212 protein-coding genes, 3 tRNA genes, 1 pseudogene and 1 riboswitch (1 of these 217 running past the window's edge) are annotated in these 228,095 nt (G+C 74.2%); of the genes and pseudogenes, 113 read left to right on the top strand and 103 right to left on the bottom strand.

Features of this window, described 5'->3' with window-relative positions; translation table 11 throughout:
* The 7 genes in view from thiM to DQ241_RS01020 are tightly spaced (at most 35 nt apart) and all read left to right on the top strand, a layout consistent with a single transcriptional unit that may run on beyond the window.
* Window positions 1–646: the 3' portion of a hydroxyethylthiazole kinase gene (gene thiM, locus DQ241_RS01050; RefSeq protein WP_113828257.1), read on the top strand. The gene continues 152 nt to the left of window position 1, outside the view; only the last 646 of its 798 coding nucleotides appear in the window; the start codon falls outside the window, past its left edge; the stop codon is at window positions 644–646.
* Window positions 643–1,305: a thiamine phosphate synthase gene (gene thiE / locus DQ241_RS01045; RefSeq protein ID WP_113828255.1), complete on the top strand. Its 663-nt coding sequence runs from the start codon at window positions 643–645 to the stop codon at window positions 1,303–1,305. Before thiM ends, thiE begins: the two co-directional genes overlap by 4 nt.
* Entirely contained in the window at window positions 1,302–2,114 is an 813-nt protein-coding gene (gene thiD / locus DQ241_RS01040; RefSeq protein WP_113828253.1) for a bifunctional hydroxymethylpyrimidine kinase/phosphomethylpyrimidine kinase, read from the top strand. The genes thiE and thiD overlap by 4 nt, the downstream gene beginning before the upstream one ends.
* Window positions 2,111–2,782: a TenA family protein gene (locus DQ241_RS01035; RefSeq protein WP_199583954.1), complete on the top strand. Its 672-nt coding sequence runs from the start codon at window positions 2,111–2,113 to the stop codon at window positions 2,780–2,782. The genes thiD and DQ241_RS01035 overlap by 4 nt, the downstream gene beginning before the upstream one ends.
* Window positions 2,783–2,817: 35 nt before the next feature.
* Window positions 2,818–4,179 carry a DNA polymerase IV gene (locus DQ241_RS01030; RefSeq protein WP_113828251.1) on the top strand — a complete coding sequence of 454 codons (1,362 nt, stop codon included), beginning with the start codon at window positions 2,818–2,820 and terminating at the stop codon, window positions 4,177–4,179.
* Window positions 4,180–4,199: 20 nt separating this feature from the next.
* Window positions 4,200–4,649, top strand: a complete 450-nt coding sequence (locus DQ241_RS01025) for a pyridoxamine 5'-phosphate oxidase family protein (protein ID WP_113828249.1) — start codon at window positions 4,200–4,202, stop codon at window positions 4,647–4,649.
* Window positions 4,650–4,675: 26 nt separating this feature from the next.
* On the top strand, window positions 4,676–5,281 hold the full coding sequence (locus DQ241_RS01020) for a bifunctional 2-polyprenyl-6-hydroxyphenol methylase/3-demethylubiquinol 3-O-methyltransferase UbiG (RefSeq protein ID WP_113828881.1): 606 nt from the start codon (window positions 4,676–4,678) through the stop codon (window positions 5,279–5,281).
* A gap of 21 nt (window positions 5,282–5,302) precedes the next feature.
* On the opposite strand, the gene DQ241_RS01015 is transcribed toward DQ241_RS01020, so the two are convergent.
* The 4 genes from DQ241_RS01015 to DQ241_RS01000 are packed head-to-tail and all read right to left on the bottom strand — an operon-like array spanning window position 5,303 to window position 9,297.
* A complete protein-coding gene (locus tag DQ241_RS01015; RefSeq protein ID WP_113828247.1) occupies window positions 5,303–6,190 on the bottom strand; it encodes a hypothetical protein in 888 nt (295 codons plus the stop codon).
* Between the two features lie 19 nt (window positions 6,191–6,209).
* A complete protein-coding gene (locus DQ241_RS01010) occupies window positions 6,210–7,520 on the bottom strand; it encodes a CoA transferase (RefSeq protein ID WP_113828245.1) in 1,311 nt (436 codons plus the stop codon).
* Window positions 7,517–8,089: an alpha/beta hydrolase gene (locus DQ241_RS01005; RefSeq protein WP_113828243.1), complete on the bottom strand. Its 573-nt coding sequence runs from the start codon at window positions 8,087–8,089 to the stop codon at window positions 7,517–7,519. The genes DQ241_RS01010 and DQ241_RS01005 overlap by 4 nt, the downstream gene beginning before the upstream one ends.
* Entirely contained in the window at window positions 8,086–9,297 is a 1,212-nt protein-coding gene (locus DQ241_RS01000) for a CdaR family transcriptional regulator (protein WP_113828241.1), read from the bottom strand. Before DQ241_RS01000 ends, DQ241_RS01005 begins: the two co-directional genes overlap by 4 nt.
* Window positions 9,298–9,395: 98 nt before the next feature.
* Here DQ241_RS01000 and DQ241_RS00995 point away from each other — a divergent pair, with 98 nt between their 5' ends.
* Window positions 9,396–10,499, top strand: coding sequence for a ferredoxin reductase (locus DQ241_RS00995; protein WP_233492130.1), 1,104 nt, complete (start codon window positions 9,396–9,398; stop codon window positions 10,497–10,499).
* Between the two features lie 28 nt (window positions 10,500–10,527).
* Window positions 10,528–11,736, top strand: a complete 1,209-nt coding sequence (locus DQ241_RS00990; RefSeq protein WP_113828237.1) for an acyl-CoA desaturase — start codon at window positions 10,528–10,530, stop codon at window positions 11,734–11,736.
* Between the two features lie 64 nt (window positions 11,737–11,800).
* On the opposite strand, the gene DQ241_RS00985 is transcribed toward DQ241_RS00990, so the two are convergent.
* The 5 genes from DQ241_RS00985 to DQ241_RS00965 form a co-directional block, all read right to left on the bottom strand.
* Window positions 11,801–13,708, bottom strand: coding sequence for an Ig-like domain-containing protein (locus tag DQ241_RS00985; RefSeq protein WP_113828235.1), 1,908 nt, complete (start codon window positions 13,706–13,708; stop codon window positions 11,801–11,803).
* Window positions 13,709–13,784: 76 nt separating this feature from the next.
* On the bottom strand, window positions 13,785–14,750 hold the full coding sequence (locus DQ241_RS00980; RefSeq protein ID WP_199583953.1) for a DUF2804 domain-containing protein: 966 nt from the start codon (window positions 14,748–14,750) through the stop codon (window positions 13,785–13,787).
* A 270-nt stretch (window positions 14,751–15,020) separates the two neighbouring features.
* Window positions 15,021–15,701, bottom strand: coding sequence for a restriction endonuclease (locus tag DQ241_RS00975; protein WP_147252308.1), 681 nt, complete (start codon window positions 15,699–15,701; stop codon window positions 15,021–15,023).
* Window positions 15,702–15,871: 170 nt separating this feature from the next.
* The gene (gene tcmP / locus DQ241_RS00970; RefSeq protein WP_113828229.1) at window positions 15,872–17,056 is read right to left on the bottom strand and encodes a three-Cys-motif partner protein TcmP; all 1,185 of its coding nucleotides are present in this window, start codon (window positions 17,054–17,056) and stop codon (window positions 15,872–15,874) included.
* Window positions 17,057–17,185: 129 nt separating this feature from the next.
* Window positions 17,186–17,944, bottom strand: a complete 759-nt coding sequence (locus DQ241_RS00965; protein ID WP_113828880.1) for a DUF5131 family protein — start codon at window positions 17,942–17,944, stop codon at window positions 17,186–17,188.
* Between the two features lie 554 nt (window positions 17,945–18,498).
* Here DQ241_RS00965 and DQ241_RS00960 point away from each other — a divergent pair.
* Window positions 18,499–21,567 (top strand): N-6 DNA methylase, encoded by a 3,069-nt coding sequence (locus DQ241_RS00960; protein WP_113828227.1) that lies wholly within the window; start codon window positions 18,499–18,501, stop codon window positions 21,565–21,567.
* A 246-nt stretch (window positions 21,568–21,813) separates the two neighbouring features.
* On the opposite strand, the gene DQ241_RS00955 is transcribed toward DQ241_RS00960, so the two are convergent.
* The gene (locus DQ241_RS00955; RefSeq protein ID WP_113828225.1) at window positions 21,814–22,167 is read right to left on the bottom strand and encodes a hypothetical protein; all 354 of its coding nucleotides are present in this window, start codon (window positions 22,165–22,167) and stop codon (window positions 21,814–21,816) included.
* 781 nt (window positions 22,168–22,948) lie between these two features.
* Between DQ241_RS00955 and DQ241_RS00950 the strand changes: the two genes are divergently transcribed.
* The 6 genes from DQ241_RS00950 to DQ241_RS00925 are packed head-to-tail and all read left to right on the top strand — an operon-like array spanning window position 22,949 to window position 28,056.
* Window positions 22,949–23,383: a hypothetical protein gene (locus DQ241_RS00950; RefSeq protein WP_147252307.1), complete on the top strand. Its 435-nt coding sequence runs from the start codon at window positions 22,949–22,951 to the stop codon at window positions 23,381–23,383.
* A complete protein-coding gene (locus DQ241_RS00945) occupies window positions 23,383–25,005 on the top strand; it encodes a DDE-type integrase/transposase/recombinase (RefSeq protein WP_147252306.1) in 1,623 nt (540 codons plus the stop codon). The genes DQ241_RS00950 and DQ241_RS00945 overlap by 1 nt, the downstream gene beginning before the upstream one ends.
* A 27-nt stretch (window positions 25,006–25,032) precedes the next feature.
* Window positions 25,033–25,824 carry an ATP-binding protein gene (locus tag DQ241_RS00940; protein WP_158545847.1) on the top strand — a complete coding sequence of 264 codons (792 nt, stop codon included), beginning with the start codon at window positions 25,033–25,035 and terminating at the stop codon, window positions 25,822–25,824.
* Window positions 25,821–27,014, top strand: coding sequence for a hypothetical protein (locus DQ241_RS00935; RefSeq protein WP_113828217.1), 1,194 nt, complete (start codon window positions 25,821–25,823; stop codon window positions 27,012–27,014). The genes DQ241_RS00940 and DQ241_RS00935 overlap by 4 nt, the downstream gene beginning before the upstream one ends.
* A complete protein-coding gene (locus DQ241_RS00930; RefSeq protein ID WP_113828215.1) occupies window positions 27,014–27,718 on the top strand; it encodes a hypothetical protein in 705 nt (234 codons plus the stop codon). Before DQ241_RS00935 ends, DQ241_RS00930 begins: the two co-directional genes overlap by 1 nt.
* Window positions 27,715–28,056, top strand: a complete 342-nt coding sequence (locus DQ241_RS00925) for a hypothetical protein (protein ID WP_113828213.1) — start codon at window positions 27,715–27,717, stop codon at window positions 28,054–28,056. Before DQ241_RS00930 ends, DQ241_RS00925 begins: the two co-directional genes overlap by 4 nt.
* Window positions 28,057–28,141: 85 nt before the next feature.
* Here the strand turns inward: DQ241_RS00925 and DQ241_RS00920 are convergent, their stop codons facing one another.
* From DQ241_RS00920 to DQ241_RS00890, 7 genes are all read right to left on the bottom strand, one after another.
* Window positions 28,142–29,470 (bottom strand): hypothetical protein, encoded by a 1,329-nt coding sequence (locus tag DQ241_RS00920; protein ID WP_113828211.1) that lies wholly within the window; start codon window positions 29,468–29,470, stop codon window positions 28,142–28,144.
* 270 nt (window positions 29,471–29,740) lie between these two features.
* Complete coding sequence (gene dnaB, locus DQ241_RS00915) at window positions 29,741–31,111, bottom strand: replicative DNA helicase (protein WP_199583952.1); 1,371 nt, start codon at window positions 31,109–31,111, stop codon at window positions 29,741–29,743.
* A 566-nt stretch (window positions 31,112–31,677) separates the two neighbouring features.
* Window positions 31,678–32,124, bottom strand: coding sequence for a 50S ribosomal protein L9 (rplI, locus tag DQ241_RS00910; RefSeq protein WP_113828879.1), 447 nt, complete (start codon window positions 32,122–32,124; stop codon window positions 31,678–31,680).
* An 11-nt stretch (window positions 32,125–32,135) separates the two neighbouring features.
* Complete coding sequence (gene rpsR / locus DQ241_RS00905; protein ID WP_012951016.1) at window positions 32,136–32,372, bottom strand: 30S ribosomal protein S18; 237 nt, start codon at window positions 32,370–32,372, stop codon at window positions 32,136–32,138.
* A gap of 42 nt (window positions 32,373–32,414) precedes the next feature.
* Window positions 32,415–32,906 (bottom strand): single-stranded DNA-binding protein, encoded by a 492-nt coding sequence (locus tag DQ241_RS00900; protein WP_113828207.1) that lies wholly within the window; start codon window positions 32,904–32,906, stop codon window positions 32,415–32,417.
* 2 nt (window positions 32,907–32,908) lie between these two features.
* Window positions 32,909–33,196 (bottom strand): 30S ribosomal protein S6, encoded by a 288-nt coding sequence (rpsF, locus tag DQ241_RS00895; RefSeq protein ID WP_113828878.1) that lies wholly within the window; start codon window positions 33,194–33,196, stop codon window positions 32,909–32,911.
* A 188-nt stretch (window positions 33,197–33,384) separates the two neighbouring features.
* Entirely contained in the window at window positions 33,385–34,461 is a 1,077-nt protein-coding gene (locus tag DQ241_RS00890; protein ID WP_113828205.1) for a hypothetical protein, read from the bottom strand.
* 118 nt (window positions 34,462–34,579) lie between these two features.
* Here DQ241_RS00890 and DQ241_RS00885 point away from each other — a divergent pair, with 118 nt between their 5' ends.
* The gene (locus DQ241_RS00885; RefSeq protein ID WP_113828203.1) at window positions 34,580–35,395 is read left to right on the top strand and encodes a deoxyribonuclease IV; all 816 of its coding nucleotides are present in this window, start codon (window positions 34,580–34,582) and stop codon (window positions 35,393–35,395) included.
* On the opposite strand, the gene DQ241_RS00880 is transcribed toward DQ241_RS00885, so the two are convergent.
* The 3 genes from DQ241_RS00880 to DQ241_RS00870 form a co-directional block, all read right to left on the bottom strand.
* Window positions 35,364–36,776: a glycosyltransferase family 87 protein gene (locus DQ241_RS00880; RefSeq protein ID WP_233492129.1), complete on the bottom strand. Its 1,413-nt coding sequence runs from the start codon at window positions 36,774–36,776 to the stop codon at window positions 35,364–35,366. The genes DQ241_RS00885 and DQ241_RS00880 overlap by 32 nt on opposite strands.
* 112 nt (window positions 36,777–36,888) lie before the next feature.
* Entirely contained in the window at window positions 36,889–39,360 is a 2,472-nt protein-coding gene (locus DQ241_RS00875; RefSeq protein WP_113828199.1) for a transglycosylase domain-containing protein, read from the bottom strand.
* Window positions 39,361–39,516: 156 nt separating this feature from the next.
* Window positions 39,517–39,930 (bottom strand): DUF5318 family protein, encoded by a 414-nt coding sequence (locus DQ241_RS00870; RefSeq protein ID WP_199583951.1) that lies wholly within the window; start codon window positions 39,928–39,930, stop codon window positions 39,517–39,519.
* Between the two features lie 144 nt (window positions 39,931–40,074).
* Here DQ241_RS00870 and DQ241_RS00865 point away from each other — a divergent pair, with 144 nt between their 5' ends.
* The 3 genes from DQ241_RS00865 to DQ241_RS20460 all read left to right on the top strand — a co-directional run bounded on the left by DQ241_RS00865 (window position 40,075) and on the right by DQ241_RS20460 (window position 42,635).
* On the top strand, window positions 40,075–40,746 hold the full coding sequence (locus DQ241_RS00865; protein ID WP_233492128.1) for a PadR family transcriptional regulator: 672 nt from the start codon (window positions 40,075–40,077) through the stop codon (window positions 40,744–40,746).
* Window positions 40,709–41,788, top strand: coding sequence for an inositol-3-phosphate synthase (locus DQ241_RS00860; RefSeq protein ID WP_113828195.1), 1,080 nt, complete (start codon window positions 40,709–40,711; stop codon window positions 41,786–41,788). Before DQ241_RS00865 ends, DQ241_RS00860 begins: the two co-directional genes overlap by 38 nt.
* A gap of 109 nt (window positions 41,789–41,897) precedes the next feature.
* Complete coding sequence (locus tag DQ241_RS20460) at window positions 41,898–42,635, top strand: hypothetical protein (RefSeq protein ID WP_158545846.1); 738 nt, start codon at window positions 41,898–41,900, stop codon at window positions 42,633–42,635.
* A gap of 99 nt (window positions 42,636–42,734) precedes the next feature.
* On the opposite strand, the gene DQ241_RS00850 is transcribed toward DQ241_RS20460, so the two are convergent.
* Entirely contained in the window at window positions 42,735–43,409 is a 675-nt protein-coding gene (locus DQ241_RS00850) for a YqgE/AlgH family protein (protein ID WP_113828193.1), read from the bottom strand.
* Window positions 43,410–43,474: 65 nt separating this feature from the next.
* On the opposite strand from DQ241_RS00850, the gene DQ241_RS00845 reads away from it, so the two are divergent.
* Complete coding sequence (locus DQ241_RS00845) at window positions 43,475–44,758, top strand: MFS transporter (RefSeq protein WP_113828191.1); 1,284 nt, start codon at window positions 43,475–43,477, stop codon at window positions 44,756–44,758.
* Window positions 44,759–44,768: 10 nt separating this feature from the next.
* Here DQ241_RS00845 and DQ241_RS00840 read toward each other — a convergent pair whose 3' ends face one another.
* Both DQ241_RS00840 and DQ241_RS00835 read right to left on the bottom strand, forming a co-directional pair.
* Complete coding sequence (locus DQ241_RS00840) at window positions 44,769–45,623, bottom strand: matrixin family metalloprotease (protein ID WP_233492127.1); 855 nt, start codon at window positions 45,621–45,623, stop codon at window positions 44,769–44,771.
* Window positions 45,624–45,669: 46 nt separating this feature from the next.
* A complete protein-coding gene (locus DQ241_RS00835) occupies window positions 45,670–47,157 on the bottom strand; it encodes a CCA tRNA nucleotidyltransferase (protein WP_113828189.1) in 1,488 nt (495 codons plus the stop codon).
* Window positions 47,158–47,199: 42 nt separating this feature from the next.
* On the opposite strand from DQ241_RS00835, the gene DQ241_RS00830 reads away from it, so the two are divergent.
* The 9 genes from DQ241_RS00830 to DQ241_RS00790 all read left to right on the top strand — a co-directional run bounded on the left by DQ241_RS00830 (window position 47,200) and on the right by DQ241_RS00790 (window position 59,059).
* Window positions 47,200–47,676: an NUDIX hydrolase gene (locus tag DQ241_RS00830; RefSeq protein WP_113828187.1), complete on the top strand. Its 477-nt coding sequence runs from the start codon at window positions 47,200–47,202 to the stop codon at window positions 47,674–47,676.
* On the top strand, window positions 47,673–50,057 hold the full coding sequence (locus tag DQ241_RS00825; protein WP_113828186.1) for a DUF6049 family protein: 2,385 nt from the start codon (window positions 47,673–47,675) through the stop codon (window positions 50,055–50,057). Before DQ241_RS00830 ends, DQ241_RS00825 begins: the two co-directional genes overlap by 4 nt.
* The gene (gene murJ / locus DQ241_RS00820) at window positions 50,054–52,081 is read left to right on the top strand and encodes a murein biosynthesis integral membrane protein MurJ (protein ID WP_233492126.1); all 2,028 of its coding nucleotides are present in this window, start codon (window positions 50,054–50,056) and stop codon (window positions 52,079–52,081) included. Before DQ241_RS00825 ends, murJ begins: the two co-directional genes overlap by 4 nt.
* Window positions 52,082–52,161: 80 nt before the next feature.
* On the top strand, window positions 52,162–53,865 hold the full coding sequence (locus tag DQ241_RS00815; RefSeq protein ID WP_113828185.1) for a hypothetical protein: 1,704 nt from the start codon (window positions 52,162–52,164) through the stop codon (window positions 53,863–53,865).
* A gap of 72 nt (window positions 53,866–53,937) precedes the next feature.
* Entirely contained in the window at window positions 53,938–54,918 is a 981-nt protein-coding gene (gene trxB, locus DQ241_RS00810) for a thioredoxin-disulfide reductase (RefSeq protein ID WP_113828184.1), read from the top strand.
* An 86-nt stretch (window positions 54,919–55,004) separates the two neighbouring features.
* The gene (trxA, locus tag DQ241_RS00805; protein WP_113828182.1) at window positions 55,005–55,334 is read left to right on the top strand and encodes a thioredoxin; all 330 of its coding nucleotides are present in this window, start codon (window positions 55,005–55,007) and stop codon (window positions 55,332–55,334) included.
* Between the two features lie 182 nt (window positions 55,335–55,516).
* Window positions 55,517–56,623 (top strand): N-acetylmuramoyl-L-alanine amidase, encoded by a 1,107-nt coding sequence (locus tag DQ241_RS00800; protein ID WP_233492124.1) that lies wholly within the window; start codon window positions 55,517–55,519, stop codon window positions 56,621–56,623.
* A gap of 25 nt (window positions 56,624–56,648) precedes the next feature.
* Window positions 56,649–58,067, top strand: a complete 1,419-nt coding sequence (locus DQ241_RS00795) for a PLP-dependent aminotransferase family protein (RefSeq protein ID WP_233492123.1) — start codon at window positions 56,649–56,651, stop codon at window positions 58,065–58,067.
* Window positions 58,064–59,059: a D-alanine--D-alanine ligase gene (locus DQ241_RS00790; protein WP_113828178.1), complete on the top strand. Its 996-nt coding sequence runs from the start codon at window positions 58,064–58,066 to the stop codon at window positions 59,057–59,059. Before DQ241_RS00795 ends, DQ241_RS00790 begins: the two co-directional genes overlap by 4 nt.
* A gap of 66 nt (window positions 59,060–59,125) precedes the next feature.
* Here the strand turns inward: DQ241_RS00790 and DQ241_RS00785 are convergent, their stop codons facing one another.
* From DQ241_RS00785 to rpmH, 8 genes are all read right to left on the bottom strand, one after another.
* Complete coding sequence (locus DQ241_RS00785) at window positions 59,126–60,175, bottom strand: ParB/RepB/Spo0J family partition protein (protein WP_113828176.1); 1,050 nt, start codon at window positions 60,173–60,175, stop codon at window positions 59,126–59,128.
* 25 nt (window positions 60,176–60,200) lie between these two features.
* Complete coding sequence (locus DQ241_RS00780; protein WP_233492122.1) at window positions 60,201–61,250, bottom strand: ParA family protein; 1,050 nt, start codon at window positions 61,248–61,250, stop codon at window positions 60,201–60,203.
* A gap of 81 nt (window positions 61,251–61,331) precedes the next feature.
* Entirely contained in the window at window positions 61,332–61,949 is a 618-nt protein-coding gene (rsmG, locus tag DQ241_RS00775) for a 16S rRNA (guanine(527)-N(7))-methyltransferase RsmG (RefSeq protein ID WP_233492121.1), read from the bottom strand.
* Between the two features lie 44 nt (window positions 61,950–61,993).
* The gene (locus tag DQ241_RS00770; protein ID WP_113828172.1) at window positions 61,994–62,581 is read right to left on the bottom strand and encodes a protein jag; all 588 of its coding nucleotides are present in this window, start codon (window positions 62,579–62,581) and stop codon (window positions 61,994–61,996) included.
* 85 nt (window positions 62,582–62,666) lie between these two features.
* The gene (gene yidC / locus DQ241_RS00765) at window positions 62,667–63,749 is read right to left on the bottom strand and encodes a membrane protein insertase YidC (RefSeq protein WP_113828170.1); all 1,083 of its coding nucleotides are present in this window, start codon (window positions 63,747–63,749) and stop codon (window positions 62,667–62,669) included.
* The gene (yidD, locus tag DQ241_RS00760) at window positions 63,742–64,080 is read right to left on the bottom strand and encodes a membrane protein insertion efficiency factor YidD (protein ID WP_113828168.1); all 339 of its coding nucleotides are present in this window, start codon (window positions 64,078–64,080) and stop codon (window positions 63,742–63,744) included. The genes yidC and yidD overlap by 8 nt, the downstream gene beginning before the upstream one ends.
* A complete protein-coding gene (gene rnpA, locus DQ241_RS00755) occupies window positions 64,077–64,460 on the bottom strand; it encodes a ribonuclease P protein component (RefSeq protein WP_113828166.1) in 384 nt (127 codons plus the stop codon). The genes yidD and rnpA overlap by 4 nt, the downstream gene beginning before the upstream one ends.
* A 1-nt stretch (window position 64,461) precedes the next feature.
* Window positions 64,462–64,599 (bottom strand): 50S ribosomal protein L34, encoded by a 138-nt coding sequence (gene rpmH, locus DQ241_RS00750; RefSeq protein WP_091930872.1) that lies wholly within the window; start codon window positions 64,597–64,599, stop codon window positions 64,462–64,464.
* 660 nt (window positions 64,600–65,259) lie between these two features.
* Here rpmH and dnaA point away from each other — a divergent pair.
* The 7 genes from dnaA to DQ241_RS00715 all read left to right on the top strand — a co-directional run bounded on the left by dnaA (window position 65,260) and on the right by DQ241_RS00715 (window position 74,510).
* The gene (gene dnaA, locus DQ241_RS00745) at window positions 65,260–66,975 is read left to right on the top strand and encodes a chromosomal replication initiator protein DnaA (protein WP_113828164.1); all 1,716 of its coding nucleotides are present in this window, start codon (window positions 65,260–65,262) and stop codon (window positions 66,973–66,975) included.
* 821 nt (window positions 66,976–67,796) lie between these two features.
* Window positions 67,797–68,954, top strand: a complete 1,158-nt coding sequence (gene dnaN, locus DQ241_RS00740) for a DNA polymerase III subunit beta (RefSeq protein ID WP_113828162.1) — start codon at window positions 67,797–67,799, stop codon at window positions 68,952–68,954.
* A gap of 82 nt (window positions 68,955–69,036) precedes the next feature.
* Window positions 69,037–69,969, top strand: coding sequence for a phosphogluconate dehydrogenase (NAD(+)-dependent, decarboxylating) (gnd, locus tag DQ241_RS00735; RefSeq protein WP_113828160.1), 933 nt, complete (start codon window positions 69,037–69,039; stop codon window positions 69,967–69,969).
* Between the two features lie 86 nt (window positions 69,970–70,055).
* Window positions 70,056–71,234 (top strand): DNA replication/repair protein RecF, encoded by a 1,179-nt coding sequence (gene recF / locus DQ241_RS00730; protein WP_113828158.1) that lies wholly within the window; start codon window positions 70,056–70,058, stop codon window positions 71,232–71,234.
* Complete coding sequence (locus DQ241_RS00725) at window positions 71,231–71,731, top strand: DUF721 domain-containing protein (RefSeq protein ID WP_113828156.1); 501 nt, start codon at window positions 71,231–71,233, stop codon at window positions 71,729–71,731. Before recF ends, DQ241_RS00725 begins: the two co-directional genes overlap by 4 nt.
* Window positions 71,732–71,773: 42 nt before the next feature.
* Complete coding sequence (locus tag DQ241_RS00720; protein ID WP_113828154.1) at window positions 71,774–72,727, top strand: hypothetical protein; 954 nt, start codon at window positions 71,774–71,776, stop codon at window positions 72,725–72,727.
* Window positions 72,728–72,740: 13 nt separating this feature from the next.
* Complete coding sequence (locus tag DQ241_RS00715; protein ID WP_113828152.1) at window positions 72,741–74,510, top strand: ABC transporter ATP-binding protein; 1,770 nt, start codon at window positions 72,741–72,743, stop codon at window positions 74,508–74,510.
* Here the strand turns inward: DQ241_RS00715 and DQ241_RS00710 are convergent.
* Window positions 74,495–75,991: an SDR family oxidoreductase gene (locus DQ241_RS00710; RefSeq protein ID WP_113828150.1), complete on the bottom strand. Its 1,497-nt coding sequence runs from the start codon at window positions 75,989–75,991 to the stop codon at window positions 74,495–74,497. The genes DQ241_RS00715 and DQ241_RS00710 overlap by 16 nt on opposite strands.
* Before the next feature lie 116 nt (window positions 75,992–76,107).
* Here DQ241_RS00710 and DQ241_RS00705 point away from each other — a divergent pair, with 116 nt between their 5' ends.
* From DQ241_RS00705 to DQ241_RS00680, 7 genes are all read left to right on the top strand, one after another.
* Window positions 76,108–77,529 carry an APC family permease gene (locus DQ241_RS00705; RefSeq protein ID WP_113828148.1) on the top strand — a complete coding sequence of 474 codons (1,422 nt, stop codon included), beginning with the start codon at window positions 76,108–76,110 and terminating at the stop codon, window positions 77,527–77,529.
* A 312-nt stretch (window positions 77,530–77,841) separates the two neighbouring features.
* Window positions 77,842–79,875, top strand: coding sequence for a DNA topoisomerase (ATP-hydrolyzing) subunit B (gene gyrB / locus DQ241_RS00700; RefSeq protein ID WP_113828146.1), 2,034 nt, complete (start codon window positions 77,842–77,844; stop codon window positions 79,873–79,875).
* Window positions 79,876–79,949: 74 nt separating this feature from the next.
* Window positions 79,950–82,418, top strand: coding sequence for a DNA gyrase subunit A (gene gyrA, locus DQ241_RS00695; RefSeq protein ID WP_113828144.1), 2,469 nt, complete (start codon window positions 79,950–79,952; stop codon window positions 82,416–82,418).
* 108 nt (window positions 82,419–82,526) lie between these two features.
* On the top strand, window positions 82,527–83,270 hold the full coding sequence (locus tag DQ241_RS00690; RefSeq protein WP_113828142.1) for a DUF3566 domain-containing protein: 744 nt from the start codon (window positions 82,527–82,529) through the stop codon (window positions 83,268–83,270).
* 135 nt (window positions 83,271–83,405) lie between these two features.
* Window positions 83,406–83,479: transfer RNA gene (locus tag DQ241_RS00685), tRNA-Ile, on the top strand.
* Between the two features lie 61 nt (window positions 83,480–83,540).
* Window positions 83,541–83,684 (top strand): DLW-39 family protein, encoded by a 144-nt coding sequence (locus DQ241_RS20740; RefSeq protein ID WP_199583950.1) that lies wholly within the window; start codon window positions 83,541–83,543, stop codon window positions 83,682–83,684.
* A 25-nt stretch (window positions 83,685–83,709) separates the two neighbouring features.
* Window positions 83,710–83,782 (top strand) — tRNA-Ala (locus tag DQ241_RS00680).
* On the opposite strand, the gene DQ241_RS00675 is transcribed toward DQ241_RS00680, so the two are convergent.
* Window positions 83,756–84,280 (bottom strand): carboxymuconolactone decarboxylase family protein, encoded by a 525-nt coding sequence (locus DQ241_RS00675; protein ID WP_147252305.1) that lies wholly within the window; start codon window positions 84,278–84,280, stop codon window positions 83,756–83,758. The genes DQ241_RS00680 and DQ241_RS00675 overlap by 27 nt on opposite strands.
* A gap of 189 nt (window positions 84,281–84,469) precedes the next feature.
* Between DQ241_RS00675 and DQ241_RS00670 the strand changes: the two genes are divergently transcribed.
* Both DQ241_RS00670 and DQ241_RS00665 read left to right on the top strand, forming a co-directional pair.
* Window positions 84,470–85,003, top strand: coding sequence for a peptidylprolyl isomerase (locus DQ241_RS00670; RefSeq protein ID WP_113828139.1), 534 nt, complete (start codon window positions 84,470–84,472; stop codon window positions 85,001–85,003).
* A 134-nt stretch (window positions 85,004–85,137) separates the two neighbouring features.
* The gene (locus tag DQ241_RS00665) at window positions 85,138–85,902 is read left to right on the top strand and encodes a rhomboid family intramembrane serine protease (protein ID WP_113828137.1); all 765 of its coding nucleotides are present in this window, start codon (window positions 85,138–85,140) and stop codon (window positions 85,900–85,902) included.
* On the opposite strand, the gene DQ241_RS00660 is transcribed toward DQ241_RS00665, so the two are convergent.
* Both DQ241_RS00660 and crgA read right to left on the bottom strand, forming a co-directional pair.
* A complete protein-coding gene (locus tag DQ241_RS00660; RefSeq protein WP_113828135.1) occupies window positions 85,899–86,315 on the bottom strand; it encodes a PH domain-containing protein in 417 nt (138 codons plus the stop codon). The genes DQ241_RS00665 and DQ241_RS00660 overlap by 4 nt on opposite strands.
* Window positions 86,316–86,726: 411 nt before the next feature.
* The gene (gene crgA / locus DQ241_RS00655) at window positions 86,727–87,002 is read right to left on the bottom strand and encodes a cell division protein CrgA (protein WP_113828133.1); all 276 of its coding nucleotides are present in this window, start codon (window positions 87,000–87,002) and stop codon (window positions 86,727–86,729) included.
* A 154-nt stretch (window positions 87,003–87,156) separates the two neighbouring features.
* On the opposite strand from crgA, the gene DQ241_RS00650 reads away from it, so the two are divergent.
* Window positions 87,157–87,918 carry a DUF881 domain-containing protein gene (locus DQ241_RS00650; RefSeq protein ID WP_233492119.1) on the top strand — a complete coding sequence of 254 codons (762 nt, stop codon included), beginning with the start codon at window positions 87,157–87,159 and terminating at the stop codon, window positions 87,916–87,918.
* Between the two features lie 20 nt (window positions 87,919–87,938).
* Entirely contained in the window at window positions 87,939–88,613 is a 675-nt protein-coding gene (locus DQ241_RS00645) for an aminodeoxychorismate/anthranilate synthase component II (protein WP_113828131.1), read from the top strand.
* 68 nt (window positions 88,614–88,681) lie between these two features.
* Here the strand turns inward: DQ241_RS00645 and pknB are convergent, their stop codons facing one another.
* The 7 genes from pknB to DQ241_RS00610 form a co-directional block, all read right to left on the bottom strand.
* The gene (gene pknB / locus DQ241_RS00640; protein WP_113828129.1) at window positions 88,682–90,589 is read right to left on the bottom strand and encodes a Stk1 family PASTA domain-containing Ser/Thr kinase; all 1,908 of its coding nucleotides are present in this window, start codon (window positions 90,587–90,589) and stop codon (window positions 88,682–88,684) included.
* Window positions 90,590–90,746: 157 nt separating this feature from the next.
* Entirely contained in the window at window positions 90,747–92,444 is a 1,698-nt protein-coding gene (locus DQ241_RS00635) for a serine/threonine-protein kinase (RefSeq protein WP_113828127.1), read from the bottom strand.
* The gene (locus DQ241_RS00630; RefSeq protein WP_113828125.1) at window positions 92,444–93,883 is read right to left on the bottom strand and encodes a penicillin-binding protein 2; all 1,440 of its coding nucleotides are present in this window, start codon (window positions 93,881–93,883) and stop codon (window positions 92,444–92,446) included. Before DQ241_RS00630 ends, DQ241_RS00635 begins: the two co-directional genes overlap by 1 nt.
* The gene (locus DQ241_RS00625) at window positions 93,880–95,277 is read right to left on the bottom strand and encodes an FtsW/RodA/SpoVE family cell cycle protein (RefSeq protein ID WP_113828873.1); all 1,398 of its coding nucleotides are present in this window, start codon (window positions 95,275–95,277) and stop codon (window positions 93,880–93,882) included. Before DQ241_RS00625 ends, DQ241_RS00630 begins: the two co-directional genes overlap by 4 nt.
* Window positions 95,277–96,680 carry a PP2C family serine/threonine-protein phosphatase gene (locus DQ241_RS00620; protein WP_113828123.1) on the bottom strand — a complete coding sequence of 468 codons (1,404 nt, stop codon included), beginning with the start codon at window positions 96,678–96,680 and terminating at the stop codon, window positions 95,277–95,279. The genes DQ241_RS00625 and DQ241_RS00620 overlap by 1 nt, the downstream gene beginning before the upstream one ends.
* On the bottom strand, window positions 96,677–97,135 hold the full coding sequence (locus DQ241_RS00615) for an FHA domain-containing protein (protein WP_113828121.1): 459 nt from the start codon (window positions 97,133–97,135) through the stop codon (window positions 96,677–96,679). Before DQ241_RS00615 ends, DQ241_RS00620 begins: the two co-directional genes overlap by 4 nt.
* Window positions 97,136–97,211: 76 nt before the next feature.
* Window positions 97,212–98,024 (bottom strand): DUF3662 and FHA domain-containing protein, encoded by an 813-nt coding sequence (locus tag DQ241_RS00610; protein ID WP_147252304.1) that lies wholly within the window; start codon window positions 98,022–98,024, stop codon window positions 97,212–97,214.
* Between the two features lie 174 nt (window positions 98,025–98,198).
* Here DQ241_RS00610 and DQ241_RS00605 point away from each other — a divergent pair.
* Window positions 98,199–98,281, top strand: a tRNA-Leu gene (locus DQ241_RS00605).
* Window positions 98,282–98,336: 55 nt separating this feature from the next.
* Here the strand turns inward: DQ241_RS00605 and DQ241_RS00600 are convergent.
* On the bottom strand, window positions 98,337–98,798 hold the full coding sequence (locus DQ241_RS00600) for a DUF1707 domain-containing protein (RefSeq protein WP_113828117.1): 462 nt from the start codon (window positions 98,796–98,798) through the stop codon (window positions 98,337–98,339).
* 77 nt (window positions 98,799–98,875) lie between these two features.
* Complete coding sequence (locus DQ241_RS00595; protein ID WP_113828115.1) at window positions 98,876–100,033, bottom strand: acyl-CoA dehydrogenase family protein; 1,158 nt, start codon at window positions 100,031–100,033, stop codon at window positions 98,876–98,878.
* A gap of 91 nt (window positions 100,034–100,124) precedes the next feature.
* Between DQ241_RS00595 and DQ241_RS00590 the strand changes: the two genes are divergently transcribed.
* From DQ241_RS00590 to nhaA, 11 genes are all read left to right on the top strand, one after another.
* Window positions 100,125–100,718 (top strand): TetR/AcrR family transcriptional regulator, encoded by a 594-nt coding sequence (locus DQ241_RS00590; RefSeq protein WP_233492118.1) that lies wholly within the window; start codon window positions 100,125–100,127, stop codon window positions 100,716–100,718.
* The gene (locus tag DQ241_RS00585; protein ID WP_113828111.1) at window positions 100,715–101,173 is read left to right on the top strand and encodes a GNAT family N-acetyltransferase; all 459 of its coding nucleotides are present in this window, start codon (window positions 100,715–100,717) and stop codon (window positions 101,171–101,173) included. Before DQ241_RS00590 ends, DQ241_RS00585 begins: the two co-directional genes overlap by 4 nt.
* Before the next feature lie 142 nt (window positions 101,174–101,315).
* Window positions 101,316–101,939 (top strand): RNA polymerase sigma factor, encoded by a 624-nt coding sequence (locus tag DQ241_RS00580; protein ID WP_233492117.1) that lies wholly within the window; start codon window positions 101,316–101,318, stop codon window positions 101,937–101,939.
* Window positions 101,936–103,000 carry a hypothetical protein gene (locus DQ241_RS20455; protein WP_158545845.1) on the top strand — a complete coding sequence of 355 codons (1,065 nt, stop codon included), beginning with the start codon at window positions 101,936–101,938 and terminating at the stop codon, window positions 102,998–103,000. Before DQ241_RS00580 ends, DQ241_RS20455 begins: the two co-directional genes overlap by 4 nt.
* Before the next feature lie 190 nt (window positions 103,001–103,190).
* Window positions 103,191–104,789: a methyl-accepting chemotaxis protein gene (locus DQ241_RS00570; protein WP_158545844.1), complete on the top strand. Its 1,599-nt coding sequence runs from the start codon at window positions 103,191–103,193 to the stop codon at window positions 104,787–104,789.
* 36 nt (window positions 104,790–104,825) lie between these two features.
* Window positions 104,826–105,743: an aldose 1-epimerase family protein gene (locus tag DQ241_RS00565; RefSeq protein ID WP_113828106.1), complete on the top strand. Its 918-nt coding sequence runs from the start codon at window positions 104,826–104,828 to the stop codon at window positions 105,741–105,743.
* 1 nt (window position 105,744) lies between these two features.
* Window positions 105,745–106,464: an MOSC domain-containing protein gene (locus DQ241_RS00560; protein WP_113828104.1), complete on the top strand. Its 720-nt coding sequence runs from the start codon at window positions 105,745–105,747 to the stop codon at window positions 106,462–106,464.
* Between the two features lie 5 nt (window positions 106,465–106,469).
* Window positions 106,470–106,685 (top strand): RNA-binding S4 domain-containing protein, encoded by a 216-nt coding sequence (locus DQ241_RS00555; RefSeq protein ID WP_113828871.1) that lies wholly within the window; start codon window positions 106,470–106,472, stop codon window positions 106,683–106,685.
* A 30-nt stretch (window positions 106,686–106,715) separates the two neighbouring features.
* Entirely contained in the window at window positions 106,716–107,897 is a 1,182-nt protein-coding gene (locus tag DQ241_RS00550) for a pyridoxal phosphate-dependent aminotransferase (RefSeq protein WP_199583948.1), read from the top strand.
* Window positions 107,894–108,658 (top strand): nitrilase-related carbon-nitrogen hydrolase, encoded by a 765-nt coding sequence (locus DQ241_RS00545; protein ID WP_113828100.1) that lies wholly within the window; start codon window positions 107,894–107,896, stop codon window positions 108,656–108,658. The genes DQ241_RS00550 and DQ241_RS00545 overlap by 4 nt, the downstream gene beginning before the upstream one ends.
* A 132-nt stretch (window positions 108,659–108,790) precedes the next feature.
* On the top strand, window positions 108,791–111,424 hold the full coding sequence (gene nhaA, locus DQ241_RS00540) for a Na+/H+ antiporter NhaA (protein ID WP_113828098.1): 2,634 nt from the start codon (window positions 108,791–108,793) through the stop codon (window positions 111,422–111,424).
* 4 nt (window positions 111,425–111,428) lie between these two features.
* Here nhaA and DQ241_RS00535 read toward each other — a convergent pair whose 3' ends face one another.
* Together DQ241_RS00535 and DQ241_RS00530 are read right to left on the bottom strand one after the other, a co-directional pair.
* A complete protein-coding gene (locus DQ241_RS00535) occupies window positions 111,429–112,211 on the bottom strand; it encodes a YsnF/AvaK domain-containing protein (RefSeq protein ID WP_113828097.1) in 783 nt (260 codons plus the stop codon).
* A 96-nt stretch (window positions 112,212–112,307) separates the two neighbouring features.
* Window positions 112,308–113,258, bottom strand: a complete 951-nt coding sequence (locus tag DQ241_RS00530) for an endonuclease/exonuclease/phosphatase family protein (RefSeq protein WP_113828095.1) — start codon at window positions 113,256–113,258, stop codon at window positions 112,308–112,310.
* 74 nt (window positions 113,259–113,332) lie between these two features.
* On the opposite strand from DQ241_RS00530, the gene DQ241_RS00525 reads away from it, so the two are divergent.
* Window positions 113,333–114,841 carry a CYTH and CHAD domain-containing protein gene (locus DQ241_RS00525; protein WP_113828093.1) on the top strand — a complete coding sequence of 503 codons (1,509 nt, stop codon included), beginning with the start codon at window positions 113,333–113,335 and terminating at the stop codon, window positions 114,839–114,841.
* A 66-nt stretch (window positions 114,842–114,907) separates the two neighbouring features.
* Window positions 114,908–116,089: a metallophosphoesterase gene (locus DQ241_RS00520; protein ID WP_233492116.1), complete on the top strand. Its 1,182-nt coding sequence runs from the start codon at window positions 114,908–114,910 to the stop codon at window positions 116,087–116,089.
* 4 nt (window positions 116,090–116,093) lie between these two features.
* Here the strand turns inward: DQ241_RS00520 and DQ241_RS00515 are convergent, their stop codons facing one another.
* The gene (locus tag DQ241_RS00515) at window positions 116,094–116,669 is read right to left on the bottom strand and encodes a TetR/AcrR family transcriptional regulator (protein ID WP_158545843.1); all 576 of its coding nucleotides are present in this window, start codon (window positions 116,667–116,669) and stop codon (window positions 116,094–116,096) included.
* 102 nt (window positions 116,670–116,771) lie between these two features.
* Window positions 116,772–117,797, bottom strand: a complete 1,026-nt coding sequence (locus DQ241_RS00510; protein WP_113828089.1) for an ATP-dependent 6-phosphofructokinase — start codon at window positions 117,795–117,797, stop codon at window positions 116,772–116,774.
* A 143-nt stretch (window positions 117,798–117,940) separates the two neighbouring features.
* On the opposite strand from DQ241_RS00510, the gene DQ241_RS00505 reads away from it, so the two are divergent.
* The 3 genes from DQ241_RS00505 (at window position 117,941) to DQ241_RS00495 (ending at window position 119,535) form a co-directional block, all read left to right on the top strand.
* On the top strand, window positions 117,941–118,681 hold the full coding sequence (locus DQ241_RS00505; protein WP_233492115.1) for a GntR family transcriptional regulator: 741 nt from the start codon (window positions 117,941–117,943) through the stop codon (window positions 118,679–118,681).
* Window positions 118,678–119,130 (top strand): SRPBCC family protein, encoded by a 453-nt coding sequence (locus DQ241_RS00500; RefSeq protein WP_113828087.1) that lies wholly within the window; start codon window positions 118,678–118,680, stop codon window positions 119,128–119,130. The genes DQ241_RS00505 and DQ241_RS00500 overlap by 4 nt, the downstream gene beginning before the upstream one ends.
* Window positions 119,131–119,259: 129 nt before the next feature.
* Window positions 119,260–119,535: a GlsB/YeaQ/YmgE family stress response membrane protein gene (locus tag DQ241_RS00495; protein ID WP_233492114.1), complete on the top strand. Its 276-nt coding sequence runs from the start codon at window positions 119,260–119,262 to the stop codon at window positions 119,533–119,535.
* A gap of 25 nt (window positions 119,536–119,560) precedes the next feature.
* Here the strand turns inward: DQ241_RS00495 and DQ241_RS00490 are convergent, their stop codons facing one another.
* Window positions 119,561–120,199, bottom strand: coding sequence for an MBL fold metallo-hydrolase (locus tag DQ241_RS00490; protein ID WP_113828085.1), 639 nt, complete (start codon window positions 120,197–120,199; stop codon window positions 119,561–119,563).
* Between the two features lie 79 nt (window positions 120,200–120,278).
* Here DQ241_RS00490 and DQ241_RS00485 point away from each other — a divergent pair, with 79 nt between their 5' ends.
* Complete coding sequence (locus DQ241_RS00485; RefSeq protein ID WP_233492113.1) at window positions 120,279–120,500, top strand: hypothetical protein; 222 nt, start codon at window positions 120,279–120,281, stop codon at window positions 120,498–120,500.
* Window positions 120,501–120,618: 118 nt separating this feature from the next.
* Here the strand turns inward: DQ241_RS00485 and DQ241_RS00480 are convergent, their stop codons facing one another.
* Entirely contained in the window at window positions 120,619–121,395 is a 777-nt protein-coding gene (locus DQ241_RS00480; RefSeq protein ID WP_113828083.1) for an enoyl-CoA hydratase-related protein, read from the bottom strand.
* Window positions 121,396–121,592: 197 nt separating this feature from the next.
* Here DQ241_RS00480 and efeU point away from each other — a divergent pair, with 197 nt between their 5' ends.
* From efeU to DQ241_RS00455, 5 genes are all read left to right on the top strand, one after another.
* Entirely contained in the window at window positions 121,593–122,483 is an 891-nt protein-coding gene (gene efeU, locus DQ241_RS00475; protein ID WP_113828081.1) for an iron uptake transporter permease EfeU, read from the top strand.
* Window positions 122,470–123,621, top strand: a complete 1,152-nt coding sequence (gene efeO / locus DQ241_RS00470) for an iron uptake system protein EfeO (protein ID WP_113828079.1) — start codon at window positions 122,470–122,472, stop codon at window positions 123,619–123,621. Before efeU ends, efeO begins: the two co-directional genes overlap by 14 nt.
* Window positions 123,622–123,631: 10 nt before the next feature.
* Window positions 123,632–124,930 carry an iron uptake transporter deferrochelatase/peroxidase subunit gene (gene efeB / locus DQ241_RS00465; protein ID WP_113828077.1) on the top strand — a complete coding sequence of 433 codons (1,299 nt, stop codon included), beginning with the start codon at window positions 123,632–123,634 and terminating at the stop codon, window positions 124,928–124,930.
* A gap of 241 nt (window positions 124,931–125,171) precedes the next feature.
* Window positions 125,172–126,725: a serine/threonine-protein kinase gene (locus tag DQ241_RS00460; RefSeq protein WP_233492112.1), complete on the top strand. Its 1,554-nt coding sequence runs from the start codon at window positions 125,172–125,174 to the stop codon at window positions 126,723–126,725.
* A gap of 74 nt (window positions 126,726–126,799) precedes the next feature.
* A complete protein-coding gene (locus DQ241_RS00455) occupies window positions 126,800–128,266 on the top strand; it encodes a serine/threonine-protein kinase (RefSeq protein ID WP_233492111.1) in 1,467 nt (488 codons plus the stop codon).
* 3 nt (window positions 128,267–128,269) lie between these two features.
* Here DQ241_RS00455 and DQ241_RS00450 read toward each other — a convergent pair whose 3' ends face one another.
* A complete protein-coding gene (locus DQ241_RS00450; RefSeq protein ID WP_113828073.1) occupies window positions 128,270–129,001 on the bottom strand; it encodes a hypothetical protein in 732 nt (243 codons plus the stop codon).
* 119 nt (window positions 129,002–129,120) lie between these two features.
* Between DQ241_RS00450 and DQ241_RS00445 the strand changes: the two genes are divergently transcribed.
* The gene (locus DQ241_RS00445) at window positions 129,121–130,404 is read left to right on the top strand and encodes a competence/damage-inducible protein A (RefSeq protein WP_113828071.1); all 1,284 of its coding nucleotides are present in this window, start codon (window positions 129,121–129,123) and stop codon (window positions 130,402–130,404) included.
* 7 nt (window positions 130,405–130,411) lie between these two features.
* On the opposite strand, the gene DQ241_RS20735 is transcribed toward DQ241_RS00445, so the two are convergent.
* The 4 genes from DQ241_RS20735 to DQ241_RS00430 form a co-directional block, all read right to left on the bottom strand.
* Window positions 130,412–130,570 carry a hypothetical protein gene (locus DQ241_RS20735; protein ID WP_199583944.1) on the bottom strand — a complete coding sequence of 53 codons (159 nt, stop codon included), beginning with the start codon at window positions 130,568–130,570 and terminating at the stop codon, window positions 130,412–130,414.
* Between the two features lie 33 nt (window positions 130,571–130,603).
* Window positions 130,604–131,461 carry a class E sortase gene (locus DQ241_RS00440; protein WP_233492110.1) on the bottom strand — a complete coding sequence of 286 codons (858 nt, stop codon included), beginning with the start codon at window positions 131,459–131,461 and terminating at the stop codon, window positions 130,604–130,606.
* 196 nt (window positions 131,462–131,657) lie between these two features.
* Window positions 131,658–132,941 carry a hypothetical protein gene (locus DQ241_RS00435; RefSeq protein ID WP_113828069.1) on the bottom strand — a complete coding sequence of 428 codons (1,284 nt, stop codon included), beginning with the start codon at window positions 132,939–132,941 and terminating at the stop codon, window positions 131,658–131,660.
* Window positions 132,942–133,157: 216 nt separating this feature from the next.
* Window positions 133,158–134,159, bottom strand: coding sequence for a hypothetical protein (locus DQ241_RS00430; protein ID WP_113828067.1), 1,002 nt, complete (start codon window positions 134,157–134,159; stop codon window positions 133,158–133,160).
* Window positions 134,160–134,359: 200 nt separating this feature from the next.
* On the opposite strand from DQ241_RS00430, the gene DQ241_RS00425 reads away from it, so the two are divergent.
* The 4 genes from DQ241_RS00425 (at window position 134,360) to DQ241_RS00410 (ending at window position 139,949) form a co-directional block, all read left to right on the top strand.
* The gene (locus DQ241_RS00425; RefSeq protein WP_113828065.1) at window positions 134,360–135,988 is read left to right on the top strand and encodes an acyl-CoA dehydrogenase family protein; all 1,629 of its coding nucleotides are present in this window, start codon (window positions 134,360–134,362) and stop codon (window positions 135,986–135,988) included.
* Between the two features lie 124 nt (window positions 135,989–136,112).
* Window positions 136,113–138,218 carry a bifunctional diguanylate cyclase/phosphodiesterase gene (locus DQ241_RS00420; protein ID WP_113828063.1) on the top strand — a complete coding sequence of 702 codons (2,106 nt, stop codon included), beginning with the start codon at window positions 136,113–136,115 and terminating at the stop codon, window positions 138,216–138,218.
* A 101-nt stretch (window positions 138,219–138,319) separates the two neighbouring features.
* Window positions 138,320–139,033: an NYN domain-containing protein gene (locus DQ241_RS00415; RefSeq protein WP_233492109.1), complete on the top strand. Its 714-nt coding sequence runs from the start codon at window positions 138,320–138,322 to the stop codon at window positions 139,031–139,033.
* Window positions 139,034–139,310: 277 nt separating this feature from the next.
* Window positions 139,311–139,949 (top strand): flagellar brake protein, encoded by a 639-nt coding sequence (locus tag DQ241_RS00410; protein WP_158545842.1) that lies wholly within the window; start codon window positions 139,311–139,313, stop codon window positions 139,947–139,949.
* A gap of 7 nt (window positions 139,950–139,956) precedes the next feature.
* Here DQ241_RS00410 and DQ241_RS00405 read toward each other — a convergent pair whose 3' ends face one another.
* Window positions 139,957–140,469: an ATP-binding protein gene (locus tag DQ241_RS00405; RefSeq protein WP_113828865.1), complete on the bottom strand. Its 513-nt coding sequence runs from the start codon at window positions 140,467–140,469 to the stop codon at window positions 139,957–139,959.
* Window positions 140,470–140,595: 126 nt separating this feature from the next.
* Here DQ241_RS00405 and DQ241_RS00400 point away from each other — a divergent pair, with 126 nt between their 5' ends.
* Entirely contained in the window at window positions 140,596–141,282 is a 687-nt protein-coding gene (locus DQ241_RS00400) for a GAF and ANTAR domain-containing protein (protein WP_113828057.1), read from the top strand.
* Here DQ241_RS00400 and DQ241_RS00395 read toward each other — a convergent pair.
* Both DQ241_RS00395 and DQ241_RS00390 read right to left on the bottom strand, forming a co-directional pair.
* Window positions 141,279–142,223, bottom strand: coding sequence for a nucleoside hydrolase (locus DQ241_RS00395; protein ID WP_113828055.1), 945 nt, complete (start codon window positions 142,221–142,223; stop codon window positions 141,279–141,281). The two genes, DQ241_RS00400 and DQ241_RS00395, sit on opposite strands and share 4 nt — an antisense overlap.
* Before the next feature lie 31 nt (window positions 142,224–142,254).
* On the bottom strand, window positions 142,255–143,616 hold the full coding sequence (locus DQ241_RS00390) for an APC family permease (protein WP_233492108.1): 1,362 nt from the start codon (window positions 143,614–143,616) through the stop codon (window positions 142,255–142,257).
* Window positions 143,617–144,592: 976 nt separating this feature from the next.
* Between DQ241_RS00390 and DQ241_RS00385 the strand changes: the two genes are divergently transcribed.
* Entirely contained in the window at window positions 144,593–146,407 is a 1,815-nt protein-coding gene (locus DQ241_RS00385) for a gamma-glutamyltransferase family protein (RefSeq protein WP_113828051.1), read from the top strand.
* Window positions 146,302–147,693 (top strand): annotated as a pseudogene (locus DQ241_RS20980) (PAS domain-containing protein); the annotation flags it as partial. The gene DQ241_RS00385 and the pseudogene DQ241_RS20980, both read left to right, overlap by 106 nt.
* On the opposite strand, the gene DQ241_RS20975 reads toward DQ241_RS20980, so the two are convergent.
* Window positions 147,657–147,872, bottom strand: a complete 216-nt coding sequence (locus tag DQ241_RS20975) for a hypothetical protein (protein WP_233492107.1) — start codon at window positions 147,870–147,872, stop codon at window positions 147,657–147,659. The pseudogene DQ241_RS20980 and the gene DQ241_RS20975 sit on opposite strands and share 37 nt — an antisense overlap.
* Window positions 147,873–148,159: 287 nt before the next feature.
* Between DQ241_RS20975 and DQ241_RS20970 the strand changes: the two genes are divergently transcribed.
* Window positions 148,160–149,113 carry a PP2C family protein-serine/threonine phosphatase gene (locus DQ241_RS20970; protein ID WP_233492106.1) on the top strand — a complete coding sequence of 318 codons (954 nt, stop codon included), beginning with the start codon at window positions 148,160–148,162 and terminating at the stop codon, window positions 149,111–149,113.
* A gap of 18 nt (window positions 149,114–149,131) precedes the next feature.
* Here the strand turns inward: DQ241_RS20970 and DQ241_RS00375 are convergent, their stop codons facing one another.
* From DQ241_RS00375 to DQ241_RS00355, 5 genes are all read right to left on the bottom strand, one after another.
* Complete coding sequence (locus tag DQ241_RS00375) at window positions 149,132–149,488, bottom strand: ATP-binding protein (RefSeq protein WP_233492105.1); 357 nt, start codon at window positions 149,486–149,488, stop codon at window positions 149,132–149,134.
* A gap of 173 nt (window positions 149,489–149,661) precedes the next feature.
* Window positions 149,662–150,417, bottom strand: a complete 756-nt coding sequence (locus DQ241_RS00370; protein WP_113828047.1) for an energy-coupling factor transporter transmembrane protein EcfT — start codon at window positions 150,415–150,417, stop codon at window positions 149,662–149,664.
* Entirely contained in the window at window positions 150,414–151,811 is a 1,398-nt protein-coding gene (locus DQ241_RS00365; protein ID WP_233492104.1) for an ABC transporter ATP-binding protein, read from the bottom strand. Before DQ241_RS00365 ends, DQ241_RS00370 begins: the two co-directional genes overlap by 4 nt.
* Before the next feature lie 44 nt (window positions 151,812–151,855).
* Complete coding sequence (locus tag DQ241_RS00360; RefSeq protein ID WP_113828045.1) at window positions 151,856–152,476, bottom strand: ECF transporter S component; 621 nt, start codon at window positions 152,474–152,476, stop codon at window positions 151,856–151,858.
* Window positions 152,474–152,577, bottom strand: a riboswitch (TPP riboswitch). (Overlaps the previous gene by 3 nt.)
* 105 nt (window positions 152,578–152,682) lie before the next feature.
* The gene (locus DQ241_RS00355) at window positions 152,683–153,978 is read right to left on the bottom strand and encodes an Nramp family divalent metal transporter (protein WP_113828043.1); all 1,296 of its coding nucleotides are present in this window, start codon (window positions 153,976–153,978) and stop codon (window positions 152,683–152,685) included.
* A 178-nt stretch (window positions 153,979–154,156) separates the two neighbouring features.
* Here DQ241_RS00355 and DQ241_RS00350 point away from each other — a divergent pair, with 178 nt between their 5' ends.
* Together DQ241_RS00350 and DQ241_RS00345 are read left to right on the top strand one after the other, a co-directional pair.
* A complete protein-coding gene (locus tag DQ241_RS00350) occupies window positions 154,157–154,954 on the top strand; it encodes an SDR family oxidoreductase (protein WP_113828041.1) in 798 nt (265 codons plus the stop codon).
* 33 nt (window positions 154,955–154,987) lie between these two features.
* Entirely contained in the window at window positions 154,988–155,572 is a 585-nt protein-coding gene (locus DQ241_RS00345; RefSeq protein WP_233492103.1) for a GNAT family N-acetyltransferase, read from the top strand.
* On the opposite strand, the gene DQ241_RS00340 is transcribed toward DQ241_RS00345, so the two are convergent.
* The 3 genes from DQ241_RS00340 to DQ241_RS00330 all read right to left on the bottom strand — a co-directional run bounded on the left by DQ241_RS00340 (window position 155,556) and on the right by DQ241_RS00330 (window position 157,793).
* On the bottom strand, window positions 155,556–155,999 hold the full coding sequence (locus DQ241_RS00340; protein ID WP_199583941.1) for a rhodanese-like domain-containing protein: 444 nt from the start codon (window positions 155,997–155,999) through the stop codon (window positions 155,556–155,558). The two genes, DQ241_RS00345 and DQ241_RS00340, sit on opposite strands and share 17 nt — an antisense overlap.
* 78 nt (window positions 156,000–156,077) lie before the next feature.
* The gene (locus tag DQ241_RS00335; RefSeq protein WP_113828039.1) at window positions 156,078–156,770 is read right to left on the bottom strand and encodes an alpha/beta fold hydrolase; all 693 of its coding nucleotides are present in this window, start codon (window positions 156,768–156,770) and stop codon (window positions 156,078–156,080) included.
* Window positions 156,771–157,793, bottom strand: a complete 1,023-nt coding sequence (locus tag DQ241_RS00330; RefSeq protein WP_113828861.1) for an NADP-dependent oxidoreductase — start codon at window positions 157,791–157,793, stop codon at window positions 156,771–156,773.
* Between the two features lie 64 nt (window positions 157,794–157,857).
* Here DQ241_RS00330 and DQ241_RS00325 point away from each other — a divergent pair, with 64 nt between their 5' ends.
* Complete coding sequence (locus DQ241_RS00325; protein WP_113828860.1) at window positions 157,858–158,973, top strand: class I SAM-dependent methyltransferase; 1,116 nt, start codon at window positions 157,858–157,860, stop codon at window positions 158,971–158,973.
* Window positions 158,974–158,979: 6 nt separating this feature from the next.
* Here the strand turns inward: DQ241_RS00325 and DQ241_RS00320 are convergent, their stop codons facing one another.
* Window positions 158,980–159,474, bottom strand: coding sequence for a phosphoribosyltransferase (locus DQ241_RS00320; protein ID WP_113828037.1), 495 nt, complete (start codon window positions 159,472–159,474; stop codon window positions 158,980–158,982).
* A 219-nt stretch (window positions 159,475–159,693) separates the two neighbouring features.
* Between DQ241_RS00320 and DQ241_RS00315 the strand changes: the two genes are divergently transcribed.
* From DQ241_RS00315 to DQ241_RS00300, 4 genes are all read left to right on the top strand, one after another.
* The gene (locus tag DQ241_RS00315) at window positions 159,694–160,338 is read left to right on the top strand and encodes a DUF5701 family protein (RefSeq protein WP_113828035.1); all 645 of its coding nucleotides are present in this window, start codon (window positions 159,694–159,696) and stop codon (window positions 160,336–160,338) included.
* A gap of 100 nt (window positions 160,339–160,438) precedes the next feature.
* Window positions 160,439–161,416 carry a sensor histidine kinase gene (locus DQ241_RS00310; RefSeq protein WP_158545841.1) on the top strand — a complete coding sequence of 326 codons (978 nt, stop codon included), beginning with the start codon at window positions 160,439–160,441 and terminating at the stop codon, window positions 161,414–161,416.
* 68 nt (window positions 161,417–161,484) lie between these two features.
* Window positions 161,485–162,327, top strand: a complete 843-nt coding sequence (locus DQ241_RS00305; protein WP_113828030.1) for an SDR family oxidoreductase — start codon at window positions 161,485–161,487, stop codon at window positions 162,325–162,327.
* The gene (locus tag DQ241_RS00300; RefSeq protein WP_113828028.1) at window positions 162,324–162,836 is read left to right on the top strand and encodes a MarR family winged helix-turn-helix transcriptional regulator; all 513 of its coding nucleotides are present in this window, start codon (window positions 162,324–162,326) and stop codon (window positions 162,834–162,836) included. The genes DQ241_RS00305 and DQ241_RS00300 overlap by 4 nt, the downstream gene beginning before the upstream one ends.
* 12 nt (window positions 162,837–162,848) lie before the next feature.
* Here the strand turns inward: DQ241_RS00300 and DQ241_RS00295 are convergent, their stop codons facing one another.
* From DQ241_RS00295 to DQ241_RS00275, 5 genes are all read right to left on the bottom strand, one after another.
* Window positions 162,849–164,672 (bottom strand): sensor domain-containing diguanylate cyclase, encoded by a 1,824-nt coding sequence (locus DQ241_RS00295; protein WP_113828026.1) that lies wholly within the window; start codon window positions 164,670–164,672, stop codon window positions 162,849–162,851.
* Between the two features lie 88 nt (window positions 164,673–164,760).
* Window positions 164,761–165,774 carry an ATP-dependent DNA ligase gene (locus tag DQ241_RS00290; RefSeq protein WP_113828024.1) on the bottom strand — a complete coding sequence of 338 codons (1,014 nt, stop codon included), beginning with the start codon at window positions 165,772–165,774 and terminating at the stop codon, window positions 164,761–164,763.
* Between the two features lie 88 nt (window positions 165,775–165,862).
* Window positions 165,863–166,255 carry a MerR family transcriptional regulator gene (locus DQ241_RS00285; protein ID WP_113828023.1) on the bottom strand — a complete coding sequence of 131 codons (393 nt, stop codon included), beginning with the start codon at window positions 166,253–166,255 and terminating at the stop codon, window positions 165,863–165,865.
* Window positions 166,255–167,733: a SulP family inorganic anion transporter gene (locus DQ241_RS00280; protein WP_113828859.1), complete on the bottom strand. Its 1,479-nt coding sequence runs from the start codon at window positions 167,731–167,733 to the stop codon at window positions 166,255–166,257. Before DQ241_RS00280 ends, DQ241_RS00285 begins: the two co-directional genes overlap by 1 nt.
* A gap of 58 nt (window positions 167,734–167,791) precedes the next feature.
* A complete protein-coding gene (locus DQ241_RS00275) occupies window positions 167,792–168,280 on the bottom strand; it encodes an NUDIX hydrolase (RefSeq protein WP_233492102.1) in 489 nt (162 codons plus the stop codon).
* 80 nt (window positions 168,281–168,360) lie between these two features.
* Here DQ241_RS00275 and DQ241_RS00270 point away from each other — a divergent pair, with 80 nt between their 5' ends.
* The 3 genes from DQ241_RS00270 to DQ241_RS00260 are packed head-to-tail and all read left to right on the top strand — an operon-like array spanning window position 168,361 to window position 170,758.
* On the top strand, window positions 168,361–168,870 hold the full coding sequence (locus tag DQ241_RS00270; protein WP_158545840.1) for a DUF1992 domain-containing protein: 510 nt from the start codon (window positions 168,361–168,363) through the stop codon (window positions 168,868–168,870).
* Between the two features lie 59 nt (window positions 168,871–168,929).
* Window positions 168,930–169,850 (top strand): hypothetical protein, encoded by a 921-nt coding sequence (locus tag DQ241_RS00265; protein ID WP_113828019.1) that lies wholly within the window; start codon window positions 168,930–168,932, stop codon window positions 169,848–169,850.
* Window positions 169,847–170,758, top strand: a complete 912-nt coding sequence (locus DQ241_RS00260) for a hypothetical protein (protein ID WP_113828017.1) — start codon at window positions 169,847–169,849, stop codon at window positions 170,756–170,758. Before DQ241_RS00265 ends, DQ241_RS00260 begins: the two co-directional genes overlap by 4 nt.
* A gap of 52 nt (window positions 170,759–170,810) precedes the next feature.
* On the opposite strand, the gene DQ241_RS00255 is transcribed toward DQ241_RS00260, so the two are convergent.
* Both DQ241_RS00255 and DQ241_RS00250 read right to left on the bottom strand, forming a co-directional pair.
* Window positions 170,811–171,179 carry a nuclear transport factor 2 family protein gene (locus tag DQ241_RS00255; protein ID WP_113828015.1) on the bottom strand — a complete coding sequence of 123 codons (369 nt, stop codon included), beginning with the start codon at window positions 171,177–171,179 and terminating at the stop codon, window positions 170,811–170,813.
* A gap of 30 nt (window positions 171,180–171,209) precedes the next feature.
* Window positions 171,210–171,611: a hypothetical protein gene (locus DQ241_RS00250; RefSeq protein WP_113828013.1), complete on the bottom strand. Its 402-nt coding sequence runs from the start codon at window positions 171,609–171,611 to the stop codon at window positions 171,210–171,212.
* A gap of 87 nt (window positions 171,612–171,698) precedes the next feature.
* Between DQ241_RS00250 and DQ241_RS00245 the strand changes: the two genes are divergently transcribed.
* Window positions 171,699–172,481: a helix-turn-helix transcriptional regulator gene (locus tag DQ241_RS00245; RefSeq protein WP_113828011.1), complete on the top strand. Its 783-nt coding sequence runs from the start codon at window positions 171,699–171,701 to the stop codon at window positions 172,479–172,481.
* Between the two features lie 7 nt (window positions 172,482–172,488).
* Here the strand turns inward: DQ241_RS00245 and DQ241_RS21240 are convergent, their stop codons facing one another.
* Complete coding sequence (locus tag DQ241_RS21240; RefSeq protein WP_255410941.1) at window positions 172,489–172,614, bottom strand: hypothetical protein; 126 nt, start codon at window positions 172,612–172,614, stop codon at window positions 172,489–172,491.
* 109 nt (window positions 172,615–172,723) lie between these two features.
* On the opposite strand from DQ241_RS21240, the gene DQ241_RS00240 reads away from it, so the two are divergent.
* Window positions 172,724–173,293: an NADPH-dependent FMN reductase gene (locus DQ241_RS00240; protein WP_113828009.1), complete on the top strand. Its 570-nt coding sequence runs from the start codon at window positions 172,724–172,726 to the stop codon at window positions 173,291–173,293.
* A gap of 150 nt (window positions 173,294–173,443) precedes the next feature.
* Here the strand turns inward: DQ241_RS00240 and DQ241_RS00235 are convergent, their stop codons facing one another.
* Window positions 173,444–175,339, bottom strand: a complete 1,896-nt coding sequence (locus tag DQ241_RS00235) for a hydantoinase B/oxoprolinase family protein (RefSeq protein ID WP_233492101.1) — start codon at window positions 175,337–175,339, stop codon at window positions 173,444–173,446.
* Window positions 175,336–177,408, bottom strand: coding sequence for a hydantoinase/oxoprolinase family protein (locus tag DQ241_RS00230; protein WP_113828007.1), 2,073 nt, complete (start codon window positions 177,406–177,408; stop codon window positions 175,336–175,338). The genes DQ241_RS00235 and DQ241_RS00230 overlap by 4 nt, the downstream gene beginning before the upstream one ends.
* 109 nt (window positions 177,409–177,517) lie before the next feature.
* Here DQ241_RS00230 and DQ241_RS00225 point away from each other — a divergent pair, with 109 nt between their 5' ends.
* Window positions 177,518–178,165: a hypothetical protein gene (locus DQ241_RS00225; protein WP_113828005.1), complete on the top strand. Its 648-nt coding sequence runs from the start codon at window positions 177,518–177,520 to the stop codon at window positions 178,163–178,165.
* A gap of 9 nt (window positions 178,166–178,174) precedes the next feature.
* On the opposite strand, the gene DQ241_RS00220 is transcribed toward DQ241_RS00225, so the two are convergent.
* Window positions 178,175–179,383: a globin domain-containing protein gene (locus DQ241_RS00220; RefSeq protein ID WP_113828003.1), complete on the bottom strand. Its 1,209-nt coding sequence runs from the start codon at window positions 179,381–179,383 to the stop codon at window positions 178,175–178,177.
* Between the two features lie 156 nt (window positions 179,384–179,539).
* Between DQ241_RS00220 and DQ241_RS21345 the strand changes: the two genes are divergently transcribed.
* Window positions 179,540–180,436 carry a sensor domain-containing diguanylate cyclase gene (locus DQ241_RS21345; protein ID WP_304554210.1) on the top strand — a complete coding sequence of 299 codons (897 nt, stop codon included), beginning with the start codon at window positions 179,540–179,542 and terminating at the stop codon, window positions 180,434–180,436.
* A 2-nt stretch (window positions 180,437–180,438) separates the two neighbouring features.
* Here the strand turns inward: DQ241_RS21345 and DQ241_RS00210 are convergent, their stop codons facing one another.
* From DQ241_RS00210 to DQ241_RS00195, 4 genes are read right to left on the bottom strand one after another with little or no spacing between them, the layout of a single operon-like run.
* On the bottom strand, window positions 180,439–181,089 hold the full coding sequence (locus DQ241_RS00210) for an ABC transporter ATP-binding protein (protein WP_113828001.1): 651 nt from the start codon (window positions 181,087–181,089) through the stop codon (window positions 180,439–180,441).
* On the bottom strand, window positions 181,086–181,913 hold the full coding sequence (locus DQ241_RS00205) for an ABC transporter ATP-binding protein (protein ID WP_113827999.1): 828 nt from the start codon (window positions 181,911–181,913) through the stop codon (window positions 181,086–181,088). Before DQ241_RS00205 ends, DQ241_RS00210 begins: the two co-directional genes overlap by 4 nt.
* A complete protein-coding gene (locus DQ241_RS00200) occupies window positions 181,903–184,578 on the bottom strand; it encodes a hypothetical protein (RefSeq protein WP_113827996.1) in 2,676 nt (891 codons plus the stop codon). Before DQ241_RS00200 ends, DQ241_RS00205 begins: the two co-directional genes overlap by 11 nt.
* Before the next feature lie 51 nt (window positions 184,579–184,629).
* A complete protein-coding gene (locus DQ241_RS00195) occupies window positions 184,630–185,361 on the bottom strand; it encodes an SDR family NAD(P)-dependent oxidoreductase (protein ID WP_113827994.1) in 732 nt (243 codons plus the stop codon).
* A 108-nt stretch (window positions 185,362–185,469) separates the two neighbouring features.
* Here DQ241_RS00195 and DQ241_RS00190 point away from each other — a divergent pair, with 108 nt between their 5' ends.
* Entirely contained in the window at window positions 185,470–186,309 is an 840-nt protein-coding gene (locus DQ241_RS00190; RefSeq protein WP_113827993.1) for a LysR family transcriptional regulator, read from the top strand.
* A gap of 9 nt (window positions 186,310–186,318) precedes the next feature.
* Here DQ241_RS00190 and DQ241_RS00185 read toward each other — a convergent pair whose 3' ends face one another.
* Window positions 186,319–187,143, bottom strand: a complete 825-nt coding sequence (locus tag DQ241_RS00185) for an SDR family oxidoreductase (RefSeq protein ID WP_113827991.1) — start codon at window positions 187,141–187,143, stop codon at window positions 186,319–186,321.
* 123 nt (window positions 187,144–187,266) lie between these two features.
* On the opposite strand from DQ241_RS00185, the gene DQ241_RS00180 reads away from it, so the two are divergent.
* From DQ241_RS00180 to DQ241_RS00170, 3 genes are all read left to right on the top strand, one after another.
* Window positions 187,267–187,893 carry a dihydrofolate reductase family protein gene (locus DQ241_RS00180; RefSeq protein ID WP_113827989.1) on the top strand — a complete coding sequence of 209 codons (627 nt, stop codon included), beginning with the start codon at window positions 187,267–187,269 and terminating at the stop codon, window positions 187,891–187,893.
* A 177-nt stretch (window positions 187,894–188,070) separates the two neighbouring features.
* A complete protein-coding gene (locus tag DQ241_RS00175; protein WP_113827987.1) occupies window positions 188,071–189,204 on the top strand; it encodes a serine hydrolase in 1,134 nt (377 codons plus the stop codon).
* 4 nt (window positions 189,205–189,208) lie between these two features.
* Window positions 189,209–189,760: a hypothetical protein gene (locus DQ241_RS00170; protein ID WP_113827985.1), complete on the top strand. Its 552-nt coding sequence runs from the start codon at window positions 189,209–189,211 to the stop codon at window positions 189,758–189,760.
* On the opposite strand, the gene DQ241_RS00165 is transcribed toward DQ241_RS00170, so the two are convergent.
* Window positions 189,757–190,680 (bottom strand): oxidoreductase, encoded by a 924-nt coding sequence (locus tag DQ241_RS00165; protein ID WP_113827983.1) that lies wholly within the window; start codon window positions 190,678–190,680, stop codon window positions 189,757–189,759. The two genes, DQ241_RS00170 and DQ241_RS00165, sit on opposite strands and share 4 nt — an antisense overlap.
* Before the next feature lie 117 nt (window positions 190,681–190,797).
* Between DQ241_RS00165 and DQ241_RS00160 the strand changes: the two genes are divergently transcribed.
* Window positions 190,798–191,877: an alkene reductase gene (locus DQ241_RS00160; RefSeq protein ID WP_113827981.1), complete on the top strand. Its 1,080-nt coding sequence runs from the start codon at window positions 190,798–190,800 to the stop codon at window positions 191,875–191,877.
* 70 nt (window positions 191,878–191,947) lie between these two features.
* Here the strand turns inward: DQ241_RS00160 and DQ241_RS00155 are convergent, their stop codons facing one another.
* The 5 genes from DQ241_RS00155 to DQ241_RS00135 form a co-directional block, all read right to left on the bottom strand.
* A complete protein-coding gene (locus DQ241_RS00155) occupies window positions 191,948–192,442 on the bottom strand; it encodes a DUF4240 domain-containing protein (protein ID WP_113827979.1) in 495 nt (164 codons plus the stop codon).
* A gap of 35 nt (window positions 192,443–192,477) precedes the next feature.
* Entirely contained in the window at window positions 192,478–193,965 is a 1,488-nt protein-coding gene (locus tag DQ241_RS21340) for a methyl-accepting chemotaxis protein (RefSeq protein WP_304554199.1), read from the bottom strand.
* Window positions 193,966–194,224: 259 nt separating this feature from the next.
* On the bottom strand, window positions 194,225–195,280 hold the full coding sequence (locus DQ241_RS00145) for a trans-aconitate 2-methyltransferase (RefSeq protein ID WP_199583939.1): 1,056 nt from the start codon (window positions 195,278–195,280) through the stop codon (window positions 194,225–194,227).
* Between the two features lie 92 nt (window positions 195,281–195,372).
* On the bottom strand, window positions 195,373–197,943 hold the full coding sequence (locus DQ241_RS00140) for an AAA family ATPase (protein WP_113827976.1): 2,571 nt from the start codon (window positions 197,941–197,943) through the stop codon (window positions 195,373–195,375).
* Window positions 197,915–198,916, bottom strand: a complete 1,002-nt coding sequence (locus DQ241_RS00135; protein WP_113827974.1) for a DMT family transporter — start codon at window positions 198,914–198,916, stop codon at window positions 197,915–197,917. The genes DQ241_RS00140 and DQ241_RS00135 overlap by 29 nt, the downstream gene beginning before the upstream one ends.
* Before the next feature lie 66 nt (window positions 198,917–198,982).
* On the opposite strand from DQ241_RS00135, the gene DQ241_RS00130 reads away from it, so the two are divergent.
* The gene (locus tag DQ241_RS00130) at window positions 198,983–200,422 is read left to right on the top strand and encodes a PLP-dependent aminotransferase family protein (RefSeq protein WP_113827972.1); all 1,440 of its coding nucleotides are present in this window, start codon (window positions 198,983–198,985) and stop codon (window positions 200,420–200,422) included.
* Here the strand turns inward: DQ241_RS00130 and DQ241_RS00125 are convergent.
* Window positions 200,419–201,081, bottom strand: a complete 663-nt coding sequence (locus DQ241_RS00125; RefSeq protein WP_199583937.1) for a response regulator transcription factor — start codon at window positions 201,079–201,081, stop codon at window positions 200,419–200,421. The two genes, DQ241_RS00130 and DQ241_RS00125, sit on opposite strands and share 4 nt — an antisense overlap.
* Window positions 201,078–202,211 (bottom strand): sensor histidine kinase, encoded by a 1,134-nt coding sequence (locus tag DQ241_RS00120; RefSeq protein ID WP_113827970.1) that lies wholly within the window; start codon window positions 202,209–202,211, stop codon window positions 201,078–201,080. Before DQ241_RS00120 ends, DQ241_RS00125 begins: the two co-directional genes overlap by 4 nt.
* 179 nt (window positions 202,212–202,390) lie before the next feature.
* Between DQ241_RS00120 and DQ241_RS00115 the strand changes: the two genes are divergently transcribed.
* Together DQ241_RS00115 and DQ241_RS00110 are read left to right on the top strand one after the other, a co-directional pair.
* Complete coding sequence (locus DQ241_RS00115) at window positions 202,391–203,269, top strand: ABC transporter ATP-binding protein (RefSeq protein WP_113827968.1); 879 nt, start codon at window positions 202,391–202,393, stop codon at window positions 203,267–203,269.
* A 26-nt stretch (window positions 203,270–203,295) separates the two neighbouring features.
* On the top strand, window positions 203,296–204,054 hold the full coding sequence (locus DQ241_RS00110; RefSeq protein ID WP_113827966.1) for a hypothetical protein: 759 nt from the start codon (window positions 203,296–203,298) through the stop codon (window positions 204,052–204,054).
* A 69-nt stretch (window positions 204,055–204,123) separates the two neighbouring features.
* Here the strand turns inward: DQ241_RS00110 and DQ241_RS00105 are convergent, their stop codons facing one another.
* The 5 genes from DQ241_RS00105 to DQ241_RS00085 form a co-directional block, all read right to left on the bottom strand.
* Window positions 204,124–204,807, bottom strand: coding sequence for a CoxG family protein (locus DQ241_RS00105; RefSeq protein WP_113827964.1), 684 nt, complete (start codon window positions 204,805–204,807; stop codon window positions 204,124–204,126).
* The gene (gene cutA / locus DQ241_RS00100) at window positions 204,804–207,227 is read right to left on the bottom strand and encodes an aerobic carbon-monoxide dehydrogenase large subunit (RefSeq protein ID WP_113827962.1); all 2,424 of its coding nucleotides are present in this window, start codon (window positions 207,225–207,227) and stop codon (window positions 204,804–204,806) included. The genes DQ241_RS00105 and cutA overlap by 4 nt, the downstream gene beginning before the upstream one ends.
* Entirely contained in the window at window positions 207,224–207,745 is a 522-nt protein-coding gene (locus tag DQ241_RS00095; RefSeq protein ID WP_113827960.1) for a (2Fe-2S)-binding protein, read from the bottom strand. The genes cutA and DQ241_RS00095 overlap by 4 nt, the downstream gene beginning before the upstream one ends.
* A complete protein-coding gene (locus DQ241_RS00090) occupies window positions 207,742–208,617 on the bottom strand; it encodes a xanthine dehydrogenase family protein subunit M (protein WP_113827958.1) in 876 nt (291 codons plus the stop codon). Before DQ241_RS00090 ends, DQ241_RS00095 begins: the two co-directional genes overlap by 4 nt.
* Before the next feature lie 187 nt (window positions 208,618–208,804).
* Complete coding sequence (locus tag DQ241_RS00085) at window positions 208,805–210,256, bottom strand: uracil-xanthine permease family protein (protein WP_113827956.1); 1,452 nt, start codon at window positions 210,254–210,256, stop codon at window positions 208,805–208,807.
* 249 nt (window positions 210,257–210,505) lie between these two features.
* Here DQ241_RS00085 and DQ241_RS00080 point away from each other — a divergent pair, with 249 nt between their 5' ends.
* Both DQ241_RS00080 and DQ241_RS00075 read left to right on the top strand, forming a co-directional pair.
* Window positions 210,506–212,002: an FdrA family protein gene (locus tag DQ241_RS00080; RefSeq protein WP_113827955.1), complete on the top strand. Its 1,497-nt coding sequence runs from the start codon at window positions 210,506–210,508 to the stop codon at window positions 212,000–212,002.
* Window positions 211,999–213,411, top strand: a complete 1,413-nt coding sequence (locus tag DQ241_RS00075) for a DUF1116 domain-containing protein (protein WP_113827953.1) — start codon at window positions 211,999–212,001, stop codon at window positions 213,409–213,411. Before DQ241_RS00080 ends, DQ241_RS00075 begins: the two co-directional genes overlap by 4 nt.
* Before the next feature lie 73 nt (window positions 213,412–213,484).
* Here DQ241_RS00075 and DQ241_RS00070 read toward each other — a convergent pair whose 3' ends face one another.
* Complete coding sequence (locus DQ241_RS00070) at window positions 213,485–214,231, bottom strand: DUF2470 domain-containing protein (protein WP_113827951.1); 747 nt, start codon at window positions 214,229–214,231, stop codon at window positions 213,485–213,487.
* Window positions 214,232–214,294: 63 nt separating this feature from the next.
* Here DQ241_RS00070 and rpsD point away from each other — a divergent pair, with 63 nt between their 5' ends.
* The 4 genes from rpsD to DQ241_RS00050 all read left to right on the top strand — a co-directional run bounded on the left by rpsD (window position 214,295) and on the right by DQ241_RS00050 (window position 216,994).
* On the top strand, window positions 214,295–214,897 hold the full coding sequence (gene rpsD / locus DQ241_RS00065; protein ID WP_113827950.1) for a 30S ribosomal protein S4: 603 nt from the start codon (window positions 214,295–214,297) through the stop codon (window positions 214,895–214,897).
* Between the two features lie 111 nt (window positions 214,898–215,008).
* On the top strand, window positions 215,009–215,611 hold the full coding sequence (locus tag DQ241_RS00060) for a hypothetical protein (protein ID WP_113827949.1): 603 nt from the start codon (window positions 215,009–215,011) through the stop codon (window positions 215,609–215,611).
* A gap of 40 nt (window positions 215,612–215,651) precedes the next feature.
* Window positions 215,652–216,428, top strand: coding sequence for an SDR family NAD(P)-dependent oxidoreductase (locus DQ241_RS00055; RefSeq protein WP_113827948.1), 777 nt, complete (start codon window positions 215,652–215,654; stop codon window positions 216,426–216,428).
* A gap of 41 nt (window positions 216,429–216,469) precedes the next feature.
* Window positions 216,470–216,994 carry an RNA 2'-phosphotransferase gene (locus DQ241_RS00050; RefSeq protein WP_113827947.1) on the top strand — a complete coding sequence of 175 codons (525 nt, stop codon included), beginning with the start codon at window positions 216,470–216,472 and terminating at the stop codon, window positions 216,992–216,994.
* On the opposite strand, the gene DQ241_RS00045 is transcribed toward DQ241_RS00050, so the two are convergent.
* The gene (locus tag DQ241_RS00045; RefSeq protein ID WP_233492100.1) at window positions 216,973–218,082 is read right to left on the bottom strand and encodes a PP2C family protein-serine/threonine phosphatase; all 1,110 of its coding nucleotides are present in this window, start codon (window positions 218,080–218,082) and stop codon (window positions 216,973–216,975) included. The genes DQ241_RS00050 and DQ241_RS00045 overlap by 22 nt on opposite strands.
* Window positions 218,083–218,395: 313 nt before the next feature.
* Between DQ241_RS00045 and DQ241_RS00040 the strand changes: the two genes are divergently transcribed.
* Both DQ241_RS00040 and DQ241_RS00035 read left to right on the top strand, forming a co-directional pair.
* Window positions 218,396–218,800 carry a hypothetical protein gene (locus DQ241_RS00040; RefSeq protein WP_147252303.1) on the top strand — a complete coding sequence of 135 codons (405 nt, stop codon included), beginning with the start codon at window positions 218,396–218,398 and terminating at the stop codon, window positions 218,798–218,800.
* A 68-nt stretch (window positions 218,801–218,868) separates the two neighbouring features.
* Window positions 218,869–220,479, top strand: a complete 1,611-nt coding sequence (locus DQ241_RS00035) for a signal peptidase I (protein WP_113827945.1) — start codon at window positions 218,869–218,871, stop codon at window positions 220,477–220,479.
* Between the two features lie 86 nt (window positions 220,480–220,565).
* Here DQ241_RS00035 and DQ241_RS00030 read toward each other — a convergent pair whose 3' ends face one another.
* Window positions 220,566–221,669, bottom strand: coding sequence for a ring-opening amidohydrolase (locus DQ241_RS00030; protein WP_113827944.1), 1,104 nt, complete (start codon window positions 221,667–221,669; stop codon window positions 220,566–220,568).
* 24 nt (window positions 221,670–221,693) lie between these two features.
* Entirely contained in the window at window positions 221,694–222,644 is a 951-nt protein-coding gene (locus DQ241_RS00025) for a carbamate kinase (protein ID WP_113827943.1), read from the bottom strand.
* Between the two features lie 75 nt (window positions 222,645–222,719).
* Here DQ241_RS00025 and DQ241_RS00020 point away from each other — a divergent pair, with 75 nt between their 5' ends.
* Complete coding sequence (locus tag DQ241_RS00020; protein ID WP_113827942.1) at window positions 222,720–223,868, top strand: benzoate/H(+) symporter BenE family transporter; 1,149 nt, start codon at window positions 222,720–222,722, stop codon at window positions 223,866–223,868.
* 7 nt (window positions 223,869–223,875) lie between these two features.
* Here the strand turns inward: DQ241_RS00020 and DQ241_RS00015 are convergent, their stop codons facing one another.
* On the bottom strand, window positions 223,876–224,709 hold the full coding sequence (locus DQ241_RS00015) for a PHP domain-containing protein (RefSeq protein ID WP_113827941.1): 834 nt from the start codon (window positions 224,707–224,709) through the stop codon (window positions 223,876–223,878).
* 80 nt (window positions 224,710–224,789) lie between these two features.
* Here DQ241_RS00015 and DQ241_RS00010 point away from each other — a divergent pair, with 80 nt between their 5' ends.
* The gene (locus tag DQ241_RS00010) at window positions 224,790–227,024 is read left to right on the top strand and encodes a RecQ family ATP-dependent DNA helicase (RefSeq protein WP_113827940.1); all 2,235 of its coding nucleotides are present in this window, start codon (window positions 224,790–224,792) and stop codon (window positions 227,022–227,024) included.
* 52 nt (window positions 227,025–227,076) lie between these two features.
* Window positions 227,077–227,709, top strand: coding sequence for an alpha-ketoglutarate-dependent dioxygenase AlkB (locus DQ241_RS00005; protein WP_113827939.1), 633 nt, complete (start codon window positions 227,077–227,079; stop codon window positions 227,707–227,709).
* A 184-nt stretch (window positions 227,710–227,893) separates the two neighbouring features.
* On the opposite strand, the gene DQ241_RS20945 is transcribed toward DQ241_RS00005, so the two are convergent.
* Window positions 227,894–228,095, bottom strand: a 202-nt coding sequence (locus DQ241_RS20945) for a hypothetical protein (RefSeq protein WP_233492098.1), incomplete at its 5' end; no start/stop codon positions are given.

The following is a 228,095-nucleotide window of genomic DNA, read 5'->3' as shown; positions in this document are numbered from 1 at the left end:
GGCCGGCGACTTCGCCGCGGTGGCCTCGGCCGTCCTGGTCAACGTCGGCACGGTGAACGCCCGGACGGCCGACGCGATGCGGCTGGCCGCCCGGTCGGCGGGGGAGGCCGGCACCCCCTGGGTGCTCGACCCGGTCGCCGTCGGCGGGCTGGCGTTCCGCACCGACCTCGCCGCCGGACTGGTGGCGCTGCGCCCGGCCGTCGTCCGCGGCAACGCCTCGGAGGTGCTGGCCCTGGCCGGCACGGGCGCCGGCGGCCGGGGCGTCGACTCGACCGCCGGGCCGGAGGAGGCCGCCGCCGCGGCCGCCGACCTGGCCCTGCGCACCGGGGGCGTCGTCGCGGTCAGCGGCCCGGTCGACCTGGTCACCGACGGGCGGCACACCGTCCGGATCGGCGGCGGCTCGGCGCTGCTCACCCGCACCACCGGCGCCGGTTGCGCGCTGGGCGCCCTGGTGGCGGCCTACGTCGCCGTCACCGACGACCCGCTCGCCGGTGCCGTCGCCGCGCACGCCCACGTGGCCCTGGCCGCGGAGGTCGCCGCCGACGTCGCCGACGGGCCGGGCACCTTCGCCCCCGCCTGGCTGGACGCCCTCGACGCCCTCGACGGGGCGTCGCTCGAGCGGGCGGACGTGCGGAGCGCGGCGTGAGACCGCCGTTCGACCCGACGCTGTACCTGGTCACCGACACCGCGCTCTGCCGGCCCCGCCCGGTGGCCGACGTGGTGCGCGCGGCCGTCGCCGGCGGCGTGACCGCGGTCCAGGTGCGGGACAAGGACGCGCCCCGCCGCGAGCTGCTCGCCCTCACCCGGGCGGTGCAGGCCGCCCTCGCCGACCGCCCGGACGTCGCCGTGTGGGTCAACGACGCCGTCGACGTCGCGCTGATCGCCGGCGCCGACGGCGTGCACGTCGGCCAGGAGGACCTGCCGGCCGCCGACGTCCGCGCCGTCCTCGGTCCCGACCGGCTGCTCGGCGTCTCGGTCGAGAGCGCCGCCGACCTGGCCGCCGTCCGCGCGCTCCCCGCCGGCACCGTCGACGTGGTCGGGCTGAGCCCGGTGTGGGCGACGCCCACCAAGCCCGAGGCCGGACCGGGGCTGGGCCTGACAGCCGCCGCCGCGCTGGCCGCCGCAGCCCACGAGGCCGGCCTGCTGGCCGTGGCCATCGGCGGCATCGACGCCGATCGCGCCGCCGCAGCGGCCGCCACCGGGGTGGACGGCGTCTGCGTGGTGTCCGCGGTCTGCGCCGCCGGCGATCCCGCCTCCGCCGCCCGCCGGCTGCGGGACTCCCTCGCCCTGGCGGGTGCCCGGTGACCCCCACCGCGCTGACCGTCGCCGGCAGCGACCCGAGCGGCGGCGCCGGCATCCAGGCCGACCTCAAGACGTTCAGCGCCCTCGGCGTCTACGGCACCGCGGTGCTCACCGCCCTCACGGCGCAGAGCACCCGCGGGGTGACCGGCGTCCACCCGGTGCCGGCCGCGTTCGTCGGGGAGCAGCTGCGCACCCTCCTGGACGACGTCGCCGTGCACGCCACCAAGCTCGGCATGCTGGGCACCGCCCCGGTGGTGCGCGAGGTCGCCGCCGTCCTGGCCGAACGGCGTCCCGGTCCGGTCGTCCTCGACCCGGTCATGGTCGCCACCAGCGGCGACCGGCTCATCGACGACGACGCCGTCGCCGCGGTGCGCGAGGAGCTGCTGCCGCTGGCCGACCTGGTGACGCCCAACGTGCCCGAGGCCGCCGCCCTCCTCGACGTCGCCCCGGCCACGTCGGCCGACGAGCTCCCCGACCAGGCCCGGGCGCTGCTGGCGCTGGGGCCGCGGGCGGTCCTGCTCAAGGGCGGCCACCTGGGCGGCGCGGCGAGCACCGACGTCCTGGCCACCGCCGGCGGGGTCACGGCCACCCACCGGCCCCGGGTGAGCACGACGGCGACGCACGGCACCGGCTGCACGCTGTCCAGCGCCCTGGCCGCGCTGGCCGCCCGCGCCGGCGGCGTGCCGGACTGGCCGGTGCTGGTCGAGCCGGCCCGCGACTACCTGCACCGCGCCCTGGTCGCCGGCGAGGGGCTCGGCGTCGGCTCGGGCGCGGGGCCGGTGCACCACTTCGCCGGGATCTGGCCGTCGTGACGCCCTTCAGCGCCTGCGCCTGGGCGGCGACGGCGGAGCTGCGGGCGGCGATCGACGGGCTGCCGTTCCTCGCCGGGCTGGCCGACGGCACCCTCGACCGGTCGGTCTTCCGGCACTACCTGGAGCAGGACGCGCTCTACCTGGGCGGATACGCGCGGGCCCTGGCGCTGCTGGCCGCGCGGGCCCCGGACAGCACCGCGGCGGCCTTCTGGGCGTCCTCGGCGCACGGCTGCCAGGCGGTGGAGGCGCAGCTGCACGCCGACCTGCTCGGCAGCGAGCTGCTGGGCGCCGCGCCGCCGGACGGTGAGCCGTCGCCCACCTGCCTGGGCTACGTCAGCTACCTGGTCGCGACGGCGGCCACCGCGCCGTACGCCGTCGGCGCCGCGGCGGTGCTGCCCTGCTTCTGGATCTACGCCGACGTCGGCCGGCGGCTCGCGCGGACGGCCGCGGCGGTGCCGGGCCACCCGTACCGCCGCTGGATCGACGCCTACGCCGACGACGGCTTCCAGCAGGCCACCGGGACGGCGCGGGACCTCGTGGACGCCGCCGCGCAGCGGTGGCCCGGCGACGTGCCCGAGATGCACCGCGCGTTCGCCACGGCGACCCGCTACGAGCTGCAGTTCTGGCGGGCCGCCGCGGTCCGCGAGAGGTGGAGCTGCCCCGTCTGACCGCCCCTGTCCCCTCCCCGGCCGACAATGGTCCGGTGAGGCGAGAGGCGAGCATCCTGCACCTCGACCTCGACGCCTTCTTCGCCGCGGTCGAGCAGCGGGACAAGCCCTCGCTGCGCGGCCGCCCGGTCGTCGTCGGCGGGGTCGGCGGGCGCGGCGTCGTCGCCACCGCCTCCTACGAGGCGCGCGCCTACGGCGCCCGGTCGGCCATGTCGACGGCGGAGGCCCGGCGGCGCTGCCCGCCGGGCACGGCCTTCCTCGGCGGCCGGTTCGCCGCCTACCGCCGGACGTCGGACGTCGTCATGGGCCTGCTCCGCGGGCTCTCGCCGCTGGTCGAGCCGGTGTCGATCGACGAGGCCTACGTCGACCTGGCCGCCTCGGGAGAGCACGACCTCTCCGTCGACGCCGTGACGGAACTCGGCCGGTCCCTCAAGGAGCGGATCGCCGCGGCCACCGGCGGGGTGACCGGCTCGGTGGGGATCGGCAGCTCCAAGCTCATGGCCAAGCTCGGGTCGGAGCTCGACAAGCCCGACGGGCTGGTCGTCGTCCCGCCCGGCCGGGAGCTCGACGTGCTGCACCCGCTGCCGGTGACCTCGCTCGGCGGCGTCGGGCCGGCGACCGCCGAGCGGCTGCACCAGGTGGGCGTGAAGACCGTCGGCGACCTCGCGGCCCGGTCGCTGCCCGACCTCGTGGCGCTGGTGGGCAAGGCGCACGGCGCCGGGCTGCACGCCCTCGCCCGGGCGGAGGACGACCGCGCCGTCGTCCCCGACCGCGAGGTGAAGTCCGTGTCGCACGAGGAGACCTTCGAGCGCGACCTGACCGATCTCGCCGTCCTCGGCCGCGAGATCGACTCGATGGCCACCCGGGTCGGCGCACGGCTGCACAAGGGCGGCATCTCCGGGCGCACCGTCACGCTGAAGCTGCGCCGCTACGACTTCACCACGCTGACCCGCTCGCAGACCCTGCCGCAGCCGACCGACGACCCCCGGCAGATCGCGGCGATCGCCCGCCGGCTGCTGCAGGAGGCCGGCGCCGGCGGTGGTCTGCGGCTGCTGGGGGTCGGGGTCTCCGGGCTGTCGGTCTACGCCCAGGGCGACCTGTTCGCCGAGGAGGACGACGGCGCTCCGGTGACCGCCGCCGAGGACACCCCCGCCGAGGCGCCCGAGGAGCCGCCGCCTCCACCGGACAAGCGCTGGTGGCCCGGGCAGGACGTGCGGCACGACGAGCTGGGCGCGGGCTGGGTGTGGGGCCGCGGCCTGGGCCGGGTGACCGTGCGCTTCGAGGGCCCGCTCACCGCGCCCGGCCCGGTGCGGACGCTCGCCGCCGACGACCCGGCGCTGCACCCGGCCGATCCACCGGACTGGCAGGCCCCCTCGGGTCCTGGCCCGGTGTCGTAGCCCCGCGGCATGCTGCGGGCATGACGAGCTGGGCGGAGGTCGAGCGGGAGGTGCCGGACCTGGCGGCGCGGGTGTGCAGCGCGTTCGCGGCGGCGAAGCACGCCACCATGGCGACGCTCCGCGCCGACGGTGCGCCGCGGATCAGCGGCACGGAGGTCGAGTTCTCGGCCGACGGGGAGCTGCGGCTGGGGTCGATGCCGGGCGCGGTGAAGGCCCGCGACCTGCGCCGGGACCCGCGCGTCGCGCTGCACAGCCCGACCGCCGATCCGGGCGAGGGCGGCACGGCGTGGCCGGGGGAGGGGAAGGTGGCCGGCGTCGCGGTGGAGGAGCCGGCGCAGGAGGACGGCGCGCACGTCTTCCGCCTCGACCTCACCGAGGTGGTGTGGACCGGGCTGACCGACGACCGCTCGGCGCTGCGCATCCTGTCCTGGCACCCGGGCCGCGGGCTGCAGGAGCGGGTGCGCAGCTGATCCGGGGCACCGGCATGCTGGGAGGCATGGCGGAACGCAGCGCGTGGGTGGAGATCACCGAGAACGACCCCGGCCACTCGGCCGCCTACATCCAGCGGTTCCGCGATCTGGCCGCCCAGGGCGTGGACCTGGTGGGCGAGGCGCGGCTGGTCGACGCGATGCTGCCGCGGGGCTCGCGGGTGCTCGACGCCGGCTGCGGGCCCGGCCGGGTCGGCGGCCACCTCGCCTCGGTGGGTCACGACGTCGTCGGTGTGGACGTCGACCCGGTGCTGATCGCCGCCGCCGAGGAGGACCACCCGGGCCCGCGCTGGCTGGTCGGCGACCTCGCCGAGCTGGACCTGCCCGCCGCCGGGATCCGCGAGCCGTTCGACGCCCTCGTCTGCGCCGGGAACGTCATGACCTTCCTGGCACCCAGCACCCGGGGCGAGGTCCTGCGGCGCATGCGGGCGCACGTGGTGGCCGACGGCCGGGCCGCGATCGGCTTCGGGGCCGGGCGGGGCTACCCGTTCGACGAGTTCCTGTCCGACGCGCGCGCGGCCGGCTGGGCCGAGGACCTGCTGCTGTCCACCTGGGACCTGCGGCCGTTCACACCCGACGCCGACTTCCTGGTCGCCGTCCTGCGCGCCGCCTGACCGGCTGCCGCTGCGGCGGGATCAGAGCCGCCCGTTGGCGCGCAGCAGCACGATCGCGCCGACCGTGCGCTGCCCGCGCCACTCCATCGCCGCCGCGGGGGAGTAGCTGGCGAAGTCGACGGTCCACCCGCCGTCCTCCTGCTGCCCGGCCTCCAGCCGGTCGAGGTCGGCCTCGACGACGGCCGGGTCGAGCAGCCGGCGCCCCGGGCCGCCCGGGAACGGCGCGAAGTCCAGCGGGCGCATGAACTCGTCGTCCGCGCCGCCGGCCACGTGCAGCAGCCCGTCGGCCGGGACGTGCGGGCGGAGCGCCTCGGCCCGCTCCGCTGCGGCCGCCGAGTGCGGCGCGGCGGCGTCCAGCAGCTGGACCGCGAAGGCGAGCTCCATGGCCTGCGGCTCGGGGCCGAGCTCGGCGACCGCGCGCAGGCAGAACTCGGTCGCCGTCGCGAGCCACGGGTGCGCCGCGACCGCCGGGTCGTGGGCCGCCACCCGGTACGCCGTCGCCGCGACCACCGCGGTGATCTGCAGCGACGACCGCCCCGGATCCGCACCGGCCCAGAACGGCGCGCACGCCGCCGGATCGGGCACCGGCAGGGCGAACGGCAGCCCGCCGTCGGGGAGCGCGACCCTCGCCAGCCAGTCGCACACCTCGGCGGCGCGCGGCGTCGTCGCGGGCGCGAGGTCGGCGAACGCCTCGAGCGCGTGCAGCGCCCCGCCGGGCTGGCTGGTGGCCGACCGCAGGTCGGGTTCCAGCCCCCAGCCGTAGCCGCCGTCGAGATTCCGATAGCCGTCCACGGCCGCGACGACGGCGTCCGGGTCGCCGCCGTCGACGAGCACGGCGAACCGGCGGCGGTCGAGCAGCCGGCCGTGCGCGGCCAGGAAGTCGCGGGCGGCGGCGAGGTCCACGGTCATGCGGGCATCCTGCCGCGGGCTACCGACGCTCCCGCCACACCGGCTCGGCGTCCGGCGGCAGCACGGCCGCCGACGTCCAGGGCGGCGAGCCCGGTGGCGCCACGGCGTCGACCGGGCCGTCCGGTGACCCGAGCCGCTGGAGGTAGGGCTCCGGGTCGGGCGCGGGCCGGCCCTCCGACGGGTCCCGCGGCCCGGCCAGCAGCCGGTGCGCGGTCTGTGCCAGCGACAGCTCGCCGTACCAGCCGCCGCCCTCCTCCCGCTGCCGGGCCAGGGCGGCCAGCACGGTCGCGGCCGCGAGGTAGCCGGTCGTGTGGTCGAGGGCCTGCGCGGGCAGTGCACCGGGCTCCTCCGGCGTCCCGCAGGTCGTGGCGATCCCGGTCGCGGCCTGCACCAGCGAGTCGAAGCCGCGCCGGCCCGCCCAGGGTCCCCGGGTTCCCCACGCGGACAGGCGGACCACCACCAGGTGCGGGTGCCGGTGCGCGAGCGCGGCCTGGTCCACCCCGAAGGCCTCCAGCGCGCCCGGCCGGTAGCCCTGCACGACGACGTCGGCGGTGCGGAGGAGCCCCTCGACCGTGCGCCGGTCGCCCGCGTCGGCCAGGTCCAGCACCACGTGCCGCTTGCCGACGCCGGTGTCGACCAGGCCCTCGCGCAGGTCCGGCAGGCGGGGCCCGTCCACGCGGAGCACGTCGGCACCGTGCGAGGCGAGGACCCGGGTGGCCACCGGCCCGGCGATCACCCGTGTCAGGTCCAGCACGCGCAGGCCGGGCAGCCCCGGGCGACGCGGCGGCGCCTCGGCGCTGCGGCGCAGCTCGAGCAGTGGCAGCGCCGTGACGGCCCGCCCTTGCGGCGAGGCGGCCCAGACCTCGGGCGTCCGGACGGCCGCTGCCGCACCGCCGGCGGCGACCACGGCCTCCTCGAGCTCCTCCGCCGGCCACTCCAGGGCTGCCCCGGCCACGGCGTCGACGTCGTCGGACCCGAGCACGGCGGCCGCCGCCGCGCGGTGGTGCGGGTAGTTGCCGTGCAGCCGCAGCCAGCCGTCGGCGGTGCGCCAGAACCGGGAGAGCGGCGCGAAGCCCAGACCCACCGGCCGGCCGCGCAGCCGCGCGTAGCGCTCGCTGCGGACGGCCAGGCCGACGTGCGCCGCGTCGAGGCGGACCGGCGCGGGCCCGCCGGTCAGCACCTGCGCAGCCGCCAGCTCGGCGGCGACCGCGCCGAGCACCAGGTCGCCGACCGCCAGCGGCCCGCCGAGGCCCGTCGTCCCGGTGACCTCGACCGGTGCCCGGAGCGGCACCCCGGTGGCCCGGGTCACCTCCTGCAGGAGCGCGTTCACCGGCCGGTGATCCGCACCGCCGGATCGGTGCACCAGGCCAGCACCGAGGGCCAGGAGCCGTACCCGGCCGGGAGGTCGAGGTGCCGTCCGCCCGGGACGACGTCGACGTCGACGCCGAACGGCTCGCCGTGGACGGCCGCGTGCCCGCCCGGGCAGTACTCGTCGTCGTCGGTGCCCACCAGCCGGACCGCCCGCGTGCCGTTCACCGGGGGCGCTCCGTCGGCGGGGGCGAACGCGGCGATCTCGGGGTGAGACCGGGTCACCGCGGGTGACGGCGGTGCGACGAGCAGCACCCGGTCCGGCTGCCGCGCGCCCAGGTCGGTCGTCCACCAGAGCAGGACGGCCAGGCTGTGGCAGACGAGCACCCGCTCCGCGCCCTCCAGCGCGGCGAGCTCGGACCGGAGCAGCGCCCGCCAGTCCTCGAGCCGTGGCTCGTCCGGCGAGGGGAACTGCGGGTAGCGCACGGTGTGCCCGTCGTCGGCCAGCCGCCCGGCCAGCCAGCGCTGCCAGTGCCCGTCCGGCCGGCGGTTCTCCCAGCCGTGCACGATCAGGAAGGCGGAGGTGCTCACACGGGCATCCCACCACCGGCGGTTCCACGTGGAACGGCGAGGGCGACGGTGAGCTCCAGGACGGTGCGGGGGTCCTCGAGCCGGCTGCCGTAGAGGTCGCGCAGCTGGCCCATCCGGTAGCGGACCGTCTGCGGGTGCACGAAGAGCTCGGCGGCCACCTGCTCGCGGCGGCCGTGGTGCAGCAGCCACGAGCGCAGCGTCTCGGTCAGCTTCTCCCGCGCGGCCGGCGCGAGATCGGCCAGCGGGGCCAGGACCCGGGCGCGCAGGTCGGCCAGCGCCTCGCCGTCGGCCAGGAGCACCAGCTCGGCCAGGCGTTCGTCGGTGTCCAGCGGCGCCTCGTCCGCGGCGGACAGCCTCAGCTCGACTGCGCGGACCGCGCGGTCGTAGGAGCCGGCCACCTCGCGCCAGGGACGCGGCGGCCCGACCACGGCGCCCCGGCCCTCCAGCGCCCGCAGCAGCGGCGCTCGCCTCGACCCCTCGGCGTCCGGCACGAGCAGCGCGGTGAGCTCGTGCTCCGCGGGCAGCCCGGGCAGCTCCTCGGTCACCTGCAGCGTCCGGGCGTCCAAGGACACGAGCGCGCCGCGCACCCGGTTCTGGGGGAGGACCACGGCGGTGAGCGTCGCGGGGGGCGACCAGTCGGCCCCCTCGGCCGCGGCGTCGAGCTCGTGCGGCGCGGCTCCCCCCACCAGCCGGCCGGCCAGCCGCTCGAGCAAGCGGCCGCGCACCCGCCCCTCGGTGGCGAGCTCGTCGGCGTGCCCCGCGACGCTGGCGGCCGAGAGGGCGTCGATGTAGGCGAACACCAGCTCGGCGAAGCGGGCCAGTGCCTCGACGCTCAGCCCGGCCGAGACCGCGGTCGTGCTCAGCCCCTGCCAAGAGACGCGGGCCCCCACCCGGTAGGCGGCCAGCAGCGCGACCATCGACCGCCCGTTGCGCGCCTCGCCCCGGCCGAGCTCGTACGCCCCCTCGAGCGCCGGGCCGATCGGCGTGCCAGCGTCGCCGCGGCTGCGGGTGGAGGCCAGCTCCAGGAAACCGGCCAGCGCCACCTCGACCGCCCCGCGGATGGTCCGGCCCATCGCGCCGCGGAACGCCGCCGAGTAGCTGGGCACCTCGTCGATGATCTCGGCGACCGCCCGCTCGGCGACCACGGGGAGGTGCGCGCGCATCGCCGAGGCCACCGGAGGGGGGAGGGTCGGCTCGTCACCGTTCATCACGCCACCTTTGTTCGCGGGGAACGAACAGCTGTCGGAGATTCACGTCCAGGGGCAGATTGTTATCGCGCCCGAACGGAAATGATGATGGCATGACGATGAGCGCCAAGCCCTCGGCGCCCGGCCGCTCCCCTCTGCTCGCGCTGCGCGACCGGGCGCTGCGGTTCGCCGAGATGGTGACCACGCCGCTGCTGCCGACCGACTACCTCGACCTGATCGACCCGCTGCGCTCCGGCGCCGACCTGCGCGGGCGGATCGTCGAGGTCCAGCACGAGACGCGCGACGCCGCCACCGTCGTCATCCGCCCCGGCCGCGGCTGGGCCGGCCACGTGCCCGGTCAGTACATCCGCCTCGGCGTCGACGTCGACGGGGTCCGCCTGTGGCGCGCCTACTCGGTCACCTCCCCCCTGGACCGCGCGGACGGCTGCATCAGCATCTGCGTGAAGGCCATCCCCGAGGGCAAGGTCAGCAACCACCTCGTGCACCGGGTGCAGCCCGGCACCGTGGTCCAGCTCGACCAGGCCACCGGCGAGTTCGTGCTGCCCGAACAGCGCCCGGCCCGCGCGCTGTTCGTCACCGCCGGCTCGGGGATCACCCCGGTGATGGGGATGCTGCGCAACCGCGCGCACGACGACGCGACCGACGTCGTCGTCGTCCACTCCGCCCCCACCCGGGACGACGTCATCTTCGGCGCCGAGCTGCGCCGGCTGGACGCCGAGGGCCGGATCCGCCTCGTCGAGCGGCACACCGACGTCGACGGGCTGCTCAAGCCGGCCGAGCTGGCCGAGCTGGTGCCCGACCTCGCCGAGCGCGCCACCTTCGCCTGCGGCCCGGTGGGGATGCTCGAGGCGCTCGAGGAGCACTGGGCGGCCGAGGGCATGGCCGAGCGGCTCTACACCGAGCGCTTCCGCCCGCGGGTCCTGGTGACCGGCGAGGGCGGCACCGTGACGTTCACGAAGAACGGCACCACCGTCGACGTCGACGGCGCCACGCCGATCCTCGACGCCGCCGAAGAGGCCGGCGTCCTCATGCCCAGCGGCTGCCGCATGGGCATCTGCTACGGGTGCGTCCTCCCCCTGCGCCAGGGCGCGGTGCGCGACCTGCGCAACGGCGAGGTGACCACCGCCGACGACGTCAACGACGGCGTCCTCGTCCAGACCTGCATCAGCGCCGCCGCCGGCGCCTGCGACATCGACCACTGAACCCCTCGAGCCACCCAGGAGCCCGGACATGACCGTCATCCAGAAGAAGCCCGAGAACCCGATCGCCCACCTCACCGCCGAGGACATCGAGCTCATCGGCAAGGAGCTCGACACCATCCGCCAGGAGGTGCGCGACAGCCTCGGCGAGAACGACGCCAAGTACATCCGCAAGGTCATCGACGTCCACCGCAAGATCGAGCTGGGCAGCCGCGCGGTGCTGCTCGCCTCGGGCTTCCCGCCGGCCTGGATCGTCGGGACCATCGGCCTGTCGGTCGCCAAGATCCTCGAGAACATGGAGATCGGGCACAACATCCTGCACGGGCAGTGGGACTGGATGCGCGACCCGAAGATCCACTCCACGACCTGGGAGTGGGACATGGCCAGCCCGGCCGACCAGTGGAAGCACTCGCACAACGAGCTGCACCACACGTACACGAACGTCGTCGGCAAGGACAACGACCTCGGCTACGGCATCATGCGCGTGGACGAGGACCAGCCGTGGACGCCGTTCCACCTGGGCCAGCCGGTGTGGAGCTTCATCAACGCCTGCTTCTTCGAGTACGGCATCGCCGCCTACGACCTCGAGCTCGGTGCGGTCATCGCCAAGAAGCAGACCAAGGACCCGGAGTTCCGCAAGCGCGCCAAGGCCGTGCTCGGCAAGATCGGCCGGCAGGTGCGCAAGGACTACGTCCTGCACCCGCTGCTGTCGGGCCCGAACTTCGTCTCCACGCTGGCCGCGAACTTCACCGCCAACATCGTGCGCAACCTCTGGTCGAACTCGGTGATCCTCTGCGGCCACTTCCCCGAGGGCGTGGAGACCTTCGAGAAGAAGTCGATCGAGGGCGAGACCCGCGGCGAGTGGTACCTGCGGCAGATGCTCGGCTCGGCCAACATCTCCGGCTCCAAGGCCATGCACATCATGACCGGGAACCTGTCGCACCAGATCGAGCACCACCTGTTCCCGGACCTGCCGAGCAACCGGTACGCCGAGATCGCGCCGAAGATCAAGGACATCTTCGACCGCTACGGGCTGAACTACCACTCCGCCCCGCTGCCCCAGCAGGTCGGCTCGGCCTGGCACAAGATCATCCGGCTGTCGCTGCCGAACGGCTGGCTGGACGCCACCAACCGGAAGAACCTGCCCTCGCAGCTGGGCAAGCTCTACCAGGCCGTGACCGGCGACCGCCGCACGCGCCGCCGCCTGCAGCAGGAGTGGACCGCGGCCGCCGCCGCCTGATCCGCACCCCTGCACGACCGAGGCCCAGGACCGATCCGGTCCTGGGCCTCGGTGCGTCCCGGCGCTAGAAGTTCAGCCGGAGCAGCGTCGCGGGGTCCGCGATCGGCACCTCCCACACCGGTCCGGCGCCGTCGGGGTCGATCACCTGGCCGGCCTTGAGGAACGCCGCCACCTGCGTCTGCCCCTGGATGGCCTGCCCGGGGAAGCCGCCCAGGTCGAGCAGGAACGAGTGCGGGTTGGCGCCGCGCTGCGCGGTCCGGTCGTTGCGGTACAGGCTGGTGCGCGACCAGAGGTCCCCCGCGTCGACGAGCGTGTACGACGTCGGGTTGGGGACCGTCCGGTCACCGTAGGCCACCTGCACCAGCACCCGCTCGGGCTCGATCAGCGGGGCGAAGGTCTCCGGGCTGCCCGGCCGGGTGAGCCACGTCGACTTCGCGAGGTAGTCCTGGATGGCCAGCGCCCCGGGCACGGTGGCGGTCACCGGGCCCTCACCGCGCAGCGGCAGCTGCTCGGTGAAGTACGGCCGGGCCGGGTCCGTGCTCCCGTTGAGCAGCCCGGCCGCGGCCAGCGACTGCGCCGTGAGCCCACGGAAGGACGGCGACAGCCGCGCGATCTCCGTGACCGGACCGCCGGGCACGTTCAGCACGGAGCGGGCGATCTTCGGGTCGGCGCCGGTGAGCATGGTGCCGTAGATGCCACCGAAGCTCTGGCCGAAGTAGGTCACCCCCTTGCCGGACAGATCGGCGGTGCCGTTGCCGTCGACGTCCGAGCCGCCCAGGGAGCGGACCAGCGTCATGATGTCGGCCGCGGTCTGCCGCAGCGCGTCGCGCGAGGACGCGGCGGCCGCAGCCCCGGTCGCCGACGAGCCCTCGGTGCTCCCGATGGCGGTGTCGGGGTCGTCCTGGTCCACCCCGCGGCCGTACGCGGGGAGGGTCGTCGTCGTCCCGTTGCTGGTGACCTGCCACGTGCTGCCGGGTCCGAACCCGTGACCGACCACGTCGGTGCCGATCGTCGCGACGCCGCTGGCGGCGTTGACCGTCGCGGCGAGGAAGACCGAGGTGTTCGAGGCGGTGAAGCCGTGCCCGAAGACGGCGGTCGGCCAGCCGTCGGCCGGGGCGCTGCCCGGCGGGAGGACGGCGACGAACGGCAGCCGGGCGGCGCTCACGGGAAGCGGACCGAGGTCGCGGGTGGGGGTCTGGCGGATGGTGACGTCCGGCCGCAGCCAGTTCGGCGCGAGGTACGAGCCGAAGACCACCCTGCTGCCCGCAGGGAGCTGGTCGGTGGGCACGGCCGCCGGCGCGGGATCGACCGGCCCCGCGTCGGCCTGGTAGGCCACCGCCGTGCCGCTGCTCTTCCCGACCGGGAACACCCCGTCCACCTTCAGGCCGGGCCGGATGCCGACGGCGCTCAGCGCCCGCCCACCGACGTCGATCTGCCGCTGGAGGTCCTGGAGCCCGTCGGTGGCGCTGAGGGTCGTGAAGGTGTCCTGGGCGGCCTTGGTGGCCGGCCCGCCCTGCACCTTGAGCGTGTAGGTCGTGCCGGGGGCCAGCTGCTCGGCCGGGTGCGCGTAGAGGGTGGAGGTCGCCTGGTCGTAGACGACGCGGTCCACGCCGGTCCGCCAGCCGCCGCGCGCGGCCTGCACGGTGACCTGCTGCGCGGCCTGCACCGGGTCGACGGGCTTCGAGAAGCGGATCGCGATCCGCGGGTCCAGGTCGAACCCGTCGAGCTGGTCGAGCCGCTCCACCAGGCCGCAGGTGACGGCCGGCCCGCAGCCCTCGGCCGGCAGGTTCACCCGCAGGCCGGTGAGCTGGGCGCGGTCGGGCACGGTGAGCGAGTTGCTCGGGAACAGCGAGACCGGCTCGGCCTTGCTGGGGGCGGCCACGGCCGACGGGGCGGTGGCGGCGAAGGTCGCGCTGAGCGCGAGCGCGGCGACGACGGACGTCGTCGTCCGTCGCCTGGCACGAGAGGGCACGGGTACTCCTCGGTATCGGGGCCCTCTTCCTAGCTGAGGGTGACCGCCGCCACAACACCGGGTTCCTGAGCTCGGCTCACCACCGGTTCCGGGCCTCCTCCGCCCAGCCGACGAGGCCGTCCAGCGGCACCCGCTCGCCGTCCTCGGTCGTGGCCCAGCCGCTGAACTCGCCGAAGCACTGGTGGGTCTCCGAGGCGATGATCCCCAGGTTCATCCGCGCCACGCGCTCGTGGAACGGGTGGAACCGCGCCTCCACGGTCCGGCCGCTGATCCGCCACGGCCGCAGCCAGTCCGCCCGGTCGTACTCCCAGCGCAGTTCCTCGCCGATCCGGTGCAGCCGCCCGTCGACCAGCAGCGCGTTCTCGGTCGTGCCCGTGCCGTCGGTCCACTTCCCGCCCACGGTGAACCCGCGCCCGCCCGCGGCGCTGCCGGCCGCCCAGTTCCACGTGATCGCGTACGGCCACCTGCCGCGACCGGAGTCGAGCACGGCGAACGCCCCCTCGCCCACCGGCACCTCGACGCCGCGGACGGCCAGCCGCCCGGCGACCGGCCGGGCGACGTCCTTGACCGTGTACTGGAACCGCTTCGCGCTCCACGGGACGACGACGCCGAGGCTCTCGGTGGACGGCGCCACCTCCAGGTCCACGGCGACGTCGGGCCCGGTGGCGCGCAGCGTCGTCGACCCTGCCGAGGCCTCGAACGCCAGCGCGAGCTCCCGGCCGCGGCCGGAGCCCGTGCCGGTCAGCTCCGGGAGCTGCACGCCGCGGGCCAGCGGGACGACGTCGTCGTGGGCGATCTCCTCACCGGTGGCGCGGTCGAACAGGTAGAGGGAGAGCAGGGCGGCGTAGTCCAGCGAGGAGACGACCAGGCCCAGCACGTGGGTGGGGGTGACGACACCCCAGTACTCCCAGCGCTTGGTGCGGCCCCACCCGCGGAGATTGGCGCGGTGCAGCGGCCGGCGGGTCCACCCGACCGCGGCCGGGTTCAGCCGCCCGTCGGGGCCGCACAGGTCGACGGGCTCGGTGATCTCGCGCTCGGGCACGGGCTGGGACGCTAGCGAGCGGTGTTTCCCGTGGAACCACCACCGGCCGCGTCGACGCGGAGAGCCCCAGGACCGTGGCGGTCCTGGGGCTCTCGGGTTGTGGGGCGACGCGCGATCGTCACCGCTCGCGACAGGATGCGTCACCGGTGACAGCGGCGTGTCGTTTTTCCACAGGCTCGGTGACAGGTGCTGTCGTAGAGACGTGGTCATCGACTACGCGCCGACGCCAGGGCTTTCGCTGCTCAGGCGGAGTGGAGACTCAACTGAGTCTCAGAGCCACTTCTTCGCCATGGCAAGCGCGCCTCTTGCTACATCGAGGTAGTCCTCGCGGCGACGGTCCTGCGGTGGGAGGACCTCCATCTTGTCCAACACTTGTCCAGCGTTGAGTAACGCAGCGGCGGCATGGCCCGCAGCCGCGCGCTTCTTTGGTGAGCGCGCCTGGGTCTGTTTCTGCATCTGCGCGGTCAGGGAGCCCAACTTCTTGCGAAGCGCCTCCGCTTCGTACCGATAACGATCAGCCCGACCTCGCGCCAGGAACCCCATCTTCGGCGTTGACGAAGGGGAGCGTCCTGCGAGCGCATGACCAGCCTTGGTGATGGGTGCAACGTCGCCGGTGTCATCGAAGAGGAAGAGGGCGATCCCAGTGTTGTTGGCGTACGTCAGGGCCTGCTGCGTGTAGTCGGTTGCGTAGAACAGCGCTTCGGCTTGGTGTGCCGTCGCGACCCCGTGCAGTGCCTGCACAGCAGGTCTGCCCGTCTTGGACCATTGGAACTTGACCTGGGCGACCGCGCCGGTTGCCACGACGTCCAGGCCACCGTCTGCGCCTGCGGCTGTGACGCGCGCGTCCTCGAAGCCGAGCCGTCGCATGTGCGAGGCAGCCAAGCGTTCGGCGTCCTGCCAAGTGTTGATGACCGCATTCGACGCTGGGTTAGCACTGTCAGCCCGGTGCACGGAGACGTAGACGCCTGGAGCAATCGGTCTCGCAGGCTCCTGGCCGTCATAACGACGAGAAGTCACCGACTTCCTCCGAAGACGCCGTCCATCTGCTCGATCTCACCTTCACATCTTGATGGGGCTTGGTATGGCTCACGGCCCTTAGGTAGGGGTCAAGGCTGCCGACGTTATGCAGCGGGTGGGGTATGGCGTCGTGGGCGCTCGACTCGAAGGTCTCGGATCTTGGGCCCGACGCCGTCTGAGGACGTGAGACCGCGCTTGTTCAGGTTCTTGATCGCCTGGCGCACCCACGTCTCGCGAGCCAGGCCCAACCAGGTCTTCCCATAGATGTCGTAAGGGTGGTCGAGGAGGCGGAAGGAGGACTCGCGTTCGAGCAGGTCCAGCAGGTTGCGCTCGATCGCTGCTATCCCAGCTGCCTTGAGCCGCTCCTCATCCGCGGCAAGAAGATCGTCGGTCTTAAACAGGACGGAGTCCTGGTCTTCGTCGCCCTCTTCCTCGAACTGGACCTTGCGCCACTCCCGCTGGGCCTGGGCGAGGGCGTCTGCGAAGACCCAGACGCCATAGGGGCTGCGCGTCGTGAATACGAGGTGGTACAGCGGCAGGTGCCCTTTGCGGGTGTGGACTGGGACTGAGATGACGGTGCTGTTCGTGTCGCGGCCAAGACGCACGGCGTACTCGTCGACGACCGCTTGGACTGCGGTTTCGGTATCTCCGGTGGCGTTACAGGTTCCGAGGAAGGTGTCCCTCCACCACGTACCCAGCGCGATGTCCAGGCGGGGAAGTGCGCTTCGGTCCTTGGCGCCGGACTTCAACTGGCCTGCGATGTGACGGATGGCCTTGTCGCTGAGGTTGAGGAGGACCTCGGTGGGAGGTCTGACGGCAGAGCGCTGGCCAGTCATGGCGCCCACGAGCGTCGGGTAGGGCAGGGGAACCCCGAATGGGTCCAGGAACATGAACAGAGGTGCACCGGTGGCGCGATGGATGGTGCTCTCGATGTGTTCCTCGACGGAGCCGTGTAGGGCAGCGCACCGGACGCCCTGCGCTCGGAACCCTTGAGTGATCTTGTCCAGCGCCTCGAAGGATTTGCGGTCCTTTTCGACGAAGACGCAATCAAGAATTCTGTTTGGCAACTGCTTCCTCGCGGTTGCCATCGCCAGGAGGGGCGAACCCGGTGTGCCGTCGGCGTAGCGACCGGCTCCCGCATAGCCGTCGAAGAAGACCACCCGTCCGTTCGCGCTTGTTGACCCCGTCATGCCGAGGAACGGGGCAACATACTGGGCCAATAGCGCATGCTTCAGTACCGCCGGGGCCTTGCGCTCCGCAAAGAATCCCGAGCCGCTTCCTGCGGCCATGCCACCCCCTGGGTCAGGCGGGCAGCGGCCCGCACGACCTAACGGTGACACAGAGCACCGACATGCCGCCCCCGACAGACCGCCCGGTGGGGATCCAGGGAAGCCGGTGAGCGGGACAGGGAGGACGATCTACGGCGCGGTCTTGATCATCGATCGCGGTGGCATCTCGTCGTGGACGCGGCCGTCAAGGGTTCTCCCGTTGGCCTTCGGTGTCCTGCCGCCCCATTGCTTGAAGAAGAAGGGGACGCTGGCCTCTGAGCATGCATCTCGAAGGCCGGTAACCCAGTGGGAGTCCATGGGGCGGTGACGGGGGCCCGACTCCCCTCCTGCGATCACCCAGTCGATGCCATCGAGGTCGATGCCGTCGAGCGGCCCGAGCAGCGGTTCGCACGAGAGGAAGCGGACGGCGGCCGGAACTTGGCGCAGGTCGTCGATGCGGTTCATGGCGTCGGCATTCTCGACGCTGACACCAACCCACAGGTTCTCGGGCCAGTCCAACTGGTCGGCAACCTTGCGGAGCCGGGACGACCGCTTGGTCAGCAACTGGTAGGTGTGCTGTGGGGTGTCTGCGATCACGCGCAGCACTTGCCGCACGAAGCCGATGGGCACCCTTGCGTGCAACAGGTCGCTCATGCTGTTCACGAAGACAAGGCGAGGCTGCTTCCACGAGTACGGCGTCATGAGGGCGTCCGGGTGCACCGCAACCCCGAAGCCCGGTCCGCTAGTCCGAGGGTCGCCGTCCTTCTGGTACTTGGTCGCCCCCATCGCCTTCAACCGGCGGGAGAGGGTCAGCGCATAGCAGTTGTCACACCCGACGGACACCTTGTCGCACCCTGTTGAGGGGTTCCAGGTGACCTCGGTCCACTCAATGGTGGTTCCGGCAGCCAAGCCCACTCACCCCCCAACGATCGCTGCGTGGACGCTAACGCCCCGTCGCCGCGCATGGCCGATCTGGTCGGAGTACCCGGCGGACGACTCGCGAGCCACGTCGAGGGTAGCGTAGATCGAACAAACGTTCGATACCGACCTTCGCAGGCCCGCACCCATCCCCGGTTGGCTCACCCTGAAGCGGTCAGACCACCGTCGCTGCGTAGCAGTTGGCCGTTGATCCACCCGCCGCGGGCTGAGCGCAGAAAGGTGACTACAGCCGCGATGTCGTCACGCGTTCCCACACGAGGTCGAGCGCGATCGCGCCACCGATCCCAGCCGTCCGGCTGGCTCCCGTCACGAGTGCGACCGGGCGAGGCTCGATGACCCGATGTCAGTCACTCCGTCAGTTCAACAGAGTCAAGGGGCAAGCGGCCCCAGACCCGCCGGACGCCCGCGGTCCATGACTCGGCGTATGGAGTTGGCCAGTGCGCTTCGTGGCTTCTGCTCAGTTGACCCAGAGGTAATGTCCGGTTGGTAGGCAGGGACGCCCTGCTTCGCGGGGAGGTCCAGGGGTGTCCAAGGCCGGTGCGGAGGTCGTTGTTCGACGGTTGGTCTTACGAGACACCGTCCGAACGGAAGCGGACGTACAGGCCGACATCTACGCCCTGCTAACGGGTTCGCTGAACTTGCAGCCCGATCAGGTGGTCCGCCTTGAGGTGCCCACAGGGGACGGCACCAGGAGGCGCCTCGATGTCGCCGTCGGGCACTGCGTCATCGAAGTCAAGAAGGATCTGCGTCCTGGTGGAATCCGTCGGGACGCCGAGATCCAGTTGGCTGGGTACGTAGTCGATCGCACGGCCCTCCACCAGCGCCGCTACGTTGGAGTCCTTACTGACGGCACGGAATGGGTGCTCTACGACCTCCGGGACGACAAACTCGTCCCCGTCGCCACGCTCATCGCGAGCGCGGCTGACCCGGAGAGACTGCTGGACTGGCTGGAGGCCATTCTCGCCACCGAATCCGGGGTGACGCCGTCACCGGAGGAGATCGACCAGCGCCTCGGAGCCGGGTCCCCTGCGCACCTGCTGGACCACGCTGCGCTGATGGCTCTGTACGACAAGGGCCAGGACTTGCCCGAGGTTCGGATGAAACGGACCTTGTGGGCGCGACTGCTCCGCACGGCGTTCGGGTCTGCGTTCCGCAACGATGACTCGACATTCATCGACCACACCCTCCTCGTGATGACGGCCGAAGTCATCGCGCACGCCGTGGTTGGCATCGACGTATCGGCGGCCAGCGACATCACACCTACCGCGCTGATCTCCGGCACGGCCTTCGAGGAGTCTCAAGTCCGAGGCGTGGTGGAGGCAGACTTCTTCGACTGGCTCCTGAACGTCGACGGGGGTGAGGCGTTCATTAGAACTCTGGCCGACCGCATCTCCCGGTTCGACTGGTCGCATGTCGAGCACGACGTGCTCAAGCACCTCTACGAGTCGGTCATCACCGCCGAAGACCGGGCGAGCCTGGGGGAGTACTACACCCCCGACTGGCTGGCCGATCGCATGGTCGATGCCACGGTGAGCGACCCTTTGAACCAGCGAGTGCTCGACCCGTCCTGTGGTTCGGGAACCTTCGTCTTTCATGCCGCTCGCGCCTTCCTCGCGGCCGCTGAAGCGGCCGAGATGCCGACCGGGAAGGCCGTGGCCGAACTGACAACTCGGGTCATTGGCATGGAGATCCATCCAGTCGCGGTGACCCTCGCCCGCGTCACCTACTTGCTGGCCATCGGCTCCGACCGGCTGAGTGCACCCGACCGTCCGGCCTTCTCCGTTCCCGTGTACCTCGGCGATTCCTTGCAGTGGGAACAGAACAAGGATCTGTTTCGTAGCGACGACCACGTCTCCATCAGCACCACGACCGATGAACTCACCGGCGAGGGTGGCGGTGGGCTCTACGGCGCTGAGAACTTGGTCTTCCCGCGCTCAGTTCTTCACGACGCGGGCGCGTTCGACCGACTGGTGTCCGAGATGGCGGACAAGGCGCTAGACACAAGCAAGAGCCTCGACCGGACCCTTGTGGACCCCATCCTCCGGCGATACGGCATCGACGACGCAGATCGGCAAACGCTCAGAGAGACCTTCTCGGTCATGCGCCTGCTCGCAAGTACCGGCAGGAACCACATCTGGGGCTACTACGTCCGCAACCTCATCCGACCGATCTGGCTCGCCGAGCCCGACAACCGGGTGGACGTCCTCATCGGCAACCCACCCTGGCTGCGCTACTCGAAGATGACCGCCGCGATGCAGGACCGCTACAAGATGCTCTGCGAGCCACGCCAACTGCTCTCCGGCGGGCTCGGCGCCTCCGGTCGAGACCTCTCGACCCTGTTCGTGGTGCGGGCCGTCGAGTTGTACCTGCGCACGGGCGGCACGTTCGCCTTCGTCATGCCGCACGGAACCCTCACCCGCCTTCCGCACACCGGCTTCCGCTCCGGACGCTGGTCCCCGAACAACGCACAGACAGCCAGCCTCGATGTCGCGTTCGACGTGCCCTGGGACCTCTCCAAGGCACCAACAGGCTTCCCGATGGTGTCTTGCGTCGTCCGAGGAGACCACACCAGCGGTTCTGGACGGCGCATGACAACGGAGGTCCTCCGATGGACCGCTCGACTGTCGTCGCCCAGCGGGACCTGGGCCGACGTCGCAGACCGGTTCACCATCGAGCCCGGCTCGGTCCAGGCCATCGATTCGACGACTGACATCCCGTCTTCGCCCTACAAGCGGCTGTTCCGCCAGGGGGCCATCTTCGTGCCCCGAGTGTTGTTCGTGGCCGAGGACGCAGCAGCAGGACCGCTGGGCGCTGGAGCGGGGCGACGCCGGGTCAAGTCGCGGCGCACCACGACAGAGAAGCCGCCTTGGAGAAACGTCGAAACGATCGAGCGGCCGGTGGAGTCGGACTATGTTCGGCCGATCCATTTGGGCGAGACCCTGGTTCCTTACCGTCTGCTCGAACCTCTGCTGGCGGTCTTGCCGGTCCGTACCGACCGGCTGATGGTCCGCGGAGAGATTGATGACCATCCCGGATTGGCGTCGTGGTGGGAGGAAGCCGAAGCGCGGTGGGAGGCCAACAAATCCAAGAGCGACAAGTCGGCGCTCTTGGATCGTCTTGACTTTCATGGGCAGTTGTCTGCTCAACTGCCCACAGCCGGGCACCGTGTCGTCTACTCCGCATCCGGAAACACGCTTGCTGCGGCGCGTCTGGAGGACCCCAGCACGCTGATTGAGCACAAGTTGTACTGGGCGCCGGTCCGGTCCATCGGGGAGGGTCGTTACCTCACCGGCATTCTCAACTCGCGGACGCTTCTTGACCGCGTGACACCGCTCCAGGCGCTGGGTTTGTTTGGCCCGCGCGACTTCGACAAGAACGTCTTCAGCGTTCCGTTTCCGGCTTTCGACGAGTCGAACCCCGACCATCGCGAACTCATCGCTCGGGTGGCCGACGCGGAAGGCGTCGCGGCGACGGTGAGCCTCGAACCCGACTTCAAGAAGACCCGAGCGGCCGTTCGCTCGGGTCTACTGGCCGCGGGCATCGCCGAGGTCATCGAAAAGGTCGTTGGGCGGATCCTGCCCGCTGTGGTATAGCGGGTGTCGGACGACCGCGGCCAACAGGCACGGTCCTGCTCGGGGCCGCAGCAGCCACCGGTGTAGTCATCGTCGGGACGTCTCCCCCTTCGGCCATTTCCAGGACAGCCGTGCGGACAGTAGCCAACCCTGAGTGAACATCTCCCGGGTATAGCGACGGATCGCCGCTCTCGGTCGCAGGGCCGGTGAAGCGGCCGGTAAACGGCTGGCGAAGGACGACAAGCCTCACCCTCTCGCGACGGGCCGCTACTGGTTCGGTTCTCCACCCGTCGGCCGCGAAGTGCGGTCAGCCCTCGGCCAGAAAGGCCCTTTAAGTACCTCGTTCGCGTCTGCGATCGCCCGGAGGGCGTCCTTCAGGCCCTGCTGGTACTGCCGGGCCTTCGCCTCGTCGAAGGGTTCGTTCGCGAGTTCTGCCCAGGTGACATGGGTCGCGAGGCTTCCTTGGACGGCCTCGCGAAGGTCGGTGAGGAGCGCCGCGTCGATGTAGAGCCCGCTGCGTCCGTAGGTGTAGCCCTGGCCTTCCCAGTGGGGCTCCTGACGGAGTTGGCGGCGCATGGTCGTGGCGCCCTGCCGGTTCCGGTTTCGGCGCTGCCATGCCATGCGGCGGGAGAGGTCCTTGCAGGTCGCGCAGTAGGGGCTGAGTCCGTGGTCTTCGGGAAGCAGTTCTAGGCATTCGACGCACCGGACCCGTCCGGTGACGTCCCTTGCGGGGGCACCGCGGCTTCCCCCAGAAGAGGGACGTGCGCCCTCGAAGGCGAGTTTCGTGCCGTCAGGAGCCACGCGGCGAGTCGTCGGTGTCATCGGTCGGCAACCCTGTGTGGGCTCTCATACCCGCCTCGTCCCAGTCCTGCATACCTACCGTTAAGCACCTCGGTTCATCTCCGCTGCTCAGGGACCTATGACTGTCTGACGTGTCATAGGTCAGTCAACTCGCCGAATCGGTCCACAACGGGCTGATTCCGTTGTAGTGACCGAGAACCGCAAGCCGGACGTGGCTCCTGACGAGTCCACCGAACCGGCATCACCCCCCAGTGGGAGAGGGCTTCACAGGGGCCCCGTCTCGTTCTTCGCTTTGACTGATGACTCGACCGATGACTCGGCGACTGTCGGTCAACCCGCAGCGCGAGACGCGTACCCCCGCCTGTTCATCGTGCCGCCTCCTGTCGCCACCGACACGGAGCGACGCACCGATGACACAGCCCGTCCGGCTGCGCGGCGCCGCTCAACCACGGGCGACCTGGCGGTGATCGGCCCAGCGAGGGCACTGCGATCCCCGCTGACGGGAAAGGAGTCGGCCGACGTTGGCCTGCTCACTCACGCACTGGTGTCGACGCACGCTCCTTTGCTTCACGAGGGACCGGCCTCGTCGTTGCTGCCGCGGATGACCGCGATGGCGAAGGCGTTGCTGGACGCCAACTTCAACCGTCGCCGTGTCATCGCCACCGAGGCCGTGAGCCTCGCTTACCGGTACCTGAGCGCACTTGCCCCGGCGCCGCCGTGGCGGCTGCTCGGTGTGGAGTACGAGACGGGTCGAGGTCCTGTCGATCTTGCGTGGGCCAACTCCGAGGTCGGGCTCGTCTTCTTCGACGAGTTGAAGACCGCGCGCACCGCGACTCGGCGGCTGCCGGGCGCGTGGGAGGAGCAGACCCAGCGGTATACCGCGGCCGGACGCGCTCGGTTCGGAGCCGAGTTCGTGGGTGTGCGCCTGCTTCCGATCAACGCCATGCACCTGGCACGCCTGTCGAGCGCCCGAAAGCCCTGGGCCCGGCTGGCGCCCACGCCGAATGACCCGTTCCGCCTCGGAGGTGATCGGTGATGCCGTCCACCGCCACCGCCGCCTCGCCGGAACTGGAGGAGAGCGTCCTGTCGACCCTTCTTCGCTTGAAGGAGCAGTGGGGGTTCGTGAGCAACCGGGACGTTCAGCGCGCTGCTATCGCCTTGAACTGCTCCACGCGACGGATTCGCCGGATGATCGAGCGCGGGTACGTGCGGGCTCCGCGCGCGCCGTGGAGGCCGGACGCCGATCTGACTGTTCACCTTGTCCGCCACAAGGGCTCGGTCGCGCAGATGCACAAGGCGCTGTGCCGCAAGGGCCAGGATCCTGGCGTCAGTGTTCGGACCATGCAGCGCTACTTCGCTGCCGAGTTCGACCAGCGCCTGCTGTGCGGTGCCCGCGGCGGTTACCAGGCATTGCGCGACTCGCTGCCGACGACCGAACGCCGCGCCCTGGCTCGCAACGAGGAGTGGTCCATCGACCACACGCTGCTCCCCATCTGGGTTGTCATGCCGGACGGTGGCGTCCGCAAGCCGTGGATGACCACGGTTCTGGACTCGGCCACCCGCATGGTCATGGCTTTCACGATCGGCCCCCGCACGCCGTCGACCGAGGAGTCGGCGGAAACTCTGGCGGCGGCGATGGAGGGATACACCACCGCAGAGGGGGTCTTCGTCGGAGGACGGCCGGAAAGCCTGCACTCCGATCGCGGCGGCGACCTCGTGACGCACGCACTCACTCTCGGTTTGATCCGTGAAGGCGTGAACCGCTCGTTCACCGAGGCGTACAGCCCCCACCAGAACGGAAAGATCGAGCGCTGGCACCGCACGATCAAGAACGAGTACCTGCCAGCCCTCCCGGGGTTCGATCGCAGCACCTACGTACCGAACGACCCTCGCAAGGACGCACAGCCACTCAGTCCCGAGGGCTTGCTGTCCCTGGCGGGGCTCCAGGCGGAGGTCGTCCGCTCGTTCAGGGAGTACAACTTCGACCGATCCCACAGCGGCATCAACGGCAAGACACCGTTCGAGGAGTGGGCGAGCCAGTCGAACCCCATTGAACGAGCCGACGCTCAGGCTATCCGCGCCTCCATGCTCCAGGAGGAGAGCCGCGTGGTCACGCGGGGACGTGTCCAGTGGGAGCGGCGCTTCTACAGCCTCACTGCCGACGAGCGGGTGCCCGCTGGGGTCGACACCGACACCGGCGAGGTCCTCTTCGGCGACTCCTGGAAGTCGGTCGTAGAAGGGAAGCGCGTGCTCGTGCGCCACCTGCCCTCGCGCCTCGAGTTCGTCGAGGTCTACACGACCAATGGCGAGTACGTCGGCCGAGCCCACTGGACCCAGATGCTCGATGCCGAGGAGGCCGCGAAGGCCAGCAACGAGAGGCGCCAGGCGTTCCGCACCATGCGCACGTCCCTGGAAGAAATCGCCCGAGCCGACGCCGAAGCCGCAGCCAAGCACAACGCGTCTCCGCAGATGAGCGAGGACGACCGCGACTTCGGCCCGACGCCGTCGAGCCAGAAGACGCGCAAGGAGCAGAAGCGCTCCCAGCCATCTGGAGCCATGAAACGGGCTGCCAGTGCACGCGCACAGAAACGCAACGACCTCCAGGTCATCAGCACCGGCGCTTTGAGCCGCACAGGCACCGACGACCTGGACTTCTGACCCATGTTCGCGACAACGGAGACCGATATGACCAACTCACCAGCCGCCATGACCCCGCTTCTCGGCAGGGCCGGAGCGTTGCCCCCCGTTCCGGCCAGCGTGGGGCAGACGTTCACGCTTCAGGCCGCCGCTCAGGCGTTCCGCATGATGGATGAACTGCTCGACATCACATGCTTCGACGGACCCGCAGGAACCGGCAAGACCACTGCATGCGCGTACGCCGCTGCCCAGTCCAAGCGCAAGTGGCGCTACTGCGTCCTTCCCCTGCGGGCCCACCCGCGGGACCTCATCGCAACGGTCTACGAAGCCGTCTTCCAGCGCCCCGCGGGCGGAACCGAGCGCCTGATGAGCACCACCCTGGTCGACCGCCTCTGTGATGGGGACATCGGCCTCATCGCGGACGAGGTTCACCACGTCGGCCTGCAAGGGGCGCAGCAACTCCGCTACTTGTGGGATGCCGCCGCTACGCGAGACACACCGTTTCCTCTTCTGCTCGTCGGCTGCGACGTGCGCCGTGAACTCGCTCGGGCTGAGGAGGTTCGCGGTCGGATCGCCCGTTGGGTGTCCTTCGACCTCATCAGCGACGTCGAAGACGTCATCGCGATCGCAGGAGCACAACACCCTCGCCTGGCGCTGACCGACCCCAAGATCATCCAGAAGATGAATGAGCGGATCGCCCGCCGGAGCATCCGTGCCTGGCACCAAATCGGTAAGCACATCCGCTTTCTGCCGGACAGCACCTCGGCCAACAAGGCGACCGGCCTCACGCGGGATGATGTCCGCCTGCTCCGCTCCATGCTCGGAACGGACATCGCATGAGCATCGGCATCGTGGAGGCGCCCACCGGCACCATCCCCTCCCGACATCTCTCGGGCCGCTTCGGTCCCGAGACGGGCGCCCTCCTCCTTCACTTGGCTCCAAGGGAGACACAGCCGGGTGCGGTCGCCCTGGCGCTACTTCAGGCGATGGGCAAAGACGTCCGTGTTGCGGGTGGCAACACCACCCGTACCTCGGAGCACCGCACGTACGCGCCCGTATGGGTCAAAGCGCATGGCATCGAGTCGGTAGCGCTACTGGACGCCCAGCAGGCGCGCACTCGGACCATCGCGACACTCCTCGGCCTACTGCCCGAGGGCACAGACCTCGTGCTGGTGTGCGAGCCGGGGCACCTTGGGGCGACACGCCATCGCCTTGAGAGCACTGGACTGCCGACCCGGCCACTGGACTGGACCGCCTGGCTCGCCAGTCAGGAGCGGGCGACCACCGCAGGAGACATTTCCACCGTCTCCGAGGACGCGTACGACCTCAGCCATCTGCCAGTCGCGGATTTCCTGCTCTTCCGCTACCGGTCACGCGAACTAAACACCCGCGAACGGTTCGAAGCCATCGACGCTGACTACGTCCGCACCTACCAAGGTGCGCTGACTGTTCGGCCCGAGCCGGAGGCGGTCATCGCCTACCTTGACAGCGAGACCGCGAACGCGGTGACAACCGCATCCATGATGGTCGCGCTGCGTGCAACGCAGAGCGCCTTCTTCAGCCGCGGCCATCTCCTCCACGCCCACCCCGACCGACTGCTTGGCGTCCTCTCCTGCAATCGCGGACTCCATCCGACGGATAAGGACTGGCGGGCGCTGGGGGCCTACATCCGCCCGGAGCGCTCCGCGACCACGGCGCTCTACCTGCTGGGCATCGGAGCGCAGCCACTCCCGTCTGTCACGGTCGAGGCGATCGACCGCGCCCTCGACCGAGGCGTGCTCGTAGGCCGCCCAATTCCCTCGCTAGCGCGCCCACTGCTCGCCGCTCAACTCCTGCGCCGCATAGCCGAAGGCGCCCGACCAGGCGATTCCTACCTCAACCTCCGCGGCGAGCGACGCCACCTGGAGGTGCTGATCGACGCTCGCCGTGACCTGGGGCTCCCGATCGACGGCCGCAACCTGCGAAGCGATCACTCCACGAACTCCACCCGAGTGCTCCACCGCCTCGGCCTCGACGTACGGAGCCTCTGATGACTAACGCCGCGTCCGTCTTCGACCTGACGGCAATCCGAGCAGCACTCCAGCAGACCGGTCTCGCGCCGAGCGAGATCGCGTTCCGCGTAGACATCGCCGTCCGCTCACTGCAACGCATCCTCGACGGCGACCCCGACCCCGGCGAGATCCGGGTCGCTACGCTCACCCGCTTGGCCGACACGCTCGGGCTCCCGTTGCGGTCCATGTTCGCCGCGCCGAGGGCTGCACCGGAAGCGTGCAGGGCGGTTGCCAGCGATCGGCCGCAGGACGACCACACCGCCGACGATGCCTCCACCGTCATCGCGGTCCTCTACGACCGTGAGACCGCTGCCTCGAACAGCGACATCGCGCTAGCACTCGGCTGGCCGCTCGACCGCCTCAACAGCGCCCTGCACGTGGCAAACGAGCGTCTGGGCACCGCCGGGCTCCGGATCGTCAGGGAGCACGGCGAGAGCCGCGTCAGCCCCATCGCCGACCACCTCGCTAGCCGAGCCTCCCTAGCCACCGCCCAGGCCCACGCTCGGGGTCTCAAGACAACTGAGTACAAGGCCGCCTACGCGCTTCACACCGGCCAGAAAGTGACCACCGCCAACGAGACTCGACAGCGCTTCGTGATCGGACGTCTAGCCAACGTCGGCGTCGTTCACCTTGAAGGCTCGCGACCCCGCCTGTCCGACGCCGCGAGGTTCGCTCACCCATGACACCCAGCCGAAGGGATGTCTCCTTCTTCCTCGCGCTTAGCGGGGCCTTCGCAACAGATGATGGGCACATCGAGGTCGAACGAATGACCTGGCTCATGGCGCATCTATGGAAGGCGGTCTATGCGGCCTGGTGCAACCCCTGCCTCCTGCGACGCGACATAGCCGCCTGGCCCTTCGCACCCGAGTTCGCTTCCTACCGCCTGACCGAGGATGAGATCGCCCGCACACGAACCAGTCGCCATTGGCTGCCGCTGAGCACCATGGACGAAGTCATGGCGTTCCTGGTGGAACACCAGGACTGTCAGCCGCCGCCCGTCCTCTGGCCGCGCGGACGCTGACTTACTCGCGGTGGTTGAAGTTCGGCGACCGTGAAGGCGCACCGATCAACGCCGCCAACCCAGTCTCCTCACGGGCATGCCTGCCCTAGGCACGACGGCGTCTTGACACAAGCGCGTCGACCTCCCGCCGCCACCCTTGATAGTCGCGGACCCAAGCCGCGAAGTTGTTGGAACCTTGGCTCGCGATCCAAGCCTCCACTGCCTGCAATTTCTTCTTTCCACGCTTACGAAAGCCTGCACTCCCCAAGAAGAGCCACGCGGTCCGGGGATACGTCTTCCACGAAGCCGCAAGCCGGTCGCCGACGTAGCGTTCCAATGCCAACAGGGCCTCCAATGCCGCCGTCGCTTGGTCGTCCCCCGGCTTCACGCCCGCGTGCACCGCCCGGTTTCGTGGCTCCGCGATGTCGGTGTGCCACCGCCTGATTGGGTTCTCTGTGAACCTCCACTTGCCACCGAACCGCTTCTCATACTGGCTCTTGATTCGAGGCGTTACGTCGAGGGACAGCACGTCCGCTGCCTCTTCAACCGTCAGCGCCCCTGACAGATGCTCTTCCCACATGGCCATGCCGAGAAGGGCCCCCAACAACACCTCGGCCGCGATTCCACACTGGACAACGCCCTCTCGTGGACGACCGTTCGTCCACACCTCAATCTCCGCTTCCAGCCTCCGCTCGGCATAGGCGGCGAAGGGGTCACCCGCTGCACCCCGGGCGTTGTACTGGGCAATCTGCCAGAGCACACCGTCGCCCAGCGGGGTCATCTCGGGCATGGCGAAGTTCCGGTTCTCCAGCATCAGCAGCCCTGCGGGCTCCGGAGCGGCCCCCTCCGCGTCGACAGGGCGGCGGAACCACAGGACTGCTGGGTGGAGACGCTCGTAGGTCAGTTCCGGCACGTGACTTCTCGTTGCAACGCGGTAAGCCCGGTGAAAATCGGTCACCACCTCAATACACCGGGTCAGGGGGTCGGCACGGGTCGCTGTCCCCTCAAGGTCCGCCGACCCAGCAACGAAGGTCGTGGCCTCGACGACGGTTTGGTAGGGCTTGTGGTCGTTCGGCCAGGCCTCGGCGATGCCCTCCGGGTCACGTACAGCCTCGGGATTGAGCGAATGGGCAACGCGGCCAGCGAGCCGGGTCCGGTGGAGGAACACGGGAACATCTTCTTGGTCGTCCGGAACTTGCCAGAAGCGAACCGAGACGAAGTTGTATCCCTCAGCGTCCTCGTCTACAGGTTCTATTCGCCTTAGGTGTTCGAGCGGTCGGACTTCGACCCCATCGAGGAGCGGTTCCCGGTCCTCCGTCTGTCTCGTCCACGTACTCCCATGCGCGATGGGCAGCGGCTCAGGAAGGACGAGCAGGAACGTAGCAATGAAGGGTTCGTCGTCTCCGCCGCCCTTCTCCGCATAGAGGTTGGGCAACTGTGCTCCTCCGACCCGGCCATGACGGCGCACCACTGGGGGGCGAGACCCCGCGATCCGCCACTTCGTCGGTGCCCTGTCCCGAGGCGAGGGGCGCCTTCAGAGAAGACGTCGCTCAGACGGTGACACCCCATGTCGTCTTTCCACAGGGCCCGGTGACACCTGAGCGTCGCATGTGGTGACGCTCAGGTGTCACTTCCCGGTGACAATTCGTGTCGCAATCGACCTCAGCACTGTCGTCCTACACGGGTGCCGGGCCGGGTCAGCTCGCTAGTTCGCCATGTCCACGAAGCGGCTGTAGTGGCCCTGGAAGGCGACGGTCACGTTGGCGGTCGGGCCGTTGCGGTGCTTGACCAGCATGATGTCGGCCTCGCCGGCTCGCGGGGACTCCTTCTCGTACATGTCCTCGCGGTGGATCATCATGACCATGTCGGCGTCCTGCTCGATCGAGCCGGACTCGCGGAGGTCGGAGAGCATCGGCTTCTTGTCCTGACGCTGCTCGGACCCGCGGTTGAGCTGCGACATCGCGATGACCGGGACCTCGAGCTCCTTGGCGAGCAGCTTGAGCGCACGGGAGAACTCCGAGACCTCCTGCTGGCGGCTCTCGACCTTCTTGCCGGAGGTCATCAGCTGGAGGTAGTCGATGACCACGAGCTTGAGGTCGTTGCGCTGCTTGAGCCGCCGCGCCTTCGCCCGGATCTCCATCATCGTCATGTTGGGGGAGTCGTCGATGTAGAGCGGCGCGTCGGCGATCTCGCCCATCCGGCGGGCCAGCTTCGACCAGTCCTCGTCGCTCAGCGTGCCGGCGCGCATGTGGTGCAGCGGCACCTTCGCCTCGGCCGACAGCAGACGCATCGTGATCTCGTGCTTGCTCATCTCGAGCGAGAAGATGACGGCCGGCAGGTGGTGCTTCACCGTCGCCGAGCGCGCGATGTCGAGCCCCAGCGTGCTCTTGCCGACACCGGGACGCGCCGCGATGACCACCATCTGGCCCGCCTGCAGGCCGTTGGTGAGCTCGTCGAGGTCGCGGATGCCGGTGGGCACGCCGCGGCTGACCCCACCGCGCGAGGCGATGGCGTCCAGCTCGTCCATGGTCGGCTGCAGGACGTCCTCGAGGCGCGAGTAGTCCTCGCTCATGCGCTTCTCGGTGACGTCGTAGATTTCCTGCTGGGCGCGGTCGACGATGTCGTCGACGTCGCCCCGCCCACCGGCCGCGCCGTAGCCCAGCTGCACCACGCGGGTGCCGGCCTCGACCAGCCGCCGCAGCACCGCCTGCTCCGCGACGATCGCCGCGTAGTAGCCGGCGTTGGCCGCGGTGGGCGTGGACTGGATCAGCGTGTGCAGGTAGACCGCGCCGCCCATCTTCGACAGCTGGTCGGTGCGGTTGAGCTCGGCGGCGACGGTGATCGCGTCGGCCGGCTCACCCCTGCCGTACAGGTCGAGGATGCAGTCGTAGATGACCTGGTGCGCCGGGCGGTAGAAGTCCGGCCCCGCCAGCACCTCGACCACGTCGGCGATCGCGTCCTTGCTCAGCAGCATGCCGCCGAGCACCGACTGCTCCGCCTGCACGTCCTGCGGCGGCTGCCGGTCGTACTCCGGCGCCGTCGGGGACGGCCGGCTGAACTCGTCGGCCAACGCCACGGGGGTACCTCCCTCTCCTTGCGGGCGCGCACGCATGACCGCTCACCGCGGGGAAGACGGGAGTTCGGCAGCGCGCCGGACCGAACAGGTGTTCGGGTCGAAGCTAGCGCCGGGCACTGACAGATTCGCGCCCGGCGGCAGCTGAGGAGGACGTTAGGAACCCGGAGGGCCGTCGTCCAACACCTCGATCTGCACAACATGTGGACAAGTCGGTGGACGGAGGCGTGTCGACATGTGGAGACAGCCGGGGACATCGTGTGGTCCCCGAGCCGACACCCCCCCGCCACCTGCACGAACGCCGTCCCCCGGCTGTGGAGGAAAACTTCTGCGGAAGTTTTTTCCGGGTGTGGCACGTGTGGTGTCGGCGTGACGGACGAGTCCCGAGCCGCCGGCCGGGGGCACGACGGACCGGCTCCCGCCCAGCCGGCAGGAACCGCGGCGGGCGGGGCGCGGACCGGCCCGTGCCGTGACCTGCCCGCCAGCCCCCTGAGACGCCGCGAGGGGCGCCGGACCGGAGTCCGACGCCCCTCGGGGACGAGCGAGGGCCCTGGAGGCCCTCAGGGGGTTCAGCCCGCGACGACCTCGATGGCCAGCTGGGCCTGGACCTCGGGGTGCACCCGCACGGTGACGGTGTGCTGACCCGTGGTCTTGATGCTGCTGGGCAGCTCGATCCGGCGACGGTCGAGCTCCGGACCACCGGCGGCGGTCACGGCGGCGACGACGTCGGCGGTGGTGACCCGGCCGAACAGGCGGCCACCGTCACCGGCGCGGGCCGGGACGCGGACGGTCAGGCCCTTGAGCGAGCCGGCCACGGCCTGCGCCTCCTCGAGCGAGCGCACCTCGCGGGTGGCACGCGCCCGGCGGAGCGACTCCACCTGCTTCTCGGCACCCCGGGTGGCCTTGATGGCCAGCCCGCGGGGCAGGAGGTAGTTGCGGCCGTAGCCGCCCTTGACCTCGACGGTGTCGCCGGAGGACCCGAGACCGGTGACCTCCTGCGTGAGGATCAGCTTCATCGTGCTCATGATCAGCGCGCCGTCGAGGTGTAGGGCAGCAGGGCCATCTCACGGCTGTTCTTCACGGCCGTGGCGACGTCCCGCTGGTGCTGGCTGCAGTTGCCGCTGACGCGGCGGGCACGGATCTTGCCGCGGTCGGAGATGAACTTCCGCAGCAGCGTCGTGTCCTTGTAGTCGATGTAGGTCGCCTTGTCCTTGCAGAACTGGCAGACCTTCTTCTTGGGCTTGCGAACAGGGGGCTTGGCCACTGTCTCTCTCCAGAAAAAGTAAGCGAACTCAGGAAGTCAGGATCAGAAAGGAGGCTCGTCGGACGGGCCGGCCGGCGTCGACCAGGGGTCGCTCGCACCGCCGCCACCGCCGCCGCCACCGGAGAAGCCGCCACCGCCGCCGCCTCCGAAGCCGCCGCCGCCCTCACCGCGCGAGGCGCGGGTGACCTTGGCCGTGGCGTACCGGAGCGAGGGGCCGATCTCGTCGACCTCCAGCTCGATGACGGTGCGCTTCTCGCCTTCCTTCGTGTCGAAGGAGCGCTGCTTGAGCCGGCCGCTGACGATGACCCGGGAGCCGCGGGTGAGCGACTCGGCCACGTTCTCGGCCACCTGGCGCCACACGTTGCAGCGGAGGAACAGCGCCTCGCCGTCCTTCCACTCCTGCGACTGGCGGTCGAAGGTGCGCGGGGTCGACGCGACGGTGAAGTTGGCGACGGCAGCGCCCGACGGCGTGAAGCGCAGCTCCGGGTCGGCAGTCAGGTTGCCGATGACGGTGATGACGGTCTCGCCGGCCATGGTCAGTGGACCTCGGGCCGCATCAGCTTCGTGCGCAGCACCGACTCGTTCAGGTTCAGCTGGCGGTCCAGCTCCTGGACGGCGGCGGGCTCGGCCTGGATGTCGATGACGGCGTAGATGCCCTCGACCTGCTTCTTGATCTCGTAGGCCATCCGGCGACGGCCCCAGATCTCGGTCTTGACGGTGCCACCGGACTTGGTGACCACGGTCAGGAACCGGTCGAGCGAGGGAGCGATGGTGCGCTCCTCGAGATCGGGGTCGAGGATGACCATCAGTTCGTAATTGCGCACGGAGAACCCCACCTCCTCTGGTCTCAGCGGCTGCAGGGCATCTGCAGCAGGAGGGTCATGCATGCGTCGCGCGCCCCGGCAGCTCGAGAGCGAGCCGGAACGCGCGGGCCAAGGCTACCAGTGATCGCGGGGGCTCCCGTCCGCGCTGTCCACAGGGTCCCCCGGAACGGCGACGGCCGGTCGGGCTGCTACCGGGTGGTGCTCCGCGCGGTGCGCGAAGCCTGGTGGGTGCGGACCAGCGCGGCCGTGACCGCGGCCAGCGCCACCACCGCGGCCAGCGCGGCTGCCGGGAGCGGGGCGGCCGGCCGGCCCGCCGCCTGCGCGTCGACCTCGGCGCTCTCCTCGTCCAGGTCGGTGCCGTCGAGGCCCGCCAGCTGGCCGAAGACCGGCACCGAGGCGCCGTCGTACCCACCGGCGACGCCACCGGAGCCCCCGCTGCCGGCCCCGGCGAGACCGCGGCCGGGGGCGGAGAAGCGCGACGGGTCGAAGGCGGCGGCCGCCGCGGCCGCGCCGGGCGCCATCTGCGCGCCGCCGGAGCCGGTGTCGTAGGTGTACTGCGAGCCGGGCACGCCCTCGGGGGCGGCACCCGGGGCCGTCGTCGGCTGCTCCGCGCCCGGGTTCGGGGCGACGGGGGCGCCCGGGACGCCGGGGGTGGCGGTCCCGCCCGGTGCGGGGACGGTCAGCGGCGGCAGCTGCGGGATGTTGACGCTGGGCAGGTTCGGCAGCGGCACCAGCGTGTTCACGATGAACGGCGTCGGGACGCCGATGCTCACCGTGGTCTGCCGGTTGTCGTAGGTGACCAGCTGGTTCTGCGGCACGAGCTTCAGCGCGTTGCCGGTGACCGTGTTGAGCAGGCCGCCGACGATGGAGGTGTCGGGCACCGACGTGCGGTAGGTGTAGGTGATCGCGCAGGTCAGGCAGGTCGACGGGAACTTCTCGCGCACCGTCTGCCCCGGCTGCAGGGGGTAGCTGCCCGACGGCAGCTTCAGCGTCACGTCGGTGTGCACCACGACGGTGACCAGAGACGGCAGCAGACCACCGCCGACCTGCACGGTCTTGTCCTGGATGCCGTTGGTGAAGATGACCGTGCCGCCCGCGTCGACGGAGACCAGCGGGGGCGTCAGGTCGCGGATGGTGACGGGGACCTCCGCGGCGGCGGCCGCGCTGGGGGCGAGCACGACCGCAGCGGCCGCGACCGACAGCCAGCCGAGGACGGCCGCGGCGACCCCCCGCCGCGCGGTCCTCAGGATCCGACCGTGTGCCATGTCCGTGAACCTCCGTGTCGACCTACTGCCCGGTAACCCCCGTCACGTGCAAGAACGATGATGTGTGAGCGCGGTTACGGTTAAACCTGCGACCGCGGACGATCTAGGGTCGGCGACCGTGGCGAACCACCCGATCGGCGTACACGTGGGCCCCGGGCTCACCGACGACAACGAGCTGCTCGACGGCGGCCCGCTGGCCCGCGCGGCCGAGATGGACGCGGCGGCGGTGCAGGTCTTCCTCACCGATCCGCAGAGCTACAAGAACCCGAAGCCGCGCCCGGACGAGGCCGACCTCCGCGCCTCCGACGTGCTGGTCGTGGTGCACGCGCCCTACATGCTCAACGTGGCGACGACGAACAACCGGATCCGCGTCCCGGGTCGCAAGCTGCTCGCCGCGCACGCCACCGCCGCCGCCGCGATCGGCGCCGCGGGCCTGGTCGTGCACGGCGGGCACGTGCTGGCCGAGGACGACCCGGCGGTCGGCGTCGACAACTGGCGCAAGACCTTCGCCTACCAGGAGAAGGACGGCGGCTTCCCGGTCCCGGTGCTGATCGAGAACACCGCCGGCGGCGGCAACGCCATGGCCCGCGACCTCGACGCGCTCGACCGGCTCTTCGACGCCGTCGGCGAGCACGGGGCCGGCTTCGTGCTCGACACCTGCCACGCCTGGGCGGCCGGCTGGGACCTCACCACCGTGGTCGAGGACGTGCGCGCCCGCACCGGGCGGATCGACCTCGTGCACCTGAACAACAGCCGCGACCCGCAGGGCTCCAGCCGCGACCGGCACGCGCCGCTGTCCGACGGCGAGATCCCGACCGAGCTGCTGGTCGACGTCGCCCGGGCGGCGGGGTGCCCCGTCATCCTGGAGACGCCCGGCGACGCCGCGAGCCACGCCGAGGAGATCAGCCTGCTCCGCGCGGCCCTGGGCGGCTGAGAGTCACGGCGTCGTCAGCACGGTCGAGGACGCCACCGGCGGGATCGTCGACGCCCGGCCACGACGTGCGGACGACGTCGCCGTCGGGCCGCAGCACGTCCCGCACCACCAGTGCCATGAGGACGACGACGGCGAGGTCCCGCAGGCCGACGCCGAGGAAGAACCACTCCACGTCGATGCCCCGGTTCGCCGTCCCGAGGTAGTGCAGCATCGTGACGACCCAGACCAGCACCTCGGTGGCCTGCCACAGCAGCAGCGAGCGCCACCGCGGCCGGGCCAGGACCGCGAGCGGCAGCAGCCACAGCGAGAACTGCGGGCTCCACACCTTGTTGAGCAGCAGGAACCCGGCCACCAGGAGGAAGGCGAGCTGGGCGACCCGCGGCCGGACGGGCGCGGTCAGGGCGAGCCAGGCCACGCCGGCCGCCAGGAGCAGCAGGCAGACGGCCACGACGGCGTTGAGGACGACGGGGGACTGCCCCTCGGCCAGGGGCCCGTCGAACAGCTCGCCCCCGGCGCCGGTGATCAGCATGTTCCAGATCGACTCCGGGTTGGCGCCCCGCTGACCGCTGAAGCGGAAGAACCACGACCAGCCCTCCGGCGCCGCCAGCGCCACGGGGAGGTTCACCGCTGCCCAGGCCACGGCCGCGGCGGCCGCCGTCCGGGCCCACGCCGCCAGCCGACCGGCCCGCAGGCAGAGCACGAACAGCACCCCGAGCAGGAGCAGCGGGTAGAACTTCGCCGCGATGCCCAGGCCGAGCAGGACCCCGGCCGCCACCGGCCACCGGCGGGCCCAGGCGAGCATCCCGAAGGTGGTGAGGGTGACCGCGAGCAGGTCCCAGTTCGTGAAGGCGTGGAACAGCAGCAGCGGCGAGAGCCCCACCATCGCCGCGTCCCACGGCCGCCGGCCGGCCAGCCCGAGGACCGCTCGGACCAGCAGCAGCCCGGCTCCCGCGAGCAGCAGGCAGGTCACCGCGTAGTAGCTGAAGACGCGCGGGACGTCGGGCAGCAGGCCGACGGCCGCGGCGGCGCCGTCGTAGGCCCGCGCCAGCGCGGCGGCCAGCGCCATCAACCCGCCGGTGAGCACCGGGTACTCGACCGTCGCGTCGAGGTAGGGCAGCGCGCCGTCGTCCAGGCCGTAGGAGCCGAACAGCGGGACGGCGTCGGAGTAGCAGAGGTGGGTGTACTGCTTCGAGCCGCTCCAGTCGCCGTCCGCGCACGGGGACTGCTTGATCCAGGCCAGGGCGAGGACGAGCGTGGCGAACAGCAGGCAGATCCGCAGCGGCGTCCAGAAGAGCGCCCGCCCGACGACGCCGTGCCGCCCCCAGGGACCGCCCACCGCCTCGCTGGCCTGGCCGACCACGGGGTCGACCCAGCTGGGCACCACGCGGTTCGGAGCGGGCGGCGTTCCACGTGGAACGAGCACGGACCCCTCCGGAGAAGCTCCGGAGGGGTCCGTGGAGGTGCTCACCCGCTCAGTGTGCCGGGCCGTGCGGTCAGGGGCCGGTGCCCGGTACCGCGGGCGCGGTGGGCTGCTCGGGCTGACCCCCACCCGGCCGCGGCGTCGGGATGTTCGGGTCGTTCGGTGCCGGGTCCCGCACGTCGGGCACGCCGTCCCCGTCGGTGTCCGTGTTCGGGTCCGGACGGCGGTTGGGCACGTTCGGGTCGTTCGGCGCCGGGTCCCGCACGTCGGGCACGCCGTCCCCGTCGGTGTCCGCGTTCGGGTCGGGCGCGGGGGCCGACGACGTCGTGGGCGCCGACGACGTGGCCGGGGCCTCGCTGGTCACCGGCGCCTCGGACGTCGGCTCGGGCAGACCCTCGCCGGTGTCGCCCTTGATCAGCGGCGCGTCGGGCAGGTTCTCCTTCGGCGTCCCCTCGAGGACGGTGTTCATGAACTGCTGCCAGATCGCGCCGGGAAGCCCCGAGCCGTAGATGATCGAGCCGCCGACGGTGCGGATCGGCTCCCGGCCCTCGGTGCCCATCCAGACCGCCGTGGACAGGGACGGCGTGTAGCCGACCATCCAGGCGTCGGAGTTGTCCTGCCGGTTGAGGCCCTGGGTACCGGTCTTGCTGGCCACCTCGCGCCCACCGGCCAGCGCCCGCTTCGAGTACGCCGCGACGTCCTTGAGCGCGTAGGTCACATCGTTGGCGACGCGAGACTCGATGACCTGCTCGCCGGCGTCGCCCGCGTTCTCCAGCAGGACGCCGCCCTCGCTGTCGGTCACCTTCGCGACGAAGTACGGCGCCCGGCGGATGCCTCCGGAGGCGAACGTCGCGAAGCCCACCGCCTGGTCGATCGGGCGCATCTCGTACTCCCCGATGCCGATCGCGCTCCCGGTTCCACCGCTGGCGTTCGCCAGGGTGGGGGCGCCGTCGCTCCAGGTGTCCGGCATGCCCGTGGCCGCCAGCGCGGTCTCCCGGACGTTCTCCGCCCCGACCTCGTAGGCCAGGCCGTAGTACGTCGTGTTCAGCGACCGCGTCATGGCCTCCATCAGCGTGCAGTTCCCGCAGGAGGCGCCGCCGGAGTTCACCACCGGTGCCTCGCGGTCCTCGAACGTCTTGTTGTTGCTGCCGTCCCGGCGGGCCGTCACGCTGATGCCCTGCTCCAGCGCCGTCGCCAGCGCGTAGGGCTTCATCGAGGAGCCCGGCTGGCGCTTGGCCTGCGCGTAGTCGAAGCCGTTGCCGTCGTTGCCGCCGAAGTAGGCGCGGACGGCGCCGGTCTTCGGGTCGACCGCCACGAGCGCCTCGCGCAGGTTGTCCGGCTCGCCCTCCATCACGTCGGTGATCGCGGCCAGCGCGGCGTCCTGGTAGCCCTTGTCCACCGTGGTGGTGATCCGCAGACCGCCGCCGAAGATCTGGTCGTCGCTGTAGCCCTTGCCGCGCAGCTCCTGGATGACGGCGTTCACGACGAGGCCGGACGCGTCCGACGGGATGCCCATCGAGGGCGCGACCTTGGGGAGCACGGCCGGGTAGACGGCGGCCGCGCGCTCCGCCGGGGTCAGCCAGCCCTCGTCGACCATCGCGTCGAGCACCAGGCCCCAGCGGTCCTGCGCGCCCTCCGGGTTGGTCTCCGGGTCGTAGCTGCCGGGGCTGCGGATGAGGACGGCGAGGACTGCCCCCTGCTCGGGGGTCAGCTCCGCGGCGGAGACGCCGAAGTAGGTCTTGGCCGCCGACTCGATGCCGTAGGCGCTGCGGCCGTAGTAGATGGTGTTGAGGTAGTTCTCGAGGATCTGGTCCTTCGAGTAGTTGTTGTCCAGCTTGATGGCCAGGAAGAGCTCCTGGAACTTGCGGCTGAACGACTGCTCGGAGTTCCGCAGGATCGCGTTCTTCACGTACTGCTGGGTGATCGTCGACCCGCCCTGCGTCGAGCCCCCGGTGACGTTGTTCCAGGCGGCCCGCACGATGCCGGTGACCGAGATGCCCGGGTCCTCGTAGAAGTTGCGGTTCTCCGCGGCCAGGACGGCGTTGCGCGCTGCCTCGCTCACCTGGTCCAGCGGGACGTTGGTGCGGTTCTCGTCCCCGAGGCGGGCCATCTCGGTGGTGCCGTCGGCGTAGTAGACGACCGTCGTCTGGGAGTTCGTGATCGAGTCGGGGCTGGGCACGTCGGTGCTGGCGTACACCACGCCGACGAACACGCCGAGCAGCACGAGCAGGCCGGCGATCGCGCCACCGGCGATCTTCAGCCGGCGGTTGCGGCGCTGCTTCTTGGTCCGGGCCGGCTTGCCCTTGGTGCCGGCGGGCCGCTGCCCGGCGGGACGGCGCGCGCCCCCGGCGGCGGAACCGCCGCTCGCGGCCCCGGCCGCCCCGGTCCGGCTGGCCGTGGTGCGGGCCCGACCTCCGCCCGAGGGCGGACGGCGGGCACCCCCGGCGCCGCCGCCACCGCCCGTGGGACGGGTGCGGCCGGGCGCGGGACGGCGCACGGACCCGGCGCGCGGGGCGACGGGTGAGGTCTCGTCGTGGGAAGGCACGCGGCTGTTCCCCTTCCTGACTGTGGTCGGCGACGGGAGCGGCCCCGATCGCAGCGTGGCGTCTTCAGCTGTGGGTTGCGGGGAGACCCGCGGCGGAGCACGGGGGACAACGCCACGCTGTCCCCTCCGGCCCGGCCGGTCTCCCCCGTACCGCGGCTACTCGGTGGCCGCGCGGCGCCGGTTCCGGCGGGGCGCGCGCCCCGGCACGGGCTCGGCACCGAGCACGTACGAGCAGTCGAGGTGGTTCCAGCCGCACCCGCGGCACACCTCGACGGAGTACACGGTGAACTCCTCCTGCGCGGCGTCCATCCGAGCGAGCTCGGCCTCGGTCTTGGCCTGGCCGGCCACGGGACCGAGGTGGTCCCCGTACACGTAGTTCACGAGCGTGAGGCGCTCCCGGCGGCACACCGGGCAGGCGACGTCGGTCGCCACGCCGTGGTACTTCGCCGCTCGGGAGAGGTACGGGCTGGCGTCGCACACCTCGAACAGACCGGTGCGCCCGGAGTGCACGTCGGCCAGGACAGCTCGCCTCTGCAGCGAGTAGTCCACGACGGATCGGCGTCCGGGCACGGCGGCAAGCGTACGCACCCGCACGCCCCAGAGGGCGTTCTGCGAGGTGTGACACCGGGCGGGGCGACGCCGGTGCTTGCCTCCGAGGGTGCACGTCGATGTATCGTCTCGATACATCGGCCGCAGGGGCCGGGGGGAGGCGAGATGCTGGAGTTCGCCATCCTCGGGCTGCTGCACCAGTCCCCGATGCACGGCTACGAGCTGCGCAAGCAGCTCGCGCAGGTGCTCGGCGGGCTGCGCAGCATCTCCTACGGCTCGCTGTACCCCGCGCTCAAGCGGATGCGGGCGGCCGGGCTCATCACCACCGACGAGCCCGATCCGCACGCGCTGCTGCCGGCGGACGCTCCGCCGCTCACCGGCCGGCGCGGGAAGGTGGTCTACACGATCACCGCGGAGGGCAAGGAGCGCTTCCACGAGCTGGTCAGCCAGACCGGACCGGAGGCGTACGACGACGGGGGCTTCTTCGGCGTCCGCCTGGCCTTCTTCCGGCTCACGGCCGCCGACGTGCGGCTGCGGATCCTCGAGGGGCGCCGCCGCACCGTCGAACGCCAGCGGGAGGGCCTGCGCGCGTCGCTCAGCCGGACCCGCGAGCGGCTCGACCGCTACACGCTCGAACTGCAACGCCACGGCCTGGAGTCGGTCGACCGCGAGGTCCGCTGGCTCGACGAGCTGATCGATTCCGAGCTCACCGGCTCCGGGCACGGGGACGCGCAGACACCACCGGACCAGACCGGTCCGCACGATCAGGACCCACCGCGGTCCGAGGAGAAGGAGAGCCATGGGGTCCGTCAAGGTCGCCATCGTCGGCGTCGGTAACTGCGCCACCTCGCTGGTGCAGGGCGTGCACTACTACCGCGACGCGGACGAGACCGCTTCGGTGCCGGGGCTGATGCACGTCCGCTTCGGCGAGTACCACGTGTCCGACGTCGAGTTCGTCGCCGCGTTCGACGTGGACGCCAAGAAGGTCGGCCGCGACCTCTCCGAGGCCATCGTCGCCAGCGAGAACAACACGATCAAGATCTGCGACGTCCCGCCGCTCGGCGTGACCGTGCAGCGCGGCACCACCCTCGACGGCCTCGGCAAGTACTACCGGGAGACCATCGAGGAGTCCGACGAGGAGCCGGTCGACGTCGTCGCCGCCCTGCGCGACTCGGGTGCCGACGTCCTCGTCTGCTACCTGCCGGTCGGCTCGCAGCAGGCCGCCGAGTTCTACGCGCAGGCCGCCCTCGACGCGGGCGTGGCGTTCGTCAACGCCCTCCCCGTCTTCATCGCCGGCACCAAGGAGTGGGCGGACAAGTTCACCGCCGCCGGTGTGCCGATCGTGGGCGACGACATCAAGAGCCAGGTCGGCGCCACCATCACCCACCGCGTGCTGGCCAAGCTGTTCGAGGACCGCGGCGTGCAGCTCGACCGCACGATGCAGCTCAACGTCGGCGGCAACATGGACTTCAAGAACATGCTCGAGCGGGAGCGCCTGGAGTCCAAGAAGATCTCCAAGACCCAGGCCGTCACCAGCCAGGTCGACCGCGAGATGGGCAAGGACAACGTGCACATCGGGCCGTCGGACCACGTGCCGTGGCTGTCGGACCGCAAGTGGGCCTACGTCCGCCTGGAGGGCCGCGCGTTCGGCGACGTCCCGCTGAACCTGGAGTACAAGCTCGAGGTCTGGGACTCCCCGAACTCGGCCGGCATCATCATCGACGCCGTCCGCGCCGCGAAGATCGCCAAGGACCGCGGCATCGGCGGCCCGATCCTCTCGGCGTCCTCGTACTTCATGAAGAGCCCGCCCGTGCAGTACGACGACTCGGCCGCGCGCGACGCGGTCGAGGCCTTCATCAAGGGCGACATCGAGCGGTAAGGACCTCGTCCCCCGAGGTCACGACCAGGGCCCGCACTTCCGTTCCGGGAGTGCGGGCCCTGCCGCGTCGTGGCCGGGGATCGGGTCGGTGCGCCCTTACGCTGCGCCGGTGCGCACCCCGGCCCGCCTGCTGACGCCCCTGGTGACGGCGCTGGCACTGGTCGCGGGCTGCGCGACCGACGACGGCCCCCGGCCGACCGGCGACCCGGTCACCCAGGAGGAGGCCGACCTGCTGGCCGGCCTGCTGGCCCGCAACCACGACGAGGGCGGCGCGGACTTCGTCGCCACCGCTCCCTACGGGGACGAGGCGGTCCTGACCCTCACCGGCGCGGTCGACTTCCGCGACGGCGTCGGACGGGCGCAGGTGGTGACCGGTGACGGCAGCGCGCCGGAGCGCACCGTGTGGTTCACCCGCGAGGCGGTCTGGTTCGACGACCCGACCGGCTCGGGCAGCGGTGGCTACCTGCGCCGTCCGCTGCTGCCGGCCGACGACCCCGCCCCGCCGCTGCTGGACGTGGTGGCCGGGCTGCTCCTCAACCTGTCCGCCGGGTCGGCCGACGACGCGGCGGCCTTCCTCGACGGCGCCGCCACGTGGCAGGGCCGGCGCTCGGTCGACGGCCGGCTGACCGCGCTCTACGCGGTGCCGGGGGACGCGGTCGTGGCGGTCTCGGCGACCGACGACGTCCTCGTGCAGTTCGCGGCGCCGGTGCCGGCCGAGGGCGGGGACCCGGTCGAGGTGACGGTCACGCTCGCCGGACACGGCCGGCGCTCGCTGGACCTGCCGGCGGAGGCGGAGACGATCGAGGCGGCGGACCACCCGGAACTGGGCGCGGCGCTCGGCCTCTGAGAAAGGGGAAGGGGGCGGCCTCTTCCCCAGACCGCCCCCTCCCGGCCACCTTCCTACCAGAAACCGGCCGTTTCGGCAGCCCTCGGGTGCGGCGCGCCGTCAGTTCGCGGTCGGATCGGCCGGCGCGGTGGAGAGCACCGCCAGCCGGCCGGTCTGGCGACCCATGACCTGCCGCCACAGCTGCGGCCCGGACGTCTCGCTCAGCACGTCCTCGGCCAGCCCGGGCACGCACGCCCACGCGCCCTCGGCGATCTCCCCGGCCAGCTGGCCGGGGGACCAGCCCGCGTACCCGGCGAACACGCGCAGCCCGGCCACGCGATCGGCGAGCGGCGCCGGATCGGCGTCGAGGTCGACGAGGTGGATGTCGCCCGCCACCGGCCGCAGCCCGTCGGGTGCCGAGGTCCCCCCGCCGGCCGACCCGTCCACGGTGCAGCGGGCCAGGCACAGCGCCGTGTCCGTCTCGCAGGGGCCCCCCACGTGGAACACCCCGGGGTCGATCGCGAGGTCGCACCAGCCGGGCAGCACGTCGCGGATCTGCACCTGGCTCGGCCTGCCCAGGACGACGCCCAGCGTGCCGCTGTCGGAGTGGTCGAGGAGGTAGACCACGGTCCCGGCGAACGTGGGGTCGGTCAGCGAGGGCATGGCGACGAGCAACCAGCCGGGCCGGAGGTCGTCCAGGTCCCCGACCGAGAGCCTCGGCACGGCATCGGGACGACGACGACCGGTCGCGGGCCGCGCGGGCGGACCGGACTCGGGATCGGGCACCGGGGTCATCGCACCCAGTGTGCCCCACCCGCGGGCGCCCCGGCTGATCGTGCGTCGCCCCCTAGGGTGATCCGGTGAGCCGGCCTGGTGCAGGGGTGCGCGCCGTCCTGGCCCGGCCCGACTTCCGCCGGCTGTTCGGCACCCGGTTGCTGTCCCAGGCCGGCGACGGCGTCTTCCAGGCGGCGCTGGCCGGAACGGTGCTGTTCAACCCGCAGCGGGCCGCCGACCCGGTGGACGTGGCCGCCGCGTTCGCCGTCCTGCTGCTGCCCTACTCGCTGGTGGGCCCGTTCGCCGGCGTCTGGCTGGACCGGTGGAGCCGGCGCGCGGTGCTGCTGCGCGCCAACGTGCTCCGCGCCGGGCTGGTGTGCCTGGTCGCCGTGCTGATCGCCGGCGGGGTGCAGGGGACGGCGTTCTACGCCGCCGGCCTGGTGGTGTTCGCGGTCAACCGGTTCGTCCTGGCGGCGCTGTCGGCCGGGCTGCCGCACACGACCGACGCGCTGGTCCCGGCCAACGCGCTGTCGACGACCACCGGCTCGGTGGCCACCGTCGTCGGCGGGGGAGCGGCGCTCGGGCTGCTGCAGCTCACCGGGTCCGGGGACGCCGGGTACGCGCTGGTCGCCGCCGCCGCGGCGCTGCCCTACCTGCTCGCCTCCCTCGTGGTGTCGGGGTTCGCGCCGCGCCACCTGGGGCCGGACGCGGTGACGCGGGCCGGGACACCGAGCGCCCGTCAGGTGGTCGTGGGCATGGTGGCCGGCGCCCGGCACGTGCGCGCGCACCCCCCTGCGGCGGCCGCGCTGACCGTGATCGCGCTGCACCGGCTGGCCTTCGGGCTGTTCACCCTCATGACGCTGCTGCTCTACCGGAACACGTTCTCCGGAGAGGGAGCGCTGTTCCCGGGCGGTCTCGCCGGGCTGGCGCAGGTGACCGCCGCCGTCGCGGTCGGATCGCTGCTCGCGGCCGTCGCCACGCCACCGGCCGTCCGCCGCACCGGCGCGGTGGGCTGGACGCTCGCGCTGCTGCTGGCCTCGGCCGTCGTCCAGCCGCTGCTCCTCCTGCCCTTCCGGGCACCCGGCGTGGTGGCGGCGGCGCTGGCGCTCGGCTTCGCCGGTCAGGGGGTCAAGATCTGCGTCGACGCGACGCTCCAGGCGGCGGTCGACGACGACTTCCGCGGCCGGGTCTTCTCCGTCTACGACACCCTGTTCAACGTCGGCTTCGTCGTCTCGGTGCTGTGCGCGGCCTTCCTGCTGCCGGCCTCCGGCGCCTCGGTGCCCGCCCTCGGCACGGTCTGCCTGCTCTACCTCCTGGCGGCCGCCGGCTTCGTGCTCGTGCGCCGCCGTCCCGCTCCCGTCCGCGGCTGAGCCGAGCAGGTCAGAGGTCGGGCTCGCAGGTGCCGGCTCCGAGGCGGGCCAGGCCGGCGAGGTCCCCGGGGCCGAAGTCGTCGACCGACTGCTGCGCCTCCGGGTACATGAGCTCGGTCGCGTCCTCGACGTGCGCCAGCCCGACCAGGTGGCCGAGCTCGTGCAGGACGACCGACTCGACGGCGGTCGCGCCCCCACGGCGGCCCATGATCTGCCCGGACTGCGGACCGTCCAGGGACACCGTGCCGGTGACGAAGACGCGCGGCCCGTCGCCCAGCGACACGGCGCTGCTGCCGGCCTGGCCGACGACGTCCCCGGCGAGATCGGGGTTCTCCGCCTCCGACTGCCACCCGATCAGGACGGGCGCCCAGCGGTCGCCGTAGCGGTCCGGCTGGAACACCGCCCGCTCGTGCGCCAGCGGCTCGTCGGTCGGCCCGTCGAAGACGAAGACCAGCCCGGTCACCACCGCGATCCGCCGCACCGCCGAGTGGATCAGCTCCTCGCCCCCGGCGGGCGCCCCGGCCGGGTTCACGGTGTAGTGGACCGGACGGCACGGGTCGTAGGCCACCGGTGTGACGCCGTCGCGCTGGAACGAGGTGAACGCGTGCTCGCCGCCCCCGAGGGGTGCCGGCCGCGGGGTGCCCAGCGGGTCGACGGCGGCCTCGATCCCCGGGGTCGGGCGGTCGCGCGGCTTCTCCGGCGCGGGCGGCGGGGCTGGCGGGGTCGGGGTCGCACCGGGCGCCGCGGTCACCCGGACCGCCCAGGGCAGCCCGCCGGGGCCGCTCAGCACGGCGGTGGCCAGCACGGCGGCGAGGGCGAGGAGCACGACGAGCATGCCGCGCAGGACGCGCAGCAGGGAGCGCACGGGTCCTATCTCGGCAGGCGAGCGCAGGTCCTCCACCCGGACGGGGTCACGCCTCCCGCTGCGCCCACCACTCGAGCAGCGCCGCCTCGGCCTCGTCGCGGTCCAGCGGGCCGCGCTCGAGGCGCAGGTCCTTGAGGAACCGCCACGCCCGGCCCACCTCGGGGCCGGGCTGCAGCCCCAGCAGCTCCATGATCGCGTTGCCGTCCAGGTCGGGCCGGACCCGCGCGAGGTCCTCGGCCTCCGACAGCACCGCGATCCGCTCCTCGAGCGAGTCGTAGGTCGCCGAGAGCGCCGCCGCCCGCTTGCGGTTGCGGGTCGTGCAGTCCGAGCGGACCAGCTTGTGCAGGCGCGGGAGCAGGTCGCCGGCATCGGTGACGTAGCGGCGGACCGCGGAGTCGGTCCACTCGCCGCGGCCGTAGCCGTGGAAGCGCAGGTGCAGGAAGGTCAGCCGGGAGACCGCCTCGACGACGTCCTTGGGGTACTTCAGCGCCAGCAGGCGCTTGCGGACGAGCTTGGCTCCCACCACCTCGTGGTGGTGGAAGGACACCCGGCCGCCGGCCTCGTGCCGGCGGGTGGCCGGCTTGCCGATGTCGTGCAGCAGCGCGGCCAGCCGGAGGACCAGGTCCGGCGACGGCGCCTCCGGGTCCGCCTTCTCCAGCGCGATCGCCTGGTCCAGGACGGTCAGCGAGTGGCTGTAGACGTCCTTGTGCTGGTGGTGCTCGTCGATCTCCATCCGCAGCGCGGGCAGCTCCGGCAGGACGACGTCGGCCAGCCCGGTGGCCACGAACAGCTCCAGCGCCGCGCGGGGGGAGTCCTGCAGCAGGGTCTTCGACAGCTCCGCCTGCACCCGCTCGGCGGTGATCCGGCCCAGCTCGCCGGAGAGGTCGGTCATCGCGCGGACGACGTCGTCGTCCGGGACCAGGTCGAGCTGGGCGACGAAGCGGACGGCGCGCAGCATGCGCAGCGGGTCGTCGGCGAAGGACTCCTCCGCCGCGCCGGGCGTGCGCAGCCGCCGGGCGAGCAGGTCGCCCAGCCCGCCGAAGGGGTCGGTGACTGTGCGGTCGGGCCCGAGCGAGACCGCCATGGCATTCACGGTGAAGTCGCGGCGGACCAGGTCGTCGACCAGCGAGCTGCCCCACGCCACCTCGGGGTTGCGCGACTCCCGGTCGTAGCGGTCCGCGCGGAAGGTGGTGATCTCCAGCCGGACGCCGCGCACCTCGGCCCCGACGGTGCCGAACGCGATGCCGGTGTTCCACGTGGAACCGGCCCAGCCGCGCAGGAGCTCCAGCGTCTGCTCGGGACGGGCGGAGGTGGTGACGTCGAGGTCGCCGGGCACCCCCGGCGCGCCGGACTGCGCGGCCAGCAGCGCGTCGCGCACCGACCCGCCGACGAGGTGGGCCTCGAACCCGGCGGCGGCGAAGCGTTCGCCCAGCTCGGCCAGCACGGGGGAGACGTCGACCAGCTCGCGGACCGTCTGCTGGACGGCAGGGGGCACCGGCTGCGGGGCCGGGCGACTCGGCGGGGTGGACGACACGACGGTCCAGAGTAGTTCCCGGTGTCGCGCTACCCTCCTGGCATGGCTGGGACGGGCGGGCGCGGGCGCCCCGGCCGCCGGTTGCGCCGGGTCGACGAGACCTCCGCCGGGGGCCTGGTGGTCGCCGACGACGGTGTGACCGGGCCGCGCGCCGCCCTCATCGGCCGGACGGACCGTCGCGGCCGGCTCCTCTGGTCGCTGCCCAAGGGGCACATCGAGGAGGGCGAGACGCCCGAGGACACCGCCGTCCGCGAGGTCGCGGAGGAGACCGGGATCATCGGCGAGGTCGTCGCCCCGCTCGGGATCATCGACTTCTGGTTCGTGGCCGACGGCCGCCGCGTGCACAAGACGGTGCACCACTTCCTGCTGCGCGCCATCGGCGGAGCCCTCTCCGACGCCGACGTCGAGGTCACCGAGGTCGCCTGGGTCCCGCTGGGCGAGCTCAGCGGCCGGCTGGCCTACGCCGACGAACGGGCGCTCGTGGAGCGGGCGCCCGGGCTGCTGGCCGACAGCGCGTGAGGCGGTCGGCTGCCGGTCGCGCCGGCGGCCGCCCCGCCGCCCCCGGTCCCGACGGTCCCCGCACCCGGCCGAGGGCGCTGCTCGGCGCCGCGACGCTGACCGCGGCGCTGGTCGCCGTCCCCGCCCTGGGCCCGGCGCCCGCGCAGGCGGCGCCGTCCGGGCCGCCCGACGTGCTGGCCGCCCCCGCCACCGCGGACACCGCGAGCACCGAGCGCCCGGTGCGGATCACGGTCAGCCGGTTCGAGCCCCGCACGATCACGCCGGGCTCGCTGATCACGGTCACCGGCACGCTCACCAACACCGGCTCCCAGCCGATCACCGGCCTGGCGCTGCGCCTCCAGCGCGGCGAGGTGCTCACGACGCGCGCCGAGCTCGCCGCCCTGGCGGAGGACCCGGACGGCGCGACGAGCGTCGTCCCCCGGTTCGAGCCCGTCGCCGAGGAGCTGGCCCCCGGCGAGGAGGTCAGCTTCACCTACACGCTGGACTCCGCACTCCTGCAGCTGGACCGCGACGGCGCCTACCCGGCACTGCTCAACGTCAACGGCACCGTCGACGGGGAGGAGCAGCGCGTCGGCGAGGTGTCCACGTTCGTCGTGCAGCAGCCCGTCCAGCCGACCCGGCGGACCGCCGTCGCCTGGCTGTGGCCGCTCACCGAGCGCTCGCACCGCACCGCCACCGGCACCTTCGCCGACGACGAGCTCGCCGCCGCCGTGCGCACCGACGGGCGGCTCGACCGCGCGCTCGCCGTGGTGGAGCGGCTGCCCGGCACGAGCGCACCCGGGGCGCCGGAGACCACGCCGGCCCTGCCGGTCACCCTGGCCGTCGACCCCGCGCTGGTCGAGGAGCTGCAGGTCATGGCCGCCGGCCCGTACGAGGTCGCGGGGTCGGGCACCAGCACGGGCACCGACGACGCCCGCGCCTTCCTCGAGCGGCTGCGCGCCGTCGCGGCGGTGCACCCGGTGGTCGCCCTGCCGTACGGGGACGTCGACGTCGACTCCCTGACCGCCGCCGGCCTCGGTCCGGTCGTCACCCGCAGCCTGCCCGGTACCCCGGAGGGCACCGCGCAGGGCCCGCCGGGGGAGCCGGCCGCGGAGTCGCCGGCGGCCACCACCTCGCCGGCAGAGGGCACCGGCACGGCCGCGGAGGAGACCGAGACCTTCGACGACGGCGCGGGCGCGCGGATCCTGGCCGACGCCCTGGACGTCGAGCCGCGCACCGACCTCGCGTGGGAGGCCGACGGCACGCTGCGGGCCGACTCCCTCGCCCTGCTCCAGGACGGCGGGATCGACCAGGTGGTCCTCGGCGCCGGTGGCCTGACCACCGGGGCATCGGCGGTCGGGACGGCGGACCCGACCGCCGCATCGGCCAGCACCGCCGGGCCGGTCGAGGTCCTGGTGGCCGATCCGGCGCTGGGCACGGTCGCCGGCTCCGGGCAGAGCACGGCGGGCGGACCGCGGATGGCGGAGCAGCGCTACCTCGCCGAGCTCGCCGTGCTGACGCAGCAGGCGCCGGAGGGCAGCGAGCAGACCGTGCTCGTGGCCCCGCCGCGCGACGTCGACGCCGGCCCCGACGACGTGGGCGCGATGATGGCCGACACCGCCTCGCTGACCTGGCTGCGCCCGGTCGACCTCGGCGCCCTCACCGGGGGGCCGCGCACCGAGGGCGGCGAGCTGGTCACCGCCGCCGACGCCGGAGGGCTGGACGCCGTGGGCCTGGCGGAGGTGGCCGAGCAGGTGGCCCGCCGCGACGACCTCGCCGCCGCCGTCGTCGGCGACGCCGGCACGGCGCTGGAGGCCTACGACGCGGCCGTCGCGCGCGGCACCTCGCTGGCCTGGCGCGCGGACCCCGAGGGTTTCCGGGCCGCCGCCGAGGACCTCGGGGACGCCCAGGACCGGCTGCGCGGCCGCGTCACGCTGCTGGCGCCGGCGGACGGCACGTACAGCCTCGCCTCGAGCGACGCCCCGCTGGTACTGACCGTCCGCAACGACCTGCCCTTCACCGTGCAGGTGCTGCTGGACGTCCGCGCCCGCGGGAACCGCGCGCTGTCCGTCGAGGACATCGGCGCGCAGACGCTCGCCCCGGGCCAGCGCGCCGTCCTCCAGGTGCCCACCGACCTGCGCCAGTCGGGCGGGTTCGCCGTCACGGCCCGGCTGACCACCCCCGCCGGCGGAGCGCTGGGCGAGCAGGTGCAGATGCAGGTCAAGAGCACCGCCTACGGCCCGATCTCGCTGATCATCACCTTCGGTGCGGCCGGCCTGCTCGGGCTGCTCTTCCTGCGCCGGCTGGTCACCTTCCTGCTCCGCCGGCGTCGCGCCAGGAGCGGGCAGCTGCCGCCGCAGGACGCCGGGGCCCCGCAGCCGCCCACGCGGAGCCCGGTGTGAGCACCCCACCCGACGACGAGCAGCGGCTGGACCAGCCGCCACCCCCACCGCCGGCAGCGCCGCGCCGGGGCGCCGGGGGAGCCCTGCCCCCGCCGCCCTACCGCGCCCGCCCACCGGCGGACGCGCCCTTCGCCGCGCCCGGGCAGGACTCCCGGCCGCCGCTGCCGCCGGTGCCGCCTCCGGTCCGCCGTCCGTCGCGGCCCGCGACGGGGCAGGGGCCGGCGACGCCGGACCCCGCGGCGACCCCGCCGCCCGCGCGGCCGGCACGGCCGCTCCCCCCGCTGCCGCCCCTGCGCCACCGGTGGGTGCCGGCCGCCGACGAGACCCAGGTCTTCCCGATGCCGGTGCTCCCGCCGGTGCCGCGCGCCCCGGAGGAGACCGACGAGGACGTCGAGTCCCGCGAGGAGCGCCCAGGGGCCAGCGGCGGGATCCTGCGCGCGGCGGGCACCATGGCCGTCGCGACGCTGGTCAGCCGGATCACCGGCCTGGCCCGCACGATGGTGCTGACCGCCGCGCTCGGCGTCGGCCTGGTGGGCGACGCCTACACCACCGCCAACACGCTGCCGAACATCGTCTACGAGCTGCTGCTGGGCGGCGTGCTCACCTCGGTGGTCGTGCCGCTGCTGGTGCGCGCCCAGGAACGGGACCGGGACGGCGGCGTGGCCTACGCGCAGCGGCTGGCCACGATCGCCATGGTCGGCCTGGTCCTGATGACCGCGCTCGCGATCGCGGCGGCGCCCCTGCTCACGGCGCTGTACGGCCTGCAGGAGGACCCGGAGCAGTACCGGCTGGCCAACTGGCTGGCCCGGATCCTGCTCGTGGAGATCGTCTTCTACGGCGTGGGTGCGCTGGCCCAGGCGGTGCTCAACTCCCGCGGCGTCTTCGGCCCGCCGGCCTGGGCGCCGGTGCTGAACAACGTCGTCGTCATCGCCACCGGCCTCGTCTTCATGCTGGCCGCGGGGCCCGGGGACCTGGACCCGCTCACCATCAGCCCCGGCCTGGTGTGGCTCCTCGCGGGCGGCACGACGCTCGGCATCGCCGTCCAGGCGCTCGTGCTGCTGCCCCTCCTCCGCAAGGCCGGCGTGCCGCTGCGGCCGCGGTGGGGGCTGCGCGAGACGGGGCTGCGCGAGGCGGGCACCCTGGGGCTCTGGGTGCTGGCCTACGTCGCGGTCAGCCAGGTCGGCGTCATCGTCGCGACCAACATCGCCAACGACGCGACGCGGGCCGGCGGCCTGGGGTCCCTCGCCTTCGCCAACGCGACCCTGCTGTTCCAGATGCCGTACGGGATCATCGGCGTCGCGCTGCTCACCGCCCTGGTGCCGCGGATGAGCCGGGCCGCGGCACGGGAGGACGTGGACGGCGTCGTGGCGGACCTGTCCCTGGGCACCCGGCTCTCGGCCCTGGGGCTGCTGCCGGTGACCGCTCTGCTCACCGTGCTGGGGCCGGCGGCCGCCGTCCTGCTCTTCGCGCGCGGGAACACCACGGTCGAGGACGCCGAGGGGATCGGCACCGCGTTGGCCATCGGCGCCTTCGGGCTGCTGCCCATGGCGGTCACGCTGCTGCAGCTGCGCGTCTTCTACGCCATGAAGGACGCCCGCACGCCCACGCTCATCCAGATGGGCATGGTCGCGGTCCGGGTGCCCCTGCTGCTGCTGGTGCCGGTCGTCGCCGAGCCCGACGACGTCGTCGCCGGCCTGATGCTGGTCACCAGCCTGACCTACGTCGCCGGGTGGGTCATCGGCGACGTCGCGCTGCGCCGGCGGCTGGGCCGGCTGCGCACGGCGGAGACGTTCGGCCCGCTGCTGCGCATCGCCGCGGCGTCGGTCGCTGCAGGCGTGCTCGGAAAGCTTGTCCTGATCGTGACCGATGACCTGCGCGGATCCGGGACGGCAGGGTCGCTCGTGACCCTGGTGCTCGGTACCGTGGTCATCGGCGCCGCGGCTCTCGCCGGGCTGGTGGTCGCCCGCGTCCCGGAGCTGCGCGAACCCCTGGAACGGATCAGGGCGCGGCTGGGGCGCGGATGACCGCCACGGGGGATGACGCGGCGCCGACGCCGGAGCGGTCGCGCCGGCGCAGGGAGCAGAACAGGGGGTCGACGTTGTCGATGGCATCGACGGTCACCGGCCTCCCCGAGCGCTACCGGCCTCTCGACGAGATCGGCCCCGAGGAGCACACCGAGACCGGTGTCATCCGCTGCTGGCGGGCCAAGGACCGCGTGCTCAACCGCGACGTCGCCATCCGCGTGCACACCCCGGCCGGGCCGGCCGCGCACGCCTGGATCACCCGCGCCCTGACCGCCGGTGGCCTGGCCACCCCCGCTCTGGCGATGGTCTACGACGCCTCCGAGGGGCGCGAGGACGGCGAGGACACCCCCGGTGGGGCCGCCTACGTGGTCAACGAGTGGATCGACGGCGAGACCCTCAGCGACCGCCTGGCCGCGGGCCCGCTGCCCGAGCGCGAGACCCGCACGCTGCTGCGCCGGCTCGCCGACGGCGTCGCCGAGGCCCACCGCGTCGGCCTGGCCGTGGGCGGGCTGACCCCCGACAACGTCGTCCTCCGCCCGAACGGGCTGGTCGGCCTGCGCGCGGTGCCGGCCGCCGACGGCAGCGTCGACGGCGACGTCCTCGCGCTCGGTGCGCTGCTCGAGGCCTGCCTGACCGGCCTGCGCCCGGGCGAGGCCGAGCCGCGGCCGCTGCAGGGCCCGTCCGACCTCGTGGCGCTCGCCCGCCGGGCGCGCTCCACCGATCCCGCCTCGGGGCTGTCCAGCGTGGCCGCCATGGCGGCGATCCTGGCGGAGCGGCCGCGCCCCGCCGTCGCCGGATCCCGCCCGGAGCCGGCGCGGGGCGGGTCCACCCGCGTCGAGGAGGACCCCGACGCCGGCTGGCTGCGCAAGCTCAAGGACCGCCGTACCGACACGCCCTCGGCCCAGGAGCCGGTGCGGCTCGACCCCCAGACGCTCCCTCCCGTCCCCCCGGTCCGACCGGTCACCGCCGACGGCGGCCCGCTCCCCGCGGCCGCGCTCGGGGGTGACACCGTGGCGGCCGGCAGCGTCACACCCGTCGCCGGCGCCTACGCCCGCCCCCGCGGCGGCGCGGCGGACCACGCCGGCGCGTTCCCCGACGTCCCGCGCGGGCCCGACACCGGCTCCAGCGCCATCGACGACACCGACGACGGTCGCCGGCACAAGGCGGTGGTCATCGGCCTGCCCCTGCTGGCGCTGCTCGTCGTGATCGGCCTGGCGTGGTGGGTCGGCAGCAACGTCCTCTCGGTCGCGGGCTCGGTGGACCAGGGCTCCACGCCGTCGGCCCAGGCCCCGAGCAGCTCCGTGCCGGCCGAGGACGGCGCGGAGGTCGCCGCCGGTGAGCCCGCTGCGATCTCCGCCGCCGACGTCTTCGACCCCGAGGGCGACGGCGAGCCCGAGAACGACGGCGACGTCCCGCTCACCTTCGACGGGGACCCCTCCACCGCGTGGTCCACGCTGACGTACCGGGGATCACCGGCCTTCGGCAACCTCAAGCCCGGCGTCGGCATCGTCTACGACCTGGGCGAGGCCCGATCCCTGGCCGGCGTCACCGTCCAGAGCCCGGTCCCCGGCGCCACCGTCGAGATCCGGACCGCGGACGCGGTCGGCGGCTCGCTGGACGACTTCGACCCCGCCGCCTCCGGCACGCTCGAGGACAGCACCGACCTCGCCTTCGACGAGGCGGTCGAGGCCCGCTACGTGCTGCTGTGGATCACCGGGCTGGTCGACGGGGCCGACGGGTTCTCCGCCGAGATCGGCGAGGTCACCGTCACCACTGCCGGCTGAGGCAGGGGGAATGCGCGCCCTAGGATCCTCGTTGTGCCGCCCGTGAGTGACTTCCCGACCCCTGGCCCCGCCGTGACGACGGAGGAGATCACCGATCCGGTGATCCCGCCGGCCGAGCACGACGGCGTCCGCGACCTGATCATCATCGGGTCCGGGCCGGCCGGGTACACCGCCGCGGTCTACGCGGCCCGCGCCAACCTGCACCCGCTGGTCCTCGAGGGCTCGCAGTTCGGCGGCGCCCTGATGACCACCACCGAGGTGGAGAACTTCCCCGGGTTCCCCGAGGGGATCCAGGGCCCGCAGCTGATGGACGACATGCGCACCCAGGCGGAGAAGTTCGGCGCCGAGCTGGTGGCGCGCGACGTCACCGAGGTCGACCTGACCGCCACCCCCAAGATCGTCAAGGTCGGCGACGAGGTGCACCGGGCGCACGCGGTCATCGTCGCCACCGGGTCGAAGTACCGGTACCTGGGCCTGGAGAACGAGCAGCGGCTGCTCGGCCGCGGCGTCTCCGCCTGCGCGACCTGCGACGGCTTCTTCTTCCGCGACCAGGACATCGCCGTCGTGGGGGGCGGTGACTCCGCGATGGAGGAGGCCACCTTCCTCACCCGCTTCGCGAAGAGCGTGACCGTGGTCCACCGCCGCGAGGAGCTGCGCGCCTCGAAGATCATGCAGAAGCGCGCGCAGGACAACGAGAAGATCCGCTGGGCGCTCGGCAAGCAGGTCACCGAGGTGCACGGCGACTCCACCGTGAACGCGGTCGAGCTCACCGACACCGCGACCGGCGCCACCGAGACCCTCCCGGTCAGCGGCCTGTTCGTCGCCATCGGCCACGATCCCCGCAGCGAGCTGTTCGCCGGCCAGCTGAAGCTGGACGACGAGGGTTACATCCAGGTGGAGCACCCGACCACGCGCACCAGCATCGACGGCGTCTTCGCCTGCGGTGACGTCGTGGACCACATCTACCGCCAGGCCATCACCTCGGCGGGCACCGGCGCAGCGGCGGCCATCGACGCCGAGCGCTGGCTGGCCGAGACGTTCGACGAGCGCTGAACCGCCCGCGACCGGGGCATAAGACCACCCGCCCGCCGGTTGCACCGGTGGGTACGACGAGCCACTCGAACACAGGGAGAACGACCATGGCAGGCAACACCGTGACGGTCACCGACGCCAGCTTCGCCAGCGACGTGCTGGGCAGCGACAAGCCGGTGCTCGTGGACTTCTGGGCCGAGTGGTGCGGGCCGTGCAAGATGGTCGCCCCGGTGCTCGAGGAGATCGCCGCCGAGCACAAGGACAAGCTCACGATCGCGAAGCTCAACATCGACGAGAACCCGCAGATCGCCCGCGACTACCAGGTCATGTCGATCCCGACCATGACGGTGTTCCAGGGCGGCAAGCCGGTCAAGAGCATCATCGGTGCCAAGCCCAAGGGTGCGATCCTCAACGACCTCGCCGACTACATCGCCTGAGCTCTCCCCCGGAGCAGCGCACGCTCGGTGACCGCGGGCCCACCTGTCCACCCGGACCGGTGGGCCCGCGCCCGTTCCGGGGACCCCGACGGGCCGAGCGCACGGGGTAGGCGGACAATCGACGGACGATGGGAAGCGACAGCCGCATGCAGCCCCTGAGGCTCGGGGACCGTGGACCGGCGGTGGCCGACGTGCACGCGGGCCTGCGCAGCCTGGGGCTGCTGCCGGGCGACGACGGGCCGGAGGCCGACGGCGCCCTGGAGACCGCCGAGTTCGACGCCGCCACCGAGCTGGCGGTGCGCCACTTCCAGCAGGTGCGCGGGCTGTCGGTCGACGGCCGGGTCGGCGACGAGACGTACCGGGCGCTCAACGAGGCGCGCTGGTCGCTGGCTGACCGGCTGCTGCACCACGACCCGGAGCGCCCGACCCGCGGCGACGACGTCATCACCCTCCAGGAGCGGTTGCACGAGCTCGGTTACGACGCCGGCCCCGTCGACGGCGTCTTCGGGCCCGAGACCGAGGTGGGCCTGCGTGCCTTCCAACGCGACTACGGGCTGACCTCGGACGGCACCTGCGGGCCCGCGACCTTCCGCGCGCTGCGCCAGCTGGGCCGCAAGGTCACCGGCGGCCGCCCGCAGCTCCTGCGGCAGAGCGCCTCGTTCGTCGACAGCGGGCCGCACCTGATCGGGCGCCGCATCGTCGTCGACCCCGGGCACGGCGGCACCGATCCCGGCAACACCGCGGGCGAGACCACCGAGGCCGATCTCGTGTTCGACCTGGCGTCGCGCATCGAGGGCCGGCTGGCGGCGGCCGGGGCCACCGTCTACCTCACCCGGGGGCGCGACCAGAACCCCACCGCCGCCGAGCGCACCCGCTTCGCCAACGACGCCCGGGCCGACCTCTTCGTCTCCCTGCACCTGGACGCGCACGCCTCCGAGCACGCCCGCGGCGTGGCCAGCTACTACTACGGCACGGGGTCCGGGGCGTCGTCCACCGTGGGCGAGCAGTTCGCCAACCTCGCCCGGCGCGAGGTCGTCGCGCGCACCGGGATGCTGGACCTCGGATCGCACCCCAAGACGTGGGACCTGCTGCGGATGACCCGCATGCCCACCGTCCGGCTGGACTGCGGGTACCTCTCCCACCCGGTCGACCGGCTGCTGCTGCTCGACGCCCGCGTGCGCAGCGCGATGGCGCAGGCCGTCCTGGCCGCCGTCCAGCGGCTCTTCCTGCCGGCCGACGCCGATCCGCCGACCGGCACCTTCGACCTGCCCGCTGGTCTCAAGGCCTGAGGACCCCCGGCCTACACTGCTGAGGGTGGTCACCCCCCCGTCCGGCACGCCTGCCGGTTCCGGTCAGCCGGGGACGCACCTGAGCACAGGTGCGCACCCCCACGTCGTCCCGCGTCACCCGCGGCTGGACCCGCTGGCCGACCGCTACGCAGCACGGACGCACGGGATGCAGGCCTCCGAGATCCGGGCGCTGTTCTCGGTCGTGAGCCGCCCCGAGGTGGTCTCCCTCGCCGGTGGCATGCCCGCCGTCACCGCCCTCCCCCTCGACGCCGTGGGCTCGATGATCGGCGAGCTGGTGTCCGGCATGGGGGCGCAGACCCTGCAGTACGGCTCCGGGCAGGGCGACCCGCGGCTGCGCGAGCGGATCTGCGACGTCATGGCCCTCGAGGGCATCCACGACGCCTCGCCCAGCGAGGTCGTCGTCACCGTGGGGTCCCAGCAGGGCCTGGACCTGGTCACCCGCGTCTTCTGCGACCCCGGTGACGTCGTCCTCGCCGAGGGCCCGTCCTACGTCGGCGCGCTCGGCGTCTTCCAGGCCGCCCAGGCCCGCGTCCGGCACGTCGCCATGGACGACGACGGGCTCATCCCCGAGGCGCTGGAGGAGGCGCTGGCCGACTGCCGCGCCAACGGCGACCGGGTGAAGTTCCTCTACACCGTGCCGAACTTCCACAACCCGGCCGGCGTGACGCTCTCCGAGGAGCGCCGCGAGGCGGTCATGGCCATCGCCGAGAAGCACGACCTGCTGATCATCGAGGACAACCCGTACGGTCTGCTGGGCTTCGAGCAGGAGCCGCTGCGCGCGCTGCGGGCCCGCAACAGCCAGCGGGTCATCTACCTGGGCTCGTTCTCCAAGACGTTCTCTCCCGGGCTGCGCGTGGGCTGGGTCCTGGCGCCGCTGGCCGTGCGGGAGAAGCTGGTCCTGGCCACCGAGGCGCAGGTGCTGTGCCCGCCGTCGCTCACCCAGTACGCCGTCGCCCGGTACCTGGACACCCAGCCGTGGCGCGAGCAGATCAAGATCTTCGCCGAGCTGTACCGCGAGCGCCGGGACGCCGCCCTGGATTCCCTGGCCGCCCTCATGCCCGCCGGCACCGCGTGGACCCAGCCGCAGGGCGGCTTCTACGTGTGGCTCAAGCTGCCGCACGGCCTGGACGCCAAGCGCATGCAGCCCCGCGCGGTCGGCGCGCACGTCGCCTACGTGCCCGGCATCGGCTTCTTCGCCGACGGCAACGGCCGCGAGTTCATGCGCCTGTCCTACTGCTACCCGGAGCCCGACCAGATCCGCGAGGGCGTGCGCCGGCTGGCCCGCGTCATCGAGGCCGAGCTGGACCTGCACTCCACCTTCGACCAGGTCGACACCGGCTCGTTCCGCGCCATCACGCCCGGCCACGATGCCGAATCCATCGTCGGCCCGGCCAACAGCGACACCTACGAGGACGGCCGATGAGCGAGACCGCCCCTGCACCCGAGCCGGCCGCCGCGGCCGACGCGCCCCCGCTGCGCGCCGTCGTCCTGGCCGGCGGGCTGACCTTCGAGCGGGAGGTCAGCCTCTCCTCGGGGACCCAGGTGGTGGAGGGGCTGACCCGCGCCGGGATCGACGCCGAGCTCCGCGACGCCGATGCCGAGCTGCTGCCCGGGCTGGCCGCCGCTCCCGCCGACGCGGTCTTCATCGCCCTGCACGGCGCGACGGGGGAGGACGGCGCCCTGCGGGCGGTCCTGGACCTGGCCGGCGTGCCGTACGTCGGCTCGGCGGCGGCCGCGTGCCGCCTCGCCTGGGACAAGCCGGCCGCCAAGTCGGTCGTCCGCTCCGCCGGGATCACCACGCCGGACTGGGTGGCGCTGCCGCACAGCACCTTCCGGGAGCTGGGTGCCGGCGCCGTCCTGGACCTGATGGTGGCCCGGCTCGGCCTGCCGCTCATGGTCAAGCCGGCCTCGGGCGGCTCGGCGCTGGGCGTGCAGAAGGTCAGCCGGGTCGAGGACCTGCCCGCGGCGATGGTGAGCTGCTTCGCCTACGGCGACACCGTGATGGTCGAGCGGTACGTGGAGGGCGTCGAGGTGGCCCTCGCCGTGGTGGACCTCGGCGACGGACCGCAGGCGCTGCCCGCCGTGGAGATCGAACCGGAGTCGGGGGTCTTCGACTACAGCTCCCGCTACACCCCCGGCCTCACCGAGTACCACGCGCCTGCCCGGCTGGACGAGGACGTCGCCCGCCGCGCGGCCGAGCTGGCCGTGCGGGTGCACGAGGTCCTCGGCCTGGCCGACCTCTCCCGCACGGACGCGATCATCACGCCCGACGGCGAGGTGCACTTCCTCGAGGTGAACGTCTCGCCCGGGCTCACCGAGACGTCGATGTTCCCGATGGCGGTCGAGGCGGCCGGGTTCGAACTCGGCGAGGTGCTCGCGCGACTGCTCGCGAACCGGGCCGGACGCAGCCGCTAGCGCACCACGCACACGGGCCCGGTTGCGTCAGTGACGCAACCGGGCCCGTGTCCGTGGTGGAGGTGCTCAGGCCTCCGGGCGGCGACCGGTGATCTCCGGGGCCATGACACCGATGATCCGCTGCAGGTCGTCGACCGATCCGAACTCGACGACGATCTTGCCCTTGGACCGCCCGATCTGGATCTTGACCTTGGTCTCGAACATGTCGGACAGCCGGGAGCCGAGCTCCTCGACCCCGGGAGCGCTGATCCGGCGGGTGCGGCGCTTGGCCACCGGCTCCTCGGCGGCGGCCATGGCGACGGCCTCCTCGGTGGCGCGCACCGACATGCCCTCGGCCACGATGCGGGTGGCCAGCGCGTCCTGCTTCTCCGGGTCGGAGAGGCCGAGCAGCGCACGGGCGTGGCCCGCGGAGATGACGCCGGCGGCGACCCGCGTCTGCACCTTCACCGGCAGCTTCATCAGCCGGATGGTGTTGGTGACCTGGGAGCGGCTGCGGCCGATCCGGCTGGCCAGCTCCTCGTGGGTGGCGCCGAACTCCTCCAGCAGCTGCTGGTAGGCGGCGGCCTCCTCCAGCGGGTTGAGCTGGACCCGGTGGATGTTCTCCAGCAGGGCATCGCGCAGCATCGCGTCGTCGGTGGTGTCGCGGACGATCGCCGGGACCGTGTCCAGGCCCGCCGCCTTCGAGGCCCGGAGCCGGCGCTCGCCCATGATGAGCTCGTACCGCCCGCCGGGGACCTCGCGGACGACGATCGGCTGGAGCAGGCCGAACTCGCGGACGCTGTGCGTCAGCTCGTCGAGCGCCTCGTCGTCGAAGACCTGGCGGGGCTGCTTCGGGTTCGGGACGACGTCGTCGACGGCGACCTCCCGCAGCTGGGCGCCGGGGACGCCGAGCGCCTCGTCGCCGGCCGCCGCCGGGGGAGCGGGAGCCGGCGGCGGGGGGACCAGGCTGACCGGGGACGCCGGCGGCTGCGCGTCGTCCGCCTCCCGGGTGCCGCCCGCCGGCTCCTGCGCGGCCGGCGCCGGGGCCGGCACCGCCGGGGAGGTCGCCGGGGTGGGGGCGGGACCGGTCGGGATGAGGGCTGCCAGCCCCCGGCCCAGTCCGCCGCGCTTGCTCATGGCTGCTCCTCGTCGACGATCGCGCTCACTGGCTGTCCTGCGGGCCCGGGACGCTGCCCTCGGCCACGGCGAACGCCGCGGCCGGCACCCCGCCCGGGGTGGTCATGCGGTCGAGCGGCTCCAGCCCGACGCCGCGCTGGGCGAGCTCCCGGGCCGCCTCGACGTAGCTGGTCGAGCCCCGCGACCCGGGGTCGTAGGTGAGGACCGACTGGCCGTACCCCGGCGCCTCGGACACCCGGACGTTGCGGGGGATGACAGCCTGCAGCACCAGCTCGCCGAAGTGGTTGCGCACCTCGTCGGCCACCTGGTCGGCGAGCTTGGTCCGCCCGTCGTACATCGTCAGCAGGATGGTGCGCACCGCGATGCCGGGGTTGAGGTGCTGGCGCACCAGGTCGATGTTGTTGAGCAGCTGCCCCAGGCCCTCGAGCGCGTAGTACTCGCACTGGATGGGGATGAGCACCTCGTCGCCGGCCACCAGCGCGTTCAGCGTCAGCAGGCCCAGCGACGGCGGGCAGTCGATGAGGACGTACTGCGGACGCCGCTCCGGGGGGAGCGCGGCGATGTAGCCCTCGATCGCGCGGCGCAGCCGGTGCTCGCGGGCCACGACGGAGACCAGCTCGATCTCCGCGCCGGCCAGGTCGATCGTCGCCGGGACGCACAGCAGGTTCGGGCTGGCGGTGGTCGGGTGCACGACCTCGGTGAGCGTGCTGTCACCGACCAGGGCGTCGTAGATCGACGGGGTGCCGACGGTGTGGTCGACGCCGAGGGCGGTGCTCGCGTTGCCCTGCGGATCGAGGTCGATGACCAGCGTGCGGAGCCCGTAGAGCGCGAGCGCCACCCCGAGGTTCACCGTCGACGTCGTCTTGCCGACGCCGCCCTTCTGGTTGGCCACGGTGATGACGCGGATCCGGCCGGGCGCCGGGAACGGGTCCTGGTCGGCCGCGTGCAGCACACGGGTGGCCCGCAGCGCCTCCATGGCGATGGGGCTGTCGAAGTCCGCCATCCCACCCGACGCCGAGGTCGACGACTGGTCAGCGGCGAGACTGCTCCGCAGCCGCTCGCCCGGGTCGGTCATCGCGGGTCCTCCCTGGTGCGTTTCACGTGGAACGGATCGGGCATCGGCACCTGTTCCACGTGGAACAGCTTAGGGACCCCGTCAGCGCCCGCCGCGCGTCATCACGACCACGGTAGTGGCAGCGTCGCCCAGGGACGCACCGACCGCGCGCGGGTGGATGTCGCGCATGCCGGCGCGCTCGAGCTCGGGGAGCATCCCCGGCAGCTCCTCGACCGCGCGGGCGCCGACGAGGGCGACCAGCTGGGTCCCCGGCCGGAGGAGGCCGCGGCACCAGCCGACGAGCCGGGGGAGCGGTGCCACGGCCCGCGCGGTCACCACGTCGACGGGGCCGACGGCGGTGACGACCGAGCGCTCCTCGGCACGACCCCGCAGCACCCGCCAGGGCCGCGGGCCGAGCGCCGCGACCGCCTCCTCCAGGAACTCGACGCGCCGCGCCATGGGCTCGACCAGGGTGAGGGCGATGTCCGGCCGGGCCAGCCCCAGCGGGATACCCGGCAGCCCGGCACCGCTGCCGACGTCCACCACGCGAGCGCCCTGCGGCACCGCGTCGGCGACCGCGGCGGAGTTCAGCACGTGCCGCTCCCACAACCGCGGCACCTCGCGCGGGCCGATCAGCCCGCGGACGACACCGTCGGTGGCGAGCAGCTCGACGTAGGCCCGAGTCGCCTGCAGCCCGTCCCCGAACACCTCCTCCGCCACGGGCGGCGGGGGAGGAGGTGCGGCGTTCGGGGCGTCCGGGCCGGTCACTTGTCGGGCAGGACCACGACGCGCCGGTTGGGCTCCTCGCCCTCCGACTCGCTGTGCACGCCGGCGACGGAGGCGATGACGTCGTGGACGACCTTGCGCTCGAACGGGTTCATCGGGCTGAGCCGCTCGGGCTGGCCGCTGCTGGCCACCCGCTTGGCGGTCTCACCGGCGAGCGCCGAGAGGTCGGACTTGCGGCGGGCGCGGAAACCACCGACGTCGAGCATGAGGCGGCTGCGCACCCCGGTGGACTGGGCGACGGCGAGCCGGGTGAGCTCCTGCAGCGCCTCCAGGGTCGCGCCGTCCGGGCCGATGAGGTCGTTCAGCCGGCCGCCGACGATGGCGACCGACGCCCGGTCACCCTCCACGTCGAGGTCGATGTCGCCGTCGACGTCGAGGATGTCGAGCAGGCGCTCGAGGTAGTCGCCGGCCACGTCGCCCTCGCGGACGAGCAGGTCGTCACCACCGGCCCCACCCGTCACGGGCGCCTCGACGTCGACCTCCTCGAGGAGCGCGTCGTCGCCGGTGACGTCGGCGTCGGGAAGCGACGGTTCACGGGTGCTGCTGGGCTGCTGCGGGGCACTCACGGGAGCTCCTCCAGTATCGGTCGGTCGTCCGGGCAGTCCCGGTGGTCGGTGCCCGGACGACGGATCGTCCGGGGGTGCGCGCCGGTCAGCGGCGCTTGCGCTTGCCCCGGTTGGCCGGCCCCTGGCCGGCCTTGCTGGAGCCGGAGCCGGTGCCGCGGGGCCCGTTGCCCGCGCGACCGCCACCGGACGCCGGCGGCTGGCCGTTGGCGGCCTCGGGGGAGACGCTGCCCTCCGGTGCGACGCCGTCCTGGCCGGCGGTCGGCTGCGCGGCGGGGCGGCCCTGCTTCGGGCGGACGGGCTTGGCACCCGGCTTGGGCGCGAGCGCCTTGGGGTCGATGGCCGGCTTGTCGGCCGCGGCCTTCGCCAGGGCGGCGGGGGAGCCGGGCGGCGGCATCTTGCGCAGGACGAAGAACTGCTGACCCAGGGTCCACAGGTTGTTCGTCATCCAGTAGATGAGGACGCCGATCGGGAAGATGAAGCCGGAGACGAAGAGGCTGGCCGGCACGCCGTAGAGCATCAGCTTCTGCACCATCGCGGCCTGGCCCTCGACCGGACCCGAGCGGCGCATGATCTGCTTCTGCGTGATGTACGTCGTGACGCACATGATCACGATCAGCGCGAAGGCGACGATGCGGATCGTGCTGTAGCTGGCGATCTCGAGGATCGCCTGCTCCTTCTCGCCGCTCATGTTGAACGACGCGGAGATCGGCGCACCGAAGAGCTTCGCCCGCGCGGCCTGGTCGGTCAGCTCGTCGGTCCAGCTGTACAGGCCCTCCTTGTCCGGGGCCAGCCGGCGCAGGACGTGGAAGAGCGACAGGAAGACCGGGATCTGCGGGAGGATCGGCAGGCAGCCGGCCAGCGGGTTGACGCCGCGCTCCTTGAACAGCGCCTGCTGCGCGACGGCCATGCCCTGGCGGTCGCTGCCGTACTGCTTGCGCAGCTTCTGCAGCTCCGGCTGGAGCTCCTGCATCGCGCGCTGCGACTTGATCTGCTTCACGAACAGCGGGAAGAGGATCAGCCGGATGGTGACGACCAGGAACACGATGGCCAGCACCCAGGCCAGGCCGGCGAGGCCGGTCTCGGCCGCCGGGTCACCGAAGACGAAGTTCCACAGCGAGTGCCAGCGCGCCATGACCCACGAGATGGCGGTGTAGAGCCAGTCAAGCAACGGTGTTCTCCTCGGTCGCCCGGCTCGGGGCCGGCGGGGTGGCGCGATGGGGACGGGACGGCGCGGGCACGCACGGCACCGCAGTGCTCGACGCTCGGCCGACGTCCCGGGTTCCGGGGGCCGGGGGCACGAAGTCGACGCCGCCCGGGTGCCAGGGCGCGCACTTGACCAGCCGGCGCAGGGCCAGCCAGCTGCCGCGGCCCGCGCCGTGCAGGGCGATCGCCTCGGCGGCGTAGGCGCTGCAGGTGGGCGTGAAACGGCAGCGCGGCGGGAGCGCGGGGCTGACGGCGCGCGAGTAGAAGCCGATGACGGCGAGCAGCAGGCGCTTCACCGGGAACGTCCCAGCAGCCGGTCCAGGCCGGCGGCGAGATCGCGGCGCAGCAGCGCGGAGTCGGCGTCGGCCGCCTCGGGCCGGGCGCGGACCACCAGATCTGCGGAGGCGGGGAGGCGGTGCAGCTCCTCCCGCACGGCGGCGCGCAGCCGGCGGGTCACCCGGTGGCGGACCACCGAGTTCCCGACGGCCCGGCCCACCACGAAACCGGCCCGTGCACCGGCCGGCCGCTCCTCGCGGGAGGCGGGAGCGCCGGCCGGCTGCGCGGGCCGTTCGGGGAGGAAGTGGAGCACCATGGTCGGTCGCCCGGCGCGGCGACCGGACCGGACGACCGCGGTGAACTCCGGGCGCCGGCGCAGGCGTGCCTGCGCGGGCAACACCTCAGGCGGAGAGCTTCTCGCGGCCCTTGCGCCGACGGGTGGCGAGGATCGCCCGGCCGGCACGGGTGCGCATGCGGAGCCGGAAGCCGTGGGTCTTGGACCGGCGACGGTTGTTCGGCTGGAACGTGCGCTTGCTCACGAGGTACTCCCACTACACGATCGGCGATGCGTGACCGCCGGTGGGCGGACGCGCTCGGGGTGCCGCTGGGCCCGGCGGATGCCGCGCCCCGGTGCCCCCGGAAGCTGGATTTCGCGCGGCCGGCGACCCGCTGGCGCTGCCCGGCACGAGGCGGGCATGGCAGCAGGAGCCGTCCACGACTCCCGCCAGCATAGCCGAGGGAACGGCGATGACGGCGGCCGGGCGGAACCCGACCGCTCATGGTCCCCCCGTCCGGGGCCGACCACGCAGCGGCGCGCCGACCGACGCACCGGTCCGACGCGCCAGGACCGTCGCCGCCGTCGTTGCCGGGCTGTGGACGGGGCTGTTAGCGTCGCCGTCGCTCCGCCTCGGGCCACAGGGTCCGGGAGCGCGGGCCGCCCCCGATCGGTCAGCCGACCGCCGAACCACCCGGAACCACCGCGGACGGGCCGCTGACCAGCAGCGATGCTGGCCGCGTCCTCCTCCGCTGCAGCACCCGCTCCCCTCTGCCTCCGGCCGTGCACAGCCTGTGGACACTGGTGTGGACGTCGTGCGTCCCCACATCCACAGCGGGGCACTGACGGGTGGACGCGCGGGCAGGCAGGGCGGGACGGGCGGACCGGGACACCGGGGTCGACAGCATCGGGAAGGACGAACGGCATGGCGGACGCCACGCTGGACCTGGCCACGGCCTGGGACCAGATCCGCGAGCGGCTGGCCACCAGCCTCTCGCCGCAGCAGAACGCCATGCTGAACCTGACCCGGCCGCTGGGCCTGGTCGAGGACACCGCCGTGCTGGCCGCGCCCAACGAGTTCACCCAGACCGTGCTCGAGTCGCGCATGCGCCGGGTGCTCGCCGAGGCCCTCTCCGAGCAGTTCGGCCGCGACATCCGCGTCGCCGTCCAGCTCGAGGACGCGCCGCCGGCCCCCGCGGAGCCGGAGGAGGAGGCCCCGACCCGCCGCCCGTGGTCGGCCGCCGAGGCGCAGCGCGCCGAGGAGGACCAGGCCACCCGCGACCGGGCCGACGACGGGCGCAGCGCGTTCGGCGTGCGCACCGACGTCGTCGGCACCGCCCCCTGGGACCGCGACGAGAACCCGGTGCGCGGCTCCGAGGTGCGCGAGCTGCGGCCGGTGGACGGCCCCCGGCCGCCGGTGGACCGCGGCGCCCCGGAGGACTGGAGCACCACCACGTGGGGGGCCGGGGCCACCGAGCCCGAGGAGAGCACCCCCGCCGACGTCCTCCCCTTCGACCTCGGCGGATCCGGCGGGGCCGATCAGCGCGGCGGGCGCGGGGGCGCGCCGCGCGGGCGGCGGCCCGAGAGCGGCCGGCCGGCCGGCCTGGACCCGGGCCTGAACCCCAAGTACGTCTTCGACAGCTTCGTCATCGGCAACAGCAACCGGTTCGCCCACGCGGCCGCCGTCGCCGTCGCCGAGGCGCCGGCCCGGGCCTACAACCCGCTGTTCATCTACGGCGAGTCGGGGTTGGGCAAGACGCACCTGCTGCACGCGATCGGCCACTACGCGGCGCGGATGTTCCCCAACGTGAAGGTGCGCTACGTCAGCACCGAGGAGTTCACCAACGAGTTCATCAACCTGGTGCACTCCGGCCGGGCCGAGGACTTCCGCCGCCGCTACCGCGACATCGACTTCCTGCTGATCGACGACATCCAGTTCCTGGAGCGCGCCGAGCGGACGCAGGAGGAGTTCTTCCACACCTTCAACACGCTGCACAACGCCAGCAAGCAGATCGTCATCACCTCCGACCGCGCGCCGAAGAAGCTGACGACGCTGGAGGACCGGCTGCGCACCCGGTTCGAGTGGGGCCTGATCACCGATGTCCAGGCCCCCGACCTCGAGACCCGCATCGCCATCCTCCGCAAGAAGGCGTGGGGCGAGCGGCTGCAGGTGCCCGACGCGGTGCTGGAGTTCATCGCCAGCAAGGTGCAGACCAACATCCGCGAGCTCGAGGGCGCGCTGATCCGGGTGACCGCGTTCGCGTCGCTGAACAAGCAGCAGGTGGACCTGCCGCTGGCCGAGCTGGTGCTCAAGGACCTGATCAGCGACGAGCAGGGCCCGCAGATCACCGCCGCGATCATCATGGCGGCGACCGCGGAGTACTTCTCCGTGACGATGGAGGAGCTGCAGGGCTCCAACCGCAGCCGCACGCTGGTCAACGCCCGGCAGATCGCGATGTACCTGTGCCGCGAGCTGACCGAGCTGTCGCTGCCCCGCATCGGTGCCTCGTTCGGCGGCAAGGACCACACCACGGTCATGCACGCCGTCAAGAAGATCACCAACCTGATGAGCGAGCGCCGGGCCACCTACACCCAGGTGACCGAGCTGACCGCACGCATCAAGAGCCGCGCCCGCCAGTAGCAGCGGCGGCTCTCCACGCGGCGCCCGCGCCACCCGGTGCCCTCCCGCAGGACCTCCGGCCGGCCGCCGCGCCCGGGTTGCGCGCCGTCGTCGATCCACCGCCTCGCAGGTCGACATGTCGTCGTCCACAGCTGTGCGGAACCCCGTGGACAGCGGAAACCCTGGTCGGACGCGTCGGACGCCGGTCACCGGCCGGCCATCCCGTCGACACGTCGAGAAGTTGTCCCCAGGAATGTGCACAGCTTGGGGAGATCTCGTGTGCCCCAGGTCACGATCGGTAGCCCCACCCCGCTCGCCGACGAGCGGCCCGTCGGCGACCCCTGCGCAACGCTCGCCGCTGACCTGCGGTTTCCCCGTTCCACCTGACAGTCGTCCCGTGCCGGCCGACGTGCTGCCGCATCGTGCACACCGCATGGGGACGCGCAGGGGGTGGACGGGGGACGGGACGTGGACGACCGGCCGACCCGGTGCACAACCGTCGAGATGTCCACGTGTCGACAACAGGCGGACGCCGACCACCCACAGCGGGCCAACAGCCCGGATCGGGCGCTGACCTGCACGAAGGGCCCCGATCCCCAGCTTCCACACCAGTGATGACGAGGATGAGGGAGTTAGACCAGGAATTTCTCGAACCACATTCAGGGTGGGGACGCTGCGCTGGGAGGGGCTCGGCAGCCCATCGAGGGACGGGGTTTCCCCCGAGGGCACAGCAACAGGCACGATGAGCACCGCAACGGAGCCGGACCCCAGCGGTCGACGGCTCCGCCGGTGCGCGGACATCACGTGCGCGAGGCAGAGACAGAGCAGGGGTGGGTCGAGAGATGAAGTTCCGGGTGGCACGAGAGGTGCTCGCCGACGCGGTGGCGTGGACGGCGCGCAGCCTGCCGCCGCGGCCGTCGGTGCCGGTCCTCGCCGGCATCCTGCTCGAGGTCGACGGGAGCCAGCTGTCGGTCTCCGGCTTCGACTACGAGGTCTCCGCGCGCGCCGAGGTGGACGTGCAGGCGACCGAGAGCGGCCGCGTCCTCGTTCCCGGCCGGCTGCTGGCCGAGATCACCCGTGCCCTGCCGCCGCACCCGGTCGACGTGACCGCCGACGGCCCGCGCCTGGCCATCACCTGCGGCAACGCGCGCTTCAGCCTGCCGACCCTGCCGGTCGAGGACTACCCGTCCCTCCCGTCGATGCCGTCGTCCGCCGGTGTGGTGGACAGCGACGTCTTCGCCGAGGCCGTCTCCCAGGTGGCGGTGGCCGCCGGTCGCGACGACACGCTGCCGATGCTGACCGGTGTGCGGCTGGAGATCGAGGGCGATCTGATCACCCTCGCCGCGACCGACCGCTACCGGCTGGCGGTCCGCGAGTTCGCCTGGCGCCCGCAGACCTCCGGCATCTCCGCGGCGGTCCTCGTGCCCGCGCGCACGCTGGCCGACGCCGCCAAGACGCTCACCAGCGGGCCCGAGATCACCGTCTCCCTCTCCTCCGGGAGCTCCGGCGAGGGCATCCTCGGCCTCTCGGGCAAGGACCGGCAGACCACCACCCGGCTGCTGGACGCCGAGTTCGTGAAGTACCGGGCGATCATGCCCACGGAGTCCGCGGCCAACGCGACGCTGCCCGTCGGCCTGTTCACCGACGCCGCCAAGCGCGTCGCCCTGGTCGCCGAGCGCGGCACCCCGCTGCGCTGCGAGTTCACCCCGGGCCAGGTGACGCTGCGGGCCGGTGGCACCGACGACGAGGGCCAGGCCGAGGAGCGCTGCGACGTCGACTTCGACGGCGAGCCGCTGACCATCGGCTTCAACCCGACTTTCCTGCTCGACGGGCTGGCCGCGGTGCACACCGAGCGCGCCCGGATGGACTTCACCAGCCCGCTCAAGCCCGCGGTGCTCTCCGGCGTGGAGGAGCCGCCGGCCGACGACGAGGCCGCCAGGCCGGCCGAGCGCCCGGGCAGCTACCGCTACCTGATCATGCCGGTACGCCTTCCCGGCTGAAAAGGGACCACGCGTGTCAGGACAGCGCCGCCCGGGCACCGCGCAGCAGGACCTCGCAACCGTTCGACGAGAGGACAACACCGTGCAGCTGGGGCTGATCGGGCTGGGCAAGATGGGCGGCAACATGGCCGAGCGGGTCCGCCGCGCCGGTCACGAGGTGGTCGGCTACGACCGCTCGCCGGGGAAGCGGGACGTCGACAGCCTGCCCGCGCTGGTCGAGGCGCTGTCCGCGCCCCGCGTCGTCTGGGTGATGGTGCCCGCCGGCGACCCGACCCGGGAGACCGTCAAGGAGCTGGCCGAGCTGCTCGAGCCCGGCGACGTGATCGTCGACGGCGGCAACTCCAAGTACACCGACGACCAGGTGCACGACGTGCTGTGCCGCGAGAAGGGCATCGGCTACGTCGACGCCGGCGTCTCCGGCGGGGTGTGGGGCCTGGAGAACGGCTACGCCCTCATGGTCGGCGGCAGCAAGGACGACGTCGCCAAGGTGCAGCCGGTCTTCGACGCGCTCAAGCCGCCGGCGCCGGTCGACGAGTCGGGTCAGGAGCTGCCCGCGGCGGGCTTCGTGCACGCCGGGCCGGTGGGTGCGGGCCACTTCAGCAAGATGGTCCACAACGGCATCGAGTACGCGATGATGCAGGCCTACGGCGAGGGCTACGAGCTGCTGGCCGCCGTCGACCTCATCGAGGACGTGCCCGGCGTCGTCCGCTCCTGGACGCAGGGCACGGTCATCCGCTCCTGGCTGCTGGACCTGCTGGTGCGCGCGCTGGACGAGGACCCTGCCCTCGAGCGGGTCCGGGGCTACGCGGAGGACTCCGGCGAGGGCCGGTGGACCGTGGAGCAGGCGATCGAGAACGCCGTCCCGATGCCGACCATCGCGGCGTCGCTGTTCGCACGGTTCGTCTCGCGCCAGGACGACTCGCCGACCATGAAGGCCGTCGCCGCGCTGCGCAACCAGTTCGGCGGGCACGCGGTGCGCGCGGTGCAGGCCCAGGAGGTCGAGCGCCCCGCGTAGAGGACCACCCATCCCCCCACGCCTCGCACGCTCGGCGCGGGCCCCTGAAGGGTGGCCGTTCCAGCACGTCACCACGGAGGGCCTCGTTGTACGTCCGCCACCTGCAGGTCGGCGACTTCCGCAGCTGGGAGCGGGTGGACCTGGCGCTCCAGCCGGGCCCGACGGTGCTCGTCGGCCGCAACGGCGAGGGCAAGACCAACCTCGTCGAGGCGGTCGGCTACCTGGCCACGATGGGCAGCCACCGGGTGTCCGGCGATGCCCCGCTGGTGCGGCACGGCGCGAGCCAGGCCGTCGTCCGCGCCGCGTTGCGCCGGGGCGACCGGGAGCTCCTGGTGGAGATCGAGATCAACCCCGGCCGGGCCAACCGGGTGCGGGTGAACCGGGCGCCGCTGCAGCGGCCGCGGGACCTGCTGGGGATGGTGCGCACGGTCCTGTTCGCGCCGGAGGACCTCACCCTGGTCCGCGGCGACCCCACCGAGCGGCGTCGTTTCCTCGACGAGCTGCTGGTCAGCCGCACGCCTCGGCTGGCCGGGGTGCGCGCCGACTACGACCGGGTGCTCAAGCAGCGCAACGCCCTGCTGAAGACCGCCCGGATGGCGCGCGGCAAGGCGATCGAGACCCTCGACGTCTGGGACGGCCACCTCACCGACCTCGGCGGGCAGCTCCTGGCCGCCCGGCTCGGGCTGGTCGCCGACCTGGCCCCGCACCTCGCCGAGGCCTACGCGGGCGTGGCCGGCGAGGGAGCGGCACCGGCCGCGCTGGGCTACTCCTCGACCGTGCCGGCGGCCGGGGACGGGACGGCGCTGGTTCCCGGCGCGGAGCTGCCGACGGCGGCGGCGCTCACCACGGCGATGCGCGAGCGGGTCGCCGAGCGGCGCGGGGACGAGCTGGACCGGGGCATGACCCTGGTCGGCCCGCACCGCGACGACCTGGTCATCCACCTCGGCCCGGCCCCGGCGAAGGGGTTCGCCAGCCACGGGGAGTCGTGGTCCCTGGCGCTGGGGCTGAAGCTCGCGACGTTCGCGCTCTTGAGGAGCGACGGCGAGGACCCCATCCTGGTGCTGGACGACGTCTTCGCCACCCTCGACGCCGAACGGCGGGCCGCGCTCGCCGCGGTGGCGCGGTCGGCGGAGCAGACGCTCATCACCGCCGCGGTCCTCGACGACGTGCCGCCCGAGCTGCGGGGGGCGCGGGTCGAGGTCGGCGACGGCCGGGCGGTGCTCGTCCGCGAGGGCAGCCCGGTCGGGGAGGGGAGTGCGCCGTGAGCGAGGAGCGCCCGGCCCGGCCCAGCGACATCGCCCGCGCGGCGCTGGAGGCGGCGCGCGCGGCGTCGGCGGCGCGGCCCAAGCCCACCCGCCGCCGCATCGCCGGTCCCCGGCGGACCTGGAGCGGGCCCCGGCCCGGCGCCGACGACCCCCAGCCGCTCGGTCGGCTGGTCGACTCCCTGATCAGCCAGCAGGACTGGTCCGAGCGCACCCGGGTGGGCTCGGTGTTCGGCCGGTGGGAGGCGCTGGTCGGTCCGGAGATCTCCGCGCACTGCGCGCCGCAGAGCCTCACCGAGGGAGAGCTGCTGGTCGTGGCCGAGTCGACGGCGTGGGCCACCCAGCTGCGGCTGCTCGCGCCCACCATCCTCGGCAAGCTGCGGGCCCAGGTCGGCGGGGACGTCGTGACGACCTTGCGCGTTGTCGGTCCGACGGCCCCGAGCTGGAAGAAGGGTCCGCGCTCCGTGCGCGGGCGGGGGCCGCGGGACACGTACGGATAGGCCCGCCGCACGACCGGCGCCGGCCGGGAGGACGATCACACGATGAGCAGCCCGCGCGACCGTGACGGTTTCGACGGCCCCGACGACGGCAGCGGCTGGCGCGAGCCGGAGCACCTGGGTGGCGAGGCCCCCGGGCAGGGCACTCCGGCCGACGACGTCGAGCCCAACATCGTCGACCGGCGCAGCCGGCCCCGCGACAGCGACCACTCGGTGGACCCCGGGACCTGGCGCCCGGCCGGCTGGGACCTCCCGGCCGCGGAGCCGCAGCGCCCGACAGCGGGCCCGGCCGGCTCCGGTGCCCCGGCGGAGCAGCCGTGGACGCCCCCCGGGGCCCCGGCCCAGGAGGCGCCGGCCCCCGAGCGGCGCGGCCTCTTCGGCGGGCGCCGGCGCCGCGATCCCGAGATGGAGCGGGCCTTCACCTACGAGGGGGATGTCGCCGGCGCGCAGAACTGGGCGCTGCAGAACGGCTGGACCATCACCGACGGCACCGCCCCGGAGGACGCCCCGCTGCAGCAGCTGATCGCCTCCGCCCCGGTCCGCCTCACCAAGGACCACCGCCCCGGCAGCGTGCTCCGCGGCCGGGCCGGCAGCCTGGAGCTGGTCGCCCTCGACGCGGTCTTCGTGTCCGGCCGCTACCTGGTGCCCGAGTACGCGATCACCGCCGCGCCGCTGCTCGGCACCGTCCCGGCCCTGCGGCTCTCCCCGGCCCGGCTGTGGAAGCACCGCGTCGGCGGGATGGTCCAGATCCCCAGCGACAACCCCGAGTTCGACCAGCGCTGGCAGCTGCTCGCGGCCGAGGACGGCCCGCAGGTGCGCCGGCTGGTGGCCGACCCGGTGGTCCAGCAGCTGCTGCTCGGCACCGACGACGGCGACGAGTTCTGGACGGCGGGCGGCTACCTCGCCGCCATCCGGCCCGACGGGCACCGGCCGCAGCTGATCGAGCACCACGCGCGGCTGCTCAACGCCCTCGTCCCGGCGTTGCTCGCCGGGTTCTGACGCGGCGGCCGCGCTGACCGGTACCGAGCAGGGGGATCCTCCGGCGGAGCCGGTCGCAGGGTTCCGGCAGCTCCTCCCCCTGCTGCGGCCGCACCGCCGGTCGCTGGTCCTCGCGTCCGCGTTGTCGCTGGTGGCCGCCGCGGCGGCGCTGGCCCAGCCGCTGCTCGTGTCCCGGGTGATCGACGCGGTCGGCGGCGGGCACGCCCTGCTCCCGGCCGTGCTGCTGCTGGTCGTCGTGGTCATCGCAGCGGCGGCGCTCGGCGCCGGCCAGGACTACCTCCTGCAGCGCACCGCCGAGGGCGTCGTCCTCACGACGCGGAGGACCCTGGTCGACCGGATGCTGCGGTTGCCGGTGACCGAGTACGACCGCCGGCGGACCGGCGACCTCATGTCGCGGGTCGGTTCCGACACCACGCTGCTGCGCGCCACGGTGACCTCCGGCGTCGTCCAGGTGGCCGGCTCGGCCGTCGAGGCCGTGGGCGCGCTGGTGGCCATGGCGCTCGTCGACGGCTGGCTGCTGCTCCTCACCGTGGGCGCGGTCGCGATCGGGCTCACCACCGTCGTGCTCGTGTCCCGCGGGGTGCGCCGGCTGTCGCAACAGGCGCAGGAGCAGGTCGGCGCGATGACGGCGGCCGTGGAGCGGGCGCTCTCCGCGGTGCGCACCATCCGCGCCAGCGGTGCCACGGACCGCGAGGTCGCCGCGGTGGGCGAGAGCGCCGGCCGCGCGTACGACGCCGGTGTGCGGGTCGCCCGCCTGCAGGCCCTGGTGGCGCCGGCCGGCTCGGTGGCGGTGCAGGGCGCGTTCCTCGCCGTCCTCGGCGTCGGGGGCTACCGGGTGGCCAGCGGCTCCCTCGGCGTCGCGGAGCTCGTCGCCTTCATCCTGTACCTGTTCCTGCTGGTCATCCCCCTGGGCCAGGCGATCGGGGCCTGGAACCAGCTGCAGCTGGGCTTCGGCGCGCTCACGCGCATCCAGGAGATCCTGGTCCTCGCGCCGGAGGTCGACCAGCGGCCGGAACGCCCGCCGTCGGAGCGCCGGCGGTCGCCGGACGGGGCGGCTCCGCTGCTCGAGCTCGACGACGTCTGGTTCGGCTACCCCGACGGCACCGAGGTGCTGCGCGGCGTCTCCCTGCAGGTCGCCCCGGGCAGCCGGGTGGCCCTGGTCGGGCCCTCGGGTGCGGGCAAGTCGACCGTCCTCGCGCTCGTCGAGGGCTTCTACCCGGTCGGGCGGGGCGCGGTCCGCTGGCGCGGCACCGACGTGCGCGAGGTGCCGCGCGCAGCGCTGCGGGCGCAGCTCGGGTACGTCGAGCAGGAGGCCCCGGTGCTCGCCGGGACCATCCGCGACAACCTGCTGCTCACCCGGCCGGACGCCGACGACCCGGAGCTGTGGGCGGTGCTCGCCGACGTCGGTCTCACCGAGGTGGTGCGGCGCTCGCCCCGTGGGCTGGACGTGCAGGTCGGCGACGAGGGCGTGCTGCTCTCCGGCGGCGAGCGCCAGCGGCTGGCCATCGCGCGCTCCCTGCTCGCGCGGCCGGAGCTGCTGCTGCTCGACGAGCCGACGGCGAGCCTGGACGCCCGCAACGAGAGCCTGCTGCGCGAGACCCTCGCCGCCGCGGCCGCCGACCGGGCGCTGCTCGTCGTCGCCCACCGGCTGTCCACGGTGCTCGACAGCGACGAGATCGTCGTCCTCGACGCCGGCCGGGTGGTCGCCCGCGGCACGCACGACGAGCTGGTGGACGCCAGCCCGCTCTACCGCGAGCTCGCCGCGGCTCAGCTCCTGGTCTGAGCCGGCTGCTCCGCCGCGCGGACCAGGTTGCGCAGCATGCCGCCGAAGACGAACCCGTGGAACACGGCGATGCCCCACCAGTAGAGGTGGCCGAACAGCCCGCGCGGGGCGAAGGTCGCCCGCTGGCGCAGGGTGCTCCCGCCCGTCGCGTGTTCCACGTGGAACTCGAGCCAGGCCAGCCCGGGCAGCCGCATCTCCGCGCGCAGCCGGAGCAGGTGGCCCTCCTCGCGCTCCTCCACCCGCCAGAAGTCCAGGGCGTCGCCGACGTAGAGCCGGTCGGCGTCGCGCCGCCCCCGGCGCAGCCCCACCCCGCCGACGGCGCGGTCCAGCCAGCCGCGCACCCGCCAGGCCAGCGGGAACGAGTACCAGCCGCGTTCGCCGCCGATCCCCTCGACCACCCGCCACAGGTCGGCCGGTTCGGCGGTGCTGCTGAGGGTCCGGTCGTCGACGTAGAGGCTGCCGCCGGCCCAGTCGGGATCGGTGGGCAGCGGGTCCGAGGGGGCACCCGGCACCGACGCCGAGGCCCACCGCGTCGTCACCGCCGAGTCCGCGATCCGCTGGATGGCCAGCCGGACGGCGTCGTCGAAGCCGAGCAACCCCTCCGGCGGATCAGGGACGTACCGGGCGATGTCGTGCTCCCGGCAGACCACGGTGTTGCGCAGCGACTCGACCAGCGGCCGCGCGATGCCCGCCGGGACCGGCGTGATCAGGCCGACCCAGTGGCTGGACAGCGACGGCGAGAACAGCGGCACGGGCACGATCCGGCGCCGCGGCAGCCCGGCGACGGCCGCGTACCGCTGCATCATCTCGGCGTAGTTCATGACGTCGGGCCCGCCGATGTCGAAGCAGCGGTGCACCTCGGGCGGCAGCGTCGCGCAGCCGACGAGGTAGCGCAGCACGTCGCGGACGGCGATCGGCTGGATCCGGCTGTGCACCCACCGCGGCGTGACCATCACCGGCAGCCGTTCGGTCAGGTAGCGCAGCATCTCGAACGACGCCGAGCCCGAGCCCAGGACCACGGCCGCCCGCAGCACCGCCGTCGGCACCCCCGACCCGAGCAGGATCTCGGCCACCTCGGCGCGCGAGCGCAGGTGCGGGGAGAGCTCCTCGTTCTCCGGCTCCAGCCCGCCGAGGTAGACCAGCCGTCCGACGCCGGCCTCGCGCACGGCCGTCGCCATCACCGCGGCGGTTCGCCGGTCGGTCTCCTCGAACTCCGGCCCGCTGCCCAGGGCGTGCACCAGGTAGTAGACGACGTCGACGCCGGCGCAGGCCGCCGCGACCGCCTCGGCGTCGCCGGCGTCGGCCCGGGCGACCTCCACGTCACCGGCCCACGGGTGGTCGCGCAGCTTCTCCGGCGAGCGGGTCATCACCCGCACCCGGTGGCCCGCCGCCAGCAGTTGGGGGACGAGCCGGCCGCCGATGTAACCGGTCGCCCCGGTGACCAGGCAGGTGAGCGGGTGGTCCGGTGCGGTGGGGGGCATGCCCGCCAGTGTCCGGCGGATCGCGCCGCGCCGCCCGAGTCGCCGGACGCCTCCGCGGCGCTCATGATCTCGTCGTCCCGGCTGCCGCCGGGTCCCCGTCCCCCGTGGAGGTCCCGATGGCCACGTCCGCAGACGAGCAGACGCCGACCGGGAGCCAGCCCGAGCTCCGTCGGGTGATGGGCCCGGGCCTCCTGCTCCTGTTCGTCATCGGCGACGTCCTCGGCACCGGCATCTACGCGCTGACCGGCCAGGTGGCCGCAGAGGTCGGCGGCGTCGTCTGGCTGCCGTTCCTCGTGGCCTTCCTGGTCGCGCTCGTGACCGCGTTCAGCTACCTGGAGCTGGTGACGAAGTACCCCCAGGCCGCGGGTGCGGCGCTCTACACGCACAAGGCGTTCGGCGTGCACTTCCTGACCTTCCTGGTCGCCTTCGCGGTGATGAGCTCGGGCATCACCTCCGCGTCCACCGCCGCCCGCGCGTTCAGCGCCAACTTCGCCAGCGTCTTCGAGCTCGACCTGGGCGACGGCGTCGGCATCACCCTGATCGGCCTGGGCTTCATGGGCCTGATCGCGCTGGTCAACCACCGGGGCGTCGGGGAGAGCGTCAAGGCCAACGTCGTGCTCACCTGCGTGGAGCTGACGGGCCTGCTCATCGTGATCGGCGTGGGCGTGTGGGCGCTCGGCGGCGGGGAGGGCGACTTCTCCCGGGTCACGGAGTTCGACACCGGCGAGCGCTCCACGATCGGTGCGGTCATCGCCGCCACCGGCCTGGCGTTCTTCGCGATGGTCGGCTTCGAGGACTCGGTGAACATGGCCGAGGAGTGCAAGGAGCCGCGGCGGATCTTCCCGCGGGTGCTTCTGGCCGGGCTCGTGACGACCGGTGTCATCTACGTGCTGGTGTCCATCTCGGCCATCGCGCTGGTGCCCGCCGACCGGCTGAGCGAGGGCGACACCCCGCTGCTGCAGGTGGTCGAGGCCGGGGCGCCCGGGTTCCCGCTGGGGCTGTTCGGCGTCATCACGATGTTCGCCGTCGCCAACTCGGCGCTGATCAACATGCTCATGGCCAGCCGGCTGGTCTACGGCCTGAGCAAGGAGCGGGTGCTGCCGCCCTTCCTCGGCCGGGTGCACCGGCGCCGGCGCACCCCCACCACGGCGATCCTGTTCACCACGGCGCTGGCCTTCGGCCTGATCACCTTCGTCGGCGCGGTGCCGGCGCTCGGCGGGACGACGGCGCTCCTGCTGCTGCTCGTCTTCACGGTCGTCAACATCGCCGTCCTCGTGCTGCGCCGCGACCCCGTGGACGCCGACCACTTCCGGACTCCGACGGTGCTGCCGGTGATCGGTGCGCTGGCCTGCGGCTACCTGGCCACGCCGTGGGCGGGGCGCCCGGCCGAGGAGTACCGGATCGCCGGCGTGCTGCTCGGGATCGGCGTCGTCCTGTGGGCCGTGACCGTGCTGGTGAACCGGCGCACCGGCGCCCAGGAGCCCGGATTCGACCCCGGCCACCTGGCCGGCGAGGCACCCCGCGGCCCCCGGAACTGACGAAGGACCCCGTCCTCCCACCCCTCGCGTGCTCGGGGCGGGCCCCTGGACGGGGCCTGGTTCGTCCGAGGACGGCGTGTCGAAAGCGGGGCCACTATCCGGGGTGGGCGGCGAGCCCCGAGACGCGTAGACACGACGTGAGGGCGTGGACGGCGGCATTCGGCGTCGGCGACCCGGTATCCTCGACAGCAGAAACCGCCAGCATCCGGCTCAGCGTCGTTCTGAGCGCTCTCGGCTCCTGCCCGCAGCGCTCTCCTGCCCCCGCGTCGATCGCGGGTGCGTGCCGCCGGTTGCGCGAGAGGAAGGCCCCCCGTGGTCGCAGCACCCCAGACCGAGACCGGCTACTCGGCCAGCTCCATCACCGTCCTCGAGGGTCTCGAGGCGGTGCGCAAGCGCCCGGGCATGTACATCGGCTCCACCGGCGAGCGCGGCCTGCACCACATGGTGTGGGAGGTCGTGGACAACGCGGTCGACGAGGCGCTGGCCGGCTACTGCGACACGGTGCGGGTCACCCTGCTGGCCGACGGCGGCGTGCGGGTCGAGGACAACGGCCGCGGCATCCCGGTGGGCATGCACCCGACCGAGAAGCGGCCCACGGTCGAGGTCGTCCTGACCGTCCTGCACGCGGGCGGCAAGTTCGACGGCAAGAGCTACGGCGTCTCCGGTGGTCTGCACGGCGTCGGCGTCACCGTGGTCAACGCGCTGTCGACCCGCCTCGAGGTCGACATCTGGACCGACGGCACGGAGTGGCACCAGGAGTACACCGAGGCGAAGCCGGGGCCGCTGCAGAAGGTCGGGCCGACCGACAAGCGCGGCACCCGCATCACCTTCTGGGCCGACGGCGGCATCTTCGAGACGACGAACTACTCGTTCGAGACGATCAACCGGCGCCTGCAGGAGATGGCCTTCCTCAACGCCGGCCTGACGATCATCCTGCGCGACGAGCGCCCCGGTCAGGGCAAGGCCGAGACCGGGCTGGGCGAGGAGTCCGTCGCGCTCGAGGCGACCGACCCGGCCGCCGAGGCCCAGGCGTTCGAGCCCACCGAGATCACCTACAAGTACGACGGCGGCCTGGTCGACTACGTCGGCCACCTCAACCGGCGCAAGACGCCGATCCACCGCTCGGTGATCGGGTTCTCCGCCGAGGGCACCGGCAAGAACGACATGGCCATGTCGGTGGACATCGCGATGCAGTGGTCCGACGCCTACTCGGAGTCGGTGCACACCTTCGCCAACATCATCAACACGCACGAGGGCGGCACGCACGAGGAGGGCTTCCGGGCGGCGCTGACGTCGATCGTCAACCGGTACGCCAAGGAGAAGGGCATCCTCAAGGCCAAGGACGAGTCGCTCACCGGCGACGACATCCGCGAGGGCCTGGCCGCCATCGTGTCGGTCAAGCTGGGCGACCCGCAGTTCGAGGGCCAGACGAAGACCAAGCTCGGCAACACCGAGGTCAAGGGCTTCGTGCAGAAGGTCTGCAACGACCAGATCGGGCACTGGTTCGAGGCCAACCCGACCGAGGCCAAGACGATCATCACCAAGGCCGCCTCGGCCGCGCGCGCCCGCCGTGCCGCGCAGGACGCCCGCAAGCTGGCCCGCAAGAGCCTGCTGAGCAACAACTCGCTGCCGGGCAAGCTCGCCGACTGCCGCTCGACCGACCCGCGGTCCTCCGAGATCTACATCGTCGAGGGCGACTCGGCCGGCGGTTCGGCCAAGTCCGGCCGCGACTCGATGTTCCAGGCGATCCTGCCGATCCGCGGCAAGATCATCAACGTCGAGAAGGCACGCATCGACCGGGTGCTGAAGAACGCCGAGGTCCAGTCGATGATCACCGCCTTCGGCACCGGCATCCACGACGAGTTCGACCTCAGCAAGCTCCGGTACCACAAGATCGTGCTGATGGCCGACGCCGACGTCGACGGCCAGCACATCCGCACCCTGCTGCTGACCCTGCTGTTCCGCTTCATGCGGCCGCTGGTCGAGGCCGGTCACGTCTACCTCGCGCAGCCGCCGCTGTACAAGATCAAGTGGGGCGGCAAGCTCGGCGACGAGTACGTCTACACCGACAAGGAGCGCGACGCGCTGCTCAAGACGCGGGCCGAGGAGGGGCGCAAGCTCCCCAAGGACGACGCGATCCAGCGCTTCAAGGGCCTCGGTGAGATGAACGCGACCGAGCTGTGGGAGACCACGATGAACCCCGACACCCGGGTGCTCCTCCAGGTCACCCTCGAGGACGCCGCGACCGCCGACGAGCTGTTCAGCGTGCTCATGGGCGAGGACGTCGAGGCCCGCCGCAGCTTCATCACCCGCAACGCCAAGGACGTCCGCTTCCTCGACGTGTGAGGCGCGGCCCCGAGCCGGGCCGCCCATTCGAACCTTTGTCCACCTCTGTGCACCCACCTGTGGAGATCTGAACCGTGACGGAGACCCCCTTCCGCGACCGCGTCGAGCCGGTCGACCTCCAGCAGGAGATGCAGCGCAGCTACATCGACTACGCGATGTCGGTCATCGTCGGCCGCGCGCTGCCCGAGGTGCGCGACGGCCTCAAGCCGGTGCACCGCCGCGTCCTGTACGCGATGTTCGACCAGGGCTTCCGCCCCGACCGGGGCTACGTCAAGTGCGCCCGCGTCGTCGGTGAGGTGATGGGTAACTACCACCCGCACGGCGACAGCTCGATCTACGACGCCCTCGTCCGCCTGGCCCAGCCCTGGGCCATGCGCTACCCGCTGGTCGACGGCCAGGGCAACTTCGGCTCCCCGGGCAACGACCCGGCGGCCGCCATGCGCTACACCGAGGCCCGCCTCACGCCGCTGGCCATGGAGATGCTGGCCAACATCGACGAGGAGACCGTCGACTTCCAGCCCAACTACGACGGCAAGAACCAGGAGCCCCTGGTCCTGCCCGGGCGCATCCCCAACCTGCTGATCAACGGCTCCGCCGGCATCGCCGTCGGCATGGCCACCAACATGCCGCCGCACAACCTCCGCGAGGTCGCGGAGGCCGTGTACTGGATGCTCGACCACCCCGACGCGGAGGCCGAGGAGGCCCTCACCGCGTGCATGGAGCGGGTCAAGGGCCCCGACTTCCCGACCTACGGCCTGATCGTCGGCCGGGAGGGGATCGAGGACGCCTACCGCACCGGCCGCGGCTCGGTGCGCATGCGCGCCGTCGTCACCGTCGAGGAGGACGCCAAGGGCCGCGTGCAGCTGGTCGTCACCGAGCTGCCGTACCAGGTCAACCCGGACAACCTGGCCGAGTCGATCGCCGAGCAGATCAAGGACGGCCGGCTCCAGGGCATCAGCGAGATCGCCGACGAGTCCAGCGACCGCGTCGGCCGCCGGCTGGTGTTCACGCTCCGCCGCGACGCCGTCGCCAAGGTCGTGCTGAACAACCTCTACAAGCACACCCAGCTGCAGACCACCTTCGGCTGCAACATGCTGTCCATCGTCGACGGCGTCCCGCGGACGCTGCGCCTCGACGAGCTGGTGCGCGAGTACGTCAACCACCAGATCGACGTCATCCAGCGGCGCACCCGGTACCGGCTGCGCAAGGCCGAGGAGCGCGCGCACATCCTGCGCGGCTACGCCAAGGCGCTCGACCACCTCGACGAGGTCATCGCGCTCATCCGCCGCAGCCCGTCGGCCGAGGAGGCCCGCTCCGGCCTGATGGAGCTGCTCGACGTCGACGAGATCCAGGCCGTCGCGATCCTCGACCTGCAGCTGCGCCGCCTGGCCGCCCTCGAGCGCCAGCGGATCATGGACGAGCTGGCCGAGATCGAGGCCCGCATCGCCGACCTGCAGGACATCCTGGCCAACCCGGCGCGCCAGCGGCAGATCATCAAGGACGAGCTGGCCGAGATCGTCGAGAAGTACGGCGACGACCGCCGCACGAAGTTCGTCGCCAACGAGGGCGACGTCTCGATGGAGGACCTCATCGCGGAGGAGGAGGTCGTCGTCACCATCACCCGCACCGGGTACGCGAAGCGGACGAAGAGCGACCTCTACCGGTCGCAGCGCCGCGGCGGCAAGGGCGTGATGGGCGCGGCCCTCAAGCAGGACGACATCGTCGACCACTTCTTCGTGGGCTCCACCCACGACTGGATCCTGTTCTTCACCAACAAGGGCCGGGTCTACCGCGCCAAGGCCTACGAGCTCCCCGAGGCCAACCGCACCGCCCGCGGCGCGCACGTGGCGAACATCCTCGCGTTCCAGCCGGACGAGAAGATCGCCCAGGTCATGCAGATCAAGGACTACTCGGTCGCGCCGTACCTGGTGCTGGCCACCGCGCGCGGGCAGGTGAAGAAGACCCGGCTCACCGACTTCGACTCCCCGCGCCAGGGCGGGGTCATCGCGATCAACCTGCGCGACGGCGACGAGCTGGTCGGTGCCGCGCTCATCGACCCCGAGCAGGACCTCCTGCTGGTGACCCGCAAGGCGATGTCCATCCGGTTCAAGGCCGACGACGGCGCCCTGCGCCCGATGGGCCGGGCCACCGAGGGCGTCCGCGGCATCTCGCTGTCCGACGACGACCAGCTGCTGTCGATGATGGTCGTCGAGGAGGGCGTGGACGTGCTCGTCGCCACCGAGCGCGGCTTCGCCAAGCGCACCGGCATCGAGAACTACCCGGCCCAGGGCCGCGGCGGCAAGGGCGTGCTCACCGCCGACCCGAAGGCGCGCAAGGGGAACCTCGTCGGCGCGCTGGCCGTGCGGCTCGGCGACGAGCTCTACGCCATCACCTCCGGTGGCGGTGTCATCCGGACGCCGGTCAACGGCGTGCGGCACAACAAGGACCGGGCGACCATGGGTGTCAAGCTCATGAACTTGCCGGAGGACGTCTCCATCGTGGCAATCGCTCGTACGACGGACAACGACGAGCCGTCGGCCTAGGGTGACACCAGGTCACTGAACTGATCGGGCCCCGGCCGGCCGTCGTCGTGCCGGCCGGGCCCCCGGTCGCGAGAGAGCGGCTCGGCCGCTGGGGAACGGGAGACTGGCATGAGCGACCGGACGCAGGGTTCGGTGCGCACCGGTGCCCGGACCGGGGAAGCCCCGGCCACGGGTGGTGCGGCGCCGGACGTCGCCCCGGCCGCCGGCCAGCCGGCCGCGGCTCCCCAGACCGCCCCGGCGACGGGCACCCAGCGCGTGGCCGCCGCCTCCGCGCCCGCGACCGGCAGCCAGCCGGCTGCCGGGACGGGAGAGGCGGGTCCTGCGGCGTCGACGGCCGGGACCACGGCCCCCGGCACCACGGGGACCGCCACCACCGCCTCCGGGAGCGGGGCCTCCGGGGCCGGTGCCTCCGGGACCAACCCGGGCGGTGTGCTCGGGGCGGGCAAGGGTGCCGCCGCGGGCAAGGGTGCGAAGGGGGCCGGCCGCGGCCCGCGCCGTGCCCGCCTCCAGCTCCGCCACATCGACACCTGGTCGGCGCTGAAGATCTCGCTGGTGCTGTCGATCGCGCTGTTCTTCATCTGGATGGTGGCCGTCGGCGTCCTGTACGGCGTGCTGAGCGCGCTCGGCGTCTTCGGCACCCTCAACGAGCTGTTCGGCCAGATCGGCAGCGCGTCGGGCTCCGACTCCGGCGGCGAGGTCGTGACGCCGGGCCTGGTCTTCGGCGGTGCCGCGGTCATCGGCGCGATCAACATCGTGCTGCTCACGGCCCTGTGCACGGTGGGCACCTTCATCTACAACCTCTGCTCCGACCTGGTCGGCGGCCTGGAGGTCACCCTCTCCGAGCGCGACTGACGAAGGACCACCCTTCCCCCCACGCCTCGCACGCTCGGCGCGGGTCCCTGAAGGCGGCCGTTCCAGCACCTCACCAGGGGACGGGACCCCCGTGCGTAGGCCGTTCTGCCCCCAGGTAAGCTGATCGAGGTTCACGGGCCTGTAGCTCAGGCGGTTAGAGCGCATCCCTGATAAGGATGAGGCCGGAGGTTCAAGTCCTCCCAGGCCCACCCGTGTGCCGGAGCCTCCGGCCCGCATCCCGTCCGAGACGGTGCACCGAGGAGGTTCCGCGTGCTGAAGAAGCTGGCGCTGGTGGCGGTCGCGGCCGGTGCCGTGGCGGCGGTCCGGAAGCGCAACTCCGGCAGGGTCGAGGCCGACCTCTGGCACGAGGCCACCAGCGGCCCGCAGGCGGTCAGCACCCCCACCGCACGCTGACCCACCCCGGAGCCCCGGCTCCGTCGGGGACGTAGCTCAATTGGCAGAGCACCGCCTTTGCAAGGCGGGGGTTAGGGGTTCGATTCCCCTCGTCTCCACTCCTCGGCACCGCGCCCCCAGGTGACCGCCTGCCGGACCGCGTCCGGCGCCCCGCGCACCAGTTCGGGCTCGGGTCGCACCCCCAGCGCGTCGTTCACCGTCGAGAACGCCAGCCGCAGCGCGACGTAGGCGGTCAAGGCGAGCACCTGCGCATCGGTGAAGCCCGCGTCCCGGAGCTCCTGCACGTCGGTCTCGCCGATGGCGTTGGGGTCCGCCACCACCCGGCGTGCCCACCGGGCGAGCGCCCGGTCCTCCGGCGCCAGCTCGTCGTCCGATCCCCGCAGCACCGCGGCGGCCAGTTCACCACCGGCTTCCCGGCCGAGCTTGGTGCCCCAGGCCAGGGAGCAGTAGGAGTCGCCCCGCGCGGCCGCGGCGGCAGCCACCAGGACCCCCCGCTGCCGCACCGTCAGCCCGGCTGCCGTCGCGGCGCGGCCCAGCAGCGCGAACAGCCCGTCGTGCAGCTCGGCGACGTGCGCCCACAGCCGGGATCCCTCCATGACGAGACCCATCTCGCGGCGGTTCGTCGTCGAACAGCCGCTCGGGGTCCGGGCCGTCCGGTGGCGGGCTCAGGAACATGCCGGCGGACGCCAGGCACCGCGACGCGGCAGGGCAACGGGATCCCTCCCGGTTTCACGTGGAGCCGGGGTGGCGAGGTGCCGCCCGCGCCGCGGTGGGAGAGTGGAGGGGTGACTGAATCGACTCCCGCCCGCCGCGCGGTCCTCCACACCAACCACGGCGACATCACCGTGGACCTGTTCCCCGACCACGCCCCCAAGACGGTCGCGAACTTCGCCGACCTCGCCGAGGGGCGCCGGGAGTGGACGCACCCGGCCACCCGCGAGAAGACCACGGACAAGCTCTACGACGGCACGATCTTCCACCGGATCATCTCCGGCTTCATGATCCAGGGCGGTGACCCGCTCGGTCAGGGCATCGGCGGTCCCGGCTACCAGTTCGGCGACGAGATCCACCCCGAGCTCGCCTTCACCAAGCCCTACCTGCTCGCCATGGCCAACGCCGGCCCCGGCACCAACGGCAGCCAGTTCTTCATCACCGTCGCCCCGACCACGTGGCTGACCGGCAAGCACACCATCTTCGGTGAGGTGGCCGACCAGCCCAGCCGCGACGTCGTCGACCGCATCGCCGCCGTGGCGACCGGCCGCATGGACCGCCCGGTGGACGACGTCGTCATCGAGTCGGTCGAGGTGCAGCGCAGCTGACCACCGGACCGGACGAGGGGGGCGCCGGCCCGGCCGAGCGGCCGGCGCCCCTGCCCGCCACGTGCTACCGGCACCCCGACCGGCCGACCGGGATCGCCTGCACCCGCTGCGGCCGGCCGATCTGCCCGGAGTGCATGGTGCCCGCCGCCGTGGGCTTCCAGTGCCCGGAGGACGTGGCCGCTGGGCAGGCGTCCGTCCGTGCTCCCCGGCGCACCGGTTCGTGGCGGGCCGCCGGGCAGCGGTGGGGGACCGTCACCCTGAGCCTGATCGGGCTCAACGTGGCGATGTTCCTCGTCACCGCCGGCTCGGCGGTCGCGGCCGGGAACTCCCCGCTGGACAACCAGCTCTCCGAGGTCTTCGCCCGCCTCTGCCAGGTGCCGCTGCTCGTCCAGCTCGGGGACGAGTGGTGGCGGCCGTTCACCGCCGCCTTCCTGCACATCGGGCCGATGCACCTGCTGCTCAACATGCTGGCGCTGCTCGTCTTCGGTTCCGAGCTCGAGCGCCGGCTCGGCCGCACCCGCTACCTCCTGCTCTACGCCGTGTCGCTGCTCGGCGGCGGCGCGGCCATCCAGCTCTTCGGCGCGCCGTTCCAGGCCGTCGCCGGCGCGTCGGCGGCCATCTACGGCCTCCTCGGCGGTCTGGCCGTGCTCATGGTCCAGCGCCGGGAGGACCTGCGGGGCCTGCTCACGCTGCTGGCGATCAACGTCGCCATCAGCTTCCTCCCCGGCCTGTCGCTCCTCGGCCACCTCGGCGGCCTGGTGGCCGGTGCGCTCACCGCCGCGGTGTACACGCTGGCCCGCCGGCGTCCCCCGCTGCAGCCGGCCGGGGCGCTCGCGCTGGGCATCGTCCTGCTGGTGGTGGCGTTGACCGTGCCCACGGTCGCGGTCCTCGACCTCTAGGGCGAGCGGGGGTCGAGCCGGCTCAGCCGGTCGGCCACCAGCCCCGGGTCGGCGCCCAGCTCGCGGCGCCCGAGGACGACCAGCAGGCCGTCGTCGTCCGGGCCCGCGGCCGTGTCCAGCTCGAGCGTCCGGCTGCGCAGCCCGAACCGCCGTGTCTCGCGGACCCGTACGCGCAGCAGCGGCCACGGCAGGTGCCGCCGCCCGCCGAGCGTGCGCACCTCGAGGCCCTCCGGCCGGGCACGCAACCTCGGTCGCAGCACCAGGTCACGGGCGCCCTGGGCGAGCAGCAGCAGCGCGGCGAGCGCGAGCAGGATCCGTCCCGGGGCGTCGACGACGGCGAGCAGACCGACCGCGAACAGCCCCCCGAAGCCCAGGGACACAGCCGTGTCCGACGTCCGCGGCGACCACTCCACCGCCTCAGCCTGCCAGGCCCTCGCCGCGATCGGGCGATCACGGTCCGTGCCCGTCCGTCCACAGCCGGCGAGTAGGTGTCGTCGCAGGTCAGAGCGGGTAGTCGGGGTCGGAGGTCACCGCTCCGGTCCAGCGCACATGTCGACTCGTCCACAGCTGGGTACACAGCTGGGGACAGACTCACACAGCTGTAGTTACGCCCGTGGGCAGTCCGTCACATCCGCCTCATCAGCTCGTTTGCGCAGGTCAGGGCGTGGCGGACCCGTTCCCTCTCTCCACACTCGGTGGACAACCCTGGGGGTAGGGCGTCATGTCGACCTGTGGACGACCGGGAACCGCTGTGCACACCTTCCCCAGGAACGCCCGAGGCCCCCGTCCCGGTGGGACGAGGGCCTCGGCGGCTGGACGGCGGATCAGCGCCAGCGCATCGACATGACCAGGCCGGCCACCATGGCGCCGAAGCCGATGGCGAAGTTCCAGGCGCCCAGGGACACCATGAAGCCGATCCGGTCACCGGCCACGTAGTAGACGACGATCCACAGCAGGCCGAGCAGCATCAGCCCGACCATCAGACCGACGTACCACCGCGGGCTGGGCTGGGCGGCGGCGGCAGCCTGGCCGGACCGCGCCTGCAGCACGCCCTCCGGCGGCGTGTACACCGACTTCTTGCGCACCTTCGACTTGGGCACGTGCGAACTCCCTCCGGGGCCGGTGGCGTCGTCCTCGGCCGCTCCTGCACCCCAGCCTAAGCTCTGAGGGGACGACCACGGCGTCGCCACGGGCAGGAGCACCCCTCCGGGGAGGCCCGGCCCGGCCGCCGTCCCGCTGCCGGAGGAGGTGCCCGTGAACCGCCGGCTGCGTCTGCCCCCGCTCCGCGTCCCCCGCCTCTCCGCCTGGGGTGCGCTGGTCCCCGTCGTCGCGCTCGCCGCCGGCCTGCTGTTCGCCACCTCCGGCCGCACCGCCCAGGGCACCGACCTGCGCGCCGGCGAGGTCACCGAGCTCTCGGAGCTCATCCGCCAGCGCGAGGACGACATCGCCGTCCAGGAGCAGCGCCTGGCCGAGCTGCAGCGCACCTCCGAGCGGCTCACCGAGCGGGCCGCGTCCCGGGACGGCGACGTCGCGGCCGCGCAGCTCGCCGGCGACCAGGGCGCCCCGGCGGCGGGGCTGCTGCCGGTCAGCGGTGCCGGCGTGGTGATCACCCTCGACGACGCCCCCCAGCGGGCCGACGGCACGCTCCCCGTGGGGGCCCGCCCCGACGACCTGGTCATCCACCAGTCCGACGTCCAGGCGGTCGTGAACGCCGTCTGGGCCGCGGGCGCCCAGGGTGTGGCGGTCATGGACCAGCGGCTCATCGCCACGAGCGCCGTCCGGTGCGTGGGGAACACGCTCCTGCTGCAGGGGCGCACCTACTCGCCCCCGTTCGTCGTCTCCGCCGTCGTGGACGCCGCGGCGGTCCGGAGCCAGCTGGACGCCTCCCGGCAGGTGGCGGTGTTCCGCGACGCCGTGGAGGCCTACGGGCTGACCTTCGAGGTGCGCGAGCGCTCGCAGGTCGAGCTGCCCGCCTACGATGGGCCGCTCACGATGCAGCACGCCGCCGCGGGGTAGCGGCCGACCCGAGGAGGACCGTGCCGACCACCGCCGGGAACGCGACCGAGCGCCCCGTCCTCGTCGTCGACAACTTCGACAGCTTCGTCTACAACCTCGTGCAGTACCTGGGCCAGCTCGGCGTGCGCTGCGTGGTGCGGCGCAACGACGCGGTGACCGTCGAGGAGCTGGCCGACCTGGACGTCGCCGGGGTGCTGCTCTCCCCCGGCCCCGGGACGCCGGCCGACGCCGGGGTGACCGTGCCGATGGTGCGGGCCGCCGCCGAGCAGGGCACGCCGGTCCTGGGCGTCTGCCTGGGCCACCAGGCGATCGCGGAGGCGTTCGGCGGGCACGTGGTCCGCGCCCCCGAGCTGCTGCACGGCAAGACCAGCCAGGTCGTGCACGACGGCGACGGCGTCCTCGCCGGCCTGCCCTCCCCCTTCACCGCGACCCGGTACCACTCGCTCGCCGTCGACGCGGCCACCGTGCCCGACGAGCTCGAGGTCACCGGGCGCACGCCCTCGGGCATCGTGATGGCGCTGCGCCACCGCGAGCTGCCGATCGACGGCGTCCAGTTCCACCCCGAGTCCGTGCTCACCGAGGGCGGGCACCGGATGCTGGCCACCTGGCTCGAGCGGTGCGAGCTGGCGCCGGACCCGGCGGTGGTCGATGCCGCCGCGGCCACCACCCGCCGGCTGCAGACCGCGACCGCCTGACGACCGGCGCGGGACGACGAAGGGCCCCTCCCGCGCGGGAGGGGCCCTTCGTCGTCGTCCCGGGCGGGTCAGTCGCCGCCAGTGGTGGGACCCTGCGGGTTCAGCAGGACGGTGATCGGCGTGTCCGGTGCCTGCTGGCTGCCCGCCGCGGGATCGGTCCCCACCACCTGGTCGGCGCCGATGCGGGGGTCGAACTCGTCACCGGTGATGAACTGGTAGCTCGTGAAGCCCACCGCGCGCAGGTTCGCCTCGGCCGCGGCCGGCGACTGCCCCCGCAGGTTCGGGACGGTGAGCTGGGTGACCCCGCTCGACACCTGCAGCACGATCGCCGTGTCCCGCGACGCGGGAGACCCGGTGCCGGGGGTGGTCGAGACGACGCTGCCCGCCGGCTGGTCCGACTCGACCTGCTGCGTGGTGATCTGCCCGGCCGAGAACCCCAGCTCGGTGAGCGCAGCCCGGGCGGCCGCCTCGGCCTGCCCGGTCAGGTTCGGCAGGTCGATCGTGCCCGTGGAGATGCCCAGGACGATCGTGCTGTCGGGGGCGACGGACTCACCCTCCGCGGGGTCCACCGAGGCGACGGTGCCTTCCTCCTGCAGCGAGTCCTCCTGCCGGGTGTCCACGCTCCCGGTGAAGTTCACGGCCTCGAGGGCGTCCCGCGCCTCGTCCTCGGTGAGCCCGATGAGCTCAGGGATGCGCACCGCGTCCGGCTCGATGCCGACGACCAGGTCGACCTCGGTGCCGCTGGTCACCTGGGCGCCGCTGGCCGGCGTGCTCTCCAGCACGGTGCCGACCTTCGCGGCGTCGGGGGTCTCCTCGGTGGTGACGTCGCCGACCTCGAGGTCGGCATCGGTGATCGCCTGGCGCGCCTCGGCCTCCGGCAGGCCGACCAGGGTGGGCACCTGCACCTGGGTGGCCGCCTGGTTGCCGCCGTCCCCGTCGTCGCCCATCGCCAGCGCGAACCAGATCGCGCCGCCGAGCAGCAGGAGCGCCACCGCGGAGACGGCGGCGATGACGATCCGCCGCTTCCTGCGGCGGGCCGCCTCCTCCTCGTCGTCCCAGTCGTCGTAGCCGCCGACCGGCGCGCCGATGATCGCGGTGCGCTCGGCGTCGCCCATGACCGGCGTGGCCTCGACGCGCTGGCCGGCCACCGCCCGGAGCAGGTCGTTGCGCATCTCGGCGGCCGACTGGTACCGGTTCGCCGGGTTCTTGCTCATCGCCTTCATGAGGATGGCGTCGAGCTCCGGCGGGATCGCCGGGTTGATCGAGGACGGGAGCCGCGGGTCCTCGCGGACGTGCTGGTAGGCGACGGACACGGGGGAGTCGCCGGTGAACGGCGGGGCGCCGGTCACGAGCTCGTAGAGCAGGCAGCCGAGCGAGTAGACGTCGGACCGGGCGTCGACGCCCTCGCCGCGGGCCTGCTCGGGAGAGAGGTACTGGGCGGTGCCGATGACCGCGGCGGTGGAGGTCATCGTCGCGGCGGAGTCGGAGACCGCGCGTGCGATGCCGAAGTCCATGACCTTGACCGCGCCCTGGGGCGTGATCATGACGTTCCCGGGCTTCACGTCGCGGTGCACGATGCCGTTGCGGTGCGAGAAGTCCAGCGCCCCGCAGATGTCGGCGGCCAGGCTCATGGCGCGCTCCGGCGGGAGGTGCCCCTCGCGGCGCAGCACGTCGCGCAGGGTCTCGCCCTCCACGTACTCCATGACGATGTAGGGGGTGGCGCCCAGCGGCGTGCGGTCCTCGCCGGTGTCGTAGACCGCGACGATCGCCGGGTGGTTGAGCGACGCCGCCGCCTGCGCCTCGCGGCGGAAGCGCACCTGGAAGGACGGATCACGGGCGAGGTCGCTGCGCAGCACCTTCACCGCGACCTCGCGGCCCAGCCGCAGGTCGCGGCCGTGGTGCACCTCGGCCATGCCGCCGCGGCCCAGGACCCCGCCGATCTCGTAGCGCTCACCGAGCACCTGCGGCGTGGTCATCGGGGGTCCTCTCGAACGGTGTGGTGCGTCGTCCGGGCGGAGGCCGCGGACCGCGCGCAGACAGTCCCGGGAGCGGGCCGTGCTGCGGGCAGGATGCCGCGAGCGAGCCTATCGACGGGTCGGCCGGAAACCCGGGATCTCGGGGGCTCCGGACGGATCACTCGGTCACACCCTGACCAACGGCCTCCTCGTCACCGGGAGGGGGCTCGTCGGGCGGCGGCTCGACCGGCGTCGTGCCCGGCGCGGTGGGGGTCGGGCTGCTGGTGCCCGAGCCGGAGGCGCTGCCGGTGGCGGTGTTCGTCGGGCTGCCGGTGGGGCTGGTGGTCGGCCGGCCGGTGGGCGAGGGGGCGGCCGTGGGGGTGGGCTGCTCCTCCTCGGGCTGCTCTTCCTCCTCCTCCTCCTCCTCCTCGGCCACGGTCCAGCCGTCCTCGGCGAGGTAGACGGTGACGGCCGTGGCGGGGTCGACGGCCTGACCGGCCGGGGCCACGCCGGCGACGTCGCCCGCGTCGAGCTCCTGGCCCAGCTCGGTGAGCTGCTCCTCGGTCGCCGGCTCCAGCCGGACGTCGACCAGCCCGAGGCCCTTGAGCTCGGTTCGCACGTCGTCGGCCGGCCGGCCGATGTACTCGCTCGGCGCGCCGATGGGCACGGTCGCCGCCGGGGTGGTCGGCGACGCCGAGCTGGGGGTCGGCTCGGCCGTGCGCCCTCCGTCCCCGTCGCCGCTGGTGGCCAGCAGGTAGCCGGCGCCGCCGAGCAGCAGGAGGAGCAGCAGCGCGGCGAGCAGCCACAGCCGGCGGCGACTCCGGCGCTGCGGCGGGGCGCCGTCGTCCTCGGCCGGCCAGTCGTCCTCGTCGTCGGCGGCGTGCAGCGGCGGCATGGGGCCGACGGGCCCGGTGCGGACGGCGTGCCGGCCACCGGTGGTCGGGGGCCCGACGGCGGGCAGCACGGTCGTGCGGCCGTCGGCGGAGGGATCGACCACCCGGGTCGGCGCCGTGGGGGGAGAGGCCGGCGCCGCGGCCAGGCTGCCGCCGGTGGCCACCCGGCGCACCGCCTCGGCGAACGCGCCGCCGTCGGGGAAGCGGTCGGCGGGGTCCTTGGCCAGCGACCGCTCGATGAGGATGCGGACGGCGGGCGGCACGGACGCCGGGAGCGGCGGCGGAGGCCGGTTGATGTGGGCCAGCGCGATGGCCACCTGGGAGGCGCCGTCGAAGGGTCGTGCCCCGGTCAGGCACTCGTAGCCGACGACGCCCAGCGAGTAGACGTCGGACGCGGCGGTGACCTCCATCCCCTGCGCCTGCTCGGGGGAGAGGTACTGCGCCGTCCCCACGACCATGCCGGTGCGCGTCAGCGGGGTGGCGTCGCGGGCCTGGGCGATGCCGAAGTCCGTCAGCTTCACCACGCCGTCGGGGCGGACGATCAGGTTGCCGGGCTTGATGTCGCGGTGGACCACCCCGGCGCGGTGGGCGGCCGACAGCCCGTCGGCAGCCTGCTCCAGCACGTGCAGCGTCCAGTCGACCGGGAGCGCGCCCTCGTCGTGCAGGATCGTGACCAGCGGCGGTCCCTCGACGTACTCCATGACGAGGAAGGCCAGCGCCGTGCCCAGGTCGTCGGACGTCTCCCCGTAGTCGTAGACCGAGGCGATGTTCGGGTGGGTCAGCGCCGCGGTGTGCCGCGCCTCGTTGCGGAAGCGGGCCAGGAAGCTCGGGTCGTTGGTGTACTCGGTCTTGAGCACCTTGGCCGCGACGATCCGGTCGAGCACCCGGTCGCGGGCCTTCCACACCTCGCCCATGCCGCCGGTCGCGATGGGCCCGGTGATCTCGTACCGGCCGGCGAGCAGGCTGCCGGTGGCCAGCGTCATCAGCCCCCCTGCCCGTCCAGGTAGGCCTGGATCACCTCGCGCGCGATGGGAGCGGACACGTCCCCTCCGGTTCCCCCACCGTTGCGGATGAACACGGCGACGGCGATCCGGGGCTCGTCGGCCGGTGCGAAGCCGATGAACCAGTTGTGGTCGGGCCCGGAGTTCTCCGCGGTGCCGGTCTTCCCGGCCACCTGCACACCCGAGATGCGGGCGGCCCGGCCGGAGCCGTTGGCCACGACGCTGGTCATCATCTCGGTGAGCTGGCCGGCGACCTCCTCCGAGATCGGCCGGGAGAACTCCTCGGGGTCGGTCTCGTCGATGACCGTGAGGTCGGGGGCCAGCAGCTGGTCGACCAGGTGGGGCTTCATCAGCCGGCCGTCGTTGGCCACCGCGGCGGCGATCATCGCGGCCTGCAGCGGCGTCATCTGGACGCTCTGCTGCCCGATGGAGGCGACCCCCAGCTCGGCGTCGTTCTCGATGTCCCCGGTCGTGCTGCCCACCACCGGCAGCGGCACGTCGAACTCCTCGCCGGTCATGCCGAACGCCTCGGCCATCTGCCGCACCGCGTCCTCGCCGAGGTCGATGCCCAGCTGGGCGAAGGCGGTGTTGCAGGAGATGGTCAGCGCGTCGATGAGCGGCTGCTCGCCGCTGGCGCTGCAGGCCGAGCCGTTGAAGTTCTCGAGCTCCGTCCGGGTGCCCGGCAGGGTGAGCGTCTGCGGCGCGGGGACGACTGTCTCGGGGGTGTAGCCGTTCTCCAGCGCGGCGGCGGAGACGATGACCTTGAAGATCGAGCCCGGGGCGTAGCGCTGCTGGGTCGCCTGGTTGGTCCGCGGGTCGGGGTCGGCGTTCTCGAGCTGGTCGGCGGTCTCGCGGACGGCGTCGAGGTCGTGGCTCGACAGCGCGTTGGGGTCGTAGGTGGGCGTGCTGGCCAGGCCGAGGACCGCGCCGGTGGACGGGTCGAGCGCCACGACGGCGCCGATCTTGCCCTCCAGGCCGGCCATCGCGGCCTGCTGGACGGCGGGGTCGAGGGTGAGGACGACGTCGCCGCCGGAGGGGTCGCGCCCGGTGAACAGGTCGGAGATGCGGCGCACGAGGAGCCGGTCGTCCCGGCCGGTGAGGATGTCGTTCTCGGCGCGCTCCATGCCGCGGGCGCCGTAGACGACCGAGTAGAAGCCGGTGACCGCGGCCCACAGGCCGCCGTCGGGGTACTGGCGCAGGTACTTCAGCCGGTCGTCGGTCTCCGTCGACAGCGCGATCGGCTCGCCGGCGACGATGATCGAACCGCGCTCCCGGCTGTACTCCTCGGCCAGCACCCGGGTGTTGCGGGTGTCCTCGCGCAGCTCCTCGGAGCGCACGACCTGGATGTAGTTGATGTTGACGATCAGCAGCGTGAAGAGCACGAGCACGCTGATCGCGACGCGGCGCAGGGGAGCGTTCACCGCTGCACCACCTCGGTCGGGGCGTCGCCGAGCCGCTGCGGCGCGACGTGCGGGGTCGCCGGGCGGCGAGCGGCGTCGCTGATCCGCACCAGCAGGGCCACCAGGCCGAAGTTCGCCACCAGCGAGGACCCGCCGTAGGCGAGGAACGGGGTGGTGAGGCCGGTCAGCGGCAGCAGGCCGGTGACGCCGCCGAGGACGACGAACAGCTGCCAGGCCACGGCGAAGGACAGGCCCGCGGCCAGCAGCTTGCCGAACGCGTCACGGACGATGAGCGAGGTGCGCAGGCCGCGCTCCACGAGGATCAGGTAGACCATGATCACCGCGGCCAGTCCGAACAGGCCCAGCTCCTCGCCGATGGCCGAGGCGATGAAGTCGCTCTTGGCGATCGGGACCGTGTCCGGCCGGCCGCCACCCAGACCGGCCCCGAAGAGCCCGCCGGTGCCCAGGCCGAACAGCGACTGCGCCACCTGGTAGCCGGAGCCGTCGTAGTAGGCGAACGGGTCCAGCCAGGTGTCCACGCGCGCCTGCACGTGGCTGAACGCCTGGTAGGCGACGAACGCGCCGCCGGCGAACAGCAGCAGGCCGATGACCAGCCAGCTGGACCGCTCGGTGGCGACGTAGAGCATCACGACGAAGATGCCGAACAGCAGCAGCGAGCTGCCCAGGTCGCGCTCGAAGACGAGCACCAGGATCGAGACGACCCACACCACGAGCACCGGGCCGAGGTCGCGGCCGCGCGGCAGCTCCAGGCCCATGACCTTGCGGCTGGCCAGCGCCAGCACGTCGCGCTTGTCGACCAGGTAGGCGGCGAAGAAGACGACCAGGCAGATCTTGGCGAACTCACCGGGCTGGATGGAGAACCCGGCGACGCGGATCCACAGCTTGGCGCCGTAGACCTCCGAGATCGAGGCGGGCAGCACCGCGGGGATGGCCAGCAGGACCAGGCCGGCCAGCATGAGGATGTAGGCGTAGCGCGACAGCAGCCGGTGGTCGCGCACGACGTAGAGGACCGCCACGAACAGCGCGAGGCCGATCGTGGCCCAGAGCAGCTGCACCGGAGCGTCCTCGCCGCCGCCGTCCTCGGCGATGTCGAGCCGGTGGATCATGACCAGGCCGAGGCCGACGAGCACGGCGACGCAGGGCAGCAGCAGCGGATCGGCGTACGGGGCCAGCTTGCGCACGACGAGGTGCGCGACCACCCAGAGCGCGGTGAACCAGATGCCGAAGGTGGCCAGTTCCGGCCGCAGGGAGCCGGTCGCCGTGAGGTCGACGATGCACTGGGCGGCGAGGGTGATGACGACGGCGAAGCCGAGCAGCCACGCCTCGGTGCCCCGCCGGGTCGGCACGGGGGTGCCGGGGGCGGGGGCGCGCGGATCGGTCGAGGGGCCGGCCATCACTTCGCCTCCCGGCAGTCCACTCCCGGCTCCGGTGCGCTGGTGGTCCGGGTCGGCTCGGCCGTCGCGGAGGGCACGGTGTCGGTGGGCACGGTGTCGGTGGGGACGGCGGGATCGACCGGCAGCGGCGTGGTGGCCGCTGCGCCGTCGCCGGGGGCGGCCGGGGAGGTGTCGGCCTCCTCCTCGTCCGGGCAGGGGGGCAGCCGCTGCCCGCGCAGCGCGCTGATGATGCGCTCGGCGTGCGCGGTGTCGTCGGCGGTGATCCCGCCCTCCACGCGGTTGCGCGCGGCCGCGCGCAGGTCGGCCACCTGGAGGTCGACGGCGTGGTCGAGCTGGTACAGGTCGAAGCCGAGCAGCGAGACGTCGAGGCCGCGGAAGACGGCGACCTGCTCCTGGCCCTGCTCGCCGTCCACGCCGACGAACCAGTGCTGCAGCGCCCACAGGTACGTGCCGACGGCCCCGGCCACGAGCACCACCAGGAGGATCCCCGCCCCCAGGAGTAGTCGCAGCGGGCGGCGGCGGGCGGAGGGGCCACCGCCCGTCGGCGGTGCCGGTTCGGGCGGGGGAGCGGGCTGCGGATCGGCGAGCGCGGCACGACCGGCCGCGGAGCTGGCGTCGACCTGGCGCTGGCCGACGTAGCCGCCGGCGGCGCCGTCGACGACCGGCTCGACGGTGCCGCCGCGGCCGGTGTCCTCGATGACGTCGGCGACGATCACGGTGATGTTGTCCGGCCCGCCGCTGCGCAGCGCGAGCTCGATCAGCCGGTCGGCGGTCGCCTGCGGGTCGGGGTCCTGCAGGGCCTGGGCGAGGGTGTCCTCGCTGACCACCCCGGAGAGCCCGTCGGAGCAGAGCAGGTAGCGGTCGCCGGCGCGGGCCTCGCGCATGGAGAGGTCGGGCTCGACCTCCTGCCCGTTGAGGGCGCGCAGCAGGAGCGACCGCTGCGGGTGGGTGTTGGCCTCCTCCGGCGTGATCCGGCCGTCGTCGATCAGCGTCTGGACGAACGTGTCGTCGTGGGTGATCTGGGAGAACTCGCCGTCGCGGAGCAGGTAGGCGCGGGAGTCGCCGACGTGGCACAGGGCCAGCCGTCCGCCGGCGAAGAGGATCGCGGTGAGCGTGGTGCCCATGCCCTCGAGCTGCGGCGACTCGCGGATCACCTCGCGCAGGTGCTCGCTGCCCTCGAACACCGCCGACCGCAGCGCCTGCAGCAGGTCGCCCGACGGGGCGTCGTCGTCCAGGTGCTCCAGCGCGGCGATGACCACCTTGCTGGCGACGTCGCCGGCCGCGTGCCCGCCCATCCCGTCGGCGACGGCCAGCAGCCGGGGCCCTGCGTACACCGAGTCCTGGTTGTTGCCGCGGATCAGCCCGCGGTCCGAGCGCGCCGCGTAGCGCAGGACGAGCGTCATGAGCGCAGCTCCAGCGCCGTCTGGCCGATGCGGATCGGCTGGCCGGGACCGACCAGGAGCGGGCCCTGCACGCGCTGCTGGTCGAGGTAGGTGCCGTTGGTGGAGCCGAGGTCCTCCACGTACCACTGGCCGCCGCGGTTGGTGAGCCGCGCGTGCCGGGAGCTGGCGAAGTCGTCGGTGAGCACCAGGGTCGAGTCGTCGGCCCGGCCGATGAGGATCGGCTGGTCGCCCAGGGTGATCTTGGTGCCGGCCAGGGGGCCGGCGGTCACCACGAGGGTGCGCGGCCCCTTGCCGCGCTTCTTCGGCGCGGCGCCGGCCCGCGGCGGGACCGCCGCCACCCGCCCGGCGCGGCCGCCGAACAGATCGGCCCGGACGACGCGGAACGCGGCGAAGATGAACAGCCACAGCAGGAGCAGGAACCCGAAGCGGAACGCCTGCACCACGATCTCTGCCATCAGCCGGTCACCTCGCTCGCCACCTGCGAACTCGTGCCCGGGCGGGAACCGCTCAATCGTGACGCCGCGAACTCCGTCACGCGCCGTCCTGCCGGTAGACCAGGACGGAGTGGCCGATCCGGATCACGTCGCCGTCGGCGAGCGCCTGGCGGCTGACCCGGCGGCCGTTGACCAGCGTGCCGTTGGTCGACCCGAGGTCCTCGACCGTGGCGACGTCGCCCTCGAGGACGACGTCGACGTGCTTGCGGCTGACCCCCGTGTCGGGGAGACGGATGTCGGCCTCGGTCCCGCGGCCGATCACGTTGCGCCCGGAGGACAGCTCGTGGCGGGTGCCCGGGCCGTCGACGACGAGGACGTGCGTCGTCGTGGACCGGCCGGCGCGGCCGCCGAACGCGGGCGCGACCTTCCCGGTGTCACCGGCGCGGCCGCGCAGCGGGGGCAGCGGCGGGAGCGGGGGCAGCGGGGGGTGACCGGGCGCCGGGGCGGGGGCGAGGTCGTGCCGGGCCGAGGGCCGGGCCGGGTCGGCGACCTCGGAGGAGACCTCGAAGACGCCCGTGGGCAGGTCGCCGTCGCGCTCCAGGCGGACCGAGATCGCGTCGAAGACCTGGTAGCCCTCGCCGTCGATGTGCTCGGCCACCATGTCGGCCAGCTCGCCGGCGAGCTGCTCGGACCACTGGCCGAGGTGCTCGTAGTCGGTGTCGCCGAGACGGACCACGTAGACGTTGGGCGCCAGGATGCGGCCCTCGCCGAGCACGGAGCGCTGCTCGTCGGCCTCGCGCTGCAGGGCCTTGGCGATCTCCGCCGGGTGCACCTTGCCCTTGAAGATGCGGGCGAACGCCAGCCCCACCATGCCTTCGAGCCGTCGCTCGAAGCGCTGCAGCACACCCACAGTCGCTCCCTTGCGCTCGGCCGGACATACCGCTGTGCCAACCGTGATCGTAGCCGGGTGGTCGACCGCCGACCGGCCGGTGACCCGCGACGCCCCGGGTGTCGCCCTCGTCCTCGCAACGAGCGACCCCCCGGCGGGGCTACGGCTGCCGGCTGGTACTGTTCTCGCTCGCCAGGGCAAGTGGCGGAATGGCAGACGCGCACGGTTCAGGTCCGTGTGTCCGAAAGGACGTGGGGGTTCAACTCCCCCCTTGCCCACAGGCACGAAGGGCTCCCTCCGGGGAGCCCTTCGTCGTTCCCGGGGCCGGGGTGCTCAGCGCCCGGGCAGCTCCTGCGGACCGGGCTCGTCGTCGTCCGCGTCGTCCTCGTCGTCGCCGAAGAACGTCTGCGCGAGCAGGACCGCCCCCCAGGGCCCGATCACCCACACCGGCCAGAAGTACAGGAGCTCCCAGCTGGCCAGGCTGGTGATGGCCCAGATGGAGATGACGATGACGGCGGTGCTCGCCCAGGACCGCCAGGCCCACGCGTCGGCGCCGTGCCAGCCGCCTCCGCGGGCCGGGACCTCCGGCTGGGCCGCGGGCACCGGCACCGCCGCGCCGGCCGGCAGGTCGGCGGTCAGCTCGGCGAGCTCGCCGTAGGTCTTCGCGGCGTAGGCGCGCTGCAGGCGTTCCTCGTACTCGGCCACGGTCAGCCGGCCGGCGGCCATGTGCTCGCCGAGCACGGTGGCGACGGCGCTGCGGTCGGCATCGGCGGCGCGGAGGTGCGGCTCGGGCATCGGCGCTCCAATCAGGGGAGACCAGTCTCGCTTCCCGTGCCGCCCGGGTCCAGCGCCGCGCGGTTGCACGTGGAACGTCAGCGCGGCGCGGCCGCCCGGACGAGGTGCTTGCCGATGACCATCCGCTGGATCTGGTTGGTGCCCTCGAAGATCTGCATGACCTTCGCCTCGCGCATGTACCGCTCGGCCGGGTGGTCGCGGGTGTAGCCGGCCCCGCCGAGAACCTGCACGGCGTCGGTGGTCACCTTCATGGCCGCGTCGGTGGCGACGAGCTTGGCGATGCTGGCCTGGCGCGAGTAGTCCTTGCCGGCGTCCTTGCGCCGGGCGGCGACGAGGTACGTGGCGCGCGCGGACTCGACCGCCGCGGCCATGTCGGCCAGCAGGAACGCGACGCCCTGGTGCTCGGCGATGGGCCGGCCGAACGCCTCGCGCTCCACCGCGTAGGCGACCGCGACGTCGAGCGCCGACTGGGCCAGCCCGACCGCGACGGCGCTGACGCCGAGGCGGCCGGAGTCCAGCGCGGCGAGGGCGATCGACAGGCCGCGGCCGCGCTCGCCCACCAGCCGGTCGGCGGGCACCGGGACGTCGTCCAGCCGGATCGCCGCCGTCGTCGACCCGGTGAGGCCCATCTTCTCCTCGGGCCGCGCCGCGCTGAACCCGGGCAGGTCCGGGGTGAGGTGGAAGCAGGAGATCCCCCGCTCGCCGTCGTCGGGTGTGCGCAGGAACGTGGAGTAGAAGTCCGCCTGCCCGCCGTGGGTGACCCACGCCTTCTCGCCGGACGCCACCCAGCCGGCGGCGTCGGCCTTGGCGCTCGCCCGCATCGCCGCCGGATCGGAGCCCGCGTGCGCCTCGGACAGGCAGTAGGCGCCGAGCAGCCGCCCGCCGACCATCTCGGGCAGCAGGTCGCGGCGCTGCGCCTCGGTGCCGAACCGGTCGATGGGGAAGCAGGCCAGCGTGTGCACGCTGATGCCGAGCGCCACGCTGGCCCAGCGGGCGGCGAGCTCCTCGACCACCTGCAGGTAGACCTCGTAGGGCTGGCCGCCCCCGCCGACGTCCTCACCGAAGGGCAGCCCCATCAGGCCGGCCTCGCCGAGGAGCGCGAACACCTCGCGCGGGAAGCGCTCCTCGCGCTCGTACCGTGCGGCCTTCGGGGCCAGCTCGGCGTCGGCGATCTCCCGGGTCAGGCCGATGAGCTCCCGGGCCTCGGGGGTGGGCAGTTCGCGGTCGACGGGCACGGCTCTCCTCCGGTGCAGAACAGTACTGGGAACGATACGGCAGTACTGTGCGCCGTTCTGGTCCATGCTGACCCGCCGGAGGGAGGGTGCTGTGGAGATCACCGACCAGCGGATGACCCGCCGGCAGGCCGAGCTGCTCGACCAGCTCGAGGAGCTGTTCCTCGCCGAGGGCTTCGCGCGGTTCACCCTCGAGGACCTCGCGCTGCGCCTGCACTGCTCCAAGAGCACGCTGTACGCGCTCGCCGGGAGCAAGGAGCAGCTCGCGCTGCGCGTCATCCGGCACTTCTTCCGCAAGGCGACCGACGCGGTCGAGGCGCAGACCCTCACCGAGGCCGACCCGGCCCGCCGGGTCGTCGCCTACCTGACCGCGGTGGCGGGCGCGCTCGCCCCGGCCGGTCCCGCGTTCCACCGCGACCTGGAGGCCTTCGCCCCGGGCCGGGAGGTGTACGAGCGCAACACCGCGCTGGCCGCCGGGCGGGTCCGCGAGCTGATCGCCGACGGCGTGGCCCAGGGCCTGTTCCGCGAGGTGCACCCGGCGCTGGTGGCCGACACGGTCACCACGCTGATGCTGCGGATCGGCCGCGGCGACACCGGTCGCGCCACCGGGCTGGACGACGCCGCCGCCTACCGCGAGCTGGCCCTGCTGCTGCTGCACGGCATCGACCGGCGGGGTGCGCGGGCGTGAAGGTCCAGCAGGCGGAGTGGGACGACGCCGACGTCCAGCGGTTGACCACCGACCAGCAGGTCGAGATCCAGGGGCTCTACGGCGGCAAGAGCGAGCCGGGCCGCCCGCCCTCGGCGGCCGACATCTCGGTCGTGCTGGTCGCCCGCGACGACGACGGGACGGCGCTGGGCTGCGGGGCGCTGCGGGTCCTCGGCGACGGGGTGGCCGAGGTGAAGCGGATGTACGTGGTGCCCACGGCTCGCGGGCGCGGCGTGAGCCGGGCCCTGCTCGCCGCGCTGGAGGAGGCCGCCCGCGAGCGCGGCTGGACGACGCTGCGGCTGGAGACCGGGCCGCTGCAGACCGCCGCCGTCGGGCTCTACGCCTCGGCCGGCTACCGGCGGATCGGCGCGTTCGGCGGGTACGCCGGCGACCCCAAGGCGGCGGACTCGATCTTCTTCGAGCGCACCCTGCCCTGACGAGATCTGCACACCCGCGGCATTCCGGTGCCAGGAAGCCCCGAGTGCGCAGATCTCGCGGAACCGGCGTGAACCGGATCCGCCGCACCGGACATCAAGGGGTGTGACGACTTCACCCGCTGCGGCCGGATCATCACCAGCCGTGATCCCGTCGCTGGTGCACCGGTCGGCCGGTCCACCGGACCCGCCCCGGCTGCGTGCCCTGCCGGGCGCCCCGCCGACCGACGCCGAGCTGATCGCGAGCTCGGTCGACGACCCCGCCGCGTTCGCGCCGCTGTTCGACCGGCACGCCGCGACCGTGCACCGCTACCTGGGCCGTCGGGTGGGCGAGCTGGCCGACGACCTGCTGAGCGAGACGTTCCTCGTCGCGTTCCGCCGCCGCGGGGCCTACCGCGCCGAGCACGTCGAGGTCCGCCCCTGGCTGCTCGGCATCGCGACCAACGTGGTGCGCGGGCACGAGCGGGCCGAGCGCCGTCGCTACCGCCTGCTGGCGAAGGCGGCCGGTCGTCCGGAGGAGCACGGGGAGGACCCGGCGGACTCGGCGGCCCGGCTCGACGCCGAGGCGCTGCGGGGTCCGCTGGCCGCCGCCCTGGCCGGGTTGAAGGCCCGCGACCGGGACGCGCTGCTGCTCCTGGCCTGGGGCGACCTGGGCTACGCCGAGATCGCCGCCGTCCTGGACGTCCCGGTCGGCACGGTGCGCTCCCGGCTCAACCGGGCCCGCCGTCAGACCCGCGCCGCCCTGCCGACCACCGAGGAGATCCGATGAACGAGATCACCCTGCTGCGCGAGGCCGGCCCCGGGGCGCCGGTGCTCCGCCCCGCGGCCCGATCCGCCGCCCGCGCGGCGCTGCTGGCCGAGATCGACGGGCCGGTCCGCCGCCGCCGACGCCGTCCCGGTCGGGCGACGGCGCTGCGGATCGGTGCGGCCGTCGTCGCCGTCGCCGCCGCCTGGGCGGGGGCCGTGGCGCTCACCGGGCCGGGTGCTCGCCCCTCGAGCACCGCGCCCGACGCCATGACCCTGGTCGCGGTCGAGGAGGTCACCTTCCCGCTGTCCCTGGACCCCGCCCCGCCGGGGATGACGCCGAGCTTCACGGGGGCGGCGGGCGATCCGGAGGCCGTCGCCGGCTACACCGCGGCGGACGGGACCGGCTTCTCCGTCTACCTGTCGCCCACCGAGCCGAGCTGGGCGGCCGACCAGTTCGAGGCCTCCGACATCACGGGCCGCGGCACCACCGCCGTGCTCGGCGCCGACGCGACGTACGTCGTGGGCTCCTCGGAACGCGTCTGCACGGTGGCCGACGTCTGCTTCGAGGACCACCCCTTCGCCCAGCTGGTGTGGGAGCGCGCGCCGGGTCAGTGGGTGAACCTGTACGGGGACGGCCCCTACGGGGACGTTGCCGCGCTGGTCGGCGTCGGGGGGGCCCTCGTCGACCGGCCGCAGCCCGTCAACCTGCAGGTCGGGCTCGCGCCGGCCGGGTGGTCGGTCGTCGACTGGCACGAGAGCAGCGGTGTCGTCGGACTGGCCAGCGATGCCGACCCGAGCCGGACCCTGACCGTGCAGGTGTTCCCGCCCGCCGACGGCACCTGGACGCCGGAGGAGCGCATCGCGTCGGAGACCGCGGTCGGGCAGGTGGCGGACGTCGTCGTGGACGGCCAGGCGGGGAAGCTGGCCCTGGTCGCCCAGGTGGCGCCCGACGGGACCGAGATCCGCCTCCGGATGCTGGCGTGGCAGTTGCCGGAGGGCAGCCTGGCCACCGTCTACGCGCCCGAGGACTTCGCGCCGGACGACGTCGTGGCCATCGCGGACGGGGTCACGTACACCCCCTGACCGGGCACCGCACGACCGCGGCCCGCACCCACCCGGGTGCGGGCCGTCGTCGTCCCCGCGCGCTGACCAGCGGGAGCGGTGGTGACCGTCACGCACCCGTCCGGGTGGTCACGCCACGTATACGGATGGTTTCTCCATGCAATCAACCGTTGAGTGGTGCACAACTCGACGGACAGCGATGGAGAGCATCATGAACCCCGCAACGCCCCGCGGCGCACGCCTGCGCAACCTGCCGGTCGCCGGGAAGGTCGCGGCCACCGTGCTCTGCGGCCTGCTGGTCGCGGCAGTGGTCGGCACCGTCGGCCTCGTCCGGATGGCCGATCTCGACGACGCCGGCGCGGCCCAGCGCGAGACCGCGCTCGCGGTGGAGGACCTCGAGACCGCGAAGGCCTCGTTCCTCGCTGTCCGGCTCGACGCCTACGGCATCCTCTTCGCCGCCCCCGACGCCCGCGCCGCGACGGCGGAGAAGCTGGCCGCCGACGACGCGGCCCTCGACGCCGCGCTGTCCGGGTACGCGGAGCGGGCCGTCGCCGTGGACGAGGCGGCGACGCTCCAGCCGCTGATCGCCGAGTACCGGCAGCTCCGGGCGCAGGGGCTGCTGGCCGCCGCGGAGGCCGGCGACGTCGCCGGCTTCCAGGCCGAGCTGCCGGAGGTCCGCGACATCGGCGTCGAGACCCTCGAGGCCTTCGCCGCCGCCACCGGCGCGCAGCAGGCGCAGGCCGACGCGGCGCTGGCCGAGGCGCACGACCAGTACCTCTCGTCCCGGACCGTGCTCGTCGGCATCCTCGCCGGCGGCCTGGTCGTCGCCGTGCTCGCCGGCGTCGCCGTCAGCCTGGCCATCACCCGCCCGCTGGCCCGGGTCCGCGACAGCCTGCGCGCCCTGGCCGACGGCGACCTCACCCGCGACCCCGCCGTCGACAGCACCGACGAGCCGGGGCAGATGGCCACCGCGCTGCGCGAGGCGCAGGCCAGCCTCAGCGCCACGCTGCGCACGGTCACCGAGACCGCCGCGGCGCTGTCCGGCTCGGCGGAGGACCTCACCGCGGGCGGTGCCCGGCTCGACGAGTCGGCCACGCGGATCGCCGGCCAGGCGGGCGACAACGCCCAGCGCGCCGGCCGGGTCAGCGACAGCGTGCAGACGGCGGCCGCGGGCGTGGAGCAGATGCGCGCGGCCATCGGCGAGATCGCGGTCAGCGCCAGCGAGGCGGCGCAGGTCACCGGCAACGCCGTCGCGCAGGCGACCGGCGCGGCCGAGCAGATCCAGCGGCTGGGGGAGTCGACCGCCGGCATCAGCCAGATCGTCAGCACGATCGGCCAGGTCGCCGGCCAGACGCACCTGCTGGCGCTCAACGCCACCATCGAGGCGGCCCGGGCGGGCGAGGCGGGCACCGGCTTCGCGGTGGTCGCGCACGAGGTCAAGGAGCTCGCCCAGGAGACCGCCCGGGCCAGCGAGGACATCGCCCGCCGCGTGGTCGACATCCAGGCGGAGTCGGAGGCCACGGCCACGGCGCTGCAGCAGATCATCGAGGTCGTCCGCACGATGGACGGCCTGCAGACGACGATCGCCGCGGCGGTCGAGGAGCAGACCGCGACCACCGGCTCGATGGCCGTCAGCATCGGCGAGGCGGCCGGCGGCACCGAGGAGATCGCCGGCACCGCCACCGCGACGGCCGCCAGCGCGGCGAGCGTGACCGTGGACGCGCACGGCGTCGCCGACGCCAGCCGGCTGCTGCAGGAGCTGGCCGGCCAGCTGGAGCAGCAGGTCGCCCAGTTCCGCACCCGGGTCTGAGGCGACGTGGCGGCCGGGTGTGGTGAGCTTCTCCCCATGCCCCCCACCTGGCCGCCGCCCGAGCCGACCGAGGTGCAGCTGACGGCCGGGGACGCCGTCCTCGCCGTCGACCTGCGCGGAGCCGCGCTGCGCCGGCTGAGGGTCGGCGGCTGGGAGCTGCTCGACGGCTACCCGGCCGGCGGGGTGGCGCCGGGCTGGCGCGGGGCCGTGCTGCTGCCGTGGCCCAACCGGATCCGCGACGGGCGCTGGACGTGGGAGGGCGAGGAGCTGCAGCTCGACGTCCAGTCCGCCGCCGAGCCGCACGCCATCCACGGGCTGCTGTCCTGGCAGCCGTGGGCGGTGCTGTCCGCCACCGACGACGCCGCCACGCTGTCCACCACCGTCGCGCCGCACCCGGGCTACCCGTTCCGGCTGGCCGCGGCCGTGGACCACGCGCTGGCGCCCGACCGGCTGACCACGACCCTCCGGGTGCGCAACGACGGCGACCGCCCCGCCCCGTTCGGCGCCGGCGTCCACCCGTACCTGTCGCTGGGCGCCACGGAGGACGGCGGCATCGGCGACGCCGAGCTCTCCCTGCCCGCGCGGACCGAGCTGGTGCTCGACGGCGGGATGCCGACGGGGGAGCGCGCGCCCTTCGACGGCGCCGTCGGCCGGATCGGTGACCGGGCGCTCGACACCCCGCTCACCGACCTGGTCCGCGACGACGACGGCTGGGCCCGCGTGCGGGTCCGCGGCGCGGCGGGCGAGCTGGAGCTCGCTCTCGACGAGGCCTGGCCGTGGCTGCAGGTGTACAGCGGCGACGCGCTGCCCCCGGGCCAGCACCGGCGCAGCCTCGCCGTCGAGCCGATGACCTGCCCGCCCAACGCGCTGGCCGACGGCGTCGACCTCGTCGTCCTCGAGCCGGGGGAGACGTGGGCCGGCACCTGGTCGCTGGCCTGGACGCCGGCGGGCTGACATGCGCGTGCTCGAGCTGTGGCGCTACCCGGTGAAGTCGCTGCAGGGGGAGCGGCTGGCCGAGGCCCGGATCGGCGAGCTCGGCATCGCCGGTGACCGCCGGTGGGCGCTGTTCGACCGCGACACCGGCCTGGGGCTGACCGCCCGCCGGGTGCCCGAGCTGCTGTTCGGCGCCGCGCGGGTGCGGGCGGACGGCGGCGTCGAGGTGGTCCTGCCCGACGGCACCGTGACCACCGACGAGGCCGTCCTGTCGGACTGGCTGGGCCGCCGCGTGGAGCTCCGGGCGGCGGACGAGGACGTGGTGCCCGTCTACGAGACGCCGGCCGACGAGGAGGTTCCCGACCCCACCGAGTGGCTGCAGTGGGAAGGGGCGCCCGGCCCGTTCCACGACAGCCCGCGGATCCGCCTGTCGCTGGTCTCCACCGGCACCCTCGGCCCGTGGGACCGCCGCCGGTTCCGCGCCAACGTCGTCCTGGACGGCGCGGGGGAGGACGGGCTGCGCGGGCAGGAGGCCGCGCTGGGGGAGGCTCGGCTGCGGTTCGGCGTCCCGATCGCCCGCTGCGTGATGACCACCCGACCGCAGCCCGGTGGGATCGCCCGCGACACCTCCGTGCTGAAGACCATCCACCGCGAGCGGGACGGGCTGCTGGCCGTGCGGGCCGCCGTCCTCGCGCCGGGGACGGTGCGGGTCGGCGACGCCCTGGTGCTGGAGGGAGGATGACCGGCATGCGCACCGTCGACCTGCGGCCCGGCGAGGACTCGATCCGGCTCGGCCAGCTGCTCAAGCTCGTCGACGCCGTCCCCACCGGCGCGCAGGTGAAGGACGTGCTGGCCAGCGTCGACGTCCGGGTCAACGGCGAGCCCGAGGACCGCCGCGGCCGCCAGCTGCGCTCCGGCGACGTCGTCTCGATCAAGGGCTTCGGCGACGTCCGCATCGGCTGAACCGAGGTTCCACGTGGAACGCTGGTGCCCGTGACCCAGCACCTCGCGAGCCGCCTGCAGGGCTTCGGGACGACGGTCTTCGCCGAGATGAGCGCGCTGGCCGTCGCGACCGGCTCGATCAACCTCGGTCAGGGCTTCCCCGACTACCCCGGCCCGCCCGAGGTGCTCGACGTCGCCCGGTCCGCGATCGGCACGGCCGCCGACCAGTACCCACCGGGCCCCGGCACCCCGGAGCTGCGGACGGCGGTCGCCGAGCACGTGCGGCGCTTCCGCGACCTGTCCTACGACCCGGACACCGAGGTGCTGGTGACCGCCGGCGCCACCGAGGCGCTCGCCGCCGCGATGCTGTCGCTGCTGGAGCCCGGCGACGAGGTCGTGCTGTTCGAGCCGATGTACGACAGCTACGGCGCCGGTGTCGCCATGTCCGGCGGCGTCCTCCGGCCGGTCCCGCTGCACCCGCCGGCCGGCGAGGGTCCCTGGACCTTCGACCCCGAGGCGGTGCGGGCAGCGATCACGCCGCGCACGAAGCTCCTGGTCCTCAACACCCCGCACAACCCCACCGGCAAGGTGTTCACCCCCGACGAGCTGGCCTTCCTCTCCGGCCTGGCGGTCGAGCACGACCTGCTGGTCCTCACCGACGAGGTCTACGAGCACCTCGTGTTCTCCGGTGCCGCGCACCTCTCCCCCGCCGGCCTCCCCGGCATGCGGGAGCGCACGCTGGTGGTGAGCAGCGCGGGCAAGACGTTCAACGTGACCGGCTGGAAGGTGGGCTGGATCTGCGGCCCCGCTCCCCTGGTCGCCGCCGTCCGCACCGCCAAGCAGTTCCTCACCTACGTCAACGGCGGCCCGTTCCAGCCCGCCGTCGCCGCCGGGCTGCGGCTGCCCGACGAGTACTTCACCGGCATCGCCCGCGACCTGGAGTACCGCCGCGACACCCTCGTCCAGGGGCTGCGGGACGCCGGGTTGCCGGTGGTCAGCCCCGAGGCGACCTACTTCGCCACCGTCGACGTCCGCCCGGTGCAGCCCGACGGCGACGGCCTGGCCTTCTGCCGCGCGCTGCCCGGGCGCGCGGGTGTCGTCGCCGTCCCGAGCGGGGTCTTCTACGCGCCGCAGGACGCCCACCTGGGCCGCCACCTGGTGCGGTTCGCCTTCTGCAAGGGCGACGCGGTGCTGGGCGAGGCGGTCCAGCGGTTGGGCAGGATGGCCGCATGAGGATCGGGGTGCTGCAGCACGACATCGTGTGGGAGGACCGGGCGGCCAACTTCGCGCGGCTGGCCCCGCAGGTCGCGGCCGCCGCGGCGGCCGGCGCCGAGCTCGTGCTGCTCAGCGAGACCTTCTCCACCGGGTTCTCGATGACGCCGGGGATCGGCGAGCCCGAGGGCGGCCCGTCGGCCACGTTCCTGGCCGAGCAGGCCGCCGCGCACGGGATCTGGTTGGGCGGCAGCTGTCCCGAGGTCGCACCGGGGGCGGACCTGCCCTACAACTCCTTCGTGCTGGCCGGGCCGGACGGCACCGTGCACCGCTACCGCAAGCTGCACCCGTTCACCCACGGCGGTGAGCACGAGCGGTTCCGCGCCGGCGACGGGCCGGTGACGGTGGAGATCGGCGGCCTCCGGATCACCCCGTTCGTCTGCTACGACCTGCGCTTCGCCGACGTGTTCTGGACGGCCGCCCCCGGGACCGACGTCTACCTGGTCACCGCCAACTGGCCGGCCGCGCGCCGCGAGCACTGGACGACGCTGCTGCGCGCCCGGGCGATCGAGAACCAGGCCTACGTGGTCGGCTGCAACCGGGTCGGGACGGCGGGCGACGGCACCGCGCACACCGGTGACAGCCGGATCGTCGACCCGATGGGGGAGCTGCTGGCGACCGCGGCCGGCGTCGAGACGCTGCTGCTGGCCGACGTCGACCCGGACCGGGTCACCGCCACCCGCGACCGGCTGCGCTTCCTGGCCGACCGCCGCCCGTCCTGACCCGCAGGGCCGGATCGGCCGTCCCGGCCCTCTGCCGATCCGGGAGCTCCGGCACTAGCGTCACCTGACCATGGAGCACCTCCGGGCGGCGACCCGGGAACAAGATCAGACCGTCGAGACGCTGGCGCGGTCGTGAGCAGCGTCGGCGGAACGAGCCAGACCCGGTCCGAGCACCTCAGCGGCCAGCTGTCCGGCCCCGTCCGCCGGCTGATCCGGTCCGGGCTCGCCGGAGCCACGCTCCTCGTCCTCGCCACGGCGGCCGCGCTGGTCTGGGCCAACTCCCCGTGGGGCAGCTCCTACGACTCGCTGTGGCACACCGAGTTCTCGGTCCGCCTCGGCGACCGCGCCATCACCCAGGACCTGCAGCACTGGGTGAACGACGGCCTGATGGTGTTCTTCTTCTTCCTCATCGGGATGGAGGTGCGCCGCGAGCTGTCGATGGGCGACCTCGCCCAGCGCAGCCGGATCGTGGTCCCGGCGCTGGCCGCCGTGGGCGGGCTGGTCCTGCCGGCGCTGATCTTCTACGCCTTCAACGCCGGCGGCCCCGGCGCGCACGGCTGGGGCATCCCGATCGCCACCGACACCGCCTTCGTGCTCGGCGCGCTCGCGGTCTTCGGCCGGCACTGCCCGATCCAGCTGCGGGTCTTCCTGCTCTCGCTGTCGGTCGTCGACGACATCGGCGCCCTCAGCGTCATCGCGGTCTTCTACACCGACGACATCGACCTGGGCGCCCTGGCCGTCGCCGGGCTGTGCGTGCTCGTGTTCATCGCGCTGTCCAAGCTCCAGGTGTGGCGCGGCCCCGCCTACTTCGCCGTCGGCGTCGTCATGTGGGTGGCGATGTACCAGTCCGGCGTGCACGCGACCATCGGCGGCGTCGTCCTCGGCCTGCTGGTCAGCGCCTACCCCCCGCGCCGCGACGAGGTGGAGCTCGCGGGGTCGCTCACCCGGGCCTTCCGCCAGTCCCCCGACGTCGACATCGCCCGGCAGGCCAAGCTCTCCGTGGAGCGGGCTGTCTCCCCCAACGAGCGCATCGGCGCGGTCCTCGTGCCGTGGAGCACCTACCTCGTGGTCCCGGTCTTCGCGCTGGCCAACGCCGGCGTGCGGATCGACGGCGAGCTGCTGGACCGGGCGCTCACCTCGCCGCTCACCCACGGCGTGTTCGTCGGCCTCGTCGTCGGCAAGCTGCTCGGCGTCGGCCTGGCCGCCACGCTGGCGGTGCGGATGCGGCTGGGCTCGCTGCCGCCCGGCGTGTCGCTGGCCAGCGTCTGGGCCGGGGCCGGCCTGACCGGGCTGGGCTTCACCGTCTCGCTGTTCGTCACCGACCTGGCCTTCGAGGACGAGGCGCTGCGCGAGGAGGCGACCGTCGGCATCCTCGCCGCGGCCGTGGTCTCCACGGCGCTGGGCGCGCTGGCCTTCCGGCTGCTGGCCCGCAGGACGGCGCCGGACGAGGCGCCGCGGCCGGTGCGCCTCGACCCGCCGGTGGACCCGGAGCGGGACCACGTGCGCGGTCCGGTCGACGCCCCGCTGACCCTCGTCGAGTTCGGCGACGTCGAGTGCCCCTTCTGCGGCCGGGCCACCGGCGTGGTCGCCGAGCTGCGCGGCCGGTTCGGGGACGAGCTGCGCTACGTCTTCCGCCACCTGCCGCTGGTCGACGTCCACCCGCACGCCGAGCTGGCCGCCGAGGCCACCGAGGCGGCCGGCGCGCAGGGCGCGTTCTGGGCGATGCACGACCGGTTGTTCGCCCACCAGGGCGAGCTGGAGGCCCCGGAGCTGCTCAACCACGCGGCGGCCCTGGGCCTGGACCTGGAGCGGTTCACCCGCGAGCTCGGTCAGGAGACGCACGCCGGGCGGGTGCGCGACGACGTCGCCAGCGCGGAGGCCAGCGGTGTGCACGGCACCCCGACGTTCTTCGTCAACGGCGTCCGGCACGACGGTCCCACCACGACCGACGCCCTCGCCGCGGCCCTGCTGCGCAGCGATCCGCGCGGCGCGCCCGGGCGCCGGCTCCCCGAGCCGCCGCCCGAGCCGCACGGCTCCGCCGTGGTGCCGCTGTCGCCGCTGGTGCGGTCGGACGCGGTCGCCGGGGTCGCGGCGCTCGACGGCCTGGCCGAGACCCCCGACACCGACGGCTCCTCACCGCACCTCACCCCGCGGCAGCTCGGCGTGCTGCGCCGCTTCGGCCGGCACCGGGCGACGTCCACCGGCGACGTGCTGGTGGAGGGCGGCAGCGCGGAGTGGGACTTCGTGGTCGTCCTGTCCGGCACCGTCGCCGTGGTGGAGGACGCCGACGGCCCGGACGACGAGCCGCGGGTGATGGCGGTGATCGGCCCGGACCGCTTCCTGGGCGGGCTGAACATGCTCGCCGGGCAGCGGGCCGTCCGCTCGCTCGTGGCCGCGGCGCCGGGTGAGGTGCTCACCCTGTCGGTCGACCGGCTGCGGGCGGCGATGGCCGACGACCGCGAGCTGTCCAACACCATCACGCGGGCGCTGCTCATCCGCCGGGCCACGCTCATCGGGCGGGCCACCGGCATCCGGGTGCTCGGCGACCGGCGGTGGCCGGCCAGCGCACGGCTGCGGCAGACCCTCGCCGACCACGCCCTCGGCCACACGTGGCTCGACCCGGCGGAGGACCCGGCGGCCCGGACGATGCTCGACGAGCTCGAGGCGCCCGACGGCACCCCGGTGGTGATCGCGCCCGACGGCCGGGTGCTGTTCGACCCGAGCGGGGACGACCTGCTGCGCCTGGGGACGACGCGGGTGGGCTGACCGGTCAGCGGTGCCGCGGTTCCTCCTCGACGGCGATCTCCTCGCGCTGGACGGTGCCGGTGACCGTCTCCTGGCCGTGCACGACCTCGGTGCGCAGCCGCACGCGCTCCACCGGCACCACCTCGACGGTCACGACCGGGCGCTCGGCGTGCAGCACGATCTCCTCCGGCAGCCCACCGCCCCCGCCGGGGCCGGCGGGCGCCGGCTCGTCCGAGGCGTGCCGGCCACCGGGGGTCGCGGGCGCCAGCAGCGACTCGCCGGCCGGGTCGGGATCGGCGGCGTCCAGCGGTACCTGCTCGACGCGGATCTCCTCCCGGCGCACCGGGACGGTGATCTGGACCTCCTCGGTGACCACGTACTTCACCAGCCGGGCCCGCGTCGTGGCGACCTGCTCGGTGCCGACGGCGAGCCGTTCCTCGCTGCGCACCATCCCGGCGTCGGCGGCCGGTTCGTCCCGGGGGGCAGCGGCCGCGGCGGCCTCGGTGCTGCTCCGGTAGTGCTCCAGCAGCGCCCGCTCCTCGTCCGGTGACAGGTGCTCGCCGCCCAGCCGGGGCGCGTCCTTGACCGCCTGGGCGCGCACCGGCAGCAGCAGCCGGCCGTCGGTGAACGCCGCGTCCGCCGCGGGCGCGATGGACGAGCGGCCCAGCAGGCCGGTGGACACCGAGACCCAGGTGGGCGCGCCGGTGCGGTCGTCGGTGAAGAAGGTCTCGACCGTGCCGATCCGCTCGCCGTCGGGGTCGTAGGCGGTGCTCCCGATGGCCGCGGACAGCTCGCGCTCGCTCAGCATGGATCGGCTCCCCTCGACCGGTGCCCGTCGGTGGACGCCGGAGGTCCTGCGGTGCCCACCGGCGGCTCGCCCCGAACATGCCGGGTGGCGCAGCGGTCAGCCGGGCAGCGCGAGATCGGCGACGACGGACCGGTGGTCGCTGCCCGGGACGGGCACGAACCGGACGGCGGTCACGCCCACCCGGGGACCGACGAGCACGTGGTCGAGGGTGAGCCGCGGGACCTTCAGCCGCAGCGGCCGCCAGGTCCAGGCCAGACCCTGCCCGGTCGCCTGCGCGGCGTCGGTCCAGCCGGCGGCCAGCAGCGAGCGGAACGCGGCGTGGTCGGCCGTGGCGTTGAAGTCGCCGGCCAGCACCTGGGGCACCGCGGCCGACGGCGACGGGAGGGCGGCCAGGTCGGCGGCCCAGCGGCGCACCGCACGCGGGGAGACCGCCGGGGGTGCGGAGTGCACGGCGACCACCTCGAGCGGGCGGCCACCGACGTCGAGGACGGCGCTGGGCTGCTCGAACTCCCCCGGCACCGCGCCCCGCCCGGTGATGGGCAGCCGGCTCCAGAGCGCGCCCGAGGCGCTGAGCACCGCCCCCGGCCGGGCCGGGAGGACGTGCTCCTCCGGGAGCAGCCGGTCCAGCCCGGCGGCGCGGAGCAGCGCCTCCGACCCGGGGGTCAGCTCGGCGACGGCGAGCACGTCGACGTCGGCGGCGCGGACCAGGTCCACCACGCCGGCGGCCGGCACGTGGCCGCGGCGCAGGCTGACGGTCGCCACGCGCACCCGGCGTCCTCCGCCGGCCGGGAGCGGGGCGGCCGGTCGTGCCCGGGACAGCACCGGGGCGGCGAGCGCGATCCCCGCGGCCCCGGCCAGCACCGCGGCCGGCCGGGACCCGGCGCGCAGCGCGAGCCCCAGCGGCAGGACCGCGGTCAGGGCGGCGTAGGGCGTGAAGCTGATCGCCGGCACCAGCGGGAACCCGCGCTCGGTGCCCGTCGCCCGCAGCACGGCCCAGGCCGCCCACGGCAGGGCCGCGGCCGTGGCGGTGCGGCGGGGGGAGGGCACCGCGTCACGGTAGCCAGGGGGCGACCGGCCCGCTGACCGCTCGTCGCAGCCGTGCGCCGGGCTACGTTTCGGGGGTGCGACCCGATTCCCTGGAGATCGAGACGAAGTACGACGTCCCCGCGGACTTCGTCGTGCCGGACCTGACCGGTGTCGACGGTGTCGCGACGGCGGACGCCCCGGTGGAGCACGCGCTGGAGGCGCAGTACTTCGACGCGCCCGACCTCCGCCTGGCGCGCGCCCGCGTCACGCTGCGGCGGCGCACCGGCGGGTCCGACGACGGCTGGCACCTGAAGCTGCCCGCCTCCGGGGACGCGCGCTGGGAGCTGCACGCCCCGCTGGGCCGCGCGGTCAAGCGACCACCGAAGGCCGTCGTCGCCCCGGTGACCGGGCTGCTGCGCGGCAGCGCGGTGGCGCCGGTCGCGTCCCTGCGCACCCGTCGGGTGGTCACCGTGCTCCGGGACGAGGCGGGGCGGCCGCTCGCCGAGGTCGCGGACGACACCGTCTCGGCGACCGCGCTGACGGGGGACGGCGGCGTCGCGGAGCTGCAGACCTGGCGCGAGGTCGAGGTCGAGCTGCTCGACGGCGGTGCCGAGCTGCTCGGACCGGTCGGGGAGCGGCTCGTCGAGGCCGGCGCGCGCCGCACGGGCCGGGCGTCGAAGCTGGCCCGCGCCCTGGGCCTGCCCTCGGGCGAGGAGGGGGACGCCGGGAGGCGGAAGCCCCGTGCCGGGAAGGTGGTCGTGGCCGCCCTCGCCGGGCAGTTGCAGGCGCTGCAGGACGCCGACGTCGCCCTCCGCATGCGCTCCGACGACGCCGCGCGGCGGATGCGGCTGGCCGCCCGCCGGCTGCGCTCCCTGCTCGCGGCCTTCCGCCCGGTGCTCGACCGGGGCGCGACCGATCCGCTCGGCACCGAGCTCGCCTGGCTGGGCGAGCGGCTGTCGGAGGTCCGCGACGACGAGATCGCCTACGCGCACCTGCGTGCCGCGGTGGCCGAGCTCCCCGCCGAGCTGGTGCTGGGACCGGTGGCCGCGCGGCTGCAGCCGGCCGAGGTCGCCGCCCGCGAGGCGGTCCGCGACCGGGCGCTGGAGATCGTGGTCGACGCGCGCTACCTCCGGCTGCTGGACGCCCTGCACGCCCTGCTGGCGGATCCGCCGCTCACCGCGGACGCGGGGCGGAAGGCGGGGAAGGTGCTCGACGCGGTGCTGCGGCACGAGGCGGGCAGGGTGCACCGGGCGGTGCGGCGCGCCGAGCGCCGGACCGGGCCGGAGCGCACGGCGGCGCTGCACGCGGTGCGCCGTGCGGCCCGCCGGACGCGGCACACCGCCGAGGCCGCGGTCCCGGTGCTCGGCGCCTCCGCCGACGACGTGGCCAGGGCGGCGAAGAAGGTGCAGCGCCAGCTCGGCGCGCTGCAGGACGCCGTCGTCGTGGGGGAGCGCTGCCGGCGGCTCGCGGTGAGCGCGCACGGGGCCGGGGAGTCCGCCTTCACCTACGGTCTGCTCCTGGGCCGGGAGGAGGCCCGCGCGGCGGACGCCGAGCGGGGGTTCGCCACCCGCTGGCCGGAGCTCGCGGCGCGCCTGCCCTCCTGACCGCCCCCGTCCCGGCGGGGCTGGGAGAGTGGGCGGCGTGACGACGACGGTGGGCGGTCCGCCCCGGTGCTAGGCCTGCTCCTCTTCCTCGCCGTCCTCTCGCTGGCCATGGGGTTGCTGCACGGCTACCTGTGGCTGCGCGTGGTCCGCGCCACCACGAGCCGGCGGGGGCGCGCCCGGCGTTCGCTGACGCTGCTGGTGATCGTGCTCGGCGCCCTGCCGGTGCTCGCGCTGCTGCTGCGCGGCAACCTGCCGCTGGAGGCGGCGGCCCCGCTGGACTGGGTGGCCTACTCCTGGCTCGGCATCGCCTTCTACGCGTTCCTCGCCCTGCTGGTGCTCGAGCCGGTGCGCTGGTTCCTCGGAAGGCGCCGTCGCCGGGACGCCGACGAGGACGTGCTCGATCCCCGGCGCCGGGTGTTCCTGGCGCGCTCGCTGGCGGTCACCGCGGGCGCGGTCGCGCTGGGCACAACCGGCACCGGCGCGGTCCTGGCCAACTCGGCGCCGGTCGTGCGCCGTGTGCCGGTGACCCTCGCCCGGCTGGACCCGGCGCTCGACGGGCTGCGGATCGTCACGTTCTCCGACGCCCACCTGTCGGCGACCAACCGCGGGCGGCGGTTCGAGCGGCTGGTCGAGATCGTCAACGCGCAGCGGCCCGACGTCGTCGCGATCGTCGGCGACCTGGTCGACGGCGACGTGCGGGAGCTGCGCGAGGACGTCGCCCCGCTCGCGGACCTGGTGAGCGAGCAGGGCGTCTTCTTCGTGACCGGCAACCACGAGTACTTCGTGGACACCCGGGCGTGGCTCCGGCACCCGCCCACCCTCGGCGTCGACGTGCTGCGCAACGAGCGGGTCCCGATCCGGCGGGGGACGGCGTCGTTCGACCTGGCCGGCATCGACGACCGCACGGCCGACGCCTCCGGGCTGCCCGGGCACGGCGCCGACCTCGACGCCGCGCTGGACGGCCGGGACGACGCCACCCCCGTGGTGCTCCTCGCCCACCAGCCGGTCATGGTCGAGCAGGCCGCCGCGGCGGGCGTGGACCTGCAGCTGTCGGGGCACACGCACGGCGGCCAGCTGTGGCCCTTCGACTACGCGATCCGGCTCGACCAGCCGGCGGTGCAGGGCTGGTCGCGGCACGGCGGCACCCAGCTGTACGTGACCCCCGGCGCCGGGTACTGGGGCCCGCCCATGCGGATCGGCGCCCGCCCGGAGATCACCGTGGTGGAGCTCCGGGCGGCGCGCGCCTGAGGGGTCAGTCGCGCAGCGCGGCGAAGGCCTCGTCGAGGGTCTCCTCGAGCTTGCGCTCGCCGTCGCTGTCAGCCCAGGACAGCAGCGCGGCGGTGTAGGCGGCGAGGTAGGCGCCGGCCCGGACGACGACCCGCGACCGCGACCCCTCCTCGGCGTCGCCGGTCATCGTCTCGATGACCATCCCGGCGGTCTCGCGCTCGAACTCGGCGGCGCGGGTGCGCAGCGTCGGCGTGGTGGCGATGATCTTCCACCGGATGCGCAGCTCGTCGAACTCGTCCGCCGGCATCTGCGCGAACCAGCCGTGCGCGCCGAGCCGGATCCGGTCGGCCACGGGCAGGTCGGCGGGCTGGCTGGCCAGCAGCGCGCCCACTTCCTCGCTCGTGGGCAGCTGCATGATCACGTGTTCCTTGCTGGGGTAGTGCGCGTAGAACGTCGGTACCGACACCCCGGCTCCGGCCGCGATCTGACCGACGGCCACCTTCTCGAAGCCGTGCTCCTGGAACAGCGCCAGGGCGGTCTGGAAGATCCGCCGGTGGGTGGCCTCCCACCTGCGGGTTCGCCAGTCGGGCGTCTCGGTCACGGCATGAATGGTGCGCCGCCGCGGGCGCCCTGACCAGCCGCCGCTCCGGATTGGCACCGTCCGGGTGGCGGACCGGCCGGCGCCGGTACGACGGGGTTCCGCTCAGCCGGTGAAGGCGTGGGTCTCGGCGAGCCGCTCCGGGGTGACCGTCTTGAGCCGCGCGACGGCGGTCTTCAGCGGCACGAGCTCGATGTCGGTGCCGCGCAGCGCCACCATCTGCCCGAACTCGCTCTCGTGGGCGGCGATCGTGGCGTGCAGGCCGAAGCGGGTGGCGAGCACCCGGTCGAAGGAGGTGGGCGTGCCGCCGCGCTGCACGTGGCCGAGCACGGTCGTGCGCACCTCCTTGCCGGTGCGCCGCTCGAGCTCCGCGCCGAGCTGCTGGGCGACGCCGGTGAACCGCCGGTGCCCGTACTCGTCGACGCCGCCGTCGCGCAGCTCCATGCCGGCCTTCGGGACCGCACCCTCGGCGACGACGCCGATGACGTGGGAGTCGCCGCGGGCGAAGCGCTGGCTCACCAGCCGGCAGACCTCGTCCACGTCGAAGGGCTCCTCGGGCACGAGGGTGACGTGCGCCCCCGACGCGAGGCCCGCGTGCAGCGCGATCCAGCCGGCGTGCCGGCCCATGACCTCGACCAGCAGCACGCGCTGGTGGGACTCGGCGGTGGTGTGCAGCCGGTCGATCATCTCAGTGGCGATGCTGACCGCGGTGTCGAAGCCGAAGGTCAGGTCGGTGCCGTCGATGTCGTTGTCGATCGTCTTGGGGATGCCCACGACCGGCACGCCCGCCTCGGACAGCAGGTGGGCCGCGGTGAGCGTCCCCTCGCCGCCGATCGGGATGAGCGCGTCGACCCGGTGGGCGGCCAGCACGTCCTTCATCCGGTCCAGCCCGGTGTGCAGCAGCTCCGGGGCGACGCGGGCCGAGCCGAGGGTGGTGCCGCCACGGGTGAGCAGACCGTCCACCGCGGCGATGTCCAGCGGTGTCGTCCGGTCCTCCAGCAGGCCCCGCCAGCCGTCGCGGAAGCCGACCACCTCGCTGCCGTAGTGGCTGGACGCGGTCCGCACGACGGACCGGATGACGGCGTTGAGGCCGGGGCAGTCGCCCCCGCCGGTGAGGACTCCGATGCGCACCGGGGTTCCCCTCTCGGATCGGGAGACCCGACCATACGTCATGACGTCCTGACGTATGGTCTGCCGGACCTCCCGCGCGTGGCGTCACGGACGTCTCATACGACATGACGACCAGACGTCTGGTCGGGTAGTACGTTTGTCGCGTGGCCAGCCCCGTGACCGGACCGAAGTACCTCTCGGTCCGCGAGCACCTCCGACGCCGGGTCGCCGCCCTGCCCGAGCACACGCTGCTGCCGCCCGAGCCGGTGCTGTGCGCCGAGTACGGCGTCAGCCGGATCACCCTGCGCCGTGCCGTCGACGGCCTCGTGGCCGACGGGCACCTCGTGCGCGAGCAGGGCCGCGGCACCTACGTGACGCGACCGGCGATCCGGCACGAGTACCGCGAGAGCTTCGTGCACCGCATCGCGGGCTGGAGCTCGGTGATGACCGAGCAGGGGGCGCAGGTGGGCACCACGGTGCTCACCCAGCGGATCGCCCCGGTGCCGCCGCAGATCGCTCCGGAGCTGGCGCTCACGCCGGCCGACGACGTCGTCGAGCTGATCCGGCTGCGCAGCGTGGACGGGGCGCCCAACCACGTCGCGCACAGCTACCTGCCGGCCGCCCGGTACCCGCGCGCGGCCGAGCAGGACTTCACCTCCGGCTCGCTCTACGACTTCCTGCGCCGCGAGTACGGCGCCGACCTGGCGCACGCGCGGATCGTCGTCGACGTCGGCACCGCCGCGCCCGAGGAGGCCGATCGGCTGCAGATCGTCGCGGGCTCGCCGCTGCTGGTGGTGCGCACCACCGTCCGCGACAGCGAGGGCGCGCCGCTGGTGCACAGCTACTCCCGGCTGCGACCGGACGTCAGCCAGGTGGAGTTCGAGGTCTCGGTGGGCAACCGGTGACCGCCTCGGCCACCGGGAGCTGCGAGGTCCCCGAGCCGCGGTCTCAGGTGTGGCGGGCGCTGGCCGTGCTCCAGCCGTACTGCGCCGTCTGCGACGTCTCCTACGTCGTGTCGGGGTCCGGCCGGGGGACGACGTTCGTCGCCGTGCCCGGCCGCCTCGAGGGCGACCCGGCCGCGGGTGCCCCGCGGGGCGAGATCACCGAGTGGGCGCCGAACCGCGCGGTCACCACGCGCCTGGACCTCACCCCGGAGACCTGGACCACCCGCATCGAGCTGGCCGACGTCGAGGGCGGGGGTACCCGGGTCACGATGACCATCACCCACGAGCCCCGCGGCGGGAGCCGGATCGCCCGGCGGATCCAGGGCCGCGCGGCCCGCCAGCTGGTGCAGCGGACGGTCGACTCCGAGCTGGCCAAGGTGCCCGCCCACCTGGCGCGGCCGGCCGGCTGACCGCCCCGATCGGGGGAATCGGGCATCGGAACCGCGCGCCTGGGTAGAGATCACCATCGTGCACCGGCAGTGGCACCCGGCTAGGCGCCGGGACGGGGGCCGCTGCCCGGACGAACGAAGGAGAACAGCGTGTTCCAGATCCTCGGTCTGATCGTCGTCGGCCTGATCATCGGTGCCCTCGCCCGGCTGATCAAGCCCGGCAAGCAGCGGATGAGCATCCTCGCCACCCTGCTGCTCGGCGTGGTCGGTGCCTTCATCGGTGGCTTCATCGGCAGCCTGTTCAACGACGAGACCAGCATCTTCGAGCTCAACGTCGTCGGCTTCATCATCGCCGTCGTCGCCGCGGTGCTCCTGGTCGGCGTCGCGGAGGGCCTGTCGGGCCGCTCCAACCGCGCCGTCCGCTGACCGTTCCCGGGGGACGCGGACGGGCTCAGAGCTCGACCGCGTCCCCCGGGGCCAGCCGGCTGTACGGCGTCGGGATGCCCGGACCCCGCTCGCCCAGCAGCCCGCCGATGGCGCCGAGACCGGTGTCGTTGAGCAGCCCGTCGTGGACCGCGTACGCCTGGTCGGCGTCCACGGCGCGCACGTAGTCGATCACCTCCGACAGCTTCGACCAGGGGGCGTGCACCGGGAGCAGCAGCGTCGCCACCGGCTCGTCCGGGACGGTGAGCGCGTCCCCGGGGTGGAACACCGCGCCGTCGACCAGGAAACCCACGTTGGTGATCCGCGGGAGATCCGGGTGGATGACCGCGTGCAGCTCGCCGTGCACGTGCACCTCGAACCCCGCCGCCGTGACCACGTCGCCGTGCCCGACGACGTGCACCCGTGGGCCCAGGCCCTCCAGCTGCACGGCCACCGCGCGGTTGGTCCACACCTCCAGCGCCGGGTCGGCCTCGAGCGCCGCGCGCAGCGTCTCCGGGACGAAGTGGTCGAAGTGCTCGTGCGTCACGAGCACCGCCGAGGCGCCCTGCAGCGCGCTCGGGTCGGTGAACGCGCCCGGGTCGATGACCAGGCGACGGTCGCCGTCGCGGAGGACGACGCACGCGTGCCCGTGCTTGATCAGCTCCATGCCGGCATCCTGCCCCCTCCGGGTGAGACGACCGCGCGGGCCCGTAACCCCGCCCCGGGGGGCTGCCGACGTCGTCGTCATGATGCTGCAGACCACCACCGCGCACGCCGCAGCGCGCAGCCGCGCCCACGGCCCCACCGCCGAGCTCTGGCACGCGGTGGAGCTGCACCGGCCCGCCGGCGAGCTCGACGGCGCCTGCGAGCTGACCGTCTGCGGCTCGCTCGCCCGCGTCTCGCTCACGCAGGCGTGGCCCGTCCCCGCCCGCGACGTCTGCCCCACCTGCGTGGCGCTCGCCCGCTAGCCCTCGACGCCCCGTCGCCGGGAGGGGGTCCTCGCCCCGACGGCGGGAGCACTCCTCCGCGGTGCGCGTGAGCCCCCGGTCCCGAGGGACCCGGGGGCTCACGTCGCGTGGCAGCCGGTCAGCGGCCGGTGAACTCCGGAGCGCGCTTGGCCAGGAAGGCCTCGACCGCCTCGCGGTGGTCGGCGGTCTGCCCGGCCTCCTTCTGCAGCCGCGCCTCCAGCGCGAGGGTCTGCTCGAGCGAGTCGGTGGCCGCGGTGGCCAGCACGGTCTTGATCGCGCCGTAGGCGACGGTCGGCCCGGCTGCCAGGCGCGCCGCGAGCGCCTGCGCCTCGGGGAGCACCTGCTCGGGGGCGACGACCCGGTGCACCAGGCCCCACTGCTCGGCGGTCTCGGCGGGGAAGGGGTCGGGCAGCAGCAGCAGCTGGGCCGCGCGCGACCCGCCCACGCAGTGCACCAGCCGTGAGGCGAGCGCCGAGTCGCTGGACAGGCCGACCCCGGCGAACGCGGTGGTGAACTTGGCGCCCGCCGCGGCCACCCGCAGGTCACCGGCGAGCGCGATGCCCAGGCCGGCTCCGGCGCACGCCCCGTTGATCCCGACGACCACCGGCACCCGCAGCGCGGCCAGGGCCAGCAGGAGCGGGTTGTACTCCTCCTCGACCACCGACAGCGGCGACTCCGCGCCCGACTGCAGCTCCCCGACGTGCTCGGCGAGGTCCTGGCCGACGCAGAAGGCGCGTCCGGTGCCGGTGAGCAGCACCGCGCGCACCGACCCGTCGGCGGCGACCGCGCGGACGACGTCGAGCAGCTCCCGGCGCGAGGCGTGCGAGAGCCCCGGGCGCAGCAGGGTGATCGTGGCGACCCCGCCGGAGTCCTCCCTGGTCACGGTCTCGGGCATCGGTCGTCCCCGCCTCCCTGTCAGCGTCGTCGCCGGAACCGGTGGGCTCCGGCAGCTCACCCTGCCACGGAGGCATCGGGCAGGTGCCCCGAGGCGGGGAGGGCGGGCGGGTGTGCAAGCGGCACCACCGCAAGTAAGGTGAGCCTGCCCTTCGTCCGTCCGGCGGGGGCTGCCCTGCTCGTCCAGATCGGTTCCCCATGGATCAGGCGTTCCTCGCCAGCTACCTGATCGGCCTCCGCGAGGGCCTCGAGGCCACGCTCGTGGTGAGCATCCTCGTCGCCTACCTCGTGAAGTCGGGCCGGCGCCGGCAGCTGCTCCCGCTGTGGGGCGGCGTCGCCGCGGCCGTGCTCCTCTCGGTCCTCTTCGGCGGTCTGCTCACCTACACCGAGACCTCGCTGCTGGCCGGCTACCGGGACCGCGAGCTGTTCGAGGCGATCGCGTCGGTGATCGCGGTCGTCCTGGTCACCTGGATGATCTTCTGGATGCGGCGGACGTCGCGGCGGCTGAAGGGTGAGCTCACCGGGAAGCTGGAGGCGGCCGTCGGAGTGGGCACGCTCGCCGTCGCCGGCATCGCCTTCGTCTCGGTGATCCGCGAGGGCCTGGAGACCGCGCTGCTCTTCTACGCGGCCGCCCAGGGCGCCACGTCCACGGCCGCCCCGCTGGTGGCGATCTCCCTCGGCGTGCTCACCTCGGTCGTCATCGGCGCCGGGCTCTACGCCGGTGCGATCCGGGTGAACCTGCAGCGCTTCTTCACCGTCAGCGGTGTGCTGCTGGTCTTCGTCGCGGCCGGCATCCTCAAGTACGGCGTGCACGACTTCCAGGAGGCCGGGGTCCTGCCCGGGCTGGACGTGCAGGCCTTCGACATCTCCGGGGTGCTCGACCCGAACAGCTGGTACGGCGCGGCCCTCGCCGGGATGTTCAACATCACCGCGGCCCCGACGGTGCTCGAGACCGTCGCGTACGTCGCCTACCTCGTGCCGGTGCTCGCCGCCTTCCTCTGGCCGGCCCGCCCGGCCTCCCCTCCCCGGACCGGCGCCGCTCCGGGACCGTCGCAGAACCCGGAGACCTCCCCGCATGTCCCTGCCTGACCACCGGCCCGCGCTCCTCCCGGCGCTCGCCCTCGCCGGCCTGACGATCGCCCTCACCGCGGCCTGCGGTGGCTCCGACGAGACCGCCGGCGGGGAGACCCCGGCCGACACGATCGCCGTCGCCGCCGGCGACGACGCCTGCGAGGTCGACGCCACCGAGATCCCCGCGGGCACGCACGAGTTCGAGGTGACGAACGAGGGCAGCAGGGTCACCGAGTTCTACGTCTACGCCGAGGGCGACCGCGTGATGGGCGAGGTGGAGAACATCGCGCCCGGCCTCACCCGCTCGCTGCTCGTCGAGCTCCCGGCCGGGGAGTACGAGACCGCGTGCAAGCCGGGCATGGTCGGCGACGGCATCCGCAGCCCGCTGACGGTGACGGGGGAGTCCGCGCAGCTGTCCGAGGACGAGTCGCTCGCGGGGGCCGCCGTGGACTACCAGCGCTACGTGCAGAGCCAGACCGCTGCGCTCACCGAGCGGACCGCCGCGTTCGCGGACGCGGTCAGGGCGGGCGACGTCGAGGGCGCCAAGGCGCTCTACCCGGTGGCGCGGACCTACTGGGAGCGGATCGAGCCGGTCGCGGAGATCTTCGGGGACCTCGACCCGTTGATCGACGGCCGCGAGGGCGACCAGGAGGAGGGCCAGGACTTCACCGGCTTCCACCGCATCGAGAAGGCGCTGTGGGAGACCGGCGACATCTCCGGCATGGGCCCCTACGCCGACCGGCTCCAGCAGGACGTGGCCGAGATCGTCGCGCTGGCCGACGAGACCACGCTGGACCCGCTGCAGCTGGCCAACGGCGCCAAGGCGCTGCTCGACGAGGTCGCCACCGGCAAGATCACCGGCGAGGAGGACCGCTACTCGCACACCGACCTCTGGGACTTCGCCGCCAACCTCGAGGGTTCGCAGGCCGCCGTCCAGGCCCTGCGCCCGTACCTGGAGGAGGCCGACCCGGAGCTCGTCGCCGAGATCGACGAGCGGTTCGCCGAGACCGAGGCCGAGCTCGGGCAGTACCGCGCCGGTGACGGCTGGGTGCTGCACGACCAGCTGACCCAGGACCAGCTCAAGGGCCTCAGCGACAGCATCACCGCCCTCACCGAGTCCGTCAGCCGGGTGGCGGCGGTCGTCGCCGACCGGTGAGGCAGCAGCGATGAGCGAGCCGACGACGGCAGGGGAGCAGGGCGGGCTGTCCCGGCGGCGCGTGCTGGGCTGGCTCGGCGCCGGGACCGCGGGTGCGCTGGCCGGTGGCGCGGCCGGAGGTCTCATCGGGCGCGCCACGGCCGACGACGCGACCGGCACGGTGCCCGCGGCGCACGGGGCGGTGCCGTTCACCGGTGCGCACCAGGCCGGCATCGTGACGCCGGCCCAGGACCGGCTGCACTTCGTCGCCTTCGACGTCGTCACCGACGACCGGGAGGAGCTGGTCGAGGTCCTGAAGGCGTGGACCGAGGCGGCCCGGCGGATGACGGCCGGCCGCGACGCCGGGCCGGAGGGTGCCGTGGCGGGTTCACCCCACGCGCCCCCGGACGACACGGGCGAGGCGATCGACCTCCCGCCCTCGGAGCTGACGCTGACGATCGGCTTCGGGCCGACGCTGTTCACCTCCGCCGACGGGGTCGACCGCTTCGGGCTGGCCGCCCGCCGGCCCGCGCACCTGTCCGAGCTGCCTCCCTTCCCGGGCGACCAGCTGGACCCCGCCACCAGCGGGGGCGATCTGTGCATCCAGGCCTGCGCGAACGATCCGCAGGTCGCGGTGCACGCCGTCCGCAACCTGGTGCGGCTCGGTGCCGGGGTGGTGAGCGTGCGCTGGTCGCAGCTCGGCTTCGGCCGCACGTCCTCCACGACGGCCGACCAGGTCACCCCGCGGAACCTGTTCGGCTTCAAGGACGGGACCAACAACCTCAAGGCGGAGGACCCTTCGGGCCTCGACCGGTTCGTCTGGGTGGACCCGGCCGACAGCGGCGGTGACTGGCTGGCCGGGGGGTCCTACCTGGTCACCCGACGCATCCGGATGCTCATCGAGCCGTGGGACACCTCCTCGCTGCGCGAGCAGGAGCAGACCATCGGCCGGGCCAAGGGCAGCGGCGCACCGCTCGGGCAGCGCGGGGAGTTCGACGCGGTCGACTTCACCGCCCGGGTGGACGGCGGGTTCGCGGTACCCGAGACCTCGCACGTGTTCCTGGCCCACCCCACCAACGCGGGCACGGCCATCCTCCGGCGCGGGTACAGCTTCGTGGACGGGTCCGACGGGCTGGGGCGGCTGGACGCGGGCATGTTCTTCATCGCCTTCCAGCGCGACCCGGAGACGGGGTTCGTGCAGGTGCAGCGGAACCTCCGCGCGGACGCCCTCAACGAGTACATCCGGCACACCTCGTCGGCGGTGTTCGCCTGCCCGCCGGGGGTCCGGGACGACGGCGACTGGTGGGGCCGGGCCCTCTTCGCGGGCTGAGCGGCTTCGGCGTGTCCTCGCGATGACGCAACGCAACCGGCACGCCGGACGTGACGGAGGCCGCTGACCGCCGTGGCGGGACGCGCCAGGTGGCCGCGGGAGCATGGGGCGTCCTCCGATGTGTAGTCGCGCGCCCGCGTGGACACCGGAGGCGAGGGGGACGCGAGCGCGGACCCCCGGGCGGCGACGGAGCGGCCCACCCCGCAGCCGGCCCGGAGCAGACGAGGAGCGTGCCACCGTGGTGGAACCAGGACGACGGTGCCTGGGTGACCGCTACGAGCTGCACCAGCTGATCGCCGCCGGTGGCATGGGGCAGGTCTGGCGGGGGCACGACCTGGCCCTCCACCGCCCCGTCGCGGTCAAGGTGCTGCGCAGCGAGTACACCGGCGACCCGACGTTCCTCGCCCGTTTCCGCGCCGAGGCCCAGAACGCGGCCTCGCTGAGCCACCCCAACATCGCCGCCGTCTTCGACTACGGCGAGGTGGTCGCCGAGGACGGCACCGGCGAGACGCTCGCCTACCTGGTCATGGAGCTGGTCGAGGGCGAGCCGCTCTCGGCGCTGCTGGCCCGGGAGGGCGCGCTCGGCACCGAGACCACGCTGTCGGTGCTCCAGCAGACGGCGTTCGCGCTCGCCGAGGCGCACCGGGCCGGGATGGTGCACCGCGACGTGAAGCCCGGGAACATCCTGGTCCGGCCCGACGGCAGCGTGAAGATCACCGACTTCGGCATCGCGTGGTCGGCGCGCAGCGTCGCGCTCACCCGCACCGGCCAGGTCATCGGCACCCCCCAGTACCTCTCACCCGAGCAGGCCGAGGGACGCCTGGCCAGCCCGGCCAGCGACGTCTACGCGCTCGGCCTCATCGGCTACGAGTGCCTCAGCGGCCACCCGGCCTTCGAGGGCGACAACGCCGTCACCATCGCGCTGAAGCAGGTGCGGTCCGAGCCCGAGCCGCTGCCCGACGAGCTGCCGCCCGGCGTGCGCACCCTCATCCAGCGCGCGCTGACCAAGGACCCCGCCGGTCGCCTCCCCGACGGCGCGGCCTTCGCCGAGGCCATCGACGACGTCGTCGCGGGCCGGGAGCTCCCGGTCGCCCCCGTGACCGTGGCGAGTGAGGTGCACCTGCCCCCGCCCCGGGAGGAGCCCGGCACCCGGGTGACCGACGCCGTCGCCCGTCCGCCGGCCCCCCGGCGGCGGCGCGCCGGCGTCGCGGTCGTCCTGCTGCCGCTGTTGGGTCTCCTGGCCGGCGCCGGCATCGCGGCCGGCGTGATCCGGGCCCTCGCCGACGGCCCCCCGACCGCCCCGGCCATGGCGGCCGAGCAGCGCGTCGTCGACGGCAGCATCGTGATCGACGCCGCCGACCACATCGGCCGGCCGGTCGGCGAGGTCGCGGACCGCCTGACCGGCCTGGGCCTGGTCGTCGAGCTGCGCGCCGAGGTGACCGAGGACGGGGTGCCCGACCGGGTGACCGGTGTGGAGCCGGCCGGCGAGCGGCTGCGCGTGGGGGACACGGTCGTCGTCCGGTACGCCGTGGCGCCGTCGCGCTCCCCCGAGCGGGCCGTCTCCGCGGGCGGGGTCACCGGCGCCGCGGTCGACCAGCCGGCACCGGTGACCGAGTCGGCTGCCGCGCCCACCACCGAGGCGCCGCAGCCCACCGCGGCGCCGACCAGCACCCCCGCCTCCGGTACGCCCGACCCGGAGGAGCCCACCTCGCCGTCCACGTCGACCAGCCCCGCGACCTCGACCACCACGTCCAGCGCCCCCGTGACCCCGCCCTCGAGCAGCCCGGCCGAGTGACTCCGGTCGCGGGAGCGGACGCCAGGCGGTACGACGGACCCCGGACCAGCGTGGGAACCGGAGGGGGTGGGGCGGTGGAGCCGGGGCGACGGCTGCTCGCGGGGCGCTACCGGCTCGAGTCCCTCATCGCCCGCGGTGGCATGGGTCAGGTCTGGCGCGCCCACGACGGCCTGCTCGACCGGCATGTCGCGGTGAAGGTGCTGCGGGCCGAGTACAGCGGCGACGAGACGTTCCTCGCCCGCTTCCGCGCCGAGGCACACCACGCCGCCCTGGTCAGCCACCCCGGCATCGCGGCCCTGCACGACTACGGCGAGCTGCCACCGGACGAGGCCGGTGAGCAGCTGGCCTTCCTGGTCATGGAGCTCGTCGACGGTGAGGCCCTGTCGGAGCTGCTGGCCCGCGAGGGGCGGCTCGACGCCGCCCGCACGCTGGCCCTGCTGCGGTCGACCGCCGAGGCCCTCGCGGCGGCCCACGCCGCCGGCCTCGTGCACCGGGACGTCAAGCCGGGCAACGTGCTCGTCGCCCGCGACGGCGGCGTGAAGATCACCGACTTCGGTATCGCGTGGTCGGCGTCGAGTGCGCCGCTCACCCGCACGGGGCAGGTCGTGGGGACCGCCCACTACCTGGCCCCCGAGCAGGCGGCCGGGCACCGGGCCGGACCGGCCAGCGACGTCTACGCCCTCGGCCTGATCGGCTACGAGTGCCTGGCCGGGCAGCGCGCGTTCGACGGCGAGAACTCCGTGCAGATCGCTCTCATGCAGCTGCGCCAGGCGCCGCCGCCCCTGCCCGACGACGTCCCCGCTCCGGTGCGGGCGCTCGTCGAGCGGGCGCTGACCAAGGACCCGGCGGGCCGGTTCGCCGACGGCGCCGCCTTCCTCGCCGCGATCGACGACGTCCTCGCGGGCCGCCCGCTGGCGTCCGCTCCCCCGGCGGGCACCGCACCGCTGCCCCTCGGCGGGCGGACGGCCGCACGGCGCTCGACCCGCGTCCTCGCCCCGGTGGCCGCGCTGCTGGTCGGCGCGGGCCTGGCGCTCGCCGGGCTGCAGCTGACCTCCGCCGGTGCCGAGGGGGCGCCGGTGGACCTGCCGGTGCAGGCGGCGGAGGACGACGCCGCGACGGCGGTCGTGCTCGTCGCCGAGGACTGGCTGGGCCGCCCGGTGGGCGAGGTCGAGGCGGAGCTGGGCGCTCTCGGCCTGCAGGTCACCCGGGAACCCGAGACCACGTCGGCGGCCGAACCGGGGGCGGTGACGGCGATCGGGCCCACGGGCGCGGTGCTCCCGGGCGCCGTCGTCACCGTCCGGTACGCGGTCGCCCCGGACGCACCCGCGGCAGAGGCACCGGTGCCGGGCGGGGCGGCGCAGGTGGGGGCCGGCGTGCCCGCGCCGGCGGCGCCTGCCCCGGCGGCCCCGGCTCCGGCGGTCCCGGGCCCGGCCGGCGCGGGCCAGCAGGCGACGCCGGCCGACCCGCCGGGCCGGGGCCAGCCGGGTGTGCCCGGCAACGGGGCCGCGCGGGGCAAGAACCCCGGCAACGGCCGGTCCTGACGGTCAGCGGCGCCGGGCCGGGCCCGTCCACAGCGCGGCACCGAGGCAGCCCAGCGCGGCGGTGAGCAGGAAGCCGCGGTCACCGGCGACGACCGGCAGCACGACCAGCACCCAGAACACCGCCAGCCCGACCAGACCACCGACGGCGATCCGCCAGCCGGTGCCCGCGCCCAGGCGGGACGCGCCGGGCAGCGCCGTCGACCCCGCCAGGCCGAGCACCGTGCAGGCGGTGGCGAACGCCGACCACAGCGGCAGCTCCGACCAGAACGACTCGCCGCCGAAGCGCAGGCCCAGACCGAGCTGCAGCAGCACCAGCGCGAGGACGACGAGCCCGGCGCTGATCAGCCCCGCGCGGTCCCGGGGCGGCCGCGCGACGGTGGTCGTCGCCGTCCGGTCGGGGTCGTCGTCCAGCGAGTGCGGCCAGACGCTGGTGGTGTCGCTGCCCGCCGCGGACGCCCCAGGCGCCTCCGCGACCTGCGGCGGCGGAGGCGGGGTGGTCGGCGGTCCGGGGACGAAGTCCACCGGCCCGGTCGGCTGCGGTCCCGGGGCCGCCTCGGCGACCGGCTGGACCGGCGGGGGCGCGGTCGCCCCCGGGTGCGGCGGGAGCTGGCCGCCGCCCGGCGGCACCACCGGGATCTCCTGCGTGGTCGGCTGGGACCGCGCCGGCGCGGGGGCCGGCGGCGGCGGCAACGACGGCTGGGGGACCGACGGCTGGTGGTCGGACGGCGAACTCACGGGTCCTCCTCGCGCGCTCCGGTGGTCCGGCGGGCGGACCGGGTCACCGACGACCGTATCCGCGCCACCTCCGGCGACCGGTCAGGCGCCCCGGCGGTGACGGCTCTAGGGTCGGCCGGGTGACCCCCCGCGCCGGCATCGTCGTCACCGGGACCGAGGTGCTCACCGGCCGGGTGGCCGATGCGAACGGGCCGTGGCTGGCCGAGCAGCTGCGGCGGCTGGGCGTCGACGTGGGGCACGTCGTGGTGGTCGGCGACCGGCCCGACGACCTGCGGGCCGCGCTCGGCTTCCTCGCATCCACCGGTGTCGCGCTGGTGATCACCACGGGCGGGCTCGGCCCCACGGCCGACGACCTCACCGCCGAGGTGGTGGGCGGCTTCCAGGGCCGACCGTCCGCTGTCGACCCCGCGCTGGAGCAGCGGATCGCCGCGGTCGTCGAGCGGCTCTCGGCGCGGCGCGGCTGGCGCTCGGACCCGGCGGCGACGGCGGCGGGCGTGCGCAAGCAGGCGCTGGTCCCGGCCGGCGCCGCGGTGCTCGAGCCGGTGGGCACGGCGCCGGGGCTCGTCGTCCCCCCGCCGGAGGCCGGTGCCGGGCCGGTGGTGCTGGTGCTGCCCGGGCCGCCGGCGGAGCTGCGCGGGATGTGGCCGGCCGCCGTGGCGGCCGAACCGGTGCACCGGGTGCTCGCGGGCGCCTCCGAGCTGCGGCAGGAGACCGTCCGGCTCTGGGGGACGCTCGAGGCGCAGCTCGCGGTCACGCTCCGCGAGGCGGAGCCGGAGCTCGCCGGCCTGGAGATCACCACCTGCCTGCGCGAGGGCGAGCTGGAGATCGTCAGCCGGTTCGCCCCGGAGTCGCAGCCCGCCCACGACCGGCTGGTGGCGGTGCTCCGGGAGCGGCACGGCGAGACCCTCTTCTCCACCGGGCCCGGGCTCGACGAGCTCGTGGCCGGGGCCCTGGTCGAGCGCGGGCTGACCGTGGCCACCGCCGAGTCGTGCACCGGCGGGCTGCTGGCCGCCCGGCTGACGGCGCGGGCCGGCTCGTCGGCCTACGTGCTCGGCGGGGTGACCGCCTACGCCGACGCCGCGAAGCGGGACCTGCTCGGCGTTCCGGCCGGGCTGCTCGCCGCGCACGGCGCGGTCAGCGCGGAGGTGGCCGGGGCACTGGCCGACGGCGCCCGCGAGCGGTTCGGCGCCGACGTCGGCGTCGGGATCACCGGCATCGCCGGGCCCGGCGGGGGGACGGCCGAGAAACCGGTCGGCACGGTGCACCTGTGCGTCGCCGGGCCGGACACCCGGGAGTCGCGCGCGTTGCGGCTGCCCGGCTCGCGGACCGCCGTCCGGGACAGGTCCGTCACCATGGCGCTGCACCTGCTCCGGCAGGTGCTGCTGGGTGGCCCGCCCGCCTGAGCCGGGCTCAGCTGCCGACGGTCACCGAGGTGAAGGGCAACCGCGGCTCCACCCACGGGAAGACGACGAAGAGCAGCAGGGCGACGACGGCGAGCACCAGCACGAGCGCCTGCGCCGTGCGCAGCGCGGCGCCGCCGGGCAGGTGGCGCCAGATCCAGCCGTACATCGGTTCCTCCGGGTGGTGGGGGTGCGGAGCGGATCAGCCGGCCAGCGCGGCCGGACCGTCGGGTGCGGCCGCCTTGCTGATCGGCGCCCCGTCGAGCCGGGCGTGGAGGATCAGCCGCTGCGCCGCGGAGTACCTGGGGTGGCAGGTGGTCAGCGTCAGGTACGCGCCGGTCGGCTCGCCCCCGCCGGGGGTGGGCGCGATGACCGACACCTGCGACGGTCGGACGACCTCACGGCCGGGGATGCCGGTGGGGTCACCGGTGAACTCGCCGGTGGCCGGGTCGCCCAGCACGCGGTAGACGAACCAGGAGTCGGCGGTCTCCACGACGATCGCGTCGCCGGGGCGCATCCTGTCCAGGTCCAGGAACGGGGAGCCCCGCCCGACGCGGTGCCCGGCCACGGAGAAGTTGCCCTGCTCGCCGGGCATCGCGGTGTCGACGTAGTGCCCGGGGCCCTGCTCCAGCTGCACCTCGGAGGAGCCCTGCACCACGACCCGGGCGTAGTCGTCGCCCAGCCGCGGGATGTGCAGGATCGCGAAGGGGTCGCCGATGCCGGCCTCGATCGGCGCCGGGGTGTGCGTGGGCGGGGCCGACCCGTCGGCGGGTGGGGTGCCCTCCGTCGGGTCCGTGGCCCCCGGGGTGTCGAGGGCGGGAGATCCGGCCCACTGGTCCTGGAGCTGCTCGGTGAGCCGGTCCTGGGCCCGCGCGGCCAGCAGGTCGGTGACCCAGAGCTGGTAGACGACGAAGAGCAGCGCCACCAGGCCGAGGGTGATCAGCGTCTGGCTGATCCCGCGGACGACCGTGCGGGCGACGTCGCCGCTCGACCGGTGACGCGCCGGCGGCTCGTCGCGCGGGTCGGTGGCCGGGGCCTCCACGTCCAGCGTGCTGCTCACGGCGCTCGCCTCTCCGTGTCGTTGCGCTCGGGTGCGGGTACGCGTGCGGCAGGATCCCTGCCTCGTGGGTCCGGCACCTCGTGGGTGAGGTGGTCGGGACGCCGCCTGCCGGGGGCAACCGGCAGGCGACGTCCCGCGGTGGAGCCCGGCCCGCCGCCCGGAGTGGTCCCGGGCGGCAGGCCGGTGGATCAGACCGTCAGACCAGCTCGGCCCGACGGCGGGCGGCGAAGGCCAGGCCCGTGCCGGCGGTGAGGGCGATGAGCCCCACCGTCAGCGGGACCGAGACCTCGGCGCGGGTGTAGGCCAGCTGACCGGACGGCTGCGCCGCGCTCAGCTGCTTGGCCACCGGGGCCACGGTCTGGTGGACCGGCGCGGCCGCGACCGGCTTGGCCACCGGAGCCGCCGGAGCCGGAGCCGGAGCCGGAGCCGGAGCCGGCTTGGCCTCCGGCAGCTTGCAGGTCCACTCCGCGGCGTTGCCGGCAGCGGCGTTGTTCGAGCAGGTCACGGTGCCGCCGTTCGCCTCGGCGATGATGTTGATGACGACGTTGATGTTCTGGTCGCAGTACACGTCGCCCTTCACCGAGGAGCAGTACAGCGTGTTGCCGTTACCGGCGACCACGTCGATCGTCGGGTCACCACCGCTGGCATCGACGTCCCCCGTGTCCGCGTCGTTCTCCACGTGGTTGCGGGCGTCGATGTCCTGCTCGTTCCAGCTGTCGGCGTCGCCGTGCCGGCCGCTGCCGCCGGTGGTCACCGAGGTGATGCCACCGGCCGCGTTCGCCTCGTTGTGCGCGCCGTTGCCGGCCGAGGCGTTGTTGCTGTCGTACACGTGGCCGCCGTCGGCCTCCACCGAGACGTTGACCTCGGTGTCGACCGCCTGGTCGGCGTGGACGTCGCCGTACCAGCTGTGGGCGTCCACCTCGTTGCCGTTGCCGGCGAGCACACCGACGGAGGGGCTGCCGCCGCCGGCGTCGATGTCGCCGGTGTCGGCGTCGTTGTCGACGTCGTTGCGCGCGTCGACGTCCTGCTCGTTCCAGCTGTCGGCGTCGCCACCGAGCTTGCCGGAGCCGCCGGTGGTGGTGGAGTCGATGCTGCTCGAGGCGTTCGCCTCGTTGGTCGCGCCGTTGCCCGCGGAGGCGTCGTTGCTGCCGCTCACGGTGCCGCCGCCGGCCTCGACCGCGATGTTCACCACGGTCGTGACGTCCTGCGAGGCGTGGACGTCGCCCTTGCCGCTGGAGGCGTCGACGCTGTTGCCGTTGCCGGCGATCACGCCGACCGACGGGCTGCCGCCGCCGGCGTCGACGTCGCCGGAGTCGGCGCTGTTGTCGACGTGGTTGGTCGCGGAGACGTCCTGGACGTTGGTGCTGGTGGCGTCACCGCTCGGGCCGGCCGTGGTCGACGTGACCTCGCCCGCGGCGTTCGCAGCCCCTTCGGATGCGCCTGCCACCGCCTCGCCGAGGAAGAAGATCCCCCCGGCCATGCCGGCAATGGCGAGGCCATTGCGCACTGTTCGTTTCATCTGGGTGCGTTCCTTCGTGGGTGTGGTGTGGGTGTGGGTTGCGGTGCTGCCGCGCGGGCCTGGCCAAGCGGGCGCGGGTGGTGCGGTGATCTGCAGATCAGGGGCAGCGGCACGAGGTCGTGGTGCGCCCCCCGTGGCGCACCTGTGACGGGTGCCTGCTGGCGAGGGATCCGACGGTCAGTCGGGGCGCGTGCCGGGGTCGTCGGCGGGGCCGCCGATCGAGCCCGAGACCTGCGCGGGGGCCCCGGCGCCGAGCGCGGGGGCCGGGGCGGCGGGCGCGCTCAGCACGGCCGCCGCGAGGGTGGGGGTTCCGCCGGTGGCGCCCTGGCCGGCGCCCTGGGCGCTGCATCCGCCCACCGCGCCGACGGCCGAGGGGGCCGGGGGCAGGGGGAGCAGCGGGGCCGTGGGGGCCACGGGCTCGGGGGGCAGCTGCGCCGCGTCCTGCAGGACGGGGACGACGGGAGCCGGAGCGGCGTCGGCCGTCGCGCCGCGCGCCTCGGTGCGCGGCGCGGTCGTCGTGGCCGTCGTCCCCGTACCGGCGGAGGCGGCCCGGGCCTGGTCCGCCTGCTCCTGCTCGGTGCGGTCGGGGAGCGCCGCGGCGTGCTGCTCCGGTGCGTCGGCGGCGCACGGGGCAGCGGGAGCCGACCCGCCGGCCGTGGCGCAGCGGGCGGCAGCCGGCGGTTCGGCCACCGGCGGGGCCGGCGTCGTCGCATCCGGCTCGGTGGCCGCGGCGGACGGCGCGGAGGGGGGCGCGGTGGCCGGATCGGTGGACGGCTCGGTGGACGTCGTCGCCGGCTGCGTGGTGCCGTCGCCCTGCGTGGGGGCGTCGTCGGTGGCAGTGCTCGTCGTGGTGGTCGTCCCCTCGCCACTGCTGGAGCCGGGCGTGACGTCGGGGTCGGTCGTGGTGGCCGACGAGTCGGTCCGGGTCTGGCCGGGAGGCTCCTCGGGGGAGCTCCCTGCCGGCGGAGGAGGCGGCACCTCGGCCGTCTGAGCTGCGGTTTCCTGTTCAGCAGGGGTGTCGACCGCGGCGGGTTCCGCACCCCGTGCGACGTCGGCGGCCGCGGTCAGACCCGCGTAGACGCCGGCGCCGAGCATCCCGGCCACGAGCGCCCGCCGGGCCCAGGACCAGGCGACGGCGGGCAGGGCCCCTCCGTCGTCGGCACCCTGGGTGGCGGTCATGGCGCGGACCGTAGGAACCGTTCCGTCTCGGCCGCCAGACGGTTGCGCACCGCATTCGTTCCGGACGGTGTGTCCACTCCGTTAGCTCGCACGGGTGAACGCAGAGCGTGATCTGGATCACCTGCGGTTCATCGGGCTGTCGCTCGTCGTCGATCGCAGATCCACGCTCTGCTACCGGTCGGGCGTCGTACGGTGCCCGCATGAGCGCCACCCACGAGGTCACCAACCAGGTGCCGCCGCTCGTCGGGCACGACCCGATCGCCGACGACGTCGCGCTGTCCGAGGCGTGCCTGCGGCACGCCGACGCCGCGGCGCTCGCCTCGCTCGGCGAGCTGGGACGGCTGGCCGGCAGCGAGCAGGCGCAGGAGTGGGGACGGCTGGCCAACGAGAACCCGCCGCGGCTGCGCACCCACGACCGGTACGGGCACCGGATCGACGAGGTGGAGTTCCACCCGGCCTGGCACGAGCTCATGCGCACGGCCACCGAGCACGGCCTGGCCGGTGCCCCGTGGGCCGACCAGCAGGCAGGGGACGCGCACGCGCACGTCCGCCGGGCGGTCGGGTACCTGGGGTGGACGCAGGTGGAGATGGGCCACGGCTGCCCGGTGACCATGACCTACGCGGTCGTGCCCGCGCTGCGCCGCGCCCCCGCGCTGGCGGCACGCTACGAGCCGGGACTGACCGCGCGGGCCTACCAGTTCGGGCTGGCCGAGCCGACCGGCAAGGCAGGCCTGGTCGCCGGCATGGGCATGACCGAGAAGCAGGGCGGCTCGGACGTGCGCGCCAACACCACGCGCGCGGTCGCCCGGCCCGACGGCTCCTACCGGCTGACCGGCCACAAGTGGTTCACCTCGGCGCCGATGAGCGACCTGTTCCTGGTCCTGGCGCAGCTCGAGGAGGGCGTCTCGTGCTTCCTCGTGCCGCGGGTGCTGCCCGACGGCAGCCGCAACGTGTTCCACGTGCAACGTCTCAAGGACAAGCTCGGCGACCGGTCCAACGCCTCCAGCGAGGTGGAGTTCGACGGGACCACCGGCTGGCTGGTCGGCGAGCCGGGGCGCGGGGTGCCGGCGATCATCGAGATGGTCAACACGACCCGCCTGGACTGCGTGCTCGGCTCGGCGGCCACCGTGCGCGCCGCCCTGACCCAGGCGGTGCACCACGCCCGGCACCGCAGCGCCTTCGGGGCGCTGCTGGTCGACCAGCCCCTGATGCGCAACGTCCTGGCCGACCTCGCCGTCGAGAGCGAGGCGGCCACCGCGCTGGCGATCCGGCTCGCGGCAGCGGTGGACGCGGGGGAGTCCGCGTTCCTCCGGCTCGCGGGTGCCGCGGCGAAGTTCTGGGTGTGCAAGCGCACCCCGGGCGTCGTCGCGGAGGCCATGGAGGTGTTGGGCGGCAACGGCTACGTGGAGGACTCCGGGCTGCCCCGGCTGTACCGCCAGTCGCCGCTGAACTCCATCTGGGAGGGCTCGGGCAACGTCATCGCCCTCGACGTGCTGCGGGCGATGGGTCGCTCGTCGGACTCGCTGGCCGCCGTCACCGAGGAGATCGAACTGGCCCGGGGGCTCGACGCGCGGTTCGACGCGGCGGTGAAGCGGCTCTCCGCCGAGCTCGGCGACCCCGAGGCGCTGCCGCTGCGGGCCCGCCGGATCGCCGGCCTGCTGGCCCTGTGCCTGCAGGGCTCGCTGCTGCTCCGGTTCACCCCGGCGCCGGTCGCCGACGCGTTCTGCGCCTCCCGCCTGGGCGGGGACTGGGGTGCGGTGCTGGGGACCCTGCCCGCCGGGACCGACGTGGCGGGCATCGTCGCGCGCTCGTCGGTCGAGGCTGTCTGAGTGCTCGGCCCGGGCGCTAGGCTCGACGCCGGACCGCCTCCCGTCGACGACCCGGGAGACGGTTCCGTACCGTTATCTCCGCCGGTGCGGACCCAGCAGAACCAGCGGACGGAGTGCGGGCAGCGTGCGACCTGACGACGGCCCAGGTCCGGGGGGACCCGGACCGCTCGCCGCCGTCCCCGATGCGATCTACCGGCTCGACGCCGAGGGCCGCTTCACCTACGTGAACGCCGCCGCCGAGCAGTTCCTCGAGCACCCCGCCGAGGAGCTCGTCGGCCGTCGCGCGGGCGAGGTCTTCCCGTACATGGTCGAGTCGCTGGCCCAGGAGAAGTACCTCGAGGTGCTGGCGGACGGCCGGCCGCGGGAGTTCGAGTACTACTACGAACCGCAGGGGCGCTGGTACGAGGTCCGCGTCTTCGCCGACCCGCCCGGTGTCTCCGTCTTCTTCCGCGACGTCGACCAGCGTCACCGCACCGAGGCCGCGCGGGAGGCGGAGCTGCGCCGGCTCAGCTCGGTGCTGGAGGCGCTCCCGTCGGCGACGGTGCTGGTCGACGAGGACTTCCGGATCCTCACCGGGAACCGGCGGTGGGCGGCCACCCTCGCCGTCCCGTCCCGGTCGGTGGGCGTGCCGGGCACCGACTACCGCGCGGCGGTCACGCTGGGCGTCTCGCCGACCGACAGCAGCGCCATCGAGGCCGGCCTCCGCCGGCTGCTCGACCCCGCCGCCGACGGCGCCGTCCAGCCCTTCGAGCACGAGTTCCCGCGGTCCACCCCGACCACGAACGCCTGGTACCGGCTCCAGGCGGCCCGGGTCGACGGCGCCGCCCGCGCCGTGGTGACCCACACCGACATCACCGAGCGGGTCCGCGGCGAGCAGGCGCTGGCCTGGCGGGCCCGGCACGACGACCTCACCGGGCTGCCGAACCGCGCGACCCTGCTCGACGCGATGAGCGAGGCGCTGGCCGCGGTCCCCGAGGAGGGGGGTGTGGCGCTGCTGATGATCGACCTCGACGGGTTCAAGACGATCAACGACTCGCTGGGGCACGGCATCGGCGACGCGCTCCTGCGCCAGGTCGGCGACCGGCTCACCGAGACGCTGCGCCCGGGGGACTCCGTGGGCCGGCTGGGTGGCGACCAGTTCGTCGTCCTCGCCCGCAGGTGCGACGACTCGGAGGCGGCCGCCCTGGCCTTCCGGTTGCAGGAGATCTTCGTGCGGCCCTTCGTCGCCACCGGCATCTCGGTCCCGCTGTCGGCCAGCATCGGCGTGGCGGTGGCCCGGCCCGGGATGCGCGACGGGCACGAGCTGCTCAGCGACGCCGACGCCGCGATGTTCGCCGCCAAGAGCATGGGCCGCGACCGCGTGCACCTGTTCTCGCCCGGGCTCCGGGAGGCCGCCCGCTGGCGGCTGGAGGTGGCCACCCGGCTGCGGGACGAGGCGATCGACCAGCTGGTCGTGCACTACCAGCCCATCGTGCGGCTGGACACGGGCGCGGTCGAGGGCGTGGAGGCGCTCGTGCGCTGGCAGCACCCCGAGCGGGGGCTGCTGCCGCCCGACTCCTTCCTGTCGGTCGCCGAGGAGACGGGGCAGGTCATCCCGATCACCCGGTGGCTGCTGGTGGAGACGACCCGCCGTGCCGTGGAGTGGGCGGCGCAGGGGCTGCCGCTGCGCATGTCGGTCAACATCAGCGCCCGGCACTTCTCCGCCGAGACCCTCGTGCGCGACGTCCGCACGGCGCTGCACGAGTCCGGGCTGCCCGCCGAGCAGCTCGTCCTCGAGCTCACCGAGACCAGCGTCGCGGAGGACCCGACCCGGGCCGAGGACCAGCTCTCCGTGCTGCGCCGGCTCGGCGTCCGCGTGGCCATCGACGACTTCGGCACCGGCTGGTCCTCGCTGGCCCAGCTGTTCGCCCTGCCCGTCGGCACGCTGAAGATCGACCGGTCGCTGCTGACCGCCGCCGAGCAGGTGACCGGGGGCGACGGCGGCGCGGTGCTGGCGGCGATCGTCGGCCTCACCCGGACACTGGGGATCCGGTCGGTCGCCGAGGGCGTGGAGACCGTCGACCACCTGCGCATGGTGCGGGCGGCGGGGTGCGACCTGGCGCAGGGCTGGCTGCTCGGGCACCCGATGCCGGCCGACGAGGTCCCCCGGTACGTGCGCGCCGTCCAGGAGGCGGGGGGCGACCTCTGCGCGTTGGCGGTGGCCGGCACCCCGGTGACGTCGCTGCGGTGAGCGTGCGCCGCATCGCCCGCCGGGCCACCTCTCCTGCCGGACCGCCCGCCGGACCCCCCGCCGGTGCCGCGGACCGGGTGCCCGACGGGCAGACTGCACCCGTGCAGGACACCTCGATCGCCGATCAGCCCGACGTCGTCGCCGGCGAGCCGGCCCCCGCCGCCGACGGCGGCCCGGTGCGCCCGCCGCTGGACCTGCTGATCTGGGACGCCCCGAACATCGACATGACCCTGTCGACGGTCATCGGGGCCCGGCCGACCGCCGCCTCTCGGCCGCGGTTCGACGCGATCGCGGCGTGGTTCGTCGAGGGCGCCGGCGAGGCGGCGGCGCGCACCGGGGACGTGGTCCCCGAGGTCGAGGCCTGCGTCTTCGCCAACATCCCGCCGCAGCCGGGCAGCCTCCAGCGGTGGGTCGAGGCGCTGCGCGGCTTCGGCTACGCCGTCTTCGCCCGGCCGAAGACGCAACCGGACGACGACATCGACCAGGACATGCTCGACCACATCGCCGTCCGGGCGCACAGCCACCAGCTGCGCCGCCTGGTGGTGTTCTCCGGCGACGGCCGCAACTTCGCCGAGCCGCTGGAGGAGCTGGTCCGCAGCGGCACGCGGGTCGTCGTCGTGGCGTTCAGCGAGGTCGCCGGGTACGCGATCGGCTCCGACCTGCTCGAGTTCATCGACATCGAGGACGTCCCCGGGGCCTTCACCGAGCCCCTGGACCGGGTGCGCCTCGACGCCCTCCCGCCGGACGGCGCCTGGCTGCGGCCGACCCGCAGCCTGCGCGACTTCGTCAGCTCCTGGACCGCGCGACGGGGCTGAGCGGGGGATTTCCCGTTCCGCGGAGGCGTTCGGCTCAGGAAACCGGTCGGGTCTGCCGATGGGCCTGCGTGCGGGTGTCCTCCCACGACCGGCTGGTCGCGGCGCTGCGCCGGGGGAACGTGCTCCCCCCGGCCGGGCGACCGCGCGCCGGGGCGGCGCGTCGCACCGGGGCCCGCGGGGTGCTGCGGGCCCGGCCGTTACCGTTCCCCCCGCGCCGCACCCGGCCGCTCGTCGCCGGCACCGCGCGCACTGCACACAGCATCGGAGAGGCACACCCATGACCAGCGAACCCGGCGTCGACCACCCGGAGGAGCAGACCGAGGCCGACGTCACGCTCACCGGCCGGGGCATCTCGATCAGCTCGCGCGTGGAGCTGGTCAACGGTGACGTCGTCGTGGTGCGCCCGTCGGCGGGGGAGTTCGTCGAGCAGGCGGTGGTCAGGCCCGGCGACGCCGTGGAGATCTACTGGAAGGCCAAGGAGACCCGCCGCGCCGTGCCCGCCGAGGTCCTCGACGTCGAGACCGGCACCGTGGTCCGCTGGCGGCTGCGGACCACCGGCCCGGCGGAGGAGAGCCAGCGGCGCACCGCCGTCCGCGGCCGGGTCGCGGTCCCGGTGACCGCCGGCATCGGCGCCGTGGACCTCGCCGGCGAGACCGTCGACCTGAGCGAGAACGGGATGCGGGCCCAGTTCGAGGGGTTCGGCGTGCTGCCCGAGGCCGGGGCCTCGCTGGACCTGACCTTCGAGCTGGAGGACGGCGAGATCCGCACGAAGGCCGAGCTGGTCCGCACCCAGGCCCGGGGCGCGCGCTGGCTGATGTCGATCCGCTTCCTCGGCATCCAGGAGAAGGACCAGGACCGGGTGCGCCGGCGGGTCTTCCAGGCGCTGCGCGAGGAGCGCGCCAAGAGCATCGAGTGATCCCGGCTCAGTCGGGGCGGATCTCGCCCGAGCGGGGCTGGGGGAGCCGCTCGTGCCGGTGCTCGGCCGGCTCCGGCTTGCCCGAGGGCAGCCGGGCCCAGACGTGCTTGCGCCCGGGGCGCCGCTCCCAGCCGTAGGCGGTGGACAGCTGCGCGACCAGGTGCAGCCCCATCCCGCCGAGCGCCGGGTCCCGGTCCACGGCGGGGACCGGCGGGCGGTCGGGCGCCTCGTCGCTCAGGTCGAGCAGCCACCCGGCCGGACCGGCGACGACCAGCGCCCGGACGTCGCCGCCGCCGTGCCGCAGCGCGTTGGACGCGAGCTCCTCGAAGACCAGCAGCAGCCCGTCGCGCGCGTCCTCGGTGGAGGCGGAGGACACCGACGGGTGCGCGATGCGGGCGCGCAGGTCCGACCGGACCCGGGACACGACGTGCATGGCCTCGAGCTGCCAGTGCCACACGTCGCCGGGCACCGAGGGGACGGGGGAGCTGGGCCACGCGTCGTGGGTGGGCTCGTCGGCCATCGCCACCCTTTCGCGTCGGCTGGACCACCGGACCGGTCTGTCCCGGGTGTGCTCATCCTGGCCGATGAGGGACGGGCGCGCGAAGGGGGGCGGGGCAGGCGTGGTCGATCGGGCACAATCCACCCCGTGGACGATCTCTTGCGAGCCCTCAGCCGTGTGGTGCTCGTCGACCGGGACCTCGAGGAGGTCCTCACCGAGATCACCGGGATCGCCGCTCAGGGCATCCCGGGCGCGGAGTCCGTGTCCACCACCCTGCTCCGCGACGACAAGGCCTTCACGGCCGCCCACCACGGCGAGATGGCCCTCCACGCCGACGAGCTCCAGTACGAGGAGGGGTACGGCCCCTGCATGGACGCCGGGCGCGGCGGCGTCGTCCTGCGCATCGACGACACGTCCACCGAGGAGCGCTGGCCGCGCTACGTCCCCCGCGCCCGGGAGGCCGGGGTGCGCAGCTCGCTGTCGGTGCCGCTGCCGTTCCAGGGCACCAGCATCGGCGCGCTGAACATCTACTCGACCCGGCCGGCCGCGTTCGCCTCCGCCGAGTCGCTGGAGGCCGGGCTGGAGGTGGCCGAGGCGATCGCCATCGCCGTCGTGAACGCGACCGCGCACGCCGAGCTCGGGGAGCAGGCCCGCAACCTGCGCCTGGCGATGCAGTCGCGCGCGGTGATCGAGCAGGCGAAGGGCGTGCTCATGGCCCAGCGGCACGTGGACGCCGACCAGGCGTTCGAGATCCTGCGCGAGGCCTCGCAGCGCTACAACCGCAAGCTGCGCGACATCGCCGCCGGCATCGTCGAGGGCACGCAGCCCCGCTAGGCGTCGAGCGAGGCCAGCCGCGAGACCAGGAACTCCACCGCCGCACCGGCGTCCACGGTGGTGGCGACGTCGACCGCGGTCGGCGAGGTGGAGACGCTGCGCTGGTCGACCAGCGTCTGCCCCCGCCCGGCACCCAGCGTGGTGTCGACGACGACGTCACGGCGGACCGTGCCCAGCGTCCCGGGTGCGATCGCCTCGGTGAGCGCCAGCGCGTCGTGCACGACGACGCCCGGGACGCCGTAGGCGTTGCGTGCGTGGTCGACGTACTGCTGCAGGATCGCGGCGGCCGTCGCCCCGATGGGTCCGGCGGCGGCGAACCGGGCGATGCCCTCCTCGGTGAGCACGGTGGGCAGGGTGACGTCCAGCCCGACCAGCACCGTGGGGATCGCCGAGCCGAGCACCGCGGCGGCCGCCTCGGGGTCGGACCAGATGTTGAACTCCGCCGCGGCGGTCACGTTGCCGCCGCGCGCCGCGGAGCCACCCATGACGACGAGCCGGTCGATCCGCTCCGCGGCCTCGGGGTACACGGCCAGCAGCAGCGCGATGTTGGTGAGCGGGCCGATCGGCGCGACGGTGACCGGCTCCGGTGAGCTCATCAGCAGGTCGGCCAGCGCCACGACGGCCGGTCGCGGGTCCACCGACGCGGGCGAGGGCGGCAGCTGCACCCCGCCGAGACCGGCGGCCCCGTGCACGTGCCCCGCCCGCTCGGGCTGCGGGTGGATCAGCGAGGCCCGGGCGCCCGCCGCCACCGGCACGTCGGACCGGCCGGCCAGGTGCAGCACGCGCAGCGCGTTGTCGGTCGTCTGCTCGAGCTCCACGTTGCCGTGCACGGTGGTGACCAGCCGCAGGTCGACCTCCGGGCTGGCCAGGGCCAGCAGGATGGCCAGCGCGTCGTCGATGCCGGGGTCGGTGTCGATCACCAGGGGGATGCGGTCGGGCACCCGCGCATCCTCCCAGCGCCGTCCCGGCGTCCTACCGCCCGGCTCCGACGACGCCGTCGGACGCCGGTTCCACCGGGGCACCGCGCCACCACGGCGCCTGCGCCAGCAGGTGCAGGACGACGCCGACGGCGAGCAGGATCGCCGCCCGCAGCCAGATCTCGGCCTCCTGCTGCCACAGCAGCAGCACGCACGAGGCGACGGCGAGGACGGGGACGACCGCGGGGACCCGGAAGTGGTCCTGCTCCACGCGGTCGGACCGCAGCACCAGGACGGCGATGTTGGTGCTCAGGAAGACGAAGAGCAGCAGCAGGACGACGGTGTTGGCCAGCTCCCCGAGGTCCCCGGTGAGCGTGAGCGCGATGGCCACCAGCGTGGTGACCAGGATCGACACCCACGGGGTGCGGCGGTGCGGCAGGACGCGGGCCAGCGGGCGGGGCAGCAGCCCCTGCTCGGCCATGCCGAACACCAGCCGGCTGGCCATGATCATCGTCAGCAGGGCGCCGTTGGCCACGGCGATCAGGGCGATGGCGCTGAACAGCTCGTCGGGGATGCCGACGTCGGCGGCGCGGACGACCTCCAGCAGCGGGCCGGAGGAGCCGGCGAGCTCGTCCGCGGGCAGCACGACCGAGGCGGCGAGGCCGACGAGCAGGTAGACCACCCCGGCCACCAGCAGCGAGCCGAACAGCGCCCGGGGGTAGACCCGCCGGACGTCGCGCACCTCCTCGGCCACGTTCGCGGAGGTCTCGAAGCCGACGAAGGAGTAGTAGGCCAGGAGCGCGGCGGCCAGCACGCCGGAGGCGACGGAGACGCCGGGCGGGAACTCGGTGACCCGGCCGACGTCGCCGTCGCCCCGGCCCAGGACCAGCGCGCCCAGGACGACGATCAGCACGAGGCCGGACACCTCGATGACGGTCATGACGACGTTGGCCCGCACCGACTCCTTGATGCCCCGGGCGTTGAGCAGCCCGATCAGCACGAGGAACACCACGGCCGCCGGGACAGCCGGCACGTCGAGGAAGACGCCGAGGTAGTCGCCGGCGAAGGCCAGGGCGAGACCGGCGGCGCTCGTGACGCCGGCGGCGAGCATGCAGTAGCCCACGAGGAAGGAGACCGTCGAGCTCTTGAAGGCGCGCTCGGCGAACACCGCCGAGCCACCCGCCTTCGGGTATTTCGTGACCAGTTCCGCGTAGGACGCGGCCGTGAGCAGCGCGAGCACCAGGGCGACCAGCATGGGCAGCCACACCGCGCCGCCGACCTCGCCGGCCATCACGCCGAACAGCGCGTAGATCCCGGCGCCGAGGACGTCGCCCAGGATGAAGAGGAACAGGAGCTTGCCGGTGACGGCGCGACGCAGGCGGGTGTCGTCGGGCGCCGCGGCCTCGGTGGTCTGCACCCGTCGAGTCTGGGAGCGGCGTGGGGGCGCGGCAATTCGGCCCGTCCCCCGTTCGGGGGGCTGCCCGACACGCCGCGCGTGCCGCGGCCTCCCCGGGGTGACCGACCGGGGAACGCTGCATTTCCACGCTCGGGAATTGCTTCTTGTCGACATGTGGCCGCCGCGGGGAATGGGTCACCGGACGCATCGGAATGGCTCCGCAACGGTTGGGTCACGCGCATTCCGGTGGGTGTCGGAAAAGGGCGTCGCACGGGCTCGCGCCGCCTAGTTTTCTCCTTGTCCGCGACACCTTCCCCGGTCGCGGACGCGAACTTCGAGGAGGCGACATGAGCAGCAGCGACCTGGCCGTCCCGGTCAGGGCAGCGCGCCGGGCCGCCCCCTCCGCCGAGCCGGCCCCCGGCTCGCTGGCGGGCCTGATCGACGTCCTGGACCGCGCCGACCGGGCCGTGCTCCTGCAGCGGCTGCGCGCCGCGGAGCGCCGCACGGGCCGCCCGGCGCCGATCCGCTCGGTGCAGCCCGCCCCGGTGGCCCGCCCCGGCCGCGTCCCCACCGCGTCGGCACCGCCGCGGCCCCGGGTCGTCGTCGTCCCGGAGCCCGAGCGCCCGGCCGTCGGCGGCCTCCGCGGCCTGCTGCACCGCGCGGCGATGTGGGGCGCCGGTGCGCACGGCGAGAACCTGACCTGGCGCGTTGCTGCCCCCGCGCCCCGGCCCTCGCGCCGGGAGGCGCTGCGGGAGCTCACCCGGCGCGCCGCCCTCTGGGGTGCCGGACCCGCCGGCGAGCACCTCGCCTGGGGCCGTCCCCGCCCGGCCGCGGTCCGCGTCGTCGACCCGCCCGTGGTGCTGCACGAGATGCCCAGCACCCCCCGGATCCAGCACGCGGCTCCTTCCCCCGCCGCGTCGCTCCGCGGCCCCGGTGCAGGGCCCCGCCGCGAGCCTGCGAGCGGTGGGGGGCACCGGGGTCCTTCTACGGTGGCCGCGTGTTCACCACCCGCCCCGAGCTCGCCGGCACGTTCGGCATGGTCGCCAGCACCCACTGGCTGGCCACAGCCGCCGGCATGGCTGTCCTGGAGGCAGGGGGCAACGCGTTCGACGCCGCCGTCGCCACCGGCTTCGCCCTCCAGGTCGTCGAGCCGCACCTCAACGGTCCCGGCGGCGAGGTCCCGGTCCTCTTCGCCCGCGGGAGCGGGTCGGAGCAGGGACGGCCCGTCCTCCTCTCCGGCCAGGGGGTCGCCCCTGCCGGTGCGACGATCGAGGCCTTCGAGCAGCTCGACCTCGAGCTGGTCCCCGGAACGGGCCTCCTCGCCGCCACCGTGCCCGGCGCCGTCGGCGCCTGGCTGACGCTCCTGCGCGACCACGGCACCCAGCCGCTGGACGCCGTCCTCCGCTTCGCCCTCGAGTACGCCGAGACCGGTCACCCGCTCCATCCCCGGGTGACCGCGACCGTCGCCTCGGTCTCCGAGCACTTCCGCACGCACTGGCCGACCTCGGCCGCCACCTGGCTCACCTCCGACGGTGCTCCTCCGGACGCCGGCAGCCTCTTCCGCAACCCCGTTCTGGCCTCGACCTACCGCCGACTGCTCGACGCAGCGCGCGGACCCTCCCGGGAGGCCCAGCTCGACGCGGCACTGGCTGCCTGGTCAGAAGGATTCGTCGCCGAGGCGATCGACAGGTTCTGCCGGTACCCGGTGAGAGACGACTCCGGTCGCGACCACCCCGGGTTTCTGACCGGCGAGGACCTGGCCGGCTGGCGACCGTCGTACGAGCCGCCGGTCACGGTCGACTGGCACGGGTGGACGCTCGCGAAGGCCGGGCCGTGGTCCCAGGGACCGGCTCTGCTCCAGGCGCTGACGATGCTGGACGACGTCGACGGCACCGGGCTCCGCGGCCGGTCCGCCTCCGCCGTCCCCGACGCCGACGTGATCCACGCCGGCGTCGAGGCGGTGAAGCTGGCGATGGCCGACCGGGAGGCCTGGTACGGGGACGTGGACAGCGTGCCGGTGGACGAGCTCCTCTCGTCCGCGTACGCCGCCGAACGGCGGGCGCTCATCGGGAGCCGGGCCAGCACCGAGCTGCGGCCCGGCTCCCCGGGCGGGCGCCCGCCCCGGCTCCCCGCCTTCGTCACCCGCACCTCGGCCGGTGAGCACCCCTCCCGGGCCACGCTCGCCGGGGTCGGCGAGCCCACCGTCGACACGCGCGGCACCACCCGCGGCGACACCTGTCACCTCGACGTCGTCGACCGCTGGGGCAACCTCGTCTCCGCCACCCCGTCCGGTGGATGGCTGCAGAGCTCGCCGGTCGTCCCCGAGCTCGGCTTCCCGCTCGGCACGCGCGCCCAGATGTTCTGGCTCGAGCGCGGGCTGCCCAACTCGCTGGCCCCCGGGAAGCGGCCGCGCACCACGCTGGCCCCTTCGCTGGCGCTGCGCGGCGGCGAGGCGGTCCTGGCCTTCGGCACCCCGGGCGGCGACCAGCAGGAGCAGTGGCAGCTGTGCTTCTGGCTGGCCCACACCCTCGGCGGGCTGGACCTCCAGGCGGCCATCGACGCGCCGGCCTGGCACACCACGAGCTTCCCGTCGTCGTTCTACCCGCGGGAGATGGCGCCCGGCGAGGTCGTCGTCGAGTCGCGGGTGGGCGAGGCGACGGTGGCCGAGCTGCGGCGTCGCGGGCACGCCGTCGTCGTCGCCGATCCGTGGTCGCTGGGCCGGCTCTCCGCGGTCTCCCGCGACCCGGGGACCGGTGTCCTCCGCGCTGCGGCCAACCCACGGGGGATGCAGGGCTACGCCGCGGGCAGGTAGCCGGGGCGGTGGGCCGCCGTCGGGCGCGCGCGGCGGCCAGGGAGAATGGTCCCCGCGTGAAGCCGTCGCGCCTGCACGACGCCTGCCGGGAGGGAGCTCGCGTGACCAGCAGCGATCCGGCTCCCGCCCCGCTCAGGGGCCTGGACGGGGACGGCGGCGGGCCCGCGGGTGAGCGGATCGCCGCCGTGCGCAGGCTCGAGGCCACCGCGCTCGGCTCGCAGCCGCTCCAGCGGCTGACCGGTCTGGCCGCGCGGCTCCTCTCCGCCCAGGCGGCGCAGATCTCGCTGTTCGGTGACCGCGAGCTGGTGCTCAGCGGAACCGGTCTCCCGGCGGGCACGCTCGGCATCCAGGTGCCGCTCGGCGAGTCGCTCTGCGCGGTCACCGCCGCCGCCGCCCCGGAGGCGGTCGTCGTGCCCGACGCCCGCGCCGACGGACGGGTCGCGGACCTGCCGCCGGTGGCGACCGGCGTGGTGGGCGCCTACCTCGGCATCCCGCTCACCGTCTCCGACGGCCAGGCCGTCGGGGCGCTGTCGGTCATGGAGCCGGAGCCACGGGCCTGGACCGACGCCGACGTCGCGCTGCTGCGCCAGCTGGCCGACTCCGCGGCCACCGAGCTGGAGCTCGCTGCCCAGGCCCGGGAGCTGGAGGCCAGCCGGTTGGCCTCCGAGCTGGCGATCGACGCCGCGGGCATCGGCAGCTTCGACTGGGACCTCACGGTCGGCCGGTTGGTGTGGGACGACCGGCTGAAGAGCCTGTTCGGCTTCGCGCCCGACGGCTTCGACGAGACGGTCACGGCCTTCGCCGGTCGCATCCACCCCGACGACCGCGACCGCACCCTCGAGGCGCTGCAGACGGCCATCGAGTCGGTGGGCGAGTACGACGCCGAGTTCCGCGTGGTGCTGCCGACGGGCGAGACGCGCTGGATCCACGGCCGCGGGCGGGCGCTGGCCGATGACCGCGGGACGGCGGTCCGGCTGGTGGGTGCCGGGTACGACACGACCCGGCTGCGCCAGGAGGACGCCCGCGTCTCACGCGTGCTGGAGGCGATGAACGCAGCGTTCTTCGCCCTGTCCCCCGACTGGCGGTTCACCTACGTCAACGCCGAGGCCGAGCGCGTCCTGGAGCGCACCCGGGACGAGCTCCTCGGTGGCGACATCTGGGAGCTCTTCCCGCTCGCCGTGGGCAGCGACTTCGAGGTGCACTACCGGAGCGCTGCGGAGACCGGCGAGGAGCGGGTCTTCCAGGCCTACTACGGCGCGCCGCTGGACGCCTGGTACGAGGTCCGGGCCTGGCCCAGCCCCGACGGGCTCTCGGTGTACTTCCTCGACATCACCGAGCGGCGGGCGACCGAGGAGCGTGCCCGCCGCAGCGCCGCGCGGCTGCGGCTCATCGCCGAGGTCACCGGCGCCATGTCGGAACGGCTCTCCAGCGGGGACGGCGAGGAGGGCGCGCTGCAGCGCGTCACCGAGGCCCTGGTCCCGCTGATCGGCGACTGGGTGATCGCCAGCCTGGTCGACGAGGACGGCCGGATGCGCGACGTCGCGAGCTGGCACGGCGAGCCGGGGCTGCGGCCGGTGGTGGCCCGCTACGCCGCCCTGCGCCTGCAGTCGCTCAAGCCCGACGCCCCCGTGCTCCGGTCGCTGGCCTCCGGCCAGCTGCGCGAGGTGGCCGACGTGCCGGCCGCCGTGGGGCACACGCTCCCGCCCGGTGAGGTCAGCGACGCGTTCTGGCAGCTGGCCCCCCCGGTCGGCGGTGACGCTGCCGCTGTCCGCCCGCGGCCGGACGCTCGGCGCGCTCAGCGTCTACCGCTCCGCCGACCGCGAGCAGGCCGACCCGGACGACGTCGCCACGGTCCGCGACATCGCCGACCGGGTGGCGCTGGCCCTGGACAACTCCCGCCTCTACGAGCAGCAGCGCCGGCTGGCCGAGGGCCTGCAGCGCAGCATGCTGACCGAGCCGCCCGAACCGGACCACGCGGAGATCGTGGTGCGGTACCTGCCGGCCGTGCAGGTGGCCGAGGTCGGCGGCGACTGGTACGACGCGTTCCTCCAGCCCAGCGGCGCGACAGTGCTGGTCATCGGCGACGTCGTCGGCCACGACACCGCGGCTGCGGCCGCCATGGGCCAGCTGCGCGGCATGCTGCGGGGCATCGGCTACCGCGACGGGATCGGCCCCGCGGCGATCCTGGCCGAGCTCGACGCCGCCATCGAGGGTCTCGGGATGGGCACGATGGCCACCGGCGCCATCGCCCGCATCGAGCAGACCCCCGAGGAACGCGCGCAGGGCCTGACCCGGCTGCGCTGGTCCAACGCCGGCCACCCGCCCCCGCTGCTGCTGCACGAGGACGGGCGGATCGAGGAGCTGGCCACCGAGCGGGCCGAGCTGATGCTGGGCGTCGACTCGGCGGCCCGGCGCACGGAGTCCGTGGTCACGGTGCGGCGCGGGGCGACGCTGCTGCTGTACACCGACGGGCTGGTCGAGGGCCGGGACCTGCCCCTGGACGAGGGCATCGCGCGGCTGCGCACGGCCGTGGCCGAGCTCGCCGCGCGCCCGCTGGCGGTGCTCTGCGACGAGGTCATCGAGCGGCTGCGACCCGAGGGGCTGCAGGACGACGTCGCGCTGGTGGCCATCCGGCTGCACCCCGAGGACCGCCCCCGGCCGCGCGAGGCCGGACCGCAGAAGCTGCCGCCGGCCGTCGCGCCCTGACCGGCCGACCGCGGCGGATCAGCCGCGGGGCAGCAGCGCCCAGACGTGCTTGGCGCCGTCGCTCACGTACCAGCCGTGCCCGGTGGCGAGCTCGGCGATGAGGTAGAGGCCGAGGCCGCCCTCGCTGGGGTCCCGGTCGACCGCCGGGGTGGGCGGCCGGTGGGCCGCGGCGTCGGCCACCTCGATGAGGAAGCCGGCCGCAGTGGTCCGCACGGCCGCCTCGACGTGCCCGCCGCCGTGGCGCAGCGCGTTGGACGCCATCTCGTCCAGGGCCAGGACCAGCTGGTCGAGCGCGTCGCGCCCGGCCTCGCCGGCCGGGATCGCACGGCGCACCTCGGCGCGGACCGCGGGCAGCTCGGCGACCTCGTGGAGCACCCAGTGCAGGAAGGGGGTGGCGGCGGGAGGGGAGGCCGATGGCCAGGCCGAAGCCGCGCCCTGCCCTGTCACGTCCGACCCCTCGCAATCCCCGGCCCGGCGTGCAGCTGACGGGCCAAACAACTACGTATGGGTCGCTGGCCCCGGCCGCAAACACGATGTGCTGTGGATCACTAGGAGAACACCGGCTCCCACGTGCCGGTCGCGACGGACAGCGCCAGCGCGGCGGCGCAGACCGCGACCGCACCGGCCAGGTACGCGGCGTCGCGACGGCGCAGCACGGACCCTCTGGCGTTGGTGCGGGCGATCCCCGAGTCGAAGCCGCGGGCGTCCATGGCCGCGGCCAGGCGGGTGCCGCGGCGGACGGCGGCGACCAGCAGCGCGAACGCCGTCCCGGCGAACAACCGGCCCTGCGCGACCGGGTTCCGGCCCGGTTCGACGCCGCGCGCCCGCCGGGCCAGCCGGATCGTCTGCCACTCGGCGGCCAGCAGCGGCACCAGCCGCAGCGCGGCGAGCGTGCCGAACGCGAACCGGGTGGGAACCCGCCAGTGCAGCGTCAGGGCATCGGCCAGCCGGACCGGGTCGGTGGAGGCGACCAGCAGCACCCCCGGCAGCGCGAGGGCGAGCACCCGGACGGCGAGCGCGACCCCCGACGCCCAGCCGGCGTCGCCGAAGAGCACGTTGACCCAGGCCACCCCCGCCGCGCCGAGCAGCAGCGGCCAGGTGCGCGCGAGCACGGTGCGCGGCGTGGTCAGCCCGGCAGCCGGCAGCAGGCAGACCTCGGCGGCCAGCACGACCAGCGGGGTGAGCAGGTCGCCGCTCACCAGCAGCACGGGCAGCACGACGGCGATCGCGCCGAGCTGGGCGACCGGGTTGATGGCCGAGAGCGGCACCGGGCGCACCGGGCCGAGCGAGAGCGGCAGGGTCATGCGGGCACCGGCGTCGGCTGCAGGGCCAGCTCGTCGTCGGCCAGGGCGCGCACGACGGCGGCGTCGTGGGTGACGAGCACCAGCGCCCGGCCGTCCCGCTGCTGCTCGGCGAGCAGCGCGACCAGCTCCCCCCACGTGTCGCGGTCCTGCCCGAACGTCGGCTCGTCGAGGACCAGGACCGCCGGATCGGTGGCCAGCGCGGTGGCGACCGACAACCGGCGCTGCTGGCCGCCGGACAGCGTGAACGGGTTGGCCTCGGCGAGCGCGGCCAGCCCCAGGCGCTCCATGAGCTCCTCGGCCCGCCGGTGCGCGGCGTCGTCGCCGGCACCGCTGCGCAGCGGTCCGAGGGCCAGCTCGTCGCGGACCCGGCCGGTGAGGAACTGGTGCTCCGGGTGCTGGAAGACGGTGCCGATCCGCCGGACCAGCTCGTCGGCCCGCCAGCGGTGCGGGGGCCGGTCGGGACGGCGCAGGCCGGCGGTGAGCGCCGGGGCCGCGGCGATCCGGCCGGTCGTGGGCGGGCGCAGCCCGGCGAGCAGCAGCGCCAGCGTGGACTTGCCCGTGCCGTTCGGGCCCGTGACCGCCAGGGTGCGCCCGGCCGGCACCGCGACGTCGGTCGCGGCCAGCGCGGGCTGCTCGGCGCCCCGGTGGGTGTACCCGGCCGCCTCCGCGCGCAGCAGCACCGCACCGGCCGGTCGCGGCGTGCGCACCGGCAGCCGCAGCGGGGCGGGACGCCAGCCGGGCCCGTGCTCGACGGCGCCGCCCTCGGGGCGGAGCTCGACGACCCGGTCGACCAGCGGCAGCCACGCCTCCGCGTCGTGGTCGACGACGAGCAGCGTCGTGTCGCGGGCCCCCGTCGCCCGGGCGACCGCCTCGCGCACGAGCACGGCGCCGTCGGGGTCCAGCTGCGCGGTCGGCTCGTCGAGCAGCAGCAGGCCGGGCCGCGGAGCCAGCGCCCCGGCCAGCACCAGCCGCTGCTTCTGCCCGCCCGAGAGCGCCGCGGTGGCCCGGTCGCGGCCGTAGGGGAAGCCGACCTCCGCGAGCACGCTCTCGACCGCGGGCCAGATCCGCTCCGGTCGCACGCCGGCGTTCTCCAGCCCGAAGGCGACGTCGTCCCCGGCGCGGGTCATCACCAGCTGCGCGTCGGGATCCTGGAAGACGACCCCGGTGCGGGCCCGCGCCTCCGCGGGGGCGCGGCCGTCGACGGTGATCTCCCCCGTCTGCTCGCCCTCGTCGGGGCCGAGCAGCCCGGCCAGCGCGTGCAGCAGCGTGGACTTGCCCGCGCCGGAGGGACCGGTGAGCAGCACTCGCTCGCCGGGGTCGACGCGCAGGTCGACGTCGCGGGCAGCCCAGGCGTGCCGGCTGGGGTAGCGGAAGCCCCAGCCGGTCAGCCGCACCCCGGCCGGTGTGCGGCCGGGAGCGGCGGGACCGGCGGCCGTCGTCAGGCCCGGGTGCGGCCGGACGCGAACGCCGAGAGCGCGCCGCTGGCGGCCAGCGAGCGGGTCAGGGCCATCGCGCCGGCGCCGGCGATCACCATGGTGCTGAGGGCGACCAGGGCGACGTAGGAGGTCTTCCAGCCCGCGGTCCAGTCCGGGTAGTAGTTGACCAGGTCGAGGACCGCGGCCATGAGGCCCGCGCACAGCGCCGACAGCAGGGCCTGCGGCCAGCCGTAGCGGCGGTAGCCGAAGGCGGCGTAGCCCAGCTCGCCGGCCGCGCCCTGCAGCAGCCCGTAGACGATGGTCAGCGTCCCCCAGGCCGAGCCCAGCAGCGCGGAGACGATCCCGGCGACCAGCTCGGCGAACAGACCGGCGCCGGCCTTGCGGACGATGAGCGGGGCGAGCACCGCGGGCAGCAGCCAGACGCCGTACATGACGGCCTGCGCGGGCGGGAAGGCGCTGAACGGGGCGTCGAGGGCGGCCCACAGCAGCCCCCAGGCCCAGAAGACGACGCCGAAGGCGACGCCGAGGACGGCGGTGACGACGATGTCGACGGTGCGCCAGCGGCGGCTGCCCGGCTGGGCCGCGGAACCGGACGACGACGGACGGACGGCCTGCTCGGCCATGGTGTTCCTCCAGACTCCCTGCGCCGGCATGACCCGGATCAGGTTCGAGGGTCTGCGGAGATCCGCACTCTCAGCGCCGAAGCGCTCCCCTGCTGTGAATGTGTGTGTTCAGTTGTGCTGCGACGGCCACCCTATCCCGAGCTCTCGGTACCGAAAGCTCGGGTCTTCCACTCAGCTTTGGGTACCGAAAGCTCGGTGGGCGCTCGTCAGAGGACGAAGCCGAGGATCAGGTGGGCGTTGAGGCCGGTGATCAGCGCGGCCACCACGGCGCCGGCGACGGTCGTGACCCGCCGGTTCACCCACCCGCCCATGAGGTCGCGCCGGCTGGTCAGCCAGAGCAGCGGCACCAGCGCGAACGGGATGCCGAACGAGAGCACCACCTGAGACCAGACCAGCGCCGTCGTCGGGTCGCCGCCGAGCACGAGGACGGCGAGCGCGGGGGCCAGCGTGATCAGCCGCCGCGCCAGCACGGGGATGTGCCGCTTGAGGAACCCGGCCATCACCACCTGACCGGCGTGGGTCCCGACCGACGACGACGCGAACCCCGAGGCCAGCAGCGCGACGGCGAAGGCCAGCGCCGCGCCGGCCCCGAGCTGGTCGCCGAGCCCGGCGTGCACGCCCTCGAGGGAGTCGACGTCGTCCCGGCCGGTGAACAGCTGCGCGGCGATGACCAGCATCGCGGCGTTGACCAGCCCGGCCAGCCCCATGGCCAGCAGCACGTCGAGCCGCTGCGCGCGCAGCAGCCGGCCGCGCCCCTCGCGGGTGCGGCCGGCGGTGACGACGTCGCCGTAGCGGCCCGGCGTCAGGGCGGAGTGCACGTAGATGACGTGCGGCATGACCGTCGCCCCGAGGATGCCGGTGGCCAGCACCAGGCTCTCCGAGCCGGAGAACGAGGGCACCATGCCGCCGGCCAGCCCGGCCGGGTCCACGCCCGCGCCCAGCAGCGTGTAGCCGAACCCGAGGCCGATGACCAGCAGCAGCCCGGAGATCACCCGCTCGAACGGCCGGAACCCGCGCGACTGGGCGGCCAGCAGGACGAAGGCGACGACGGCGGTGATCAGCCCGCCGATCGGCAGCGGGACGCCGAACAGCAGGTTGAGCGCGACCGCGCCGCCGACGATCTCGGCCAGGTCGGTGGCGATGGCCACCGCCTCGGCCTGCAGCCACAGCCCCCAGGTGACCGGCCGGGGCAGCTGGTCGCGGCAGTTCGTGGCCAGGTCGCGGCCGGTGGCCAGGCCGAGCTTCGCGGTGAGCGACTGGATGAGCATCGCCATGAGGTTGGCCGCGACGATCACCCACAGCAGCGTGTAGCCGAAGGCGGCGCCGCCGGAGAAGTTGGTGGCGAAGTTGCCCGGGTCCACGTAGGCCACCGCGGCGACGAACGCCGGGCCGAGCAGCGGCCAGATGCGACGGCGGCCGGACGGCGGCGGAACCGGCGTGCGGCGGGGCGCGCCGACCAGCGTGGTGGGGAGGACGGCGGCCTCGGTCTTCGACAGGTACACGGCGGCCTCTTCGCGGGGGAGGGTCGGGCGGTCGCTCCTGTCCTGCCCCCGCCGGGCGGCACGCCGGGGCCGACCCGTGGCCCCCCGGGGCCAAGGTCAGCCTTGCCTCTCCCGCCGGGTTCGGGCCGGGCGTCGCGGGGAAGGAGACGCGCTGTTCCCGCAACGTCCTGGAGGCCCCGTGTCCGAGTCCACCCGCCCGCTCGCCCTCGTCACCGGTGCCTCCAGCGGCATCGGCTTCGAGCTGGCCAAGCAGTTCGCCGAACACGGCTACGACCTGATCGTCGCCGCGGAGGACGTCGAGCTCGACGACGCCACCGCGCACCTGCGCACCTACGGCGGCAACGTCGCCCCGGTGAGCGTCGACCTGACCAAGCGGGCCGACGTCGAGCGGCTGGTCGCTGCCTACCGCGGTTCGGGCCGGTCGCTGGACGCCGCCGCGCTCAACGCCGGCGTCGGCGTCGCCGGCCGGTTCGCCGAGACCGATCTCGACGCCGAGCTGGGCATGGTCGAGCTCAACTGCGCCTCCACCGTCCACCTGGCCAAGCGCGTCGTGCAGGACATGGTCGCCCGCGGCGAGGGGCGGATCCTGTTCACCTCGTCGGTCGCCTCGCAGGCGCCCGAGCCGTTCCAGGCGGTGTACTCCGCCACCAAGGCGTTCGTGCAGTTCCTCGCCCTCGGCATCCGCGAGGAGCTGACCGGCACCGGCGTCACGGTGACCGCGCTGCTGCCCGGGCCCACCGACACCGAGTTCTTCGACCGGGCCGACGCCACGGACACCAAGCTCGGCGCCTCGGACAGCAAGGACGACCCGGCCCAGGTGGCGAAGCAGGGCTTCGAGGGGCTGATGAAGGGCGAGGCGTCGGTCTTCGCCGGCTCGGTCACCAGCAAGCTCATGGGCAAGCTGTCGGCGATCCTGCCCGACTCGATCGCCGGCAAGAGCCACAAGCCGATGACCCGGCCGGGTTCGGCCGAGTAGCCCGCGCGCCGGGGGTGCGGGAACGATCGGGGCGTGACCGCACCCCCGCCGTTCGAGCCCCTGGAGCCCTTCGAGCTGCGCGCCGGCCCGGTGCTGCTGCGGCCGTGGCGGGAGGACGACGTCGACGAGGTGTGGGCGGCGTTTCAGGACCCCGACATCCGGCTGTGGAACGGCGGCGGGGTCTCCTCGCGCACCGATGCGCTGGTCCTGCTCGGCCGGCGGCTGGACTGGACCAGCGGCGACCACGCCTCCTGGGCCGTGGTCGAGCCCGCGGACGACGCCGTCCTGGGCTCGGTGTCCCTGCACTCGATCGACCGGATCCAGGGCGACGCCGAGGTCGGCTACTGGACGGCGCCGGCCGCGCGGGGGCGTGGGCTGGCGGCGGTCGCCGTCGACGCCGTCTGCCGCTGGGCGTTCGAGGCGCTGCCGATCGACCGGGTGGAGCTCTGCCACGGCGTGGAGAACACCGCGTCCGGCCGGGTGGCCGAGAAGGCGGGGTTCACGCGGGAGGGCCGGCTGCGCCGCTCCTACCGGTACGGGGACGGCGTCAAGCACGACGAGCTGCTCTGGGCCCGGCTGGGCTCCGACCCCGCGCCGGAGCTCAGCAGCCGCAGCTGATCCCCACCGGCGCGGTGAGCGGGTCGGCCGGGCGGGCAGTGACGCCGTCGGCGGTCGCGACGGGCAGGCCCTCGCGGGCCCAGTACTCGAACCCGCCGATCATCTCGCGCACCCGGAAGCCGAGCAGGGCCAGCGCGAGCGCGGCCCGGGTGGCGCCGTTGCAGCCCGGCCCCCAGCAGTAGGTGACGACCGGGACGGACCGGTCCAGCTCGCCCTCGGCCCGCGCGGCGAGCTCCCGGCCGGGCAGGTGCACCGCACCCGGCACGTGGCCCTGCGCCCACGCCTCCGGGCTCCGGCTGTCGAGCAGCACGAAGCCCGCCTCCCCGGAGTCGAGCGCGGCAGCGACGTCGCTGACGTCGGTCTCGACGGCGAGCCGCCGGGCGAAGTGGGTGGCGGCGTCGGCAGGTGCGGTCGTCCAGTCGATCACGCCGGGAACGCTAGGGACGGTCGCGTCCGCCCACCACGGCCTCCGCGGACGACGACCGCAGGGAAGCTGCCGAACGCCTCAGGCGGCCAGCGGGACGGCGAGACCCTCCGTGCCGCCGGCCCGCAGCGCCGCGGCGACGTCCGGCCGCAGCGGTGCGAACCCCGCCCCGGCCAGGACGACGTCGCGGGCGAAGGCGTGCCAGGCGTGCGCGCGGCGGACCATGCTGTGCCCACCGGCCACGGTGAACCGGGCCACCGGCACCCCGGCCCGGCGCGCCCGGACGGCGAAGTGCGCCGACAGCGTCGAGGGCACCCAGCGGTCGCCGCGCCCGTGGAGGATCGCGACGGTCCGGTCGCGCAGGTGCTCGACCGGCTCACCGGGCGGCGTCCACGGCGCCAGCGCGCAGACGGCGGTCACCGCGGCGGCGCCCCCGGCCCGCAGCACCGCCCGGCCACCCATCGAGTGCCCCACCAGCACGACCGGCACGTCGCCGTGCTCCTCGGCGATCCGCTCCAGCGCCCAGCGGGTGTCGGCGAAGGCGTCGGCGGCGTCCCCGTTCCAACCGGCCAGCCGGTACCGGAGCAGGCAGGTGGTCAGCCCGCGGTCGGCGCCGGCGGCGGCGACGAACTGCTCGACGGCGCGCATGCGCACCAGCGAGAGCGCCCGCTCGCGGGGCGGCTCCAGACCGGCCGCCGCGCCCCCGTGGCAGAAGAGCGCGACGGCCCGCGTCGTCCCCTCGGCCCACCGGACCTCCAGGCGTGGCTCGGCCACTCAGCCCTCGTCGTCGGCGAGCCGGACGACCATCTTGCCGGTGTTCCCGCCGCGCAGGAGGTCCAGGAAGGCGGGCACCGCCTGGTCCAGGCCCTCGCGCACGGTCTCCCGGACGACCAGCTCGCCGGAGGTGACCAGCCGCGTCACCTCCCGCTCGAACTCCTCCCGCAGGTCGACGTGGTCGCCCACGATGAAGCCGCGGAGGCTGAGCTGCTTGGTGACGAGCATGAACATGTTGCGCGGGCCGGGCTGCGGCTCGACGGCGTTGTAGCCGGAGATCGCCCCGCACAGCGCCGCCCGGCCGTGCTCGCGGAAGGCGCCGATCGCCGCCTCAAGGTGCTCGCCGCCGACGTTGTCGAAGAAGACGTCGATGCCGTCGGGTGCCGCGGCGCGCAGCTGCCCGGCCACCGGCCCGTCGTGGTAGTCGAACGCGGCGGTGAAGCCGACGTCGTCGAGCAGCCAGCGCACCTTCTCCGGTGTCCCGGCGCTGCCGATCACGGCCGAGGCCCCGTTGAGGCGGGCGAACTGGCCGACCAGGCTGCCCACCGCGCCCGCGGCGCCGGAGACGAACACCGCGTCGCCCGCGCGGAACCCCGCCAGCCGGAACAGCCCGACCCAGGCGGTCAGCCCCGGCATGCCGAGCACCCCGAGGTGGTAGCTCGGCGGGATCCCGGGGAGGTCGGGCAGCACCCGCACGGACCGGCTGTCGAGGACGGCGACGTCCCGCCAGGCGGCGTCGGCCAGCACCAGCGCGCCCTCGGGGACGGCGGGGGAGCGGGAGGCGACGACCCGGCCGACGGCACCGCCCTTCATCGTCTCGCCGACCTCCCACGCGGCGGCGTAGCTCTTGCCGGCGTTCATCCGCCCGCGCATGTACGGGTCCACCGACATGGCCAGCATGCGGACGACCACCTGCCCCTCGGCCGGATCGGGGCGCTCGAGCTCCACGAGCCGGAAGTCGTCGGGGGTCGGCTCGCCGTGCGGGCGGGCCGCCAGCTGCCATTCGCGCGTGGTCAGGGGCACCCGGCCGATCCTGCCCGCGGAGCGCGCCGGCTGCCTCACCGAGGGGGTGGGGCACAGTGGTGCCGTGTCCGCACCCCTGTTCGACCTGCTGCGGCGGGCCCCCGACGTCGAGGCGCCCGACCTGGTCGCCGTTGACGCCACCGACCGCCTGCTGCTCGACGAGGCGGCGGCCGCGCTGGCGGTGTGCGATCCCGGCCAGGTGGTGGTCGTCGACGACTCGTACGGCGCGCTGACCCTCGGGGCGGTGGCGCTGCACGGCGCCGTCGACGTCCGGGTGCACCAGGACCTGCTGGTCGGCGAGCAGGCGCTCGCCGCCAACGCCGAGCACGCGGGCCTGACCGGCAGCTACCGGAGCCTGCCGCTGGACGCGGCCCTGGCCGACGGGGCCAGGGTGGTGCTGGTCAAGGCGCCCAAGGCGCTCGACGCGCTGCGCGAGATCGCGGAGGTCGTCGCCGCCGGCGCGGCGCCGGACGTCACCGTGCTCGTCGGCGGGCGGGTCAAGCACATGACGCACGCGATGAACGACGTCCTGCGCGACTCGTTCGACGACGTCTCCGCGACGCTGGCCCGGCAGAAGTCGCGGGTGCTGGTCGCCCGCGGCCCGCGGCCCGGCCGCTCGTCGTTCCCGAAGGAGCACCGGCACGCCGACCTCGACCTGGTCGTCCGCGCGCACGGCGCCGCGTTCGCCGGCACGAAGGTCGACGTCGGCACCCGGGCGCTGCTGCGCTCGCTGGACGGGATGGCGCCGGGCGCGGTCACGGCGCTCGACCTGGGCTGCGGCACCGGGGTCCTCGCCGTCGCGCTGGCGCGGAGTCGGCCGGAGCTCACCGTGCTGGCCGCGGACCAGTCCGCGGCGGCGGTCGCCTCGGCGGCAGCCACCGCCGAGGCCAACGGCGTGCGGGTGCGGGTGATCCGGGACGACGCAGCCGCGACCGTCCCGGACGCGAGTGTCGACCTCGTCGTCTGCAACCCGCCGTTCCACGTGGGGGCCGCCGTGGTGACCACGGTCGCCGACCGGCTGTTCGCCGCGGCCGGGCGCGTGCTGCGCCCCGGCGGCGAGCTGTGGACGGTCTACAACTCCGCGCTGCGCTACAAGCCGACCCTGTCGCGGGTGGTCGGCCCCACGGAGGTCGCCGACCAGGACCCCAAGTTCACGGTGACGGTGTCGACCCGGCGCTGAGCGGCGTCAGTGACCGGGTGAGCCGGAGCGGGAGCGGACCGGCGGCAGCGTCGACCACGGGAAGTCGATCCACCGGTCGGTCTCGCGCCAGACGTAGTCGCACCGGACCAGCGACTGCGGCTTCTGGTAGATCACCGCGGTCCGAACCTCCGCGACGTAGCCGGCGCAGAAGTTCCGCACCAGCTCCAGCGTCTTGCCGGTGTCGGCCACGTCGTCGGCCACCAGCACGTTCGCGCCGGTCAGGTCGACGACGTCGAGCGTCGGCGGCAGCACCACCGGCAGCTCGAGGCGCTCGTCGACCCCCGTGTAGAACTCCACGTTCATCACGAACAGGTTCTTGACGTCGAGCGCGTAGCCCAGCGCCCCGCCGAGGAACAGCCCACCGCGGGCGATCGACAGGATCAGGTCCGGTTCGAACCCGTCGTCGGCGACCTGGTGGGCGAGCTCGCGGCTCGCGGTGCCGAACAGCTCGTAGGTCAACGTCTCGCGGGCGGCGCTCACGGAGCCGATCGTCGCAGCTGCGCGACCCGCGCGGGTGCCGGGCGCGTGGCGGCGACGTGTCCTGCCGATGTCCTCGACCGGTTCGCCGTCAGGGGGCGACTCCGCGTGGGTTGACTGGCTAAACTCTGCCGCCGGTGGCCAGGGGGATCCGGAGGTGGCTGCCGATCGTCGCCGGTCCCGGTGGCAGCGCTGCGCCGGGACCCGTACGAGAGGGGTCCGATGACCGCGACGCCCGCGGCCACCGAGGCGACCGAGGCCCAGCTCGAGTTCGACCGGCAGGTCGACGCCCTCGCGCTCGCCGGACTGCCGGAGCACCTAGACATCGCCGACCGCTGCTTCCGCGCCATGCTGGAGCCGCTGCGCGACCAGCTGCCGCCGTGGCGGCCGGGCGGCATCCCGTTCGTCGTCGTCGTCCCCGACCTCCCGGTCGCCTCGGTGCTCGAGGCGGTGCACACGGTCGACGGCTGCGGGTCCACGAGCCTGGACGGCGGTGAGCTGGCCGCCTTCCGGCCGCTGCCGGAGCTCGACCTGCCGGCGGGCCCGTACCTGCTGCTCGACGTGGACACCGGGGCCGGCGCTCTCGGCGTCCCGCCGGGGGAGGCGCTCCGGGAGATCACCGGCGGCGGGCGGACCCCGCTCACCATCGCCGAGGGGCTGTCGCTGCTGGCCACCGAGCCGGGTCTGCTGGGCTCGGGCAACGGCTTCGCGCTGGCCGGCTCGCGGGCAGGCGACGACCGGACGCCGGCCGTCTGGGTCCGGGCGGACCGGCCGCACCTGGGGTGGGTGCACGGCGGGGAGTCCCGCCCCCGGTTGGGCACCGCCTCCTGCGCCGGGCGGCTCGGCGAGCCGCCGGTGGGTCGGTGACCCGGACGGGTGCCCCGGCCGCGCATGATCAAGTTGAATGTCTGACAATGTCGAACCGGACGGCCGCGCACCTGGTGGCCCAGCACGCAGCGGGGGACCGGTGACCGGAGCGACCGCGGACCGCCCTGCGGCGGCTCCCGTCGGCAGCCCGCACGGGCACGCCGCCGCGGTGGTGGGATCCGACGCCGAGGTGCTGGCCACCGCCGTCCCGTTCCTCGAGGAGGGGCTGCGCGAGGGCGACACGATCGCCCTGACCTGCCGCCCCGAGACCGCCGCGCTGCTGGCCGCGGCCATGGGCGAGCGGCTGCGGGAGGTGCCCAACGACCCCGGGCTCAGCCTGCTCGGCAACCGGGCGCCGGACGCGCTGGGGGTCTGCGGCCGCTACCTCGAGCGGGCCGCGGGCAGCGCGACCGGCCGGCTGCGCGTCTTCTCCTCGGTGGACTTCGGCGACGACCCGCTCGACTGGCGGGAGGGGCAGCGCTTCGAGTCGGTGTTCAACCGGATGATGGGCACCGCCCCCGTGACGGCCATCTGCGCGTACGACCGGCGCTACCTGCCCGCGCCCGTGGTGGAGAGCGCGGCGGCCACCCACCCGGTGCTGGTCACCGGCACCGGGTGGCAGCCCAGCCCCGGCTTCCAGGACCCGGCGGTCTACGTCCCCGCGCTGCCCCACCCGCGGGAGCCGGTGGAGGACGCCGCCCCCCTGCTGGTCGTCGACGCGGCGCGCACCCTGCCCGGCCTGCGGCACGCGATCGGGGACGTCCTCGCCCGGGTGGTCCCCGATCGCGACCAGCGGGAGGACGTGCACCTGGGCGCGAGCGAGATCGCGGCCAACGCCTTCCGGCACGGCGCTCCGCCGATCTCGGCACGGGTGTGGGCCGACGGCGGCACCCTCGTCGTCGCGATCAGCGACCGCGGCGGGTTCGGCGACCCGTTCTCCGGCTTCCTGCCGGCGCACGGCCCCGACCTCGGCCGCGGCGGGATGGGGCTGTGGCTGGCCCGGAAGCTCTACGACCACGTCGACCTGCTCCGCGGACCCGACGGGCTCACCGTGCGGCTCAGCACCCGGCTGCGCTGACCCGTGCCGCGCCCGCGCCACCTGGCGGTCCTTGACCCCCTCGATGCCTCACTGGTGAAGTACTCCTCGTGATCGTGGTGACCGGCGCGGGCGGGCAGACCGGCCTGGCCGTCGTCCGGGCCCTGCGCGCCCGCGGCGAGCAGGTCCGCGCGGTGGTGAACCGCCGCGGGCCACGGCCGGAGCTGACCGACCTCGGCGCCGAGGTGGTGGTCGGGGAGCTGACCCAGCCGATGCCGTGGTCGGGCCTGCTCTCCGGCGCCGACGCGCTGTACCTCATCTGGCCCAACTTCGACCCGGACGAGGCCGAGGGCGCCCCCGCGATCTTCGCCGAGGCGCGGCGGGCCGGGGTGGGCCGGGTCGTCTACCACTCGGTGCTGCGCCCGCAGGCCCGCGTCATGCCGCACCACGCGGCCAAGGACCTCGCCCAGGAGGCGCTGGACACCTCCGGCGTGCCCTGGCGGGTGCTGCAGCCGTGCGCCTACGCGCAGAACTTCGATGCCCAGTTCGCCGAGGCGGTCCGCACCGGGGTGCTCCGGTCGTACTGGGGCCTCACCCAGGCGCAGTCCCTGGTCGACCTCGCCGACGTGGCCGAGGCCGCCGCCGTCCTCCTCACCGAGGACGGGCTGGACGGCGGCACCTTCGAGGCGGCCGGTCCCGAGCCGCTCACCGCGCCGCGCATCGCCGAGCTGATGGGTGAGCGCCTGGGCCGGGAGGTGGTCGCCGACGACGTCATCCCCGCCGGCGAGCAGCCCACGGCCTACGCGGCCCGGTGCCGCCGGACCATGTTCGACCACTACCGCTACCACGGGTTCGTGGGCAGCCCGCGCGTCCTGACGGCGCTGCTCGGACGCCCTCCGCGCACCTTCGCCGAGCACCTGACCACCCTCGACGTGCCCGGGGAGCAGGGGTGACCGACGCCGAGGACGCCGTCGACCTGATCCTCGAGCAGTGGGCCCGGGAGCGGCCCGACCTCGACTGCTCCCCGATGGGCGTCATCGGCCGCATCACCCAGCTCCAGCGCGAGGTCTTCCTCGCCCAGCGGGCCACGTTCGCCCGCTACGGGCTGGATGCGCCGTCCTTCGACGTGCTCGCCGCCCTGCGCCGGGCCGGGGCGCCGTACCAGCTCACGCCGACGGCGCTGATGCGCACCGCGCTGGTCACCTCGGGGGCCATCACCCAGCGGCTGGACCGGCTGGAGGAGAAGGGCCTGATCACCCGGGAGCGCAGCGAGGCCGACGGGCGGGCCGTCGTCGTCACGCTGACCGACGCCGGCCGGGAGGCGCTCGACGCCGCCCTGCCCGACCACCTCGACACCGAGCGGAAGCTGCTCGACGGGCTGGCCGACGACGAGCGCGAGCAGCTGGCCACCTTGCTGCGCCGGGTGCTGGTCGGCCTCGGGCGCACGCCGCAGCGCCCCTGAGGGCGCCCGCGGTCAGGAGGAGGCGACCAGCGCGCGGGAGTCCTTGCCGCCGCGCTTGGCGGCGTACATCGCGGTGTCGGCCCGGTGCAGGAGCCGGTCGGCGGTGTCACCCGGGGCCCCGAGCGCGCCGCCGATGCTCGCGGTGACCGACACGGTGGTGCCGCTCAGCTCCATGGGGGCGCGCAGCGAGGTGAGCAGCCGGTCGGCGACCTCGCGCAGCCGCTCGCCGTCGGCGGAGGTGAGCAGCACGGCGAACTCGTCGCCGCCGAGCCGGGCGACGACGTCCTCGGCGCGCACGTCGGCCGACAGCCGGGCGGCGACGGTGACCAGCAGCTCGTCCCCGGCGGCGTGGCCGAGGCTGTCGTTGACGGACTTGAAGTCGTCGACGTCGACGAAGAGGACGGCCGGGGGTGCCCCCGCGTCCAGGGCGGCGGCCGCGGCGGCCAGCTGCTCGTTGAACGCGGTCCGGTTGAGCAGCCCGGTCAGCGGGTCGGTGGTGGCCTGCCGGCGCAGCTCCTCCTCGAACAGCTTGCGGTCGGTGACCTCGCGCAGGTTGACCACCCAGCCGGAGATGCCGGCGTCGTCGACCTTGCCGCTGATCCGCATCTCCACCCACCGGGCACCGCCCGAGCTGTGCTGGACGCGGATGTCGGTGTCGGCGAACCCGCCGGAGGAGGCGTCGCCGGCGGCGGCGACGACGGCGCGCAGACGGGCCTGGTCGCGCGGGTCGGCCAGCTCGATGGCGTCGCAGCCCACGTAGTCGGCCGACGGCCGGCCCAGCAGCGACTGCACGGCCGGGCTCATGTAGGCGACGGTGCCGTCGGCGTCGACGATCGCGATGACGTCGGCCGCGTTCTCCAGCAGCAGCTGCAGGCGGGCCTCGCTGGTCTGCAGCGCGGCCCGGGTGCGCTCCCGCTCGCGGTTCAGGGTGGCCAGCCGCCACAGGGCCATGCCGGTGAGCAGCGCGCTGCCCCCGCCCAGGACGTAGCCGACGCCGCCCTGCCCGGCGCCGTAGAGGACCAGCAGCGCGGGGCTGACGAGCAGGGCGGCGCCCAGGCCGAGGACCCGCGAGGCCGCGGCGTCCGGCTCCGACTCGGGCCGCCGGCCCATGGCGGCGACGTGCGGGTGGCGCGCGGCCAGGACCAGCGCCGCGACGGCGAGCAGCGGGAGGGGGTCGAGCAGCAGCGACTCGCGCAGCGTCGTGTCGGCGACCATGCGACCGCCGTAGCCGACGACGGTGAGCGCGGCGGCGGCGAACAGCGCCATCGTGCTGACCGACCGCGCGGCCCGGGACATGGCCAGGGGCACGCACACCATGAGCAGCACGGCGGTGAGCAGCGGGGTGCCGATGCCCATCTCGACGAGATCGGGCGAGAGGCCGCCGTGTTCCCCGCCGCGCACCGCGAGCAGCGCCAGGCCCGCGGCGAGCAGCAGGGTGACGGTGTCGCTCGCCGACGCCCAGCCGCGGCGGCGGCCGTTGCGGACGACGCCGAGCGCGCCCACCACCATCGCGGCGTAGGCGGCGACGTCGAACGCGGACTCCGCGACCCCGGCCGGACCCGTCGCGACCCCGGCCAGCTCGACGACCTCGGCTACGCAGCTCAGCGCGAAGAACACCAGCCCCGCGCCGAGACCGCGCCACGCGACGACGAGCGGCGTCCGGTGCTGCCTCAACGCCACGCGGACGGCCAGGAGGCCGAGGGCGAAGAGGACCAGCTCCGCGGCGGGGCGCCACGGGCCCAGGGGGACCGCCGTGACGACGACCGCGACCAGCACCACGACCAGCGCCGCGTGCGACCAGGCGGCACGGGCGGTCGGTGCGGGAGGAGTGCTCACGCCCCCCCATCGACACGGCGATGGCGGACCTTGCGGGTGCTCACCCCTGTGGGGGATGCCGCCGCCCGCGGATGGCCGTTCCCCGAGGTCAGCGCAGGGGCGGCAGGTCGTCGGGCACGAGGTCGGAGCGCACCCGCACGTACCGCAGCGGGTGCCGGAAGACCCCCGCCTGGAGGGCCGCGTCGGCGCTCACCTCGACCACGACGTCCGGGCGGACCCGGGTGAGCGGCACCGACAGCCGGCCGCCGCCGAAGCGCCCGGTGCCGATGCGCTCCGGCCACGGGTGCTCGTCTCCCGCCGGGGTGAGGACGGCGGCCAGCTCGGCGGACTGCGCCGGGTTCAGCGGGCTGGTGCGGCCGACCACGACCAGCTCACCGTCGCGGTACCGGCCGGCCACCAGCTGGCTGGGCCGGTCGAGGGAGCCGATCACGCCGCCGGCGAGCACCTCGGTGGTCTCCCAGCTCTTGACCTTCAGCCACTCGCGCCGCCCGGGGGCGTACCGGCTGCGGCTGCCCTTGGCCACCAGCCCCTCGACGCCGGCGGGGCGGAAGTCGTCGAACCACTGGCGGGCCAGCGCGGGGTCGGCGGTCGCGGGGGAGAGCTGCATCGGCGGCGCCCAGCGCGCGGCGAGCGTCTCCAGCTCCGCGCGGCGCCGGGCCAGGGTCCAGTCGCGCAGGTCCTGCCCGCCGGCGGCCAGCAGGTCGAAGGCGACGTAGGACGCGGGGTGGGCGGCCACCTGGGCGGCGATCCGGCCGGGGGAGGAGACCATGCGTTGCTGGAGGAGGCCGAAGTCGAGCCGGTCGTCGGCCCAGATGACCACCTCGCCGTCGACCACGCTGCCGGCGGGCACCTGGGCCCGCGCCGCTGCGGCGACGTCCGGGAAGCGGTCGGTGAGGTCGCGGCCCTGCTTCGACCACAGCCGGGTGCTGCCGCCGTCGCGCACGACGACCAGCCGGTAGCCGTCCCACTTCGGCTCGTAGAGGCAGCCGCCGGAGAGGGCGTGCGGCGCCGGGATGTCGCGGACCGGCTTGGCCAGGGCGACACCGACCGGCCCGGCGAGCTCCGGCGGCAGCCCCGGCAGGGCGGGGACGGACAGCGGCACCCGTACAGCCTGGCGGCCCGCCCGTCCGCGTGCACGGCGCGCGGGCGACGTCACACCCGATCGGGCGCCGGGTCGCGACCCTGCGCGGTCAGCCCGTCGCGTCGCCCAGCCGGCCGGCGAGGTCGCCCGCGAACCCCTCGGCCACCGCCAGCTGCTCGCGCAGGGCCCGGACCCGGGCGGTCGCGGCCTCGTGGAACATGCGCAGCCGGTCGACCAGAGCGGCGTCACCGGGCCGGGCGGCCAGCTCGTCGAGCAGGCCGAGCAGCTCCTGCATCTCCTCGACCGTGAAGCCGAGCGGTTTCATCCGCTTGATGACCTCGAGCCGGGCCACGTCGTCGTCGCTGTAGAGCCGGAAGCCGCCCTCGGTGCGGGTGGTGGGCCGCACCAGGCCGTGCTCCTCGTAGAAGCGGATGGTGCGCAGGCTCAGCCCGGTCCGCTCGGCGACCTGGCCGATCTGCAGCAGCCCGGTGCGCGCCGGCATCAGTGCCCGCCGCCCAGCTGGCCGGTGTGCCGCTCGAACCGGGTGGCCGAGTGCTGGTCCAGGCCGACGATGGTCGCCGTCTTCCCGCGGGTCGCGTACTTGTGCGTGATGGCGTCCAGGGCGGCGACGGTCGAGGCGTCCCAGACCTGGGCGTCGGACAGGTCGATGACCACCTCGGCCGGGTCCTCCGCGTAGCGGAACTGCGTGTAGAGGTCGTTGCTGGACGCGAAGAACAGCGCGCCGGCCACGGAGTAGCGGGCGACGCCGTCGGGCCCCAGCTCCCGGGTCACGTCCACCAGGTGCGCGACGCGCTGGGCGAACAGCACGCAGGCGACCAGCACGCCGACGCCGACGCCGATCGCGAGGTTGTGCGTGAGGAGGGTGACGGCCACGGTCGAGACCATCACCGTGGTCTCGCTCTTGGGCATCCGGTGGATCGTCCGCAGGCTGTGCCAGTCGAACGTCGCGATCGACACGAAGACCATGACGGCGACCAGCGCGGCCATGGGGATGATCGCGACGACGTCGCCCAGCACCACGACCAGGACGAGCAGGAAGGCGCCGGCCAGGAAGGTGGAGAGGCGGGTGCGGGCACCGGACGCCTTCACGTTGATCATCGTCTGGCCGATCATGGCGCAGCCGCCCATGCCACCGAAGAAGCCCGACGCCACGTTGGCGACGCCCTGACCCCAGGACTCACGGGTCTTGTCCGAGTGGGTGTCGGTGATGTCGTCCACGAGCTTCGCCGTCATCAGGGACTCCATGAGCCCGACGAAGGCGATGCCGAGCGCGTAGGGCGCGATCACGCCCAGCGTCTCGACCGTGAAGGGGACGTCGGGCAGCAGGAAGAACGGCAGGCTGTCCGGCAGCTCGCCTTCGCCGCCGACGTCGGGCAGGTCCCAGCCGAGGACGACCGCCAGCGTCGTGAGGACGACGATCGCCACCAGCGGCGCCGGGACGGCGGTGGTGAACCGGGGGAAGAGGAAGATGATCGCCAGGCCCGCGGCCACCATCGGGTAGACCAGCCAGGGCACGTCGACCAGCTGGGGCAGCTGGGCGGTGAAGATCAGGATCGCCAGGGCGTTGACGAACCCCACCATGACGCTGCGGGGGACGAACCGCATGAGCCGGGCGACGCCCGCGGCGGCGAGCAGGATCTGGAAGACGCCGCCGAGGATGACGGCGGCGAACAGGTACTGGACGCCGTGCTCCAGCGCCAACGGCGCCACGACCAGGGCGATCGCGCCGGTGGCGGCGGTGATCATGGCCGGCCGTCCGCCGGTGAAGGCGATGACCACGGCCATCACGAAGGACGAGAAGAGGCCGACGCGCGGATCGACCCCGGCGAGGATCGAGAAGCTGATCGCCTCGGGGATCAGCGCCAGGGCGACCACCAGGCCGGCGAGCACCTCCGTGCGGGCGACGCGGGGGTCCAGCCAGGCAGGGCGGGACGGGCTGAGAGCGGGCGCGGGAGACATCCCGTCCATCATGGGCGGAACTCGACCCTCACGTGAGAGGAGGGTGGCGCGTTCTCCGTCACGCCCGGTCGAGCAGCAGCAGACCGAGGGCGGCGATGCTCGCGGCGTCGCCCAGGCCTCCGGTGTCGATCATGCGGCGCAGCTCGGCCTCGGGGACGAAGGCGGAGCGCATGTCCGCCTCGGTCGCTTCCCGCGCGGTCGGCCCCTGGGTCAGCTCGGTGGCCAGCCAGACGTCGAACCGCGTGGGCATGAGCCCGGGCGCGGCGTCCAGGCGGCCCAGGTGCCGCAGCCGCCCGGCCCGCAGGCCGGTCTCCTCCGCCAGTTCCGCGCGGGCCAGGTCCTCCGGCGCTCCCGGCTCCGTGCCCGGCGGCCAGGTGCCCTGGGGGAACTCCCAGCAGCGCCGGCCCACCGGGTGGCGGAACTGCTCGACCAGCCAGAAGCCGCCGTCCTGCCACGGCAGCACGACCGCGAAGTCGGGCTTCTCGACGACGCCGTACAGCCCGCTCGAGCCGTCGTCGAGCTGGAGGACGTCCTCCCGGACGCTCATCCATGGGTTCCGGTAGGCCTCTCGGCTGCTCGTCGTCCGCACCCGACGAGCCTCGCAGACCGGTGGAACCATGGACGGCGATGACCGAGCGCAAGCCCCCGGGGATGTCGTTCGAGACCTGGGTGGAGCGGCAGATCGCCCAGGCCCAGGAGAACGGCCAGTTCGCCGCGCTGCCCGGCACGGGCAAGCCGCTCACCGGGCTGGACCGCGAGGAGACTGCCTACGACTGGGCGCTGGCCAAGGCGCGCCGCGAGGGCGTGGACACCGCGGCGATGCTCCCGCCGGGGCTGCGGCTGCGCCGCGAGCGCGACGAGCTGCCGGCCCGGGCGGCGCGCCTGGCCACCGAGGCCGAGGTGCGCGCGCTCGCGGAGGACTACAACGCCCGCGTGGAGGCGTTCTGGCGGCTCCCCGCGGAGAGCCGGTGGGCGCCGGTGCCCGGGCTGGCCGACGTGGAGGCCCTGGTGGCGGGCTGGCTGCGCGACCGGCCGCCGCCCCCGCCTCCGGTCGAGCCACCGTCCGATCCGCCGTCGCGGCGGCGCTGGTGGCACCGCCGGCGCCCGGTATCCGGGGAGCGTCCGCCGTTCTCTTGACCGGTGCACCGGCCGGGAGAACCGTGGTTCCTCTCGGCCACCGGCCGCAGGAGGTCGCCATGACCCGCTCGCCGCTCCCGCTCCTCGCGATCGGACTGCTGCTGGTGGTGGTGCCCGCCTGCGGCGATGCCCCGGGGCCCGACGACGGCGCGGTCGCCGCCGTCCCCCAGCAGGCGCCCGGCGCCGAGGAACCCGGGGGCACGGAGCCGGGCGACGGGAGCGGGTCGGGCGGGACGCGCGATCCGGACGACACCGCGACCCCCGGCGGGACCGGGGATGCCGGGGCTCCGGGCGGGACGGGGGATGGCGATGCTCCCGGCGGGACGGGAGGCCCCGGCGGGACGGGAGACCCTGGTGGCGGCACCGTCGACCCGGGCGCCACCGACCCCGGTGCGACGGGGGATCCGGCTGCTCCGGAGAGCCCGGGGACCGCGCCGGACACCGGGGCAGCCGGTGCGGGACGGCCCGGAGGGCCCGACCCGACCGACGCGGGCGCGGGCGCCCGACCGGGTGGTCCGTTCGACCTGGAGGCGTTCGAGAACATCGGTGGCTCGTTCGACGGGTTGCGGTCGGGCGCCGCCGACCGCTGTGCCGGCGGTCGGTGCACGCTCGCCGATCCGCCGCGCGTCGTCGCCGGGAACCCGGCGGACGTCGAGGGCGTGGGGAACTGCCGGGTCGACGCGATCACCTACTCCCCGCCGTCCCAGCTCCGCGGGGGGCGGGAGTACTTCCAGGCGGGTGCGACGGTCCTCGCGCACGTCGACTGCCGACCGGACGGCGGTGCCCCCGCGGGCCCCGGTGAGGAGACGCCGGGGTCCGGTGGAGAGGCGCCCGGGACCGGCGGCACCGGTGGGACCGAGCAGCCGGAGCCGGCCACCCCGCAGCCGGAGCAGGGCCCCGCGCAGCCACCGGTGCAGGCCCCCGTGGAGGAGCCCGGGCAGGCACCCGCGGAGGCACCCGCCGAGCAGCCCGTCGGATGACGGCCCCCGTGCCGCCGCCCGACGACGGGCTGGACGCGCGGGAGGCGCTGCCCCGGCTCGTCCGCATCGCGGGGGAGGTGATCGCACCGGCGACGCTGCTCACCGCGCTGCTGTTCCAGTTCGGCCGGCTGCACTCGGCGGGCTACTTCCGGCACTTCGGCGTCAACTTCAGCGTCCTCGACCTGAGCGTCAACGACCACCTGATCAGCGGTGCCGACGGGCTGTTCGTCCCGCTGGCGGGTGCCTGCGCGCTGGCCCTGGTGCTGCTCCTGCTGCACCGGGTGGTCGCCCACCGGCTGCCGAGCGGCCCCCGGTGGCGGGTGCTGCGGCTGCTGGCGCCGGCAGCCGGGGCGGTCGGCGCCGTCCTGGTGGCGCTGGCGCTGCTCGACCTGCTCACCGACGTCCGGCTGTTCTGGGGCGAGTCGGAGGCCGGCGGCCTCGGCCTGGCCGTCGGCGTGCTGCTCGTCGTCTACGCGGTGCGGCTGGTGCGCGCCGCCCGTGGCACCCCGCGCCGGTCGGAGAGCGCCGAACTCGCCGAGTGGGCGGCGGCGTTCCTGCTGGTCAGCGTCGGGCTCTACTGGGCCGTGGGCAGCTACGCCCTCGGGGTCGGCACCGGCCGGGCCCTGCAGCTGCAGCGGGCGCTGCCGACCCAGCCGGCGGCGGTGCTCTACAGCGAGCGCAGCCAGAGCATCGACGTCCCCGGCGTGGTGGAGGTCCGCTGCGCCGATCCGGAGGCCGCCTACCGGTTCCGGTACGACGGGCTCCGGCTGGTGCGGCAGGCCGGCAACCAGTACCTGCTGGTGCCGGCCACGTGGACGCGCGCCACGGGGAGCGCCCTGCTGATCCCGCGCGGGTCCGGTGTCCGGCTGGAGTTCCGGACCGCCACCGCCCCGTCGGGGCCGTGCTGACGGGCATCGGCCCTGCCCACCGGGGTGGGCAGGGCCAGCCTCCTCAGGGCACCTAGGCGCCCACCGGCACCCGGTCCAGGAAGCCGAGGACCGTGCTGATCCGGCCGTCGGCGTCGACCAGGGCGACGTCGGAGCCGGCGATCGGGGCGTCCTGCCCGGCCGGGCCCAGCTCCCACGAGAAGCGGACCTGGTCGTGGTGCGCATCCACCGTGCCGACCGGCCGGAAGACGAAGCCCGGGAACTGCGCCTGGACGGCGGCGATCGTGGCGTCGATCGCATCGCGGCCGCGGGCGTCGGCGAGCGGGTCGGTGTACCGGGCGTCGGCGCTGAACAGCGCGTCGACGGCCGCCCGGCGGGCGCCCGGGTCGGTCTCGTTCCAGGCGGCCAGGTAGCGGTCGACGAGGTCGGGGGTGGCGGTCATGGCGGAACTCCTCTGCATCTCGGGGTGGGATCAGCGCCGGCGGAGGCCGGCGATCTGGACGAGGGCGAAAGCGGCGACGACGGCGGCCTGGAGCAGCACCCAGGCGGTGCCGAGGGCGGTCAGGTCGAACGCGCCGGCGACGACGGCGGCGACGCTGGCCGCCGCCCACAGCGCGTTGGCGGCCACGACCGCCTCGACGGCCGGGACGGGCGCCGGCCGACGGGCGGCGACGGCGGCGACCGCGACGGCGTAGGCGAGCAGGAAGCCGCCGAGGCCGAGCAGGGCGCCGCTCGGGACGCCGAGCACGTCGGACAGCCACGGTGCGGCCAGCAGGTAGGCCGCCCCGTTGGCCCCGGTGACGGCGGCGTCGAGGCGCAGCGCCGTGCGGAGCAGGTCGGGGCGGCGGGTGGTGGGGGCGGGTGCGGTGGTCATGGCGACGACCGTGCCGCCGACGGGGAACGGCGTCGATTACCTCGCAGGTAGGCGACAGCCGTCGGCGGGCTGGCTAGCGTCGGCGCCGTGACCAGCGCACTCGCGTCGGAGACCACCGCGGGGGAGCTGCTGCGCGGGTGGCGTCGCCGCCGCCGGCTCAGCCAGCTGGACCTCGCCGTCGAGGCGGGGGTCTCCGCCCGCCACCTGAGCTTCGTGGAGACCGGGCGGGCCCGGCCGAGCCGCGAGATGGTGCTGCACCTCGCCGAGCAGCTCGAGGTCCCGCTGCGGGAGCGCAACGAGATGCTCGTGGCCGCGGGGTTCGCGCCGGTCTACGGCCGGCGCCGGCTCGACGAGCCCGACATGGGGACCGTCCGGGCCGCGGTGGACCTCGTCCTCGCCGCCTACGAGCCGTTCCCCGCGCTGGTCGTCGACCGCTCGTGGAACCTGGTGGCCGCGAACCGGGCCGTCGCGCTGTTCACCGAGGGGGCGGCGCCGTTCCTGCTCGAGCCCCCGGCCAACGTGCTGCGGCTGAGCCTGCACCCGGAGGGGCTCGCCCCGCGGATCCTCGACCTCGCGCAGTGGCGCCGGCACGTGCTCCACCGGCTGGCCCGGGAGGCGCACCTCACCGGCGACCCGGGCCTGTCCGCGCTGCACCGCGAGCTCGCCGCCCTGCCCGGGGGGACCGCGGCGGCGCCGCCGAACGGGATCGCCGTCCCGCTGCGGGTCCGGTGGCGGGACACCGTGCTGTCCTTCCTGAGCACCGTGACCACGTTCGGCACCGCGATCGACGTGACCGCCGCCGAGCTGAGCATCGAGGCGTTCCTCCCCGCCGACCCGGCCACCGCCGAGGCGCTGCGCGCGCGGAGCTGACCGGCGGTCAGTCCTCCTCCTGGGCCTCCGCCTCCGCGTCGTGCTCGCGGGTGGCCATGCCGCCGTGCCCGCCCTCGTCGTGCTGGCCCGGGTGCAGGTTGTTGGTCCGGTCGTCCTCGCGCGGCTCGCTCACCGGCTCAGTCTCCCGTGCGGTCCGTGAGCGCGCTCACCCGCGGGAGGGGACGAATGCCGACCTCCCGGGTGCTGGAACCGGTTGTACCGACCAACCGGAGGAGCAGCGCATGTCCCAGCCCGTCCTGCAGGTGATCGCCGCCAGCACCCGCCCCGGCCGCAAGGGTCTCGCCGTCGCGCGCTGGATCGCCCGCCAGGCCGAGCAGCACGGCGGCTTCGACGTCGAGGTGGTCGACCTGGCCGAGGTGGGGCTCCCGGTCTTCGACGAGCCGAACCACCCGCGGCTGCAGCAGTACACGCACCAGCACACCCGCGACTGGAGCGCCACGGTCGCCCGGGCCGACGCGTTCGTCTTCGTCACCCCCGAGTACAACCACTCGCTGCCGGGCTCGCTGAAGAACGCGCTGGACTTCCTGCACACCGAGTGGGCCGACAAGGCCGCCGGGATCGTGTCCTATGGCGGCGTCTCGGCCGGGCTCCGGGCGGCCACCGCGCTCAAGCCGGTGCTCGCCGCCCTGCGCGTGGTGCCGGTCGTCGAGGCGGTGTCCATCCCGTTCTTCGCCCAGTTCCTGGACGAGGACGACGAGTTCGTGCCCAACTCCGAGCTCGAGGTCGGCGCCAAGGCGATGCTCGGCGAGATCGACCGGCTCACCGGCGCCCTGCGCACCCTCCGCGCCTGACTCCCTTCCCGCGCGAGATCTGCACACTCGGGGCATTCGCGCCCTCGAAAGCCCCGACCGTGCAGATCTCGGGGGGACCGCGGACCCCGGACACGCGATCGGGCCCTGCTCCCGGAGAGGAGCAGGGCCCGATCGTGCGAGGGGGACGACCTACAGGACGTCGAACTCGTTGAACTCCGCGCCGCCGGAGAGCTGGGCGTAGCCCGGGCCGCGGTCGAAGAACGGCTCCTCGCCGGTCCGCGACGCGCGGATCGACGCCCGCAGCTCCTCGGTCGCCGCCTCGTCGGCCGTGCCGTCCTCGCGCACGACGACGCCGTAGTCGTCACGGGCGCCGGCCACCGATACCTTGCGCCAGGCGATGTCGCGCAGCACCTCCTCGACCGGGCGGTCCAGCGGGTCGCCCCAGCCGCCGCCGCCGGTGGTGCGGATCCGCACGACCGTGCCGGCCTTCAGCGGCTCGGCGTCGGCCAGCGCGTCGACGTCGTGCTCGTCCGGGCCGCCCGGGTCGACCGTGACCTGGAACGGCCGGCCGGCCTTGCCGCCCTTCACGCCCCAGCAGGCCAGGATCGAGCGGTCGGCGATGGACATGAAGTGCGCGTCGCGCAGCACCCGGATGTGCTTCTCGTAGCCGCAGCCGCCGCGGTAGCGGCCGGGGCCGCCGGAGTCCAGCGCCAGGCCCAGCCGCTCGACCCGCAGCGGGAAGCGGCCCTCGGTGAACTCCGTCGGCAGGTTCCGCGAGTCGGGGACGACGTGGATGGTGTCCTCGCCGTCGGCGTAGTACCGGCCGCCCGACCCGCCGCCCAGCACCTCGCGCATGAGGTAGGGCTGGCCGTCGAAGTCGGTGCCGTAGACGCCGGTGTAGCGGATCGTCTCCTGGTCGGCGGGCATCCGGCCGCCGGTGGCCTTGGCCAGCACACCGGCGAGCACGCCGAGCAGCCGCAGGATCACGAACGTCCGGGCGTTGGTGGGCGCCGGGAAGATCGGGGTGAGCAGCGTGCCCTTCTCGGGGAAGCGCATCTCGATCAGCGGCACGACGCCCTCGTTGACGTCGAGCTCGGCCATCCGCTCCGGCGTCGCGGCCAGGTTGCGCAGGATCGGCGCCAGCCACTTCTTGAGGAAGTTGCCGTCGGCGTAGTCGCCGCAGTGGTTGATCGGGCCCTTGGCCTGCGGCCCGGTGCCGGTGAAGTCGATGACCAGCGGCGTCTCGGCCGAGGAATCCATGGTCAGCGTGATCCGCTGCCGGTGGAGCTGCGGCTCCTCGACGCCGTCGTGCTCGGCGTAGTCCTCCCAGACGTAGGTGCCGTCCGGGATCTGGGACAGGATCTCGCGCCGGTAGACCTCGGTGGAGTTGGCCAGGATCGCGTCGAAGCAGGCCTCGACGGCGGCGACGCCGTACCGGTCGAACAGCTCGCCCAGGCGGCGGGCCCCGGCCAGGCAGGCCGAGCACTCGGCGTCGAGGTCGGCGGCCAGCGAGTCGGGCATCCGCGAGTTGCGGGTCATGATCTTCAGCGCGCTCTCGTTCGGCACGCCGCGGTCCCACAGCTTGATCGGAGGGACCATCAGGCCCTCCTCGTACACGCTGGTCGCCGCCGAGGGCATAGAGCCCGGCACCGCGCCGCCGATGTCGTCGTGGTGGCCGAACGCCTGGATGAACGCCACCACGTAGGGCGCGCCGTCGTCGCCGGTCGCGAACACCGGCACCGTGACGCACAGGTCGGGCAGGTGCCCGATGCCGCCCTCGGAGGCGTAGACGTCGTTGTGGAAGAAGACGTCACCGACGTTCATCTGCTCGATCGGGTAGTCGCGCACCACGGGGTGCACGAGCGCCGAGTACGAGCGGCCGGTGAGCTTGCGCAGGTTCCGGTCGTGGATGCCGGCCCGGAAGTCGTGCGCGTCGCGGATCATCGGCGAGCGCGAGGTGCGCCCGATCGCCGTCTCGACCTCCTTCTCGATGGCCGCCAGCGTGCCGGCGACGATCTCGACGAGGACCGGGTCGGCGTCGACCTTGGTCGCGTTCAGGGGACCGGTGGGGAACGTCGTCGTCACTGGCCCGACTCCTTCGTGAGCAGCAGGTTGCCGTGGTCGTCCACGGTGGCGGCGAAGCCGGGGTGCACCGGGACGGTGGAGCCGAACTCCTCGATGATGGCCGGGCCGCTGACCACGTCGCCGGGGGCGAGGTCGGGCCGGTTGTAGGTGGGGGTGTCGACCCAGTCGTCGAAGAACACCCGGCGGCTGCCGGTGACGGCGCGCTCGATCCCGCCGTCGCGCGGCTCGAGCCGCACGATGTCGGGACGGCGGATCGGGCCGATGCCGCTGACCCGCAGGTTCACCCACTCGACGGCCTGGCGCGGGTCGTCGGCGAAGTCGTAGCCGTAGAGCTGGCGGTGCGCGGCGTGGAACTCCTGCGCGACCTGCTCGGCCGCGGCGGCGTCGAGCTCGCCGTCGGCCACCGGCACCCGCACCTCGAAGGCCTGGCCGACGTAGCGCAGGTCCGCGGTCCGCTGCATGCGCTGGTCGGCGCGGTCGAAGCCCTCGCCGTCCAGCGCCACCCGCGCCTGGTCCTCCAGGGCGCCGAACACCGAGCGCACCCGGTCCAGGTCGAGGTCGGCGTGCTTGCTGACGACGGTCTGCACGTAGTCGTTGCGGACGTCGACGGTGAGCAGGCCGAACGCGCTGACGTTGCCCGGGTTCGGCGGCACCAGCGTCCTCGGCAGGCCGAGGATGTCCATGAGCCGGCAGGCCAGCAGCGAGCCCGAGCCGCCGAACGTGGTGAGCGTGAAGTCGCGGACGTCGAGGCCGCGGGCCACGGTCACCTGGCGCAGCGCGTTGGCCTGGTTCCAGGCGGAGATCTCCAGGATCCCGGTCGCGGTGCGGGCCAGGTCCAGGTCCAGGGAGGCGCCCAGCTTCTCCAGGCCCTCGCGGGCCGCGTCCACCGACAGCGGGATCTCGCCGCCGAGCAGGTGCGGGGGGATCCGGCCGAGGACGACGTGCGCGTCGGTGACGGTCGGCTGGGTGCCGCCGTTCGAGTAGCAGATGGGGCCGGGGTCGGCGCCGGCCGACTTCGGGCCGACCTTGAGCGTCCCCTCGGGCGACAGCCAGGCGATCGAGCCGCCGCCCGCGCCGACGGTGACGACGTCGATCATCGGGATCTTGCTCGGGTAGTCGCCGACCGAGCCCTCGGTGGTGAGCGCCGGGTCGCCGTCGATGACCACGGTGACGTCGGTGGAGGTGCCGCCGCCGTCGCAGGTGAGCACGCGGTCGAAGCCGGCGGTGCCGGCGATCAGCGCGGCGCCCAGGGCGCCGGCGGCCGGGCCGGAGAGCATCGTGGTGATCGGCTGGTGCACGACCTCGCCGGCCGAGAGCACGCCGCCGTTGCTCTTCATCACGTAGAACGGCACGCCCGGGGCGATCTCGTCCAGCCGGGTGCGGATGTTGGTGACGTAGGCGCTCACCTTGGGCTTGACCGCGGCGTCGACCAGGGTGGTCACCGAGCGCTCGTACTCGCGGTACTCGCGCAGGACGCCGGAGCTGATCGAGACGACGGCGTCGGGGTGCTCCTCGCGGATCACCTCGAGCATCCGCTGCTCGTGCGCGTCGTTCGCGTAGGCGTGCAGGAAGCAGACGCCGATCGTGGTGATGCCGGCGTCCTTGAAGAAGCGGGCCGCGGCGCGGGCGTCGCCCTCGTCGAACGGGCGCACCTCGGCGCCGGTGTGGTCCAGCCGGCCGCGCACCGTCCTCACCAGGTCGGCCGGGACGATCCGCGGCGGCTTGACCCAGAAGTAGCTGTTGCCGTAGCCGTCGGGCACCGATTGGCGGGCGATCTCCAGGACCGACTCGTAGCCCTCGGTCGTGATGAACCCGATCCGGTCGAGCTTGCCCTCGAGCAGCTGGTTGGTCGCCACCGTCGTCCCGTGGCTGACCGCCGTGACGGCGGTGCCGTCGAGGCCCATCAGGTCGAGGACCTTGCGGACGCCGGCGAGGAAGCCCTCGGCCGGGTCGGCGGGCGTGGAAGGGGTCTTCGTCGTGGTCGTCCGGCCGGACTCCTCGTCCACCGCGACGACGTCGGTGAACGTCCCCCCGGTGTCGATGCCGATGCGGACCCGGCGTTCACTCATGGACAGAAACCTTAGCGCTGAGATATCTCGTCGGGAAGACCTTGGCGGTGCCGTCAGAACAGTGCCAGGTCATGAGCGGTTCAAGACACCGGCGACCCGTGACGATGACGTGGCCGTGCTCAACCTGAGCGGTCGGCGGTCCCGGCGGGAGAAGTGGCTGGGGGACCCGGAGAGCCGGTCCGAGAAGCGGTCGCGGTGGATCGTGGCTTACGCCGCGGCGCTGCCGCCCCTCGCGGCCTTCGTCGTGGCCGCGTGCTCGCGTTTCGACACGTCGTCCCTGCGGCCGGGCCCCTACCTGCTCGAGCTGAGCGCCGGCGCCTTCTTCGCCGTGGCGTGCGTGCTGCCCCGCAGCTGGGCGCGCGCGGTGGTGGTCGCCGTGGTCGCGGGAGGACTGGTCACCCTCGGCGTCACCTCGATCGACGAAGATCTCGCAACGCCGGGGCAGCTCTGGCTCCCGGGCGTCTTCGTGCTCGCCGCGGTGATCATCTGCCTCCACGACGTGGTGGCGACCGTCGCCGCGGCAGGGCGTGAACCGACCGGGCGGGCAGTGTTCCGCGGTCGCGGCGACGAGGTGCTGGCGGCCGAGGGCTGCACCGTGTGCGACCGCGTCGTCTGCGCGCGGCCGACGCCGGACGAGATCGACGAACTGGGACCGCTGGTCCCTCCGGTCGAACCGGGCCGCCGCTGGCCGGCGGTCGCCGCGGTCGCAGTCGTCGCGCTCGCCTCCGGCGCGCTCCTCGCTCGTCGCCGGGGCTGAGCGCCGGCGTCACTCCAGGTCGGCCTGCCAGAGGTCCGGGCCGAACACCTCGTACTGGATGTCCTTCGGCGGGATGCCGCGGTCGATCAGCCGGCTGCGCAGCGCCTGCATGAACGGCAGCGGGCCGCACAGGTAGTACAGCGCGCCCCACGGCAGCTCCACCTCGTCGAGGTCCACCTGCCCGGCGTGCACGCCGTCGACCGGCAGCGAGCACTCGCCGCCGCGCTCGAACCAGACGTCGATCCGCCCGTGGGGCAGCTTGCGGACGTCGTCGAGGACCTGCTGGCGCAGCGCCCACGAGGACTCGTCCAGAGCGGCGTGCCAGAGCCGGATGTCCAGGTGCGACCCGGCGTTGACCAGGTGCGACAGCATCCCGGCCATCGGGGTGATGCCGATGCCGGCGCTGGCGAAGACCACCGGCCGGCCGGAGTCGTCGAGCACGACGTCACCGAAGGGCAGGGACATCTCGATCCGGTTGCCGACGTCGACCCGGTCGTGCAGCCAGTTGGACACCTCGCCGTCGGGCTTGCCCCCGCCGTGCACCCGCTTGACCGCGAACTGGCGGTGCTCGCCGTCGTCGGCCGCGGTGAGGCTGTACTGCCGGGGCTGGCGGACGCCGTCGGGCATCACCGGGCGCACGGTCACGTACTGGCCCGGCAGCGAGGTCTTCACCAGCCGGTCGTCGACCCGCTTGACCTTGAAGGTGACGACGTCGTCGGTCTCCCGGATCTTGTCGGTGACCTCCCACTCGCGCCAGACCGTCTCCGGCCGGACGCCGCGGGCGCTGTAGAGGCCGCGCTCCTGGTTGATCAGCGCGTTCGCCATCAGCCAGTAGACCTCGTCCCAGGCGGCGGCCACCTCCGGCGTCACGGCGTCGCCGAGCACGTCGGCGATCGCCCAGAACAGGTTGTCGTGCACCACCTGGTACTGCGCGGGCGTGATGCCCAGCGAGGCGTGCTTGTGCGCGATCCGGCTCATCAGGTGCTCGGGCAGCCGGTCGGGGTGGTCGACCAGCGCGGTGGCGAAGACCGCGACCGAGCCGGCCAGCGCCACCTGCTGGGTGCCCTCGGCCTGGTTGCCGCGGTTGAACGTGCCGTCCAGCAGCTCGGGGTGCTGGCCGAACAGGTGCTCGTAGAACCGGCGGGCGATCTCCTGGATGTTCTCGGCGACCACCGGCAGCGTGGCCTGGATCACGGGCGTGGACTTCGCGGACAGCATGCGTGCGCTTCCCCCTCATGCGTTCGGATCAGGTCCCCGTCCACCCCACGCTAGGGAGGACGGCGCGATCCGGCAGGTCGGGAGCTGGGCGGGAGCCCCATCCGGTCGTAGGGTCCCGGGACCGGCCGCCACAGCGGGCGCGGGGAGGAGGCCCGGGTGTTCCGTCACGAGGGAGGGCAGCCCATCCCCGGTGCCGAGCCGCTCGTGGCCGCCTTCGTCGACGCCACCGAGGCGCTGGTCTGCATCACCGGTCGCGACGGGGCCATCCTCTACGCGAACCCGGCGCTGCAGCGGTTCACCGGGCGCACCCCGGACCGGCTGCTGGGCCTGCCGTTCTGGGAGGTCTACGTGGTCCCCGAGCACGTGGAGCTGGCGCAGGACGCCTCCGCGCGGGCGATCCGCACCGGCCGGGCCTACCCGCAGGAGGGCGACTGGCTCACCGGGGACGGCACCCGGCGCCGGGTGGCGATGCGCCTGACGGTGCTGGCCGACGACGACGGCCGGCCGTACGCGATCGCCTGCGTGGGCATCGACGTGACCGCCGACCGCGAGCGCGAGGAGCGGCTGCACGCGCGGGCGCACACCGATCCCCTCACCGGGATCGCCAACCGGGGCGCGCTGTTCGACGCGCTGCGGCGGCACCTGGACCGGACCACCGGCGAGGGGTGCGGCGTGCTCTTCTGCGACCTGGACCGGTTCAAGCCGATCAACGACGAGTTCGGGCACGCGGTGGGCGACCAGCTGCTGGCCGAGGTGGCGAACCGGATCGTGGACGTGGTGGCCCCGGGCGACCTGGTGGCGCGTTTCGGCGGCGACGAGTTCGTCGTCCTCCGCCCGTCCTGCGACGAGGCGGCGCTCACCGCGCTGGCGCAGCGGGTGGTGGCCGGCGTCCTGGCGCCCTTCGAGCTGCCCACCGGCCCGCAGCCGGTCGGCATCAGCGTGGGGGTGGCCCTCGGGCGGCCCGGCGAGGACCCCGACGAGCTCATCGCCCGGGCCGACCGCGCCATGTACGGGGTGAAGAGCCACCAGCGCCGGCGCGTGCCCCGCGCCTGAGATCAGCCGGCGACGACGAGGCCGTCGTCCAGCCGCACCACCCGGTCGGCCGAGGCGACCACCGCGGGGTCGTGGCTGGCCAGCAGCACGCCGGTGCCGGTGGCCGCGTGCAGGTCGCGCAGCGTGCTGACGACGTGCGCGGTCAGCTCGTCGTCCAGCCGGGCGGTCGGCTCGTCGGCCACCAGGAACGCCGGGCGGACGACGAGCGCGCGGGCCAGGGCGGTGCGCTGCTGCTCGCCGAGCGAGACCTCGTCGGGCGCCCGTTCGGCCAGGTGGCCCAGCCGCAGCAGGTCGAGCACCTCGCCCGCCGCCGTCGCCGGCTCGAGCTGCCCGGCCAGGCGGGCGGCCAGCGCCACGTTGTCGGCCAGGCTGAGCTCGCCCAGCAGGCCGAACCGCTGGGGGACGACGGCGACGGCGGTCCACGGCGCCGCCGCCGGATCGGCCGCGCCGGGCACCTCCACCGTGCCGCGGTCGGGGCGCTCCCAGCCGAGCAGGCAGTTCAGCAGCGTCGTCTTCCCCGAGCCGGAGCGGCCGAGCAGGGCGACCATCTCGCCGGGGTGCACCTGGATGCTCACCCCGCGCAGCGCGTGCACCTCCTCCCGGCCGCGGCGGAAGCTCTTGTGCAGGTCGGTCGCCCGCAGGACGGCGCTCACGTCGGCTCCCGCAGCACGACGGCGTCGTCGGTGACGTCGACCAGCACGCGCCGGGCGGTGAACCGGGCCAGCGCCTCCTCGGGCAGCTGGATCCGGCCGTCGCCGTCGATGACCGCCAGCCGCCGGCCACCCACCTCCTCGTGCGCCACCGCGCCGGAGCGCAGGTGGATGACCTGGTCGGCGGCCGCCGCGGCCTGGGCGTCGTGCGTGGCCATGACGACCGTGGTGCCGGTGCGGGTCAGCTCGCGGACGGCGGCCAGCAGGTCGGCGGCGGTGCGGCTGTCGAGCTCGCTGGTGGGCTCGTCGGCGACCACCAGCGCCGGGCGGCCGATCACCGCCTGGGCGAAGGCGAGCCGCTGCTGCTCGCCACCGGAGAGCTGCCCCGGCAGGTGGTCGGCCCGCTCGGCGATGCCGAGCAGCTCCATCAGCCGGTCGGCCTGGCTCGCCGCCTCCGCCCGGGGGACGCCGCGGAACCGGGCGGCCAGCGCCAGGTGCTCGCGACCGGTGAGGTGCGCCAGCAGGTTCTGCGGCGGGCGGGGGAAGACGTAGCCGATGCTCCGGCGGCGCAGCGCCCGCAGCCGGTGCGCCGACAGCCCGGTGAGCGGCTGGCCGGCCACCTCGGCGCGACCCGCGGTCGGCCGGTCCTGCGCGGCCAGGATGCGCAGCAGCGAGCTCTTGCCCGAGCCGGAGGGCCCGGTGATGGCGGTCAGCCGCCCGGCGGGGATCACCGCGTCCACACCCTTGAGCGCGTGCGCCTCGCCGCTGGGCGACCAGTAGATGCGGACCAGGCCCTCGCAGACCGCCGCCGGGACGTCATGCCGCATCGCGCATCACCTGGCCTCCGGTGCTCCGGCGGGCCGTGCGGCCGACGAGGGCCGCCCCGCCGGCGGTCACGAGCAGCACGCCGGCGAGCACGGCCGCCAGGCTGCCCCACGGGACGGCGAACAGGGGGTCGGGCCGCAGGCCGGGCACGGGGTCGAGGCGGTCGAGCACCAGCGCGGACGCGGGGAGCGCGACGGCGGTGGCGACCAGCGCGGCCAGCCCGGTCAGCAGGCCGATCTCCAGCGCGCCGGCGGCGTCGGCGGAGCGCCGGCCCATGCCCATGCGGGTGAGCAGCAGCGCGGCCACCGTGCGCCGGCGCTGCTGGGCGAGCGCGTGCATCGCCACCCCGACCAGCCCGAGCACGCCGGCGGCCAGCGCGACCGCCCGCAGGTAGGACAGCGCCCACGTCTGGGCATCGAGCTCGGGGCGGTCGGCGAACTCGGCCGCCGTCCGCACGTCGTCGCCCTGCTCGAACCCGGCGGCGACGACGGCCCGGGTCACCTCACCGGCGTCGCCGCGGGCCCAGACCTCGCGGGCGAGCACCAGGTCGATCTGCCGGCTGACCCGGCTCAGCGCCTCGTCGAAGCGGTCCCAGTCCGCGACGAACAGCGGGTCCTGGCCGCGCTGACCGGGGAAGGCGCTGGCCCGGCCGACGACCTCGACCGGCACCGACCAGTAGCGGAAGTCCAGGACCAGCTCGCCGCCGGTGGCGTCGGTGACCCCCTCGGGCAGGTCGCCGGCGACGACGACGGGCACCCGGGCGCCGTCGTACCCGGAGAGCGCGGACATCAGCTCGGGCAGCGGCTGGTCGGCGAACGCCTCGTTCCAGCGCACCACGTCGGTGATCTCGTCGGGGCGGACGACGAGGACGTCGGCCGGCGACTCGCTGGGCACCAGGGTGCCGGTGTCCTCCGAGCCGACCAGCGTCGCGGCCCCGGGCAGCGGGCCGTCGCCGGGGCTGAGCCGGGAGAGCGGGACGACGACGTCGCTGCCGCTGGCGACCGACGCCTTGGCCGCGATCGTCCGGTCGGTGGAGTCGGCCAGGGCACCGGCGTACACGACGAGGCCCAGCGCCAGCGCCGTCGTCACCACGACGAGCCGGGTGGCGCCCTGCCCGGCCAGCACCCGGCGGGCGGCGAGGAATCCGGCGGTGGGCAGCCGGCGGACGGCGCGCAGGGCGCCGAGGCGGGGCAGCAGCGCGGTGACCAGCCCGGCGGCGACGACGGTCACCAGCAGCGGGGCGAGCAGCGGCAGGACGCCGATGCCGGCGCCCTCCTCCGGTTCGGCGAGCACCAGCGGGACGACGGTGACGACCGTGACCGCCGCGGTGACCGCCAGCCACGGGACCCGGCCGGCGATCGAGGCTGCCGCGCCCCGGCCGACGGCGTCGATCCGGCTGAACAGCACCGCGGTGACCGCGCCGACGACGGCCAGGGTCGCGGCAGCCGCGGCGACCAGGGCCAGGGCGGCGCCGGCGAGCACCGATCCGGGGAGGTCGGCCGAGGGGCCGAGCGCGCGCACCAGCAGCCAGCCCGCGGCACCTCCGGCGGCCAGGCCGGCCAGTAGCGGGAGGAGGGACTCCCGGGCGGCGTCCAGCGCGCCGCGGGCCGGCGAGACGCCACGGGCGACCAGTGCGCGCATCTCGTCCTCGCGGCGGCGCACCCGCTGCCCGGCCCAGGCGCCGACGAGCACCAGCGCGGCCGCCCCACCGCCGATGCCGACGGCGCGGACGGGCGGCTCGAGCAGCTCGACGGTGCGGTCGACGATGTCGAGCACGGGCAGCAGGCCGGAGCGGGGCTCGAGGTTGGCGAAGTTCCACTGGTCGACCAGCTGCGCCACGGGCGAGTCGGGCTTGGTGAGCCGCAGCTGCAGCTCGGCGACCCGGTCGGCCGTCGCGCGCATCTCCTCGACCTGCACGTCCGGCGTCGGCGGCAGGAACCACTCGAGGAAGACGTCCTCGCCGAGCTGCTCGTAGGCGCCGAGCGCGACGTCGCGGGGTGCGATGACGGCCGGCGGCGGGGGCACCAGCTCCAGCGACTGCGGGACGTAGCGGGGGACGAACAGGTAGGCCTGCGCCTCCCACCACTGCTCGATCGGCTCGACCGGGGTGACGTAGACGCCGCTGACGGTCACCGTCGTCGTCCCGCGGTCCTCGGTGGCGAGGGGCAGGGGATCACCGGGGCCGGCCCCGGTGCCCGCGGCCAGCTCCTCGGGGATGAGCACGCCGTCGGCCGACGCCGCGCCGGCGACGATCTCCAGGTGCTCCTCGGCGCCGGTGCGGGAGGCCAGCTCCACCTCGCCGGCCCCGCCGTCGGCCAGCGGCGTGAGCACCGGCCGGCGCAGCTGGGTGGTGAGCAGCGGGCGGTTGAGCCCGGCGTCCTCGGCGGTGCGGGCGACGCCGGTGTCGAGCTCGTCGAGCCGGGGGAGCCGGTCGACCGGCCGGCGGCCGTCCGCGGTGAAGGTGGAGCTGTAGATCGAGGTGCCGAGCGTCGCCGGGGAGAGCCGTTCCTCCTGCTGCTCCCAGGCGCCCTGCTCGGCCGAGGCGATCATCAGCGGCGCGGAGACGACGGCCGCCGCCAGCACCGCCACCAGGAGGACCAGCCCGGCGGCCTGACCCGGCAGCGGGAGCAGCGCCAGGCGCAGCCGCCGGAGCCATCGGGTGATCATCAGCGGGGAACGTACCGGTACCGGTGGCCCCACCGCGATCACCCGACGGCGTCACCAGGGAACGGTGCCGGCGTCCTCGAAGAAGCCCCCGGTCGGGCCGTCGTCGGGCAGCGTCGCCAGGCGGATGGCGGTGGCCGCACCCTGCTGCGGGGTCCGCACGCCGCGGAAGCCGTTGAGGTCGGTGGCGACGAAGCCCGGGCAGGCGCAGTTGACCAGGATGCCGGTGCCGGCCAGCTCGCGGACGTACTGCAGCGTGACGGCGTTGAGGAACGTCTTGGAGGGGGAGTAGGCCACGGCGATCGGGCCGGTTGTGAGCTCGCCGCCCGGCCCGGACTGCCGGGTGAGCGAGCCGACGCCGCTGGACATGTTGACGATCCGCGGCGACGGCGCCCGGCGCAGCAGCGGCAGCACCGCGTTGGTGACCCGGATGACGCCGAGGACGTTGGTGTCCACGACGGTGCGGATGACGTCGAGGTCGACGGTGGTCGGCATCTGGTCGAGGCGGCCGGTGATGCCGGCGTTGTTCACCAGGGCGTCCAGGTGGCCGGCGCGCTCGGCGAGCAGGTCCGCGGCGGCACGCACGCTGCTGTCGTCGGTGACGTCCAGCGGGACGCCGAAGGCGTCGACGCCGGAGCCGCGCAGCCGGGCCACCGCGTCGTCCCGCCGTGCCGCGTCGCGGGCGCCCACCCCCACGCTCCAGCCCAGCGCGCCGAGGCCCGCCGCGATCTCGTAGCCGATGCCCTTGTTCGCCCCGGTGACCAGGGCGGTCTTCGTGTCGCTCATGCCGTCGAGCCTGCGGCCGGGGTGGCCCCGCGGTCCAAGACGAGCTGGGTGCCCGGCGATACCCGGCGGGTATCGCTCCGCCGCCCCCACGCGGCTACCGTCGTCGGCGTGGAGACGCGGGAGCTGCGGTACTTCGTCGCCGTCGCCGAGGAGCTGCACTTCGGCCGGGCCGCACAGCGCCTGGGCATGGCGCAGCCGCCGCTGTCCCGGGCGATCAGCCGGCTCGAGCGCCGCCTGGGTGCCGAGCTGCTGCACCGGACGAGCCGGTCCGTCACGCTGACCGGGGCGGGGGCGGTCCTCCTGCACGAGGCGCGGGCCGCCCTGGACGCCGTGGCGGCCGCCGAGCAGCGGACCCGGCGGGCGGCCCGGACCGCGGACGGCGAGCCGGGGGTCGTGCTGGCCACCAAGGCCGGGGCGTCGACGGAGCTGCTGGCCAAGCTGCTGGACGCCTACGCGGCGGAGCCCGGCGCCACCCGCGTCGAGGTGGCGCTCTGCGGCCCCGGCGAGCAGGCGCGGTACCTGCGCGACGGCCGCGCCGACGTGGCGGTCCTGCACCGGCCGTTCGACGACGTGGCCGGCTTCGACGTCGAGGAGCTCGGCACGGAGGGTCAGGTCGTCGTCCTCCCGGCCGGGCACGAGCTGCCCACCCGCCGGGAGCTGCACCTCGCCGACCTGGACGACCTGCCGCTCCCGCGCTGGCCCGCGCCGGACGGCAGCTACCCGACCGGCTCCGGCCCGGCGGTGCAGAGCCCGACCCAGCTGCTGCAGCTGGTCTCGCTGGGCCGGGCCGCGGCCGTGCTGCCGGAGTCGGTCCGGCCGCTGCTGCACGACGACGTCGTCGCGGTGCCGGTCGTGGACGCCCCCGAGGTCACCACGGTCATCGCCTGGCCGCCGCACAGCCGCTCGCGGGCGGTCGCCGATCTGGTCCGCACCGCCCTCCGCCTCTGACCTTCCGGATCAGCCCCGGTGGGCCTTCACCGACAGCGGCTCCCACCGCTTCCACTCGGCCAGCCGGGACTCGTAGTCCCGCGTGGCGATCGCCAGCGGGCCGTCGCCGAAGAAGACCCGCAGCGGCGGCTCCTCGGCGTCGACGAGCTCCAGGACCGCGGCACGGGTGGCGGCCGGGTCGCCGGGGTTGCCGGCGCGGGCCTTGCGGGCCTCGGCCGCCTTCGCGCGGAACTCGTCGTAGGCCGGGTCCGGCGTCGCGTGCCTCGCCGACGAGCCGCCCCAGTCGGTGCCGTAGGCGCCGGGCTCGATGATCGTGACCTTGATGCCGAAGTCGGCGACCTCCGCGGCCAGCGACTGGCTGAGCGCCTCGAGCGCCCACTTGGAGGCGTTGTAGATGCCGATGTTCGGGAACGCGCTGATCCCGCCGATGCTGCTGACCTGCAGGATGTGGCCGGAGCCCTGCGCCCGCAGGATCGGCAGCGCGGCCTGGGTGACGAAGAGGGCGCCGAAGACGTTCGTCTCGAACTGGGCCCGGGCCTCGGCCTCGGAGATCTCCTCGATCATGCCGAACTGGCCGTAGCCGGCGTTGTTGACGACGACGTCGAGCCGGCCGAACCGCTCGTGCGCCTGCTGGACGGCGGCGACGTCGGCGGCGCGGTCGTCCACGTCGAGCTGCAGCGGCAGCAGGCGGTCGCCGAACCGCTGGGCGAGGTCGTCGAGCGTGCTCGTGTCGCGGGCGGTGGCGGCGACCGAGTCGCCGCGCTCGAGGGCGGCGGTCGCCCACTCCCGGCCGAAGCCGCGGGACGCACCGGTGATGAACCAGACCTTGGGCATGCGGCCGACAACCGGGCGGTCCCGTCAGAAATTTCGGTGCGGGTGTCGATGAGGGCCGCCGCCGTTCGACGTCCTGGTGAGGGGCGGCCTGCCAGGGGCCGCCGAGCAGCGGAGGAGAAGGTCATGCGCGATCTCGTCGTCACCACGTTCGTCACCATGGACGGCGTTCTGCAGGCGCCCGGCGGCCCGGACGAGGACACCTCGGGCGGCTTCCGGTGGGGCGGCTGGCTCGTGCCGTTCTTCGACGAGGCGATGGGCGCGCAGATGGACGCCTGGTTCGCGCCCGCCGAGGACTTCCTGCTGGGCCGCGGGACCTACGAGATCTTCGCGCAGCACTGGCCGCAGGCGCCGACCGAGGACGACGCCGTCGCCCGGGCGCTGAACACCAAGACCAAGCACGTCGCCTCCCGCACGCTCACCTCGGTCGAGTGGCAGGGCGCGCGCCTCCTCGGGGACGACGTCCCGGGCGCCGTCCGTGCCCTCCGGGAGCAGGACGGCGGGGAGCTGCAGGTGCACGGCTCCGCCGGGCTGATTCAGACGCTGCTGCGCGAGGACCTGGTCGACGTGCTCCGCGTGATCGTCTTCCCCGTGGCGCTGGGCGAGGGCAAGCGGCTGTTCGGCGAGGGCACCATCCCCCGGACGTGGCGGCTCACCTCGTCGACCGCCACCTCCACCGGGGCGCTGATGTGCGAGTACCGCCGGGTGGGCGAGGTGGAGACCGGCGCCGTCGGCGCGGAGTACGAGAGCTGACCGCCGCCGCCCGCACCTGCGGGGAAGCAGGTCCCCGGGGCGCCGTCCGGAGGCCTGCTTCCCCGCAGTTGGCGACGGCGGCCGGTCCGGACGACGCGGCTCGCGCCCGCGCGGCGCCCGTGATGGGATCTTGCTCGGGCGGCAACGGGGCCGTCCCGACCCCCGGGAGGGCTCCTGATGGCCGACGTCCACGGCCGGTGCGACGACCGCTTCTCCGCCGTGCGGGACGCGCTGGCCCAGCACCTCGACGGCGAGGAGCTCGGGGCGTCCGTCGCGGTGGACCTGGACGGCGAGACCGTCGTCGACCTGTGGGGCGGCCACCGCGACGAGGCGCGCACCCAGCCCTGGTCGGAGCACACGATCGTCAACGTCTGGTCGACGACGAAGTGCGTGCTGGCGCTGGCCGCGCTGCTGCTGGTCGAGCGCGGCGAGCTGGACCTCTACGCACCGGTGGGCGACTACTGGCCGGAGTTCTCCGCCAAGGGCAAGAAGGACGTGCAGGTGCGCCACCTGCTGTCGCACACCTCCGGCGTCTCCGGCTGGGAGAAGCCGTTCTCCATCCGGGACATGTACGACTGGAGCTCGGCCACCGAGCGGCTGGCCCAGCAGCGGCCGTGGTGGGAGCCGGGGACGGCGTCGGGCTACCACGCCGCCACGCAGGGGAACCTGGTCGGCGAGGTGATCCGGCGGATCACGAACACCACGCTGCGGAAGTTCGTCGCCGACTCCATCGCCGACCCGCTGCAGGCCGACTTCCAGATCGGTGCCCGCGAGTCCGAGGTGTCGCGGATCGCGCCCGTGGTGCCGCCGCCCCCGCCGGACGTCGATCCGCGGACGCTGGACCCGGACTCGATCGCGGTCAGGACCTCCACCGGGCCGGTGATGTCGGCCAAGGCGGCGAACTCACCGGAGTGGCGGGCCGCCGACCTCGGCGCGCTCAACGGGCACTCCAACGCCCGCGGCGTGATGAAGGTGCTGCGGGTGCTGTCCCTCGGCGGCACCGCCGGCGGGGTCCGGCTGCTCTCGCCGAAGACCGTGGAGCTGGTGCTCGACCAGCAGTTCGACGGCGTCGACCTGGTGCTGGGCGAGCGGTTCCGGTTCGGCATGGGCTTCTGCCTCGGCTCGCCGGTCGTGCCCTACGTCCCCGAGGGGCGCACCTTCTTCTGGGGCGGCTGGGGCGGCTCGCTGGCGGTGGTGGACCTGGACCGGCGGCTCACGATCACCTACATGATGAACCGGATGACGCCGGGGATCATCGGCTCCGGGCGGGCCGAGGCCTACGTGCGCGCGGTCTACGCCGCGCTGGGCTGACGGCGTGGAGCTCGACGACGTCGTCCCGCGGCCGGACCACGTCACCCGGCAGGCGCGGTGGATCGCCGCCCCACCGGACGACGTCTGGGACGCGCTGCACGCCGTGCGGCTGTCCCGGCTCCCGGTGACGCTGACGCTGTCGGCCGCGCGCTTCCTGCCCGTGCTGCTCGCCGGCCGCGGGCTGGGGCAGCTGCACGACCGGCCGTTCCTGGACGCGCTGCCGGTGCCGCTGCTGGCGTCGGACGAGCCGACCTCGGTCGTGTTCGGCGGGTTGCTGCAGCCCTGGCACTGGACCGGTGGGGAGACCGGGCCGCAGCTGGACGCCGCGGGGCTGCGGGCCTGGTACGCGCCGGGATGGGTGAAGGCCGCGGTGGACTTCCGGCTCGCGCCCAGCGGCAGCGGGACGGAGCTCAGCTCGGAGACGCGGGTGAAGGCGACCGATGACGCCTCCCGCCGGTTGTTCGCCCGATACTGGCGGGTGGTCCGGCCGGGCAGCACCGCCGTCCGCTGGGAGGTGCTGACCGCGGTCGAGCTCACGGCCGCCGGCCGGCTCTAGCCGACGTCGAGGGCGACGCCGGTCTCCCGCGCGGAGACCTCCCAGAGCTGGTCGATCCGCCGCTGCAGGTCCCAGCGCCGCAGCACCGGCCGGCGCACCGCCGCACCGTTCGAGCCCCAGCGGGGGCCGTACAGCTCGCCGCCGCGCGCGCCCGGGTCGGTGGCGGCGCGCAGCTGGGGGCGGGCGCCCTCGGCCGCGGGCATGCCGCTGCGCTTCGCCATGACCTCCGACACCGCGCCCAGCCACCCCCCGCCGCCCTCGCGGACGGTCCGCGCCTGCAGGTCGGTGTTCGACAGCCCGGGGTGCGCGATCAGGCTGCGCGCGGCGACGCCGGCCCGCTCGAACCGCTGCTGGAGGCCCAGCCCGAAGTGGTAGTTCGCCCACTTGGCCTGCGCGTAGGCGCGCCACGGGCGGTAGCGACGGCGCAGGTGCGGATCGGCCGGGTCCACCGGGGAGCCGGCGAAGCGGGCGATGCTCGTGATCGTGACGACGCGGGCCGCCGGCGCCGCGAGCAGCGCGGGCAGCAGGTGCGCGGTGAAGGCGAAGTGGCCGAGGTGGTCGACCCCGAACTGCATCTCGAACCCGTCGGCGGTGCGCCGTTCCGGCATCGCCATGAGCCCGGCGTTGTTCAGCAGCAGGTCGACGCGGTCGTGCGCGGCCAGGACGTCATCGGCCGCCTGCCGCACCGACGCCAGCGAGCCGAGGTCCAGCGGCACGACCTCGAGCGAGGCGTCGGCGTTCCGGGCGCGGACCTGCTGCTCCGCCGTCCGGGCCTTGTCCTGGTCGCGGGCGGCGATCACCACGTGCGCGCCGGCGCGGGCGAGCTCGTGCGCGCAGACCAGGCCGAGCCCGCCGTTGCCACCGGTGATGACCGCGGTGCGGCCGCTGAGGTCGGGGATGTCGGCGGGCGTCCAGGTCATGGGGCCAGTCTGCTGGCCGGCCGGCCGGCTCGCTGCGGGTGGCCCGGCTCGCTGCGGCCGGCCGTGATGCCGGTCGCGTTCCGGAATCCGGGCGGTCGTTGGTCGTTGCAACCCACCATGGACCTGTTCTCCCCGATCGCCCTGGGCGATCTGCAGCTGGCCAACCGCGTCGTGATGGCGCCGCTCACCCGCATGCGCTCGGGAGCCTCCGGCGTCCCCGGTGACCTCGTCGTCGAGCACTACCGGCAGCGCGCGGGTGTCGGCCTGATCATCACCGAGGGCACGTACCCGAACCACCAGTCGCAGGCCTTCGTGGGCCAGCCCGGCATCGTCACCGACGAGCAGGTCGAGGGCTGGCGCCGCGTCGCCGACGCCGTGCACGTCGAGGGCGGGCGGATCGTCCTGCAGGTCATGCACGGGGGCCGGGTCACGCACCCGGAGATCAACGGCGGGCGCCGGGTCGAGGCGCCGTCGGCGATCGCGATCAACGGCGTCGCCCGCACCGCCGAGGGCAAGCTCGCCTACCCCGAGCCGCACGCGCTGACCGCCGAGGAGCTGCAGCGCGTCACGCAGGACTTCGTGGCCGCGTCGCGCCGGGCGATCGAGGCCGGGCTGGACGGCGTCGAGCTGCACGGGGCCAACGGCTACCTGCTGCACGAGTTCCTGTCACCGGCGTCCAACGTCCGCGACGACGGGTACGGCGGCTCGCCCGAGCAGCGGGCCCGTTTCGTCGCCGAGGTGGTCGAGGCGGTGTCCGCCGAGATCGGCGCCGGCCGCGTGGGCCTGCGGATCTCGCCGGAGCACAACATCCAGGACGCGTTCGAGACCGACCGCGCCGACGTGCTCGCCACCTACGGCTACCTGCTCGACCGGCTGCGGCCGCTGGGCCTGGCGTACCTGTCGGTGTTGCACGTGGAACCGGCCGGCGAGCTGGTGCAGGAGCTGCGCCGCCGCTTCGGGGGGCCGCTGATCGTCAACAGCGGCTTCAGCACGGTGACGACGCGGGACGAGGCCGTCGCGCTGATCGAGGCCGCGCACGCCGACGCCGTCGCCGTGGGCCGGCCGGTGATCGCCAACCCGGACCTGGTCGAGCGGTGGAAGGGCGAGCACCCCGAGAACGAGCCGAAGCCGCACCTCTTCTACGCCAGCGGCGCCGAGGGCTACACCGACTACCCGTTCCTGGAGCAGGCCGGCTGATCCTCCGGGAGACCACTCCGGGCCGGGCGGGGCCTCGACGCCGATCGAGGCCCCGCCCGGCCCGTTCTCGTCAGGCGCGGGTGCGGGCGGTGAGCCGGGGGAACGCCGTCGCGAACCAGGCGTCGTCGTCCTCGCGGAACGGCTCACCGCTGGGCTCGCCGGTCGCGGTGGCGGCCACGAGCGCGTCGCCCGGATCCGAGCCCCGCTCCTCGAGCACCTCGGCGACCAGGTAGCCGAAGGCCTCGGCCGCGTCGAACACCGCGCCCTCGTCGTCCCAGGCCAGCTCGGCGAGCGTGTCGGGATCGGCGAGCACCCGCTCGAAGGCCGCCCGGCCCTGCAGCACCAGCCACAGCCGGAAGTAGTCGAACGAGTCGTCGCTCATCCCGTCCGCGGCCAGGTAGCCGGCCGCCCAGAGCCGCCAGCCGTTCGCGCGGGCGGTCTGGTCGTGCAGCCGCTGCTGGAACGCGAGCAGCTCCTGGTCGGGAAGCGGTGCCAGCAGCGGCCGCAGCGCGTCGAGCTCGCCGCCCGCCGCGTCGACGAGCGCCCAGAACCGGTCGGCGTCCACGGCCGGAGGCTACGGAGCGGGTCGGACGGCGGGCGTCACCCGGCCGCCTCGATCAGCTGCGCCATCCGCCGCTGCTCCTCGAGGACGTCGCCGATCCGGGCCTGCACGGCGTCGAGCCGGCCGATGATCTCGCTGGTCGTGTGGATGCCGGCGGCCACCGCCTTGCTGCTGCCCTGGATGCCGGCGATCTGGTCGGAGACGCGCTGGGTGGCCTGTGCCGTCTCCCGGGCCAGGTCCTTGACCTCGCTGGCGACGACGGCGAACCCCTTGCCGACGTCGCCGGCGCGCGCGGCCTCGATGGTCGCGTTGAGCGCCAGCAGGTTGGTCTGGTCGGCGATGCCGGAGATGATCCGGATGACCTCGCCGACGGCGGCCGAGGCCTCGTCGAGCTGGGCGACGTCGCCGGTCATCGTGCTGGCCTGGGCGACGGCGCTCTCGGCGACCGTGCCGGCCTCGTTGGCCGCCTCGCGGAGCCGGGCGATGGTGTCGAGCAGCTCGCGGGCGTTCTGCGCGCTCTCCTCGTTGCGCCGGAGGACGTCGAGCCGCTGCGACACCAGCTGCTGCACGTTGCGCAGCGAGGCGGCCCGCGACTGGGACAGCTCGATGGTCGTCGTGACGAAGAAGTCCATGGTGCCGACGACGCGGCCGCCGATGACCAGCGGGAAGCAGACGCCGGACTTCACCCCCGCGCGCTGCGCGGCGGGGGCCCGGACGCAGTCGGTGACCTGGCCGATGTCGGGCACGAAGACCAGTTCGCGGGCCCGCCAGGCGCGGCCGGACAGGCCCACGCCCTCGGCGAAGCTGGCGGTGAGCGTGACCTGGCGGAACTCGTCCCCGGCGTTGCCGGACTCCTGCTGGAAGCGCAGCACCCCGGCCTCCTCGTCCAGTGCCCAGTAGGAGCCGTAGGCCCAGCCGAACGCGCTGCGCACTGTGTCCAGGGCGATCCGGAGCGCCTGCTCCTGGTCGGCGGCCGCGCCGATCTTCGTGACGACGGTGGTCACGGCCTCGCGGTCGTCGAGGGTCTCCTGCAGCGTGGCCTTGGCCAGCGCCGCCTTCCGGGCGTGGGAGAGCAGCCGGCGCAGGGACTTCCACTTCGACTGGCGTCCGCCGAAGAACGGCAGCTCGTGGTCGTTGTAGAACTCGTACAGCGCGACCACCGTGCCGTCCTCGACGACGGGGAGGACGCACCCGCGGGTGGCACCGGCCGCCTGCGCCGCGCGCCACCGGCCGCAGGTCGCCGGGTCGGTGGCCTCGTTGCTGAGCACCGGCTCCTGGGTGCGGACCGCGGCGCCGGCCAGCCCCTCGGTGGGCAGCAGCCGGTCGATCCGCGAGGCCCGCATCGCCCCGGCGTAGCGGCCGCTCTCGGCCTCGAGGGCGAAGCCCCCGGCGCCGTCGGGCAGCCAGGCGGCGCCGTAGTCGAGGTCGAGCTCCCGCCCGAGGGTGAGGGCGATCGTGCGGTGCGCCTCGGCGTCGTCGGCGACACCCTCGTCGAGCGCGTTCACGACGGCCTCGACGGCCTCCACGTCGCGGGGGACGGGTACCGGTTCGGTCCGGAGGGCAGTCCCTCGGTTGCGCAGCATCGATCGCCCTTCCGGCTGGTCGTCAGGACCGCCAGAAGGCCCCGCTCGTCGCTGGTGGATATCGGCAGGCCGCGATCCGGATGGGACCGGCGCCGGGCAGGTCAGCCGCAGGTCGCGCCAGGCGACGACGGCGTCGTCGACGACCTCGCCCACCGCGTGGGGCGAGCATGCCGGGTGCCGACGACACCGGCGCCCCGGACCGCTACGTGCGAGCCTCGTAGACGATGTTGAACGGCGTCTCGGCCACCCGCGCGAACCGGGAGAACCCGGCGTCGGTGACCACCCGCCGGATCGCGGCCTCGCCCGCCTGGGCCCCGAGGGCGTACCCGCCGTCCTGGGAGAGCGCGTTGGGCACGCAGAGGAACGAGCTGAACGAGTAGTAGACCCGGCCGACCGGGTTCAGGTTGTCCTCCACCGTGTCGCCGGCCGCCGGCTCGACGATCATCCAGGTGCCGTCGGGGGCCAGCTGCTCGCGGATGTGCCGGGCGGCGCCCAGCGGGTCGCCCATGTCGTGCAGGCAGTCGAACGTCGTCACCAGGTCGTACGGGCCGCCGCCGAAGTCGCCGGCCCGGGCCACCTCGAACGAGACGGTCGGTGCGACCCCGGCCTCCGACGCCCGCTTCTCGGCCGCCGCGATCGAGCCGGCGTGGTAGTCGCTGCCGACGAACGTCGACGCCGGGAAGGCCTGCGCCATCAGCACGGTGGAGGCGCCGTACCCGCACCCCAGGTCGGCCACCCGCGCGCCGGACTGCAGCTTGGCGACGACGCCGTCCAGCGCCGGCAGCCAGCTCGACATCAGGTTGCCGATGTAGCCGGGCCGGAAGAACCGTTCCGTCCCGCTGAACACCTCGGCGTCGTGCTCGTGCCAGCCGACGCCCTGGCCGGTGCGGAAGGCCTCGGTGATCCGGTCCTCCGCGCGCAGCGCGCCGAGCGCCAGCTGGAAGGCCCCTGGCGCGAACACCGGGTTGTCGGGGCTGGTCAGCGCGAACGCCTGCTCCTCGGTCATGGAGTACCGGCCGGTCCCCGGGTCGTACTCGACGTAGCCGCCGGCGGCCTGCCCGCGCAGCCACTCCTCGGTGTAGCGCGGGGCGGTGCCGGCCTTCTCGGCCAGCTCGCCGGGCAGCACCGGTCCGGCCGCCAGCGCGCGGTAGAGGCCCAGCCGGTCGCCGAGGACGACGTTGCCGGCGGCCATCGTGGCGCCGAGGTCTCCCACGAACCGGTGCAGGAAGTCCATCAGCCGGTCCTCGTTCACGGTCATGTCGCGCTAGCTCTGGTCGGCGGCCGGTGTCGGCCGGGTGACTCCTTCCTAGGGACGACGACGCCGCGGGGAATCGGTCCGCGGTGCCCAGATCAGCGGGCAGCGGTGCCCAGATCGGCGCGGCTGCGCACCCCCAGCTTGGCCAGGACGGCGGAGACGTGGTGGTCGGCGGTGCGCTCGGAGATGACCAGCCGCCCGGCGATCTCGGCGTTGGTCAGGCCCTGGCGCAGCAGGTCGGCGACCTCGGCCTGGCGCGGGGTGAGGCCGCCGGCGTGCTGCTTCGTGGCGCGCATGGGCCCGCGGGGGACGCCGAGCACCCCGCGCGCCCGCAGCTCGCGGCGGATCTTCGCCGCCAGGGGGGCCGCGCCGATCCGGTCGAGCACGCCCAGCGCGGTGACGGCGTCGTCCACCTCCGGGCTCAGCGACAGCGCGAGCGCCCGCTCGTAGGGGTGGCCGGCGATCTCCCACGCGGCGGCGGCGGACCGGGCTCGGCCGGAGGCGAGCCGGGTGAACGGGTGGTCCCCGTCCAGCGGCACGTCGGCCCCGGCCCGGGTGAGCCAGAAGCCCAGCTCGGCGACCCGCTCGCCGTGGCCCAGGCGGAGCCCCTCGGTGTGCACCCGTTCCAGCACGCCGCGGACGGCGCGCAGGCCGTCGTCCCCGTGCTCCAGCCAGGCCGCCTCGGCGAGCGTGCCCGCGGCGGGCGCGGTGCGCTGGAGCTCGTCGAGCCGCTCGGCCAGCCGCCACATCTCGTGCAGCCGAGCCGGGTCGGCCCGGCCGGTGCGCACCGCCGCGCGGTTGGCGACGGTGAGCGCGGCGCAACGGATCGGCAGCGTCGACTCCAGCCCGGTGCGCACCTCCTCGGCGGCGTCGGCGTAGCGGCCGGTGGCGACGGCGGCCATCCCGGCCTCCACGTGCAGGTAGCTGAGGAAGACCAGGTGCTCGTGCTCCTCGGCGAGCGCGATGCCCTCGCGGATCAGCGGTTCGGCCGACCGCGGGTCCAGCCCCTCCAGGCGGGCCCATATCTCGTTCACGTAGCCACGGACGGCGTGCTCGGTCTCGCCGGCGGCCAGCGCGACGGCGCGGGCCTCGGGCAGCAGCTCCAGCGCCGCGGTGTCCCCGAGGTTGAGCCGGGCTGTGGCGTGGTTGCAGAGGGCGTGGCTGAGGGTGGCGGGGTCGGCGGTGGCCCGGGCCAGCGCGATCGCAAGGCCGCTGACCTCGACGGCGCGGACGTTGCGGTCGGCGAGCATGTCGAGCTGCGACTGGTTGCTGTAGGCCATGCCCAGCAGCCCGTCGTCGCCGGCGGACTCCAGGACGGCGACGGCTTCCGCCGCCGCGGCCTCGGCGCGGGCGCGCTCACCGGACCACCAGCAGATCCGCGACAGCCAGCGCAGGCTCGCCCCGAGCTTCGCGGGGTCCTCGAGCGCCCGCCGCAGCTCGACGGCGTCCGCCTGGTCGTCCAGCGAGCTGCGCTCGTGGCCGCCGGCGGTGTAGACCTCGATCGCGCTGCCCTCGAGCAGGTCGGCGAGCTGGGCGTCGTCGTAGGCGTCGGCGTGCTCGAGCGCCAGCCGGTAGTGGGCCACCGCCTCGCGGTGCGCACCGCTGCGGGCGGCCTCGCGCGCGGCCAGCGGGGCGTAGCGGATGACGGCGCCGTCGTCGCCGGCGCGGGCGGCGTGGTGCACCAGGCGGGCGGGCTCGACGTCGTGCCTCTCCTCCAGCGCCTTCAGGACGCAGGACTCCAGCGCGATCCGACGGGCGCCCGGGAGGGCATCGACGACGGCGCGGCGGGTGAGCTCGTGCCGGAAGGTGACGCCGTGCGCGGTGACGGTGACGAGCCCGTGCTCCTCGGCGGGGGCGAGGTCGACCAGGCCCGAGGGGAGAAGGGCGTCCACCAGCCGCCGTTCGGCCGCGCCGGGGACCACGGACAGCTGCTCGACCGCGGCGCGGCTACCGGGGTCGAGCCGGCGCAGCCGGCCGAGCACGGCGTCGACGACGGTGGCCGGGACGGGGTCGCTGCTGCCGGCGGAGAGCACCTCGCTGACGTAGTAGGGGTTGCCGGCGGTGACGGCGTAGACCTCTCCGGCGCCTTCCGGTCCGCAGAGCTCGGCGACGGCGGCGGGGGAGAGCGGCGCGAGTGGCAGCCGCCGGGTGCGGGGCTGGGCGGCGGCGAGGGCGAGCAGCGCGCGCAGCGGGTGGTCGCGGGGGACCTCGTCGTCCCGGTAGGTGAGGACGAGGACGGCGGGCAGCTCGTGCACCCGGCGGACGAGGTAGCGGAGGACGTCGAGGGTGGCGTGGTCGGCCCAGTGCACGTCCTCGATGGCGAGGACGGTGCCGTGCCCGGTCCAGTCGAGCTCGGAGCGCAGGGCGGTCAGGAGGGTCTCGCGGTCGACCTCGCCGGTGAGGGCCCTGCGCAGGTCGACGCCGACGGAGTCGCTGAGGTCGCGGAACGGGCCGAGCGGGCGAGCCGTGGCGAGGTCGTCGCAGTGGCCGACGAGCAGGCGGCCCTCGGGGGCCAGCTGGGCGCGGGTGGCGGCGACGAGAGTGGTCTTGCCGATGCCCGCCTCGCCGGAGACGAGCAGCACGCTGCCCTGACCGGCCGCTGCCTCGCGCGCGGCGGCGGCGAGCTGCCGCAGTTCCTCACCCCGTTCGAGCATCCGGTTGCCCATGGGCCCTCCCGGTCGGATGCCCCATGGTGCTCCGCGACACCGCTTGCCGGGAGCCCCCCTGTGCGCCGGCGGGCGCGCGGGCGGCTCCGAGCCCGAGCACCAGCCCGGCTCCCACGACCGCGATTCCGGTCAGGACCAGCGGCCGCGGCGCCGCACCGCCCAGCGCCACGGCCGTCAGCGCGGCGGCGATCGGCGTGATCCCGGTCAGCAGACCGGCCCGCGCGGCGCCCAGCCGGCCGACCGCGGAGTACCAGAGCACGAACGCCACCGCGGTGACCACCACGGCGAGGTACCCCGCGGCCAGCAGGTCCTCCCCGCCCAGCGCGGCGATCGCGGTCGGCCCGTCGAGGACCACGCCTCCTGCGCCGAACGCGAGGGCGGCCAGCCAGGCGGTGTGCATCGAGACGCCCCACGGGCCGTGCCGGCGCAGCAGCGGGACGGCGAGCAGGGTGAACCCCACCTCGCAGGCGAGCACGAGCACCGCCCAGGCGATGCCCAGCCCGTCGCTCTGCCCGGCGCCCTGCACCAGGACCGCGCCCGCCGTCACCACTGCGGCCGCCGCCAGCACGCGCGGGCGCGGCCGGTTGCCCTCGAGGAGGGGCCCGACGACGGCGAGGACCAGCGGCACGCACGCCACGGCGACGCCCAGCACGGCCGGCTCGGCGTGCTGCCCTCCGCGCACCAGGCCGACGTTGAAGAGCACCAGCCCGGTGGCGACCACGCCGCCCAGCCACAACCACTCCGCGCCCCGCGGCCGCTGCACCCGGTGCCCGGCGATCCGCGCCATCGCGGCCAGCAGCAGCACCGCGAGGGCGTAGCGCAGCGACTGGACGGTGGACAGCGGGGCGTCGGCCAGGTGCGCCGACACCGCGACGCTGCTGCCGACGAAGGCCATCGCCGGGATGCCGGTCAGGGCGCCGGCCGTCGTCGCCGAGAGCCGGGCGGAGGGGTGGGCCGGGAGCGTCGTCGTCATGGCCGCCACGCTGCACCGCAGGCGGTCCTCTCGACAGGACCACTTCCGGGCTGGTGGAGTGGACCAGTGGCGGACCGGGGTGCTGACTTCCTGCAGCTGTCCGCTGCCGGGGTGCCCCGGGGGCAGCTGACGTCGTGGCTGACCGAGGAGCTCCGCTCCGCGATCGCCGCCGGGCGGTTGGCGGCCGGGAACCGGCTGCCGGCGACGCGCACCCTGGCCACCGATCTCGGCATCGCCCGGGGCGTGGTGGTGGAGGTCTACCAGCGGTTGGCCGACGAGGGCCTGGTGGAGCCGCGACCGGGCAGCGGCAGCACCGTGCTGCCGGTCGCGCTCGCGCCCTCGCCTCGCCGTCCGTCCCGGCCCCGGCCCGGGGCGGGCGCGCTGCGGCTGCCCAGGCCCACGGCGGAGACGCCCCGATCCGGCGAGATCGACCTCTCCCCCGGCCTCCCGGACCTGTCGGCCTTCCCGCGGGCCGCCTGGCTGCGCGCGGAGCGCGAGGTGCTGCGCAGCGCGCCGGCGGCCGAGCTCGGGTACGGCGATCCGCGGGGGAGCGGACGGTTGCGCAGCCAGCTGGCCGGTTGGCTGGCCCGCACCCGGGGGTTGCGGGTGGACGCGGAGGAGATCCTCGTCGTCGGCGGGGTGGCCCAGGCGCTGGCCCTCCTGGCGCAGACCCTCGGGCGCCGAGGAGCGACCACCATCGGCGTCGAGGACCCGGGGTCCAAGGGGGCGCGCGAGGAGTTCGCGCACTGGGGCCTCGCCCCGGTGGGCGTCCCGGTGGACGGCGAGGGGCTCGACGTGGCGGCGCTGGTGGGGACCGGCGTCGGGGCGGTGATGGTGACGCCGGCGCACCAGTTCCCGACCGGCGTCGTGCTGTCACCGGGACGGCGCCGCGAGCTGCTGGCCTGGGCGGCCAGCGGTGGCCTGGTCATCGAGGACGACTACGACGCCGAGCACCGCTACGACCGCGCGCCGGTGCCCGCCCTGCAGCCCTCGGCGCCGGAGCAGGTGGCGCACACCGGCAGCGTGTCCAAGTCGCTGGCGCCCGGGATGCGGCTCGGCTGGCTGGTCGCCCCGGCCGGGATGGACGCCGAGCTGGTCGCCGCCAAGCACGCCAGCGACCTGGGCAGCCCGGTGCTGCCCCAGCTGGTGCTCGCGGAGCTGCTCGCCGGCGGGGCGTACGAGCGGCACCTCCGGCTGGTCCGCGGACGGCAGCGGGCCCGGCGGGACGCGCTGGTGACCGCCCTGGCCGAGCACCTTCCGGGAGCGCAGGTGGACGGGGTGGCGGCCGGGTTGCACGTCCTCGTCACCTTCCCGGGCAGCGACGCGGACGACGTCCACCTCGCCGAGGCGGTGCGGGACACCGGCGTCGTCGTGCACCCGCTGTCCTGGCACCGGCTGGCACCCGGCCGGCCCGGCCTCGTGCTGGGCTACGCCGCGCACGCCCCGGACCGGCTGCGGGAGGCGGTCGTGCGCATGGCGAGGGCGCTGCCCGGGCGGAGGAACTAGTCCAGCAGCCCGGCCTCGTGGGCCAGGATCGCCGCCTGCGTCCGGTTGGCCAGGTCGAGCTTGGTGAGCAGCCGCGAGACGTAGGTCTTCACCGTCGCCTCGCTGACGAACAGCCGCTTCGCCAGCTCGGCGTTGGGCTCGCCGGTGCCCAGCAGCGCCAGCACCTCGCGCTCGCGGTCGGACAGGCTGCCGACCCGCTGCAGCGCCGCCGCCCGGCGTGGTGCGGCCCGCCGGTCGACGTAGGACTCGATGAGCTGCGCGGTCACCTTCGGGCTCAGCGTCGCCGTGCCGTCGGCGACCGCGCGCACCGCGGCGGCGATCTGACGGGGCGGGGTGTCCTTGAGCAGGAAGCCGGCCGCGCCGGCGGCCAGCGCGCCGTAGACGTACTCGTCCAGGTGGAACGTGGTGAGGACGGCGACCTGCGGCGGCTGGGGCAGCGCGAGGAGCTGCGCCGTCGCGGTCAGCCCGTCCACCTCCGGCATGCGGATGTCGACGAGGACGACGTCGGGCCGCAGCTCCCGGGCCTTGCGGACACCCTCGGCGCCGTTCCCCGCCTCGCCGACCACCTCGAACCCGCCCGCGGACTCCAGCACCGTGCGCAGCCCGAACCGCACGAGCTCCTCGTCGTCCACCAGCAGCACCCGGATCGGCTCGCTCACGCCGGCAGCACCGCCTCGACGCAGAAGCCGCCGTCCAGCCGCGGCCCGGCCGTGAACCGGCCGCCGAGGGTGCGCACCCGCTCGGCCAACCCCACCAGGCCGTAGCCACCGCCGGGCGTTCCCGCGGGAACGCCGTCCGCCCGCCCGTTGACCACCCGCACGCTGAGCGAGCCCGCCGTCCGCCCGACGGCGACGGTCACCGCTGCGCCGGGTGCGTGCCGGCCCGCGTTGGTGAGCGCCTCCTGCACGATCCGGTAGGCGGCGCGGCCGACCGACGGCTCGACGTCGGCGATCCGCGGCAGGGCGAGGTCGACGCGCATCCCCGCGGCGCGGGCGTGCTCCACCAGCCGGGGCAGGTCCTCCAGCCCGGGCTGCGGGCCGAGCGGCGCCGCCTCGTCCAGCTCCGCGCCGCGCAGCACCCCGACCATCTCCCGCAGCTCGTCCAGCGCCTGCCGGCCGGCGGTCTGCACGTTGTCGGCCAGCTGCTCCACGCGGGCGGGATCCCGCGCGGCCATCTCGATCGCCCCGGCCTGCAGCACCATGAGGCTCACCCGGTGGCCGACGACGTCGTGCATCTCGCGGGCGATGCGGGTCCGCTCGGTGAGGACGGCGTCGCGGGCCAGCAGCTCGCGCTCGGCCTCGGCCCGCTCGGCTCGGTCGCGCAGCGCGGACAGGAGCTCGGCGCGGGTGCGCTGCCAGATGCCGAGCGCGCCGGGGAGCAGCACGAGCAGCGCGGCGGTGCCGATGCCGCCGATCCACTCGCTGCGCGTGTCGTGCTCCCAGGGCCGCAGCGCCAGGACGCTGCCCGCGCCGCCGGCGACGGCGAGGGTGCGCCAGGAGGCGACGTACCGGGCGACGGCGTAGGCCGAGACCAGCAGCCCGGTGGAGAGGCCGATCGTGCTCAGCGCCGCGCCGACGGCGAAAGGGATCAGCGGAGCCCGCCGGCGCAGGAGGAGCAGCAGGAAGCCGAGCCCGACGCCGACCAGGATCAGCAGGAGGGAGGCCAGCGGGCCCGGGTTCAGCGCCGCGACCTCGAAGGCGAGCACGGCCGCGCAGGAGACCGCGACGTGCAGCTCGACCCAGATCGCGCGCACGGGGAGGCCCGGCCACAACCGGTCGCGGAGCCCCATGCGGCGGAGCGTATTTCTCCGCGGGCCGGTCGCGGGTCGCCCGGGAGGGGGCTCCTGCGTCAACTTTCGGATGACGACGTCGCGCCGTCCGTCGTCCGGGGTCGCGGCTCCCGGCCGACGCGGGGACCGGGGCCCGGGCAGCAGATTCGGTGCCGTCCCGATCCCCTGCGGAGGTTCCCATGATCACGGTCAGCGGACTGACCAAGGAGTACGGCGAGCGGACCGTCGTCGACGACGTCTCGTTCGCCCTCGAGCCCGGCACCGTCACCGGCTTCCTCGGCCCGAACGGCGCCGGCAAGACGACGACGATGCGGATGATGACCGGCCTGGTGCCGGCGACGTCGGGCACGGCGACCGTCGATGGCCGGCGGTACGACCAGCTGCCCAACCCGGGCGCCGTCGTCGGCACCCTGCTGGACGCCGGTGCGATGCACCCCGGCCGCACCGGACGGACGCACCTGCGGCTGCTGGCGACGGCGGTCGGGGTGCCGCCGTCGCGGGTGGACGACGTGCTGGCGGCGGTCGGGCTGGCCGACGCGGCCTCCCGGCGGCTGGGCGGCTACTCGCTGGGCATGCGGCAGCGGCTGGGCATCGCCGGGGCGCTGCTGGCCGACCCGCCGGTGCTGGTGTTCGACGAGCCGGTCAACGGGCTCGATCCCGAGGGGATCCGCTGGATGCGCGACCTGCTCCGCGGGCACGCGGCGCGCGGCGGGACGGTGCTGCTGTCCTCGCACCTGCTCGGCGAGGTCGAGCACACGGTCGACCGGCTGCTGGTGATCGGCGGCGGGCGGATCGTCGCCGACGGCCCGGTCGCCGCGCTGCTCGGCGCGGACGGCGTCGTCGTGCGGGCGGCGCAGCCGCGGGCGCTGGCCGTGGCGCTCGAGGCGGCCGGGTTCCACGTGGAACGGAGGGACGACGGTGCGCTCGTCGTCCCGGACGCCGAGCCGGCCGAGGTCGGCGCGGTGGCCGCCGCGGGCGGTCACGTCCTGGTCGACCTGCGCCCGGTGCAGCGCGGCCTCGAGGACGTCTTCTTCTCCCTCACCTCCCCCGCTGCCTGACCGACCGTTCCCGAAGGAGCACTGCCATGACCGAGACCCTGACCCTCTCCGCGCCGCGCACCGACGTGCCCGTGCGCGGGACCGCTCCGTCACTGCCGACCCTGGTCGGCCTGGAGATGCGCAAGTCGACCTCCCACCGCTCCGGCAGGGGGTTCGCCGCGGCCGCGATGCTGATGGGGCCCGTCGGGCTGGCGCTGGCCGCGCTGGACGCGGAGCTCGGCGCGGTGAGCGGCCCGATGGGCGTCACCGCGATGATGACCGGGCTGGTGATGCTGGCCCTGGGCGTCGTCTCGACGGCGGGGGAGTGGACCCACCGGACGGTGCAGACGAGCTACCTGCTGGTGCCGCGGCGGGGGCTCGTGCAGACGGCCAAGGTGGCCGCGGTCGCGCTGCTGGGCGCCGCGTTCGCGGCGGTGTCGGGCGTCGGCTCGCTCGGCGTGATCGCCCTGGTGGGGGTCGACGACCTGAACTGGGACGGCTGGGCCCAGGGCCTGTGGGTGACGGTGGCGGCGGGTGCGGTGTTCGCGGTGGTCGGCGCCGGCATCGGGGCCGCGACGGCGAACACCACGGCCGCGCTGACCGTGCTCTACCTGCTCATCCTGGGCGTGCTGCCGCTGCTGCGGGTGAGCCGGCCGGAGCTCGGGGACGCCGTCGACCCCGCCCACGCCACCATGCTGCTGGGCCAGGGCATGGCGGAGCAGCGGTCGATCCTCATCCTGACCGGCTGGGTGCTCGTCGCGACCGTGGCCGGCTGGGTCCTCACCAAGCGCCGTGCGGTGCAGTGAGCTCGATCAGAACGCGCCGAGGGCCCTCTCGAACGGATCGAGAGGGCCCTCAGCGGGCGTTGACGGCGATCAGCCCTTGCGGCGGCCCATGCGGTAGCCGATGAGCACGCCGATCAGCGTCAGCACCGCGCCGCCGACAGCGCCGAGCGCCAGGGTCTGCACGTCGCCGGACGGTCCCGCCGGAACGCCCGCGGCCCTGCCGGCGAAGACCGCCGGTGCGGCGGCAGCCGGCGCGGCCTCGCCCGCAGCGGCGGGGGCAGCCGCCGTCGTGCTGATGGCCGCAGCCGTCGGAGCGGCGGCCGGAGCCGGAGCCGTGCCGGTCAGCTCGGCGTCGATCGCCTTGAAGAACTGGCCGGCCATGCGCTTCGCGACGCCGGTGATCATCCGCTGGCCCACCCCGGCCACCGGGCCGCCGATGACGGCGTCGGCCGAGTAGGTCAGGTTCGTCGTCCCGTTGCCGGCGTCGGCGAGGTTGATCGTCACCTGGGCCCGCGCGTTCCCCGGGGCACCGGCGCCGGAGGCGTGCATGACGTAGGACTTCGGGTGCTCCTTGTCGGCCAGCCGCACCTCGCCCGCGTACGTGCCGCGGATCGCCCCGACGCCGACCGAGACGTTCATCTTGTACTCGTCGTCGCCGACCTGCTCGAGCGTCTCGCAGCCCGGGATCGTCCGCGCCAGCACGGCCGGGTCGGTGATGACCGACCACACCTGCTCGGGGCTGCCCGAGAGAACCGCAGAGCCGTCGAGGTTCACGCCATCACTCCAGTCCCCGCGCGGCGCTGCGCCGTCGCGGTCATCTCCGAATCGGGGGAACGCACCAGGTCGTACAGCTCGGTGGGCGAGATCGGCATGGCCGCGATCCGCCGTCCCACCGCGTCCTCGATCGCCGAGGCCAGCGCCGCCGTCCCCGGGATGACGCCGGCCTCGCCGGCGCCCTTGATCCCCAGCGGGTTCAGCGGCGACGGCGTCTCCTGGTGGTCGATCACCACGTCGGGCACCTCCGACGCGTAGGGCATCAGGAAGTCCATGAACGAGGCGTTCTGCAGCTGCCCGTCGCCGTCGTAGGCCATCCGCTCGTACAGCGCGCCGCCCACGCCCTGGGCGACGCCGCCGTGCACCTGGCCCTCGACGATCATCGGGTTCACCACGTTGCCGCAGTCGTGCACCACGGCGTACTTGACGACGTCGATCTCCCACGTCGCCGGGTCGATCTCGACGATCGCCGCGTGCGCGCCGGACGCGAACGTCGAGCGGATCGGCGAGTAGTAGTCGCGGTGCTCCAGGCCCGGGGCGTCGCCCGGCGCGACCGGCGGCTTCGAGTCGTCGCCCGGGCCGGCGAACTGCGTGGCCTGCTTGGCGGCCTCGTCGAACGCGTAGCGCAGCGGGTTGGACAGGACGGCGACGGTGCGCAGCGGGATCGAGGTCCCGGGCACGCCCTTCACCTGGATGAGGCCCTCGTCGATCTCGAGGTCGTCGGGCGAGGCCTCCAGCACGTCGGCGGCGATCCGCAGGGCCTTCTCCCGCACCCCGCGGGCGGCCAGCGCGATCGCGTTGCCGCTCATGACCGCGGCGCGGGAGGCGAACGTGCCGACGGCGTAGCCGAAGCGTCGGGTGTCGCCCGTGGTCACCTCGACGTCCTCGATCGGGACGCCGAGCTCGGAGGCCACGATCTGCGCGAACGCCGTCTCGTGCCCCTGGCCCTGCGACGTGAGCCCGGTCGAGACCAGCACCTTGCCGCTGCCGAGCACCTGCACGTGCCCGCCCTCGTAGGGGCCGGGGCCGGTGCCCTCCACGTACATGGCCATCCCGACGCCGAGCAGCTTCCCGCGCGCCTCGGCGTCGGCCCGGAGCTTCTCGGCCTCCGACCAGCCGACCAGGTCCTTCAGCTTCCGCATCAGGCCCGGGTAGTCGCCCGAGTCGTAGATGACCGGCCGGCCGTCCTGGAACGTCAGGTGGTGGTCGTAGGGGAACTGCTCGGGCTGGATGAGGTTCCGCTCGCGGACCAGGGCCCGGTCCAGGCCCAGGTCGTCGGCGATGCGGTCCATCGTCCGTTCCATCGCGTAGCAGCCCTGCGGCCGCCCGGCGCCGCGGTACGGCGTCACGATGACGGTGTTCGTGTAGACCGACTCGACGATCACCCGGTACACGGGGATGACGTAGGGCCCGACCAGCTGGGTCGCGGTCACGATCGGGACGATGATCCCGTAGGGCGTGTAGGCGCCGTTGTCGTGCCAGACGTGCACGTCGAGGGCGGTGATCCGGCCGTCGTCGTCGTAGCCGACGGTGATCTCCTGCCGCTGCTGGCGCTCGTGGGCCGAGCCGATGAAGTGCTCACGCCGGTCCTCGGTCCACTTCACCTCCTGGCCGAGCGCGATCGCCGCCATCGGCACCAGCAGCTCCTCGGGCCACGGGTGCACGATCTTCACGCCGAAGCCGCCGCCGACGTCGGGCGCGATGACCTCGACCTTGTCCAGCGACAGCTCGAGCTTGGCCGCGATCGCCGCGCGCACCGACGTCGACGCCTGGGTGCTCGTGTAGACCCGCAGCGACGAGTCGTCGGCGTCCCACTTGGCGTGCACGCCCTTGCCCTCCATCGGCGTGCAGGCGCTGCGCTCGATGTACTGGGTGAAGGACAGGGTGCGCGGCGCGGCGGCCAGCGCCGGCTCGACGTCGCCGGTCTCCTGGTGGTGCCGGGCGGCGACGTTGTCCGGGATCTCCTCGTGGACGGCGATCCGGGCCTCGCGGGCCTGGTCCACGCCGACGACGACCGGCAGCTCCTCGTACGTGACGACGATCCGCTCGGCGGCGTCCTCGGCGACGTACCGGTCGGTGGCCACGACCATGACCACCGGCTCGCCGACGTGGTTCACCTCGCCGTTGGCCAGCGGGTAGCCGGTGCGCGGCGCGTGCAGCTGCGGGTGGGGGATGAGCACCGGGAGCGGCTCGGCCATCGGGCCGTGCAGGTCCTCGTAGGTGTAGATGGCGATGAGGCCCTCGACCTCGAGCGCCTCGTCCACGTCGATGTCGACGATCCGGGCGTGCGCGTGCGGCGAGCGCACGAAGGCCGCGGCCAGCGCCTGCGCACCGATGTCGTCCAGGTAGCGGCCCTTGCCGGTGATCAGCCGCTGGTCCTCGCGCCGGCGGACCGGCTCCCCGAAGAGCTTCGTCGTCATCGGGCGCCGTCCTTCATCGCGTCGGCCGCGTGGCGCACGGCCTTCTTGATGTTCGCGTAGCCGGTGCACCGGCAGAGGTTGCCGCCGACCATCTCGTCGACCTCGTCCTCGGTGAGCTCGGCGTCCGGATCGCGGGACTCCAGCCCGGCGGCGATCGTCATGAGGAAGCCCGGCGTGCAGAACCCGCACTGCAGGGCGTGGCACTCGCGGAAGGCCTCCTGCACCGGGTGCAGCACCTGGCCGCCCTGGTGGTCCTCGTGCGCCAGCCCCTCGACGGTGCGCACCTCGGCGCCGTCGACCTGGACGGCGAGCATGAGGCACGAGCGCATCGGGGCGCCGTCGACGATCACGGTGCAGGCGCCGCAGACGCCGTGCTCGCAGCCGACGTGCGTGCCGGTCAGCCCGAGGTCGTGGCGCAGCGCGTCCGACAGGAGCCGGCGCACCGGCACGGTGGCTTCGCGGCGCACCCCGTTCACCGTGACGGTGATGGTGCGCTCGGTGTCGACGGAGGCGGTCACGAGACCCTCCCAGCAGCTTCGGCCGCGGCCGCGGCCAGCGTGCGCTCGGTGAGCACCCCCACCAGCAGCCGCCGGTAGTCGGCGCTGGCGTGGATGTCGGTGTCGGGGTCGACCAGCGTGCGCGCCAGCTCGCCCGCGGCGGCCCAGTCGGCCTTCTCCACCGGGGCGCCGACGACGGCGTCGGTCAGGTCGTGCACCTCGGGGGTCAGACCCACCGAGACGTAGGAGGCCAGCGCCCGCTCGACCTTGCGGTCGGCGTCCAGCGTGACGACGACGCCGGCGCCGCAGACGGCGTAGTCGCCCTTGCGCCGGGCGACCTCCTCGAACGCCGTGCCGGAGCGGGCCGGCAGCGCCGGGAAGAAGGCGGAGGTGACGACGGCGGGGCCGTGCACCGAGGTCTCGAGCGGGCCGACGAAGAAGTCCTGCCAGTCGACGGTGTCCACGCCGGACGGGGTGGCCACGGTGACCGAGCCGCCGGTCAGGGCGAGGACCGACGTCATCTCGCCCGAGGGGTCGGCGTGCGCGATCGAGCCGACGGTGGTGCCGCGGTTGCGGATGGCCGGGTGGGCCACGTTCGCCGTCGCCCGTCCCAGCAGGGGCTGCACGCCCGCGGCGGCCTCGTCGTGCAGCAGCGTGTTGTGCCGCACGAGGGCGCCCACCCGGACGCCGTCGGCGGAGACGTCCACGGCCGAGAGGCCGGGCACGCGGTTGATGTCGACCAGGGTGCTGGGCGCGGCGAGCCGCATCGAGAGCAGCGGCAGCAGCGACTGGCCGCCGGCGAGCACCTTGGCGCCGTCCCCCTCGGCGACGAGGACCGCGAGGGCCTCGTCCAGCGAGCCGGGATCGGCGTACCGGAACGGAGCAGGCTTCACCGGCTGCGGTCACCTCCGTGCGAGTGGTGCGAGAGCCGTCACTCTTTCACCGCGCTGCGGGCTGGCGAAAGTACCTCAGCGCTAAAACTTTTGTTGCGATCGTGCAGCGGCCGGTCCCGTGCCGGAAACGCCGCACGCCGCCCCCGCGAGGCGCGGGGACGGCGTGCGGACTGCGGAGCGGGAAGAGCTACCGGTTGGTGCCCGGAACCCCCGGTCGGCCGACCTGGTCGACCGACGACGGGTCCGCGGAGACCTCTTCACCGTGGACGTGACCGAAGGTGGTCCCGGCCGCCGGGTGGGTGCCTTCGCGCTCGAGCGCTGCCTTCATCTCGGCGGGCGCCAGGGCCTTGGCCACGTGCCAGGCCACGACCGCGACGATCGAGCCGAGCGCGATGCCGTTGAGCGAGAAGTCGTCGGAGAACCGCAGCGTGACGTCGCCGATGCCGATGATGATCCCGGCCGCGAGCGGCACGAGGTTGATCGGGTTGGCGAAGTCGACCCGGTTCTCCTTCCAGATCTTGGCGCCCAGCAGGCCGATCATCCCGTAGAGGACGACGGTGATGCCGCCGAGCACGCCGCCCGGGACGATGTTGACCAGGGCGCCGAACTTGGGCACCAGGCCCAGCAGGATCGCCACGATCGCGGCGACGTAGTAGGCCGCCGTCGAGTAGACGCGGGTGGCGGCCATGACGCCGATGTTCTCGGCGTAGGTCGTGGTCGGCGAGCCACCCACGGAGGTGGCGACCACGGTGGCGACGCCGTCGGCGAAGACCGCGCGGCCCATGACCGGGTCGAGGTTGCGCTTGGTCATCTCGGCCACGGCCTTGACGTGGCCGACGTTCTCGGCGACCAGGGCGATGACGGCCGGGATGACGAGCAGGCTGAACTTGAGCGAGAAGCTCGGCGCGGTGAAGTCGGGCAGCCCGAACCAGTCGGCGTCGGAGACCGCGTCGAAGTTGATCCGGTCGCGGGTGACCTCGGCGCCGGTGCCGTCGGGCGAGGTGATCTGGCCGGCCGTGGCGTCGAGCAGCACCGAGAGCAGGTAGCCGAAGACCAGGCCCAGCAGGATGGAGATGCGGGCCAGGAAGCCGCGCAGCGCCAGCGAGCAGACGATGACGAAGGCCATGACGGCCAGCGCGACCCACTGGTCCTGCGGCCAGTACGTCTTGGCGGCCACCGGGGCCAGGTTGAAGCCGATGAGCATGACGACCGCGCCGGTGACGGCGGGCGGCAGCACCTTGTTGATCAGCCCCAGGCCGGCGAAGTGGATCAGCAGACCCACCAGCGCCAGCACGACGCCGGCGACCAGGATCGCGCCGACGACGTCGGACGAGTCACCGCCGTTGAGGCGGATCGCCGCGACACCGCCGACGAAGGCGGCGCTGGTGCCGAGGTAGCTCGGTACCTGACCCTTCACGATGATCAGGAACAGGATCGTCGCGATACCGCTCATCATGATCGCGAGGTTCGCGTCCAGCCCCATGATGATCGGGAAGACGAAGGTCGCCCCGAACATGGCGACGACGTGCTGCGCGCCGATGCCGGCCGTGCGGGGCCACGAGAGCCGCTCGTCCGGTGCCACCGCCTCGCCGAGGGGCGGCGTCTTGCCGTCCCCGTAGAGCTTCCAACCGAACGCCATGAGTGCCTCCTCGACGTGCACTGCAGACCAGTGAGCGGTGTCGGTCAACGGGCGTTGCCACCACCGGGGGCGCCACTGTGTCACCGCACACAGGTGTCGCGGAAGTACCTCAGTGCTAAATCGTTATTGCGGGGAGATGCCGGCGCTCCACCGCTCCCGCCTGTCCCGTGCGCCCCGCTTTCCGGGTCGCCGGAGTCCGTTTCGAGATACCTCACCGCTAAGAGGAATTCTCCGGTAGCGTCCCGGAAGGTGAGCGACAGTCCAGCCCGGCACGTCTCCCTCCGCAGCGGCGTCTACGCCGATTCCGTGCGATTGATGCAGGTCAGCCGCGAGATCGGCGCCCGTGACGGCGTCCAGGCGGTCGTGGTCGCCATGGCCACGCCGCTGAACCTCGAGCTCGCCGCGAACATGGGCCTGGCGCCCGACGGCGACACCTCCCCCGAGCAGCTGCTCATCGCGATCCGCGCCGACGACGAGGATGCGCTGACCGGGGCCGTCGCCGCCGTCGACACCGCGCTGGCCGCCCGTGAGCGGTCCACCGGTGGCACCGCGACGGCGATCCCGCAGCGCACCGTCGGCGCCGGCCTCGACGAGCTGCCCTCCGACGGGCCGGCCCTCGCGATCGTGAGCGTCCCCGGCAGCTACGCCGTCGCCGAGGCCGCCGACGCGATCGCCGCCGGCCGCAGCGTCCTGGTGTTCTCCGACGGCGTCCCCGTCGAGGCCGAGGTGGCCCTCAAGCAGGCAGCCCACGACGCCGGCGTGCTGGTCATGGGCCCCGACTGCGGGACGGCGATCGTCTCCGGCGTCGCCCTCGGCTTCGCCAACGTCGTCCGCCCCGGGCCGGTCGGCCTCGTCGCCGCCTCCGGCACCGGTGCCCAGCAGGTCTCCTGCCTGCTCGACATGGCCGGCGTCGGCGTCTCGCACGTGCTCGGCGTCGGTGGGCGCGACCTCAAGGAGGAGGTGGGCGGGCTGGCCACGCTCGACGCGCTCGCCGCCCTGGACGCCGACCCCGCCACCGAGCGGGTGCTGCTGGTCTCCAAGCCTCCCGCGCCGTCGGTCGCGGCCGCCGTCGAGGAGGCCGCCGCGAAGCTCGCCGTGCCCGTGCGCTCCGCCGTCCTCTCCGCCGACAGCCCCGACCTGACCGCCGGGGTCGAGGGCCTGCTGCGCGACATGGGCCTCGACGTCCCGGTGTGGCCCTCGCGCCCCGGGCCGGCCGAGGCGCCGGCGCCGGGTGCGGTGCTCAAGGGCCTGTACGCCGGCGGCACGCTCGCCGACGAGGCGATGCTCATCGCCGGCCCGGCGCTCGGCGACATCCGCTCGAACATCCCGCTGCGCCCGGAGCTCGACCTGGGCGCCGACTTCACCGCCCGCGGGCACGTGGTCATCGACTTCGGCGACGACGCGCTCACCGTGGGCCGCGCGCACCCGATGATCGACCCGACGCTCCGGCTCGAGGCGATCGCCGCGGTGGCGTCCTCCGACGAGCCCGCGGTGCTGCTGCTCGACGTCGTCCTCGGCTACGGCGCAGACGCCGACCCGGCGGCCGCGCTGGTGCCCGCGCTCAGCTCCGCCCGCGACGCCGCCGAGCACCCGCTGCCGGTCGTCATCGCGCTCATCGGCACCGAGGGCGACCCGCAGGGCTGGTCCCGCCAGGCCGACGCGCTCGCCGCGGCCGGTGCCGCCGTCTTCTCGTCCAACTCGGCGGCCACGCGGTACGCCCTCGACCTGCTGGGAGCTGGCAAGTGACCCTGGGTGGCATCCTCTCCGGCCCGCCGGCGATCGTCGCGGCCGGCGTCTCCGTCTTCTCCGACGCCCTGCGCGCCCAGGGCGCCGAGGTGCACGACGTCGACTGGCGGCCGCCGGGCTTCGGCTCGGCGGAGGACCTCGCCGCGGTGGCCCTCGACCCCCGCCGGGCCGCCGCGAACCGCACCGCCGTCGAGCGGCTGATGGCCGCCGGCTCGGTGCTGGTGGACGTCCGCCCCGCGCGCGACGTCATCGGCCTGGCCGACCGCACGATCCTGCACGCCGGCCCGCCGATCGAGTGGGCCGACGCCTCCGGTCCGCTGCGCGGCGGCCTGATCGGCGCCTGCCTCTTCGAGGGCTGGGCGGACACGGTCGAGGAGGCCGAGCGGATGCTCGCCGCCGGCGAGATCACCCTCGACCCGTGCCACCACCACCGCACGGTGGGCCCGATGGCCGGCGTCACCTCGCCGTCCATGTGGATGTGGTGCCTGGAGGACCCGGTCCACGGCGGCCAGGCGTACTGCAACCTCAACGAGGGCCTCGGCAAGGTGCTGCGCATGGGCGCCTTCAACGAGGAGGTGCAGACCCGGCTGCGGTGGATGCGCGACGTCCTCGGCCCGGTGCTGCAACAGGCCGTGCGGTCGATGAGCGACCCGCTCGACGTGAAGTCCGTGCTCGCGCAGATGCTGCAGATGGGCGACGAGGCGCACAACCGCAACCGCGCCGGCTCGCTCATGTCGCTGCGCGAGCTCTCGCCCGCGATCGTGGCCGTCGAGGGCTGGGCCGCGTCCGACATCGCCGCCGTGCTGAAGTTCATCGGCGGCAACGAGCACTTCTTCCTCAACCTCGGCATGCCGACGGCGAAGCTCGCCCTCGACGCCTGCCGCGGCATCCCGGGCTCGACGATGCTGACCGTGATGTCGCGCAACGGCACCGAGTTCGGCATCCAGACCGCCGGCACCGGCGACCGCTGGTTCACCGGCCCGGCCAACACCCCGGTCGGGCTCTTCCTCGGGGACTACGGGCCCGACGACGCCAACCCCGACATCGGCGACTCCGCGATCATGGAGACCTACGGCATCGGCGGCTTCGCCATGGCCGCGGCGCCGGCGATCGTGCGGTTCGTCGGCGGCACGGTGCCCGACGCCCTGGCGACGACGGAGCGCATGTACCAGCTGACCCTGGCCGAGAACCCGGCCATGGCCATCCCGATCATGGGCTTCCGCGGCTCACCGACCGGCATCGACGTGCTCAAGGTGGCGCGCACCGGCTGGCTGCCGCAGATCAACACCGGCATGGCCGGCCGGGTCGCCGGCACCGGCCAGGTCGGCGCCGGGCTGGTGCAGCCGCCGCAGCAGTGCTTCGAGCAGGCTCTGAAGGCGCTCGCGCACGAAGCCCGCGCCGCCGCCTGACCCTCCGCGAGATCTGCACACCCGGGGCTTTCCCGGCGCGGGAAGGCCCGAGTGTGCAGATCTCGGGCGGGGATCAGCAGCTGAGCAGACCCGTCAGGGCTCCTCGGACGTCGGCCGGCCCGGTGAGCGTGTCCTCGAACGGCACCCGCAGGTCGTAGCAGCCGTCGCGCCCCTGCACCCGGAACCGCACGCCGTAGCGGTCCAGCCCGAGCAGCGCGACGTCGTCGCGCCGGTCGGCCCAGCAGCGCACGCGGGCGGTGAGCCGGTCCAGCGCCGGCTGCTCGGTGGCCATGAGCTCCCGCTCCGCCGCGCTCACCGGGTCCGGGCGGGCGGCCACGAACTCGTCCGGGTCCACGTCGGTCGTCGTCCCCGCCTCCTCGAGCACCACCTCGGCCAGGTCCAGCCGCACCAGCGCCGCTCCCAGCCCCACCTCGAACAGCGCGTCGCACGGGTGCGCCTCGGCGTAGTCGAGCAGCAGCCGCGGCACGTCGCCGTCGTCGACCGGCGTGATCCAGCCGGACAGCTCCACGAGCCCGCGCACCGGACGGCGCAACGGCACCGGCGCCCGGTCGGTGACGGTCAGCCGGGCCGGGACGTCGCCCAGCGGGGAGCGCGCCAGCGCCGCGGTGACCGCCCCGTCGGCGGGGACGACGAGCAGCACGTCGCCGGACGCCGTCGTCGTCGCGCCCCACAGCTGGCAGACGCCGAGACCGGCGGCGTGCAGCGAGGCGCCGGGGCGCGCGGCGACGGTCCGGGCGCGCTCGGCGGGCGGTGGCTGCCGGCGGGTGGCCGCGGACGAGGAGGGCGTTCCGGCCGTCATGGGACCACCTCGGGGGAGTAGCGGGTGCGTTGTAAGGTGAGCCTAGCCAAACTCGGAGGTCCCGTGAACACACCCCGTCCCAAGGTCCGGCTCAGCCGCGCGCTGGGCATCCCGCTGACCCCGAAGTGCGTCCAGTACTTCGAGCGCCGGCCGTACCCGCCGGGTGAGCACGGGCGCAAGCGCCGCAAGGACAGCGACTACTCCACCCGGCTCAAGGAGAAGCAGCGGCTGCGCGCGCAGTACGACATCAGCGAGACGCAGCTGCGCGCCGCGTTCGACCGGGCCAAGCGCTCCGGCGGCAAGACCGGCGAGGCGCTGATCCAGGACCTGGAGTCGCGGCTGGACGCCACCGTCCTGCGCGCCGGCTTCGCCCGGACCATCTACCAGGCCCGCCAGTTCGTCACCCACCAGCACGTGCTGGTCAACGGCAAGCGAGTCGACCGCCCCTCCTACCGGCTCAAGCCCGGCGACTTCGTGCAGATCGCGGAGAAGTCGAGGACCAAGGAGCCGTTCGTCGTCGCCGCGTCCGGCGCGCACGCCGAGGCGCCGAAGTACCTCGAGGTGCGGCTGGCCGACCTCGTCGCCCGCGTCGACCGGACGCCGGGTCGCGACGAGGTCCCGGTGGTCTGCGACGAGCAGCTGGTCGTGGAGTACTACTCCCGCTGACCACCGAGATCTGCGCACTCGGGCCTTTCGCGGCCCGGGAAGCCCCGAGTGCGCAGATCTCGCGGAGAGCTCGGTTGCCGTGCACCACCGGAACCGACAGGCTCCGCAACCATGTGGACCCAGGCGTTCGCCGACGACGAGGACGTCCAGCGGCGGATGAACCGGCCGGAGAACGAGATCCCGACCGCGCTGCCGATGAACCGCGTCCTCGTGCGCACACCCGATCTGGCCGTCGCGCTCCTGGGGCTCCGGGCGTACACGACCGGGGTGGCCTTCGAGCTGGTCGCCCGGGCGCGCGGCTTCGAGGACCCGGACGCCGGCAACCGGCTGAGCAGCGTCTTCTGGGAGCGGCGGCCGGGCACCCCGCGCTTCCTCCTCGGCGTCGAGTTCGCCGACGGCCGCCGGGCGAGCAACCTGGTCCGCCCCCGGAACAGCGACGACCTGCTCCTCCACTCCGGCGCGGGGAGCGGTGGCGACACGTCGGTCGACCAGGAGTGGTGGCTCAGCCCGCTGCCGCCGGACGGTCCGCTGCGCGTGGTCCTCCGCTGCCCCGAGATCGGGATCGAGGAGACCGTCGTCGAGCTGGACGGGACGGCGATCCGCCGCGCGGGGGAGAGCGCCGTCGTCCTCTGGCCCTGGGAGCCGCCGCGGCACGAGGAGCCCGCCGAGCCCACGCCGCCGGATCTCCCGGCCGGCAGCTGGTTCGCCGGCTGAGCCGCGGAACACCGGGCGCACCCACGGTCTTGACCCGGGCATGCAGATCGACCTGAGCGGGAAGACCGCCGTCGTCACGGGCTCGTCGCAGGGCATCGGGCTGGCCATCGCCGCCGGGCTGGCCCGGGCCGGGGCCCGCGTCGTCCTCACCGGCCGCGACCGGGCCCGGCTCGACGCCGCGGCCGGCGGCATCGACGGCGAGGTGCTGGCCGTCGCCGGTGACATCACCACCGACGAGGGCACGGCAGCGCTGCTCGACGCCGTCCCCGACGCCGACGTGCTGGTGAACAACCTCGGCATCTTCGGGGCGCAGCCCGCCCTGGAGATCACCGACGACGAGTGGCGCCGCTACTTCGAGACCAACGTGCTCACCGCCGTCCGGCTGACCCGTGCCTACCTGCCGAGAATGCGCGAGCGCGGCTGGGGCCGGATCCAGTACATCGCCAGCGACTCGGCCGTCGCGATCCCGGCCGAGATGGTCCACTACGGCGTCACCAAGACGGCGCTGCTCGCGGTGTCCCGCGGCTTCGCCAAGGAGGCGGCCGGCTCCGGTGTCACCGTCAACTCGGTGATCGCCGGCCCGACGCACACCGGCGGCGTGGAGGACTTCGTCCGCGAGCTGGTCGGCGACCTCCCGTGGGACGCGGCGCAGCGCGAGTTCATGCGGCAGCACCGCCCCAACTCGCTGCTGCAGCGGCTGATCGAGCCCGAGGAGATCGCCAACATGTGCGTCTACCTCGCCTCCCCGCTCGCCTCGGCCACGACGGGCGGCGCCGTGCGGGTGGACGGCGGTTACGTGGATGCGATCCTGCCCTGACCCGTCAGCCCCGTAGACCGCCGTCGCCTGACACCGGAGCCGTGGACGTCGTCCGGGTGAGCAGGCGGCTGTCCTACCTGCTGCGGCACCGCCCCGACACCGCGGGCCTCACCCCGGACGACGCCGGGTGGGTCGACGTCGACCAGCTGCTGCGGGCCGTCGGCATCACCCGCGAGGAGCTGGAGCGGGTCGTCGCGACGAACGACAAGCGCCGGTTCGCGTTCGACGCGACCGGCCGGCGGATCCGCGCCAGCCAGGGGCACAGCATCCCGGTCGACCTCGGCTACGCGCGGGAGCGGCCGCCGGAGGTGCTCTTCCACGGCACCCCGGAGCGCAACCTGCCGGAGATCCTCGCCCAGGGGCTGCGGCCCGGGCGCCGGCACGCGGTGCACCTCAGCCCGGACGCCGCGACGGCGCGGCGGGTGGGGGAGCGGCGTGGTCGGGCCGTCGTCCTCCGGGTCGAGGCGGCGCGGCTGGCGGACGACGGCGCGGCCTTCACCCGGTCCGCGAACGGCGTCTGGCTGGTGGCCGCGGTGCCGCCGGGCTACCTCACCGCCGAGGGCTGACGCCCCGGCACCCGAGCACCCGGCACCTGGACGGCCAGCAGCGCGACGTCGTCCTCCACCCGGCCGCCCAGCGTCCCGAGCAGCCCGTCGCACAGCTCCTCGAGCGGCCGCCCGGCCCACCGGCGCAGCTCGCCGACCAGCCAGGCCGTGCCCTCGTCGAGGACGGCGCCCCGCCGCTCGACGAGGCCGTCGGTGTAGAGCAGCACCGTGTCCCCGGGGCGGAGCTCCACCTCGTGGTCCCGGCGTGCGGTCGACGGGTCCACGCCCAGGAGCCGCTCCGGGGCCCGGACCAGCACCTCGGTGCCACCGTCGGCGCGGAGCAGCACCGGCGCGGGGTGGCCCGCGTCGGACCAGCGCAGGCAGATCACGTCGCCCCGGGTCTCCACCGTCGCCACGACGGCGGTGATCAGCGTCGGGACGCCGACACCGGCCATGGCGCGGTCGAGCTCGGTGAGCACCGCCGACGGCGTGGCCGCGGACTGCGCGATCGCCCGCAGCATGCCGCGGGCCTCCGCCATGGTCGCCGCCGCGGCCGCGTCGTGCCCGGCGACGTCCCCGATGACCAGCATCGTGCTGCCGTCGACGCGGTCGAACCCGTCGTACCAGTCGCCCCCCACCTGGGCGTGCCGCGTGGCGGGCAGGTAGCGCACCACCGCTTCCAGCCCGCCGATCCGCGGCGGACCGCCGAGCAGGTGCCGCTGGAGCGTCTCGGCCACCTCCGCAGCGGCCCGGGATTCGGCTGCCTCCGCGTTGCTGCGCGCGAACTCGTCCTCGCGGCGCAGCCGCAGGGTCGCCGCGGTGACCGCGATGCCGGTGCCGACGGCCACGCCGGCCAGCCGGATGAGCTGGGCGGGCAGCGCCTCCTCCGAGTACTGCCGGTCGAAGACGCCGAGGGTGGCTGCCACGAGCAGGGCGGCCACCCCGTACCCGACGGTGGCGCGCCGGCCCAGGAAGGTGGAGGCCACCAGCGGGGCGATCACCACCAGGCCCAGCACCACCTGACCGCGGCCCAGGACCACGTCCAGCACCGACACGACGGCCAGGACGGCGATCGGCAGCGACCGCTGGACGCGCGCGTACCCGCTCACGGGGAGGCTCCTCGGGCGGGCAGGGGGGTCGGCCGCGTCTTGACCGGTCCTCACGGTATCCGACGCCGGCGCCGATCCGGGGGCACGAGTGGGCGGTGGGACGGGCGGGGACGGCCACACCGGTGGCACGGTCGCCGCCTCGCGGATATCGATAAATGGGCGTGCGCAATCTTTTTCCGTGCAGTCCGTAAAGCGGAATGGCGGGCGTGCCGATGACACGGCGTCAACGAAAGAGGCGCAGCAGTCGCTGGACCGGGTGAATCCCCGGATTCCCCGGTCGAAGGCTGAGCCACCGAGAGCAGGGAGAATCGCAATGCGTAAGTCACGCGTTGTGTTCGCCGGTGTCGGGGTCGCTGCGGCCGTCGCCACCGGGACCGCCTTCACCGCCGCCAACACGTTCACCCAGCCCAGCGCCATCGCCGGTTACGGCCAGACGCTGGTGACCGGTGCGACCGTGACGGACACGGACTTCACGGCCTACGCCGCGGACCCGACCGACCTGGCCAGCGTCGTGTTCAACACCAGCACGAACGTGAACGGCAAGAGCGCCACCCTCACGCTGAAGAACGGCGTCACGGGCCCGGTCATCGGCACCTTCACGTGCGACACCGCCTCGAGCGTCTACGCCGCCGGCACGATGGACATCATCTGCGACACGTCGGCGACGCACCCCAAGTTCGACTCGTTCACCTACGTCGGTCTGACGGTCCTGGACTGATCCTCCTCCGCGACGGCGGGCCCGGCCCTCGTGGCCGGTCCCGCCGGACCGGGGCGGTGACCTCACCCATGCCTCTTCCCAGGATCGCCCGCCTCAGCGGCGCCGTCGCGGTGCTGCTGGCAGCCGTGTGGCTGCTCCTCCCGACCGAGCTCGGTGGCAGCACGACGTACGTCACCACGCACGGCAACAGCATGGAGCCGGACTTCCGCACCGGTGACCTGGCGATCCTGCGGCCGGCCGCGACCTACGGCATGGGCGACGTCGTCGCCTACGACAGCGCTCAGCTCGGCACCACGGTGATGCACCGCATCATCGACCGCGACGACCACCGCTTCGTCACCCGCGGCGACAACAACTCCTGGATCGACCCCGACGAGCCCACGTCCGACGAGATCCTCGGCGAGCTCTGGTTCAGCATCCCGCAGGGCGGCAAGGCCCTCGCCGCGATGCGTTCCCCCTGGGTCCTGGCCGTCGTCGCGCTCGCGGTCACCACCCTCGTCTCCGCCGGCCGCCGCCCCCGCGGCCGCCACTCCGCCGGGCACGCGCACCGACGTCCCGGCCTGCGCCTGCCGCGCCTCCACCGCCGCGCCGCGAGCCCCGCACCGCGGGCCTCCGGCCTGTCGGCGCCGCTGCGTGCCCGGGCCCGCCAGCTGGCCCTCGGCTCCGCCGTGGCCGCCGTGCTGGCCGCCGGCGCCGGCGCCGCCACCTTCGTGCTGCCCGCCGCCGCGGCCTCCGCCGGCTCGGTCGACGTCGTCCAGCAGGGCGCCTACGGCTACACTGCCACCGCCGCGCCCAGCACCACGTACCCGACCGGCGCGCTGGGCACCGGCGATCCGGTCTACACCCGCCTGGTCGAGGACCTGACCGTCTCCTTCGAGGACGTCGTCACCGGCGCCGACGTCGCCGGCACCGTCCGGCTCGACGTCGCCATCGAGGCCCCCGACGGCTGGACCGCGCCCGTCACCAGCGGCACGGCCGCCCCGGTGCAGGACGGCACGGCGACGGCGGCGGTCCTGGTCGACCACGTGCGGGCCGCGCAGCTGCTCGAGCGGCACAACGCCGAGGTCGGCGCCGCCGGCGTCAGCGCCACCCTCGTCCTGACGCCGGTCGTGGAGATGACCGCCACGGTCGACGGCGCCGCGGCGACCCTCGACCAGCCCGAGCCGCTCCGCTTCTCGATGGACCCGACGGCGCTGCGGGTCGCCGGCGAGACCACCGCGCTCACCCCTGCGGTCACCACCCAGCTGGCGGTGGGCGGTGCCGCCGCGACCTCCGACCTGGAGATCGCCGGCGTGACGCTCCCCCTCGGCCCGGTCCGCCTGGTCGCGGCCGCCGTGCTCGTGCTCGCCGTCGCCACCGCCGTCGTCGCCGGCCTCCTCGGCCGCGGCCGGGGCGGTGAGGCCGACGAGTTCCTGGTGCGGCACGCCGCCCGGGTGCTGCCGGTGACGTCCTTCGCACCGGGCAACACCGTCATCGACGTCGCCGACGCCGAGGCCCTCCACCGGCTGGCCGAGCGGCTCGAGGTCCTGGTGCTGCACCACGCCGGGCCGCACGCCGACACCTTCGCCGTCCAGGACGGCGACACCACCTACCGCTGCGTCGTCCCGCGCGTCGGCGAGGCGCATGTCGCGGCCGCCCGCCGGTCGCCCGCCGGTGGTTTGCTCCGCCGCTTCGCCTGAGCGACCCCTGGGACGACTTCGGGGGAGGGCCGCTGCGGACGTCGTCCGAGCAGCACCTCCCCCGAAGTTGTGGGAGAGCGCGGGTCCTACGCCTTGACGATGGCCGCGACCGGGCCGCCGCCGGAGGGGCCCTGGTGCACCGCCGCCACGGACACGAACACGGCCGGGTCGCCGGTCACCGAGGCGGTCACGCCGCCGACGGTGGCCTTGATCTGGCGGTGCCAGTGCACGTCGGAGTCGTCGAGCATGGCGTTGCGCCGGTCGCGGACCATGCCCGAGGGGTCGGCCTCGCACTTGAGGAAGACGTTGACCAGCCGGTCGCCGAGGTCGGTGTGGTGCGGCCGCTCGGGCAGCTCGAGACCCGCGGACCGGATGGCCTCCCAGATGCCGTCCTGGTCCAGCGCGTCCTTCATGACCGAGTGACCGATGCGGTAGCTGCCGCCGTGGCCGCGGGCGTTGCCGACGACGACGATCTGCGCCTGGTCCAGCTCGACGCCGGAGGAGCAGGAGGCCACCGAGGAGAACAGCGAGAGGTCGTGCATGACGTCCTCGTCGGTCGGCATCTCGATCTCGCCCAGCGCGACGGCGATGCCCAGCGCGGTGGTGGCGTTGGACAGGTCCATCGACTCGTGGGTGTGCTCGGTCCACACCGTCTTGCCGCGGCTCTTGGCGTCGCGGATGGTGTCGATCGTGAGCAGCGGGGTCTTGGTCTGCACGTAGTGCACGTCGGCGGGGTCCTCGATGCCGGCCTCGGCCATCGCCTGCTTCACCCCGGCGGCGACCTTCTCGATCATCGCGACCCGGCCGATGTCCTCGGGCAGGATCTGGTCGCTCATCGCGAAGCCGACGGTCAGCCGCGGCTCGTCGGTCTTCTCCACCGACTCCTCGGGGAGGGTGGCGAAGATCGTGGCGTGCGGGCTGATGACGCCGTCGGTGCCGCCGGACCACACGATGGGGACCTGCTTGACCTCCTCGGCCGAGCGGGTGCCCTTCTCCTGCAGCACCTCGCGGAAGGCGCGGTCGGCGATGATCCGGGTGTAGTCGTTCACCCCGCCGTTGCCCTCGGTCTTGCCGATGACGGCGATGACGCGGTCGGCCTCGAAGACGCCCTCGTCGATGAGCTTGGCGAGCTCGGAGGCGTCGCTGACGTTGTGCAGCGGGACCTTGCGGACCTCGATCGGTGCGGGCACTGGCTCTCCTTCTACAGGGGCGGATCAGGCGGTCAGGACGGTGCCGGCGTCGTCTCCGGTGACGGCGTCGGCGATGTGCTCGAGCGAGGTGACGACGGCGCGGGCGCCGCCGGCCTCGACGAAGCGGAGCGCGGCGTCGACCTTGGGGCCCATCGAGCCGCGGGCGAACTGGCCGGCCGCGGCGTGCGCGCGCAGCTCGGCGACGGTGACCCGGCCCAGCGGGCGCTGGTCCGGGGTGCCGAAGTCGACCATGACGTTGGGGACGTCGGTGGCGATCACCAGGGTGTCCGCGCCGAACTCCCGCGCCAGGACGGCGGCGGTCAGGTCCTTGTCGATGACCGCCTCGACGCCGCGCAGCGGGCGCGCCTCACCGCCGTCGTCCACCACCGGGATCCCGCCGCCGCCGGCGCAGACGACGACGAAGCCGGCGTCGGCCAGTGCGCGGATGGCGGGGGTGTCGACGACGGAGCGCGGCTCGGGCGAGGCGACGACCCGGCGCCACCCGCGCTCGCCGCGGTCCTCCCAGATCTGGCCGAGGTCGATGAAGCGCTGCGCCTGCTCGCGGGGGAGGAAGCGGCCGACCGGCTTGGACGGCTCGCGGAAGAGCGGGTCGTCGGCGTCGACCAGCGTGCGGGTGATCAGCGCGGCGGTGCGCCGGGCGAGGCCGCGGGCCCGCAGCGCGGCGTCGAGCTCGTCGGCGACGGTGAAGCCGATGGTCGCCTGCGTCTGGGCGACGTTCCAGTCGAGCGGGACCGGCGGGACCTCGTGCGCGGCCAGCTCGTTCTTGACCAGCAGGTTGCCCACCTGCGGCCCGTTGCCGTGGGTGAGGACGACGTCCACACCGGCGGCGACGACGTCGGCGATGTGCCCGCTCGCCTGGGCGAGGGCCGCCTGCTGGGCGGCGGGCGTGGCCGAGCCGTCCGCTCCGGTCATGGCATTGCCACCCAGGGCTATCACCACGCGGCGAGACGTCATGTGACGACCCTAACGGGAGATTCCTTAGCGGTGAAGTAGTTGGACCGAGAAGGTGGGCGGCTAGCGTCCCCCGTCGTGCCCGCCGCTCCCTCGTCGACGACCGTCGCGGGCCTCGTCACCGCCCTGGTCGGCTTCCTGAGCTCCTTCGCCGTGGTGCTCACCGGGCTCCGGGCGGTGGGGGCCTCGCCGGCCCAGGCGGCCTCCGGGCTGCTCGTCCTGTCGCTGACCATGGGCCTGGCCACGGTGTTCCTGGCGCAGCGGACGCGGATGCCGATCACCGTCGCCTGGTCCACGCCCGGCGCGGCGCTGCTGGCCGGCGCGTCGACGCACTCCTGGCCCGCCGCCGTCGGCGCGTTCCTCCTCGTCGGCTGCCTCGTGCTGCTCACCGCCGCCTGGCCCCGCCTCGGCGACGCCATCGCGGCGATCCCGGCCCCGATCGCGCAGGCGATGCTCGCCGGCGTCCTCGTCCCGCTGTGCCTGCAGCCGGTGCGCGCGGCCCTGGAGATGCCGGAGCTGCTGGTCCCCGTCCTGCTCGTCTGGGCGGTGCTGGCCAAGCTCGCCCCGCGGTGGGCGATCCCCGCCGCCTTCGCCGTCACGCTCGGCATCGTCGGCTGGCTCGCGGCGCGGGACGGCGGCCTCGACCCCGGCGACCTGGTCCCGGCCCTCGAGTGGACGACGCCCGCGCTGGACCCGGGCACCCTGCTCGGGATCGGCCTGCCGCTGTTCCTCGTGACCATGGCCTCGCAGAACGTGCCGGGCATGGCGGTGCTCGCCTCGTTCGGCTACCGGGCGCCGTGGCGCCCGGCGATGGCGGTCACCGGCGCCGGCACCGCGCTGGGCGCGCCGTTCGGCGGCCACGGGATCAACCTCGCCGCCATCAGCGCGGCGCTCGCCGCCGGGCCGGAGGCCGATCCGGACCCGGCCCGCCGGTACCGGGCCGCGCGCACGGCCGGCGTCGCCTACGCCGCGATCGCGCTGGTCTCCGTCGCGGTGGCGGCGCTGGTCGCCACCGCGCCGGACGGGTTCGTCACGGCCGCGGCGGGCCTGGCGCTCTGGCCGGTGCTCGCGTCGTCCCTGAGCAGCGCGCTCGAACGGCCGGGGGACCGCACGCCCGTCGTCGCCACCTTCCTGGTGGGCGTGAGCGGGATCAGCATCGCCGGGATCGGCTCCGCCTTCTGGGCGCTGGCCGCGGGGCTGGTCCTCTGGATCTGGTTCCGGGCCTGAGACCCGGTCAGCGGCGCCAGAAGTCGAACCGGTCGCGGCCCGGCCGGAAGCCCGCCGCCTCGACGACGTCGACCGCCAGCTCGAACTTCTGGCCGACGGCGGTGGGCGCGTGCGCGTCGGAGCCGAAGCTCACCGCCTCGCCGCCGGCCTCGTAGAACCAGCGCACCTGGTCCGCCGAGGCCAGCGGGCTGCTGGTGTTGACCTCGAGCGCCCGGCCGGAGCCGGCCAGCGCGCGGAACACCGCCCGGTACTCCTCCTCGTAGTCCTTCTCCACGAACCGGTGCGAGCCGCCGGGCCAGTAGCGGCGCGGGAAGTCGACGTGCGCGAGCACCTGGAAGACGTCGCTGCTCTCGATCATGTCCACGAGCTCGGCGAGGTAGCGGCGCATGGTGCCGTCGGCGTCCTCCCAGAGCAGGTGGCCGACGCCGTAGAGGAGGCCGTCCTTGGACAGCGAGTGCAGCGAGCCCAGGACGCGGTCCACCGGGGCGTCGCGCAGGTAGGCGGCCACGCTGCTGGCGAACAGGTGCGGCTCACCGGTCTCGACGCCGGAGAGGATGCGCAGCTCGGGGAACCGGTCGCGCACCTCGGCCAGCTCGGCGAAGTAGCCCTCGACGTCGATCTCGGCGTGCCGGGACGCGTGCCGCTCGACCAGGCCCTCGTCGGTCGCCCGGTCGTCGGGGTCCCAGACGGTGAAGTCCAGGTGCTCGGTGAACGCGATCGCCGGGAGGCCGATCGCGATCGCCCGCTCGCAGGCCTTCCGCATGGTGGAGGCGTCCGGGGTGTCCCACGACCAGTGGGTGTGGACGTGGTTGTCGCTCGGCAGCTGCCCCTCGTGTGCCATCGCCTGTGGATTGTCCACCGTCGTCCACCGGTCCCGCTCGGTGACCCGTTCTGTCGTCCGGGCTGCCTACTGTCGTCGGCATGAGCACCGCCGCGCCGCCCTCCGAGCTGACCGCCTCCTTCGCCGAGGAGGCGCTCGGCGTCCTGCGCGAGCTCACCGGCCGGCCCGACGCCGTCTTCCGCGAGGGGCAGGACGCCGCGGTCGCCGCGCTGGTCGAGCGGTCCGCCCGGGCGCTGGTCGTGCAGCGCACCGGCTGGGGCAAGTCGGCGGTCTACTTCGTCTCCACGGCGCTGCTCCGCCGCCGGGGTGCCGGTCCCACGCTGCTGGTCAGCCCGCTCCTCGCGCTCATGCGCGACCAGGTGGCCGCCGCGGCCCGCGCCGGCATCAGGGCGGTGGAGATCTCCAGCGCCAACATGACCGAGTGGGACGACATCGCCGCCCGCCTGGCCGCCGACGACGTCGACGTCCTGCTCGTCTCCCCCGAGCGGCTCACCAACCCGCGCTTCCGCGAGGAGCAGCTGCCGGGTCTGGTCGCCCGCTGCGGGCTGGTCGTGGTGGACGAGGCGCACTGCGTCTCCGACTGGGGGCACGACTTCCGCCCCGACTACCGCCGCATCCGCGACCTGCTGGGCACGCTCCCGGCCGGGACACCGGTGCTGGCCACCACCGCCACCGCCAACGAGCGGGTGGTGGACGACGTCGCCGAGCAGCTCGGCGCCGGCGGGGTCGAGGTGACCACCGTGCGCGGGCCGCTGTCCCGCGACTCCCTGCGCCTCGGGGTGCTGCGGCTGCCGTCCGACCGCGCGCGGCTGGCCTGGTTGGCCACCCACCTGACCGACCTGCCGGGCAGCGGCATCGTCTACACCCTCACCGTCGCGGCGGCGGAGGAGACGGCGGCGCTGCTGCGCGACGCGGGTCACGAGGTGCGCGCCTACACGGGACGGCTCGACGACGCCGACCGGAAGGACGCCGAGGAGGCGTTGCGCTCGAACTCCGTCAAGGCGCTCGTGGCCACCTCGGCGCTGGGCATGGGCTTCGACAAGCCCGATCTCGGTTTCGTCGTCCACCTGGGGGCGCCGTCGTCGCCGGTCAGCTACTACCAGCAGGTGGGCCGTGCCGGCCGCGCCGTCGAGCACGCCGACGTGCTGCTGCTCCCCGGGCCGGAGGACATCGCGATCTGGCAGTGGTTCGCGACGTCGTCCATGCCGCGCGAGGACCACGCCGCCGCGGTGCTGGGCGCGATGGCCGACGGCAAGGCCTGGTCGGTGGCCCGGCTGGAGACCGTCGCCGACGTGCGCCGCTCCCGGCTGGAGCTGCTGCTCAAGGTGCTGGCCGTCGACGGCGCCGTCGAGCGGGTGCAGGGCGGCTGGCGGTCCACCGGCCGGCCGTGGGTCTACGACGCCGACCGCTACTCCCGGGTGACCCGCACGCGCGAGGCCGAGCAGCGCGCCATGCTCGCCTACGCCAAGCCGGTCGACGAGGCCCAGTGCCGCATGGCCTTCCTCCAGTCGGCGCTCGACGACACGACCGCGGCACCGTGCGGGCGCTGCGACGTCTGCGCCGGCCCCTGGTACGCCACGGAGATCCCCGAGGCCGCGGCCGAGAAGGCGTCGGCGGTGCTGGACCGGCCCGGTGTGGAGCTGCCCCCGCGGGCGCAGTGGCCCACCGGCGCCGACCGGCTGGGTGTCGACGTGAAGGGCAAGATCCCGGCGTCGGAGCAGCTGGAGCCCGGCCGGGCGGTCGCCCGGTTGACCGACCTCGGCTGGGGTCAGCGGCTGCGCTCCCTGCTCGGCGACGACGGCGTCGGTGGTGTGGTCGCCCTCGATCTGGAGGCCCCCGGCATCGAGGAGGACCCGGACGCCGCCTTCGACGTCCCCGTCCAGCGCTCGATCTCCGACGTACCCCCTGACGACGACCTGCTGCGCGCGTGCGCGCGGGTCCTGGCCGCCTGGGACTGGGCGGAGCGCCCGGCCGCCGTGGTCGCGGTGCCGTCCCGCCGCCGGCCGCGGCTGGTCACCGGCATCGCCGAGGGGCTGGCCCGCATGGGCCGGCTGGACTACCTGGGCTCGCTGTCCCTCGAGCACGGCGGGCCGACCGGGCAGCCCGGGGGGAACAGCGCCTTCCGCCTGGCCGGCGTCTGGAACCGGATCGTGGTCGGTCCCGAGCTGCGCGAGCGGCTGGCGGCGGTCGCCGGGCCGGTGCTGCTGGTCGACGACCTCGCCGACTCCCGCTGGACGATGACCGTCGCCGGGCGGGAGCTGCGCCGGGCCGGGGCCTCCGCCGTGCTGCCCTTCGCCCTGGCCCTCACCGCCTAGTTCTCCACAGCTTTTCGCACACATGTGCGAAAGCTCCGGGTAGCGTGCGGTCATGTCGCTCGCGCACCAGCCGTCGATGTGGGACCTCGCCGAGGAGGCGACGCTGACGCCGCTGGCCGGCCGGGTGGTCCGGCACCAGCTGTCGCGCGGCGCCTGGGTCGACCACCTGCCCGGCTGGGTGTCCGGGTCCGACGAGGTGCTCGAGGTCCTGCTCGGCGACATCGGCTGGCGGGAGGACCGCCGGCAGATGTACGAGCGCGAGGTCACCGTCCCCCGGCTGCTGCGCCACTACGGGAGCGGAGAGCAGCTCCCGCACCCGCTGCTCACCGAGGCGCGGGCGGCGCTCGACCGCTACTACGGGCCCGAACTGGGCGAGCCCTTCGTCACCGCGGGCATGTGCCTGTACCGGGATGGCAGGGACAGCGTCGCCTGGCACGGCGACCGCATCGGCCGCGGGCGCTCGAACGACACCATGGTCGCGATCGTGTCCTTCGGGTCACCCCGCCCGCTGCTGCTCCGCCCGGCCGGCGGCGGGGAGGCCTCGCGGCGGTTCCCCCTGGGGCACGGCGACCTCGTGGTCATGGGTGGCTCGTGCCAGCGCACCTGGGACCACTGCGTCCCGAAGACCACCAAGCCGGTGGGCCCGCGCGTGAGCGTCCAGTTCCGGCCGCGCGGGGTCCTCTGAGGCAGGGCGCTCCCCCACCACAGGGGGCAGAAGCCCCGGAATACCGGGCCTGCGGAGCCGGTTGACCTGCTCGGACGGCGCGACGAGGACCCCCGGGGGACCCCCCCTGCAGGACCCCCGAAACGTCGTGTAATGTTCTCCATGCGCCGCGCGGCCCGGAAGGGCCGCCGGACCAGCCCCCCGGTCAGGTGGAGCGCTGGAAACCGGCGTAGTGTTGGACATCCAGCCAGGAGCGAAGCCCGTGAGGGTGGGTTTTCTGCGCGTCCGCTCTTTGAGAACTCAACAGCGTGCCGAAAGTCAGTGCCAAGTAATACCCCGTGCCGGATCTTTCGAGGTTCGGCTGGGATTCCTTTGGTTGATTGATATCGCGAGTGTCAGCTCGCGGT

Origin of the sequence: Blastococcus sp. TF02A-30 (genome assembly GCF_003319185.1) — a bacterium.
Lineage (GTDB): Bacteria > Actinomycetota > Actinomycetes > Mycobacteriales > Geodermatophilaceae > Blastococcus.
Note: the sequence above shows the minus strand (reverse complement) of the source record. Positions and strands in the feature narration are given on the sequence as shown.

Excerpts from the sequence above, each read along its gene's own strand:
- DQ241_RS00285 (WP_113828023.1), bottom strand. The coding sequence starts at position 166,255 with ATGCCGGCGCGCACCGGGCTGCTGCAGATCGGCCAGGTCGCCGAGCGG.
- DQ241_RS00255 (WP_113828015.1), bottom strand. The coding sequence starts at position 171,179 with ATGACCGCCACCCCCGACCTCGTCGACCGCTACCTGGCCGCCTGGAAC.
- rplI (WP_113828879.1), bottom strand. The coding sequence starts at position 32,124 with ATGAAGCTGATCCTCACGCAGGAGGTCACCGGTCTCGGGTCCTCCGGC.
- DQ241_RS20735 (WP_199583944.1), bottom strand. The coding sequence starts at position 130,570 with ATGTACGGCTGGATCTGGCGCCACCTGCCCGGCGGCGCCGCGCTGCGC.
- DQ241_RS00925 (WP_113828213.1), top strand. The coding sequence starts at position 27,715 with ATGACACCCAGCCGAAGGGATGTCTCCTTCTTCCTCGCGCTTAGCGGG.
- DQ241_RS00085 (WP_113827956.1), bottom strand. The coding sequence starts at position 210,256 with ATGGCGTTCGGTTGGAAGCTCTACGGGGACGGCAAGACGCCGCCCCTC.
- DQ241_RS00220 (WP_113828003.1), bottom strand. The coding sequence starts at position 179,383 with ATGCTGTCCGCGAAGTCCACGCCCGTGATCCAGGCCACGCTGCCGGTG.
- DQ241_RS00890 (WP_113828205.1), bottom strand. The coding sequence starts at position 34,461 with ATGGCACACGGTCGGATCCTGAGGACCGCGCGGCGGGGGGTCGCCGCG.
- DQ241_RS00260 (WP_113828017.1), top strand. The coding sequence starts at position 169,847 with ATGACGGCCCCCGTGCCGCCGCCCGACGACGGGCTGGACGCGCGGGAG.
- dnaA (WP_113828164.1), top strand. The coding sequence starts at position 65,260 with ATGGCGGACGCCACGCTGGACCTGGCCACGGCCTGGGACCAGATCCGC.
- DQ241_RS00930 (WP_113828215.1), top strand. The coding sequence starts at position 27,014 with ATGACTAACGCCGCGTCCGTCTTCGACCTGACGGCAATCCGAGCAGCA.
- DQ241_RS00185 (WP_113827991.1), bottom strand. The coding sequence starts at position 187,143 with ATGCCCAAGGTCTGGTTCATCACCGGTGCGTCCCGCGGCTTCGGCCGG.
- cutA (WP_113827962.1), bottom strand. The coding sequence starts at position 207,227 with ATGACGACGAAGCTCTTCGGGGAGCCGGTCCGCCGGCGCGAGGACCAG.
- DQ241_RS00435 (WP_113828069.1), bottom strand. The coding sequence starts at position 132,941 with ATGGCCGGGGGGATCTTCTTCCTCGGCGAGGCGGTGGCAGGCGCATCC.
- DQ241_RS00230 (WP_113828007.1), bottom strand. The coding sequence starts at position 177,408 with ATGAGTGAACGCCGGGTCCGCATCGGCATCGACACCGGGGGGACGTTC.
- DQ241_RS00180 (WP_113827989.1), top strand. The coding sequence starts at position 187,267 with ATGCGCGATCTCGTCGTCACCACGTTCGTCACCATGGACGGCGTTCTG.
- DQ241_RS00860 (WP_113828195.1), top strand. The coding sequence starts at position 40,709 with ATGGGGTCCGTCAAGGTCGCCATCGTCGGCGTCGGTAACTGCGCCACC.
- DQ241_RS00705 (WP_113828148.1), top strand. The coding sequence starts at position 76,108 with ATGGCCACGTCCGCAGACGAGCAGACGCCGACCGGGAGCCAGCCCGAG.
- DQ241_RS00635 (WP_113828127.1), bottom strand. The coding sequence starts at position 92,444 with ATGACGCTGGCCACCGGCAGCCTGCTCGCCGGCCGGTACGAGATCACC.
- DQ241_RS00145 (WP_199583939.1), bottom strand. The coding sequence starts at position 195,280 with ATGACCGTGAACGAGGACCGGCTGATGGACTTCCTGCACCGGTTCGTG.
- DQ241_RS00140 (WP_113827976.1), bottom strand. The coding sequence starts at position 197,943 with ATGGGCAACCGGATGCTCGAACGGGGTGAGGAACTGCGGCAGCTCGCC.
- DQ241_RS00995 (WP_233492130.1), top strand. The coding sequence starts at position 9,396 with ATGAGCGCCAAGCCCTCGGCGCCCGGCCGCTCCCCTCTGCTCGCGCTG.
- DQ241_RS20455 (WP_158545845.1), top strand. The coding sequence starts at position 101,936 with ATGAACGAGATCACCCTGCTGCGCGAGGCCGGCCCCGGGGCGCCGGTG.
- efeU (WP_113828081.1), top strand. The coding sequence starts at position 121,593 with ATGGATCAGGCGTTCCTCGCCAGCTACCTGATCGGCCTCCGCGAGGGC.
- DQ241_RS00675 (WP_147252305.1), bottom strand. The coding sequence starts at position 84,280 with ATGGAGGGATCCCGGCTGTGGGCGCACGTCGCCGAGCTGCACGACGGG.
- DQ241_RS00485 (WP_233492113.1), top strand. The coding sequence starts at position 120,279 with ATGATGCTGCAGACCACCACCGCGCACGCCGCAGCGCGCAGCCGCGCC.
- DQ241_RS00425 (WP_113828065.1), top strand. The coding sequence starts at position 134,360 with ATGAGCGCCACCCACGAGGTCACCAACCAGGTGCCGCCGCTCGTCGGG.
- DQ241_RS00070 (WP_113827951.1), bottom strand. The coding sequence starts at position 214,231 with ATGACGGCCGGAACGCCCTCCTCGTCCGCGGCCACCCGCCGGCAGCCA.
- DQ241_RS00405 (WP_113828865.1), bottom strand. The coding sequence starts at position 140,469 with ATGGCCGACGAGCCCACCCACGACGCGTGGCCCAGCTCCCCCGTCCCC.
- DQ241_RS00600 (WP_113828117.1), bottom strand. The coding sequence starts at position 98,798 with ATGCCCGAGCCGCACCTCCGCGCCGCCGATGCCGACCGCAGCGCCGTC.
- dnaN (WP_113828162.1), top strand. The coding sequence starts at position 67,797 with ATGAAGTTCCGGGTGGCACGAGAGGTGCTCGCCGACGCGGTGGCGTGG.
- DQ241_RS00720 (WP_113828154.1), top strand. The coding sequence starts at position 71,774 with ATGAGCAGCCCGCGCGACCGTGACGGTTTCGACGGCCCCGACGACGGC.
- DQ241_RS00570 (WP_158545844.1), top strand. The coding sequence starts at position 103,191 with ATGAACCCCGCAACGCCCCGCGGCGCACGCCTGCGCAACCTGCCGGTC.
- DQ241_RS00275 (WP_233492102.1), bottom strand. The coding sequence starts at position 168,280 with ATGAGCGTCCGGGAGGACGTCCTCCAGCTCGACGACGGCTCGAGCGGG.
- DQ241_RS00785 (WP_113828176.1), bottom strand. The coding sequence starts at position 60,175 with ATGAGCAAGCGCGGCGGACTGGGCCGGGGGCTGGCAGCCCTCATCCCG.
- efeB (WP_113828077.1), top strand. The coding sequence starts at position 123,632 with ATGAGCGAGCCGACGACGGCAGGGGAGCAGGGCGGGCTGTCCCGGCGG.
- DQ241_RS00665 (WP_113828137.1), top strand. The coding sequence starts at position 85,138 with ATGGTGCCCGCCGCCGTGGGCTTCCAGTGCCCGGAGGACGTGGCCGCT.
- DQ241_RS00935 (WP_113828217.1), top strand. The coding sequence starts at position 25,821 with ATGAGCATCGGCATCGTGGAGGCGCCCACCGGCACCATCCCCTCCCGA.
- DQ241_RS00990 (WP_113828237.1), top strand. The coding sequence starts at position 10,528 with ATGACCGTCATCCAGAAGAAGCCCGAGAACCCGATCGCCCACCTCACC.
- DQ241_RS00240 (WP_113828009.1), top strand. The coding sequence starts at position 172,724 with ATGTCCCAGCCCGTCCTGCAGGTGATCGCCGCCAGCACCCGCCCCGGC.
- DQ241_RS00490 (WP_113828085.1), bottom strand. The coding sequence starts at position 120,199 with ATGGAGCTGATCAAGCACGGGCACGCGTGCGTCGTCCTCCGCGACGGC.
- DQ241_RS00955 (WP_113828225.1), bottom strand. The coding sequence starts at position 22,167 with ATGGCATGGCAGCGCCGAAACCGGAACCGGCAGGGCGCCACGACCATG.
- DQ241_RS00010 (WP_113827940.1), top strand. The coding sequence starts at position 224,790 with ATGAGCACCGCCGCGCCGCCCTCCGAGCTGACCGCCTCCTTCGCCGAG.
- DQ241_RS00370 (WP_113828047.1), bottom strand. The coding sequence starts at position 150,417 with ATGACCCTGCCGCTCTCGCTCGGCCCGGTGCGCCCGGTGCCGCTCTCG.
- DQ241_RS00025 (WP_113827943.1), bottom strand. The coding sequence starts at position 222,644 with ATGACGTCTCGCCGCGTGGTGATAGCCCTGGGTGGCAATGCCATGACC.
- trxA (WP_113828182.1), top strand. The coding sequence starts at position 55,005 with ATGGCAGGCAACACCGTGACGGTCACCGACGCCAGCTTCGCCAGCGAC.
- DQ241_RS00360 (WP_113828045.1), bottom strand. The coding sequence starts at position 152,476 with ATGGCCGAGCAGGCCGTCCGTCCGTCGTCGTCCGGTTCCGCGGCCCAG.
- DQ241_RS00410 (WP_158545842.1), top strand. The coding sequence starts at position 139,311 with ATGACCAGCGAACCCGGCGTCGACCACCCGGAGGAGCAGACCGAGGCC.
- DQ241_RS01015 (WP_113828247.1), bottom strand. The coding sequence starts at position 6,190 with ATGACCGTGGACCTCGCCGCCGCCCGCGACTTCCTGGCCGCGCACGGC.
- DQ241_RS00250 (WP_113828013.1), bottom strand. The coding sequence starts at position 171,611 with ATGACCACCGCACCCGCCCCCACCACCCGCCGCCCCGACCTGCTCCGC.
- DQ241_RS00830 (WP_113828187.1), top strand. The coding sequence starts at position 47,200 with ATGGCTGGGACGGGCGGGCGCGGGCGCCCCGGCCGCCGGTTGCGCCGG.
- DQ241_RS00690 (WP_113828142.1), top strand. The coding sequence starts at position 82,527 with ATGAGCGACCGGACGCAGGGTTCGGTGCGCACCGGTGCCCGGACCGGG.
- DQ241_RS00055 (WP_113827948.1), top strand. The coding sequence starts at position 215,652 with ATGCAGATCGACCTGAGCGGGAAGACCGCCGTCGTCACGGGCTCGTCG.
- DQ241_RS00160 (WP_113827981.1), top strand. The coding sequence starts at position 190,798 with ATGGACCTGTTCTCCCCGATCGCCCTGGGCGATCTGCAGCTGGCCAAC.
- DQ241_RS00205 (WP_113827999.1), bottom strand. The coding sequence starts at position 181,913 with ATGCGGCATGACGTCCCGGCGGCGGTCTGCGAGGGCCTGGTCCGCATC.
- DQ241_RS00850 (WP_113828193.1), bottom strand. The coding sequence starts at position 43,409 with ATGACCCCGGTGCCCGATCCCGAGTCCGGTCCGCCCGCGCGGCCCGCG.
- DQ241_RS00710 (WP_113828150.1), bottom strand. The coding sequence starts at position 75,991 with ATGCCCCCCACCGCACCGGACCACCCGCTCACCTGCCTGGTCACCGGG.
- DQ241_RS00200 (WP_113827996.1), bottom strand. The coding sequence starts at position 184,578 with ATGATCACCCGATGGCTCCGGCGGCTGCGCCTGGCGCTGCTCCCGCTG.
- DQ241_RS00135 (WP_113827974.1), bottom strand. The coding sequence starts at position 198,916 with ATGACGACGACGCTCCCGGCCCACCCCTCCGCCCGGCTCTCGGCGACG.
- DQ241_RS00270 (WP_158545840.1), top strand. The coding sequence starts at position 168,361 with ATGACCGAGCGCAAGCCCCCGGGGATGTCGTTCGAGACCTGGGTGGAG.
- DQ241_RS01020 (WP_113828881.1), top strand. The coding sequence starts at position 4,676 with ATGGCGGAACGCAGCGCGTGGGTGGAGATCACCGAGAACGACCCCGGC.
- DQ241_RS00280 (WP_113828859.1), bottom strand. The coding sequence starts at position 167,733 with ATGTCTCCCGCGCCCGCTCTCAGCCCGTCCCGCCCTGCCTGGCTGGAC.
- DQ241_RS00195 (WP_113827994.1), bottom strand. The coding sequence starts at position 185,361 with ATGAGCGACACGAAGACCGCCCTGGTCACCGGGGCGAACAAGGGCATC.
- DQ241_RS00535 (WP_113828097.1), bottom strand. The coding sequence starts at position 112,211 with ATGCTGAGCGAGCGCGAGCTGTCCGCGGCCATCGGGAGCACCGCCTAC.
- DQ241_RS00315 (WP_113828035.1), top strand. The coding sequence starts at position 159,694 with ATGACCGCGACGCCCGCGGCCACCGAGGCGACCGAGGCCCAGCTCGAG.
- DQ241_RS01025 (WP_113828249.1), top strand. The coding sequence starts at position 4,200 with ATGACGAGCTGGGCGGAGGTCGAGCGGGAGGTGCCGGACCTGGCGGCG.
- DQ241_RS00110 (WP_113827966.1), top strand. The coding sequence starts at position 203,296 with ATGACCGAGACCCTGACCCTCTCCGCGCCGCGCACCGACGTGCCCGTG.
- DQ241_RS00430 (WP_113828067.1), bottom strand. The coding sequence starts at position 134,159 with ATGACCGCCACCCAGGGTGCCGACGACGGAGGGGCCCTGCCCGCCGTC.
- DQ241_RS00060 (WP_113827949.1), top strand. The coding sequence starts at position 215,009 with ATGTGGACCCAGGCGTTCGCCGACGACGAGGACGTCCAGCGGCGGATG.
- DQ241_RS00625 (WP_113828873.1), bottom strand. The coding sequence starts at position 95,277 with ATGGCCGGCCCCTCGACCGATCCGCGCGCCCCCGCCCCCGGCACCCCC.
- DQ241_RS00900 (WP_113828207.1), bottom strand. The coding sequence starts at position 32,906 with ATGGCCGGCGAGACCGTCATCACCGTCATCGGCAACCTGACTGCCGAC.
- DQ241_RS00265 (WP_113828019.1), top strand. The coding sequence starts at position 168,930 with ATGACCCGCTCGCCGCTCCCGCTCCTCGCGATCGGACTGCTGCTGGTG.
- DQ241_RS00005 (WP_113827939.1), top strand. The coding sequence starts at position 227,077 with ATGTCGCTCGCGCACCAGCCGTCGATGTGGGACCTCGCCGAGGAGGCG.
- DQ241_RS00865 (WP_233492128.1), top strand. The coding sequence starts at position 40,075 with ATGCTGGAGTTCGCCATCCTCGGGCTGCTGCACCAGTCCCCGATGCAC.
- DQ241_RS00780 (WP_233492122.1), bottom strand. The coding sequence starts at position 61,250 with ATGACCGACCCGGGCGAGCGGCTGCGGAGCAGTCTCGCCGCTGACCAG.
- DQ241_RS00165 (WP_113827983.1), bottom strand. The coding sequence starts at position 190,680 with ATGACCTGGACGCCCGCCGACATCCCCGACCTCAGCGGCCGCACCGCG.
- DQ241_RS01000 (WP_113828241.1), bottom strand. The coding sequence starts at position 9,297 with ATGAACGGTGACGAGCCGACCCTCCCCCCTCCGGTGGCCTCGGCGATG.
- DQ241_RS00115 (WP_113827968.1), top strand. The coding sequence starts at position 202,391 with ATGATCACGGTCAGCGGACTGACCAAGGAGTACGGCGAGCGGACCGTC.
- pknB (WP_113828129.1), bottom strand. The coding sequence starts at position 90,589 with ATGACCACGCCGCAGGTGCTCGGTGAGCGCTACGAGATCGGCGGGGTC.
- DQ241_RS00560 (WP_113828104.1), top strand. The coding sequence starts at position 105,745 with ATGCGCGTGCTCGAGCTGTGGCGCTACCCGGTGAAGTCGCTGCAGGGG.
- DQ241_RS00940 (WP_158545847.1), top strand. The coding sequence starts at position 25,033 with ATGACCAACTCACCAGCCGCCATGACCCCGCTTCTCGGCAGGGCCGGA.
- DQ241_RS00035 (WP_113827945.1), top strand. The coding sequence starts at position 218,869 with ATGCCTCTTCCCAGGATCGCCCGCCTCAGCGGCGCCGTCGCGGTGCTG.
- DQ241_RS00480 (WP_113828083.1), bottom strand. The coding sequence starts at position 121,395 with ATGCCCGAGACCGTGACCAGGGAGGACTCCGGCGGGGTCGCCACGATC.
- DQ241_RS00620 (WP_113828123.1), bottom strand. The coding sequence starts at position 96,680 with ATGACGCTCGTCCTGCGCTACGCGGCGCGCTCGGACCGCGGGCTGATC.
- DQ241_RS00120 (WP_113827970.1), bottom strand. The coding sequence starts at position 202,211 with ATGGGGCTCCGCGACCGGTTGTGGCCGGGCCTCCCCGTGCGCGCGATC.
- efeO (WP_113828079.1), top strand. The coding sequence starts at position 122,470 with ATGTCCCTGCCTGACCACCGGCCCGCGCTCCTCCCGGCGCTCGCCCTC.
- DQ241_RS00040 (WP_147252303.1), top strand. The coding sequence starts at position 218,396 with ATGCGTAAGTCACGCGTTGTGTTCGCCGGTGTCGGGGTCGCTGCGGCC.
- DQ241_RS00790 (WP_113828178.1), top strand. The coding sequence starts at position 58,064 with ATGAGCGAGACCGCCCCTGCACCCGAGCCGGCCGCCGCGGCCGACGCG.
- tcmP (WP_113828229.1), bottom strand. The coding sequence starts at position 17,056 with ATGGCCGCAGGAAGCGGCTCGGGATTCTTTGCGGAGCGCAAGGCCCCG.
- DQ241_RS00555 (WP_113828871.1), top strand. The coding sequence starts at position 106,470 with ATGCGCACCGTCGACCTGCGGCCCGGCGAGGACTCGATCCGGCTCGGC.
- DQ241_RS00950 (WP_147252307.1), top strand. The coding sequence starts at position 22,949 with ATGACCGCGATGGCGAAGGCGTTGCTGGACGCCAACTTCAACCGTCGC.
- DQ241_RS00565 (WP_113828106.1), top strand. The coding sequence starts at position 104,826 with ATGCCCCCCACCTGGCCGCCGCCCGAGCCGACCGAGGTGCAGCTGACG.
- DQ241_RS00945 (WP_147252306.1), top strand. The coding sequence starts at position 23,383 with ATGCCGTCCACCGCCACCGCCGCCTCGCCGGAACTGGAGGAGAGCGTC.
- DQ241_RS00545 (WP_113828100.1), top strand. The coding sequence starts at position 107,894 with ATGAGGATCGGGGTGCTGCAGCACGACATCGTGTGGGAGGACCGGGCG.
- DQ241_RS00015 (WP_113827941.1), bottom strand. The coding sequence starts at position 224,709 with ATGGCACACGAGGGGCAGCTGCCGAGCGACAACCACGTCCACACCCAC.
- DQ241_RS00615 (WP_113828121.1), bottom strand. The coding sequence starts at position 97,135 with ATGGCAGAGATCGTGGTGCAGGCGTTCCGCTTCGGGTTCCTGCTCCTG.
- DQ241_RS00175 (WP_113827987.1), top strand. The coding sequence starts at position 188,071 with ATGGCCGACGTCCACGGCCGGTGCGACGACCGCTTCTCCGCCGTGCGG.
- DQ241_RS00815 (WP_113828185.1), top strand. The coding sequence starts at position 52,162 with ATGGCATCGACGGTCACCGGCCTCCCCGAGCGCTACCGGCCTCTCGAC.